Annotated in this window: 219 protein-coding genes, 1 tRNA gene, 3 pseudogenes and 1 riboswitch (2 of these 224 only partly in view); of the genes and pseudogenes, 114 read left to right on the top strand and 109 right to left on the bottom strand. The window is 65.0% G+C overall.

What is annotated here, in order from left to right; translation table 11 throughout:
* Window positions 1-692: the 5' portion of a LysR family transcriptional regulator gene (locus tag RPC_RS08350; RefSeq protein ID WP_011472132.1), read on the bottom strand. 274 nt of this gene lie to the left of the window's left edge; 692 of the gene's 966 nt are visible here — the first part of the coding sequence; it begins with the start codon at window positions 690-692; the stop codon falls past the left edge of the window.
* Between the two features lie 116 nt (window positions 693-808).
* Between RPC_RS08350 and RPC_RS08345 the strand changes: the two genes are divergently transcribed.
* From RPC_RS08345 to RPC_RS08320, 6 genes are all read left to right on the top strand, one after another.
* Window positions 809-1624, top strand: coding sequence for a putative hydro-lyase (locus RPC_RS08345; protein WP_011472131.1), 816 nt, complete (start codon window positions 809-811; stop codon window positions 1622-1624).
* Window positions 1625-1681: 57 nt separating this feature from the next.
* The gene (locus tag RPC_RS08340; protein WP_011472130.1) at window positions 1682-2926 is read left to right on the top strand and encodes an ABC transporter substrate-binding protein; all 1245 of its coding nucleotides are present in this window, start codon (window positions 1682-1684) and stop codon (window positions 2924-2926) included.
* 194 nt (window positions 2927-3120) lie between these two features.
* Window positions 3121-3999 (top strand): branched-chain amino acid ABC transporter permease, encoded by an 879-nt coding sequence (locus RPC_RS08335; protein ID WP_011472129.1) that lies wholly within the window; start codon window positions 3121-3123, stop codon window positions 3997-3999.
* Window positions 3999-4979 (top strand): branched-chain amino acid ABC transporter permease, encoded by a 981-nt coding sequence (locus RPC_RS08330; protein ID WP_011472128.1) that lies wholly within the window; start codon window positions 3999-4001, stop codon window positions 4977-4979. Before RPC_RS08335 ends, RPC_RS08330 begins: the two co-directional genes overlap by 1 nt.
* Window positions 4976-5707, top strand: a complete 732-nt coding sequence (locus RPC_RS08325) for an ABC transporter ATP-binding protein (protein WP_011472127.1) — start codon at window positions 4976-4978, stop codon at window positions 5705-5707. The genes RPC_RS08330 and RPC_RS08325 overlap by 4 nt, the downstream gene beginning before the upstream one ends.
* Window positions 5691-6395, top strand: a complete 705-nt coding sequence (locus RPC_RS08320) for an ABC transporter ATP-binding protein (RefSeq protein ID WP_011472126.1) — start codon at window positions 5691-5693, stop codon at window positions 6393-6395. The genes RPC_RS08325 and RPC_RS08320 overlap by 17 nt, the downstream gene beginning before the upstream one ends.
* 152 nt (window positions 6396-6547) lie before the next feature.
* On the opposite strand, the pseudogene RPC_RS08315 reads toward RPC_RS08320, so the two are convergent.
* The 3 genes and pseudogenes from RPC_RS08315 to RPC_RS08305 form a co-directional block, all read right to left on the bottom strand.
* Window positions 6548-6682, bottom strand: a pseudogene (locus RPC_RS08315) (aldolase); the annotation flags it as partial.
* Between the two features lie 361 nt (window positions 6683-7043).
* The gene (locus RPC_RS08310) at window positions 7044-7553 is read right to left on the bottom strand and encodes a phasin (protein ID WP_011472124.1); all 510 of its coding nucleotides are present in this window, start codon (window positions 7551-7553) and stop codon (window positions 7044-7046) included.
* A 202-nt stretch (window positions 7554-7755) separates the two neighbouring features.
* A complete protein-coding gene (locus tag RPC_RS08305) occupies window positions 7756-8133 on the bottom strand; it encodes a hypothetical protein (protein ID WP_011472123.1) in 378 nt (125 codons plus the stop codon).
* Window positions 8134-8293: 160 nt separating this feature from the next.
* Here RPC_RS08305 and RPC_RS08300 point away from each other — a divergent pair, with 160 nt between their 5' ends.
* Window positions 8294-9208: an alpha/beta fold hydrolase gene (locus RPC_RS08300; RefSeq protein WP_011472122.1), complete on the top strand. Its 915-nt coding sequence runs from the start codon at window positions 8294-8296 to the stop codon at window positions 9206-9208.
* A gap of 793 nt (window positions 9209-10001) precedes the next feature.
* Here the strand turns inward: RPC_RS08300 and RPC_RS08295 are convergent.
* The 7 genes from RPC_RS08295 to RPC_RS08265 all read right to left on the bottom strand — a co-directional run bounded on the left by RPC_RS08295 (window position 10002) and on the right by RPC_RS08265 (window position 18644).
* Window positions 10002-10997 carry an alpha/beta fold hydrolase gene (locus tag RPC_RS08295; RefSeq protein WP_011472121.1) on the bottom strand — a complete coding sequence of 332 codons (996 nt, stop codon included), beginning with the start codon at window positions 10995-10997 and terminating at the stop codon, window positions 10002-10004.
* A gap of 50 nt (window positions 10998-11047) precedes the next feature.
* Window positions 11048-11836, bottom strand: coding sequence for an esterase/lipase family protein (locus RPC_RS08290; protein WP_011472120.1), 789 nt, complete (start codon window positions 11834-11836; stop codon window positions 11048-11050).
* A gap of 21 nt (window positions 11837-11857) precedes the next feature.
* Window positions 11858-12112, bottom strand: coding sequence for a DUF6489 family protein (locus tag RPC_RS08285; protein WP_011472119.1), 255 nt, complete (start codon window positions 12110-12112; stop codon window positions 11858-11860).
* Window positions 12113-12221: 109 nt separating this feature from the next.
* The gene (locus RPC_RS08280; RefSeq protein WP_011472118.1) at window positions 12222-13478 is read right to left on the bottom strand and encodes an NAD(P)/FAD-dependent oxidoreductase; all 1257 of its coding nucleotides are present in this window, start codon (window positions 13476-13478) and stop codon (window positions 12222-12224) included.
* 31 nt (window positions 13479-13509) lie between these two features.
* Window positions 13510-16590 (bottom strand): MexW/MexI family multidrug efflux RND transporter permease subunit, encoded by a 3081-nt coding sequence (locus RPC_RS08275; RefSeq protein WP_011472117.1) that lies wholly within the window; start codon window positions 16588-16590, stop codon window positions 13510-13512.
* Window positions 16591-16747: 157 nt separating this feature from the next.
* Window positions 16748-17941 carry an efflux RND transporter periplasmic adaptor subunit gene (locus tag RPC_RS08270; RefSeq protein WP_011472116.1) on the bottom strand — a complete coding sequence of 398 codons (1194 nt, stop codon included), beginning with the start codon at window positions 17939-17941 and terminating at the stop codon, window positions 16748-16750.
* Between the two features lies 1 nt (window position 17942).
* Window positions 17943-18644 carry a TetR/AcrR family transcriptional regulator gene (locus RPC_RS08265; protein ID WP_011472115.1) on the bottom strand — a complete coding sequence of 234 codons (702 nt, stop codon included), beginning with the start codon at window positions 18642-18644 and terminating at the stop codon, window positions 17943-17945.
* A 436-nt stretch (window positions 18645-19080) separates the two neighbouring features.
* On the opposite strand from RPC_RS08265, the gene RPC_RS08260 reads away from it, so the two are divergent.
* Window positions 19081-19974, top strand: coding sequence for a sugar kinase (locus RPC_RS08260; protein ID WP_011472114.1), 894 nt, complete (start codon window positions 19081-19083; stop codon window positions 19972-19974).
* A gap of 46 nt (window positions 19975-20020) precedes the next feature.
* Here the strand turns inward: RPC_RS08260 and RPC_RS08255 are convergent, their stop codons facing one another.
* The 3 genes from RPC_RS08255 to RPC_RS08245 all read right to left on the bottom strand — a co-directional run bounded on the left by RPC_RS08255 (window position 20021) and on the right by RPC_RS08245 (window position 24052).
* A complete protein-coding gene (locus tag RPC_RS08255; RefSeq protein WP_041802587.1) occupies window positions 20021-21238 on the bottom strand; it encodes an NAD(P)/FAD-dependent oxidoreductase in 1218 nt (405 codons plus the stop codon).
* A 182-nt stretch (window positions 21239-21420) separates the two neighbouring features.
* On the bottom strand, window positions 21421-22911 hold the full coding sequence (locus RPC_RS08250) for a glycosyltransferase family 39 protein (RefSeq protein ID WP_011472112.1): 1491 nt from the start codon (window positions 22909-22911) through the stop codon (window positions 21421-21423).
* Window positions 22912-22918: 7 nt separating this feature from the next.
* On the bottom strand, window positions 22919-24052 hold the full coding sequence (locus RPC_RS08245) for a glycosyltransferase (RefSeq protein WP_011472111.1): 1134 nt from the start codon (window positions 24050-24052) through the stop codon (window positions 22919-22921).
* Window positions 24053-24331: 279 nt separating this feature from the next.
* Here RPC_RS08245 and RPC_RS08240 point away from each other — a divergent pair, with 279 nt between their 5' ends.
* The 4 genes from RPC_RS08240 to RPC_RS08225 all read left to right on the top strand — a co-directional run bounded on the left by RPC_RS08240 (window position 24332) and on the right by RPC_RS08225 (window position 26821).
* Window positions 24332-25126 carry a DUF72 domain-containing protein gene (locus RPC_RS08240; protein ID WP_011472110.1) on the top strand — a complete coding sequence of 265 codons (795 nt, stop codon included), beginning with the start codon at window positions 24332-24334 and terminating at the stop codon, window positions 25124-25126.
* Between the two features lie 30 nt (window positions 25127-25156).
* A complete protein-coding gene (locus tag RPC_RS08235; protein ID WP_011472109.1) occupies window positions 25157-25621 on the top strand; it encodes a DUF488 domain-containing protein in 465 nt (154 codons plus the stop codon).
* A 155-nt stretch (window positions 25622-25776) separates the two neighbouring features.
* Window positions 25777-26478, top strand: a complete 702-nt coding sequence (gene bcsS / locus RPC_RS08230; protein ID WP_415914811.1) for a cellulose biosynthesis protein BcsS — start codon at window positions 25777-25779, stop codon at window positions 26476-26478.
* Window positions 26479-26641: 163 nt separating this feature from the next.
* Window positions 26642-26821: a hypothetical protein gene (locus tag RPC_RS08225; RefSeq protein ID WP_011472107.1), complete on the top strand. Its 180-nt coding sequence runs from the start codon at window positions 26642-26644 to the stop codon at window positions 26819-26821.
* A 15-nt stretch (window positions 26822-26836) separates the two neighbouring features.
* On the opposite strand, the gene RPC_RS08220 is transcribed toward RPC_RS08225, so the two are convergent.
* A complete protein-coding gene (locus RPC_RS08220) occupies window positions 26837-27247 on the bottom strand; it encodes a DUF2000 family protein (protein WP_011472106.1) in 411 nt (136 codons plus the stop codon).
* Between the two features lie 32 nt (window positions 27248-27279).
* The gene (locus tag RPC_RS08215) at window positions 27280-27666 is read right to left on the bottom strand and encodes a DUF4189 domain-containing protein (protein ID WP_011472105.1); all 387 of its coding nucleotides are present in this window, start codon (window positions 27664-27666) and stop codon (window positions 27280-27282) included.
* A 346-nt stretch (window positions 27667-28012) separates the two neighbouring features.
* On the opposite strand from RPC_RS08215, the gene RPC_RS08210 reads away from it, so the two are divergent.
* Window positions 28013-28519: an avidin/streptavidin family protein gene (locus RPC_RS08210; RefSeq protein ID WP_011472104.1), complete on the top strand. Its 507-nt coding sequence runs from the start codon at window positions 28013-28015 to the stop codon at window positions 28517-28519.
* Between the two features lie 128 nt (window positions 28520-28647).
* Here the strand turns inward: RPC_RS08210 and RPC_RS08205 are convergent, their stop codons facing one another.
* From RPC_RS08205 to RPC_RS08170, 8 genes are all read right to left on the bottom strand, one after another.
* The gene (locus RPC_RS08205; RefSeq protein WP_011472103.1) at window positions 28648-30252 is read right to left on the bottom strand and encodes an NTP transferase domain-containing protein; all 1605 of its coding nucleotides are present in this window, start codon (window positions 30250-30252) and stop codon (window positions 28648-28650) included.
* A complete protein-coding gene (locus RPC_RS08200) occupies window positions 30249-30941 on the bottom strand; it encodes an XdhC family protein (protein WP_011472102.1) in 693 nt (230 codons plus the stop codon). The genes RPC_RS08205 and RPC_RS08200 overlap by 4 nt, the downstream gene beginning before the upstream one ends.
* Window positions 30942-30943: 2 nt before the next feature.
* Complete coding sequence (locus tag RPC_RS08195) at window positions 30944-31267, bottom strand: XdhC family protein (protein WP_011472101.1); 324 nt, start codon at window positions 31265-31267, stop codon at window positions 30944-30946.
* Window positions 31268-31281: 14 nt separating this feature from the next.
* The gene (locus tag RPC_RS08190; RefSeq protein ID WP_011472100.1) at window positions 31282-32484 is read right to left on the bottom strand and encodes a vWA domain-containing protein; all 1203 of its coding nucleotides are present in this window, start codon (window positions 32482-32484) and stop codon (window positions 31282-31284) included.
* 144 nt (window positions 32485-32628) lie between these two features.
* Window positions 32629-33537: an AAA family ATPase gene (locus RPC_RS08185; RefSeq protein WP_011472099.1), complete on the bottom strand. Its 909-nt coding sequence runs from the start codon at window positions 33535-33537 to the stop codon at window positions 32629-32631.
* Window positions 33538-33543: 6 nt separating this feature from the next.
* Entirely contained in the window at window positions 33544-34395 is an 852-nt protein-coding gene (locus tag RPC_RS08180) for an FAD binding domain-containing protein (protein ID WP_011472098.1), read from the bottom strand.
* A gap of 43 nt (window positions 34396-34438) precedes the next feature.
* Window positions 34439-34924: a (2Fe-2S)-binding protein gene (locus RPC_RS08175; RefSeq protein ID WP_011472097.1), complete on the bottom strand. Its 486-nt coding sequence runs from the start codon at window positions 34922-34924 to the stop codon at window positions 34439-34441.
* Window positions 34925-35159: 235 nt separating this feature from the next.
* Window positions 35160-35627, bottom strand: coding sequence for an SRPBCC family protein (locus RPC_RS08170; protein ID WP_011472096.1), 468 nt, complete (start codon window positions 35625-35627; stop codon window positions 35160-35162).
* A 279-nt stretch (window positions 35628-35906) separates the two neighbouring features.
* On the opposite strand from RPC_RS08170, the gene pcaD reads away from it, so the two are divergent.
* The 5 genes from pcaD (at window position 35907) to RPC_RS08145 (ending at window position 40970) form a co-directional block, all read left to right on the top strand.
* The gene (gene pcaD, locus RPC_RS08165) at window positions 35907-36689 is read left to right on the top strand and encodes a 3-oxoadipate enol-lactonase (RefSeq protein ID WP_011472095.1); all 783 of its coding nucleotides are present in this window, start codon (window positions 35907-35909) and stop codon (window positions 36687-36689) included.
* 743 nt (window positions 36690-37432) lie between these two features.
* Window positions 37433-38134, top strand: a complete 702-nt coding sequence (locus RPC_RS08160) for a 4Fe-4S double cluster binding domain-containing protein (protein WP_011472093.1) — start codon at window positions 37433-37435, stop codon at window positions 38132-38134.
* Window positions 38074-39393, top strand: coding sequence for a radical SAM family heme chaperone HemW (gene hemW / locus RPC_RS08155; RefSeq protein ID WP_167532061.1), 1320 nt, complete (start codon window positions 38074-38076; stop codon window positions 39391-39393). The genes RPC_RS08160 and hemW overlap by 61 nt, the downstream gene beginning before the upstream one ends.
* 19 nt (window positions 39394-39412) lie before the next feature.
* A complete protein-coding gene (locus RPC_RS08150; protein WP_011472091.1) occupies window positions 39413-39667 on the top strand; it encodes a hypothetical protein in 255 nt (84 codons plus the stop codon).
* Between the two features lie 136 nt (window positions 39668-39803).
* Complete coding sequence (locus RPC_RS08145; RefSeq protein ID WP_041801557.1) at window positions 39804-40970, top strand: hypothetical protein; 1167 nt, start codon at window positions 39804-39806, stop codon at window positions 40968-40970.
* Between the two features lie 148 nt (window positions 40971-41118).
* Here RPC_RS08145 and RPC_RS08140 read toward each other — a convergent pair whose 3' ends face one another.
* The gene (locus RPC_RS08140; RefSeq protein ID WP_011472089.1) at window positions 41119-41652 is read right to left on the bottom strand and encodes a hypothetical protein; all 534 of its coding nucleotides are present in this window, start codon (window positions 41650-41652) and stop codon (window positions 41119-41121) included.
* 570 nt (window positions 41653-42222) lie between these two features.
* On the opposite strand from RPC_RS08140, the gene RPC_RS08135 reads away from it, so the two are divergent.
* The 5 genes from RPC_RS08135 (at window position 42223) to RPC_RS08115 (ending at window position 47633) form a co-directional block, all read left to right on the top strand.
* Complete coding sequence (locus tag RPC_RS08135) at window positions 42223-43137, top strand: ABC transporter permease subunit (protein WP_011472088.1); 915 nt, start codon at window positions 42223-42225, stop codon at window positions 43135-43137.
* A gap of 11 nt (window positions 43138-43148) precedes the next feature.
* Window positions 43149-44486 carry a high-affinity branched-chain amino acid ABC transporter permease LivM gene (gene livM, locus RPC_RS08130; RefSeq protein ID WP_011472087.1) on the top strand — a complete coding sequence of 446 codons (1338 nt, stop codon included), beginning with the start codon at window positions 43149-43151 and terminating at the stop codon, window positions 44484-44486.
* Complete coding sequence (locus tag RPC_RS08125; RefSeq protein ID WP_011472086.1) at window positions 44483-45319, top strand: ABC transporter ATP-binding protein; 837 nt, start codon at window positions 44483-44485, stop codon at window positions 45317-45319. The genes livM and RPC_RS08125 overlap by 4 nt, the downstream gene beginning before the upstream one ends.
* Before the next feature lie 151 nt (window positions 45320-45470).
* Complete coding sequence (locus RPC_RS08120; protein WP_011472085.1) at window positions 45471-46205, top strand: ABC transporter ATP-binding protein; 735 nt, start codon at window positions 45471-45473, stop codon at window positions 46203-46205.
* A gap of 312 nt (window positions 46206-46517) precedes the next feature.
* Window positions 46518-47633, top strand: a complete 1116-nt coding sequence (locus tag RPC_RS08115; protein WP_011472084.1) for a branched-chain amino acid ABC transporter substrate-binding protein — start codon at window positions 46518-46520, stop codon at window positions 47631-47633.
* Between the two features lie 213 nt (window positions 47634-47846).
* On the opposite strand, the gene RPC_RS08110 is transcribed toward RPC_RS08115, so the two are convergent.
* A complete protein-coding gene (locus tag RPC_RS08110; RefSeq protein ID WP_011472083.1) occupies window positions 47847-48581 on the bottom strand; it encodes a cytochrome c biogenesis CcdA family protein in 735 nt (244 codons plus the stop codon).
* Between the two features lie 119 nt (window positions 48582-48700).
* On the opposite strand from RPC_RS08110, the gene RPC_RS08105 reads away from it, so the two are divergent.
* Window positions 48701-49699, top strand: coding sequence for a P1 family peptidase (locus tag RPC_RS08105; RefSeq protein WP_011472082.1), 999 nt, complete (start codon window positions 48701-48703; stop codon window positions 49697-49699).
* Between the two features lie 215 nt (window positions 49700-49914).
* Here the strand turns inward: RPC_RS08105 and RPC_RS08100 are convergent, their stop codons facing one another.
* Window positions 49915-50703, bottom strand: coding sequence for an EF-hand domain-containing protein (locus RPC_RS08100; protein WP_011472081.1), 789 nt, complete (start codon window positions 50701-50703; stop codon window positions 49915-49917).
* A 257-nt stretch (window positions 50704-50960) separates the two neighbouring features.
* Between RPC_RS08100 and rpe the strand changes: the two genes are divergently transcribed.
* Together rpe and RPC_RS26755 are read left to right on the top strand one after the other, a co-directional pair.
* Entirely contained in the window at window positions 50961-51656 is a 696-nt protein-coding gene (rpe, locus tag RPC_RS08095; protein ID WP_011472080.1) for a ribulose-phosphate 3-epimerase, read from the top strand.
* A 34-nt stretch (window positions 51657-51690) separates the two neighbouring features.
* Window positions 51691-51924, top strand: a complete 234-nt coding sequence (locus RPC_RS26755) for a hypothetical protein (protein WP_011472079.1) — start codon at window positions 51691-51693, stop codon at window positions 51922-51924.
* A gap of 1848 nt (window positions 51925-53772) precedes the next feature.
* On the opposite strand, the gene bglX is transcribed toward RPC_RS26755, so the two are convergent.
* Window positions 53773-56067 carry a beta-glucosidase BglX gene (bglX, locus tag RPC_RS08085; protein WP_011472077.1) on the bottom strand — a complete coding sequence of 765 codons (2295 nt, stop codon included), beginning with the start codon at window positions 56065-56067 and terminating at the stop codon, window positions 53773-53775.
* Between the two features lie 200 nt (window positions 56068-56267).
* On the opposite strand from bglX, the gene purB reads away from it, so the two are divergent.
* The 10 genes from purB to RPC_RS08040 all read left to right on the top strand — a co-directional run bounded on the left by purB (window position 56268) and on the right by RPC_RS08040 (window position 63818).
* Window positions 56268-57575, top strand: coding sequence for an adenylosuccinate lyase (gene purB / locus RPC_RS08080; RefSeq protein WP_011472076.1), 1308 nt, complete (start codon window positions 56268-56270; stop codon window positions 57573-57575).
* A 49-nt stretch (window positions 57576-57624) separates the two neighbouring features.
* Window positions 57625-57966, top strand: a complete 342-nt coding sequence (locus RPC_RS08075; protein ID WP_011472075.1) for a DUF1778 domain-containing protein — start codon at window positions 57625-57627, stop codon at window positions 57964-57966.
* Complete coding sequence (locus tag RPC_RS08070) at window positions 57951-58475, top strand: GNAT family N-acetyltransferase (RefSeq protein ID WP_011472074.1); 525 nt, start codon at window positions 57951-57953, stop codon at window positions 58473-58475. Before RPC_RS08075 ends, RPC_RS08070 begins: the two co-directional genes overlap by 16 nt.
* A 102-nt stretch (window positions 58476-58577) precedes the next feature.
* Window positions 58578-59117 carry an MOSC domain-containing protein gene (locus tag RPC_RS08065; RefSeq protein WP_041802583.1) on the top strand — a complete coding sequence of 180 codons (540 nt, stop codon included), beginning with the start codon at window positions 58578-58580 and terminating at the stop codon, window positions 59115-59117.
* 118 nt (window positions 59118-59235) lie between these two features.
* Complete coding sequence (murI, locus tag RPC_RS08060) at window positions 59236-60033, top strand: glutamate racemase (RefSeq protein ID WP_011472072.1); 798 nt, start codon at window positions 59236-59238, stop codon at window positions 60031-60033.
* Between the two features lie 56 nt (window positions 60034-60089).
* Window positions 60090-60473 carry a cupin domain-containing protein gene (locus tag RPC_RS08055; protein WP_011472071.1) on the top strand — a complete coding sequence of 128 codons (384 nt, stop codon included), beginning with the start codon at window positions 60090-60092 and terminating at the stop codon, window positions 60471-60473.
* Between the two features lie 15 nt (window positions 60474-60488).
* Window positions 60489-61265, top strand: a complete 777-nt coding sequence (locus RPC_RS08050; protein WP_011472070.1) for a hypothetical protein — start codon at window positions 60489-60491, stop codon at window positions 61263-61265.
* Window positions 61266-61330: 65 nt separating this feature from the next.
* On the top strand, window positions 61331-61483 hold the full coding sequence (locus tag RPC_RS26070; protein WP_157043158.1) for a hypothetical protein: 153 nt from the start codon (window positions 61331-61333) through the stop codon (window positions 61481-61483).
* A gap of 338 nt (window positions 61484-61821) precedes the next feature.
* On the top strand, window positions 61822-62439 hold the full coding sequence (rpsD, locus tag RPC_RS08045) for a 30S ribosomal protein S4 (protein ID WP_011472069.1): 618 nt from the start codon (window positions 61822-61824) through the stop codon (window positions 62437-62439).
* A 263-nt stretch (window positions 62440-62702) separates the two neighbouring features.
* On the top strand, window positions 62703-63818 hold the full coding sequence (locus RPC_RS08040) for a threonine aldolase family protein (RefSeq protein WP_011472068.1): 1116 nt from the start codon (window positions 62703-62705) through the stop codon (window positions 63816-63818).
* Here RPC_RS08040 and RPC_RS08035 read toward each other — a convergent pair.
* The 3 genes from RPC_RS08035 to grxD are packed head-to-tail and all read right to left on the bottom strand — an operon-like array spanning window position 63784 to window position 65967.
* Window positions 63784-65073: a serine hydrolase domain-containing protein gene (locus tag RPC_RS08035; protein ID WP_415914810.1), complete on the bottom strand. Its 1290-nt coding sequence runs from the start codon at window positions 65071-65073 to the stop codon at window positions 63784-63786. The genes RPC_RS08040 and RPC_RS08035 overlap by 35 nt on opposite strands.
* A 22-nt stretch (window positions 65074-65095) precedes the next feature.
* Window positions 65096-65638, bottom strand: coding sequence for an O-acetyl-ADP-ribose deacetylase (locus RPC_RS08030; protein ID WP_011472066.1), 543 nt, complete (start codon window positions 65636-65638; stop codon window positions 65096-65098).
* A complete protein-coding gene (gene grxD / locus RPC_RS08025; RefSeq protein WP_041801553.1) occupies window positions 65635-65967 on the bottom strand; it encodes a Grx4 family monothiol glutaredoxin in 333 nt (110 codons plus the stop codon). The genes RPC_RS08030 and grxD overlap by 4 nt, the downstream gene beginning before the upstream one ends.
* 257 nt (window positions 65968-66224) lie before the next feature.
* Between grxD and egtB the strand changes: the two genes are divergently transcribed.
* Window positions 66225-67484, top strand: coding sequence for an ergothioneine biosynthesis protein EgtB (egtB, locus tag RPC_RS08020; protein ID WP_011472064.1), 1260 nt, complete (start codon window positions 66225-66227; stop codon window positions 67482-67484).
* A 41-nt stretch (window positions 67485-67525) separates the two neighbouring features.
* The gene (gene egtD / locus RPC_RS08015; RefSeq protein WP_011472063.1) at window positions 67526-68497 is read left to right on the top strand and encodes an L-histidine N(alpha)-methyltransferase; all 972 of its coding nucleotides are present in this window, start codon (window positions 67526-67528) and stop codon (window positions 68495-68497) included.
* A gap of 325 nt (window positions 68498-68822) precedes the next feature.
* On the opposite strand, the gene RPC_RS08010 is transcribed toward egtD, so the two are convergent.
* The 3 genes from RPC_RS08010 to RPC_RS08000 all read right to left on the bottom strand — a co-directional run bounded on the left by RPC_RS08010 (window position 68823) and on the right by RPC_RS08000 (window position 71060).
* A complete protein-coding gene (locus RPC_RS08010; protein ID WP_011472062.1) occupies window positions 68823-69545 on the bottom strand; it encodes a hypothetical protein in 723 nt (240 codons plus the stop codon).
* Window positions 69546-69606: 61 nt separating this feature from the next.
* Window positions 69607-70719, bottom strand: a complete 1113-nt coding sequence (locus RPC_RS08005; protein ID WP_011472061.1) for a low temperature requirement protein A — start codon at window positions 70717-70719, stop codon at window positions 69607-69609.
* Window positions 70720-70823: 104 nt separating this feature from the next.
* A complete protein-coding gene (locus tag RPC_RS08000) occupies window positions 70824-71060 on the bottom strand; it encodes a BolA/IbaG family iron-sulfur metabolism protein (RefSeq protein ID WP_011472060.1) in 237 nt (78 codons plus the stop codon).
* Between the two features lie 184 nt (window positions 71061-71244).
* Here RPC_RS08000 and RPC_RS07995 point away from each other — a divergent pair, with 184 nt between their 5' ends.
* Window positions 71245-71610: a DUF427 domain-containing protein gene (locus RPC_RS07995; RefSeq protein ID WP_011472059.1), complete on the top strand. Its 366-nt coding sequence runs from the start codon at window positions 71245-71247 to the stop codon at window positions 71608-71610.
* A 71-nt stretch (window positions 71611-71681) separates the two neighbouring features.
* Complete coding sequence (locus RPC_RS07990) at window positions 71682-72863, top strand: acyltransferase family protein (protein WP_011472058.1); 1182 nt, start codon at window positions 71682-71684, stop codon at window positions 72861-72863.
* 207 nt (window positions 72864-73070) lie between these two features.
* Here RPC_RS07990 and purL read toward each other — a convergent pair whose 3' ends face one another.
* A complete protein-coding gene (purL, locus tag RPC_RS07985; RefSeq protein WP_011472057.1) occupies window positions 73071-75281 on the bottom strand; it encodes a phosphoribosylformylglycinamidine synthase subunit PurL in 2211 nt (736 codons plus the stop codon).
* Window positions 75282-75479: 198 nt separating this feature from the next.
* Here purL and RPC_RS07980 point away from each other — a divergent pair, with 198 nt between their 5' ends.
* On the top strand, window positions 75480-75968 hold the full coding sequence (locus tag RPC_RS07980; protein ID WP_011472056.1) for a PaaI family thioesterase: 489 nt from the start codon (window positions 75480-75482) through the stop codon (window positions 75966-75968).
* Between the two features lie 166 nt (window positions 75969-76134).
* Here the strand turns inward: RPC_RS07980 and RPC_RS26065 are convergent, their stop codons facing one another.
* From RPC_RS26065 to purC, 6 genes are all read right to left on the bottom strand, one after another.
* A complete protein-coding gene (locus RPC_RS26065) occupies window positions 76135-76605 on the bottom strand; it encodes a hypothetical protein (protein WP_157043157.1) in 471 nt (156 codons plus the stop codon).
* 61 nt (window positions 76606-76666) lie between these two features.
* Window positions 76667-76957 (bottom strand): hypothetical protein, encoded by a 291-nt coding sequence (locus RPC_RS26060; RefSeq protein WP_011472054.1) that lies wholly within the window; start codon window positions 76955-76957, stop codon window positions 76667-76669.
* A gap of 180 nt (window positions 76958-77137) precedes the next feature.
* The gene (gene purQ / locus RPC_RS07975; RefSeq protein ID WP_011472053.1) at window positions 77138-77839 is read right to left on the bottom strand and encodes a phosphoribosylformylglycinamidine synthase subunit PurQ; all 702 of its coding nucleotides are present in this window, start codon (window positions 77837-77839) and stop codon (window positions 77138-77140) included.
* On the bottom strand, window positions 77836-78090 hold the full coding sequence (locus tag RPC_RS07970; protein ID WP_011472052.1) for a hypothetical protein: 255 nt from the start codon (window positions 78088-78090) through the stop codon (window positions 77836-77838). The genes purQ and RPC_RS07970 overlap by 4 nt, the downstream gene beginning before the upstream one ends.
* Before the next feature lie 21 nt (window positions 78091-78111).
* Window positions 78112-78354: a phosphoribosylformylglycinamidine synthase subunit PurS gene (purS, locus tag RPC_RS07965; protein WP_041801549.1), complete on the bottom strand. Its 243-nt coding sequence runs from the start codon at window positions 78352-78354 to the stop codon at window positions 78112-78114.
* An 8-nt stretch (window positions 78355-78362) separates the two neighbouring features.
* Window positions 78363-79130, bottom strand: a complete 768-nt coding sequence (gene purC / locus RPC_RS07960; RefSeq protein ID WP_011472050.1) for a phosphoribosylaminoimidazolesuccinocarboxamide synthase — start codon at window positions 79128-79130, stop codon at window positions 78363-78365.
* 301 nt (window positions 79131-79431) lie between these two features.
* Here purC and RPC_RS07955 point away from each other — a divergent pair, with 301 nt between their 5' ends.
* From RPC_RS07955 to RPC_RS07945, 3 genes are all read left to right on the top strand, one after another.
* Window positions 79432-79755, top strand: a complete 324-nt coding sequence (locus RPC_RS07955) for a DUF1476 domain-containing protein (protein ID WP_011472049.1) — start codon at window positions 79432-79434, stop codon at window positions 79753-79755.
* A gap of 184 nt (window positions 79756-79939) precedes the next feature.
* Window positions 79940-80269, top strand: coding sequence for a type II toxin-antitoxin system RelE/ParE family toxin (locus RPC_RS07950; RefSeq protein ID WP_011472048.1), 330 nt, complete (start codon window positions 79940-79942; stop codon window positions 80267-80269).
* Entirely contained in the window at window positions 80266-80550 is a 285-nt protein-coding gene (locus RPC_RS07945) for a helix-turn-helix domain-containing protein (RefSeq protein ID WP_011472047.1), read from the top strand. The genes RPC_RS07950 and RPC_RS07945 overlap by 4 nt, the downstream gene beginning before the upstream one ends.
* A 62-nt stretch (window positions 80551-80612) precedes the next feature.
* On the opposite strand, the gene greA is transcribed toward RPC_RS07945, so the two are convergent.
* Complete coding sequence (greA, locus tag RPC_RS07940; RefSeq protein WP_011472046.1) at window positions 80613-81095, bottom strand: transcription elongation factor GreA; 483 nt, start codon at window positions 81093-81095, stop codon at window positions 80613-80615.
* Window positions 81096-81461: 366 nt separating this feature from the next.
* Here greA and RPC_RS07935 point away from each other — a divergent pair, with 366 nt between their 5' ends.
* Window positions 81462-82238, top strand: coding sequence for a hypothetical protein (locus RPC_RS07935; RefSeq protein ID WP_041801541.1), 777 nt, complete (start codon window positions 81462-81464; stop codon window positions 82236-82238).
* Between the two features lie 118 nt (window positions 82239-82356).
* On the opposite strand, the gene RPC_RS07930 is transcribed toward RPC_RS07935, so the two are convergent.
* Together RPC_RS07930 and RPC_RS07925 are read right to left on the bottom strand one after the other, a co-directional pair.
* Entirely contained in the window at window positions 82357-82593 is a 237-nt protein-coding gene (locus RPC_RS07930) for an antitoxin (RefSeq protein ID WP_011472044.1), read from the bottom strand.
* A 100-nt stretch (window positions 82594-82693) separates the two neighbouring features.
* Window positions 82694-83926 carry a TrmJ/YjtD family RNA methyltransferase gene (locus tag RPC_RS07925; RefSeq protein WP_011472043.1) on the bottom strand — a complete coding sequence of 411 codons (1233 nt, stop codon included), beginning with the start codon at window positions 83924-83926 and terminating at the stop codon, window positions 82694-82696.
* A 341-nt stretch (window positions 83927-84267) separates the two neighbouring features.
* Between RPC_RS07925 and RPC_RS07920 the strand changes: the two genes are divergently transcribed.
* Together RPC_RS07920 and RPC_RS07915 are read left to right on the top strand one after the other, a co-directional pair.
* Entirely contained in the window at window positions 84268-85491 is a 1224-nt protein-coding gene (locus tag RPC_RS07920) for an NADP-dependent isocitrate dehydrogenase (protein ID WP_011472042.1), read from the top strand.
* Window positions 85492-85792: 301 nt separating this feature from the next.
* Window positions 85793-87862: a prolyl oligopeptidase family serine peptidase gene (locus RPC_RS07915; protein WP_011472041.1), complete on the top strand. Its 2070-nt coding sequence runs from the start codon at window positions 85793-85795 to the stop codon at window positions 87860-87862.
* A gap of 367 nt (window positions 87863-88229) precedes the next feature.
* On the opposite strand, the gene RPC_RS07910 is transcribed toward RPC_RS07915, so the two are convergent.
* Complete coding sequence (locus RPC_RS07910) at window positions 88230-89270, bottom strand: IS110 family transposase (RefSeq protein ID WP_011471442.1); 1041 nt, start codon at window positions 89268-89270, stop codon at window positions 88230-88232.
* Between the two features lie 359 nt (window positions 89271-89629).
* Window positions 89630-91291 (bottom strand): YbaL family putative K(+) efflux transporter, encoded by a 1662-nt coding sequence (gene ybaL, locus RPC_RS07905; protein ID WP_041802579.1) that lies wholly within the window; start codon window positions 91289-91291, stop codon window positions 89630-89632.
* Between the two features lie 187 nt (window positions 91292-91478).
* Between ybaL and RPC_RS07900 the strand changes: the two genes are divergently transcribed.
* Window positions 91479-93254, top strand: a complete 1776-nt coding sequence (locus tag RPC_RS07900; protein WP_011472039.1) for a cation:proton antiporter — start codon at window positions 91479-91481, stop codon at window positions 93252-93254.
* A 205-nt stretch (window positions 93255-93459) separates the two neighbouring features.
* On the opposite strand, the gene alaS is transcribed toward RPC_RS07900, so the two are convergent.
* The gene (alaS, locus tag RPC_RS07895; protein WP_011472038.1) at window positions 93460-96132 is read right to left on the bottom strand and encodes an alanine--tRNA ligase; all 2673 of its coding nucleotides are present in this window, start codon (window positions 96130-96132) and stop codon (window positions 93460-93462) included.
* 205 nt (window positions 96133-96337) lie between these two features.
* Window positions 96338-96428: riboswitch (glycine riboswitch) on the top strand.
* A gap of 138 nt (window positions 96429-96566) precedes the next feature.
* Here alaS and gcvT point away from each other — a divergent pair.
* From gcvT to gcvP, 3 genes are read left to right on the top strand one after another with little or no spacing between them, the layout of a single operon-like run.
* On the top strand, window positions 96567-97718 hold the full coding sequence (gene gcvT, locus RPC_RS07890; RefSeq protein WP_041802577.1) for a glycine cleavage system aminomethyltransferase GcvT: 1152 nt from the start codon (window positions 96567-96569) through the stop codon (window positions 97716-97718).
* A 9-nt stretch (window positions 97719-97727) separates the two neighbouring features.
* Window positions 97728-98093 carry a glycine cleavage system protein GcvH gene (gene gcvH / locus RPC_RS07885; protein ID WP_011472036.1) on the top strand — a complete coding sequence of 122 codons (366 nt, stop codon included), beginning with the start codon at window positions 97728-97730 and terminating at the stop codon, window positions 98091-98093.
* Window positions 98094-98109: 16 nt separating this feature from the next.
* On the top strand, window positions 98110-100983 hold the full coding sequence (gene gcvP / locus RPC_RS07880; RefSeq protein ID WP_011472035.1) for an aminomethyl-transferring glycine dehydrogenase: 2874 nt from the start codon (window positions 98110-98112) through the stop codon (window positions 100981-100983).
* A gap of 389 nt (window positions 100984-101372) precedes the next feature.
* Here gcvP and recA read toward each other — a convergent pair whose 3' ends face one another.
* The 3 genes and pseudogenes from recA to RPC_RS26750 form a co-directional block, all read right to left on the bottom strand.
* Window positions 101373-102464: a recombinase RecA gene (recA, locus tag RPC_RS07875; protein WP_011472034.1), complete on the bottom strand. Its 1092-nt coding sequence runs from the start codon at window positions 102462-102464 to the stop codon at window positions 101373-101375.
* A gap of 382 nt (window positions 102465-102846) precedes the next feature.
* Window positions 102847-103197 carry a hypothetical protein gene (locus RPC_RS25425; RefSeq protein ID WP_041801539.1) on the bottom strand — a complete coding sequence of 117 codons (351 nt, stop codon included), beginning with the start codon at window positions 103195-103197 and terminating at the stop codon, window positions 102847-102849.
* A 36-nt stretch (window positions 103198-103233) separates the two neighbouring features.
* A pseudogene (locus RPC_RS26750) lies at window positions 103234-103362 on the bottom strand (helix-turn-helix domain-containing protein); the annotation flags it as partial.
* Window positions 103363-103638: 276 nt separating this feature from the next.
* Here RPC_RS26750 and RPC_RS07860 point away from each other — a divergent pair.
* The 10 genes from RPC_RS07860 (at window position 103639) to RPC_RS07815 (ending at window position 112506) form a co-directional block, all read left to right on the top strand.
* Window positions 103639-105648: a hypothetical protein gene (locus RPC_RS07860; RefSeq protein WP_011472032.1), complete on the top strand. Its 2010-nt coding sequence runs from the start codon at window positions 103639-103641 to the stop codon at window positions 105646-105648.
* The gene (locus RPC_RS07855; protein WP_011472031.1) at window positions 105645-106367 is read left to right on the top strand and encodes an AAA family ATPase; all 723 of its coding nucleotides are present in this window, start codon (window positions 105645-105647) and stop codon (window positions 106365-106367) included. Before RPC_RS07860 ends, RPC_RS07855 begins: the two co-directional genes overlap by 4 nt.
* Before the next feature lie 42 nt (window positions 106368-106409).
* Window positions 106410-106712, top strand: coding sequence for a hypothetical protein (locus RPC_RS07850; protein WP_157043156.1), 303 nt, complete (start codon window positions 106410-106412; stop codon window positions 106710-106712).
* 89 nt (window positions 106713-106801) lie between these two features.
* Window positions 106802-107128, top strand: coding sequence for a hypothetical protein (locus RPC_RS07845; RefSeq protein ID WP_157043155.1), 327 nt, complete (start codon window positions 106802-106804; stop codon window positions 107126-107128).
* A complete protein-coding gene (locus tag RPC_RS07840; protein WP_011472028.1) occupies window positions 107125-107553 on the top strand; it encodes a regulatory protein GemA in 429 nt (142 codons plus the stop codon). The genes RPC_RS07845 and RPC_RS07840 overlap by 4 nt, the downstream gene beginning before the upstream one ends.
* A 418-nt stretch (window positions 107554-107971) precedes the next feature.
* A complete protein-coding gene (locus tag RPC_RS07835; RefSeq protein ID WP_011472027.1) occupies window positions 107972-108943 on the top strand; it encodes a hypothetical protein in 972 nt (323 codons plus the stop codon).
* Between the two features lie 6 nt (window positions 108944-108949).
* On the top strand, window positions 108950-109390 hold the full coding sequence (locus RPC_RS24970; RefSeq protein ID WP_011472026.1) for a hypothetical protein: 441 nt from the start codon (window positions 108950-108952) through the stop codon (window positions 109388-109390).
* Between the two features lie 3 nt (window positions 109391-109393).
* Window positions 109394-109969: a phage protease gene (locus RPC_RS24965; RefSeq protein ID WP_011472025.1), complete on the top strand. Its 576-nt coding sequence runs from the start codon at window positions 109394-109396 to the stop codon at window positions 109967-109969.
* A gap of 23 nt (window positions 109970-109992) precedes the next feature.
* Window positions 109993-112161 (top strand): phage tail tape measure protein, encoded by a 2169-nt coding sequence (locus tag RPC_RS07820; RefSeq protein WP_011472024.1) that lies wholly within the window; start codon window positions 109993-109995, stop codon window positions 112159-112161.
* Between the two features lie 3 nt (window positions 112162-112164).
* The gene (locus tag RPC_RS07815; RefSeq protein ID WP_011472023.1) at window positions 112165-112506 is read left to right on the top strand and encodes a hypothetical protein; all 342 of its coding nucleotides are present in this window, start codon (window positions 112165-112167) and stop codon (window positions 112504-112506) included.
* Window positions 112507-112995: 489 nt separating this feature from the next.
* On the opposite strand, the gene RPC_RS07810 is transcribed toward RPC_RS07815, so the two are convergent.
* Together RPC_RS07810 and RPC_RS26055 are read right to left on the bottom strand one after the other, a co-directional pair.
* Window positions 112996-113493: a hypothetical protein gene (locus RPC_RS07810; protein ID WP_157043154.1), complete on the bottom strand. Its 498-nt coding sequence runs from the start codon at window positions 113491-113493 to the stop codon at window positions 112996-112998.
* A 103-nt stretch (window positions 113494-113596) separates the two neighbouring features.
* Window positions 113597-114436, bottom strand: a complete 840-nt coding sequence (locus RPC_RS26055) for a hypothetical protein (protein WP_011472021.1) — start codon at window positions 114434-114436, stop codon at window positions 113597-113599.
* Between the two features lie 302 nt (window positions 114437-114738).
* On the opposite strand from RPC_RS26055, the gene RPC_RS26050 reads away from it, so the two are divergent.
* The 3 genes from RPC_RS26050 (at window position 114739) to RPC_RS07800 (ending at window position 117082) form a co-directional block, all read left to right on the top strand.
* Window positions 114739-114814 (top strand) — tRNA-Cys (locus RPC_RS26050).
* A 243-nt stretch (window positions 114815-115057) separates the two neighbouring features.
* Window positions 115058-115279: a hypothetical protein gene (locus tag RPC_RS26745; protein WP_011472020.1), complete on the top strand. Its 222-nt coding sequence runs from the start codon at window positions 115058-115060 to the stop codon at window positions 115277-115279.
* Window positions 115280-116752: 1473 nt separating this feature from the next.
* Window positions 116753-117082, top strand: coding sequence for a hypothetical protein (locus RPC_RS07800; protein ID WP_041801535.1), 330 nt, complete (start codon window positions 116753-116755; stop codon window positions 117080-117082).
* Window positions 117083-117143: 61 nt separating this feature from the next.
* On the opposite strand, the gene RPC_RS07795 is transcribed toward RPC_RS07800, so the two are convergent.
* The gene (locus RPC_RS07795; protein ID WP_041801533.1) at window positions 117144-117335 is read right to left on the bottom strand and encodes a hypothetical protein; all 192 of its coding nucleotides are present in this window, start codon (window positions 117333-117335) and stop codon (window positions 117144-117146) included.
* A 238-nt stretch (window positions 117336-117573) separates the two neighbouring features.
* Between RPC_RS07795 and RPC_RS07790 the strand changes: the two genes are divergently transcribed.
* The 5 genes from RPC_RS07790 to RPC_RS26455 all read left to right on the top strand — a co-directional run bounded on the left by RPC_RS07790 (window position 117574) and on the right by RPC_RS26455 (window position 119329).
* Entirely contained in the window at window positions 117574-117846 is a 273-nt protein-coding gene (locus RPC_RS07790) for a hypothetical protein (RefSeq protein WP_011472017.1), read from the top strand.
* Window positions 117847-117973: 127 nt separating this feature from the next.
* Complete coding sequence (locus RPC_RS07785) at window positions 117974-118222, top strand: PilZ domain-containing protein (RefSeq protein ID WP_011472016.1); 249 nt, start codon at window positions 117974-117976, stop codon at window positions 118220-118222.
* 97 nt (window positions 118223-118319) lie between these two features.
* Complete coding sequence (locus RPC_RS07780) at window positions 118320-118670, top strand: hypothetical protein (protein WP_011472015.1); 351 nt, start codon at window positions 118320-118322, stop codon at window positions 118668-118670.
* Between the two features lie 140 nt (window positions 118671-118810).
* Window positions 118811-119017, top strand: coding sequence for a hypothetical protein (locus RPC_RS26040; protein ID WP_167532059.1), 207 nt, complete (start codon window positions 118811-118813; stop codon window positions 119015-119017).
* Between the two features lie 171 nt (window positions 119018-119188).
* Window positions 119189-119329: a hypothetical protein gene (locus RPC_RS26455; RefSeq protein ID WP_167532043.1), complete on the top strand. Its 141-nt coding sequence runs from the start codon at window positions 119189-119191 to the stop codon at window positions 119327-119329.
* Between the two features lie 325 nt (window positions 119330-119654).
* Here RPC_RS26455 and RPC_RS07770 read toward each other — a convergent pair whose 3' ends face one another.
* From RPC_RS07770 to RPC_RS07755, 3 genes are all read right to left on the bottom strand, one after another.
* Window positions 119655-119945, bottom strand: coding sequence for a hypothetical protein (locus RPC_RS07770; protein ID WP_011472011.1), 291 nt, complete (start codon window positions 119943-119945; stop codon window positions 119655-119657).
* A 111-nt stretch (window positions 119946-120056) separates the two neighbouring features.
* Window positions 120057-120335 carry a hypothetical protein gene (locus RPC_RS07765; RefSeq protein WP_041801529.1) on the bottom strand — a complete coding sequence of 93 codons (279 nt, stop codon included), beginning with the start codon at window positions 120333-120335 and terminating at the stop codon, window positions 120057-120059.
* A 391-nt stretch (window positions 120336-120726) separates the two neighbouring features.
* The gene (locus RPC_RS07755) at window positions 120727-121401 is read right to left on the bottom strand and encodes a DsbA family oxidoreductase (RefSeq protein ID WP_011472009.1); all 675 of its coding nucleotides are present in this window, start codon (window positions 121399-121401) and stop codon (window positions 120727-120729) included.
* 246 nt (window positions 121402-121647) lie between these two features.
* Between RPC_RS07755 and RPC_RS07750 the strand changes: the two genes are divergently transcribed.
* Window positions 121648-122577: a glutaminase gene (locus tag RPC_RS07750; RefSeq protein WP_011472008.1), complete on the top strand. Its 930-nt coding sequence runs from the start codon at window positions 121648-121650 to the stop codon at window positions 122575-122577.
* A 163-nt stretch (window positions 122578-122740) separates the two neighbouring features.
* On the opposite strand, the gene RPC_RS26450 is transcribed toward RPC_RS07750, so the two are convergent.
* On the bottom strand, window positions 122741-122923 hold the full coding sequence (locus RPC_RS26450) for a DUF2735 domain-containing protein (RefSeq protein ID WP_041801525.1): 183 nt from the start codon (window positions 122921-122923) through the stop codon (window positions 122741-122743).
* Between the two features lie 486 nt (window positions 122924-123409).
* Here RPC_RS26450 and RPC_RS07740 point away from each other — a divergent pair, with 486 nt between their 5' ends.
* Window positions 123410-124444 (top strand): glutamine synthetase beta-grasp domain-containing protein, encoded by a 1035-nt coding sequence (locus tag RPC_RS07740; protein ID WP_041801523.1) that lies wholly within the window; start codon window positions 123410-123412, stop codon window positions 124442-124444.
* Between the two features lie 226 nt (window positions 124445-124670).
* Here RPC_RS07740 and RPC_RS07735 read toward each other — a convergent pair whose 3' ends face one another.
* Window positions 124671-125426: an SET domain-containing protein gene (locus RPC_RS07735; protein ID WP_011472005.1), complete on the bottom strand. Its 756-nt coding sequence runs from the start codon at window positions 125424-125426 to the stop codon at window positions 124671-124673.
* Between the two features lie 124 nt (window positions 125427-125550).
* A complete protein-coding gene (locus RPC_RS07730) occupies window positions 125551-126294 on the bottom strand; it encodes a WHG domain-containing protein (RefSeq protein WP_011472004.1) in 744 nt (247 codons plus the stop codon).
* Window positions 126295-126402: 108 nt separating this feature from the next.
* On the opposite strand from RPC_RS07730, the gene RPC_RS07725 reads away from it, so the two are divergent.
* Window positions 126403-127806, top strand: coding sequence for a carotenoid oxygenase family protein (locus RPC_RS07725; protein ID WP_011472003.1), 1404 nt, complete (start codon window positions 126403-126405; stop codon window positions 127804-127806).
* Window positions 127807-128027: 221 nt separating this feature from the next.
* Here the strand turns inward: RPC_RS07725 and RPC_RS07720 are convergent, their stop codons facing one another.
* Window positions 128028-128756: an Ig-like domain-containing protein gene (locus tag RPC_RS07720; protein ID WP_011472002.1), complete on the bottom strand. Its 729-nt coding sequence runs from the start codon at window positions 128754-128756 to the stop codon at window positions 128028-128030.
* A 250-nt stretch (window positions 128757-129006) separates the two neighbouring features.
* Here RPC_RS07720 and RPC_RS07715 point away from each other — a divergent pair, with 250 nt between their 5' ends.
* Complete coding sequence (locus RPC_RS07715; protein ID WP_011472001.1) at window positions 129007-129303, top strand: hypothetical protein; 297 nt, start codon at window positions 129007-129009, stop codon at window positions 129301-129303.
* A 198-nt stretch (window positions 129304-129501) separates the two neighbouring features.
* Here the strand turns inward: RPC_RS07715 and RPC_RS26030 are convergent, their stop codons facing one another.
* Both RPC_RS26030 and RPC_RS07710 read right to left on the bottom strand, forming a co-directional pair.
* Window positions 129502-129582, bottom strand: coding sequence for a fumarate hydratase C-terminal domain-containing protein (locus RPC_RS26030; protein ID WP_157043305.1), 81 nt, complete (start codon window positions 129580-129582; stop codon window positions 129502-129504).
* A gap of 180 nt (window positions 129583-129762) precedes the next feature.
* A complete protein-coding gene (locus tag RPC_RS07710; RefSeq protein WP_011472000.1) occupies window positions 129763-131418 on the bottom strand; it encodes a fumarate hydratase in 1656 nt (551 codons plus the stop codon).
* A gap of 184 nt (window positions 131419-131602) precedes the next feature.
* Here RPC_RS07710 and RPC_RS07705 point away from each other — a divergent pair, with 184 nt between their 5' ends.
* On the top strand, window positions 131603-131962 hold the full coding sequence (locus RPC_RS07705) for a hypothetical protein (protein WP_011471999.1): 360 nt from the start codon (window positions 131603-131605) through the stop codon (window positions 131960-131962).
* Between the two features lie 94 nt (window positions 131963-132056).
* On the opposite strand, the gene RPC_RS07700 is transcribed toward RPC_RS07705, so the two are convergent.
* Together RPC_RS07700 and RPC_RS07695 are read right to left on the bottom strand one after the other, a co-directional pair.
* Entirely contained in the window at window positions 132057-132347 is a 291-nt protein-coding gene (locus RPC_RS07700) for a type II toxin-antitoxin system RelE/ParE family toxin (RefSeq protein WP_011471998.1), read from the bottom strand.
* Between the two features lie 8 nt (window positions 132348-132355).
* Window positions 132356-132577, bottom strand: a complete 222-nt coding sequence (locus RPC_RS07695; RefSeq protein ID WP_041801521.1) for a hypothetical protein — start codon at window positions 132575-132577, stop codon at window positions 132356-132358.
* Between the two features lie 109 nt (window positions 132578-132686).
* Here RPC_RS07695 and RPC_RS07690 point away from each other — a divergent pair, with 109 nt between their 5' ends.
* Together RPC_RS07690 and RPC_RS07685 are read left to right on the top strand one after the other, a co-directional pair.
* The gene (locus tag RPC_RS07690; protein WP_011471997.1) at window positions 132687-133175 is read left to right on the top strand and encodes a hypothetical protein; all 489 of its coding nucleotides are present in this window, start codon (window positions 132687-132689) and stop codon (window positions 133173-133175) included.
* A 159-nt stretch (window positions 133176-133334) separates the two neighbouring features.
* Window positions 133335-133535, top strand: coding sequence for a hypothetical protein (locus RPC_RS07685; protein WP_011471996.1), 201 nt, complete (start codon window positions 133335-133337; stop codon window positions 133533-133535).
* A 271-nt stretch (window positions 133536-133806) separates the two neighbouring features.
* On the opposite strand, the gene RPC_RS07680 is transcribed toward RPC_RS07685, so the two are convergent.
* From RPC_RS07680 to RPC_RS07670, 3 genes are all read right to left on the bottom strand, one after another.
* Entirely contained in the window at window positions 133807-134505 is a 699-nt protein-coding gene (locus tag RPC_RS07680) for a glutathione S-transferase family protein (RefSeq protein ID WP_011471995.1), read from the bottom strand.
* 68 nt (window positions 134506-134573) lie between these two features.
* Window positions 134574-135251, bottom strand: coding sequence for a hypothetical protein (locus RPC_RS07675; RefSeq protein WP_041802570.1), 678 nt, complete (start codon window positions 135249-135251; stop codon window positions 134574-134576).
* A 183-nt stretch (window positions 135252-135434) separates the two neighbouring features.
* Window positions 135435-136433, bottom strand: coding sequence for a Tim44 domain-containing protein (locus tag RPC_RS07670; RefSeq protein ID WP_011471993.1), 999 nt, complete (start codon window positions 136431-136433; stop codon window positions 135435-135437).
* A 252-nt stretch (window positions 136434-136685) separates the two neighbouring features.
* Between RPC_RS07670 and RPC_RS07665 the strand changes: the two genes are divergently transcribed.
* Entirely contained in the window at window positions 136686-136949 is a 264-nt protein-coding gene (locus RPC_RS07665) for a hypothetical protein (protein WP_041801518.1), read from the top strand.
* Window positions 136946-137503, top strand: coding sequence for a dCTP deaminase (gene dcd / locus RPC_RS07660; protein WP_011471992.1), 558 nt, complete (start codon window positions 136946-136948; stop codon window positions 137501-137503). Before RPC_RS07665 ends, dcd begins: the two co-directional genes overlap by 4 nt.
* A 1-nt stretch (window position 137504) precedes the next feature.
* On the opposite strand, the gene cckA is transcribed toward dcd, so the two are convergent.
* Window positions 137505-140066 carry a cell cycle histidine kinase CckA gene (cckA, locus tag RPC_RS07655; RefSeq protein ID WP_011471991.1) on the bottom strand — a complete coding sequence of 854 codons (2562 nt, stop codon included), beginning with the start codon at window positions 140064-140066 and terminating at the stop codon, window positions 137505-137507.
* 248 nt (window positions 140067-140314) lie between these two features.
* On the opposite strand from cckA, the gene RPC_RS07650 reads away from it, so the two are divergent.
* Window positions 140315-140950: a hypothetical protein gene (locus RPC_RS07650; RefSeq protein ID WP_041801516.1), complete on the top strand. Its 636-nt coding sequence runs from the start codon at window positions 140315-140317 to the stop codon at window positions 140948-140950.
* A complete protein-coding gene (locus tag RPC_RS07645) occupies window positions 140941-141693 on the top strand; it encodes a hypothetical protein (protein ID WP_041801514.1) in 753 nt (250 codons plus the stop codon). The genes RPC_RS07650 and RPC_RS07645 overlap by 10 nt, the downstream gene beginning before the upstream one ends.
* A gap of 82 nt (window positions 141694-141775) precedes the next feature.
* On the opposite strand, the gene flhB is transcribed toward RPC_RS07645, so the two are convergent.
* The 6 genes from flhB to flgB form a co-directional block, all read right to left on the bottom strand.
* Window positions 141776-142852 (bottom strand): flagellar biosynthesis protein FlhB, encoded by a 1077-nt coding sequence (flhB, locus tag RPC_RS07640; protein ID WP_011471989.1) that lies wholly within the window; start codon window positions 142850-142852, stop codon window positions 141776-141778.
* 10 nt (window positions 142853-142862) lie between these two features.
* The gene (fliR, locus tag RPC_RS07635; protein WP_011471988.1) at window positions 142863-143633 is read right to left on the bottom strand and encodes a flagellar biosynthetic protein FliR; all 771 of its coding nucleotides are present in this window, start codon (window positions 143631-143633) and stop codon (window positions 142863-142865) included.
* Window positions 143634-143724: 91 nt separating this feature from the next.
* Window positions 143725-143988, bottom strand: a complete 264-nt coding sequence (gene fliQ, locus RPC_RS07630; protein ID WP_011471987.1) for a flagellar biosynthesis protein FliQ — start codon at window positions 143986-143988, stop codon at window positions 143725-143727.
* A gap of 291 nt (window positions 143989-144279) precedes the next feature.
* Window positions 144280-144597, bottom strand: a complete 318-nt coding sequence (gene fliE / locus RPC_RS07625) for a flagellar hook-basal body complex protein FliE (RefSeq protein WP_011471986.1) — start codon at window positions 144595-144597, stop codon at window positions 144280-144282.
* A 14-nt stretch (window positions 144598-144611) separates the two neighbouring features.
* Entirely contained in the window at window positions 144612-145037 is a 426-nt protein-coding gene (gene flgC, locus RPC_RS07620; RefSeq protein ID WP_011471985.1) for a flagellar basal body rod protein FlgC, read from the bottom strand.
* A gap of 28 nt (window positions 145038-145065) precedes the next feature.
* The gene (gene flgB, locus RPC_RS07615; RefSeq protein ID WP_011471984.1) at window positions 145066-145476 is read right to left on the bottom strand and encodes a flagellar basal body rod protein FlgB; all 411 of its coding nucleotides are present in this window, start codon (window positions 145474-145476) and stop codon (window positions 145066-145068) included.
* Between the two features lie 393 nt (window positions 145477-145869).
* On the opposite strand from flgB, the gene RPC_RS07610 reads away from it, so the two are divergent.
* Window positions 145870-146973 carry a flagellar biosynthetic protein FliO gene (locus RPC_RS07610; protein WP_011471983.1) on the top strand — a complete coding sequence of 368 codons (1104 nt, stop codon included), beginning with the start codon at window positions 145870-145872 and terminating at the stop codon, window positions 146971-146973.
* Window positions 146970-147734: a flagellar type III secretion system pore protein FliP gene (gene fliP / locus RPC_RS07605; protein ID WP_011471982.1), complete on the top strand. Its 765-nt coding sequence runs from the start codon at window positions 146970-146972 to the stop codon at window positions 147732-147734. The genes RPC_RS07610 and fliP overlap by 4 nt, the downstream gene beginning before the upstream one ends.
* A gap of 185 nt (window positions 147735-147919) precedes the next feature.
* On the opposite strand, the gene RPC_RS07600 is transcribed toward fliP, so the two are convergent.
* The 7 genes from RPC_RS07600 to fliL all read right to left on the bottom strand — a co-directional run bounded on the left by RPC_RS07600 (window position 147920) and on the right by fliL (window position 155858).
* Window positions 147920-148375 (bottom strand): hypothetical protein, encoded by a 456-nt coding sequence (locus tag RPC_RS07600; protein ID WP_011471981.1) that lies wholly within the window; start codon window positions 148373-148375, stop codon window positions 147920-147922.
* A 1-nt stretch (window position 148376) separates the two neighbouring features.
* Complete coding sequence (locus RPC_RS07595) at window positions 148377-148820, bottom strand: hypothetical protein (RefSeq protein WP_157043152.1); 444 nt, start codon at window positions 148818-148820, stop codon at window positions 148377-148379.
* 225 nt (window positions 148821-149045) lie between these two features.
* Window positions 149046-152831, bottom strand: a complete 3786-nt coding sequence (locus RPC_RS07590; protein WP_011471979.1) for a hypothetical protein — start codon at window positions 152829-152831, stop codon at window positions 149046-149048.
* A gap of 98 nt (window positions 152832-152929) precedes the next feature.
* Window positions 152930-153697: a MotE family protein gene (locus RPC_RS07585; RefSeq protein WP_011471978.1), complete on the bottom strand. Its 768-nt coding sequence runs from the start codon at window positions 153695-153697 to the stop codon at window positions 152930-152932.
* On the bottom strand, window positions 153694-154152 hold the full coding sequence (locus RPC_RS07580; protein ID WP_011471977.1) for a DUF6468 domain-containing protein: 459 nt from the start codon (window positions 154150-154152) through the stop codon (window positions 153694-153696). The genes RPC_RS07585 and RPC_RS07580 overlap by 4 nt, the downstream gene beginning before the upstream one ends.
* The gene (gene fliM, locus RPC_RS07575) at window positions 154149-155363 is read right to left on the bottom strand and encodes a flagellar motor switch protein FliM (protein WP_011471976.1); all 1215 of its coding nucleotides are present in this window, start codon (window positions 155361-155363) and stop codon (window positions 154149-154151) included. Before fliM ends, RPC_RS07580 begins: the two co-directional genes overlap by 4 nt.
* Before the next feature lie 15 nt (window positions 155364-155378).
* The gene (gene fliL, locus RPC_RS07570) at window positions 155379-155858 is read right to left on the bottom strand and encodes a flagellar basal body-associated protein FliL (RefSeq protein WP_011471975.1); all 480 of its coding nucleotides are present in this window, start codon (window positions 155856-155858) and stop codon (window positions 155379-155381) included.
* Between the two features lie 350 nt (window positions 155859-156208).
* Between fliL and flgF the strand changes: the two genes are divergently transcribed.
* From flgF to flgH, 4 genes are read left to right on the top strand one after another with little or no spacing between them, the layout of a single operon-like run.
* Window positions 156209-156973, top strand: a complete 765-nt coding sequence (flgF, locus tag RPC_RS07565) for a flagellar basal-body rod protein FlgF (protein WP_011471974.1) — start codon at window positions 156209-156211, stop codon at window positions 156971-156973.
* A gap of 21 nt (window positions 156974-156994) precedes the next feature.
* Window positions 156995-157783 (top strand): flagellar basal-body rod protein FlgG, encoded by a 789-nt coding sequence (gene flgG / locus RPC_RS07560; protein ID WP_011471973.1) that lies wholly within the window; start codon window positions 156995-156997, stop codon window positions 157781-157783.
* 8 nt (window positions 157784-157791) lie between these two features.
* Window positions 157792-158904 carry a flagellar basal body P-ring formation chaperone FlgA gene (flgA, locus tag RPC_RS07555; RefSeq protein ID WP_011471972.1) on the top strand — a complete coding sequence of 371 codons (1113 nt, stop codon included), beginning with the start codon at window positions 157792-157794 and terminating at the stop codon, window positions 158902-158904.
* Window positions 158905-158909: 5 nt separating this feature from the next.
* Window positions 158910-159668 carry a flagellar basal body L-ring protein FlgH gene (gene flgH / locus RPC_RS07550; RefSeq protein WP_011471971.1) on the top strand — a complete coding sequence of 253 codons (759 nt, stop codon included), beginning with the start codon at window positions 158910-158912 and terminating at the stop codon, window positions 159666-159668.
* A 289-nt stretch (window positions 159669-159957) separates the two neighbouring features.
* On the opposite strand, the gene RPC_RS07545 is transcribed toward flgH, so the two are convergent.
* Window positions 159958-160896 carry an NmrA family NAD(P)-binding protein gene (locus RPC_RS07545; RefSeq protein ID WP_011471970.1) on the bottom strand — a complete coding sequence of 313 codons (939 nt, stop codon included), beginning with the start codon at window positions 160894-160896 and terminating at the stop codon, window positions 159958-159960.
* Between the two features lie 75 nt (window positions 160897-160971).
* Between RPC_RS07545 and RPC_RS07540 the strand changes: the two genes are divergently transcribed.
* From RPC_RS07540 to RPC_RS07530, 3 genes are all read left to right on the top strand, one after another.
* Window positions 160972-161775 carry an AraC family transcriptional regulator gene (locus RPC_RS07540; protein ID WP_011471969.1) on the top strand — a complete coding sequence of 268 codons (804 nt, stop codon included), beginning with the start codon at window positions 160972-160974 and terminating at the stop codon, window positions 161773-161775.
* 145 nt (window positions 161776-161920) lie between these two features.
* Window positions 161921-162274, top strand: a complete 354-nt coding sequence (locus RPC_RS07535) for a hypothetical protein (protein ID WP_011471968.1) — start codon at window positions 161921-161923, stop codon at window positions 162272-162274.
* Window positions 162275-162281: 7 nt separating this feature from the next.
* Entirely contained in the window at window positions 162282-162881 is a 600-nt protein-coding gene (locus RPC_RS07530; protein WP_011471967.1) for a PIN domain-containing protein, read from the top strand.
* A 121-nt stretch (window positions 162882-163002) separates the two neighbouring features.
* Here the strand turns inward: RPC_RS07530 and dksA are convergent, their stop codons facing one another.
* Window positions 163003-163413, bottom strand: coding sequence for an RNA polymerase-binding protein DksA (gene dksA / locus RPC_RS07525; protein ID WP_041802566.1), 411 nt, complete (start codon window positions 163411-163413; stop codon window positions 163003-163005).
* 171 nt (window positions 163414-163584) lie between these two features.
* Window positions 163585-163995: a flagellar assembly protein FliX gene (locus RPC_RS07520; protein ID WP_011471965.1), complete on the bottom strand. Its 411-nt coding sequence runs from the start codon at window positions 163993-163995 to the stop codon at window positions 163585-163587.
* A gap of 306 nt (window positions 163996-164301) precedes the next feature.
* Here RPC_RS07520 and RPC_RS07515 point away from each other — a divergent pair, with 306 nt between their 5' ends.
* The 4 genes from RPC_RS07515 to RPC_RS07500 all read left to right on the top strand — a co-directional run bounded on the left by RPC_RS07515 (window position 164302) and on the right by RPC_RS07500 (window position 167086).
* Window positions 164302-165438 carry a flagellar basal body P-ring protein FlgI gene (locus RPC_RS07515; RefSeq protein WP_011471964.1) on the top strand — a complete coding sequence of 379 codons (1137 nt, stop codon included), beginning with the start codon at window positions 164302-164304 and terminating at the stop codon, window positions 165436-165438.
* Window positions 165438-165785 carry a flagellar assembly peptidoglycan hydrolase FlgJ gene (gene flgJ, locus RPC_RS07510; RefSeq protein ID WP_011471963.1) on the top strand — a complete coding sequence of 116 codons (348 nt, stop codon included), beginning with the start codon at window positions 165438-165440 and terminating at the stop codon, window positions 165783-165785. Before RPC_RS07515 ends, flgJ begins: the two co-directional genes overlap by 1 nt.
* A 17-nt stretch (window positions 165786-165802) precedes the next feature.
* Entirely contained in the window at window positions 165803-166294 is a 492-nt protein-coding gene (locus RPC_RS07505) for a hypothetical protein (protein WP_011471962.1), read from the top strand.
* A gap of 417 nt (window positions 166295-166711) precedes the next feature.
* Window positions 166712-167086 (top strand): hypothetical protein, encoded by a 375-nt coding sequence (locus RPC_RS07500; RefSeq protein WP_011471960.1) that lies wholly within the window; start codon window positions 166712-166714, stop codon window positions 167084-167086.
* 130 nt (window positions 167087-167216) lie between these two features.
* Here RPC_RS07500 and flaF read toward each other — a convergent pair whose 3' ends face one another.
* The 9 genes from flaF to RPC_RS26025 all read right to left on the bottom strand — a co-directional run bounded on the left by flaF (window position 167217) and on the right by RPC_RS26025 (window position 182454).
* Window positions 167217-167582 (bottom strand): flagellar biosynthesis regulator FlaF, encoded by a 366-nt coding sequence (gene flaF, locus RPC_RS07495; protein ID WP_011471959.1) that lies wholly within the window; start codon window positions 167580-167582, stop codon window positions 167217-167219.
* 3 nt (window positions 167583-167585) lie between these two features.
* Window positions 167586-167963 (bottom strand): flagellar biosynthesis repressor FlbT, encoded by a 378-nt coding sequence (gene flbT, locus RPC_RS07490; protein WP_011471958.1) that lies wholly within the window; start codon window positions 167961-167963, stop codon window positions 167586-167588.
* A gap of 224 nt (window positions 167964-168187) precedes the next feature.
* Complete coding sequence (locus RPC_RS07485; RefSeq protein ID WP_011471957.1) at window positions 168188-170449, bottom strand: DUF1522 domain-containing protein; 2262 nt, start codon at window positions 170447-170449, stop codon at window positions 168188-168190.
* A gap of 358 nt (window positions 170450-170807) precedes the next feature.
* Window positions 170808-173048 carry a DUF1522 domain-containing protein gene (locus RPC_RS07480; protein WP_011471956.1) on the bottom strand — a complete coding sequence of 747 codons (2241 nt, stop codon included), beginning with the start codon at window positions 173046-173048 and terminating at the stop codon, window positions 170808-170810.
* A 310-nt stretch (window positions 173049-173358) separates the two neighbouring features.
* A complete protein-coding gene (locus RPC_RS07475; RefSeq protein ID WP_011471955.1) occupies window positions 173359-175566 on the bottom strand; it encodes a DUF1522 domain-containing protein in 2208 nt (735 codons plus the stop codon).
* A gap of 1238 nt (window positions 175567-176804) precedes the next feature.
* Entirely contained in the window at window positions 176805-178382 is a 1578-nt protein-coding gene (locus RPC_RS07470) for a hypothetical protein (RefSeq protein ID WP_011471954.1), read from the bottom strand.
* An 8-nt stretch (window positions 178383-178390) separates the two neighbouring features.
* Window positions 178391-180271, bottom strand: a complete 1881-nt coding sequence (gene flgK / locus RPC_RS07465) for a flagellar hook-associated protein FlgK (protein WP_011471953.1) — start codon at window positions 180269-180271, stop codon at window positions 178391-178393.
* A gap of 41 nt (window positions 180272-180312) precedes the next feature.
* On the bottom strand, window positions 180313-182112 hold the full coding sequence (locus RPC_RS07460; RefSeq protein ID WP_011471952.1) for a flagellar hook-basal body complex protein: 1800 nt from the start codon (window positions 182110-182112) through the stop codon (window positions 180313-180315).
* Window positions 182113-182244: 132 nt separating this feature from the next.
* Window positions 182245-182454 (bottom strand): hypothetical protein, encoded by a 210-nt coding sequence (locus RPC_RS26025; RefSeq protein WP_157043151.1) that lies wholly within the window; start codon window positions 182452-182454, stop codon window positions 182245-182247.
* Between RPC_RS26025 and RPC_RS07455 the strand changes: the two genes are divergently transcribed.
* A complete protein-coding gene (locus tag RPC_RS07455; protein ID WP_011471951.1) occupies window positions 182431-182745 on the top strand; it encodes a hypothetical protein in 315 nt (104 codons plus the stop codon). The genes RPC_RS26025 and RPC_RS07455 overlap by 24 nt on opposite strands.
* Here RPC_RS07455 and RPC_RS07450 read toward each other — a convergent pair.
* A pseudogene (locus RPC_RS07450) lies at window positions 182718-182918 on the bottom strand (peptide-methionine (R)-S-oxide reductase); the annotation flags it as partial. The gene RPC_RS07455 and the pseudogene RPC_RS07450 sit on opposite strands and share 28 nt — an antisense overlap.
* A 65-nt stretch (window positions 182919-182983) precedes the next feature.
* On the opposite strand from RPC_RS07450, the gene RPC_RS07445 reads away from it, so the two are divergent.
* On the top strand, window positions 182984-183928 hold the full coding sequence (locus RPC_RS07445) for a hypothetical protein (RefSeq protein WP_157043150.1): 945 nt from the start codon (window positions 182984-182986) through the stop codon (window positions 183926-183928).
* A complete protein-coding gene (locus RPC_RS07440; RefSeq protein WP_011471948.1) occupies window positions 183925-184362 on the top strand; it encodes a hypothetical protein in 438 nt (145 codons plus the stop codon). The genes RPC_RS07445 and RPC_RS07440 overlap by 4 nt, the downstream gene beginning before the upstream one ends.
* Window positions 184363-184385: 23 nt before the next feature.
* Here the strand turns inward: RPC_RS07440 and msrB are convergent, their stop codons facing one another.
* Together msrB and RPC_RS07430 are read right to left on the bottom strand one after the other, a co-directional pair.
* On the bottom strand, window positions 184386-184886 hold the full coding sequence (gene msrB, locus RPC_RS07435; protein ID WP_011471947.1) for a peptide-methionine (R)-S-oxide reductase MsrB: 501 nt from the start codon (window positions 184884-184886) through the stop codon (window positions 184386-184388).
* A 299-nt stretch (window positions 184887-185185) separates the two neighbouring features.
* Window positions 185186-186610: an NAD(P)/FAD-dependent oxidoreductase gene (locus tag RPC_RS07430; protein ID WP_011471946.1), complete on the bottom strand. Its 1425-nt coding sequence runs from the start codon at window positions 186608-186610 to the stop codon at window positions 185186-185188.
* Window positions 186611-186724: 114 nt separating this feature from the next.
* Between RPC_RS07430 and RPC_RS07425 the strand changes: the two genes are divergently transcribed.
* Together RPC_RS07425 and RPC_RS07420 are read left to right on the top strand one after the other, a co-directional pair.
* Entirely contained in the window at window positions 186725-187264 is a 540-nt protein-coding gene (locus tag RPC_RS07425; protein WP_011471945.1) for a SixA phosphatase family protein, read from the top strand.
* A gap of 284 nt (window positions 187265-187548) precedes the next feature.
* A complete protein-coding gene (locus tag RPC_RS07420; RefSeq protein WP_011471944.1) occupies window positions 187549-187974 on the top strand; it encodes a universal stress protein in 426 nt (141 codons plus the stop codon).
* A gap of 413 nt (window positions 187975-188387) precedes the next feature.
* On the opposite strand, the gene RPC_RS07415 is transcribed toward RPC_RS07420, so the two are convergent.
* Window positions 188388-189287: a LysR substrate-binding domain-containing protein gene (locus RPC_RS07415; protein WP_011471943.1), complete on the bottom strand. Its 900-nt coding sequence runs from the start codon at window positions 189285-189287 to the stop codon at window positions 188388-188390.
* 105 nt (window positions 189288-189392) lie between these two features.
* Here RPC_RS07415 and RPC_RS07410 point away from each other — a divergent pair, with 105 nt between their 5' ends.
* From RPC_RS07410 to RPC_RS07400, 3 genes are read left to right on the top strand one after another with little or no spacing between them, the layout of a single operon-like run.
* Window positions 189393-189974 (top strand): sugar ABC transporter, encoded by a 582-nt coding sequence (locus RPC_RS07410; protein WP_415914809.1) that lies wholly within the window; start codon window positions 189393-189395, stop codon window positions 189972-189974.
* A gap of 11 nt (window positions 189975-189985) precedes the next feature.
* The gene (locus RPC_RS07405) at window positions 189986-190312 is read left to right on the top strand and encodes a hypothetical protein (protein WP_011471941.1); all 327 of its coding nucleotides are present in this window, start codon (window positions 189986-189988) and stop codon (window positions 190310-190312) included.
* A 20-nt stretch (window positions 190313-190332) separates the two neighbouring features.
* Entirely contained in the window at window positions 190333-191172 is an 840-nt protein-coding gene (locus RPC_RS07400) for an MBL fold metallo-hydrolase (protein WP_041802559.1), read from the top strand.
* Between the two features lie 194 nt (window positions 191173-191366).
* Here RPC_RS07400 and RPC_RS07395 read toward each other — a convergent pair whose 3' ends face one another.
* The gene (locus RPC_RS07395; RefSeq protein WP_011471939.1) at window positions 191367-191996 is read right to left on the bottom strand and encodes a hypothetical protein; all 630 of its coding nucleotides are present in this window, start codon (window positions 191994-191996) and stop codon (window positions 191367-191369) included.
* Window positions 191997-192307: 311 nt separating this feature from the next.
* Between RPC_RS07395 and RPC_RS07390 the strand changes: the two genes are divergently transcribed.
* Window positions 192308-192745 (top strand): hypothetical protein, encoded by a 438-nt coding sequence (locus RPC_RS07390; RefSeq protein ID WP_011471938.1) that lies wholly within the window; start codon window positions 192308-192310, stop codon window positions 192743-192745.
* 89 nt (window positions 192746-192834) lie between these two features.
* Here RPC_RS07390 and RPC_RS07385 read toward each other — a convergent pair whose 3' ends face one another.
* Window positions 192835-193341, bottom strand: a complete 507-nt coding sequence (locus RPC_RS07385; RefSeq protein ID WP_011471937.1) for a ferritin-like domain-containing protein — start codon at window positions 193339-193341, stop codon at window positions 192835-192837.
* A 399-nt stretch (window positions 193342-193740) separates the two neighbouring features.
* On the opposite strand from RPC_RS07385, the gene RPC_RS07380 reads away from it, so the two are divergent.
* From RPC_RS07380 to RPC_RS07365, 4 genes are all read left to right on the top strand, one after another.
* Window positions 193741-194847, top strand: coding sequence for a lysylphosphatidylglycerol synthase transmembrane domain-containing protein (locus tag RPC_RS07380; RefSeq protein WP_011471936.1), 1107 nt, complete (start codon window positions 193741-193743; stop codon window positions 194845-194847).
* 66 nt (window positions 194848-194913) lie between these two features.
* Window positions 194914-196911 carry a hypothetical protein gene (locus RPC_RS07375; RefSeq protein WP_011471935.1) on the top strand — a complete coding sequence of 666 codons (1998 nt, stop codon included), beginning with the start codon at window positions 194914-194916 and terminating at the stop codon, window positions 196909-196911.
* A gap of 310 nt (window positions 196912-197221) precedes the next feature.
* Window positions 197222-198316, top strand: coding sequence for a cobalamin B12-binding domain-containing protein (locus RPC_RS07370; RefSeq protein ID WP_011471934.1), 1095 nt, complete (start codon window positions 197222-197224; stop codon window positions 198314-198316).
* Window positions 198292-199215: a GGDEF domain-containing protein gene (locus tag RPC_RS07365; RefSeq protein WP_011471933.1), complete on the top strand. Its 924-nt coding sequence runs from the start codon at window positions 198292-198294 to the stop codon at window positions 199213-199215. Before RPC_RS07370 ends, RPC_RS07365 begins: the two co-directional genes overlap by 25 nt.
* Before the next feature lie 273 nt (window positions 199216-199488).
* Here the strand turns inward: RPC_RS07365 and RPC_RS07360 are convergent, their stop codons facing one another.
* On the bottom strand, window positions 199489-200154 hold the full coding sequence (locus RPC_RS07360; RefSeq protein WP_415914808.1) for a DUF2147 domain-containing protein: 666 nt from the start codon (window positions 200152-200154) through the stop codon (window positions 199489-199491).
* Window positions 200155-200642: 488 nt separating this feature from the next.
* Between RPC_RS07360 and RPC_RS07355 the strand changes: the two genes are divergently transcribed.
* The 5 genes from RPC_RS07355 (at window position 200643) to RPC_RS25415 (ending at window position 204982) form a co-directional block, all read left to right on the top strand.
* Entirely contained in the window at window positions 200643-203114 is a 2472-nt protein-coding gene (locus RPC_RS07355; protein ID WP_041801505.1) for a bifunctional diguanylate cyclase/phosphodiesterase, read from the top strand.
* A gap of 91 nt (window positions 203115-203205) precedes the next feature.
* Complete coding sequence (locus tag RPC_RS07350) at window positions 203206-203418, top strand: hypothetical protein (RefSeq protein WP_041801504.1); 213 nt, start codon at window positions 203206-203208, stop codon at window positions 203416-203418.
* 178 nt (window positions 203419-203596) lie between these two features.
* Window positions 203597-203755 (top strand): hypothetical protein, encoded by a 159-nt coding sequence (locus RPC_RS26020; RefSeq protein ID WP_157043149.1) that lies wholly within the window; start codon window positions 203597-203599, stop codon window positions 203753-203755.
* A 584-nt stretch (window positions 203756-204339) separates the two neighbouring features.
* On the top strand, window positions 204340-204576 hold the full coding sequence (locus tag RPC_RS07345; protein ID WP_157043148.1) for a hypothetical protein: 237 nt from the start codon (window positions 204340-204342) through the stop codon (window positions 204574-204576).
* Entirely contained in the window at window positions 204557-204982 is a 426-nt protein-coding gene (locus tag RPC_RS25415) for a DUF2335 domain-containing protein (protein WP_011471928.1), read from the top strand. The genes RPC_RS07345 and RPC_RS25415 overlap by 20 nt, the downstream gene beginning before the upstream one ends.
* A gap of 265 nt (window positions 204983-205247) precedes the next feature.
* Here RPC_RS25415 and RPC_RS07335 read toward each other — a convergent pair whose 3' ends face one another.
* The 4 genes from RPC_RS07335 to RPC_RS07320 all read right to left on the bottom strand — a co-directional run bounded on the left by RPC_RS07335 (window position 205248) and on the right by RPC_RS07320 (window position 211617).
* Complete coding sequence (locus tag RPC_RS07335) at window positions 205248-208808, bottom strand: class I SAM-dependent DNA methyltransferase (protein WP_011471927.1); 3561 nt, start codon at window positions 208806-208808, stop codon at window positions 205248-205250.
* A 704-nt stretch (window positions 208809-209512) separates the two neighbouring features.
* Window positions 209513-210541: an NAD(P)/FAD-dependent oxidoreductase gene (locus RPC_RS07330; protein WP_011471925.1), complete on the bottom strand. Its 1029-nt coding sequence runs from the start codon at window positions 210539-210541 to the stop codon at window positions 209513-209515.
* A gap of 295 nt (window positions 210542-210836) precedes the next feature.
* A complete protein-coding gene (locus RPC_RS07325; protein WP_011471924.1) occupies window positions 210837-211157 on the bottom strand; it encodes a 2Fe-2S iron-sulfur cluster-binding protein in 321 nt (106 codons plus the stop codon).
* Window positions 211158-211269: 112 nt separating this feature from the next.
* Entirely contained in the window at window positions 211270-211617 is a 348-nt protein-coding gene (locus tag RPC_RS07320; protein WP_041802555.1) for an Hpt domain-containing protein, read from the bottom strand.
* Window positions 211618-212048: 431 nt separating this feature from the next.
* Here RPC_RS07320 and RPC_RS07315 point away from each other — a divergent pair, with 431 nt between their 5' ends.
* On the top strand, window positions 212049-218030 hold the full coding sequence (locus RPC_RS07315; RefSeq protein WP_011471922.1) for a hypothetical protein: 5982 nt from the start codon (window positions 212049-212051) through the stop codon (window positions 218028-218030).
* A 650-nt stretch (window positions 218031-218680) separates the two neighbouring features.
* Here RPC_RS07315 and RPC_RS07310 read toward each other — a convergent pair.
* Genes RPC_RS07310 through RPC_RS07300 form a run of 3 tightly spaced genes read right to left on the bottom strand, consistent with a single transcriptional unit; the run spans window position 218681 to window position 221476 of the window.
* A complete protein-coding gene (locus tag RPC_RS07310) occupies window positions 218681-219550 on the bottom strand; it encodes an MlaD family protein (protein WP_011471921.1) in 870 nt (289 codons plus the stop codon).
* A 16-nt stretch (window positions 219551-219566) separates the two neighbouring features.
* A complete protein-coding gene (locus RPC_RS07305) occupies window positions 219567-220340 on the bottom strand; it encodes an ABC transporter ATP-binding protein (RefSeq protein ID WP_011471920.1) in 774 nt (257 codons plus the stop codon).
* Window positions 220341-220342: 2 nt separating this feature from the next.
* A complete protein-coding gene (locus RPC_RS07300) occupies window positions 220343-221476 on the bottom strand; it encodes an MlaE family ABC transporter permease (RefSeq protein WP_011471919.1) in 1134 nt (377 codons plus the stop codon).
* 134 nt (window positions 221477-221610) lie between these two features.
* Here RPC_RS07300 and dgcA point away from each other — a divergent pair, with 134 nt between their 5' ends.
* Window positions 221611-222606: an N-acetyl-D-Glu racemase DgcA gene (gene dgcA / locus RPC_RS07295; RefSeq protein ID WP_011471918.1), complete on the top strand. Its 996-nt coding sequence runs from the start codon at window positions 221611-221613 to the stop codon at window positions 222604-222606.
* On the opposite strand, the gene RPC_RS07290 is transcribed toward dgcA, so the two are convergent.
* On the bottom strand, window positions 222576-223790 hold the full coding sequence (locus RPC_RS07290; protein ID WP_011471917.1) for an MFS transporter: 1215 nt from the start codon (window positions 223788-223790) through the stop codon (window positions 222576-222578). The two genes, dgcA and RPC_RS07290, sit on opposite strands and share 31 nt — an antisense overlap.
* Window positions 223791-223866: 76 nt before the next feature.
* Here RPC_RS07290 and RPC_RS07285 point away from each other — a divergent pair, with 76 nt between their 5' ends.
* Window positions 223867-225363, top strand: a complete 1497-nt coding sequence (locus RPC_RS07285) for a hypothetical protein (protein WP_011471916.1) — start codon at window positions 223867-223869, stop codon at window positions 225361-225363.
* 361 nt (window positions 225364-225724) lie between these two features.
* On the opposite strand, the gene RPC_RS07280 is transcribed toward RPC_RS07285, so the two are convergent.
* Window positions 225725-225752 carry the end of a threonine ammonia-lyase gene (locus tag RPC_RS07280; RefSeq protein WP_011471914.1) on the bottom strand. Its footprint extends 965 nt past the window's final position, so the window shows 28 of its 993 coding nt (coding positions 966-993); the start codon falls outside the window, past its right edge — the gene reads right to left on this strand; its stop codon occupies window positions 225725-225727.

Raw genomic sequence — 225752 nt, 5'->3', positions numbered from 1 at the left:
ACCGCCATGTGAATCACGGTGGCCAGCGACGCGCTGGCGTGCAGCCGGATCGGCGGCAGCTCCGGCCGGTTGAACAGCGAGCGGATGGTCTCGTAAGGCTGCGACTTGCGCGGGAAGGTGATGATCGGATGTTTGGCGAGATCGCGCAGCGTCAGCGTTGCGTCGCCGAGCCCGAGCGATGGGCTGGCCAGGAAGCCGACCGGATACTCGCACAACAGCCGGTTGCGCACCGTGGGGTCCGGCAGCGGCCCGAGCAGGAAGGCCAGGTCGATTTCCTGCGCCATCAACCGGGCGCGCAGATCCGGGGTGATCTCGACTTCGATTTCCAGCGACAGGTTGGGATAGGCGCGGTTGACGCTCTTGATCAGCTGCGGCAGCCAGGTGTGCACGATGGTCTCGGCGACGCCGAGCCGCAGCACGCCGCGCATCGCCGAGCGATCGCCGACCACCGCCAGCATTTCGGAGCGCAGCCCGATCAGCTTTTCGGCATAGACCATCATCTGCCGACCGCTCGGCGTCGGCGACGCGCTGCGATGGTCGCGCTGCAGCAGCTTGACGCCGAGTTCGCGTTCCAACTGGGCGATGCGTTGCGAAATCGCCGGCTGCGTGGTGTTGAGTTTTTGCGCGGCGCCGCGGAAGCTGCCGAGCGTCACCACCCATAAGAAGGTCTCGATCGCTTTGAAGTCAGCCATTTGCAGGCACCTTTTGCCAGATAAAAGAATTTTATCGACATTGATCAGAAGAGAAGATTAGACTTTATAGTAGGCCTAGGCTCCATTGCTGTCGAGATAATAGGCAGGATCTTTCCATGACCGTTTTGACGGCACCGGGGTTTTCCGGTGCAGCCCCAACGTTGCCATCGGTTGCCGCGCGGCTCGCCTGCCGGGCGGGAAATGCCGAGCAGACCGCGGGACTTGCCCCGGGTTACGTGCAGGGCAATCTGGCTATCTTACCGGAAAACTTGGCAGCGTCGTTCCACCGATTTTGTCAGCAGAACCCAAAACCGTGTCCGATTATCGGCATGTCCGAGGTCGGCGACCCGAAAATTCCCTCGCTCGGCCTCGACCTCGATATCCGCACCGACCTGCCGCGCTACCGGGTGTGGCGCGACGGCGAAATGGTCGATGAGCCGACCGATATCATGGCACACTGGCGTGAAGATCTGGTTGCCTTCGTGATTGGCTGCTCGTTTTCGTTCGAGGAAGCCTTGATGGCCGACGAGTTGCCGATCCGCCATATCGAACAGGGCGTTCGCGTGCCGATGTACCGCACCAACATCGCTTGCGCGCCGGCGGGCCCATTCGCCGGTCCGATGGTGGTGTCGATGCGGCCGCTGAAGCCCAAGGACGCGATCCGCGCGGTGCAGATCACCTCGCGGTTTCCCTCGGTGCATGGCGCCCCGGTGCATCTCGGCCTGCCGCAATCGATCGGCATCAAAGACATCGCCAAACCGGATTACGGTGACCCGGTGCAGATCAAAGACGACGAAATTCCGGTATTCTGGGCCTGCGGGGTCACCCCGCAAGCGGTGATCGCTGCGGCACGGGTGCCGTTCGCGATCACCCATTCGCCCGGATTGATGCTTGTCACCGACCTCAAGAACAAGCAGCTTGCCGTTCTTTGAGGCTTTCACTCTCATCCGAAGTATCTCATCGCTATCGCCGGCAAAAAGGATCACCGCATGATTATCGATCGCCGTAACGTATTGCTCGGAGGCGCCGCCTCGCTCGCTCTGCTGCCGCTGGCCGCACGTGCACAGACCTCGGAAGTGGTGATCGGCGTGATCTATCCGCTGTCCGGCGCCTCGGCGCAGATCGGCGTCGACGCGCAGAAGGCGTTCGAGACCGCCGCCGACCTGATCAACAAGAACTACGATTTCGATCTGCCGCTGGCCAAGGGCGAAGGCCTCTCCGGGCTCGGCGGCGCCAAGGTGCGGCTGGTGTTCGCCGACCATCAGGCCGATCCGCAGAAGGGCCGCGCCGAAGCCGAGCGCCTGATCACCCAGGACAAGGTCTGCGCCATCGTCGGCACCTATCAGAGTTCGGTCGCGGTCACCGTCAGCCAGATCTGCGAGCGCTATCAGATCCCGTTCATTTCCGCCGACAACTCCTCGCCGAGCCTGCATCGCCGCGGTCTCAAATTCTATTTCCGCCCGGCGCCGCACGACGAGATGTTCTCCACTGCGATGTTCGATTTCTTCGACGCGCAGAAGAAGAAGGGTCACAAGATCGAGACCCTGGCGCTGTTCCACGAGGACACCATCTTCGGCACCGACTCTTCGAACGCGCAGCTCAAGCTCGCCGCCGAGCGCGGCTACAAGGTGGTGGTCGACATCAAGTACCGCGCCAATTCGCCATCGCTGACCGCCGAAGTGCAGCAGCTCAAGGCGGCCGACGCCGACGTGCTGATGCCGTCGAGCTACACCACCGACGGCATTCTTCTGATCAAGACCATGGGCGAACTCGGCTACAAGGCCAAGAACATCGTGGCGCAGGACGCCGGCTTCTCCGAAAAGGCGTTGTACGACGCGGTCGGCGACAAGATCCCGGGCGTGATCTCGCGCGGCTCGTTCTCGCTCGATCTGGCGGCCAAGCGGCCGATGGTCGGCAAGATCAACGACCTGTACAAGGAACGCTCCGGCAAGGACTTCAACGACTATTCGTCGCGGCAGTTCATGGGGCTGATCGTGATGGCGGACGCCATCAACCGCGCCAAGTCGACCGACGGCGAGAAGATCCGCGACGCGCTGGTCGCCACCGACCTGCCGGGCGAGCAGACCATCATGCCGTGGAGCCGGGTCAAGTTCGACGACATGGGACAGAACAACTTCGCCGATCCGGTGCTGCTGCAGTATAACGGCGGCAAGTTCGTCACCGTGGCGCCGCCGCAGGCCGCGGTGGCGGAAGCCATCTGGCCGATGAAGTAACCGGCTGAGCGGGCTGCTGCCATGACAAATCTGCTCGGCATCGGGGCCTGTCCAGTGCCGCGTCATCACGAGGCGCTCGCCGCACTTGCGGCGAGCCTCGAAGGATGCGCGGAGACCAGTTGCGGTCATCCTTCGAGGCGCGCAAGAAAGCGCGCGCACCTCAGGATGACGGCGTTTTTCTCGGAGCAAAGCCTTTGACCACTGCCACCATCATCCAATCGCTCGCCAGCGGCCTGCTGATGGGCCTGTTGTACGGCCTGATCGCCGCGGGTCTCGCGCTGATCTTCGGGCTGATGGACGTGGTGAACTTCGCCCATGGCGAATTCCTCATGATCGCGATGTACGTCACCTTCTTCCTGTTCGCGTTCTTCGCGATCGACCCCCTGCTTGCCGCGCCGTTGGTCGCGGCGGCGTTGTTCGTGTTCGGCGCGGTGGTCTATCTCTTGGTGGTGAGGTTCGCGATGCGGGCCAAGGCCAACGTCGGCATGGTGCAGATCTTCGCCACCTTCGGGCTCGCGATCGTGATGCGCGGCCTCGCCCAGTTCTTCTTCACGCCGGACTATCGCAGCATTCCGCATTCCTGGCTCGGCGGCCAGACCATCTCGCTCGGCGGCGTGTTCCTGCCGGTGCCGCAGCTGGTCGGCGCCGGGGTCTCGATCCTGGCGTTTACCGCGCTGTTCTTCTTCATCAAGAAGACCGACTTCGGCCGTGCGCTGGAGGCCACCCGCGAGGACGCCGGCGCGGTGGCGCTGGTCGGCATCGACAAGAACCGGGTGTTCGCGCTGGGCTGGGGTCTCGGCGCGGCTCTGGTCGGCCTTGCCGGTGCGATCATGGCGATGTTCTTCTACATCTATCCCGACGTCGGCGCCTCGTTCGCGCTGATCGCCTATGTCACGGTGGCGCTCGGCGGCTTCGGCAGCGTGTTCGGCGCCTTCGCCGGCGGCATCATCGTCGGCCTCGTCGAGGCTTCCACCGCGCTGTTGTTGCCGCCGTCGTTGAAATCGGTCGGCATCTACGCGGTGTACCTCCTGGTGGTGTTCATTCGGCCGCGCGGCCTGTTCGGATCGATCTGATGGACAACAGCTTCGCCCAACGCCGACGTCGCGACCTGCTGCTCGCCGCCGGCTTCACCGCGGTGGCCGCCCTGGTTCCGTTATTCGTCAAGGACGTCTACGTCCAGAACATCATGGTGCTGACGCTGATGTATGCGGCGCTGTCGCAGAGCTGGAACATTCTCGGCGGCTATTGCGGCCAGATCTCGCTCGGCCACGCGCTGTATTTCGGCCTCGGCGCCTACACCACCGCGCTGTTGTTCACCAAATTCGGCGTGCTGCCGTGGTTCGGCATGATCAGCGGCGGACTGATCTCTGCAGTGATCGCGATGGCGCTGGGCTATCCCTGCTTCCGGCTGCGCGGGCATTACTTCGTCATCGCCACCATCGTGATCGCCGAGATCGCCTATCTGTTGTTCCTGAACTGGGACTGGGCCGGCGCAGCCCTGGGCATCGACATCCCGGTACGCAAGGACTCCTGGACGACGTTCCAGTTCACCCGCAGCAAACTGCCCTACTTCTACTTCGCGCTGGGGTTCTGCGTGGTCGCCTGGCTGGTCACCTTCTGGCTGCAGGATTCCAAGTGGGGCTATTGGTGGCGCGCGGTGAAAGACAATCCCGACGCCGCCGAAAGCCTCGGCGTGGTGGTGTTCAATTCCAAGATGGGCGCCGCCGCGGTGTCGGCGTTCCTCACCGCGGTCGGCGGCAGCTTCTATGCGCAGTTCGTCTCCTACATCGATCCGGAAAGCGTGATGAGCTTCCACTTCTCGCTGCTGATGGCGCTGCCGGCGGTGCTGGGCGGCATCGGCACGCTGTGGGGACCAGTGCTCGGCGCGGTGATACTGATCCCGCTCACCGAACTGACCCGCTCCTTCATCGGCGGCTCCGGCCGCGGCGTCGACCTGATCGTCTATGGCACCTTGATCGTGCTGATCGCGCTGGCGCGGCCGGAAGGGCTGATCGGATTGTTCTCGCGCAAACGCAAGGGAGCCAGCCGATGACCGCATTGTTGGAAACCAAAGGCGTCTGGCAGCGCTTCGGCGGCCTGGTTGCGAATAGCGACATCTCGATCGCGGTCGAGCCCGGCGAGATCGTCGGACTGATCGGGCCGAACGGCGCCGGCAAATCGACGCTGTTCAACCTGATCGCCGGCGTGCTGCCGCCGACCCAAGGGTCGATCCTGTTCAACGGCGAAGACGTCACCCGGCTGCCGGCGGCGCAACGCTGCCAGCGCGGCATCGCCCGCACCTTCCAGGTGGTGAAGAGCTTCGAGACCATGACGGTGATCGATAATGTCGTGGTTGGCGCCTTGATCCGCACCACGGTGATGCGCGAGGCCCGCCGCAAGGCCTATGAGGTCTTGGAATTCACCGGGCTCGCGGCGCGCGCCAACGTGCTGGCCAGCGAACTCATTCCCTCGGAGAAGCGCCGGCTCGAGGTCGCCCGCGCGCTCGCCACCGAGCCGAAGCTGCTCTTGCTCGACGAGGTGTTGACTGGCTTGACGCCGCTCGAGGCGCAGACCGGCGTCGAACTGGTGCGCCGGGTGCGCGCCACCGGCGTCACCGTGTTGATGGTGGAACATGTCATGGAAATCGTAATGCCGCTGGTCGATCGCGCCATCGTGCTCGATCTCGGCAAGGTGCTGGTCGAAGGCAAGCCGGCCGATATCGTTCGCGATCCGAAAGTTATCAGCGCCTATTTGGGAGATCGTCATGCTGTCGGTGCATGAGGTCACCACCTCGTATCAGGGGCTGGTCGCGATTTCCGAAGTCAGCATCGAGATCGCCAAGGGCGAGGTCGTGCTGGTGGCGGGCGCCAACGGCGCCGGCAAATCGACGCTGGTGAAATCGATCGCCGGCGCCGAACGGCCGCGCACCGGCATGGTGACGTTCGACGGCCAGCGCATCGACGGGCTGCAGCAGCACGTCATCACCGCGCGCGGCATCGCCTATGTGCCGGAGAACCGCCGGCTGTTTCCGCGGCTGTCGGTGGCCGACAATCTGCGGCTCGGCAGCTACATGTTCCGCCACGAGGCGGACCGCGACGGCCCGCTCGATCTGGTGTTCGAATTGTTTCCCCGGCTGCAGGAGCGGCTCGAGCAGCGCGCCGAAACGTTGTCCGGCGGCGAACAACAGATGCTGGCGATCGGCCGCGCGCTGATGACCCGGCCGCGGCTGTTGATGCTCGACGAGCCGTCGCAGGGCATCATGCCGAAACTGGTCAGCGAAATCTTCCAGGCGGTGAAGAAGATCCGCGACGCCGGCATGACGGTGTTGATCGTCGAGCAGCGCATGGCGGAATGTCTGGAGATCGCCGACCGCGCCTACATCCTGCGCACCGGCAAGGTCTTGATGCAGGGCACCGCCGCCGAAATCGGCGACAACCCCGACGTCCGCAAGGCGTATCTCGGGCTGTAGTTCACCTCGCTCCGCACCCGCCGTCATCCTGAGGAGCCCGGCGAAGCGCGCAGCGCAAAGCCGGGCGTCTCGAAGGATGGGCCGCAAGCACCTGTTGCCGCATCCGTCGAGGCTCGCCGCAAGAGCGGCTTCGCGCCTCAGGATCACGACGCTCAGGTTGATGTCGCGTCATGCTCATCCAGATGCCCCGGCACCGTCAGCCCGAAGGTCGCGATCAGATCGCCGACCTGCGCCGGCGTCAGATAGCGCGGGTTGAGGCCGCGTAGCAGCCGATAGAGTTTCGCGCTCGTCAGCCCGCGCTCGAACAGCGAGCTGCCGAGTCGGCAGATCTGGTCGCGCAACCTGGCTTCGGTCATGGCGTGTCGCTTCGCGACGCATGCTTGGTCGCAAATCGCGTTTTGGCAAGCCCGCGCCGCCGGCGCGCGGCTGCCCGGCGACACCTAAGTCATCAGCGCGCTTCAGGATCCCCCGGTCGCGCGATGACGCCACCATGCCTGATGCAGGGGAGATTCAGCGGCAGCCTTGCTGGCAGATTTCAGCACCGGAATCCAATTCCGCCGCATCCCGACCGGAGCGCTTCGCGGTCGACGCCGGCGCAAAAAAAGGCCCGCAACCGCGGGCCTCGAGCATCCGATATCGAAGAAGCGCTCAGGCGGTCTTGCTGTAGACCTTGTCAAGGTTGTCCTGTGCGGTTCTGGCGCTGTCGGTGACCAGTCTGCCGAGATATTCGGTGGCCGACTTGGCGCGCGAGATCAGAACTTCACCCTGCGAGCGAACCAGATCGGATTGGATCTGCACCACTTCGTTGACCGACTTGGCGGAGGCAAGCTTGTCGATGCCCGCGAAGAACGCTTCCGCGTCCTGATAAATCGCGTGCTGGATGTTGCGGCTGATCTTGGCGGCTTCGGCGACCGAGTTCGACACCGCGCTCTCGATCACGGCGGTGACTTTCTCGGAGCCGGCGTGGATGTCGGCGGCCTTTTCCTTGGCGGTGCCGGCGGCCCGCTTGACGAAGTCGCGGGTGGCTTCCGGAACGTCCAGATTCTGGATGTTCTTCAGCGCGTCGGTGACCGGGGTGAAGGCCTGATTGACGCTGTCCAGCACCGCAGTGTCGGACTGGGTCTCGCGCTGGTAAGACGTATGGGTTTCATCGTTCATGGGCTTCCATCCTCGGTGTAGAGCTATGGTTTTTTTCCCGTCCTGAGTGGCCCGGGCCACCGTGTTATCTCATGGTTAATGGTGCGCTGCAACATTGGATGGTGCGCCGCGGCAGTCACATTTACGTGAACTCTGATGGAAATGCACGCCTGGGTGGTTCGGCCGATCCCTCAGCCAAGCGTCCTGGTCATGGGCGAAGGCTTTATGGCCCTTTCGCCGCAGGCGGTCGTTTGCCGCGCGGCGGTTTGGACGACGCGGGCATCTCAGGTCCGGGAGACGTCACGGCACCTTGCATCTGCTGCAGCAGCTGCGTGATCTCGTGCAATTGGGTTTCGATCGCCTCGAGCCGCGCGCCAAAATCGCTGAGCTGGGCGCGGCTCGGCAGGTTCATACCGGTCAGATAACGCTCCATCAGCTCGCCGAGTTGCTTCTGCGCGTCGGCGGAGACGCCACCGACTTCGGTGATCACCTTGTTGAATTCCGGCGACGCCATCGCCTGGTGAGCGAAGGCCTGGACGCCCTTCGACATCTCGCCCAGCATGTTGCGCCACAGCTCGGTTGGGTCGCTGGCTTTGGCCATTGGCGGCTCCCTCGGTGGACGGCGGCTGCCGTGTAAGCCCCTTCTGGATATTCGATACGGTTGCAATGGTGCGGTCAATATCGCGGTTGTGCTGCGGCAGCATGCAGCTTCTGCGGCGGGCTTTCCTGCGATAGGTTTTCGCAACAATTTGGAGGTCTCGGTGAACGACGTTCCGCATCAGCCGCCGCAACTGGCCAAGGCCAACGGTATCGAGGTCTGCTACGAGATCTTCGGCGCCACCGATGCCGAGCCGCTGCTCCTGATCATGGGGCTCGGCGCCCAGATGATCCTGTGGGACGATGAGTTCTGCCGGCAGCTCGCCCACCGCGGCTTCCGGGTGATCCGCTTCGACAACCGTGACATCGGCCATTCCAGCAAGTTCTCCGGTGAGAAGCGGCTGACCGCGACGGAGTTGTTCAAGCAGCGCTTCCTGCACATTCCGATCGCCGCGCCCTATCGGCTGCAGGACATGGCCAACGATGTGGCCGGCCTGCTCGACGCACTCGGCATCGCTTCGGCGCATATCGTCGGCGCCTCAATGGGCGGCATGATCGCGCAGGAAACCGCGATCCTGCATCCAGAGCGGGTGCGCACGCTGACCTCGATCATGTCGACCACCGGCAATCCGCGGCTGCCCTATCCGACCCGCGAGGCCGCCGCGATGCTGATGGCGCCGCCGCCGACCACCCGCGAGGCCTACATCGCCCGTTTCGCGCAGACCTGGAAGGTGCTGCGGGTCGGTCACTTTCCGCAGGACGAAGCCAAGGACCGCGAACGCGCCGAGCGCAGTTTCGCGCGCGGGCTCAATCCGGCGGGCGTGGCACGGCAGTTGCGCGCGGTGCTGGCGTCGGGCAATCGCAGGGCGCGGCTGCGTCAGATCAAGGCGCCAACCCTGGTCATCCACGGCAGCGTCGATCCGTTGGTGCGCCCGGCGGCCGGCAAGGACACCGTGGCGGCGATCCCCGGCGCCAAGTGGCTGTTGATCGACGGCATGGGCCACGCGCTGCCGATGCCGATGTGGCGCACCATCATCGAGGCGATCGCCAAACACGCGCATGGGGCAAAAGCGGCGTGATGCTGAGGCGCTCTCTGACCACGTCCTCGCAATGACGGGGTTAACGCCGAATTTCATTGATGGCTTTTTCGGTCCGGCATTCAGGATGACGGCGCGCGGCTTGCGTCAAGCGCTTCAGGCGACGCGTCGCGCCTCGCCATCCATCGCCATGCAAATTGTCAAACAGCCACGTCCGATAACGATCAGCCCACGCGCGATCGTTCTCGCGCAACGCCTTGCGCGAGGGGAGCTGTTAGTTTCCCCCTCGCCAGGTGAGGGGGACGGAGCGCCGCAAGGCGCAACCGTGATTGAGTGGCGCTGCCCGGCGCTGCTCGCAAGCAGCGAAAGGCCGCGCACGCCTTGCGGCGCTCCATCGCGGGATTTGTCGACCCCAGGACCGTGCTTCCGGGGACAGGCGCGATGCACTCCGCACCGCCGATCCGGCGGGCTTTCCCCCGCCTTCACCTGTCCCGCGTCCAGCCAACCAGCAAGTGGCAGAGCCCCGTAGTAGGCCCGGACGGCGACCCGGGGCGTCCCGGGCTTGCGGGTGCGAACCGCGCGCGCAGGACACCGCATCCTCGCTCCGCCTCATGAGCGCCCTCGAGAAGCGCCCCTCGTGAGCGAGGACGGGGTGATCATAAGCGACGTCGAAAACGCGGGGATTGCTATCCGCACTTTTTTTGCGGGGTGCGTCGCCCTGGATGGCTTCGTCGCAAAAGCTGCTCGCCATGACGCGTTGACGCCTGATTTTATTGATCGCTTTTTGGTCAGACACTCAGGATGACGTGGAACTTGGAGCTGCTCTCGCTCTGCCCTACCCGAACCGCCGGCGCCGCCATTCGATCAGCTTGGCGCTGACTTCGTCGGGCTTTTCCTGCTGGGTCCAGTGGCCGCAGTCGCGCACCAGATATTTCTCCAGATCCGGCACCAGCTTTTCCATGCCGTCGGCCGCGGACGGCGGCAGCACCGCGTCGTTCTCGGCCATGATCATCAGCGACGGCACCCGCACGATGAGATCGAGATCGGCCGAGCGCTGCCAGTTGCGCGTCATGTTGCGATACCAGTTGATGCCGCCGGTGAAGCCGGTGGCGCTGTAGGTATCGACGAACACCTGCTTTTCCTGCGGCGACAGGATCGGCTCGCGCGTGTCGCGGCTGGCGTCATAGGCCAGCACCATCTGCGGAAACGCCAGATTGGGTTTCGCCGCGTCGCCGTCGGCTGCCGCGAGGCCCTCGGCCACAACGCCCTGTTTGCGCGGCAGCGGCTTCTTCATGAAAACGTCGAAGGTCTGCTCTACCCGGCTGGCGAAGATCCGGTCCGGCTCGCGCGCCGGATCCTGAAACTGCACGATGTACATGCTGTCGCCGAACCGCTTGCGGAAAATTGCGACAGGATCGTTCGGCGGCCGCGCGGTGTGCGGGGTGTTGATGCCGACCACGCCGGCGACGCGGGTCGGATGCCGTAGCGGCATCTGCCAGACCACGAAGCCGCCCCAGTCGTGGCCGACGAAAATCGCCTTGTCGATGGCGAGATGATCGAGCAGCCCGACCAGATCGCCGGTGAGTTGCTCGATGTCGTAGGCCTCGACCGGTTGCGGCCGATCGCTTGCGCCAAAGCCGCGCTGGTCCGGCGCGATCACCCGGATGCCGGCTTCGCTCAGCGCCTTGATCTGGTGCCGCCAGGAAAACGCCAGCTCCGGCCAGCCATGGCACAGCACCAGCGGCGGGGTGTCGGTGGCCGGCCCGGCGTCGTAGTAGCCGATCCGGATTCCGTTGCTCGACGCAAATTGCAGCGGCGGCATCTCGATCATCGCAACTCCTCCCAACACATTCTTCGCCGCGCCTTCAGGCGCGTGCGCGATTACTTGGCCGGCTGTGGCCGCGCATAGGCGATGGCGAACGGACCGCCGCGCTCGAACGGCCGGAACGTGCCCTCCGGCTGCGCCAGCCGGTCGGCGACCGCCCACAGCACCGCCGCATTCACCGTGAGCCCGATGTGGCTGGCGAGACAGACCTCGATGTTTTCCGCGGTGGCCGACGGCTGCAGCACGCTGGTGCGCCAGTTCACGATGCCGTCGCCGCGCGAATAGATCGAGGTGGTCGGCACCGGCAGCGCGCCGGCCAGCGCCTGCAGATCCGCCGCCGCGACATTGTCGAGGCTCTCGCCGGACAGTCTTTCGTAGACCCACCGGCCATTGGTGGCGGTGAGATCACGCGCGAACGGGCTGCCGAGCGTGATGACGTTGCGTACCAGTTCCGGCCGGTGCAGCGCGAGATCGCGCGCATAGACGCCGCCGAGGCTCCAGCCGACCAGGCTGACCTTGCGGCCGGTGAGATCGTGGATCCGGCGCAGCCGTTCGTCGAGCTTGGCGCGCATCCCATAGACGCCGCCGATGTTGCGGCCGAGCCCCCAGGCGAAGCTGTGATAGCCGAGATGTTTCAAGAAGCGGCGCAGCAGCGCTGTGGACAGATCGCTCGCCAACAGTCCGGGCAGCACCAGCACCGGATGGCCATCACCCTTCGGCGCCTGCATCAACAGCGGCGCCAGCAGCAGGCTGGCGTTCAGCTCGAGCAGGCTGCGGGCCTCGGCCAGCAACAGCCCGAGGCTGGGCGGACGAAGCGGCGGCGTCGACGGCGCGGGATCGGGCATCGAGCCAGGTGAACCTCGCTGCTACTTCTTGTCCTTGGTCATGCTGCCGCCAAGGCCGGTCATCGTTACGAACATGTCTTGAAACCGCTCGGCGAGCTTGGGATCGAAGGTGAACCAGCTCTGCATCAGCGCCTCGGGCGAGACCTTGTCGATGTTGGCCGTCATCTGTTGCTGCAGCTTATCCATCACGGCAACCTGCATCGGCTGCACGTCGGGGAGACCGAAGAACTGCCGGGCTTCCAATGGCGTGCAATCGATCTCGACATTGACTTTCATATTCGCTCCTGACTGCTTTGATCGCCGCCCCGCCGAACCGGGCTGAACGGCGCGCGCAGTATCGCCGCGACAACCGGTGGGATGCAAGCGGTCTGAGATGCACGGCAGATCAGCCGAACCGCTCGACCGAAAACGGCTTCGGGTCGGCAAACGGCTGCTCGCCGGTGATCATTTCCGCCAGCAAGCGGCCGGTGGCGGGGCCGAGCGTCAGGCCGTGATGCTGATGGCCGAAGTCGAACCACAATCCGGGATGCCGCGGCGCAGGGCCCAACACCGGCAGCATGTCGGGCAGGCACGGCCGCGCGCCCATCCACGGTGTGGCCTCGATCGCTTCGCCAAGCGGAAACAGTTCACGCGCGAGCGGCGTCGCGCGTTCGATCTGCACCGGCGACGGCGGCGCGTCGCGGCGCGCGAACTCCGCGCCGGTAGTGAGGCGAATGCCCTTGTTCATCGGCGCCAGCAGATAGCCGCGGTCGGAGTCCAGCACCGGATGCCCGAGCACGGCGTTGCCGCGCGGCACGAAATGCTGGTGATAGCCGCGCTTGACGCCGAGCGGGATGCGATAACCGAGCTTGCGGAACACCAGGTCCGACCACGGCCCGAGCGCCACCACCACCTCGCGCGCGGCGACGCTGGAGCCGTCGGCCAACGCCAGCCGCCACAGCGCGCCGTCTTGCTCGAGCAGGCGCGCGTCGCCGTGACTGAACCGCCCGCCGTTGCGTTGGAACAGCGCGGCGTAGGCTTTCACCAGCGCACCGGGGTCGGGAATGAAGCCCGGCTCCGGCCAATGAATAGCGCCTGCAAACGGGCCGGATAGATTGGGCTCGCGCTGGGCGATGGCCTTGGCGTCGAGCACCTCGCCGTCGACGCCGAACGCACGCGCGCGCTCCAGCTCGGTGAGGCTGCGCGCCATCGAGGCCTCGGAGCGGAACAGTTTGGTCCAGCCGGTGCGGCGCAACAGCTGCGGCACGCCGGCCTGCTCGATCAAGGCTTCATGCTCGGTGAGGCTGCGCCGGATCAACGGCAACGCCGCCATCGCGCTGTGCAGCGACCGTTGCGGCGACGACGCCAGGAAATAGCGGATCAGCCACAGCAGATAGTCCGGCAGACCGGATAATTGGTAGTGCACGTCGGTGGAGCGGTTCAGCGAATAGCGCAGGAAGTGGCGCAGATCGCGCGGGAAGATGTAGGGGAACACCGAGGCGCATTCGATCAGCCCGGCATTGCCGTAACTGGTCTCCTCGCCGGCCTGGTCGTGCTTGTCGACCAGCACCACGTCGCGGCCGCGCTGCTGCAGATGCAGCGCCGCGCTGACGCCGACAACGCCGGCGCCGAGCACCAAAACATCAACTTTACGCTCAGTCATCACATTCCCCGCCGACGGCGGACGGCGCCCATCAGGTCGGGCTCAGTCCGAGCTCGGCGATTTCCTTGTTGCGGTCGGATTCAGCCTGCGCGCGGTGATCGGTACCGATCGCGACATACACCGCCGGCAGCACGAACAGCGTGAACAGCGTGCCGATCGACATCCCCGACACCACCACGAGGCCGATCGAGAACCGGCTGGCGGCGCCGGCGCCCGACGCGGTCAGCAGCGGCAGCAAGCCGGTGACCATCGCCGCCGTCGTCATCAGGATCGGTCGCAGCCTGACGCGGGCCGCCATCTCGATCGCCGAGCGCTTGTCGAGCCCTTCGTTGAGCTGCAATTCGCGGGCAAACTCCACCATCAGGATGCCGTGCTTGCTGATCAGGCCGATCAGCGTCAGCAGTCCGACCTGGGTGTAGATATTGATGGTGGCGACGCCGAAGAACAACGGGATCAGCGCGCCCGAAATCGCCATCGGCACGCTGATCAGGATCACCAGAGGATCGCGCAGGCTTTCGAACTGCGCCGCCAGCACCAGGAAAATGATGATCAGCGCGAAGCCCATGGTGATGGCCAGCTGGTTGCCTTCCTGGACGTATTGCCGGGCGTCCGCCAGATAGTCGTGGCCGAAGCCGGACGGCAGGTTCTTGGCCTGCGCTTCCAGGAAGTCGACCGCCTGGCCGACGGTGACGCCGGGCATCGGCACCGCCTGGAAGGTCGCCGAATTCAGCTGGTTGTAATGCGTCAGCGCGTTCGGGTCGGTCGCGGTCTCGATCGACACCAGCGTCGACAGCGGCACCTGCTGGCCGGTGGCGGTGGGCACGTAGTAATTCGCCAGCGAATCCGGCGACAGCCGCAGCGCGCGCGGCACCTGCGGAATCACCTGATAGGACCGGCCTTCGAGGTTGAAGCGGTTGGTGTAGTTGCCGCCGAGCAGCGTCGCCAGCGTATTGCCGATCTGCGACATGGTGATGCCGAGATCGTTGGCCTTGGTGCGGTTGATCTTGACCCGGACCACCGGTTGGTTGAAATCGAGATCGCTGTCGGCGACGATGAACAACCCGCTCTTGCGCGCGGCGTTCTTCAGCTTGACCATTTCCTCATAGACCGACTGGAATCCGTTGGTGGAATTGATCACCATCTGGATCGGCAGACCGCCCGGCCCGCCCGGCAGCGCCGGCAGGTTGAAGGCGAAGGCGCTGACGCCCTCGATCTTGCTGAGGTCGGCCTGCACCAACGGCTTCAGCTTGGTCGACGAGCGGGTGCGCTCGTCCCACGGCTTCAGCAGCATGCCGGCGATGCCGTTGCTGGGACCCGCGGTGCCGTTGATCACGAAGCGCAGATCGGTCTCCGGATATTTCGCGAACACCTTGTCGAGCTTGTCGCCGTAGAAATCGGTGTAGTCGATGTTGGCGTATTTCGGCGCCTTGACGACCGCGAACAGGATGCCCTGATCCTCTTCGGGGGCGAGTTCCTTGGACGTGTTCTGGTACAGAAAGCCGACCAAGAACAGGATCGCCACCGCGAACAGCGCGGTGACCGGACGATAGTCCAGCGAGCGGTCGAGCTGGCGGCCGTACCAGCGCGTGCAGGCGCTGAACACCGCGTCGACCTTCTTGCCGAACCAGCTCTGATCGTGCGGCCGCAGCAGCACCGAGCACATCATCGGCGACAGCGTCAGCGCGATCACGCCGGATACGATCACCGAGCCGGCCAACGTGAAGGCGAATTCGCGGAACAGCGAGCCGGTCAGCCCGCCGAGGAAACCGATCGGCGCGTACACCGCCGCCAACGTGATCGTCATCGAAATCACCGGGCCGACGATCTCACGGGCGCCCTGCAACGAGGCCTGGACTGGACTCTTGCCCTCCTCCAGATGGCGATGGATGTTCTCCACCACCACGATGGCGTCGTCGACCACCAGGCCGATCGCCAGCACCATCGCCAACAGCGTCAGCAGATTGATGCTGAATCCCATCACCATCATCAGGCTGCAGACGCCGATCAGCGACAGCGGAATGGTGACGACCGGGATGATCACCGAGCGGAACGAGGCCAGGAACAGGAAGATCACCACCACGACGATGCCGATCGCCTCGATCAGCGTCTTCTCCACCTCGTCGATCGAGGAACGAATGAACTTGGTGGAATCGTAGGCCACCTTCATCTTCAGTGACGGCGGCAGGTTGCGTTCGATCTCCGGGAACAGCTTGCGCACCCCGGTGACGATGTTGAGCGGGTTGCCCTGCGGCGTGGCCTGCACGCCGATGAAGATCGCGTGCTCGCCCGAGAAGGCGACGCTGGCGTCGGTGCTCTGCGCGCTGAGCTCGACGGTGGCGACGTCCTCCATTCGCACGAAGCCGCCGTCCTTGGCCTTCACCGTCATCCGCTTGAACTGCTCGACGTTCTGCAGGTCGGTGTTGGCGGTGACGTTGGAGACGATGAAATAGCCCTTGGTCTGGCCCGCAGCAGACTGGAAGTTGTTGGCGCGGATCGCCGCGGAGATATCGTCGGGCGACACCCCGCGTCCCGCCATCCGCACCGGATCGAGCCAGATCCGCATCGCGAAGGTCTGGCCGCCGAGAATATCTGCCGAGGCGACGCCGTCGACCGTCGACATGATCGGCTGCACCACGCGGGTGAGGTAGTCGGAGATCGCCGAGCCAGACAGTTCCTCGCTGGCGAAGCCGATATACATCACCGCGGTGGTCTGGCCGGTGGATTTCAGGATCACCGGGTCGTTGGCTTCCTTCGGGATCAGGTACTTGACCGAATTGACCTTGGACAGCACCTCGGTCAGCGCCTGGTTCGGGTCGACGTTGAGCTTGATGTAGACCGAGATCAGGCTCTGGCCCTGGGTCGAGGACGAGGTCATGTAGTCGACGCCTTCGGCGGCGGCCACCGCCTGCTCGATCGGCGTGGTGATGAAGCCCTGCATCAGTTCGGGCGAGGCGCCCGGATAGGTGGTGGTGATGGTCACCACGGTGTTCGACAGCTTCGGATATTGCCGGATCGGCAGGCTGGTCGCCGCCTTGAAGCCGATCAGCAGGATCAGCAGGCTGACCACGAGCGACAGCACCGGCCGCTTGATGAAGATATCGGTGATGGCCATCGCTGGTGCTCCTTGAGCGTCATCGGTTGAACCGGGATCGGTCGGCCCGGCGACGCAGCATCGTCTTGGGACTCCGGTTCCCGCTGACCGGGACCAGAATTGATCTCATGTGGCGTGATCGAGACCGGACCAGGCGATCGGCCTGGTCCGGCCGGAGTTAGTTCCGCGGCGTCGTCGCCGGAATCGGCGGCGCCGGATCCGTCGAAATCGCTACTGCGGCGCCGGATTGCAGCTTCAATTGGCCGACCGCGACCACGCGGTCGCCGGGCTTCAGCCCGCTCTGGATCACCGCCTGGCCGTTCGACCGATCGCCGGTGCGGACGAAGGTGCGCACCGCGGTCAGGCTCTCGGTGTCGTCCTCGGCCTTCTTCGGCGTGATCAGATACACCGCGTCGCCATACAGCGTGTAGTCGACCGCGGTCTCCGGAACGGTGATCACCGCCGGCTTGTCCGGCAGCACCACCGTGGTGGTGGCGAACATGCCGGGCTTCAGGATGTGGTCGGGGTTCTGGATCGTGGCCTGCACCCGGATGTTGCGGGTGTCGGTGTTGATCTGCGGTTCGATGGTGGTGATCTTGCCCTCGAACACCTTGCCCGGATAGGCATCGACCGCGACGCGCACCACCTGCCCGACCTTGAGCGTGCCGGAATCCTTCTCGGTGACGGTGAAGTTGGCATAGACCGCCGACAGATCGGTCAGCGTCACGATCTGGGTGCCGGCGGTGAGAAATTGGCCGACTTCGGCATGGCGGACGCCGAGCACGCCGTCGAACGGCGCGCGCACCAGCTTCTGCGAAATGATCGCCTCGGTCTTGGCAATGCCGGCATTGGCTTGGTCGAACGCGGCCTGCGCCGAATCCACCGTGGCCTGCGGCCCGAACTGGCGCGCCGCCAATTGCTTGGCGCGGTCGAGCGACAGTTGCGCGACGGTGGCCTGCGCCTTGAAGCTGGCGAGGTCGGCGCGGTCGGGTTCGTCGAACAATTGCACCAGCGGGCTGCCCGCCTTCACGACGGCGCCGGCGGTGAACATGATGTCGGTGATCCGGCCGTTGACGTCGGAGGTGACGTTGACCTGATGCACGGCGGCGAGGTCGCCGACCGCGATCAGCAGATTCGGGATCACCTGGGACTTGGCTTCGGCCACGGTGACGCTGGTCGGCGGCGGCTTATTGTTGGCGAAGAACTGCGCAATCATGTGATTGCGAAACGCGTTGAAGCCGACGATGCCGCCGACCAAAAGCGCCAGCAAGACGCCTACGATGATGAACCAACGGGTCATCCGTACCGGACGCGGGCGCGGTTTTTCCTCGAGGGCTCGCGCCGAATTTGGCGAGTCTGCTGCAATCGTCATGTCATGCACTTTCTGCCGGTGCCGGTCGCGTTTCGCTCACCGGCATGTCACGATCCATATGCGCGGCGATCGCCGCTTCGTTCAGTCCAATGCCGCGCAGGATGAATTCACATATCTGCCGCTCGAGATCGATGGCGTCGTCGTAGGAGAGACACGGCGTCGTCGGCAACCTCGAAAGCCCCGCCATCAAAACGGTGTGGTGGGCGAACCAGAACAGGTTCAACGGCTCGCGCCCTACCCGCGATGCCTCGCCCGACAGCACCGCGCGATCGAGAGAAGCCGTGAACACTGGTCCTATCAAAGCTCCTACTTTCTGGTAAAGAAGCCGCGCGAATTCGCCGTCATCCAGCTGACTGCTCATCATCAGTCTTAACCGTTGGGCATCTTCCTGGTCGGGCACTTCGCTGACATGCAGAAAATGCGCCACCATGCCGCGAACCAGAACGACCAGGGTTTGCGTCGACGGCTCCAGGCCGAGCAGGCCATGCATCGCCGGCGCCGCCTCGCATTCCTCCGCCAGGATTTCGGCATAAAGCGCCGATTTGCTCGGGAAATGCTTGAACAGCAATCCTTCGGAAATCGACGCCGCCGCCGCGACGCTCTTGGTGGTGGTTCCGGCGAAGCCGTGGCGGGCGAAACAGCGCTTCGCCGCGCTCAGGATCAACTCCCGGCGCAAATCACTCGTCATTCGCAACGTGCTCATCGTCGTGAGTAAGCACTCACCTTAGATGGTGTCAAGCCGAATGCTGCGGCGCACTAAGATGTGATCGATCATGGAGGGCGTTTGCGACCGGCGGTTTACGGTTTGGTGACGACGCCCGCGCGCCAGGAAAGCCGCGTGGGCGCGGTTGCATTCCGTAGCTGACACTGCGCAGCATGAGCCCCGGCGACAAAGCTGCCGCCGGCCGGGTCTCCGAGAGGTCGAGACGCCGTGGCGCGGCCTCGGTGAGCGCCGACCCAACCCGACATGGCTCGCCTATTTACTAGTATACGGCTTCCCATGTGACCCGCTGCAGCAGCCTCAATCGCGCGCTGCGGAAAATTTCAGCGATATACGAACGTAACCAGTGGTAGTGTAAAAGACGCAATCGCCGTCAGTCCTCAGGGGCCGAAGTCACCCACACCAATCCGGAACAGTTATGCAGGCTCTTTTTATCGGACAAACCTATATCGACGTCACCTTCATCACCGATCACATGCCGACAGGAGACGAAAAGCACGTAGCCTCCGACTATGCGGTGTCGTTCGGCGGCAATGCGGTGACCGCGGCGTTCTGCTGCGCCAAACTCGGCATCGAGCCGGACGTGATCGCCACCGTCGCGAATGACTGGCTCGGCCGGATGTTTCAGGACATGACGGCGAAGTACGGTATCTCGGTGCACCCGCGCAAGGTGAAGACCTCGTCGCTGTCGTTCATCATGCCGAAGGACGGCAAGCGCGCCATCGTGCGCTGCCGCGACGACGAGCATATTCATCCTTATCCGGTGCTCAACCTCGGCGGCTGCCGCGCACTACATGTCGATGGCCATCAGCCCGATGCCGCGATCCATTACGCCCAGCTGTGCCGCGAGGCCGGCATCCTGACCTCGCTCGACGGCGGCGGGTTGCGCTCCAACACCCATGAGCTGTTGGAATTCATCGACGTCGCGATCGTCGCCGAGCGGCTCTGCGAGCAGATGAATCTCAGCCCGGAGGCGATGCTGGACTATCTGAAGGACCGCGGCTGCAAGATCGGCGGCGTCACCCGAGGCGAGCGCGGCCTATTGTGGTTCGACGAAACCCGCCAGACCCGCACGCTGCCGGCTTTCAAGGTGCCGCACGCCCGGGTGCTCGACACCAACGGCGCCGGCGACGTGTTTCACGGCGCCTATATCTACTCGTATCTCAGCCACCCGTCATGGAGCTGGAACGAGCATTTCCACTTCGCGCAGGCGGCGGCAACCTTCAAGATCCAGCATCTCGGCAACGAGGCCGGGCTGCCGACGTTGGCCGACATCGACGTGGTCCAGCAGGAGTTCGCCGCCACGGCGTAACCGCGGCGGAGCCTCTGCCCTGCGGCAGAGGCTCGCCTGCCGGCGCTCAGGCCAGCGCTTTTTTCAGGTCGAAGCTGAGATCGACCGCCTGCTCCGGCGTGATCGAGCGGCCGGTCGGCAGCATCTTGCGGCCGAACACGTGGTCGGCGGCGCGGTTGACCGATTCGATGCCGATCAGCTTGCCGTCCTTGTAGCAGAACGCCGAGAACGACCGCTCGGCGACGCTGCCGCGCACCACCACCTGGTCGAACCCGGCGGTGAGCCCGGCGATCTGCAGCTTGTCGTCGCCCTGGTCGCTCCAGAACCACGGATAGCCATCATAGGTCTTGGCGTCGCCGGTCAATCGCGCGGCGACGCAGCGCGCCTGGTCGGTGGCGTTCTGCACCGACTCCAGCCGCATCAACTCGCCGAACCGTTCGCTGGCGAACAGCGCGCAATCGCCAATCGCCGAGACGTTCGGGTCGGCGGTCAACAGCTGCTCGTTGACGATCACGCCGGACGCGGTAGGCAGTTCGGCCGCGGCGGCGAGTTCGACATTGGGAATGACGCCGACACCGACCACCACGAGGTCGGCCTCGATCCGGCGGCCGTCTGAGAGGCTGACGCCGCTGACTTTGCCGTCGGTAGCCTCGATTTCAGTGGCGCGGACGCCGTAATGGATGCGGATGCCGGCCGCGGTGTGGCGATCGTGGAAGTAGGCGGAAATCTCCGGGGTCACCGCGCGCGACATCACCCGCGGCGCCAGTTCGAGCACGTCGACTTCGAGTCCCTTCGAGCGCGCGGTGGCGGCGAATTCCAGCCCGATGAAGCCGGCGCCGATCACTACCGCGTGCTTGCGCAGCGGCATCCGCTGCCGCACCAATTCGCTTTCGTCCATCGTGCGCAGATACAGCACGTCCTCGAGCGTCGCATTGGGCACGTCGAGCAGCCGGTTGCGCGCGCCGGTGGCCAGCACCAGGTGGCCATAGTCCAGCGAATTGCCGGAGCCGAGCAGCAGTTTGCGCGCCGCACGATCGATCGAGACGACGCGATCGGAGACCAGCTCGATATTTTGCTCGGTGAAGAATTTTTCCGGCCGGAACATCAGCGAGTCCGGCGCGCCCTCGCCCTTCAGATAGGCTTTCGACAACGGCGGGCGTTGATAAGGCAGATGTTTCTCGTCGTTGATCAGCACGATGCGGCCGGCGAATTTGGCCTGGCGCAGCGATACGGCGACTTGAAAGCCGGCGTGTCCGGCTCCCACGATCAAGACCGGTCCGGTCATCGTCATACTCATGTTGTTAGGGTGCGAATTTCTGGCTGTGTGAACAGCGTGTGACGGGCGAACAGAAGCGGCCTGCCTCTAGCACAAACCCGGCCCGATTGTGAGCTTTTCGCCGCCGGCGGCGATCTGCGAGATTAGACTAAAGTACCGACGGCGGCCCGCCGGCGCCGCTCACGCGGCATTCAATAAGGTGGCGGCTGGCGATCCAACACCTCGCCCCGGGCGCCCTCCAGCAGGTCCAACTCCACCACCTCGATCACCAGCGGTCCGCGGCGGCGCACGACCTCGCCGACCTTTTCGATTCGGGCAAACGCCGCCTTCAAATCCGGCAACTCGGCGGCGTTGGTCTCCCCCACCAGCAACAGCTTGCCGGAGAGCAAGCCGGGATCCGGCTCCGGGGCGTTGACCCAGCGCATCCGCTGGGTGCGTTGCGCCACGCATGTCGCCTTCGGCAGATAGAAGGCGAGCCACGCCGTGTTGCCATAGTCGTCGGCCAGCACGCAGCCGGCGCCGACGCGCGCCCGCACCGCTTCGATCTCGGCGGCCATTTGCACCACGCCGACGCCGACCGTGCGCACCGTGGCGTCGCGGCGAAAACCGGTCAGCAGGCCGGTATTGGCCTGCACCGCGGCGATCGCGAACAGAGCCACCCCGGTCGGCGCCGCCCAGCGCGCGCAGAACGCGACCACACGCCGCGTCAGCGGCCGCCAATCGACGCGATGCACCGCAACCGCGGCGGCGATCGCGAAGGCCGGATAGATCGGGCTCAGCCAATTGGCCTCGACCCTTGCGTGGAAGGCGTGCCAGGCGAAATAGCCGGTGATGATCCAGACCGTGGCATTGAGCAGCGCGCGCGACGCCGGCGCCCCGCTGCCGCGGCGCCACAGCGCATAGAGCCCGTAGCCGCCGAGCACGAACACCAGCGGCGTCGCCAGCGCGAACTGCGTCGGCAGCAATTCGGCGAGGTAGCCCGGCCTGAAGCTTTCGATCCGGGCGCGCCCGAGTTGCTTGATGAACGACACCCACTGGTGATCGGCGTTCCAGACGATCACCGGCGCGAACATCAAGAGCGCGATCAGACCGCCGAGGTAAGGCCAAGGCGATCGCAGCCAGTGCCGCAGCTGAGGCACCGCGACCAGCCAGATCAAGATCACCGGGCCAAAAAACATCGCGGTGTATTTTGATAACAGCGCCGCGCCGACCGCTGCGCCGACGCCGAGCCACCACGCGCCGCGCCCGGTCGAAAGCACCTTGGCGAGGCCGTACAGCACGAAGCTCGAGGCGACCAAGAGCGGCGCATCCGGGGTGACGATGGTGGTGCCGGCGGCCGCCATCAGCGTGGCGTTGAACATCACGGTCGCGGTCGCGGCGACGCGGCGGTCGTCAAACAGCATTTCGGCGGAACGAAACACCGCCCAGCTCATCGGCAGTCCGAGCAGGATCGAAACCAGCCGGACGCCGAACTCGGTGTCGCCGGCGATCAGGGTGCCGAGCCGGATCACCACCGCCACCATCGGCGGATGGTCGTAATAGCCCCCCGCCAGATGCTTCGACCACATCCAGTAATAGGCTTCGTCGAAGGTCAGCGGCGTGACCGCGCCGACGAATAGCCGCAGCGCCACCAAGCCGACCACAGTCAGCGCGGTGAGCCGCGCCAGTCGCTGCTCGGTCATCGCCGGGTCATCGCTTTCGCCAGACGAACAGCCCGGACATCGCGTAGTTCCACACCACGCCCATCAGCGCGCCGGCCGCCCCCGCCAGCCACCAGATCGGCTGCTGGTTGTAGACCGAGAAGGCGACGCCGACATTGGCGAGCAGGCCGACGCTGCACACCAGATAGAACAGCAACAGCCCGCGCAGGATGCGCGCGCCCTTCAGCCGCTGGTCGCGATAGGTCAGGAAATTGTTGAGCAGGAAGTTGCTGGTCATGGCGAGCAGCGCGGCGATGCCCTGTGCCTCGGCGAACGGCACGTCCAGCAGTTCGAGCACGACGTACAGCCCGGCGAAATGCACCAACAGGCCGATCGAGCCGACCATCGCGAACAACAGGAAGCGCAGCGAGACGATGTCGTTGGTGAATTTCGCCAACACCAGGCCGAGGAAATCCAGCATCACCATGGAGTCGAGCTTGCTCTCGCCATGCAGGCGGGTGGCAAAGGTATAGGGAATTTCCACAATGCGCAGCGCGCCGTGCGCGGTGGCGATGACGTCGAGCAGGATCTTGAAGCCCTGGGTCGACAATTGCGGCGCCAATTGCTCGAAGCGCTCGCGCCGGATCATGAAGAAACCGCTCATCGGATCGGCGACGTCGATCCGCAGCACGCGCTTGGCCACCTCGGTCGCCAACGCGCTGGCGCCGGCGCGATGTTTGTTGAAACTGTCGGCGCTGCCGCCTTCGATATAGCGGCTGCCGATCACCAGATCGGCTTGGCCCGCCTGCAGCAGCCCGAGCATCTTCGCCAGTTGGGTCTCGTCGTGCTGCAGGTCGGCGTCGATCACCGCCACATAGGGCGCGCTGGACGCCAGGATGCCCTCGATACAGGCGCCGGACAGCCCGCGTCGGCCGATCCGGCGGATGCAACGCGCCCGGGAATCGCCGCTGGCCAACCCGCGCACCACGTCGCTGGTGCCGTCGGGCGAGTTGTCGTCGACGAACACCGCCTCCCAGGCGATCCCGGACAAGGCAATCTGCAGCCGCTGAAACAGCGGGGTCACATTGTCGCGCTCGTTGAAAGTGGGCACGATGACGGACAACTGCAGCGGACCTTGGGTGTGCGGCGGGGTCATGCTGCTCGGTCTGACGGTTTCATTCATGGCGCCAGCATATATCTGTGGCGCCGGACGATGCCAAGGCGGCCACAGAGTTGCCGGATTAGATCTTGCGCAGGGGATGTTGGGGGAATCGGGTGGTCGGACCCGCAGGCGCCGATAAAATCGGCCTTAAAATGCTAACGACCACGAACAACAGGTGCGCGTACATCCGGCGCTCCCTGATTATTCTGTGGTCGTTCCAGCGCCGGATGCTGGGAAGCATCGACGTCGCCGTTAAATGCTAGATGGGGGCGGTCAGGCGATTGCGCAAGGGGCAACACGATGGCAGGCAAAATCCACATCGGCATCGGGGGTTGGACCTTCGCGCCGTGGCGCGGGGTATTTTATCCCGAGAAGCTGCCACAGGCGAAGGAACTCGGCTACGCCGCCTCGCAGCTGACCTCGATCGAAATCAACGGAACCTTCTACGGCTCGCAGAAGCCAGAAAGCTTCCGCAAATGGGCCAGCGCGGTGCCCGACGGTTTCGTATTTTCGCTGAAGGGGCCGCGCTTCGTCACCAACCGCAAGGTGCTGGCCGAGGCCAGCGACAGCATCGACCGATTCTACCGCTCCGGGGTGCTCGAACTCGGCGACCGGCTCGGCCCGGTGCTGTGGCAATTCGCGCCGACCAAGAAATTCGACGCCGGGGATTTCGCCCGATTCCTCGATCTGTTGCCGCGGCACCTGGAAGGCCGCGCGCTGCGCCATGTGGTGGAGGTCCGGCACGACAGCTTCTGCGTGCCGGAGTTCATCGCGCTGCTGCGGCAACACGGCGTTCCGGTGGTGTTCTCGGAACATGCGACTTATCCGGCGATAGCCGACTTGACCGGCGACTTCGTCTATGCCCGGCTGCAGAAAGGCCAGGAGACGGTGAAGACCGGCTATCCGCCGAAGGCGCTCGACGCCTGGGGCGAGCGGCTGCAAATGTGGGCCAAGGGCGGCGAACCCGCCGATCTGCCGCGCGTCGACAAGACCAAGCCGAAAAAGCAGCCGCGCGACGTGTTCGCCTATGTGATCCACGAGGCCAAGCTGCGCGCGCCGGCGGCGGCGATGGCCTTGATCAAGCGCGTGACCTGACCTGCCGGCCAACGAAGCTCGGGGCATCGCATGGCCAAAGCCGGCAAACCGTTGTTCACCATCGGCTACGAGCAGACCCCGGCGCAGGCGGTGCTCGACGAATTGCAGCAGGCCGGCGTCAAGCTGTTGGTGGACGTCCGCGCCGTCGCAGCGTCGCGCCGCCCGGGGTTTTCGAAGCGGCAACTTGCCGCCGGGCTCAATGAGCGCGGCATCGGTTATCTGCACCTGCGCGACCTCGGCACGCCGAAGGACGGCCGGCAGGCTGCACGCAGCGGCCGGTTCGAAGCGCTGCATGCGATCTACTCCGCGCATCTGGCCACGCCGCAGGCCAAGGAGCAACTCGACGAACTGGCCTCGCTGGTGGGGAAATCCGGTCCGGTCTGCATCCTGTGCTACGAGCGCGACCACCGCCAGTGCCACCGGCAATGGATCGCGGAGCGGATCGTGCAGCGCGATGGTGTCACGGTGCAGAACCTGCTGCCGTCGCAGCTCTGAATCTTTCGCAACGTTCGCCGATCGTTCACGTCCCGTGGCTGGACGCCCGCCGCACTACACGCTCTAATTGCAATTGGAAGTGGGGTCGACTGATTTGAGTGGGGCGTGCGTTGCGTGGCGTCGGCGTAGGGCTGCTGGGCGTCGTGGCTGCGGTCGTGATTGGCAGCAGCGCCGGCGGCGTGGCCGCGCAGGAAGCCGCGATCGATGCGCCGATCGCCGACCCGCTGAGCGGCGGCAGCCGGCCCGAGCAATTCCTGCTGTTCGCCGGCGTCGACCTGTGGCACGCCAGCGTCGCGAATTATGCCGGCCTGCATTGGGCGCCGGCGGGCCTCCACAATGACGGCGTGTTTGCCCGGTTGTTGCTGTCGCGTAATTTCGAACGCTATGGCGCCACCAGCACCATCATCTTCCGCGGCGCGCTGCTCGGCGGCGTCCGCTTCAAGCGCGGCGGGTTCGAAGTGAAGCTGATGGCCGGCCCGGAGCTGGAGAATGCCGATCCGACCTCGCCGTTCGATCAGTTGCGCGGCACCAGGCTCGGGCTGCAGGCTGCCGCCGAGACCTGGTGGCAGCCGACGCCGGAACTGCTGCTGGCCACCTCGCTCACCTTGACGGCGCACGGCAACGGCAACGGCTATGGCGGACGCGTCGCGGCAGGCTGGCGGCTGCTCGACCAGGCCTGGATCGGCCCGGAAGCCTCCGCGTTCAGCGACCATTACAGCACGCAATATCGCGTTGGCCTGCATGTCACCGGGTTGCGCGTCGAAGGCTTGGAATGGTCCGCCGCCGCGGGTTATCTGGAAGACGGCTTTGCACGCCGCGGCGGCTATGGCCGGATCGGCATGTTGCTCCGGCAATAATCCCGACCAAGCCGACCGCGAGATTGCTATCGAACATGACTTCCGTCGGACGATCGACCGCGCAGAGATTGTCGATCGAGGCGGTGGTTCCACCCGCCGAACGGGAACGCCCGACGCCGCCCTGCATTAGGCCAACGAGCCATCATGGCCGAGGGAGAGCGCGATGCCATCACCGGAATGGATTTGGGGAATTGCGATCGTCATTTTGGGCGGCGCGCTGGCCTACGGGCTGATGCGGGCGCGCGGCCGCACCCCGACCGAGAAACGCCAGACCGACATCGCCACCAAGGAAGGCTATCGCGCCGAGGATCTGCAGCAGAAGTCCAAACCGCTGCCGGAGTAGAACATCGGCCGCTGGCTATTTGTGAAACTTCAGCCCGTCGACGATCTTGTCGATCACCTTGCGGTCGGCGCGCATGGCGAGGCCGACCAGGTTGAGATCGCCGCGCGCCACCGCGCGCACAGCCGCCCGATTGGCTTCATCGTGCGTGGTGTTGAACATGTCTTCGGTGTAGATCGCAGGCGTGACGCCGCGCGCCAACGCGCGCTCCAGGGCCCGAGTTAACGCAGGTCGCTCGCCGCCATAAATCAGGATCGGCTGTCCGATCAGCGCCAGATACGGCGTGTCGGACCCGTCCTGGTATGGCTCGCCGACACATTCCGGAAACGCCGCGGCAATGCCGCTGGTCAGGAAGGCGGCGACATTGAGCTTTTGCCAAGCTTCGAGGTCGGTGCGGATCACCACCGCAATCTTGGTATCGAACTGCATGATCCAAGATTAGCCGCGACCGCCCGCCGCTGTCACCCCTTGGCGTCGCAGGCCCAAGCGCGGATCACGCATTCCTTGCCGCCGAATTCGTAGCATTTGCGGGTGGCCTCGTTGAGCGAGGATGAAATCTTCGGCTTCACGGCGTAGCCATGGGCGCCGCAGGGATTCTTCAAATCGATCGACAGCGCGGCGCAGGCACGTCTCATGGTCAACGTGGTGCAATCTCCCTTGCATTGCTTGCGCGCGGCGGCGATCGCTGCGGCCTCCACGGGATAGTCGAAGGCCTGGCCATAGGCGCCGCATTTGCCGACGGCAAATGCGCCCGCGGCCGGCGCCGGCGTGACCAGCATCAGCTGCGCGATCAGCAGCGCCACAACACCCAAAAGCGCGCCCCCGCGCGCGGCGTCAAAAAACGTCATCGTCCCCTCCCCCGAAGGCTAGCCTCCGGGGAATCTAGGGAATGGTCGTTTCAACTTGGTGAACAACGGCCGACGGCCGCGGATGCCGTTGTTGTCAAATAGCTGTCACTTCACCACCCGGAATGGCTCCAAGGCGTCTGCCAGATGGTCCCGCATCTGCCATCGCAGCCGGCCCGGCTGCGCGAAGCCAAGGTCGACACCCATGATGACCAGGCGCAGCGCATTCCAGCGTCGAAACGGAAAGAAAGCGCACGAGATAGTTGCAACGATGGTGGATATATATTATGGGTAGCTTATTATCAGTAGTCATTATAGGTCGCCAGACCAGCAACGATGGAGTTTTGCCATGCTCCGTATCGTCAAGACGTTTCTCGGACTGATCGCATTCGCAAGCTGTTGGTTGACGTTGTCCGCTGCAGCGCAGGCGCAAGTCAGTTGGACCTGGACCAATCAGTACGGCTCGGTTCTCGCGATCACCACTTACAATCAAAGCAACGGCGCAATTACCGGCACCTATACCAACAAAGCCGCCGGCAGTTGCGACGACGGCAAGCCGCAGGCGGCGGCCGGCTGGCTCGCGGCCGGCAACACCGGCTCCGCGATCAGCTTTTCGGTCAATTTCGCCGGCTGCAGTTCAACCACGGTCTGGACCGGGCAGTTGAACAGTAACGCGGGATTCCAGGGGCTTTGGCTGCTGTCGCTGGCCGAGCCGGTGGCTTGGAACGGCATCAGCGCCGGCGCCGACACCTTCACCTTTTCGAGCGGCGACAAGGCGAAGCTGTTTTCCGGGAGCGCTGACGCCGCGAAAATTTCAGCGACCGGCAGCGAGAAGCTTTCCAATACCAAGAAATAACATCGTCGCGGTTGCGTCGCGCGCCGTACTGCGCTGAGCCGCACGGCGCGTTGATGCCTCACTGAGTTCGATTCACTGAGTTCGACTCACTCAGTTCGACTCGCTCAGTTCGACTCGCTCAGTTCGACTCACTGCCGCCTGGCGTCTTCCAAGGCCTGCGGCGTGTCGATGTCGAGGAACGCGCCGGCGCCGTCGACTGTCACTTCGGCCACGGCTTCGCTGTGCTTGGCGATCAGGTGACGGGCGCCGATGTCGCCGTCCAGCGTCATCAGTTCGGCGAAGAACCGCCGCGACCACAGCACCGGATTGCCGCGGCGGCCGTCGCTGACCGGCACCGCGATCAGCGCGCCGCGATCCGGCGCGAAGGCGTCGATCAGCCGATCCAGCAGCCGGGAATCGACCAGCGGCATATCGCCGAGGCAAATCACCGCGCCGTCGGCCGCGGTCGGCACGGCGGCGATGCCGGCCTTCACCGAGGAGGCAAGACCTTGCGCGAAATCCGCATTGTGCACCAGACGCACCTTGAGCCCGCGAAGCGCGGCTTCGACCTTGTCGGCCTGATGGCCGGTGACCACGATCACCTCGCCGGCTTTGGAGGCCAACGCCTGGTCCACCACGATCCGCACCAGCGGCGTGCCGTTGAGTTCGGCCAATAATTTGTTCGGCCCGCCCATCCTTGTCGAGCGGCCAGCGGCCAGCACGATCGCCGCGACCTGATGGCTGCCGTCGGCGTCGAGCGGCACCCGCGGCTGCGGCCGCGTCACGATCTCCATCAGCAATCCCCCGACGCCGAGCCCGGTGATGTCGTCGCGCGTCACAGCAAGACCGGCCAACAGCCGCATCAGCACCCAGTCGAAACCATTCTCCACCGGCGAGCGCGCGCAGCCCGGCGCACCCAGCACCGGCACGCCTTGCGCTTGTCCGATCAGCAACAGATTGCCGGGATCGACCGGCATGCCGAAATGCGCGATGCTCCCGCCGATACGGTCGATCGCCGCCGGGATGACGTCGCGGCGGTCGGCGATCGCCGAGGCGCCGAACACGATCACCAGCTCGGCTTTGAGCGTGAGCATTTCGCGGATCGCCGCCGCCAGCGCGGCCTGATCGTGCGGCACGCGGCGCTCGGCGATGATGGTCGCACCCGCCGGCGCCAAGCGCTCGGCGGTGACCCGCAGCGTCTTGTCGATCACTTTCGACGCCAATCCAGGCAGCTGCGTCGCCACCACGCCGACCCGCTTGATGCGATACGACGCGATCTTCAGCGCGCCACCGCCGGCCGCCGTCACCGCGGCATCGCGCAGGCTGCCGGCGACGCCAAACGGAATGATCTTCACGGTGGCGATCATCTCGCCCTCGACCACCGGCTTGAACGCCGGCAAGGTGGCGAAAGTGATCGCCTCGTCGACCCGGTTGATGCGATCGACACAATCGCGATCGACCACCAGCACGCCGGCCTGCCCCGCGAACAGATTGGCGCGGCCGGTGACGGCACGCTCGACATGGACGCCTGCGCCCGCCACCGCCTGCGCGACGCTGGCCGCGGCGACGTCCTCGGAGACGTCGCCTTGCTCCAATTGCACCACGACGATGTCTTTGACGCCGGCCGCCGTGAGCGCAGCCACTTCGGCATCGCCGATCAGCGTGCCTTTCTTCAACACCAGCGTGCCTTGGCGCAGCGTGTGCACGGTGACGCCGCCGATCGCGTCAACGGGTGCGACGGGGCCGAACTTCACGACGCGCTCGCTTTCGGCAGCCGCAACGTCGCGGTGATCTCCGCCATGATCGCCACTGCGATTTCCGACGGCGACACCGCGCCGATGCTAAGCCCGATCGGCGCGTGAATTTTCGCGATGTCGGCCTCGGAGGCGCCCTGCGCCTTCAAGCGCTCGGCGCGTTTGCCGTGGGTCTTTCGCGACCCCAATGCGCCGATGTAGAAGCAGCCGCGGGCGAAGGCATGCAGCAGCGCCGGATCGTCGATCTTCGGATCGTGCGTCACCGCGACGAAGGCGGTGTAAGCATCGACGTTGAGCGGCGGCAGCGCCACCTCCGGCCACTCCGCCACCAACGGCACGTCGGGAAAGCGTTCGGCGCTGGCAAAGGCGGTGCGCGGATCGATCACGGTGACGTCGTAGCCGAGCGAGCGCGCCAACGGCGCCAAAGCCTGGCTGATATGCACCGCGCCGACGATGACCAGCTTGGCGGTCGGCGCATGGACGTTGAGGAACAGTTTTTTGCCGTCGACCTCGATGGCGCCGCTCTTGCCCATCCGCAATTGTTTGCTGAGCGCATCAGCCAGCGGATCGGCGGCGATCTCGGCCGCCTTCACCAACCGCTGCTCACCGCTCCTGATGTCGGTGACCACGATGACCGGCCGCCGCGCGGCGCGCTCGGCGTTCAGTTCGGTCAGCGTCGCAAGCTCCACGGCTACGACACCTTCTCGACGAACACCCGGATGGTGCCGCCGCAGGACAGGCCGACCTGCCAGGCGGTCTCGTCGGCGACGCCGAATTCCAACAGCTTCGGCGCTCCGCTCAGGATCACGTCGAGCGCTTCGGTGACCACCGCGCCCTCGACGCAGCCGCCCGACACCGAGCCGAGAAACGTGCCGTCGTCGTTGATCACCAGGCTGGAGCCGGCCGGTCGCGGCGCCGAGCCCCAGGTCTCGACCACGGTGGCGAGCGCGACACCATGGCCGGCATTGCGCCAGTCCTCGGCGGCTTGCAGAATGTCGTCGTCGCGATTGAGCATGGCGCACTCTTTCTTCAGGCCGCGGACCGGATCAGCGCGCGGTGATGCACCGGCGGCGGCGCCGACAGCGCGGCGATCAGCGCCTGCATCGAGGTCAGATTATGCACCGGGCGGAATTCGTCAACGTGCGGCAGCATCATTTTGATGCCCTGCGCCTTGGCCTCGAAGCCGCCGAACCGCAGCAGCGGGTTGAGCCAGATCAGCCGCCGGCAGGAGCGATGCAGCCGATCCATCTCGAACGACAGCTTGGCATCGGCCTCACGCTCCAGCCCATCGGAAATCAGCAACACGATGGCGCCCTGCCCCAGCACGCGGCGGGCCCATTGCTTGTTGAAGACGTGCAGCGACGCCGAAATCCGCGTGCCGCCGGCCCAATCTTCCACCGCCGACGAACAATTCGCCAGCGCCTCGTCGGGATCGCGCTCGCGCAGCGCGCGGGTAACGTTGGTGAGCCTGGTGCCGAACAGGAACACCGAGACGCGCTTGCGGGCGTCGGTGATGGCGTGCAGGAAATGCAGGAATAGACGCGTATATTCGCTCATCGAGCCGGAGATATCGAGCAGCGCCACGATCGGCGACGGCTTGTCGATGCGGCCGAGCTTGCGGATGTCGACGATATCGCCGCCGGTGCGCAAGCTGCCGCGCAGCGTTCGGCGCAAATCGAGCCGCAAGCCATGCGGATCCGGCGCGTGACGCCGCGTGCGCAATTCGGCCTGCGGCAATTTCATCTGCGCGATCGCCCGGGTCACCTGCGCGATCTCCGCGGCGCTCATCTGCGCGAAGTCTTTCTTCTGCAGGATTTCCTTGTCGGACACCGATAACCGCAATTCCTGCTCCTGCGCTTGCGGCACCTCGTGGCTGGTCGGCTGCGCCAGCGCGTCTTGCACCCGGCGCGCCGCCGGCTTCGGCTTTTTCTTGGCGTGGTCCGGCAGCGGGATGGAATCCAGCATGTGCTTCCAATCCTCGGCGGCACGGAAGAACAGCGCGAAGGCCTGCGCGAACACTAATGAATGCTCATGGCGCTTGACGAAGATCGCCTGCAGCGTGGCGTAGAAATCACCGCGATGGCCGACCTCGATCAGCTGCAGCGCGTTCAAGGCGTCGATCACCGCGCCCGGCCCGACCGGCAGCCCGGCGGCGCGTAGCGCGCGGGCGAAGCCGACGATGTTGTCGGCCATCTTGCCGGTGGGCGGATTGAGGTGATCGATGTCGGTCATGCAACTCGCCTTTGACTCCCGGTTCTCGATTGCAGCGGTGCGCCCGCAACGCTGGCAGCCTGCTCCCTCCCCCGCTTGCGGGGGAGGGAGCCCGTTTCCGCTGTGGTCAGCCCAGCGGCCAGACTTCGACGATCACAGCAATCCTCACTCCGCCGTCGCTTCCTTCAGCACCTTCTGCAGCGTGTCGCCCTGCATCCTTGCGATGTCGTCCTGATACTTCAACAGCGCGCCGAGCGTATCGCCGACCACCTGCGCGGTCAGCGCGCGGGCGTCGAGTTCGGTCAGCGCGGTGGCCCAGTCGAGAGTCTCGGCAACGCCGGGCGATTTGTAGAAATCTTGCTCGCGCAAGGCCTGCACGAACCGCACCACCTGCTGCGACAAGTTCGCGGAAATATTCGGCACCCGGGATTTGACGATCGCCAACTCGCGCTCGGCTGAGGGATAATCGACCCAGTGATACAGGCAGCGCCGCTTCAGCGCATCGTGGATTTCGCGGGTGCGGTTTGAGGTGACTATGACGATCGGAGGGGTCGGCGCCTTGATGGTGCCGAACTCAGGAATCGTCACCTGGAAATCCGAGAGGATTTCCAAAAGATAAGCCTCAAACGCTTCGTCGGCGCGGTCGAGTTCGTCGATCAACAGCACCGGAGCGCCGTTGACGTCCGGCTCCAGCGCCTGCAGCAGCGGCCGCTTGATCAGATAGCGCTCGGCGAAGATGTCGCTGGAAAGCTGCTCGCGGTCGGTGTCGCCGGCGGCTTCCGCGAGCCGGATCGCGATCATCTGCGCGGCGCTGTTCCACTCGTACACCGCGGAAGCGATATCGAGGCCTTCGTAGCATTGCAGCCGGATCAGCTTGCGGCCGAGTGCTGCCGCCAGCACCTTGGCGACCTCGGTCTTGCCGACCCCGGCCTCGCCTTCGAGAAACAACGGCCGGCCCATCCGCAGCGCTAGAAACGTCACCGTGGCAAGCTGGCGCTCGGCGAGATAGCCTTGGCTGGTCAGAAGCTCCAGCGTGGCGTCGACGGATCCGGGCAAGGCGGTGGCTGTGGTCATCGCGTGCTACCCCGCCGACGGCTGGGTCGGGTCGGGCTCCGGCAGTTCCTTCTCCGGCTTGGCGTTGGCGGCTTCGACCGCGCGCTTGGCCAGCACGCCAATCAGATGCGCGCGATATTCCGCGCTGCCGTGCAGATCGCTGTTGAGGCCGTCGGCGTCGACGTGAAGCCCCTCCAACGCCTTCGGCGAAAACCGCTTCTTCAAGGCCTCCTCGAAACTGGCGACGCGGAACACGCCCTCGGAGCCGGCGCCGGTCACGGTGACGCGAACGTCGGACGGCCGCTTGGCGACGAACACGCCGACCAGCGCGTAGCGCGAGGCCTGGTTGCGGAATTTGATGTAGGCGGCCTTCTTCGGGATCGGGAACTGCACCTTGGTGATGATCTCGTCGGGCTCCAGTGCGGTCGAGAACAGGCCCTGGAAGAACTCTTCCGGCTTCAGCCGGCGCTTGTTGGTGACGATGGTAGCGCCGAGCGCCAGCACCGCCGCCGGATAGTCCGCGGTCGGATCGTTGTTGGCGAGCGAGCCGCCGAGCGTGCCCTTGTGGCGCACCGCCGGATCGCCGATCAGCGAGGCGAGTTCGGCGAGCGCGGGGATCGCTTCGCCGACGATCGCCGAACTGGCGACATCGGCGTGCTTGGCGGTGGCGCCGATCACCAAAGAGCGGCCCTTGATCTCGATGCCGTCCAGGCCCTCGACATGCGACAGGTCGACAAGATGCGGCGGGGCGGCGAGCCGCTGCTTCATCACCGGCAACAACGTGTGGCCGCCGGCGATCAGCTTGGCGTCCTCGTTCTTGAGCAGGATATTTGCCGCCTGCCGCACGGTCGCCGGGCGATGATATTTGAATTCGTACATGGAGGTCCTTCAGGATCGGCTTTACGAACGTCAGGGGACTTGATCAGGCCAGATCGGAATTGCCCATCGCCTTGGCTCCGGCGGCGATCGACTCGACGATGTTCTGATAGCCGGTGCAGCGGCACAGATTGCCTTCGAGCTCTTCGCGGATGGTGTGGTCCGAGAGCTCATGGCCCTTGCGATGCACCAGATCGACCGCGGTCATGATCATGCCCGGGGTGCAGAACCCGCATTGCAGACCGTGGTGCTCGCGAAACGCCTCCTGCATCGGATGCAGCGGCGCGCCGTCGGCGGCCAGTCCCTCGATCGTGGTGACGCTGTGACCGTCCGCCATCACCGCCAGCGTGGTACAGGACTTCACCGCTTTGCCGTCGAGGTGCACCACGCAGGCGCCGCATTGCGAGGTGTCGCAGCCGACATGGGTGCCGGTGAGTTTCAGGTTCTCGCGCAAAAACTGCACCAGCAAGGTGCGCGGATCGACATTCGCGGTGACGGGGTTGCCATTCACGATCAGGGAGATTTTCGCCATCAGCACTCTCTTGATCCGCGCCGCCGCGTTGCACGGCAGAGCGACATTAAACGGGCTCGGTTGGATCGTTATGGTCGATAGAGTCGTCGCTCGACTAGTTGCGAGGTGTTTGTTCGATTCCAGTTGCTGCGCCGGCTCCGGCCATCTTATGGACCATCGCGGCGGTCGGCAACATGGCGGGCGCGACCGCGGCCAAGCCAAACCCGGCGCTCCGCAGTCAAAACAACTTGATCGCTCAGGCGTCGGGTTGCACCGCGGGCTGCACCGCCTTGCCGAAATTCGAGAAGAACTCGTCGGCGAGTTTCTTGGCCGAGCCGTTGATCAGCCGCTGCCCGAGCTGCGCCAACTTGCCGCCGATATGGGCCTCGACATTGTAGGACAACAGCGTGCCGCCCTCGTTGTCGGTCAGCCCGACGGTGGCGCCGCCCTTGGCGAAGCCGGCAACGCCGCCCTCGCCTTCTCCGGTGATGGTGTAGCCGTTCGGCGGATCGAGATCGGTCAGGGTGACGCGGCCTTTGAAGCGCGCCGACACCGGCCCGACCTTCAATTTGGCGACGGCGCGAAAACCCTCGGCGTCCTCGGTTTTTTCCAGCTCCTCGCAGCCCGGGATGCAGGCCTTCAGCACTTCGGGATCGTTGAGCTTTTCCCACACCAGCGCACGCGGCGCGACGAGATGCACCTCGCCGCTCATCGTCATGGCCATCGGATATCCTCCCTCAAGGCCGCCTTGCCCGGCGGCGCTGTTTGCCGAGTAAAGCACGCCTGCCACAAAAGAAAAAGCTTGGCAGAATCACGGCGATCAAGCATCGCCGCGACATCAAGGATGCCGATCGCCCGGAGCCGCCGCAATGACCAGCGTCGCACGTCTCATCACAAGGTCGCGTCAGCTTGGGCGGTGCCGGCCGGGACCGCGCTGGCCGTGCGCCCCAGACTGCCGGCCATCGCGCCGTGCCGCAGCAGCGCTTTCACATGGAGACCACCGATGCCGCTGATCGATGCCGACGGTTGCCTGTTGAACGTGTCGGTCGAAGGCCGCGACGGCGCGCCGACGCTGATGCTGTCGAATTCGCTCGGCTGCAGCCTGGAGATGTGGAAGCCGCAGATGCTGGCGCTGACCAGCCTGTTTCGCGTGGTGCGCTACGACCGCCGCGGCCACGGCAAATCCGCCGTGGCGCCCGGGCCCTATACGATGGAGCGGCTCGGCCGCGACGTGCTGGCCATCCTCGACGGGCTGAACATCGCCAAGACGCATTGGTGCGGGCTGTCGATGGGCGGCATGGAGGGGCAATGGCTCGCCGCCAATGCGCCGGAGCGGCTCGACCGGATCATCCTCGCCAACACCACCTGCCACTATCCGGACCCGACCAACTTCCAGAACCGCATCAAAGCGGTGTGCGATGGCGGCCTCGCTGCGATCGCCGACACCGTAATCGCCGCCTGGCTGACAGCGGAGTTCCGCGAGCGCGACCCGCAGGCCGCCGAGCGATTGCGGGCGATGCTGCTGGCGACGCCGGTCGATGGCTATCTGGCGTGCTGCGAGACGCTGAGCACGCTCGACCAGCGCGAACTGTTGCCGCAGATCGACAAGCGCACGCTGGTGATCGTCGGCCGCCACGACCAATCCACCCCGGTCGCCGCCGGCGAATTCATCCGCAGCCGGATCCGCGGCGCCAGCATGACGCTGCTCGATGCCGCGCATATTTCCAACATCGAACAGCCTCATGCCTTCACCGACGCAATGATCGGATTTCTGACGCAGCGGTGAAACCGCCTGAGCCACATTCTCCGCGCAGCGTTCCCTCTTTGGCGTCGAGGCGGTCGCATTTACAATGCCCCACCGTCGCAACGCCAAGATGACCGCCATTCAATTGCCGCGATGGCTGAACCGACTGGTACATTTTTCCGGAGATCTGCAATCTGGCTTCGCTCGCCAGATTGCGCTTCAAAAATACCTATCTTTATTCCGTAACTCTACCGCGGCACGCCGCACCGCGTTGTTGACGGTCCTGACCCGCACTCCCTTCTTTGGCCGACCTCGCTAGCTGATTCCGACCGCCACGGCTTCGCTCGCTGTGACCATGATCCCGAAAAATGCAGCCGGCTTTCGGAAAAGATCATGCCCTATCAAAACGCTAGCGCAGGATGACGATCCGAAGAACGGTCATGCTGCTGCAGACGAGCAACTCGAAGTGATGAGTCTGCCGAACGCCCTGAAACCCCTTGTCGGACGCAACAGGCTTGGGTACGATCATAAGTAGCAACGGCAATACTCTGCCCTGCAAGGTCGCCCCGGAAGTGTCGAGTCGAGATCCGATTTTTTGTGCGTGCGGAAATAGCGTGGTGGACTGATTTGCCTGGAGCTGAACGCTCCGAGATCGAGGGCCAAGCCGGATCATCTCCGTCTTCGCGAAAGTGTATTTGTTCGGAGCCGCCTAGCGCCGCCCTGAGGAGAGCGAACCGACTTCGGCGCCATGCGATCAACTAACTTCACGCGCCAGGAGCGTTGCGGTGCGTCATACGATAGTCAAGAGCCACATTCTCGACGTTCTCGCCAAGGCCGCCCCGACTTCGGTGGCCAGTTCATTCTGCCTGACAAGTTCGATTCTCGCCGAAGCGCCACAGGACATCCAGAACTTACTATCGATATATTGCGACTGGTCGGTACTGAGCTATGCGGTCCCCATCGTCGATCAGTCGCTTTGGATCTGGCATCGTTTGGACGACCAACGCTACCTATTCGCAAATCATATCCTTGAGCGCGCCGCCGCTGCGATCCAGGATCAATTGTCCGAGGATGGGATCGGCGTCATTGACGTGGCACGGCGCTTCGCCGGAGCCGTCTCACTTGTCGAATTAGCCGTCCGCGCTGGCCTGGGTAGCCGCGGCGTCAACAACCTGCTGCTTCACCAACAGTTCGGCTCGTGGCTACAACTTCACGCACTGCTTATCAATTGCACCATGGCCGACCATCAGCCCTTGACCACCGATGTGTGCACCAAGTGCGGCCTTTGCATCAAAGCTTGCCCAGCGGGCGCGATCTCGGGGAAACACTTCTATCCCGGCCGATGCAGTTCGCTAGTCGCTTCTCCCTGGATGCCAAAATCCAAAGCCGTCGCTCTGACTGCTCATTCGTACATCGAATGCGCGGAGTGCATAAATTCGTGCCCGATTGGGAAACCGCCAGAGGAGTTATTTTCGTGGAAACGCTAACAACTCCCGTGACCCCCGCCGCGGTCCGACAAAACGCCCGACGGGACGACGGCGCCTACGTCTTCCATCATCCGCCGAAATTCACTTGGAGCAATGTGGCACTTCCACCGCTGGCCTGGAACCACTATTCATTGTATCTCCACGTGCCTTTCTGCCGTGCCATCTGCACCTTCTGCACTTTTGAACGCACGCAATACAGCAAGTCGTCGATGGACGCATTCTTTGATGCGCTCCTCGACGAGGTGGATCTGAGAGAGCAATCGGACGATTTCACACAAGCGACGTTGGACTCCATTTATCTGGGCGGCGGCACCGCCTCGCTGCTTTCCAACGAACAGATTTCGCAATTCCTTGGTCGCTTGCGGTCGGGCTTCGGGCTTCACGACGATATTGAATGCACGCTGGAGTGCGAGCCGGGAACAAAGCGCGAAGACGACTTTCGAGAAGTCCGCGATGCCGGCGTCAATCGCGTCTCGATAGGCGTGCAGTCGTTTTCCGACCAACTATTACCTGCATTGAACCGCCGGCATACCGTCGCGACGAGCTACCGGACGATCGAGGCGGCGCACAACGCCGGATTTTCCAACATCCATATCGACTTGATGTATGGGCTTCCCAACCAAACATTGGCCGACTGGAAATTTTCGGTAAACGAAGCCATACGTCTCGGAATTCAACATGTCTCGGTCTATCGTCTCATCATCTTCCAAGACGAACTCTTGGCGCGCAAGCTGGGCCAAGGCGAACTACAGCCGCCGGCAGACGCCGGCACCATCGAAGAGATGAGGCGATATGCCCTCGAAACGCTGCCGGCCAACGGACTGAGACAGTACTCGCTGACCGAGTTCGCCAAGCCGGGAAACGAGTGCATCTATGTGCAGCGCAATTGGGACGGATCCGATTATCTCGGATTCGGGCCCGCTGCCTACAGCCGCCACGCGCATCATCTGTGGGAAAACACCGTCTTTCATCATAGATACCACGAACTAACTGATGACCATCGATTGCCGGTCGGCAAGGGGATAACCATGACACCGCACGAATGTCTTGCGCGGGATGTTGCCATGGGCCTCTGCCTGCTGAGTGTCGACATCGCGCACGTCGAACGACAATCGGGCGCGAGCCTGGACGAAATATTCGGTCGCAAGATAGCGCAGCTCGTCGACGACGGCCTGCTGCGTCGAACCCGAGATCGTATTTATCTTACTGACGAAGGACTCCTGTATGCCACGTATATTATGAAGCGTTTCACAGCCTGACGCCAAGAGGAGGACACCAATGGCACCGGTCAAAGCTGCGATGATGAAGGTTGGATTTGTACTGGACATCGCCCGCAAGGACGAACGGTTTATGAACGACTTGTCACGCGACGCGTTCAAGACGCTGCTGCAGAGCGGCATCGACCTGTCACACGGCGAAGTAATGGCAGTTGTCGATATTATTCACAATACTAGCATCTCTACTCTTGCCCCGCATATTGGCGATCTGCGCGATAACTGGAACGCGATCGTCAAGGAAAGACGATTTGAATAGAAGCTTGATGTAGCCGGCCCCACCCGTCGACGCGGGGCCGGTGCTGCATCAACCGGAGACACCGTCAGTGAAGGACGATGACAGGGCTCTTAGCCGGGCGCGACGCGATCCCGGCGGTCGGCCTGGAAGCCCGACATTGGCCTACGCAGGGGTCGATCTGCTGCTGACCGGCGACAGACAATGGAAGGTCATCGAGATCAACGACCACCCGGTGGCTCTGGCGCAGAGCCGCCGGCTCTGTTCATCGGATGCGGCGTTGGAATGCTTCCGACAAGATCCTTTTCAATTGCTGGCTGAACAGTTGGAGCGTCACGACGGCGGCGGAGCCGTCGCGCTGCTGTTACCCGAGTGCTTCGAACTCGCTCGCGGCCACCGATCGCCGTCGCAGATTCGGCTTCGGGAAGCGCTGAAATTCGATGACAATCGGGTTGATCTCACGATCTCGGATTTCAACGAGCTTTCCCGCGCGATCATCGCAAGGGGCCGTGAAGCCCGCATCTGTGACGCCGCGCATCTTCGGATACAGCATCGTGAGCTTTATCTGGACGGGGAAATTGTTCGATCGTTATTTCGCAGACATTCCGGTTTCCCGAGACAAAGGGTCGATTGCTTTTGCTTGAATGACCTGCGGCAGCGCGCGCTATGTGGAGACAAGCTGGCAACCCACAGAGAGATTGTCGCTCGGCTGGGCGACGTTGCGTCAATCCCGACGTTTCCATTCGAACCGAGTGAGCGCACACTGGGCTTCCTCGATGACTGTGCTTGCCGGGGGATACTGGTCATCGTGAAGCCGAAATGGGGCTCTGCCAGTGTCGGAGTCACGCGCATGGACGCAGGTCTGGCGTTGCAGCACCTCGCGACGCATCAACATGAACGCAAAGACCTCATCTGCCAGCCATGGATTGCCCCTGCCGTGGCCAGGGTTCATGAGCGGAATTTCCACTTCGATGTTCGGTTGTATGTTGTTGCCGGGCGTGTGGTGTCCGGATTTGCCAGGCGCGCTGCAGCGCCCAGTACAGGAGCGGCGTCCGAGTCGCCGTTGGCCTGGCTCACCACCACTGGACCGAGGATGACGCTATGCTCCTCGGTCGACGCTTTGACGGATAGCTCGTCCTCTCCACACGCCATATTGTCGACGGACGAGATAGCGGCGATGACTCACCTCGCCGCAGATGCGACCCTCGCGCTGAGCGACGCTGGCGTTGAGATGAACTATGAGAGCGCGGTCGAGACGATACCCGCGTTTCATTCCTTGGCTGACATGCAGCCGGAATATCAGATGCTTCAAATTGTCGAAGCGTGATGAACAACAACGTTATCGGGCCGCCCGCCGCGGCTGTGCTGGAGTCGGCGCTGCAATCGGAAGGCTTCACGAGCGACTGCGGTGATGGTCGGCGGGGTACCGAGATCGGCGGCACCGTCGCGAACGAATGCATGCAGTCCGACGCGCCTTACGCGGCTTTCGACTGCGGCGCGATGAACGCCGGCTCGGCCGGCGCGGCGGACGGCATGTCCTTGGCTTTGCGCAGCAGCGGCGGCTCCACCGCCATCAGAATCGCGGTGCCGAGCAACAGCAACAGCTCGGTGGCGTGCAGTCGCAGCGCCGCCGCCTCGCCGACTTTGGCGGCCATCAGCATGCTGGCGAAGCTGATCAGGCTGCCGATCCCCAGCGCGAACGCCAGCGCCTCGTCGCAGCCGCCGCTCTTGCGGATGGTGGCGCGGGTGGTCAGCACCACGAACACGGCGAAGAACGCCACCACCGTCAGCTTGCCGAGCGCCAGCAGCCAAGCGGCGCGCACCGTCGACGTCGCGGCGAGTTGCAGATAGTCGCTGATGAACAGCGCGATCGAGACGTTGGGCCGATCGTAGAAACCATAGACCGGGGAAATCATGATCCTGAACGCGGCCACGGTCCAAGCCGGCACGAAATACGCCGCCAGCAACGCGCCGTTGAAGGTACTGATCCGCCAGTTCGTCGCCATCATGTCCGCCACGTCCAGTTCCAGCCAATGTCCATGACAGCCCGAGGGCGTCACGGTCGCTGAAAGTAACCATCCGTTAACCGTGATTGGCAATCGAAAGGCTTTGTTAACCTTAACGGCAGGGCTCGGGGCACCCCGACACCTCTCGCCTCACACAGAAATCCAGCCGTGCGACGGGACTTCCCGGTTCGACGGTCCGTGCCGGTCGGGCTTCTGACTGGGGGATGATTCTGCCGACCTGACGCGGTCGGTTCTGGCTCGACATTCCAACGCCGCCCAATTGGTAGCAAACAAAGCCGACCGGCATACCGCAAAATTGTTGCGCGGAAGATCGCGAGGACAACATCACGGCTGCGTGCGAAACAGGCTGCGGAACCCTTCCGCGCCGTCCACCTTAATTCGCCGCCGGATCTGTTGCCGCAACCGATTCCCACTGTTAGAAAATTACCGTCCTGCGACGTCCGGCTGCCGGGGCCACCGTCGCGTCGGCCCCCAGCCGCAAAATGGGCACTGGTCTTGCATGGCCGGTTGGCATCGGAATATGAGTTTGTTCAGTCTCGAACACGGCAGCACATGGATTATTTCGCCCAACAACTGATCAACGGTATCGTGCTCGGCTCGATCTATGGCCTGATCGCCATCGGTTACACGATGGTTTACGGCATCGTCGGCATGATCAACTTTGCCCATGGCGACATCTTCATGATCGGCGGCTTCATCGCGCTGATCTCGTTTTTGATCCTGGTCTCGCTCGGCCTCACCTTCGTGCCGGTGATCCTGCTGATCGTGCTGCTGGTGTCGATGGCGATCACGGCCCTGTATGGTTGGACCGTGGAGCGGATCGCCTACCGGCCGCTGCGGCATTCGTTCCGCCTTGCCCCGATGCTGTCGGCGATCGGCATGTCGTTCGTGTTGATGAATTATTCCCAGGTGGCGCAGGGCGCCCGGGTCAAGCCGGTGCCGCCGATCATCACCGGCGGCTACACGCTGTATGAAGCCGACGGCTTCGTGGTGCGGCTGTCGAACATCCAGATCATCGTGGTGATCACCACGGTGGTGCTGCTGGCGATCTTCACCTGGCTGGTGGCCAAAACCCGGCTCGGCCGCGACATGCGCGCCTGCGAGCAGGATCAGACTATGGCGGCGTTGCTCGGCGTCGACGTCGACCGCACCATCTCGATGACTTTCGTGATCGGCGCGGCGCTGGCCGCGGTCGCCGGCATGATGTACCTGTTGTATTATGGTCTGGTCGACTTCTTCATGGGCTTCGTCGCCGGCATCAAGGCGTTCACCGCGGCGGTGTTGGGCGGCATCGGCTCGTTGCCCGGCGCCATGCTCGGCGGCCTCTTGATCGGGCTGATCGAGACGCTGTGGTCGGCCTATTTCTCGGTCGAATACAAGGACGTCGCGGCGTTCTCGATTCTGATCATCGTCTTGATCTTCCTTCCGACCGGCCTATTGGGCCGTCCGGAAGTTGAAAAAGTTTGACGGGCACACGCGTGGTAACCCTTGCTCCGGCCCCCGCCGCCGCCCCGACCGCCGCCAGGAAGCGCGGCCTCGACGTCGCGTTCATTTTCAAGAAGTCCCTGATCAGCGCCCTGGTGGCGCTGTTTTTGTTTTCGTTGATGATCGGCGTGCGCACCGAGGCCGGCCCGAGCGGCCAGTTGATCTACTGGACGCGGTTCGGCGACCTCGCCGCGATGGTCGGCGCGGTGTTCGCGGGCAGTATCGTCGTCGAATTGCTGCGCTGGTGGTGGGGCCCGGTCGGCACCGTGCACAGCGTCGGCCCGACGGTGCAGAGCGCGCTGTCGCTGGCCGGCCGGGTGCTGCCGCCGCTGTTGCTCGGCTTCACTTTCCTGATGCCGGTGATCTTCTACGACCAGCGCTACATCCTCGATCTCGGCATTCTGGTCTTGACCTATGTGATGCTGGGTTGGGGGCTCAACGTGGTGGTCGGCCTCGCCGGGCTGTTGGACCTCGGCTACGTGGCGTTCTACGCCGTCGGCGCCTATTCCTACGCGCTGCTGGCGACCAATTTTGACTTGTCGTTCTGGGTCTGCCTGCCGCTCGCCGGCATCCTCGCGGCGTTCTGGGGCATGATGCTGGGCTTCCCGGTGCTGCGGCTGCGCGGCGACTACCTCGCCATCGTCACCCTGGCGTTCGGCGAAATCATCCGCCTCGTCATCATCAACTGGCAGAGCCTGACCGGCGGCCCCAACGGCATTTCGGGCATTCCGCGCCCGACGCTGTTCGGCATTCCGCTGACGCCGGCTGAGGACGGCCTCGCCGCCCGGCTCGGCATCGAATTCTCGCCGACCCACCGCATCGTGTTTCTGTTCTACCTGATCCTGGCGCTGGCGCTGTTGACCAACTGGGTGACGATCCGGCTGCGCCGGCTGCCGATCGGCCGCGCCTGGGAAGCCTTGCGCGAGGACGAGGTCGCCTGCCGCGCGCTCGGCATCAACACCACCACCACCAAGCTCACCGCGTTCGCCACCGGCGCGATGTTCGGTGGTTTCGCGGGGGCCTTCTTCGCCACAAGGCAGGGCTTCATCTCGCCGGAATCCTTCACCTTCCAGGAATCCGCGCTGGTGCTGGCGATCGTGGTGTTGGGCGGCATGGGTTCGCAGCTCGGCGTCGCCTTGGCTGCGGTGGCGATGATCGGCGGCTTCGAGCTGTTCCGCGGGCTCGATCAGTACCGCATGCTGGTGTTCGGCCTGGCGATGGTGCTGTTGATGATCTGGCGGCCGCGCGGCCTGATCGGCCATCGCGCCCCCACGGTGTTTCTGGAACACAACCGGGCGATCTCCTCCGATCTCGTCAAGGAAGGCCGATGAGCGGCGATCCCATCCTCGCGGTCGACAGTCTGGCGATGCGGTTCGGCGGCATCGTCGCGGTCAACGGCCTGTCGTTCGTAGCTCGGCACGGCGAAATCACCGCGCTGATCGGCCCCAACGGCGCCGGCAAGACCACGGTGTTCAACTGCATCACCGGCTTCTACAAGCCGACCGGTGGCACCATCCGGCTGACCCACGCCGACGGCAACAGCTTCCAGCTGCAGCGCCTGAACGATTTTCGCATTTCCAAGATCGCCAAGGTGGCGCGCACCTTCCAGAACATCCGGCTGTTTCCCGGCATGACCGCGCTGGAAAACCTGATGGTGGCGCAACACAACGTCTTGATGCGCGCCTCCGGGGTGACCTTTCTCGGGCTGATCGGCGCGCCGTCTTGGCGCAGCGCCGAAGCCGATGCGATCGAGTTCGCGCGGTTCTGGCTGAAGCGCATCGGACTGCTCGAGCGCGCCGACGAGGCCGCCGGCAACCTGCCCTATGGCGACCAACGCCGGCTGGAGATCGCGCGGGCGATGTGCACCGTGCCGGCGCTGCTCTGCCTCGACGAGCCCGCCGCCGGCCTCAACGCCCGCGAGAGCGCGAGCTTGAGCGAATTGTTGATGTCAATCCGGGCCGAGGGCAAAACCTCGATCCTGCTGATCGAGCACGACATGAGCGTGGTGATGGAAATTTCCGATCACGTCGTGGTGCTGGACTATGGCGTCAAGATCGCCGACGGCACGCCGCAGCACGTCCGCGACGACGCCCGCGTGATTGCCGCCTATCTCGGCGTCGAGGACGACGAAGTCGCCGCGGTCGAGCAGGAGTTGGGGCTGTGAGGGTTGAACGATCCGTGTCCCGGACGCGGCGCAGCGCGCAAGCGCTGCCCCGCAGAGCCGGGACCGTTACGAGTGCCGTGCGCTGGAACGGCCCCGGCTCTGCAATGCGATACTGCGTATCGCATTGCGTCCGGGGCACGAGGGCAGACGTATGACCACCCCCCTGCTGTCGATCCGCGGCCTGCGCGCCGCCTATGGCAAGATCGAAGCGCTGAAGGGCGTCGACCTCGACATCGCGCAAGGTGAGATCGTGGCGCTGATCGGCGCCAACGGCGCCGGCAAGTCGACGCTGATGATGACGATCTTCGGCAAGCCGCGCGCCAAGGCCGGCCGCATCGAGTTCGACGGCCAGGACCTCACCGAAGTGCCGACCCATCACATCGCCCGGCTGCGCATCGCGCAATCCCCGGAGGGGCGCCGGATCTTTCCGCGGATGAGCGTCGCCGAAAATCTGCAGATGGGCGCCGACGCCACCGAAACCAGCGAGGCCGACCGCGCCGTCGGGCTGGACCGCGTGCTGACGCTGTTCCCGCGGCTCAAGGAACGCCTGACCCAGCGCGGCGGCACGCTCTCCGGCGGCGAGCAGCAGATGCTGGCGATCGGCCGCGCGTTGATGAGCCGGCCGCGGCTGTTGCTGCTCGACGAACCGTCGCTGGGGCTGGCGCCGTTGATCGCGCGGCAGATCTTCCAGGCGATCCGCACCCTGAACAAGCAGGACGGCCTCACCGTGCTGATCGTCGAGCAGAACGCCAACCACGCGCTGCGGCTGGCGCATCGCGGCTACGTCATGGTCAACGGACTGATCACGATGTCCGGCAGCGGCGCCGAATTGCTGCAGCGCCCGGAAGTCCGCGCCGCCTATCTCGAAGGCGGCCGCGGCACGTAGTCTGCAACTTATTTCGTCTCCCGTGTCCCGGGCGCGCGGCAGACCACCTTGCGCAGCTCCGCGGACCCGGGACCGTTCCAGATGCTGCCGTCGTAACGGTCCCGGCTCGCGGCGCAGCGCTGTGCGCTGCACCGCGTCCGGGACACGCGAACATCTATCGCTGCGGCAAGATGCATCATTCGGATGACAAACTGCCTGAAAAATGCCGATGACTTGGCTGGAATTTCAGCGGACAATGGCTGTGAACTGCGCCCGGCGAGCGCCGGGGCGCGGTTCCGACAATCCCGCAAAGATTACCGCAAGGATCATTCTATGAAACCACTCAAACTCATCGGTCTGGCATTCGGCGCCTCGTTGGCGCTGTCGACGACGGCGCTGGCCCAGGACATCACGGTGGCGGTGGCGGGCCCGATGACCGGCTCGGAATCCGCGTTCGGCCGGCAGTTGCAGAACGGCGCCGAGCAGGCGGTGGTCGATCTCAACGCCGCCGGCGGCGTGCTCGGCAAGAAGCTGGCGCTGCAGGTCGGCGACGACGGCTGCGATCCGAAGCAGGCGCGCTCGGTGGCGGAGAAGATCGCCGGCAGCAAGATCCCGTTCGTCGCCGGGCATTTCTGCTCGTCGTCGTCGATCCCGGCCTCGGAAGCCTATGCCGAAGGCAATGTGCTGCAGATCACCCCGGGCTCGACCAACCCGTTGTTCACCGAACGCAAGCTGTGGAACGTGCTGCGGGTGTGCGGCCGCGACGATCAGCAGGGCCTGGTCGCCGCCGACTACATCGTCAAGAACTACAAGGGCAAGAACGTCGCCATCCTCAACGACAAGACCACTTACGGCAAGGGTCTGGCCGACGAGACCAAGAAGGCGCTGAACAAAGCCGGCTTCACCGAGGCGATGTTCGAGTCTTACAACAAGGGCGACAAGGACTTCAACTCGATCGTGTCGCGGCTGAAGCGCGAGAACATCGACCTGGTGTTCGTCGGCGGCTATCACCAGGAAGCCGGGCTGATCCTGCGCCAGATGCGCGACCAGGGCCTGAAGACCGTGCTGATGGCCGGCGACGCGATGAACGACCGCGAATTCGCCTCGATCACCGGGCCGCTCGCCGAGGGCACGCTGTTCACCTTCGGCCCCGACCCGCGCAACAAACCGACCGCCAAGGCGATCGTCGAGAAGTTCAAGGCCAAGAACATCGATCCGGAAGGCTACACGCTGTACACCTACGCGGCGTTCCAGATCTGGTCGGAAGCCGCCAAGAAGGCCGGCACCACCGACCCGAAGAAGGTGATGGCCGCCATCAAGGCCGGCGAGTGGGACACCGTGCTCGGCAAGCTGTCGTTCGACGCCAAGGGCGACATCAAGCTGATCGACTACGTGGTCTACAAGTGGGACGCCAAGGGCAACTACGCCGAGATCAACCCCGCGAAGTAATTATCGCAGTCTCGCACTGAGTTCAGACGCCCCGGTTCGCCGGGGCGTTTTGTTTTTCAACCCACTCACGTCATCCTGAGGAGCACGGCTGCGCCCGAAGGGCGAAGCCGGGCGTCTCGAAGGATGGGCCCCGTGTGCTTGCGTCCGCATCCTTCGCGGCTCGCGCAACTGCGCGAGCGCCCAGGATGACGGCGGTGAACGCGCGGCCGCGCCCTAGCCGAAATTCGCCAGCCCCGGAAACGTCTCCATCAGCCAGATCGACGCACTGCTCACCGCGCCGGTGAGAAAGCCGATCCCGGTCAGCACCATCAGCACGCCCATCGCGCGCTCGACATTGGCGAGGTGGCGCTTCATCCGCGCGAACACCGCGGAGAACTGTTCCACCATCAAAGCCGCCAGCAGGAACGGAATGCCGAGGCCGGCGGAATACACCGCGAGCAGTCCGGCGCCCTTGGCGACGGTGGCTTCGGCGGCGGCGACCGAGAGGATCGCGGCGAGGATCGGCCCGATGCACGGCGTCCAGCCGAACGCGAAGGCCAGCCCCATCACATAGGCGCCCCACAGCCCGACCGGTTTGGGGATCGGCATCCGGCCTTCGCGCATCAACAGGCCGATCCGGGTCAGCCCTAGGAAATGCAGCCCCATCAGGATGATGATGATGCCGGCGATGATCGACAGCTGCGCCGACCAGGCCCGGATCAGGCTGCCGACCAGGCTGGCGCTGGCGCCGAGCGCCACGAACACCGTGGAAAACCCCAGCACGAACATCAGAGCCGAGATCATCACCGCGCGCTTCGAGGCGGCATCGCGCTCGCCGGTGGCGACGTGTTCGATGGTCGCGCCGGTCAGATAGATCAGGTATGGCGGCACCAGCGGCAATACGCAGGGCGACAAAAAGCTGACGAGGCCGGCGATCAGCGCGGCCGGGATCGAGACATCATGAATCATGGCGCTAGATGCACCGCAGCCGCGGCCGGATGCAAGGCTCCAGCGCCCGTTCGCGGCGTTGTGATCGCGGTGCGAAAGCGGTAACCACTTGCATCGTTTCGCGATCCGGAGCGTTCCCGATGCAAAACCTGCTCACCGACATCGACGGCGTCAAGGTCGGCCATGCCGACGACGCCCGGCTTGCCTCCGGCGTCACCGCGGTCTTGTTCGACAGCCCGGTGGTCGCCGCCTTGGACGTGCGCGGCGGCGGCCCCGGCACCCGCGAGGACGCGCTCTTGGACCTCGCCTCCACCGTGGAGTCGATCGATGGCTTCGCGCTGGCCGGCGGCTCGGCGTTCGGGCTCGACGCCGGCGCCGGGATCCAAGCCTGGCTCGCCGAACAGGGCCGCGGCTTGAAAGTCGGCGGCGCGGTGATCCCGATCGTGCCCGGCGCCATCGTGTTCGACCTGATCAATGGCGGCGACAAAGCCTGGGGCCGGTTCCCGCCGTATCGCGATCTCGGCTACGCGGCGGCAGCGGCGGCAAGCGACACCTTTGCGCTCGGCAGCGTCGGCGCCGGCTTTGGCGCCACCACGGCGACTTTCAAGGCCGGGCTCGGCTCGGCCTCCGCGGTGACGCCGGGCGGCATCAAGGTCGGCGCGCTCGCCGTGGTCAATGCCGCGGGCGCGGTCACCGTCGGCGACGGGCCGTGGTTCTGGGCGGCGCCGTTCGAACGGGACGGCGAGTTCGGCGGCCGCGGCTGGCCCGAAGCGTTCACGCCGGAGATGCTGACGATGCGGCTGAAGGGCGCCGCCGGAGCCACCGCTGTCGAGAACACCACGCTGGTGGTGGTGGTGACCGACGCGGTGCTGAACAAGCCGCAGGCCAAGCGGCTGGCGATGATGGCGCAGACCGGGATGGCGCGGGCGATCTATCCGGTGCACGCGCCGCTCGACGGCGACCTGGTGTTTGCCGCGGCGACCGGCAAGACCCCGATCGATCCGCTGGCGGGGCTGACCGAACTCGGCATGATCGCCGCCAACACGGTGTCGCGGGCGATCGCCCGCGGCGTCTATGAGGCCACCGCGCTGCCGTTCCCCGGCGCGCTGCCGGCCTGGAAGGATCGCTTCGCGCGGTGAAGGAGTTACATCGTCATTCCGGGGCGCGAGAGCGTTTAGCTCGAGCGAACCCGGAATCTCGCTGCACGCGGCGGGCTCTCTAACAGGCGGCAAGATTCCGGGTTCGCTCGCCGCCGAGGCGGCTCGCGCCCCGGAATGACGGCGCGGTGGGTGGAGCAAACTCCAGCCGCCATGGCCCGCTGATCAACCCGATATTGCCCTGTCCGTCAGCCCGATCAGGCGCTGACCGACACCGCGGAGGCGGTGGAGGCCGAGGCCGCCTTGGCCTGGCGCTGGATCATCTGCTCGATGAAATTATACGACGAGGTGGCGCTGGCCGACGAGGTGGAGCTTGCCGCCGAGGTCATCGTCACTTTGGAGCCGTCGGCGTAAGTCAAAGAGGTGGTGATCGAGCCGTCGGCGTTGGCCGTGGTGGTGGTCTTGGTGCCGGAGGAGTCCTCGCCGGATCCGCCGCCGCCGCCCGCACCGCCGGCATCGCCCGCGCCGCCCGCGGCGTGATGACTCTTGCCGGAGCCCTTCAGCGCCGATCCCAATTCGTCGATGCCGACCGCGCCGTCGCTGTCCTTGTCGAGCTTGGCGAACACCGAATCCGCGTTGGCGGTGTTGGTGCCGCCGGCGCCGAGCTTGTCCTCGAATTCCGCCTTGGTGACGCTGCCGTCGCCGTCGCTGTCGAGCTTGGCGAACAGATCCTTCAGCACGGCGTCGCGCGGGTCCGACGCGGTCGCATCCGTCGAACTGGTCGAAGTCGAGCTGGCCGTGCTCTGGCTCTGCGCGGCGAGCAGCGCGCTGAGCAGGCTCGACGACAACGCGCCGCTTTGCGACGAGGCGCTGGAGCTCGACGTCGCGCTGGAGTTTTTGTCCTTCTTGGAGTCGCTGTCGACCTCGAACAGGCTGGTCGCCGCGCTCTTGCTCGACGAGGTCGATGAACTCGACGAGGTTTTCGACGAGCTCAGCGATTTCAAGAGATCGAGCGCGGACGACGCGGCAGTGAGCGCTGACAACATGACAAACTCCTGGATCGGCCGCGCAGCGGCATCGCATTCCCTAGGGTCTGATTAGCAATCCGCGTGCCAGCGAAAATCCTTCGATAAAACAACACGATCCGCCGCGTCTGCGGCGCCGCATCCGGGCACAAGCTGCCGGCCGCGGCAGAACTTGCCGACGCTGTTGCGACGCAACGCGGGCGCGCCGCTCGATTGCCCCGTCGCTATCAGCATGTTACGCGGGATCATCAATCAGCCGTCTCGTGCAGGGAGCGCCCATGTCTTTCACGCCTCGTCCTCTGGTCATCGCGCCCTCGATCCTGGCGTCGGATTTCTCCAAGCTCGGCGAAGAGGTCCGCGCGGTCGACCAGGCCGGCTGCGACTGGATCCATCTCGACGTGATGGACGGCCATTTCGTGCCGAACATTTCCTACGGCCCCGACGTCATCAAGGCGATGCGGCCGCATACCAAGAAGATTTTTGACGCCCACCTGATGATCGCGCCGTGCGATCCGTATCTGGAAGCCTTCGCCAAGGCCGGCTGCGACCACATCACCGTGCACGCCGAGGCCGGGCCGCATCTGCATCGCTCATTGCAGGCGATCCGCGCGCTCGGCAAGAAGGCCGGCGTCTCGATCAATCCCGGTACCTCGCTCGGCGCCATCGAATACGTGCTCGACCTGGTCGACCTGGTGCTGGTGATGTCGGTCAATCCCGGCTTCGGCGGCCAGGCCTTCATCCCCTCGGCGCTGAACAAGATCCGCGACCTGCGGGCGATGACCGCGGGCCGGCCGATCGACATCGAGGTCGACGGCGGCGTCACCTCCGCGGTGTCCGGCGAACTCGCCGCCGCCGGCGCCAACGCCTTCGTCGCGGGCTCGGCGGTGTTCAAGGGCGGCACGCTGGAGAGCTACAAGGCGAACATCGAGGGGATCAGGAACGCGGCGGCGTTGGCAAGAGGGGAAGCGGTGTAGGCGTTGAGTTGACGCAAGTTCGAGGTGCGGAGCCATGTCCAAGCTGGTCAGAAACGAACGGCTGAAGTTGACGGCTAATTGGCTCAACACCCTCGCCACCGCGATATTTGCCGTCGGCGGCTTCGGACCGCTAGTTTCCTATGGCTTCGGTTTGGTGCCGTCTTCGATCGACCGGCTCACCGTGATCGCCGCTGCCGGCACTTGTCTGGTGGTTGCCACCACCATACATTTGGCGGCGAGAGGCGTTTTGGGAAGTCTCAGCGAATGACCGAACAATTGCTCGTCGCCGTCGGAATGCCGCTGCTGATGCTGGCCATCGCGCTCGGCGTCGCCGCCTGGGCGCGAAGCTCGGCGCGACGGTCGTAGTAGCAGCAGCAACTCGTAGGGTGGGCAAAGGCGCGCTTGCGCCGTGCCCACCACAACGCCGAACACAGCGACAATCGTATCGCGGTGGTGGGCACGCTTCGCTTTGCCCACCCTACGAGCTACGAGCCCCGCGCGACGCACTCGTCAGATCCGTGCCCCGGACGCGGCGCAACGCGTCAGCGGTGCGCTGCGAGCCGGGGCCGTTCCAAGCGGAGCATTTCAACGGCCGCATCCAAGTGCAGCATCCGTAACGGTCCCGGCTCGCGGCGCGGCGCAGGCGCCGCGCTGCGTCCGGGACACGGAGCAAGCAAGTAGCCCGCATGAGCGGAGCGATATGCGGGTGAGCCGATCCCGGATGTCGCTACGCTCATCCGGGCTACCCGCTACGCGTGCCCCGGACGCTGCGCAACGCGTCAGCGGTGCGCTGCGAGCCGGGGCCGTTCCAAGCGGAGCATTTCAACGGCCGCATCCAAGTGCAGCATCCGTAACGGTCCCGGCTCGCGGCGCGGCGCAGGCGCCGCTCCGCGTCCGGGACACGGAGCAAGCAAGTAGCCCGCATGAGCGGAGCGATATGCGGGTGAGCCGATCCCGGATGTCGCTACGCTCATCCGGGCTACCCGCCTCGCCTCTTGCGCGCGCCATCATCACCACCACAATGTCAAACAGCCACGTCGCTCCGTTCTCGCGGCTCGTCGAGCCCGAGGTTTGCTTCGAACGTCCCTGCCCTCGGCAACGAGGGCGTGCGGAACGCCGGGTGCCCGATGCACCCGCGGCCTCGTGTGCGGTGAAAACAAAGCACACGAGCGTAGTCACCACGGCTCCACCGGAAACCCCCGGCGTTCCGCACGCAATGGTTTTAACGGCTTGGTTCGACGAAGACCCCCGGTGGGCGAGCCTGGGTAATCCACCGTTGTGGGAGACTGCCGCACCGTCCTTGCCGCCTTGCGGGTTGCGAACGCCGCCTTGTCGGGTCGGCGCATCGCCACCTTCCGGCCGGCGAGGCTTGGCGCTGCTCCCGCGCAAGGCGATGCGCTGGGATATCGCGACTTCAGCCGTCCGGGTGCGGCGTGGTCGTCAGCCCGTCGCAACGCCAGAATTACTCCTGGCGCGATCGGGGCTCGAACGCCGCTCCCGTCCACCGCATCCCGCCCCGCGGTCGTGACGATCGCGAACGCCCCTCGCTATCGGGGCGGGATGGATGGGAATGTAATCCTGGTGATTGCCGGTGTCAAGTGATTTAGGAACAAAATCCAGGCGTCGCGCAACGCGGTGATAGCTCCGTGCCCCGGACGCGGCGCAACGCGTCAGCGTTGCGGTGCGAGCCGCCGTTCCAGGCGGAGCATTTCATGGGCCGCATCCAAGTGCAGCATCCGTAACGGTCCCGGCTCGCGGCGCGGCGCAGGCGCCGCTCCGCGTCCGGGACGCGGAGCAAGCAAGTAGCAAGTAGCCCGCATGAGCGGAGCGATATGCGGGTGAGTGCGGCGATCCCGGGTGTCGCTGCGCTCACCCGGGCTACCCGCTACGCGTGCCCCGGACGCAGCGCAACGCGGCAGCGTTGCGCTGCGAGCCGGGGCCGTTCCAAGCGGAGCATGTCCACGGCCGCATCCAAGCGCAGCATCCGTAACGGTCCCGGCTCGCGGCGCGGCGCAAGCGCCGCGCCGCGTCCGGGACACGGCGCCAAAAGCGCGGCGCGGGGTCGTCCCTTCTCCCCGTGTGGGAAGAAGCTCGTAGGGCCACTTACCGCGCGCGCTTACGCCTTGCAGACCTCGAAGCTCGCCGAAAGTGACGCGGACGAATCGCCGCCGACGAACACATCGAACACCGAGTCGTCGTGCACAAAGGCGCGCGCGGAGGCGGTCCAGTAGCGGAGGTGCTCGGGGCCGAGCGTGAAGCGCAGCGTTCGGGTTTCGCCGGGCGCCAGCGTGACGCGTTGAAATCCTTTCAGCTCGCGCACCGGGCGGGCCGAGGCGCCGTAGCGCTGGTGGATGTAGAGCTGCGCGACCTCGTCGGCGACGCGGCGGCCGGTGTTGGTCAATTCGACGCTGACGCTCATGCGCTCGGCGGGGGTGATTTTTTGTCGGTCGATGTGCAGCTTCGCATAGCTGAACGACGAATAGCTGAGGCCGTAGCCGAACGCATACAGCGGCGTGTTCGGCTCGTTCCAGTAGCGCTGCTCGGCGCTGCTCGGCTGATGCGAGTTGAGCCGCGCATAGGGCAGCGGCAATTGCCCGATGTTGCGCGGCCAGTTGAACGGCAATTTGCCGCCCGGCGCGACGTCGCCGAACAACAGGCCGGCGACCGCGGCGCCGCCTTGCGAGCCGGGATACCAGATCGTCATCAAGGCCTGCGGCGCGCTGCCGCGCAGATCGAGCGGCCGCGCGCTCATCAGCAGCACCACGGTCGGCGTTGCGGTGGCGAGCACGGCGTCGAGCAGTTGCTGCTGCCGGCCGGGCAGATCCAGCGACGAGCGCGAGGCGTTCTCGCCGATCATGATCTGGGCTTCGCCGAGCACCACAATGGCCACATCGGCGCCGCGCGCGTAGTTGACCGCGCGCTCGATTTCGGCGTCGTCGTCGACCGCGATGCGCGGCGCCCGCGCGTGCTCCGGGCCCTCGAAGATCGAGGAGAACTGCCGCGCCGGAATGCTGACCCCCGGCGTGGTGTCGATGCGTACGGCGTCGCCGAGCCGGGCCCTGATGCCGGCCAGCACGGTCACCGTCTCGCTGTCGTCCTGCTGGAACACCCAGGGTCCGACGGTCTCCCGCGCGGCGTCGGCCAGCGGCCCGAGCACCGCAATGCGCCGCAAGGCGTGCGGATCGAGCGGCAACAACGCGCCTTCATTGCGCAACAGCACCGCGGAGCGCTCCGCCGCCTGCCGCGCCACGGCGCGATGCGCGGGATCGGCGAGCACCTCGCTGGCGCGCGCGACGTCGACATAGGGCTGTTCGAACAGCCCCAGCCGGATCTTGGCTTCGAGCACACGCCGCACCGCATCGTCCAACTGTGGCGTCGTGATGCGGCCCGCGGCGAGCGCGCCCGGCAGCGTCTTGAAGGCGGCCTCGCCAAACGGCGGCGCCATTTCCATGTCGACGCCCGCGCTGAGCGCCTTGACGCCGGCATCGGCCAGATCGCGGGCGACGCCGTGGGTCTGCAGGCTGGCCGCGGCGCCTGCGTCGGTGACGACGAAGCCGGCAAAGCCCCAGGCCTTTCGCAACACGTCGGTCAGCAGCCAATGGTTGCCGGTGGCAGGCACGCCGTTCAGCCCCATATAGGCGGTCATGATATTGCCGGCGCCGGCGTCGACCGCGGCCTTGAACGGCGGCAGATACACGTTCCACAATTCGTTGTCGGACAGGTTCACTTCGTCGTAGTCGCGGCCGCCGAGCGCCGCGCCATAGCCGGCGAAATGCTTAGGCCCGGCGATCACCCGATCGGGGCTGCCGAGATACGGGCCCTGAAAGCCGCGCACCTGCGCCGCCGCCATCGCCGCGCCGAGATACGGATCCTCGCCGGCGCCTTCGATCATCCGTCCCCAGCGCGGGTCGCGCGCGATATCGACCATCGGGGCGAACGCCCAATGCAGCCCGACCGCCCGCGCCTCCGCCGCGGCCACCGCCTGCGCCCGCTCGACCAGGTCCGGATCCCAGCTCGCCGCCATGGCGAGCGGCACCGGCAGGATGGTGCGAAAGCCGTGAATCAGGTCGTAGCCGAACAACAGCGGAATCCCCAGCCGGGTCTGTTCCACGGCGATGCGCTGCAGCCGATTGATTTCGACGGGGTCGGCGACGAACAGCAACGATCCGGCGCGGCCGGCGGCCACCTCCGTGGACACCCGCTTGGCTTCGTCCTGCGCGGTGAGGAAGTCGAAATACTGGGTGATCTGGCCGGCCTTCTCTTCCGGCGTCATCCGGGCGATCAGCGCCTCGGCGCGGGCGCGCACCACCGCGTCGCTGGGCGGCGCGGCCGACGGCGGGCTCGGTTGTGCGCTGGCTTGCGTTGCAGCGGTGGATCTTGCGGCTCTCGGTCCCGGTTGACTGGTCTTCATCAAACTGCCCCTGGCTGATTGCCGGGCGGGCCGGCAATCCGACTTCGACCTGCCGATGGCAGGCGGCGATGGCTGCCTGTTTAGGCCAGGCTCCGAACCAACAGAAGCCGCCTTTCGGCGGCACCGCCGCGAAACGGTGGCCTCCCCCGGCCCTTTCTGTTAAAGCGCGGCGCAATCCCCAAAACCTGTGCGAGTGCTCGATGATCCCCCGCTATACCCGTCCGGAAATGGCCTCCATTTGGGAGCCTTTGACCCGCTTCAAGATCTGGTTCGAGATCGAGGCCCACGCCGCCGACGCCCAGGCCGAAATCGGGGTGATCCCGAAATCGGCTGCTGAGGCGATCTGGGCCGGTGGCAAGGAGGCCGAGTTCGACGTGGCGCGGATCGACGAGATCGAGCGCGAGGTCAAGCACGACGTCATCGCGTTTCTGACCCATCTGGCCGAATTCGTCGGCCCTGAGTCGCGCTTCGTGCATCAGGGCATGACCTCGTCCGACGTGCTCGACACCTGCTTCAACGTGCAGCTGGTGCGCGCCGCGGATCTGTTGATCGCCGACCTCGACAAGGTGCTGGCGGCCTTGAAGAAGCGCGCCTTCGAACACAAGCTGACGCCGACCATCGGCCGCTCGCACGGCATCCACGCCGAGCCGGTGACCTTCGGGCTGAAGATGGCCTACGCCTATGCCGAATTCAGCCGCGCCCGCGCCCGCATGGTGACGGCGCGCGAAGAAGTCGCGACCTGCGCGATCTCCGGCTCGGTCGGCACCTTCGCGCATATCGATCCGCGGGTCGAAGAACACGTCGCCAAATCGATGGGGCTGAAGCTCGAGCCGATCTCGACGCAAGTGATCCCGCGTGACCGCGCCGCGATGTATTTCGCCACCCTCGCGGTGGTCGCCTCGTCGGTGGAGCGGCTGGCGATCGAGTTCCGCCATCTGCAGCGCACCGAAGTGCTGGAAGCCGAGGAGTATTTCTCCGAAGGGCAAAAAGGCTCGTCCTCGATGCCGCACAAGCGCAATCCGGTGCTGACCGAGAACCTCACCGGGCTTGCCCGCATGGTGCGCGCCTATGTGACGCCGGCGCTGGAAAACGTCGTGCTGTGGCACGAGCGCGATATCTCGCACTCCTCCGCCGAGCGGATGCTGGCGCCCGACGCCACCGTGACGCTGGATTTCATGCTCAACCGCTTGGCCGGGGTGATCGACAAGCTCTTGGTGTATCCGGAAAACATGCAGGGCAATCTCGATAAGCTCGGCGGGCTGATCCACTCGCAGCGGCTGTTGACCGCGCTCACGCAGAAGGGCTGCTCGCGCGAGGAGTCCTACAAGCTCGTGCAGCGCAACGCGATGCCGGTGTGGCGCGGCGAAGGCGATTTCCAGACGCTGTTGAAGAACGACGTCGACGTGAAGAAGTACATGTCGGACGCCGAGATCGCCGAACAGTTCGACCTCGGCTATCACTTCAAGCACGTCGACACCATCTTCCAGCGGGTGTTCGGGGAGAGCTGAGGCCCGACGCCGTATTGACATTGTGGATACGGGCGACCATCTTGCCGCCATGGCCAAAGACCGCCCGTCATCCTCGGAAAGTCCGGTCGCCGCGATCGTCACGGTCGCGGCGCGTTCCCCGGTCGATCCCAAGGGCACGATCAACCTGCGAATCGAGGCGCGGACCCGGCAATTGATCGACGATGCCGCCGCCGTCCTCGGCAAGACCCGCACCGAATTCATGATCGACAGCGCGCGGCGGCAGGCGATCGACGTGCTGCTCGACCAACGGCTGTTCGTGCTCGATGCCGCGCGTTACGACGCCTTCATCGACGCGCTCGACAATCCGCCTGCGCCGGGGCCGAAATTGCGGTCGCTGCTGCGCCGAGTGCCGGCATGGCAAAGCAAATAGAGCTTCAGCCGGACCACTCGCCGCCTGTCCCGCTCACCGCGCAGCATGACCGCTCGGCCTTCGATTGTGGCGTCGCAGCGCTGAACGAGTGGCTGTGGCACCGCGCCCTCAACAACCAAAGCCGGTTCTCGCGCACTTACGTCGTCTGCGGGGGCAAGCGCGTGGTCGGCTATTTCTGCATCTCGGCCGGGGCGATCGAACGCGCCAAAGCGCCCGGCAAGCTCCGCCGCAACGCCCCCGACAGCATCCCGGTCTCGGTGATCGGCCGTCTTGCGGTCAGCCGCGATCATGCGGGCCAAGGCCTCGGTGCCGATATGCTCGCGGACGCACTGCGCCGCATCGCTGTGGCTTCGCAGAGCATCGGCATCGCCGCGGTGCTTATTCACGCCAAAGACGAAGCTGCGAAACGCTTCTATCTGAAATGCGCCGAATTCATCGAATATCCAACAGACAGCCGAACCCTGTTTCTGCCGATCGAAACCGTGGTTGCGGCGTTGAAAGATGAGTAAGGGCGCCAACAAAACAAAGGGGGCGAGGTGGACGAGGACAGCAGCGTGACCCAGATGGCCGAGCCATTCGACCGCGGCGACGACACGCGGCCCGATCGCCCGATGAGCCATGTCGTCGCCGTCAGCTTTCGCCGCGGGCACCACTTCAGCAAAACGCCGGGGATGTCGATCCGGCTGCTCGCGGGGCTCGGCGTCGACGGCGACGGGCATTGCGGCGTTACCGTCAAGCACCGCTCGCGCGCGCGGAAAGACCCGACGCTGCCCAATCTGCGCCAGGTGCATCTGATCCACGCCGAACTGTTCGACGAGTTGGCGGCGAAAGGATTCCGCGTGCAGCCCGGCGATCTCGGCGAGAACGTCACCACGCAGGGCGTCGACCTGCTGGCGCTGCCGACCGGCACGCTGTTGCAGCTCGGCGACAGCGCCACCGTCGAACTGACCGGTCTGCGCAACCCCTGCGTGCAGATCGACGACTTCCAGAACGGCCTGGTGGCGGCGACGCTGGACCGCGACGCCGAGGGCCGGCTGATCCGCAAGGCCGGGGTGATGGCGATCGTGCGCATGGGCGGCGACGTCCGGCCGGGCGACAATATCCGGATCGAATGGCCGGCTGCCCCACATCGGCCATTGCTGCCGGTTTAAAGCTGTTTCGCGCGACTCGTTGGCCGCGTTCCGCGATGACAACCCGGCGGTAACCAAGTCTGGACTAGCCTCGCAGACCGACCAGACATCGCAGAATTCTCGGCAGAATCATCGAACAATGCCCGCTTCTCCCACCATTCTGGTGTTCGATTCCGGCCTCGGCGGCCTCACCGTGCTGCGCGAGATCGTCAAAGCCCGCCCCGACGCGGGCTATGTCTACGTCGCCGACGACGCGTTCTTTCCCTACGGCCAGCACGGCGAGGACGCGCTGATCGCCCGGGTGGTGCCGCTGATCGGCGAATTGATCGCCGCCCATCGCCCCGATCTGGTGGTGATCGCCTGCAACACCGCCTCGACGCTGGTGCTGTCGCACCTGCGCGCCGCCTACAAGGTGCCGTTCGTCGGCACCGTGCCGGCGATCAAGCCGGCCTGCGCCGCGTCCCGGACCAAACGGGTCTCGGTGCTCGGCACCAGCGGCACCGTGAAGCGCGAATACACCCGCGCGTTGATTCGCGACTTCGCGCAGGCCTGCAAGGTGACGCTGGTCGGCTCGGCGCATCTGGCCGCGCTGGCCGAGGCCGCCTTGGCCGGCGCCAGCGTCGGCGACGCGCAGATTCTGGCCGAGATCGCGCCCTGCTTCGTCGACGATGGCGGCGCGCGCACCGACGCCGTGGTGCTGGCCTGCACGCATTTTCCGCTGTTGCTCGATCGGCTGGTAGCGCTGGCGCCATGGCCGGTGGACTGGATCGATCCGGCGCCGGCGATCGCCCGGCGGGTCGCCAATCTGCTCGGCGGCGGCGTCGGCGGGGCTGCCGGCGCGCCGCGCGAGGCACGATTGATCTTCACCTCCGGCCGCCGGCATCCGGCGAGCGGTGCTCTACTGCCGTTCTTCGGCAGCCAGGTCGCTGCGGCGTAGCGTAGCTTCCGCTCCTGCGCCGGCGCTGTTAATCTCCCAGTCAGGGAGGAAACAATATGAAGCGAATTGTGTTGGGATTGCTCACGGTTGCGTTGGCCGGCGGGCTGGCCTTGGCTCAGCAAGCCGGGATCAAGCGCACGCCGCTGCAAAAAGTCGAGTTCCCCGAGGGCTATGTGACCATTACCGGCATCGCCGAAATCCCCCCTGGCGGCAGCGCCGGGCGACACACCCATCCCGGCGTCGAGACCGGCTACCTGCTCGAAGGCGAGACCGACATGCTGATCGACGGCCAACCGACCCAACACCTCAAAGCGGGGGATTCCTATGCGATCCCCGCCGGCGTGGTGCACGACGCCAAGGTGCATGGCGACAAATCCGCCAAGGTGATCGCCATCTACGTGGTCGACAAGACCAAGCCGCTCGCCTCGCCGGCGCCGTGATGCGGCCGTCGTAAAATGCGGGGAAAGTTCTGCAAAGTCTCGCTGCCGCGCCGGTTCGTGATCGATCTGATGCGGGCATCGCATCGGGTGCCGTTCATCACCATGAAGCGCAAGCTCGACGTCGGCCCGCTCGCCGCGGTGCGGGCGGCGGCGCTGGCGCGCCCGGGCTGGACCGCGATCTTCGCCAAGGCGTTCTGCCTGGTGGCGCGCGACGAGCCGATCCTGCGCACGCTCTTTATCAAATGGCCGTGGGCGCATTTCTACGAATTGCCGCAGAGCGTCGGCATGATCGCGGTGGCGCGCTGCCTCGACGGCGAACCATGCGTGCTGATGCAGAAGATCTCGGCCGCCGACGAGATCCCGCTGGCCGAGGTCGACGCGCAGATCCGTCACGCCCGCACCGCGCCGATCGCCGAGGTGCCGGCGTTCCGGCGGATGATGCGGCTGACCAGGCTGCCGTGGCCGCTGCGCCAACTGGCCTGGGCGTTCGGGCTCAACATGGGCCGGCAGCACGCCAATTACGCCGGCAGCTACGGCATCACCTCGGTCGCGGCGTTCGGCCCGGGCGAGCTCTATGCGCTCAGCCCCGGACCGTTCCTGCTCAGCTACGGCCAACTCGAGCCCGACCACAGCATCGAGGTGATCATCCGCTGGGATCACCGCGTCACTGACGCCGCGATGATCGTCAAGCTGTTCGACGGGCTGGAAGCCGCGCTGAACGGCGCCATCACCGCCGAACTGCGGGCCGGCCGAGCGTTGGCCCCGACTGCGGTTCGCGCCGTCGCGAAATGAGGGCGCGCGGGGGTCGCCAATACATCTAGGTGGGGTTCGGATTCTGGAAGCACTGGATCACTCCAATGACCAATAGCGACCTTTACCTGCTTTCGCTGCCGGTGATCGCAACCGTCTGCGTGTTGATCTTGGCTGTACTGATCCGTTACCGCCCTGGCATCGCAAGCCGGCCAAACCGGCGCCCGCGCGGGGGATTTCCGCCGAACAGCAAGCGCTGATCCGGCGCCTCAACGAGGTGTTCGATCGCGTCGAGGATGAGTCAAAATCTCGCGCCTCCCGGCCGGTCGAGCCGCAACGCGACGACGGCGTCAAAATCGATCGCTGACGGCTGCCGCGGCGGCCATCCGGACCGAACCGCAAAGCCGCTCCGCGAATTGACACCCGCCCCCAGAATGCCTAGAACACCGCTGCAACGCGGGCCGGTTTCGGCCCGCGTTGCGTTTCGCGACCCGTGGTCCTCCCCTTAGGCTTTAAGGACGGACCTGTCGGCTCCGGGCCCGTCCCGGCGCATAGGAGGGCGCGTTTCCTCATCCACATCAGACGTTCAGAGGACGCGATGACAAAGCGCAGTGAAGCGAAGTATAAAATCGACCGCCGGATGGGCCAGAATATCTGGGGCCGTCCGAAGAGCCCGGTCAACCGCCGCGAATACGGCCCCGGCCAGCACGGCCAGCGCCGCAAGGGCAAGCTCTCCGACTTCGGCGTGCAGCTGCGCGCCAAGCAGAAGCTGAAGGGCTATTACGCCAACATTTCCGAGCGCCAGTTCCACTCGATCTACGTCGAGGCGACGAGGCTCAAGGGCGACTCCGGCGAGAACCTGATCGGCCTGTTGGAGCGCCGGCTCGACACCGTGGTGTATCGCGCCAAGTTCGTCTCCACGATGTTCGCCGCCCGCCAGTTCATCAACCACGGCCACGTCAAGGTGAACGGCAAGCGCGTCAACATCGCGAGCTACAAGGTCAAGGTCGGCGACCTCGTCGAGGTCAAGGAATCCTCCAAGCAGCTCACCTTCGTGCTGGAAGCCAACCAACTCGCCGAGCGCGACGTGCCGGACTTCATCGAAGTCGATCACGGCAAGATGACCGCGAAGTTCATCCGCATCCCGCATCTGTCGGACGTGCCGTTCGCGGTGCAGATGGAGCCGCATCTGATCGTCGAATTCTATTCGCGCTAAGCGCGTCAGCATCGCTTGACGTCAAGGCCCCGGTTTCGCCGGGGCCTTTTTCTTTGCGATGTTTTTTCTTTGCGATATTTTACCAATGAACGATCGGCTTCACGAAAGCTTGTTCCAAATCGGTTGTTACTTGGTCATTTCGCTTGTGCCGAGCGACCGCGGTCTTATCTTTTGGACATGCGGCTGGCTCGGGCGCAACGGATGGCTGTCACTGCTAGGGGGATGATCAATCTGCCCTGCCGTGCGTGGGACAGGAACTGATCATGGCTTACGCCCCGGTGTTGAACGAGCCCGGCTTGCCGCCGATCCGCATCAACTTGTTGTCCGATACCCAGACAAGGCCCAGTGCGGCGATGCGCCAGGCGATGGCCGCAGCCGAGGTCGGCGACGAACAGATCGGCGACGATCCGACCGTCAACGCGTTGTGCGAGCGCGTCGCCGCGCTGCTCGGCAAGCAGGCGGCGGTGTTCATGCCGTCCGGCACGATGTGCAATGTCGCCGCGACCTTGGTGCATTGCCGCCCCGGCGACGAGATCCTGGCCCACGAGACCGCGCACATCGTGGCGCTGGAGGGCGGCGCTCATGCCGCGCTGGGCGGCGTGCAGGTCAAGACGCTGCACGGCGACCACGGCCAATTCGCCCCCGACCGGCTGCGCGAGGCGCTGCGGCCGGCGACCCGCAATCAACCGCGGCAGACCATGGTCAGCGTCGAGCAAACCTCCAATCTGGGCGGCGGCGCGATCTGGAAGCAATCCGCGCTCGAGAGCATCGTCGAGATCGCGCAGGCCAACGGCCTGGTCACCCACATGGACGGCGCCCGGCTGTTGAATGCCTGCGTCGCCACCGGGCTCAGCGCCCGCGCGATGGCCGAAGGCTGGGATTCGGTCTGGCTGGATTTCACCAAGGGGCTCGGCGCGCCGCTCGGCGCGGTGATGGCCGGCTCGCGCGACTTCATCGACGAGGTGTGGCGCTGGAAGCAGCGGCTCGGCGGCGCGTTGCGCCAGGCCGGGATCTGCGCCGCCGCCTGCCACTACGCGCTCGACCACAACGTCGCAAGGCTCGCCGAGGACCACGCCCATGCCCGCGCGCTGGCGAACGGGCTTTCGAGGATTCCCGGCATCGCCGTGCAGCTTCCGGACACCAACCTGGTGTTCTTCGAGAGCAGCGGCACCGGATTGGCAAGCGAAGCGCTGGTGGCGGCATTGCGGCGGCGCGGCGTGCTGATGTGCGTGATGGCCGGACGGATCCGCGCCTGCACCCATCTCGACGTCTCAGCGGCGATGATCGAGGAGACGCTGGCGGCGATCGGCGACATTCTGCAGGTGGCCGCGGCGGCGCCCCGGCTCAGTTCTCCAGCGCCTCGTAGATCAGTTTCTTGACCTCGGTCTGGATCCGCTGCCGCTCGGAAAAGGTCTGCTGCAGCAGCACGAAGAACATGTCCTGCTTTAAGTCGATGACGAAGTAGCAGCCCGACGCGCCGTCCCATTTCAGTTCGCCGAGCGAGCCCGGCGGCGGCGGCTTGGCTTGGCCTGGGTCGGTGCGCACGCCGAGGCCGAGACCGTAGCCGTAGCCGTCGCCGGGGAAGTAGTAGTAATCGCGCGCCACCCCGGAGCCCGGGCCGATGTGGTCGGTGGTCATCAGCCGAAAATTTTCCGGACTGAGATAGCGGCGGCCGTCGAGCACGCCGCCGTTCAACAGCATCTGCGCGAACCGCGCGAAATCTTTGAGCGTCGTCACCATGCCGCCGCCGCCAGATTCCCATTTCATGTAGATGTCGGCGGTGTTCTCGAACGTGTCGCTCGGCACCGGGCGGGCCTGCAACTTCAATCGTTCCGGCTCGGTGACGAAGAAGCTGGTGCCGGTCATCCGCAGCGGATCCAGCAGCGCCTGCTTCTCGAACTGGTACAGCGACTGCCCGGACACCACCTCGATGACGCGGCCGAGGATGTCGGTGGAATGGCCGTAGTCCCACAGCGTGCCGGGCTGCTCCGCCAGCGGCAACCTGGCGACGCGCGCGGCAAACGTCGCATTGTCGATGTCGCCGTCATAGATGTCGGAGTTGCCCCAGGTCTTGCGGATCAAACTGTCGCCGTAGAAGCCGTAAGTCAGCCCCGAAGTATGCACCAGCAGATCCTTGATGGTGATCGGACGGGCCAGCGGCACCAGCTCCAGCGACTTGCCGGCCTCGCTGGTCTTCTCGACGCCGACCTGCATCGTCGCGAACGCCGGAATGTATTTGGCGACCGGGTCGTCGAGCCGGAGCTTGCCCTGATCGATCAGCAGCATCGCGGCGAAGCTGGTGATCGGCTTGGTCATCGAATGCAGATGAAAGATGGTGTCGTCGGTCATCGGCTGCTTGGTCGCGAGATCGCGGACGCCGAAGAACTGCGAATACACCGGCTTGCCGTGCTGCTGGATCAACAGGATCGCGCCGGGAACTTTGCCGCCAGCGATTTCCTTGGCGAAGAAATCGCCGATCCGCTGCAACTTCGCGGCCGAAAAATGCGCGCCCGCCGGCTTGTCGAAGCCGCCGTCGGCCGCGCCCGCGACCGTCGTCAGCAGGGTGAGCCCGACACCGCCGGCCCACGACAGCAACGCCTGCCGAACTTTCCTAGCACCTGATTTTCGATTCACGCAGCTGCTCGTAGCGGGCGACTCATTCGACAGACATCCGGGCACCCGCCAGCTCCGCCTCGTGCAGCCGTGCGCTGATCTCCGAAAAGCAGCAATAGACCACCCGGCGCAGCACCGGCGCCGTTGCCAGCGCGTCGATCGTGGCGGCGATGGCGATGACGGCGGCGCGGTCCGGCGGAAAGCCGTAGATGCCGGTGGAGATCGCCGGAAACGCGATCGACGTCAACCCATGGCTCTGACACAGCGCCACCGCGCGGCGGTAGCACGAGGCCAGCGCCTGATCTTCGCCCTGCGCGCCGCCGCGCCACACCGGCCCCACCGCGTGGATAACGTGCCGCGCCGGCAGACGGTAACCCTGGGTGATCTTGGCGTCGCCGGTGTCGCAGCCGTTGAGGGCGCGACATTCGGCGAGCAATTGCGGGCCGGCGGCGCGATGGATCGCGCCATCGACCCCGCCGCCGCCCTGCAGCGAGGCGTTCGCCGCATTGACGATGGCGTCGAGGCGGAGCGTGGTGATGTCCGCGACGACGACCTCAACGAGGACCGGGCCGAGCTGCCGGATCAGGCGGAGGCCGCCACGGTGATGCCCTTGTCGGCCAAGAGCTGCTGCAATTCGCCGGCCTGGAACATTTCGCGCACGATATCGCAGCCGCCGACGAATTCGCCCTTCACGTAGAGCTGAGGAATGGTCGGCCAGTTCGAATAGGTCTTGATGCCGTCGCGCAGATCGGCGGATTCCAGCACGTTCAAGCCCTTGTAGCCGACGCCGACGTGATCGAGGATCTGCACCACCTGGCCGGAGAACCCGCATTGCGGGAACTGCGGCGTGCCCTTCATGAACAGCACGACGTCGTTGGACTTCACTTCGCTCTCGATGAATTGCTCAATGCTCATAATCGGGTCCTTTTGCGGCACCGGCCGACGGCGCGTCAAACCTTAAATAGGTTATCCGAAACCATTGGCCACCCCAAGTAAAATGCCGGGGAGGCGAATTCGCGCACCGCTGCGGCCGCAGAGCGGTCCGGCCGGGCGGACGGTTTTCGCCGGACGCCACCCTGTCCTCGGCCGCTTTTGCTTCCTATCTCCGGAGTCGGATCACGCCGCGGAACCCATCCCGCGGAGCAGCGTTTTCCCCGAAACCGGAGATTTGCGTGACGAAACCAGCATCCGCCGCGGCAGCCTTGGCCGCCCCTTGCCCGTCATCACGTTCCCCATCCGAGTCCGGCGAACTGTCGCAGCAGCTGTTGCAAGCCTACCGCACGGTCCGCGAGGAAACCGAGCGCCGCGCCGCGCCGCTGTCGCCCGAGGACCAGGTGGTGCAGTCGATGCCGGACGCCAGCCCGGCCAAATGGCACCGCGCCCATACCACCTGGTTCTTCGAGCAGTTCCTGCTCGGCCAGCATTGCCCGGGCTATGCGCCGTTTCATCCCGACTACGCCTATCTGTTCAATTCCTATTACGTCAGCGCCGGCCCGCGCCACGCCCGCAACCAGCGCGGCTTGCTGACCCGTCCGGGTGCGGCCGAGGTCGCCGCCTATCGTGCCCATGTCGACGCCGCGATCGCAGAGTTTTTCGGCAGCGCCGACCAGGCGACGCTGAGCGAGCTCGCGCCATTGCTCGAGGTCGGGCTGAACCACGAACAGCAGCACCAGGAATTGCTGCTGACCGACATCCTGCACGCCTTCGCGCAGAACCCGATCCCGCCGGCCTATCAGCCCGGCTGGCGCTTCCCCGACGCGCAGCGCGGCGACGACTGGGTGAGCCTCAACGAGGGCATTCATCCGATCGGCCACGCCGGCGAGGCGTTTCATTTCGACAACGAGACCCCGCAGCACCGCGCCCTGGTCGGGCCGGTGAAGATTTCGCGCAACCTCGTGACCAACGCCGAGTGGCTGGAGTTCATCGCCGCCGGCGGCTACCGGACGCCGACGTTGTGGCTGATGGACGGCTTCGCCGCGGTCGAGCGCGACGGCTGGGAGGCCCCCGGGCATTGGCGCAAGGTCGACGGCTCCTGGCACATCATGACGCTCGGCGGCTTGCAGCCGGTCGATCCCGACGCGCCGGTGTGCCACGTCAGCTACTACGAGGCCGATGCGTTTGCGCGCTGGCGCGGCCAACATCTGCCGACCGAGATGGAGTGGGAGGTCGCGGCGCGCGCCGGCGCGTTGAACGACGCGTTCGGTCTGGTTTGGCAATGGACCCGCAGCGCCTACGCGCCCTACCCGGGCTATCGCGCGGTCGAAGGCGCGCTCGGCGAATACAACGGCAAGTTCATGGTCAATCAGCTGGTGCTGCGCGGCTCGTCGCTGGCCACGCCTGAGGGCCACAGCCGCATCAGCTATCGCAACTTCTTCTATCCGCATCATCGCTGGCAATTCACCGGCCTGCGTCTGGCCAACTACGGCGGCTGATCACTATTCAACCGCGCAGCAAGCGCGACCGGGAGTTCGCTATGAATGTACATGCCGCCGCGCTGAATCCAGCGCAACGGTTCGACGAGCCGGCCTCGGCCTTCGCGCAGGATGCGATCGAGGGGCTGTCGAGCCATCCGAAACGGCTGTCGCCGAAATATTTCTACGACGCCGAAGGCTCGGCGCTGTTCGAACAGATCACCGGCCTGCCGGAGTATTACCCGACCCGCACCGAACTCGGCATTCTGCGGGATCGCGCGACCGAGATCGGCGCGATGATTCCGCAAGGGGCCGCGCTGGTCGAATTCGGCGCCGGCTCGACCGCCAAGGTGCGCACGCTGCTGCCCGACTGTGCGCTCGGCGCCTATGTGCCGGTGGATATTTCCGGCGACTTCCTCAACGCGCAGGCCGCCGCGCTACGGCAGGATTTTCCCGAACTCGCGGTCTATCCGGTGACCGCGGATTTCACCGCGCCGTTCGCGCTGCCGCATACGGTGCGCGAATTGCCCAAGGTCGGGTTCTTCCCCGGCTCGACGATCGGCAATTTCGAGCCGTTTGAGGCCTGCGGGTTCCTGCGCAGCGCCCGCGCCATCCTCGGCGCCGAGGCAACGCTGCTGATCGGCGTCGACCTGGAGAAGGACGACCGGGTGCTGAGCGCGGCCTATAACGACGCCGCCGGCGTCACCGCCAAGTTCAATCTCAACGTGCTGGCGCGGATCAACCGCGAACTCGACGGCGACTTCGAGCTGTCGGCGTTCGTGCACCGCGCGATCTACAACCGCGAGCGCCACCGCATCGAGATGCATCTGATCAGCCGCACGGCGCAGACCGCGCATCTGCTCGGCCACAGCATCACGTTCCGCGCCGGCGAAACCATCCACACCGAGAGCAGCTACAAATACAGCGTCGAGCGCTTCAACGCGCTGGCGCGCGGCGCGGGCTGGACGCCGCGGGCGTTGTGGACCGACGCCGACGGCATGTTCTCGGTGCATGCGCTGGCGGCGGCGGAGTAGAGCTCCTTCGGCGCCGCGCATCGGACCTTCCAGTTGGACGCGCCTGATCAAAAAAGACCGTCATTCCGGGGCGCGAGGGCGCAAGCCCGAGCGAACCCGGAATCTCGCAACGCGCGAGCCCACGCCCACCTCGCAGCAAGATTCCGGGTTCGCTCGCAGCTGACGCTGCTCGCGCCCCGGAATGACGACTTGGTTGTGGTGATGCGCATCGACCAATCGGGCGATAACGCGGCACGCCGTCTATCTGTTCGGCCGACGCACCGCGCCGCCCCCGGCTCGCAATGACGATTGTTGTTACTTCAATGCTCTCATTCGGCGGCGCTGCTCAGGCGAGTCCCGCGGCGGCGCTGGTTCTGCTTCTGCCGCGCGCCTCGGTGGCGCATTTTTCGACGTGGACCTCGCGGTTGATCACCTGCAGGTTGGGCAGCCCCCAATAGCCGAGCAGCTCGGGCCACGGCGTGTCGCGGTGCCGGCGCCAGACCTCGAACAGCGGCACAAGGTGATCGACCTCGGCGGCGCGCAGCAGCCGGCGGTTGCTCTGCCGGCAGCGCCGGCCCTGCAGGCGGCGCAGCAGCAGGGTCTGGCCGCTCGGAGCATTCCAGAACTGCCAGGCCACCACGCAGGCAGAGTGCCAATTGGCGTTGCGGTTGACGCCGCGATCCCACAGATCGACGTGCCAGCCGAAGCGATACACCGGCTGGCCGCAGACGCAGCAGAACCCGGCGCCCTTGCCGTGCGCCGCTTCGCGATACGGCGCCGGCGGCGCCCGGAAGCTGGCCGGTCGCCCTTCGGCCCGATCGTCGCCGAGCTGCCAGCGCCAGCCGTCGGGGGCGCCGCTGCGCGCCGCCAACGCCCGGGCCAGCCGATCGGCACGCAGCGGATGGTCGCGCCAATAGCCGTCGATCGCCAGCCGCGGCGTCGGCGGCACGAAGCGGCAGGCCAAGGCGCGCGCCAGCACCGCGGCGGGAAACACCGCCGGCAGCGACTTGCTCAGCCGCGCCAGCGCCCGCCGATTGGCTTCCGCCTTGTCTTGCTGCCATGTCGACAAAATCGGCCCCTCGAACCCGCGCGGCACGGTGCATCGGCGCCGTTAAGCCTTGGTTAAGCCACTACTCGATCGGCGAGCGGTCGCCGACGCCGAGCGAGATCGCCTCCCAGGCGCCGACCACCAGGAGGATCGCCGTGGCGGCGGCGGCCAGCAGCAGCGGCGACAGCAATCCGCCGAACGGCGTCAGCAACACCAGCGCGGCGATGCCGGCGAGATGCGACAACTGCCAGCGGCCGTGCACGCTCTGCTTGAACAGCAGCACGCCGAACAGGAACAACAGCGGCCCGCCGATCATCCCGAACGTCGCCTTGACGTCGCCATGGCCGTCGGGATGCGCCAGCAGCAATTCGTCGCCGACCGCGGTCACCACGATGCCCGCCACGATCGGCAGATGCAGATAGGTGTAGGCCAGCCGCGCCAGCCGCCCCGGATCGCTGGAATGCGAGATCCGCTCGGCGCCGACATGGACGCCGATGTGGAAATAGATCCACCACATTGCGATCGAGCCGAGCAGCGCCACCGCGAACGAACTCATCGTGGTCACGGTCCAGTCGATCTCGGCGAAAGTGGTGCCGGTGACGACGATCGATTCGCCGAGCGCGATGATGATGAACAGCGCGCAGCGCTCCGCCATGTGGCCGCCCTCGACGCTCCAGTCGGTGGTCGAGGAGGCGCCGAGCCGCGGCACCCAGAACCGCGCCACCGGCCCGACATATTCGATCAGCAACGCGGTCAGCCACAGCCCGAGTTGCGCTGCGCCGTGCAAGAGGCCGCCTGCGATCCACAGCGCGCCGCTGGCGCTCAGCCACAGCAGGATGCGCAGGAAGCTGGTCTTCAGCTTGGCTTGCGAGGCCGGCACCGAATAGGTGAAAAACGCGGTGCGGCCGACCTGCATCGCCGCGAACGCCAGCCCGAAGGCGAGCCCGCGGCTCTCGAACGCTTTGGGAATCGAGGTCGACAGCAACAGCCCGAGCGCCATCAGCGCGAACAGCATCAGCCGCACCGCGGTCTGTTCCGGATCCAGCCAGTTGGTGATCCAGGAGGTGTAGACCCACACCCACCACACCGCGAGCATCAGGATCGCGCTCTGCAGCAGGCCCTGCACGGTGAAATGCGCCAGCAGAAAATGCGAGATCTGGGTGATGGCGAACACGAACACCAGGTCGAAGAACAATTCGACATAGGTGACGCGATTGTGTGCGTCGGGTTTGCGGTTGCGCAGCAGCGTCGGCCCGCGGCCCGCCGCGTGCGACTCCGGGATGATCGGATCGTCCAGCGTCAGCTGTCCGGCACGCCGGTCTGCAACGCCAAGGCGTGCAGCACGCCGCCCATCTGGCCTTGCAACGATTGATAGACGATCTGGTGCTGCTGCACCCGGGACTTGCCGCGGAAGGATTCGGAGATCACCGTCGCCGCATAATGATCGCGGTCGCCAGCGAGATCGCGGATCGTCACCTCCGCATCGGGAATGGCGGCCTTGATCATCGATTCAATGTCCCGTGCGTCCATCGGCATCCGACGTTCTCCCAAGCCTTCGAAAGCACCTTCGAATCGCGGCTCGCCGCGACCGCCCGAGCCTAGCCGGCACCGCGCGCGGCGTCATCCCGAACCTATAACGATCCTATATTGCCAGCGTAGCCCTTTCAAAGCCCGCCCGCATCGCCCATCTGATCGGAACCGCTGAATTTGAGGGATGCCCATGAAGATTCCCGGTCCAGACCACCCGATCACCGTCCTGCCGACCCCGAAACGGGTCCGCGTCTCCGCGGCCGGCGTGGTGATCGCCGAAACCTCCCGCGCGTTGACGCTGAAGGAGGCGAGCTATCCCGCCGTGCATTACATCCCGCGGCAGGACGCCAAGCAGGAATTCTTGGAACGCAGCAATCGCTCCACCCACTGTCCCTACAAGGGCGACGCCAGCTATTTCAGCATCAAGGCCGGCGATACCACGCTCGAGAACGCGGTGTGGAGCTATGAGGAGCCGTTTCCGGCGATGCGCGAGATCAAGGACTATCTGGCGTTCTATCCCGACAAGGTCACGATCGAGCAACTCGACGCGGGGTAGTCTGCGCACCGGATGCCCGCGGCCGGCCGGCGCTGGGGAACCATCACTTTGAACGGCAGGAGAACCCCGGCGTGACGCTGGTTTCGGATCGGATCGAACACGCCGTCGCCCCGGCCGCGATGGCGTCGTCGCGCAATCTGTCGCTGGACCGCACCCGCAGCTTTCTCACCATCCTGGTGCTGATCCACCATGCGGTGATCCCCTACACCTATTACGGCCACACCGACCCAAAATCCTTTGCCGGGTTCGACGCCATCGTGCTGGCCACCGACAGCTTCTTCATGGCGCTGTTCTTTCTGCTGTCGGGGCTGTTTCTGTGGCCGAGCGTCGCGCACCGTGCGCCGGGGGTGTTCGCCCGCGACCGGCTGATCCGGCTCGGCCTGCCCTTCGTGTTTGCCGCCTTGACCATCATCCCGATCGCCTACTACGCGATCGCGCTGCGCCAGTCGCCGGGGCTCGGCTTTGCCGAATTCTGGCTCAAGACCGTCACGGTCGGGCCGTGGCCGAGCGGCCCGTTGTGGTTTCTCTGGGTGCTGCTGATCTACAGCATCGTCGGCGGCTTGCTGTATCGGCTGGCGCCGCAGGCGCTCGATCCGATCAACCGGCTGTCGGTACGCGCGTTCCGCCAGCCGGTGGTGCTGTTCGCGGTGTTCGTGGCGGTCGCCGCGGTGGTCTATGTGCCGGTGCGGGTTCTGCTCGGCCCGAACCATTGGCTGGAATTCGGACCGTTCTCGGTGCAGACCTCGCGCATCCTGCTGTACGCGGCGTATTTCTTTCTCGGCGCCGGGATCGGCGCGGCCAATATCAAGACCGGCCTGCTCAGCCCGGAGGGCGAATTGCCCAACGGCTGGGCGCGCTGGGCGATCACCGCGCTGGTGCCGTATTGCGCGTTGTGGGGGCTGATCTATATCAAGCGCGAGATCCTCGGCAATCCGGACATGCTGCCGGACTGGTACGAGGCGAGCTACGCGATCGCCTTCGTGGTGTTCAGCGCGGCGATCAGCTTCGCCATCCTGGCGTTCTTCCTGCGCTTCAAGACCGCCGGCCGTAGCCTGCTCGATGCCTTGCAGCACGACGCCTACGGCATCTTCCTGGTGCACTACGCCTACATGCTGTGGCTGCAATATTGGCTGTACGGCTACGACCTGCCGGCGATCGCCAAGGCGGGGATCGTGTTCGTGCTGGGGCTAGCTTTGAGCTGGATCACCACCGCTTTGCTGCGGCGGATTCCCGGCGTCGCGCTGGTGTTGTGAGCGGGCGCCCCAACACGCGCTGAGTCATGCTGAGCGCACCACCACGCACGGCGTCATCCTGAGGCGCCCGAGCGCAGCGAGGGCCTCGAAGGATGGGCCGCGGGCACGTCGTTCGATCCGCTGTGCTTGCGGCGTCATCCTTCGAGGCCCGGCTTCGCGCCTTGCGCTACGCCGGGCACCTCAGGATGACGGCTCAATGCTTCGTCGTTACGCCTTGCCGCCCATGTAGTTCGGCAGCCAGGCCTCGTGCGCGTGCTCCAGCGCCTTGATGTCGATGGCGCGTTCGCCGGCGATCGACAGCGTATGGCCGGCGGTCTTGCCGATCTGCAGGCAGGGTACGCCGACCGCCTTCAGCTTGGTCAGCACGCCGAGCAGTTCGTCGGCCGGCACGGTGACGAGGTAGCGCGCCTGGTCCTCGCCGAACCACCAGGCATGCGGCACGATGGCTTCCGGACCGGCGTCGAGCGCGGCGCCAATGTGACCGGCGATCGCCATCTCGGCCAGCGCGATCAGCAACCCGCCGTCGGACAGGTCATGCACCGCGGTGGCGGTGCCGGAATGGATCATGCCGCGCACCACGGTGCCGTTGCGCTTCTCGGCGTCGAGATTGACCGGCGGCGGCGCGCCTTCTTCGCGGCCGCAGATGTCGCGCAAATACACCGATTGGCCGAGCCAGCCGCGGGTCTCGCCGATCAACAGGATCGCCTCGCCCGCGGCCTTGAACGCCAGCGTCGCCGACTTGGTGAAATCGTCCAGCAGGCCGACGCCACCGATCGACGGGGTCGGCAGGATGCCACGGCCGTTGGTCTCGTTGTAGAGCGAGACGTTGCCGGACACGATCGGCGCCTCCAGCGCGACGCAGGCTTCCGCAATGCCCTTCAGGCAGCCGACCAGTTGGCCCATGATCTCGGGGCGCTCAGGATTGCCGAAATTCAGGTTGTCGGTGATGGCGAGCGGCTTGCCGCCGACCGCGGTGATGTTGCGATAGGCTTCGGCGACCGCCTGCTTGCCGCCCTCATAAGGATCGGCCTCGCAATAGCGCGGCGTGACGTCGACGGTCAGCGCCAGGCCCTTGGGGCCGTCCTTGATGCGGACCACCGCGGCGTCGCCGCCGGGGCGCTGCACGGTGTTGCCGCCGATGACGTGGTCGTATTGCTCCCAGACCCAGCGCCGCGAGCACAATTCCGGGGAGCCGATCAGCTTCTCCAGCGCCTCGACCACGCCGATCGGCGGCTTGATGTCGCGGGCATGGATGATCGGCAGCTTCGGGGTCTCGACATGCGGGCGATCGTACAGCGGCGCCTCGTCGCCCAATTCCTTGATCGGCAGGTCGGCCTTGACCTCGCCGCCGTGCTTGACCACGAAACGCAGCGTCGGCGTGGTGTGGCCGACGATGGCGAAATCGAGCCCCCACTTCTTGAAGATCGCCTCGGCCTCGCGTTCCTTCTCCGGCTTCAAGACCATGAGCATGCGCTCCTGGCTCTCCGACAGCATCATCTCATAGGCGGTCATGCCGGGCTCGCGGGTCGGCACCTTATCGAGATCGAGATCGACGCCGAGATTGCCCTTGGCGCCCATCTCGACCGCCGAACTGGTGAGCCCGGCCGCGCCCATATCCTGGATCGCGATCACGCAATCCGCCGCCATGATTTCCAGGCAGGCTTCCAGCAACAGCTTCTCGGCGAACGGGTCGCCGACCTGCACGGTCGGGCGCTTCTCGGCGGAATCGTCGTCGAACACCGCCGACGCCATCGAGGCGCCGTGGATGCCGTCGCGGCCGGTCTTGGAGCCGAGATAGACGATCGGCATGCCGACGCCCGACGCCGCAGCCAGGAAGATCTTGTCGGCGTCGGCGAGCCCGACCGCCATGGCGTTGACCAGAATGTTGCCGTCATAGCGGGTGTCGAAGCGGACCTGGCCGCCGACGGTGGGAACGCCGAAGGAATTGCCGTAGCCGCCGACCCCGGCGACCACGCCCGACACCAGATGCCGGGTCTTCGGATGCTCCGGCGCGCCGAAGGACAGCGCGTTGAGGCAGGCGATCGGCCGCGCCCCCATGGTGAACACGTCGCGCAAAATGCCGCCGACCCCGGTGGCCGCGCCCTGATACGGCTCGATGAAGCTCGGGTGGTTGTGGCTTTCCATCTTGAACACGATGGCCTCATTGTCGCCGATGTCGATCACGCCGGCGTTCTCGCCCGGGCCCTGCAGCACCCACGGCGCCTTGGTCGGCAGCCCCTTGAGATGCAGCCGCGAGGATTTGTACGAGCAGTGCTCGTTCCACATCGCCGAGAAGATGCCGAGTTCGGTGAGGCTCGGCTCGCGGCCGATCAATTTGAGGATGCGCTGATATTCGTCCGGCTTCAGCCCATGGCTGGCGACGAGTTCGGGGGTGATCGGCGTGGGCTTGGACGACATCGCGGCGGATTTCCTGAAACGGTCAATCGGCCTCCCCCGCGGGGAAGGAGAAGGCCCGTTCTTAGAAAGATTGCGACAGCGGGGAAAGCGGTTTTATGGCGCATTTCCGGGTTTCCCGCGGGCGCCGCCGGCCGGCAATTGCATTCAAGCCGGCGATCGGTTTTATGGATCGAACGTTCCCAGCAGAAGGACCGGACCGTGACCGACACCGCCACCCTCCCGCCGCTGGGTCGCCCCGACCTCACCATCGCCACCGACGGCGAATTCGCCGGCTGGCGGACCTGGACCCGCGACACCTTCGAATCCAACAACGGCCCGTTCTGGCACCGTTTCGAGGACGACGGCAAAGTCCGTTGCGCGTTCCGGGTCGAACCGAAGCACCTCAACGGGCTGCGCGGCGTGCACGGCGGCTGCTTCATGACCTTTGCCGATTATGCGCTGTTCGCGATCGCCGCGCATGAATTGCAGGGCCCCGCGGTGACGGTGGCGTTCGGCTGCGAATTCCTCGACGCCGCCTATGAGGGCGAATTGGTCGAAGCCACCGGCGAAGTCACCCGCGCCGGCAAATCGCTGATTTTCGTCCGCGGCATCATCAGAAGCGCCGGGCGGCCGCTGTTCACGTTTTCCGGGACGATCAAGCGGGTGAAGCGCAAGGTGCCGCCGAGCGAGGTCGGCGACGGGCATTGAGCCGATCGATCCGTGCAGCACGAGCGAACCCGCAACCGTCAGTTATAAAAATCTGGACGCTCAGCGCGGCGTACAGGTTCTGGATTCACTCCGAGCTCGCTGCTCGTAACCCGCAATGACGGCTTCGCTCCCGGTCGGTAAGGGCAATGCAGTGCAGCCGTCGTGGCTAGGTGTGCTGAGCGCCGGTCCTATAAGCGTTGAGCTTGTCGTGAAGGACCTCTGCTTTCGCTTTGACCAGGGCGAGGTCACAGGCAAGCAATTTCGCTAAAGGCGTTTCGTTGCTTGGTAACGGAGAGCCGAGATTACAAATGACGAACTCCATCGCGGTCACACTGTCTTGAAATCTCTTGTGCAGCACCGGCTCGTGGTGCGCGAGGCGATTGCGTGCTTGGTAGATGTGCTCCAACTGCGCAGCAACATGCGCGCGTTTTGTCAGTTTGTTCGGAAAAGTCCGTTTGAGGGATGTTCGCCAAAGTGATTGCTCGTAGTCGCCGCTATAGAGGCGTTTCCAGAAGTAGAATGTGGTTTCAGCGATAATTTTTCCCTCAGAGACGACAATCTGTTTCCGGCGTTCCTTGGCACGTTTGATGTGAGATGTGTTCGGTGGGCGACCACCAGGGAAGGCCAATGCTTCCAAGGCAGTTCGCTCTGCTGCCGATGCCTTAGCGTATTCTGCACGTTGAGCGCTGTCCAACGCATTACGAGCGATCTGGTTTCTCGGTCGGCTTCCATTGAAATGGGGCGGGAGGATGAGTGAGCCAACGCGGGGTGCCGAAGTGCGCCGAGAGATTTTCCGACACGGAGTTTCTGATGGCTAGCTCAATTAAGGCAATAACGTTCAATAGGCTGGATCCAAGGCGAAGTGTCTCCTGGTGCAGCTCAATTGCAGCGCGAGTTGAGCCGGTTAGAGCCTGCAGCGCAGCAAGTCGTTCGGCCGAAAGCAGCATCGCAATGACTGCAATTTCGTCGTCATTCAAATTGCTTGACATGCCTTACCATTCCCCCTATCATTACAAATGAAAAGTCGGGGCCAAATCGGCAGTTATTCTTCGGAATGACGGATTCCCGACTTACCAAATTAAGGCACTGCTTAGGCGGTGCCTTTTTTGTTGGTACCTCTCGGTCGTATCCGAAGACAAGGCTTGGGGGTCGACCGCTGCGAGCTGCGCTTACGCCGCCTTGGCGAGGTGCTCGACCAGGCCGGCGAACAGGCCGCGGCCATCGGTGCAGCCCATGATGGCTTCGACGTGGTTCTCCGGATGCGGCATCATGCCGAGCACGTTGCCGCGCTCGGAGACGATGCCGGCGATCGAGGCCGCGGCGCCGTTGATGTTGTGCGCCTCGCCGACTTCGCCGCTCGCCGAGCAATAGCGATACAGCACCCGGCCATCGCCCTCGAGCCGCTGCAGCGTCTCTTCGTCGGCTTCGTAATTGCCCTCGCCATGCGCCACCGGGACGCGGATCACCTGGCCGGCATTGTAGCCGCGGGTGAACGGCGTATCGGAGCGCTCGACCCGCAGATGCACGTCGTGGCAGATGAATTTTAAGCGCGCGTTGCGCATCAAGACGCCCGGCAACAGCCCCGACTCGCACAGGATTTGGAAGCCGTTGCAGACCCCGAGCACCAGCCCGCCGTCACTGGCGAATTTGCGCACCGCGTCCATCACCGGCGCGCGCGCCGCGATCGCGCCGCAGCGCAAGTAATCGCCATAGGAAAAGCCGCCCGGCACCACCACGAGGTCGGTGCCCTTCGGCAGTTCGGTGTCTGCGTGCCATACCATCGCGGGCTCGGAGCCGGAGGCGAGCTGCAGCGCCCGCGCCATGTCGCGCTCGCGATTGATACCGGGGAAAACGAGGATGGCGGATTTCATAAAGCCGGTGCTTCGTTGATTTCAAGCCGCCGCTCGATGCGATCAAGCTGCTGATCGTGGCGGATGAGGGTGGTGTGGATGCCGGCCAGTTCGGTGTGGACGGCGATGATTTCCTGGCGAATGCCATTGTGGGAGAGACGCAATCCCTGCATATCAAGCTTTACCTCGCTGATCTCTCCTTTGATCTGCGCAATGTCGCGTTGCACCGCTTTCAACACTTCGTAAACCAAATCAGCGCTGATCTCGGCCATAATGGCGCTCCCGGAACGAAACTACCGCCTCACCTCGATATTGTAATTCTCGATCACGGTGTTGGCCAACAGTCTGTCGGCGGCGTCCTTCAAGGCGGCCTCAGCCTGTGCGGGATCGGCGCCGGCGAGTTCGATGTCGAACACCTTGCCCTGGCGGACGCTGGCGATGCCGGCGACGCCGAGCGATTTCAAAGCACCCTCGATCGCCTTGCCTTGCGGATCGAGGATGCCGGTCTTCAATGTAACGGTGACACGCGCTTTCACGACCAACCTCAGCCCTTGACCAGCACCGGACCGGAGCCCGCCGGCCGTTCGTTTTCCATCAGAATGCCGAGCCGCTTGGCGACTTCGGTGTAGGCCTCCAGCACGCCGCCGAGATCGCGGCGGAAGCGGTCCTTGTCGAGCTTCTCGTTCGACTTGATGTCCCACAGCCGGCAGGAGTCCGGCGAGATCTCGTCGGCGACGATGATTCGCATCATGTCGTTTTCGAACAGCCGGCCGCATTCCATCTTGAAATCGACCAGCCGGATGCCGATGCCGAGAAACAGCCCGGTGAGGAAATCGTTAACCCTGATGGCCAGCGCCATGATGTCGTCGATTTCCTGCGGCGTCGCCCAGCCGAACGCGGTGATGTGCTCTTCGGAGACCATCGGGTCGTTCAACTGGTCGTTTTTGTAATAGAATTCGATGATCGAGCGCGGCAGCTGGGTGCCTTCCTCGATGCCGAGCCGCTGCGACAAAGAGCCCGCGGCGACGTTGCGCACCACCACCTCGAGCGGCACGATCTCGACTTCGCGAATCAGCTGTTCGCGCATGTTGAGCCGGCGGATGAAGTGGGTCGGTACCCCGATATCGTTCAGATGCTGAAACAGAAACTCGGAAATCCGGTTGTTGAGGACGCCCTTGCCCTCGATCACCTGGTGTTTCTTGGCATTGAACGCGGTCGCGTCATCCTTGAAGTGTTGAATCAGGGTGCCGGGCTCCGGTCCTTCGTAAAGAACCTTCCCCTTGCCTTCATAAATGCGACGTCGACGGCTCATGGGGATGTACCGTGTGTTGTTGAAATCCATGGAGTTGGTGAGCTCCGTATGACAGATGCGACCCGCGGCGGAGCTGCCGGGAAGGCCAGGGAAACAGAACGAGAACCTTGCCTGAGGGCAACCTAGCCGATTGAGCCATGCAGCACAATCGATCAGGACAACGGGCCTTAAGTTTTACGTCCGGCGTTGCGACTTTCCGGCAGTTGTCTTAACCGCTCGCCCTGGTTATCTAGGCAGCCAACTCCTCAACCGCAAATGTACGGCCTTTTGCGCCGCCGGCTTAAAGATCGGAACCAGGATTATGACGACATTTGACAAGCGCGAAGAAGGTTTCGAACGAAAGTATGCGCTGGACGAGGAGCAGAAGTTCAAGGCGGAGGCGCGCCGCGACAAGCTCCTGGGGTTGTGGGTGGCGGAAAAGCTCGGTCTGAAGGGCGACGACGCCGCGGCCTATGCCAAGGAAGTGGTGATCGCGGACCTCGAAGAAGCCGGCGACGCCGACGTGATTCGCAAGGTGACCGCCGACCTCGAAGGCCGCGGCATCTTCCTCACCGAGCCGGAACTGCGGCTGAAGCTCGACGAATTCTTCGCCCAGGCGGTGGCGCAGGTGAAAGCCGGGACTTAAAGCGCACGCCGTCTCGGGATTTTTCCTCGACCTCTCCACGTCTTGGCCGGGCTCGTCCCGGCCATACACGAAAGCATCGACAGCCGCGCTGAATTTCGGGCGCACTCGCTGTCCGTTGTCGCCACTTTGCACCGGCTGATTACCGCGCTGGACGACCTATATCGAAATCGATATAATCGGTCCCATGAAGCCGGTCGTCTTCATCGGAGATTCCCTCGACGCGGTGCGATTATTTCCTGACGACGCGCGCCGCGCGGTGGGTTTCCAGATCGACCGCCTGCAGCGTGGTCTTGATCCGGACGACTGGAGGCCGATGAAAACCATCGGCGCAGCCGTGCGGGAAATCCGGGTGCGAGATGCATCCGGCGCCTTTCGCGTGATCTATATCGCCACGCTCGCAGACGCCGTTTACGTGCTGCATGCTTTTCAAAAGAAGACCGAGGCGACATCGAAACGCGACATCGATCTCGCCACCGCGCGTTTCAAAGAGCTGACGCGAAGAGAACGACAATGACCGAACAAATTTTCGACAGCGTCTGGGATGCCCTGGAGAATTCGCCGGCCGAGGCCGCCAATATGAAAGCCCGGTCCGGGCTGTTGATCGCTATTCGCGACGTTGTCGACAGCTGGCAACTGACCCAGGCCGAAGCGGCCAAGCGCCTCGGCGTCACCCAGCCGCGGATGAACGACTTGCTACGCGGTCGTATCGACAAGTTCAGCTTGGACGCGTTGATGATGCTTGCGACGGGCGCCGGCCTCACCGTGGAATGGCGCGTGGTCAAACCGGCGGCGTGATCAATGCGCGCTGCGGCCTGGCGCAGCGATATCCGGGGCCATAGCGCGGCCCGCCTGCCCCGCTACGCGATGGCGATGATCTCCAGTTCCTGAGCGCCCGAGCCGACCACGTCGCCGACGCTCTTGCGCAGCAACAGCCGCGCCACCGGCGAGACGAAGGAAATCGAGCCAGCCTTGGGGTCGGCCTCGTCCTCACCGACGATGCGGAAGCTCTGCACCCGGCCGTCGCCGCGCCGGAACGTCACCGTCGAACCGAACGCCACGATATCGCTCGACGAGGGCACGGGCATCAACTCCGCGGTCCGCACCCGGGCCGCCAGATAGCGCGCATCGCGCAACGGCCCGGCCTCCTGCCGGCGCCGCTCATTCACATCTGCAATCGCCTGCGCCGCCTCGACGCCAGTGCGCGCCGCGTCGAGCTGATCCTGCAGCGCCTTTAACCCCGCCGCGGTGACCCAATTGGGATGCGGTGAAATCGGCCGATCCGGCAGCATCGTCTCCGACGCCGTCTCGGCACTGTCTTCCTTGGTAAAGGCGACGGACAATGGGGGCTCCGGGGGTGAGGAAAGAGGTGTTGGTAAATATAGGGGGTGGGGTGGATGGGGCAATGTTGCCGGGCAACTATAACGGCCCGTAGCCCGTAGCCCGGATGAGCGAAGCGATATCCGGGAGTCTTATTGCGTCGTGAATCTCGATCTCGCTAGGCTACAGTTGCTGCCTTGGGACATTTGTTGCTTGAGCGACCAAACTCCGTTGTGCAGATCCGAGCTGCCTACTGCCAGACCAATTCAAAGATTATGTGAAACTCTTCGTATTCATCGAAGCGATCTCCACCGGGAAACCAAGAGGCCGTGTGGAGACTGCGAAGGCCTAGGGTCTACAGGCGCGGTCAAACTAGTGTGGGGTAAATGATGTCGGCTTGGATTGAGCGGCTAGTTATACCGCTTCTCTTGATGATTATCGGCGGTATAGGGACCGTCGCTTGGCAATACATCTCCGCACAAGAAATAAGCTACGTCACAGCCGATATGAAATTCGTCGAGACGCCGAATCCCTTTTATGGTGCAGATTCAAGACAGCTAGCAGATTTGGAGAAGGCGGTGAGCGTCGTCACTGGCTTCGCGGCCTCTGCTCTGCCTTTCCGCGCTGAAAAATTTTCGCGTGTTGCTGTCATTACGTTTCGAAATTTCAGCAATGTAAGATCGAAGGAAGTCGAGCTCATCGCCAGGGATGATTCAATCCTTTACTCGACGGCCTCCCTAGACCCCAAACGAGCGGTGATGGGAAGGCGCATCAAGCTCCAGCCCATTGACCCGATGGAAACGTCGGTGGTGTATGCAGTCGTTTCGGGTTGGCCCTATTCGGTGCCAGCTAACATTTCTGCCGTGCACGACAACAAGAAGCTCAACATATTTAGTAATGAAAGCGAGGATGTCGCGAACACATTTGCAGCAGCCGTTGCACAGTTTCCGATGATCGTTACAGCTCTGTTATTCGCAGGCGCCCTCACGATCATTATACTTTGTATATCCATCCCCCTGCAGATTGCTCAGGCGGTAAGTCCGAAGTTCCGATATTGGCTCATAACTGACGCTCTTCTAAAGCAACATTTGGAGGTCATACGTCGCGTCGAGGAAGATCACCCAGAACGAATCGCGAAACTGAGAGCTCCCACCGTTCAAGCTTAGCCCCTAACTGCACAGCAAGTAGCGGGAAACGCATCAATGAGCTAGTAAATAGCCCGCATGAGCGCAGCAATATGCGGGACGATCTGCGAACACCCGGATGTCGCTTCGCTCATCCGGGCTACATGCTCATCCGGCGAATTCCGACCGGATCGTCGATCTGCGGGAATTCCTCCTCGAGCGGCGTCATCGATTGCAGCAGGGCGACCAAGCCGCGCTTGCGCAACGGCTCAATCACCAGCCGGTCGCCGTCGCGGTGCATGAGGGCTTCATCCCCCGGCAACTCGAAATCCACCGGGATGCGGACCGCCTGGTTGCGGCCGTTGCGAAACAATTTGACGTGCCTCGGGTCGGACATAAGCACCTCCTGACCTATGCAAGGAACATAGGCCGGGGGCCGTGGGCCGACAAGGGATGGACGAGGCGAATGGCGAATAGAACTTCTTATTCGCCATTCGCTACTCGCGACTTACCCCCTCGCCACTCGCCCCCTGCGCGCCCGCCATCGCCTGCTCCAGCGCCACGAGCGGCACACCCACGTCGCCCGTCACCTCATCGGCGACGATCGCCACCACGCGGTAGCCGCGTTCCTCGAGCCAGGTTTGGCGCGAGGCGCGGTCGGTGCGGATCACGTCGGTCTCGTCGGGATTGATCAGCTCGATGGCGATGCGTTGGGCGAAGGAGACGAAATCCGGGATGTGGCGGCCGACCGGGGTCTGCCGCTTGAACTGCCCGGCGAAGCGGCGGTCGGTGCGCAGCGCCTGCCACATGATCCGTTCGGCGTCGGTGGGGTTGCGGCGTAATAGCCGCGCCAGCCCGCGCACGGTGCCGCTTTCATGCGGCAGCGCGCCCTGGCCGTGTTCGGCCAGCAGCGCGCGCAGCCTTGTGGCCTGTTCGCCGTCGAGCACGCCGCCCTTGGCCGGGCCCTTGCGGCCCTCGGCGATCGCCATCACCACGCCGTGCAGCGTGTGCATGTCCTGCTTGGTCGGCTCCATCCGGGTGAAGATGTTGCGCAGGTTGACCAGCATGGTGTCGCGCTTCTCGGCCGGGCGCAAAAACTCCACCTTGTCGAGCTCGCCGACCAGATTGTCGAAGAACGCCTGCATCTGGTGCTGCGATGCGCGCTCGCTTCGCTCCGGCATCGCGAACGGCAGCGCGTTTGCGGTGGCGAGCTTGAACCATTCGTAGCCCATCAGCAGCACGGCCTGCGCCAGATTGAGCGAGGCGAAGCCCGGATTGACCGGAAAGGTGACGATGCGGTTGGCCAGCGCCACCTCGTCGTTCTCCAGCCCATAACGTTCGCGGCCGAACATGATGCCGACCTCGCCGCCCTGCCCGACCTCAGCAAAAATCTCCCGCGCCGCTTCCTCCGGCGCGCGCACCGGCTTGGCCTGATCGTGGGCGCGCGCGGTGGTGGCGAACAACAGCGAGCAGCCGGCGACCGCCTGCTCCACGGTTTCGAACAATTCCACTGCGTCGAGGATGTAATCGGCGCCCGACGCCGCGCGCCTGGCATGGACGTTGGGCCAGCCGTCGCGCGGCTTGACGATGCGCAGCCTGGTCAGCCCGAAATTGCCCATCGCCCGGGCGCACATGCCGATGTTCTCGCCGAGCTGCGGCTCGACCAGAATCACCACCGGCCCGGTCAGATCGGCTTTGGCTTTGCTCTTGTCGGTTCCGGAGCCGGACATCTGCGTGACTTTCTGAAATGGCTGAGTGGGCCGGCGCCGCTGCCGCGGTGCGGTTGGGCGGGCGGGCAGCGGACCGCGGCCGGCCGCCGCGCTGCACGGGTTGCCAATTCGCCGGCGATTTCTCAAGCAAATAATGCGGTTGCGGCGAACTTGGCGCTTCCCCGCCGCGGCGGCGCGCCGCCGGGCGACCGGGCCTGGGGCAATCCCCGGCTGCCGCGGAATTCCGCAGCGCTGCCCGCTGCATCGCCTTCCAGCGCGGGCAGCCCGGTGCTATAGCGGCAGCGGCAATCTGCCCCATCCCGCCCCCCGACACGCGCTGTCTCAAAGAGGCCCGATCCCGCATGGCGAAAATCAAGGTGACCAACCCCGTCGTCGAACTCGACGGCGACGAGATGACCAGGATCATCTGGCAATACATCAAGGACAAGCTGATCACCCCGTTCCTTGACATTGACCTGATGTATTTCGACCTCGGGATGGAGCACCGCGACAAGACCGACGATCAGGTCACCATCGAGGCGGCGAACGCCATCAAGCAGGTCGGCGTCGGCGTCAAATGCGCCACCATCACCCCGGACGAAGCCCGGGTGAAGGAATTCGGCCTCAAGCAGATGTGGAAATCGCCGAACGGCACCATCCGCAACATTTTGGGCGGCGTGATCTTCCGCGAGCCGATCATCTGCAAGAACGTGCCCCGCCTGGTGCCGGGCTGGACCAAGCCGATCATCATCGGCCGCCATGCCTACGGCGATCAGTACCGCGCCACCGACATCAAGTTTCCCGGCAAGGGCACGCTGACGATGAAGTTCGTCGGCGAGGACGGCACCGTGATCGAGCGCGAGGTGTTCCAGGCGCCCGGCGCCGGCGTCGCGATGGCGATGTACAACCTCGACGATTCGATCCGCGATTTCGCGAGAGCCTCGCTGACCTACGGCCTGAACCGCGGCTATCCGGTGTATCTGTCGACCAAGAACACCATCATGAAGGTCTATGACGGCCGCTTCAAAGACATCTTCGAAGAAATCTACAATTCGGATTTCAAGAAGGACTTTGAGGCCAAGGGGCTGACCTACGAGCACCGCTTGATCGACGACATGGTGGCCTCGGCGCTGAAATGGTCCGGCGGCTACGTCTGGGCCTGCAAGAACTACGACGGCGACGTGCAGTCCGACACCGTGGCGCAGGGCTACGGCTCGCTTGGACTGATGACCTCGGTGCTGCTGACGCCCGACGGCCAGGTGGTGGAAGCCGAGGCCGCGCACGGCACGGTGACAAGGCACTACCGCGAGCACCAGAAGGGCAAGGCGACCTCGACCAACTCCATCGCGTCGATCTTCGCCTGGACGCAAGGCCTCGCCCACCGCGCCAAGCTCGACAACAATGACGAACTGGCGAAGTTCTCCAAGACGCTGGAGCGGGTCTGCGTCGAGACGGTGGAAGCCGGCTACATGACCAAGGATCTGGCGCTGTTGGTCGGCGCCGACCAGCGCTGGCTGTCGACCGAGGGCTTCCTCGACAAGGTCGCGGAAAACCTCACCGCCGCGATGGCGCCCGCCGCGGCGTGATCGCACGGCGGGACGTCCAGCCAGCCTTTCCACGCTGGCAACGTCTCGCCGACGCACCACCCTCTCCGCGTCATGGCCGCGCTCGTCGCGGCCATCCACGCCTACAGGCAAGGCCGTCGATGTTGCCGTGGATGGCCGGGACAAGCCCGGCCATGACGGGTTGGGCGAATTGCCTGATCGCGATCGCGGCTTGTCGAGCCCGACTGCAAACGCACGCCGGCGCGGTTTGCGTCGGCTGGCAAACGCATTATCTGAAAGCCCGGGCCATGCGCCCGGGCTTTTGCTTTAAGGACAACCCTTGATGAATGCGCGCAGCAATCCGGCCGATGGCGCCGGCGACGAATTTCTGTGGCTCGAAGAGATCGAGGGCGAGCGCGCGGTTCAATGGGTCGCGGCGCAGAATGCGCGCACCGATGCGCAATTGCGCGATGCCGCCTACGCGGCGGATTTCGACGCCGCGCTAAAAATCCTCAATGCCGACGACCGCATCCCGTTCGTCAGCAAATCCGGGGATCATTTGTACAATTTCTGGAAGGACGAAGCCCATCCGCGCGGGCTGTGGCGGCGCACCACGCTTGCATCCTATCGCAGCGCCGCGCCGGAGTGGGAGATCCTGCTCGACATCGACGCGCTGAACGAGCGAGAGGGAATCTCCTGGGCGTTTGCCGGCGCGGCCCGTTCGCCGGATAAGTCCCGCGCGCTGGTCAGCCTGTCGTTCAACGGCACCGACGCCGTCGAGCTGCGCGAGTTCGATCTTGCGACCAAGCGCTTCGTCGACGGCGGCTTCCAAATTCCGCAGGCCAAAACCCGCGCCGACTGGCTCGACGGCGACACCATCCTGTTCGGCAGCGCGCTGAACGCCGACGACAGCACCGCGGCCGGCTACGCCCGGCTGGTGCGCAAATGGCGCCGCGGCACGCCGCTCAGCGACGCCGAAGTCGTGTTCGAGGTTGAGAAGCAGGACGTCGCCGCCTGGTTCGGCGTCAACCGAAGGCCGACGCACGAAGCCGTCGCCTATTGGCGGGCGCTGGATTTCACCCGGTCGCAGATTTTCGTCGAGCCGCAGCACGGCGCGTTCGCCGGGCAGCGGCTACGGCTGGAGCTGCCAGAGCAGGTGTCGATCTCGCTGGAGGCCAGCGATCTATTCGTCAGCCCGAAGCAGGACTGGCGCGTCGGCGACAACACCATCGTCGCCGGCGCGCTGGCGGTGATCGCGCTGGATCGCTTTCTTGAAGGTAGCCGCGATTTCGCAATCGTGTTTCAGCCGACGCCGACCCGCTCGCTGCAATCCTGGCTGGAAACCCGCCACGGCGTGGTGCTGCAGATCCTCGACGACGTCCGCGGCCGGCTCGAACTCGCCAGCCGCGGCAACAAGGGTTGGGCCATGCGCGCGCTGCCCGATCTGCCAGACAATGCCTCGATCTATGCGGAAAATTTCGGCGGCGAAGACGAGCCGGCGCTCGGCAGCGAAATCGTGCTGACGGTCACCGGCTTCGACCGGCCGACCACCACGGCGCTATGGAACGGCGAAGGCGCGCCGCAGCTGTTGAAGCGCGCGCCGGCGTCGTTCGACTCCACCGGCATCGAGGTCGCGCAGCGTCACGCGATCGCCGCCGACGGCACCAAGATTCCGTACTTCCTGATCGGCAAGAATCTTTCGGCCGGCGGGCCGCCGCGGCCGACGATTCTGTATGGTTATGGCGGCTTCGAAGTGTCGCTGACGCCGGCCTACATGGGCATCGTCGGCAAGCTGTGGCTGGAGCAAGGAAACCTCTACGCAGTGGCGAATATCCGCGGCGGCGGCGAATTCGGCCCAAGCTGGCATCTCGCCTCGCGCAAGGCCACCAAGCACGTCGCGCATGACGATTTCGCCGCGGTGGCGCGCGACCTCGCTGCCTCAGGCGTCACCACCGCGCAAAAGCTCGCGTGTCACGGCGGCAGCAACGGCGGCTTGTTGGTCGGCACCATGCTGACGCGCTATCCGGAATTGTTCGGCGCGGTGTGGTGCAGCGTGCCGCTGCTCGACATGGCGCGCTACACCAAGCTGCTCGCGGGACAGAGCTGGATCGCCGAATATGGCGATCCGGAAAATCCCGAGGAGTGGGCGTTCATCCAAAAGTACTCGCCGTATCATCTGGCCAGCGCCGCGAAGACCTATCCGCCGATCTTCATCACCACCAACCGCACCGACGATCGCGTGCATCCCGGCCACGCCCGCAAGATGGCGGCGCGGCTTTCGGCACTGGGTCAGCCGGTGTGGTTCAACGAGACCGTCGCCGGCGGCCATTCCGGCGCGGTCGACAACACCAAGCAGGCGCAAAGCCAGGCGCTCGGCTTTGCGTTTCTGCGCAGCACGATCTGCAAGGGGTGAGCGCGTAGCGTTTTTCGTTGGCCGACGCGCGCAACTAAGAAGGAAGAACTAAGAAGGAAGCCGTCATTCCGGATTGCGAGTTCGAAGAACGAGCAAGTCCGGAATCCATATGTGGACGGCCCCCGAGCCACAAGAGTTTTTGATGTCGGATCGGATCGCTTGCATCCATATGTCCGGCCTGTTGATGCGGTCGCTTTGGACCGCTGGCCAAGATGGTTTCCGCGACGCGAGCTCCACACATAGTCACGACCTTTACGTGCCAATGGATTCCACGGACTGTCTCGCCTCTCGGATCGATCGATCGCGCCATCTGTCTCCTCTTGCAGCTCCGGCCCGGCCGGCGGGCGAATGCCTGCCGGCCGATCTCTCAGGCGGCGTGCGGCGATGCGTTCAGCATCCGCGCGCCGTCGTAATTTTCTCCGGTCAGCATCAGCTTCCAGGCGATCCGGGCGATCTTGTTGGCGAGCGCTACCGCCGCGAGCTTGGGCGGCTTGCGCGCCAGCAGCGCCAGCAACCACGGCGACGCCCGGCCGCGGCCACGGCGCACCTGCTGGATCACCGCGGTCGCTCCCGCCACCAACAGGCTGCGTAGCAGTTCATCGCCGGCGCGGGTGATGGTGCCGAGCCGAAGCTTGCCGGCGGTGGAATGATCCTTCGGCGTCAAGCCGAGCCAGGCCGCAAAGGCCCTGGCCGAGGCGAAGGTCTGCGGCACCGGCGTTTTCATCACCAGCGCACTGGCGCCGATCGGTCCTACTCCGGGAATCTGCGCCAGCCGCCGGCTGCAGGCGTCGGCGCGATGCCAGGCCAACAGCTTGGCGTCGATCACCTTCAGCTCATTCTGCAGTCGCGCGTAGTCCTGGCCCTGCAGCGCGAACAGCTCGCGCGCCAGCGTCGGCACGGTGTCGTCCTGCGCGATCCGCAACAGCAGCGGCTCGATCTTGTCGAGACCTCTCGGCGAGATCAGGCCGAATTCCGCGGCATAACCGCGAATCGCATTGCTCAGCTGGGTACGCCTTGCGATCAGCTGCTGCCGCAGTCCCATCAGCATCAGCGCCGCCTGCTGCTCCGCGGTCTTCACCGGCACGAACTCCATCGTCGGCCGGCTCATCGCCTCGCACAACGCCTCGGCGTCGCGCCCGTCGTTCTTGTTGCGCTTGACGTAAGGCTTGACGTGCTGCGGCGCCAACAGCTTCACCACGTGGCCGAGTTTGCCCAGCTCCCGCGCCAGGTAGTGCGCCGCACCGCAGGCCTCGATCCCGATCGGCGTCGGCGGCAGCTTGGCGAAGAACGCCAGCATCTCCTTGCGCCGCAGCTTCTTGCGCAGCACCGGCTTCTCGGCGGCATCGACCCCGTGCAGCTGGAAAAAATGCTTCGACGTATCCATCCCAATGCGGATAATCTGCTCCATGGACGGCTCCCATGTTTGAGTTTGCGACAACCTCATTCTGGCACAAAGCGATGCCGTAGGGGGCCGTCCACACCATCATAACCCCTGCAGGGGTTATGGATTCCGGGCTCACTCGCAGCTGACGCTGCTCGCGCCCCGGAATGACAGCCTCGTTATAATGCAGCGCGTGTCCCGGACGCCGAGCAGCGCACTTGCGCTGCGCGGCGAGCCGGGAGCGTCTCAAAGCCAGCATCCGCAACGGCCCCAGCTCTGCAGCGCACCACGCCGCAAGCACGGCGTAGTGCGCTGCGTCCGGGGCACGGCTAAAGCTAATCGCGCCGAAGAATGACGATTCTCCATGGCGGTCACAGGAACCAGGCTCACCCCGTCGCCGCAGCGCCGATCCGCGCCACCATGGCGCGGGCGATTTCGTCCTCGCCCATGATCACCACGTCGGCGCCGTTGTGCTTGAGATGCGCGACCTCTTCCTCGGAATGGGCGCGGGCGACGATCGTCAGCGTGGCGTTCAGCGCCCGCGCCTGGGCGACGATCTGGCCGCCTTCGTAGCCGTCCGGGATTGCGATCAGCAGCCCGCGGGCGTGGGCGACGTCGGCGGCTTGCAGCAGGTCCGACGCCGCCGCATTGCCGCTGAACGCGGTGAGCCCCTGCTGCTGCAGCCGGGCCACCTCGTCCGGATCGTCTTCGATGACCACGACGCCGAGCCCCTCGGCCCGCAACGCCGCGCTGACCACGCCGCCGACCCGGCCGTGGCCGACCAGCACCACATGGCCGCCCGGCGGCCCGGGCTGCGCGTCAGACGGCGGCTCGGTCGTGGCCGGTGACTTGCCGTCGGTGACGGCGACGAAGCGATCGAGCAGCGCGAAGAACAAGGGATTCAGCATGATCGAGATGATCGCCCCCGCCAGCACCAGATCGCGGCCGCGATCCGGCAGCAGCCCGAGTGCGACGCCGAGGCTGACCAGGATGAAGGAGAATTCGCCGATCTGCGCCAGCGACGCCGAGATCGTCAGCGCGGTCCGCGTCGGATGCCCGAAGGCGCGGACGATCGCGAACGCCGCCAGCGATTTGCCGAAGATGATGATCAGCACGGTGGCGAACAGCGGCAGCGGATCGCGGATGATGATGGAGGGATCGACCAGCATGCCGACCGAGACGAAGAACAGCACCGCGAAAGCATCGCGCAGCGGCAGCGTCTCGTTGGCGGCGCGCTGGCTGAGCTCGGACTCCGACAGGATCATGCCGGCGAAGAACGCGCCGAGCGCGAACGACACGTCGAACAACATCGCCGCGCCGAACGCGACGCCGAGCGAGATCGCGAACACCGCGAGGCGAAACAGCTCGCGCGAGCCGGTATGCGCGACGTAATGCAACAGCCACGGGATCACCCGGCGGCCGACGATCAGCATGAACGCCACGAAGGCCGCGACCTTGCCGAGCGTGATCGCCACCGGCAGCGCCACCGCGGTCCAGCTCGCGCCGTCGCCGGTGTCGCCCTTCAGAAGCCCGGCCAGCGCCGGCAGCAGCACCAGCGTCAGCACCATCGCCAGATCTTCCACGATCAGCCAGCCGATCGCGATCCGGCCGCGCTCGCTGTCCACCAGCCTGCGGTCCTGCAAGGCGCGCAGCAGCACCACGGTGCTGGCCACCGACAGCGCCAGTCCGAACACCAGACCGCCGCCGATCGGCCAACCCAACAGCCAACCGAGGCCTGTGCCGAGCAGCGTCGCCACCGCGATCTGCACCACCGCGCCGGGAATCGCGATCGCCTTCACCGCCAAAAGATCCTTCAGCGAGAAATGCAGGCCGACACCGAACATCAACAAGATAATGCCGATCTCGGCGAGTTCGCTGGCGATATTCTGGTTGGCGACATATCCCGGCGTGAACGGCCCCATCAGCACGCCGGCAACGAGATAGCCGACCAGCGGCGAAATCCGGATGCGATGCGCCGCAAGACCGAGAATGAACGCCAGCACGAGGCCGACCACGACGGTGGATATCAGGGGGGTGTTGTGCTCCATCGCGCCGTTGTGCTTGATGTCGCGGCGACGGGCCAGCCTGTCGGCGGCTACCGATAGCCGCATGGCCGCCGTGCAATGTCATGGAACCATCGCGGCCCGCCGATCCGCAACGCGATTTATCGCCGCAGCGGTCGCGGTTTTGATCCAGTCGCTCGCGGGAATCGCGATATCGTGATTGATAGGTTGCATGGCGGCCGCAACCGATCTCGGGGTTTATCGCGAAGCATTGGTGTTTCTGGGCACGGCGGGGGTTGTGATCCCGCTGATGGCACGGTTGCGCATCAGCCCGGTGCTCGGCTTCCTGGTCGCGGGGCTGGTGCTCGGGCCGCATAGCCTCGGCGGGCTCGACGAGACCTGGTCATGGCTCGGCCTGATCGCCATCACCTCGCAGAGCGCGGTCGACCGCTTGGCCGAACTCGGGGTGGCGTTTCTGTTGTTCAGCATCGGATTGCAGCTGTCGTTCGACCGGCTGTGGACGATGCGCCGGCTGGTGTTCGGCTTCGGCATGCTGCAGGTGGTGCTGACCACCGCGGCGATTGGCGCGGTGACTTTGGCGTTCGGCAACACGCTCGATGCCAGCCTGGTGATCGGCGCCTGCCTGGCGCTGTCCTCCACCGCGATCGTGCTGCAATTGCTGGCCGAGCAGCGCCGGCTGTCGTCGGTCGCCGGGCGCTCGATCTTCGCCGTGCTGCTGGCGCAGGATCTGGCGGTGGTGCCGATCCTGTTCCTGATCGTGGTGTTCGGCGGCGCCGTCGCCGAAGGCGGCGGGGGAAGCGTCACCGCCTCATCGGTCTCCGCCGGGCTCGCCCTGGCGCTGCTGCAGGCCGTCGGCGCGATCGTGCTGATCGTCGGCGTCGGCCGCTTGCTGTTGCGGCCGCTGTTCCGGCTGGTGGCGCGCACCCACAGCCGCGAATTGTTCATGGCGACGATCCTGTTCATCGTGGTCGGCACCTCGCTGCTGACGCATTTCGCCGGGCTGTCGATGGCGCTCGGCGCCTTCCTCGCCGGCCTCTTGCTGTCGGAAACCGAATTCCGCCGTCAGGTCGAGGTCGACATCGAGCCGTTCAAGGGCATGCTGCTCGGGCTGTTCTTCATCTCGGTCGGGATGCGGATCGACCTTTCCGAAGTGTCGCGCACGCCGCTGCTGCTGGCTACCTCGGTGGTTGGCATGGCGGTGCTGAAGGCCTTGGTGATCGCGCTGCTGGCGCGCGCCTTCAAACTGTCCTGGTCGGTCGCGCTCGAGGCCGGGCTGCTGCTCGCCGGCGGCGGCGAATTCGCCTTCCTGGTGCTCGGCATGGCGGGCTCCAGCGGGCTCTTGAGGCCCGACGTCGAACAATTCATGCTGCTGGTGGCGTCCGGCACCATGATGCTGACGCCGTTTCTGGCCCGGCTCGGCCGCCACGTCGGGGTGCAGGCGCGCCGCGCGGCGGCCATCACCGACGGCTTCGACGATCCCGGTCCGATCGAGCCCGGCCGCACCATCGTGATCGGCCATGGCCGGGTCGGCCGCATCATCTGCGACATCCTAGCCAAGCAAGGCAAGCCGTTCATCGCCATCGAGCGCGACCCCGACGTGGTGGCCAGAGGCCGCGAGATCGGCCGCAACCTGGTCTATGGCGACGCCACCTCGCGCGCGTTCCTGCGCCAATGCGGTCTCGCCGAGGCGCCCGCGGTGGTGGTGACGATGCACGATCCGGCGGCCGCGGAAAACGCCGTGGCGGCGATCCGCGCCGACCGCGCCGACATTCCGGTGATCGTGCGGGCCCGCGACGCCGCCCACGCGGTGCGGCTGTTCCAGCTCGGCGCCAGCGAGGTGGTGCGCGAGGTGCTGGAGGCCAGCTTCGAAATCGCCTCGACGGTGCTGCAGACGTTGGGCCTGCCGATGGGCAAGGTGATCGCGATCATCCACGACGAGCGCGACCTGCGCAAAAAGCCGCTGCGCGAAGGCCGCGTGACGGATTGAGACGGCCGCGACACGGATTAGTCCGCTGCGGCGCTGAAGCATCGTGTCCCGGACGTCGAGCAGCGCGTAGCGCTGCGAGGCGAGCCGGGACCGTTGCAAGCGCTGCGGTCCGTAACGGCCCCGGATCTGCAGCGCACCACGCCGCAAGTGCGGCGCGCTGCGCAGCGTCCGGGGCACAGGACGCCGTCCACGCCTCGCGTTGAGGTTATCCGCCGATCGCTTCGGCAATGGCGTCGAGCGCGGCCTGCGCCTTGGAGCCGTCCGGGCCGCCGGCCTGCGCCATATCGGGCTTGCCGCCGCCGCCCTTGCCGCCCAGCACTTCCGAGGCCTTGCGTACCAGATCGACCGCAGAGAACCGGGCGACCAGATCCGGCGTGACGCCGACCACGATCGAGCCCTTGCCGTCGGCGCTGGTGGCGACCAGCGCGATCACGCCGGAGCCGAGCTGCTTCTTGCCCTGATCGACCAGGCTCTTCAGGTCCTTGATCTCGATGCCCTCGACCGCGCGCGCCAACAGCTTGACGCCGCCGACCTCGCGGACGCCGGCCTCGCCATTGGCGGCCGCAGCACCACCGCCGCCCATCGCCAGCTTCTTCCGGGCCTCGGCCAATTCGCGCTCGAGCTTCTTGCGCTCGTCCATCAGGGCCGCGACCCGCGCCGGCATGTCGTCGACCGAGGTGCGCAGTTCGGCGGCGGTGGCTTTCGCGGTGTCGATCGCCGCGTTGGCGCTCTGCCGCGCGAAGCGGCCGGTCAACGCCTCGATCCGGCGCACCCCGGAGGCCACCGCGCTTTCGCCGGTGATCGAGATCAGCCCGATATCGCCGGTGCGCCGCACATGGGTGCCGCCGCACAATTCCACCGACCAGCCGAGCGCGTTGCTGCCGTGCTGGCGCGCCGACTTGCCCATGGTCACGACACGGACTTCGTCGCCGTATTTCTCGCCGAACAGCGCACGCGCGCCGGCCTCGCGGGCGTCGTCAACCGCCATCAGCCGTGTGGTGACTTCGTCGTTCTCCAGCACCACCTCGTTGGCGATGTCCTCGACCCGGCGCAATTCGTCGGCGCTGATCGGCTTCTGATGCACGAAATCGAACCGCAGTCGATCCTCGGCCACCAGCGAGCCCTTCTGCGCGATGTGATCGCCGAGCACCTGGCGCAGCGCCTCGTGCAACAAATGGGTGGCGGAGTGATTGGCGCGGATCGAGGAGCGGCGGGTGTGATCGACCTCGAGCAACAGCGCGGTGTCAGGCGTCAGCGTGCCCTGCTCCACGGTGCCGAGATGCACGAACAGATCGTGCGCCTTCTTCTGGGTCTCGGTGACGCGGAACCGCACGCCCTCGCCGGTCATCACCCCGGTGTCGCCGACCTGGCCGCCGGATTCGGCGTAGAACGGGGTTTGGTTGAGCACGATCGCGCCGGCCTCGCCGACCTTGAGCTGATCGACCTTTTGGCCGTCCTTCACCAAGGCCGCGACCACGCCTTCGGCGGTCTCGGTCTCGTAGCCGAGGAATTCAGTGGCGCCGAGCTGTTCGCGCAGGCCGAACCACACGGTTTCGGTAGCGGTGTCGCCCGACCCCGCCCACGACGCCCGCGCCTTGGCGCGCTGGCGGTCCATCGCATCGGTGAACGAGGCGATGTCGACGCTGATGCCGCGGTTGCGCAGCGCGTCCTGGGTGAGATCCAGCGGAAAGCCATAGGTGTCGTACAGCGTGAACGCGGTCTCGCCGTCGAACATGTCGCCTTTCTTCAGCGTGCTGCTCTTCTCGTCGAGAATGATCAGGCCGCGATCCAGCGTCTTGCGAAACCGGGTTTCTTCCAGCCGCAGCGTCTCCTCGATCATCGGCTCGGCGCGCACCAGCTCCGGATAGGCCTGCCCCATCTCGCGCACCAAGGCCCACACCAGGCGCCACATCAGCGGCTCGGTGGCACCGAGCAATTGGCCGTGGCGCATCGCGCGCCGCATGATCCGGCGCAGCACGTAGCCGCGGCCTTCGTTCGACGGCAGCACGCCGTCGGCGATCAGGAACGACGAGGCGCGCAAGTGATCGGCGATCACCCGCAGCGAGGCCTTGTGCTCGCCCTTCGGATCGGCGCCGGTCAGTTCGGCGATGGCGCGGATCAGCGCCTGGAACAGATCGATGTCGTAATTGTCGTGCTTGCCCTGCAGCACCGCGGCGATGCGCTCCAAGCCCATCCCGGTGTCGATCGACGGCTTCGGCAGCGGGTTGCGTTGCCCCGGCGCGATCTGGTCGAACTGCATGAACACCAGATTCCAGATCTCGATGAAGCGGTCGCCGTCTTCTTCGGGCGAGCCGGGCGGGCCGCCAGGAATGTGATCGCCGTGGTCAAAGAAGATTTCCGAACACGGCCCGCAGGGGCCGGTGTCGCCCATCTGCCAGAAATTGTCCGAGGTCGGGATCCGGATGATCTTGGAGTCCGGCAAGCCGGCGATCTTCTTCCACAGCGCGAACGCCTCGTCGTCCTCGGAGAACACCGTGACCAGCAGCCGCTCCTTGGGCAGGCCGAATTCCTTGGTGATCAGGTTCCAGGCGAGTTCGATGGCGTGGTCTTTGAAGTAATCGCCGAACGAAAAATTACCCAACATCTCGAAGAAGGTGTGATGCCGCGCGGTGTAGCCGACATTGTCGAGGTCGTTGTGCTTGCCGCCGGCGCGGACGCATTTCTGCGAGGTGGTGGCGCGGTGGTTGGCGCGCTTCTCCACCCCGGTGAAGACGTTCTTGAACTGCACCATGCCGGCATTGGTGAACATCAAGGTCGGATCGTTGCGCGGCACCAACGGGGACGACGGCACGATCTCGTGCCCATCCTTGCCGAAATAATTCAGAAATGCCGATCTGATTTCGTTTACGCCGCTCATGTCCGTCCAATCGCATCCGGGATCCGGCCGCGCCGCCGCAGCCCGATCCTTCCCCGGGGCCCTGCTTTTAGACGCGAGGCTGCGCGCTGTCCAGAAACTGGACCACAGATCAGAGGCTTGCCGCAGAACGCAGAGACCCGTTGATAGGTGCCGCTGGTGCGTTGACAGCCTTGCGCAAGCTGTATTTGCTCCCTAGCTGTTAAGAGTAAGTCGCGTCGGGAGAGATCGGCCGCAAGGCCGGCGCCGAAGGAGCAACCGCCCCGGAAACTCTCAGGCAAACGGACCACGCGGTTGATGACATCTGGAAAGAGATTGCGCCGAATCATCGCGATTCCGGCGAAATCCGCCGACGGGATAATGCTCTCAGGCACAGCGACAGATGGGGCTCGGCGGGTTGACGAGAAATTGGTCTCGGGAACCGCGAGGGCCCCATGATGCTGGCACAGAACGATCAAACGGCCCCCCTGCAGCGGACCCCGCTGCACGCGCTGCACCTGTCGCTTGGCGGCAAGATGGTACCGTTTGCGGGCTACGAGATGCCGGTGCAATACCCCACCGGCGTGCTCAAGGAGCATCTCCATACCCGCGCCAAGGCCGGGCTGTTCGACGTCTCGCACATGGGACAGCTCGAACTGCGGGCCAAATCCGGCCATGTCGCCGATGCCGCGCGGGCGCTGGAACGGCTGGTGCCGCAGGATATTCTGGCGATCGCACCGGGGCGGCAGCGCTACGCCCAGTTCACCAATGAGCAAGGCGGCATTCTCGACGACCTGATGGTGGCGAATTCCGGCCGCCATCTGTTTCTGGTGGTGAACGCCGCCTGCAAGGCCGCCGACGAGGCGCATCTGCGCGATGGGCTGTCCGACGTCTGCGACATCGTCTCCCGGCCCGACCGGGCGCTGCTGGCGCTGCAAGGCCCTCACGCCGAAGCCGCGCTCAGCAGGCTCTGTAGCCAGGTCGACACGTTGCGCTTCATGGACACCGCCCCGCTCACCGTGATGGGGTTGGACTGCTTGGTGTCGCGCTCCGGCTACACCGGCGAGGACGGCTATGAGATCTCGGTGCCGGCCGACGGCGCCGTGGCGCTGGCCGAAGCGCTGCTCGACGATCCCGAGGTGCTGCCGATCGGACTTGGCGCCCGCGACAGCCTGCGGCTCGAGGCCGGGCTCTGCCTTTACGGTCACGACATCGACGCCAGCACCACGCCGGTCGAAGCGGCGCTGGAGTGGTCAATCCAAAAAAGCCGCCGCAACGGCGGCCCGCGGCCGGGCGGTTTTGCCGGCGCCGCGGTGATTTTGGACCAATTGGAAACCGGCGCGCCGCGCCGCCGCGTCGGACTGCGGCCGGACGGCCGCGCCCCGGTGCGCGAGGGCGCGCCGCTGTTCGGCGACGACAGCGCCACCGATTCGATCGGCACGATCAGCTCGGGCGGGTTCGGGCCGAGCCTCGGCGGCCCGTTGGCGATGGGTTATCTGCCGACGCCACAGGCTCGTCACGATGCCGTGATCTTTGCCGAACTGCGTGGCCAGCGGCTGCCGCTGCGGGTCTGCGCCACCCCTTTCATTCCGACCAGCTACAAGCGTTAAGGACCGATGATGACCACCCTGTTTACCCCCGATCACGAATGGCTGCGCATCGAGGGCGACGTCGCCACCATCGGCGTCACCGATTATGCGCAGTCCCAGCTCGGCGACGTGGTGTTCGTCGAACTGCCGAAGATCGGCCGGCAATTGAAGAAGGCCGAAGCCGCCGCGGTGGTGGAATCGGTCAAGGCCGCTTCCGACGTCTACGCGCCGATCAGCGGCGAAGTGCTCGAAATCAACGACACGCTGCAGACCGACCCGGCACTGGTCAATTCCGACGCCGGCGGCGCCGCCTGGTTTTTCAAGCTGAAGATCGCCGACAAAACCGAACTCGACGGATTGCTGGACGAAGCCGCCTACTCCGCCCACACCGCTTGACGAGGAGGAGATCTCGATGACCGCCCACCGCCAGTCCGAGGACATCGCCACCGGTTTCGCCCGCCGCCACATCGGGCCGTCGCCGCAGGACATCCGCGGCATGCTGCGCGTGGTGGGGGCCGAGAGTCTGGAGGCTTTGGTCGACCAGACGCTGCCGGCGGCGATCCGGCAGCGCGCGCCGCTCGACCTCGGCCAGCCTCTGACCGAGACCGAGGCGCTGGCGCATATGGCCGAGTTGGCCTGCCGCAACGAGGTGTTCACCTCGCTGATCGGCCAAGGCTATTCCGGCACCATCCTGCCGGCGGTGATCCAGCGCAACATTCTGGAGAATCCGGCCTGGTACACCGCCTATACGCCGTATCAGCCGGAGATCAGCCAGGGCCGGCTGGAAGCCTTGTTCAACTACCAGACCATGATCTGCGATCTCACCGGGCTCGACGTCGCCAACGCCTCGCTGCTCGACGAGGCCACTGCCGCTGCGGAAGCGATGGCCTTGGCGGAGCGCAGCGCGCACAAGAAAACCAAGGCGTTCTTCGTCGACCGCGAAGTGCATCCGCAGACGCTTGAAGTGCTACGCACCCGCGCCGAGCCGCTCGGCTGGACGCTGATCGTCGGCGACCCGGTGCACGATCTGCAGAAGGCCGACGTGTTCGGCGCGCTGATCCAATATCCCGGCACGTCCGGCGCGGTGCGCGATCCGCGGCCGATGATCGCCGCATTGCGCGCCAAGGGCGGGCTCGCCATCATCGCCGCCGACCTGTTGGCGCTGACGCTGTTGGCCTCGCCGGGCGATCTCGGCGCCGACATCGCGATCGGTTCGGCGCAGCGCTTCGGCGTGCCGATGGGCTACGGCGGGCCGCACGCCGCCTTCATGGCGGTGCGCGACAGCTTGAAACGCGCGCTGCCCGGCCGCCTGGTCGGGCAGTCGATCGACGTGCACGGCCAGCCGGCCTATCGGCTGGCGCTGCAGACCCGCGAGCAGCACATCCGCCGCGAGAAGGCCACCTCCAACATCTGCACCGCGCAGGTGCTGCTGGCGGTGATCGCCGCGATGTATGCGGTGTATCACGGCCCCGACGGGCTCTCCGAAATCGCCCGCCGCGTGCACCGGCGCGCCGCGGTGTTGGCCGCAGGCTTACGCAAGCTCGGCTTGCCGCCGCACAATGAATCGTTCTTCGACACGCTGACCGTGGAGGTCGGCGCCCGGCAGAGCGAGATCGTGGCGCGCGCGCTGAATGAACGGATCAATCTGCGGATCGGCGACGGCACGCTCGGCATCGCGCTCGACGAGACCACCACGCCGGCCGTTGTGGAAGCGGTGTGGCGGGCGTTCGGCGGCACGCTGAACTATCGCGAGGTCGAGCCGGAAATGCGCGACACGCTGCATCCGGCGTTGAAGCGCACTTCGAGTTTCATGACCCAGGACGTATTCCAGGCCTATCGCTCGGAGACCGAGCTGCTGCGCTACATGCGCAAATTGAGCGACCGCGACCTCGCGCTCGACCGCGCCATGATCCCGCTCGGCTCCTGCACCATGAAGCTGAACGCCACCACCGAGATGATGCCGCTGACCTGGCCGGCGTTCGCCAGCCTGCACCCGTTCGCGCCGCGCCAGCAGGCCGCGGGCTATCACGCGCTGTTCGCCAAGCTGGAAGCCTGGCTCGCCGACATCACCGGCTACGACGCGGTGTCGCTGCAGCCGAATTCCGGCGCGCAGGGCGAATATGCCGGGATGCTGGCGATCCGGCACTATCACGCCGCGCGCGGCGAATCGCATCGCAAGGTCTGCCTGATCCCGTCCTCGGCGCACGGCACCAACCCGGCCTCCGCCAGCATGGCGGGCATGGACGTGGTGGTGGTCGCCTGCAACAATCGCGGCGACGTCGACGTCGAGGATCTGCGCGCCAAGGCCGCCGAGCACAGCGCCGACCTCGCCGCGGTGATGATCACCTATCCGTCGACCCACGGCGTGTTCGAAGAGCACATCCGCGAGATCTGCGACATCGTCCACGGCCATGGCGGCCAGGTCTATCTCGACGGCGCCAATCTCAACGCCCAGGTCGGGCTGGCGCAGCCCGGCAAATACGGCGCCGACGTCAGCCATCTCAACCTGCACAAGACGTTCTGCATTCCGCATGGCGGCGGCGGCCCCGGCATGGGACCGATCGGGGTGCGGGCGCATCTGGCGCCGTACCTGCCCGGGCATCTGGTGCTCGACGGCACCGACGAGGCGCGCTCCGGCGGCGCGGTGGCGGCGGCGCCGTTCGGCTCGGCGTCGATCCTGACCATCTCCTACATCTACATCCTGATGATGGGCGGCGAAGGACTGCGCCGCGCCACCGAAGTCGCGATCCTCAACGCCAACTACATCGCGGCAAAGCTCGATCCGCATTTTCCGGTGCTGTATCGCAACGAGCGCGGCCGCGTCGCGCATGAATGCATCGTCGATCCGCGCGCGCTGAAGAACTCCAGCGGCGTCACCGTCGACGACATCGCCAAGCGGCTGATCGACTACGGCTTCCACGCGCCGACCATGAGCTTCCCGGTGCCGGGCACGCTGATGATCGAGCCGACCGAATCGGAATCCAAGGCCGAGATCGACCGTTTCTGCGACGCCATGATCGCGATCCGGCGCGAGATCGCCGAGATCGAGGCCGGGCGCTGGAGCGTGGAAACCTCGCCGCTGCGCCACGCCCCGCACACCGTGCACGACATCGCCGAAGAGGTCTGGAAGCGGCCCTATACCAGGCACGAGGGCTGCTTCCCCGCCGGCACCACCCGCACCGACAAATACTGGTGCCCGGTCGGCCGCATCGACAACGTCTATGGCGACCGCAATCTGGTGTGCTCCTGCCCGCCGATCGAGGACTACGCGCTGGCGGCGGAGTGAGCGGAGGCAGCAGTGAACGGCGGCGCGCAGTCCGCGCGCGAGGCGGCGAGCGATGAGCTTCGCTGCGCGGAGGCCAGTCGGAAACGACCCACCTCTCCACGTCATGGCCGGGCTTGTCCCGGCCATCTACGGACACGTCAAGCGCGCCGCTTGCGGGCGTGGATGGCCGGGACAAGCCCGGCCATGACGCGTTGAACTCCTGGCCCTGGCTACCCGCCACCGCATGTCCAGCGGGCTCTCATGACGAGGGCAAATCCAACCAAATCATCTTGCCGGCGTGGGCTGCCGATCAGCCGCCTTGCGATCGGCTTTGCACCGCAGCCCGAAGGCGCGGCAGGCAGTTCGAGGCATCGGCAACAGACCCCCGAACCGCCCGCCGCGGGAAACTCTTACTCGTCGATCGGCTCCTCGCCGTCGGCGTCGCGTTCCGGCGAGCCGGCCAGAATCTGCTCGGCGATCAGTCCGGAATTCTGCCGGATCGCCGCCTCGATCTTGGCGGTCATGTCCGGATTGGCCTTGAGGAACGCTTTGGAATTCTCGCGGCCCTGGCCGAGCCGCTGGCTGTCATAGGAGAACCAGGCGCCGGACTTGTCGACGATGCCGGCTTTGACGCCGAGGTCGAGGATCTCGCCCATCTTGGAGACGCCCTCGCCATACATGATGTCGAATTCGACCTGCTTGAACGGCGGCGCCAGCTTGTTCTTCACCACCTTGACGCGGGTCTGGTTGCCGACCACCTCGTCGCGCTCCTTGATCTGGCCGATGCGGCGGATGTCGAGCCGCACCGAGGCGTAGAATTTCAGCGCGTTGCCGCCGGTGGTGGTCTCCGGCGAGCCGTACATCACCCCGATCTTCATCCGGATCTGGTTGATGAAGATCACCATGGTGTTGGACTTGTTGATCGAGGCGGTGAGCTTGCGCAGCGCCTGGCTCATCAAGCGCGCCTGCAGCCCGGGCAATGCGTCGCCCATCTCGCCTTCCAGTTCGGCGCGCGGCACCAAAGCCGCAACCGAATCCACGATCAGCACGTCGACCGCGCCGGAGCGCACCAGCGTGTCGGCGATTTCCAAAGCCTGCTCGCCGTGGTCGGGCTGCGAGATCAGCAACTCGTCGACATTGACGCCGAGCTTGCGGGCATAGACCGGATCGAGCGCGTGTTCGGCGTCGATGAAGGCGCAAATGCCGCCCTTCTTCTGCGCCTCGGCGGCGCAATGCAGCGCCAGCGTGGTCTTGCCGGAGGATTCCGGACCGTAAATCTCGACCACCCGGCCCTTCGGCAGACCGCCGACGCCGAGCGCGATGTCGAGCCCGAGCGAGCCGGAAGAGATCGTCTCGATGTCCATCGAGCGATCGTTCTTGCCGAGCTTCATCACCGAGCCCTTGCCGAACTGGCGCTCGATCTGCGAGAGCGCGGCGGCCAGCGCCTTGGTCTTGTCCATGGACGATCCTTCGACGATACGCAGGGCAGTGGGGGCAGCCATATCGAGCTCCTTATGAACGGGATTCGCCGTCGGGACAAACAATGCAGTTGGGTTTAACGCTGGATTGCACTGTACCCTATTTGTTCTCGGTTCGCAATATGTTCTTTTATTTCTCTGGTAGTGGCCTGTTGGAGGCGCTTTTGCTTTTTGTCGGTTGCTGTCAGAATTATTTGTCGGTTTAGAGCCCAAAATCAGACCTAAGCTATTGAAAACGTTGAACCGACAGGGTCCGCAATGTAGACCAATCGGATTGTGGCGGGATTGCGACCGACACGGAATGTTGGAAATCGTGTCAAGTCACTGATATTCTTTGAAAAAGTTCGGACCCGCCTGACGGCAATACTCGGAACGCGTGCCAGAGTTCGGACCCTAGTTCGGACCCTCAAGCTTCGCCTGGGATATTCTCTGGCCGCGCCTCAAGGTCTGCCCGCAGGTTGATCAGATAGTCGGCATTGAAGCGAGCCTTGTCAGTCACGGTCAGAAGGATGTCCGAGAGTTTATCGACCAAACTCTCCTTCCCCCAATCCCAGCCGCCAGAGGCACGCGCGATCTCGGCAAGAATTTCTAAGCGCCAGTTAGAAATCCACTGCGACCATTCGACAAAGGCCCCTTCGTCGAGGCGGTCGCTGAGGCGCATCGCGAGTAGAAGTAAAATGGTATCGCCTGGGTGAGAATCGTTCAGCCACTCTGCGACGATCCGATTGAGAAAATCGGCGTAATCAATATCGAACATTCGGCATAGATCATCCCGAACCTGCTTCGGAATACTGTTGCGACGTCGCCACGACGCGATTGTGCTTTTGCCTATACCAATTCTGTCCGCGAGATCGTCATCTGACGTCACGGCGCATTTAGCCTTCACGGCATCAATGAATGCATCAACTGGGAACGGTCTCATGATCTCTTGACGTGCTCGCGGAATGCAATCATGATTGCATTGTGATTGCATAGGTGATTCCGTGGACGCACTTCCTCCCTCTCCCGAGCTTTTGCAGCAAGTTCGTGGCGCTCTTGTAGCCCAAGGAACGTCCCTCGCGAAGTGGTGCAAGGAAAACCGCGTCGGCCGGCAATGGGCAACTGCTGTGCTCCTTGGTGACCGCGACGGCCCCGCCGCCCGCGAACTCCGCAGCCGCATCATCGCAGCGGCTGCAGGCATTGGGCGGAAAGCCGCCTGATGTCCACATGGCTACCAGCAACCGACTTTGCATCGCTGGCGCAGATTTCTGATCGGAAGGCGCGCGCCGCCCTCACGCGCTCCTTGCGGAAGAACAAGCCTTGGCGCGGAACGCGCTTAACAGTGAGGCTTGCTCCCGGTGCGGGCGGCCCCGGCGGGGTGCGATACGAGGTTGAACTCTCTTCCCTCCCGCTCGCTCTGCAAGAGGCTTGGAAGGCCCTTCAAAGCCCCGTCGAAACCGCCGCCAGCCTTCGCGACGATCGTAACAACGTTGGGCATTGGCGACACCACATCATCGCGCCGGCCCTGGTGCACGAGAAGTGGTCCGCCGCGCGTGGCGAAGCGGTTCGGAAGATCGTGGCAGAGCGCCACACCGGCCCGGACGGCAAGCCGATCACCATCACCGACCGCACCATTCAACGCTGGCTTGATGCCTACGAGGCGAAAGGCATCGCCGGCCTGATGCTTCGCGCACGGCGCGACAAGGGCACGCAGCGCGTGGTGATCTCCGCACGCTGGGACGGCGCCGTGCCGTTCGATGAGGAGATCAAGGAAACGATCGCCGAAGCCCTCAAGACTTACATTCGCGGCTTGCATAAGGAAGCCACTTCGGCAGCTCTGATCGACACGCTTGCGGCCGACAAGCTGCGCCAGTTGACCGCCGCGCGTTGCGATTACGCGCCCGCGATGTCCGTCCTGACCTTCAAGGTGCCGCGTCCTCTGATCGATGCAGAGCGCCAATTCCGCAACGTCGCGATCTTCAAGAAGGACCGCAAAGCCTACGAGGACAGCAGGCCGCGCATCTTCCGCACCCGCGAAGGGCTGGCGCCGATGCAGATCATCGTCGGCGACGTTCACCATCTCGACATCTGCATGATGCGCCCGGACGGCGCCGTAGCTTGGCCGAAGGCGATCGCGTGGCTCGATCTCGCCACCAACCGGATATGGCTGGACGTGGTGCTACTCGAAAAAGGCGAAGGCATCCGCAACGCCCACGTGATCGCCAGTTTCGTGCACATGGTCCAGAGCTGGGGCATGCCGAGCGTGCTCTATCTCGACAATGGCTCGGAATACAGTTGGGCCGATTTCATGGACGACGCTCTGAAACTGATGCGCGACGTCTATCTGACCGAAGATCGCGACTCGCAGATCGTCCGCGCAAAGCCCTACAACGCGTCGGCAAAGGCGATTGAAGGCATCTTCCGCGTTCTCGAGTACACTTACTTCCGCAGCCTCCAGGGCTGGGCCGGCGGCGATCGGACAAACAAGAAAACCGCCAAGGTTGGACACCCGACAGAGCCCTTTACCGGGGGGCTCGATGAGCTGCGCGCGCAGATCGGTGCTTGCCTCACCCTGTATCACAGCAAGGGCCAAGGCGGCGCCAGCGGCCTGGGCAACCGATCGCCGCGCCAGGTGTACGAAGCCGCGGTGGCGGCCGGCTGGCAAAAGGTAACGATCGATCCGCGCGAACTGCGCACCGTGTTTGCCACCTCCGAAGTCCGGCAAGTGCGGCAAGGCGCGATCCAATTCGGCGGTCAGCATTGGACGTGCCCCGAGCTGTCAACGTTCATGGCGAGCAAGATCACCGTCCGCGTTCCGAAGTTCGAAGATGATCCGACCATCCTTCCGTTGCTGGACGATGCTGGCAAGCTGATTGGCTTCGCGGCACCCGTGACACGCTACGGCATCCTCGACAAAGCCGGCGCGGCCGAAGCTGACCGCATCGCATCAGAGCATCGCCGCGCGGTTCGCGACCTCGACAAGTCGGTTCCCGATATCGACGTGGCCGCAGAGATCGCGCGGGTTGCGGCAGCCCTTCCCACGCCCGCTGAGGCCGCTGTTCTCGGGACGATCAGCATCTCTGACCAGGCGCGCGAGATCGCCGTGGCGCTTGCCGAAACGTCCGAAGATCGCGCCGACCGCCAGCGTGCAGAGGCTCAGAAAAAGCGGCGCATCCAAAGCGCCCGAATGGAAAAACTCGCTCTCGCCCTTCAAGGTAACAAACAATGACCGAAGCGCCGTTCGTCGAAACGTCGGTTTCCAGAGACATCTTCAACACCATCAACAACGCGCGCGCCTTCAAGAAATGCGCCGCCATTATCGGGCGGCCCGGCGTCGGCAAGACGCGATCACTGCAGGCCTACAGCAGAGAGGACTGCAGCGCGCGGCTGATGACCGTCACCGCGGTGACCGGCAACGCGCTCCGCGATCTACTGCTAGAACTCTGCGACGTCCTTGGAATCTACGGCTCCGGAAGCATCGCCAGCATCCAGCGGCGGATGTTCGACTACGATCTTTCCCAGCGCGTTCTGATCATCGACGAAGCGCAGAACCTGAAACTGCAGGCCTATCGAGAAGTCCTTCATCTGTTCGACTTCACCGGCATGATCATTGTGTTTTGCGGCAACGATCAGGTGCTTCGCCGCGTCAACACCGACAAGGGCGCTTTCGCTCAGATCAGCCGCCGCGTTCCGATCCATATCGAACTCGACGCGATGCTGGACGAAGACGCCGACAAGATTTCCAGCGCGTTCGGCGTCGAAGGCATGGATGCCTTTAAGCTGATGCGATCCATCGGCGCTGCCTACGAAACCGATGGTGTGGTGAGCGTGCTTCAGTTCGCTCGCCGCTTGGTCGGCACCCGGACAATTCGAGCGGCCGACATCCGCGCCGCCTGCGAGCCAATCCCCCGCTTTAGGCTGGCGCTTGGTCGCCACGCCGCAGCTTGAGTACCTCACCGCGTATCCACACCACCTGCAATGGACGTCGAAATGACCATCGAAGACGACAATCCCTATGAACCGGGCTCTCCTATGGACCTTGAACAGGCGCGGGAACTGGCCAAGCTGCTGAGCACGGTCAGCGTCTATCGGACCAAGCGCGACAACGAGTTTGCGCAGGATCTGACTGAACTGGCGAACAAGATGCATCCGGAGCCCGGCGAGGCCCTGCTGAAGCAAACTCAAATCTGGATTACGGAGATCAGCAAGCTCCTCAGCGGCCAATCTGCCGAGGTGAGCCGCATTCTCGGGTTGCCGGATCAGGCCGACGAACCGAAGGGAATGCTGCAATGAGCGCTGCCGGCCAAATGCACTCCCTCGACAACGAACAGCCCTCCGCTTCGCCAGAGGACGAGGAACTAATCACGGATTCGCGTGCTCACATGGATATCGATCTGTACGGCAACAGATTGCGGGTCTTGTCTTGGATGATGCGATGCGTCGCCCAAGACCCGACCTTCCCGCCGCCGGACGGAATCGACGTGCTCGACGCAATCGATGTGACGTTGGCAGCTATCGATACGCGCGCCGACGAACTCGACGAGCTGGCGGTGCGGTTGCGGCGGCACATGCACCGAATTGACCCGCCCCTGGTCCCGCCCGAGGCATACGTCCGTCGGGAGGACCGCGAAGAAGCCAAACGCTTGCGCAGGCAGAAGGGGGAAATGCTCATGAAGAAAGCTGAAGAGCTTTTGGCGACTTCACGATGATCACCCCCGCGCAGATCGCCCTCGTCCACCTCGCCAAGAAGCATCTCGGCTGGAACGAGGAAATGTACCGCGCCGTCCTGTACAAGCTGGGCGGCGTGGAAAGCGCCAAGGATCTGGACCAGGGCGGTTTCGCCCTGGTCATGGAGTATGCCACCTCTTTCGGTTTCCGCTCCGATTGGACGAAGCGGACCTACGGGAAGCGGCCGGGAATGGCGACGCCTAAGCAGGTTGATTTGATCCGCGACCTGTGGCGGGAATGGTCCGGGGCGGATGACGACGCCGCCTTGAACAAGTGGCTGGACCGGCATTACAAGGTGGCGGCGCTGCGCTTCGCAACGTCGGAGGTCGCCTCAAAGGCGATCACCGGCCTGCGCAGCATGATCCAGCGCAGGAAGAGAGGAAAGACGGCAGCCGGGGGGCCGTGACATCCCCGCGCTCACCTGGAGCGGTCACACGTGGCTCGGCTGCCGACCCCAATTTAAAGGCCGGCGGCGGAAAACGCCAGAGAAGCCCGCTGGCGCGTTTTAGTCCCGCCCCGGCACCGACCTGCACCCCACCGGGAAAAACGCACCAGAACGTTTAACTACCGCTTTAACTCCGCCGTTTTCGGGTGGAGTTCCCCCGCCGCCCGCCATGGGCGCGCCCAAACCCCAAAAACGCCATTCCGATCTGCCGCTGACAGCTGTCAGCGGCCTGACATTCGTCAGCCTTGCATAGGCTGCGAATCGTGGGCGGTCGGTTGCTACCCGACCGCGCGCAGTGTGGGCGAGAGGGGGGCGGGCTCCTTTTTGGCGAGGATGTCCCGCCTCCAGCCCGGATTTCCTCCAGCGCGAGACATAATCAATGGCCCCCAATCGCCCGTTTGAAGTCAATCCGATGCTGACCGCCGTTGCGATCGGCTATCGCAACCCCGATTATTCCCTGATCGCAGAACAGGTGTTGCCCTACACGCCGGTCGGGGAAGAGCGGTTCAAGTACACCGTCTATCCGCTGTCCGAGAGCTTCAACGTCCCCGCCGATCTGCGCGTTGGTCGAATGAGCCAGCCGACCCGTGTCGAATTCTCCGGAAAGCAGGAAATGGCGGAGGTGGATGATTGGGGTGTCGATACGATCATTCCGCAATCCGACATTGACGCCGCCGCGCGGCAACGCACCTCGATGGGAGGCAATTTCGATCCGCGGGCGCGCGCGGTCGAAGGCCTGACCGATATCATCAATCTCGGCCACGAGGTGCGGACCGCTCGCATGGTGTTCAACGCCGCCAACTATGCGACCGGGCGCAAGCTTCTGCTGTCCGGCACCTCGCAGCTCTCCGACCAGGAGAATTCCGATCCGTTAGCAGTGTTCGACACTGCCATGAACGGCACGCTGGTTTTCAAGCCGAACACAGCCGTGTTCGGTGACGCCGCGTGGCGCAAGGTTCGCGCGCATCCTCATCTCGTCAACGCGGTTCGCGGCAACCTGACCAGCAAGGGCCGCATCACGCCAGAAGAGTTCGCCGCCCTGTTCGGCCTTCGCAAAGTGCTGATCGGTGAAGGCTGGTTGAACACCGCTAAGAAGGGGCAGGAACCGACGTTGGACCGGGTGTGGGGTCCGCATTGCGCATTCCTGCATATCGCGACCAATCCGACCACGGAAAAGACGGTGACGTTCGGCTACACCGCGCGGCTCGACGGGCGCAAATCCGGAAGCTATCAGGATCCGAGCATCGGCCTTGATGGTGCCACCATCGTCCGCGTCGGCGAGCGCGCCAAGGAGCTGATTATCGCGCCAGATGTCGGTTACTTCATCGAAAACATCGTCGCCGAGGACTGAGCTGCGATGACGATGGAACGCTTCCCTGGTATCCTCGGCGAAATCGCCGAGGTGGCCGGCGAAGAGGCGGCGCTCAAGATCGGCGCCGCCTATGGCGGCACGCGCTGTTCTATCCCGGCGCAAATTCCGGACGGTCCGCATTGGCTGTTGGATTGCGTCGGTCGGGATGCTGCCGAAGCGATCTCCGCGCACTTCCGGATGATGTCGGCCGGCGGCCGTTATATGGGCGCTTACTTGGAGATTCCGCTTGGTAGTAGCGCCAAGATGGAATTCCATCAAATGGTCATCGCTCTCTCTAGCGGCGGTTGTTTAGTGCGTGAAATTGCACTGGAGCTGAAGACAACTGAAAGGAATGTGTATCGCCATCTAGCGAGACACCGCGGGCGCCGCCCACGCCCCAAGCCCCACCGACTTTGGTTGTCGCAGCGCGGCGAGCGAAAGGAATAGCCGATGAACCATCTTGCGATGTTGGACGCGACCGCGGTGGACGCAACGGAAGCCTGGATCAAGGTTGCACCGCGCGGCAGCGTCGTGACACGCGACGGCCGATCCTATCGCTTCGATCCCGAAACGCTAGTCGCACGCTTCGCCACCGACCGCGTCGATCTTCCTGTTGATCTTGACCACGCGATTTCAATCAAGGCGAAGCTCGGCGAGCGCGCCGACGCGGTCGGTTGGGTGAAACAGTTGGAGTCCCGTCTTGACGGGCTTTATGCCCGCGTCGAATGGTTGCAGACGGGCTTGTCCGCGCTGGCATCTCGCACGCATCGTTTCATCAGTCCGACTTTTCATCACGACGCCAGCGGCGCCGCGACATGGCTGCATTCGATCGCACTGGTGGCCGCGCCCGCCTTGTCGATGCCAGCGATTGCATCGGCGAGTGTGGCGAATAGCGCCGTTGCCCCCCTCGATCCGGCGACCTTGGCCGCTGCCGCGCATGATTATTTGGATGCGCGGGCGGCATTGGGCGTCAGGATGACATTTGCCGATGCGGTGCTTGCCGTGTCTGGCGGCACAATCGATTAACGTCGCGCCGGGGAGACCACGACATGTCCAATCTCGACGTCGCGCTTCGCCTTCGACTAATCAATCAGCTTGGTGGCCCCGCGAAGGACGCCAAGCGGGAGCTTGAAAGCGTCGGTGCCGCGGCCAAGAAACTCGACGGCGCCAAGGCCGATAAAATCGCCCGCGATCTCGCCAGAACGAAGGCCGAGGCGAAAGGCGCGGACGCGGCGCTACAGAAAGCGGCAGCCGGCGCGAAGCGACTTGATGGCACGAGTGCGGATCGATTGTCCGCCAAATTGCGCAAAGCAACCGCCCATTCGGACCAGCTGGCGCAAAGCCTGCGACGCGTACGCAGTGAGGCCAACTCCGCCGATCACGCCGGCAAAGTCGATCCCGTTTTCCTGCAGCGGCAAGGGCGCGGTGGCAGTGCGGTCATTGCCGGCGGCACCGCGCGGATGATGGGCGCGGTCGGCGGCGCTTATGCTGGCGTCCGCGCCGTGGGAGCCATCAAGCAGAGCTTTGAAGACTTCGCCGCGCTGGACCGTCGATTGACGCGACTTGGTATCACGGCGGAAGCGACCAAGGCGCAGGTCGATGGCGCGACCGTCAAGGTTCGCGAAATCGCACAGCAATATGCGGTGCCAGTCGAGGAGGTGCTGAAGGGCCTGGAAGCCCTGGTCACGCAGGGCAAGGAGTTGCCCGAGGCGCTGGCGATGATGGATGCGGTGGTCAAGTCGGCGCAGGCGTCTGGCGCAGCCGCGGAGGACATGTCCAACTCCGCCGGCGCGATGATGACCAACCTGAAGCTCAAGGTCGAGGAGTTGCCGGAGGCGTTCGACAGACTGGCCTATGCGGGTAAGAAGGGCCAGTTCGAATTGAAGGACATGGCGCGATATTTTCCGGAGCTGGCCGCGGCATGGGCCAACGTCGGGCAGAAGGGAGCCGACAAGCTGGCCGATCTGGCGGCCGCGACCCAAATCATCCGCAAGGAGGCCGGCACCTCCGAGAAGACGTTCAACGGCATCCGTGATCTGCTCGCCAAGATCAACAGCACCGATGTGCAGAACAACTTCAAGAAGATGGGGGTCGATCTCGAAGCCGGGCTGAAGAAGGGCGCCAAGGAAGGCAAGCCTCTGCTCGATGTGATCACCGAATTGACCGAAAAAGCGCTCAAGGGCGACATGGCGAAGCTGCCGCAACTTTTCGGCGAGATCGACTCCCGAACGGCGATCAGTGCGCTGATCAACTTGAAGGCGGAGTTTCGATCGCTGCGCGCGGAGATCCAGACCAAGGCCCTGGGGACGATTAATGCAGACGTCGTCCGCCTCACCGGCGACGCTCGGGCATCGATCGACAAGCTTGCTAACGCTTGGTCCGCTGCGGGAACTGCGGTCGGAAAATTCGTGGCCGAGGCGACGCCGGCTGTCGGCATTCTCGAAAAACTCTCGCGCGGCATCGATAGCGCACGAGAGTATATGTCCGGTGACAAAAAGGATGATCCCAAGAAGGACGCTCCCCGAGTCGACGAGCCCGCTGGGCCAAAATCGCAGTTTTCCGGCCGCATGCAGAGCTACGAGCACGCACGCGCCACCCGCGCGGCCCTCAATGCCAGGCGGCCCAAGCTGTCGGACTTCTCGGGCCGTTTCCAGTCGCAGAACTACGCGAAGGCGCTCGCTCAATGGGAGCGAGAGCAGCGTGCCTACAGGACGGAACGCGGCGCCGCGAGCCCGAAGGAGGAGCGCAACTTCTCACCGGTGACGAGCTTCACGCCGCCGCCGATCGGCCGGCGCCAGGCCGCGCCAACCGATCCGCGCAACTACTCGCCAGTGCCGCCGGTTGCCGCCAGCGAGGCGGAAACCACGATGCAGCGGATTCGCCGGGCTGTCGCCAGCGAGAGCGCCAAGGCCGTCGCGGATTCTCAATCCGCAACCGAGCGAATCCGCGCTATGTGGAATTTCCAGGTCTCGCCGCAGATTTCGCCTCGCTTTGGCGCAGCTCCAGGCGGAAGCGGCCAGTCGCCGCGCGACCCCGCCCCTGCAACTGCCGCCCCTGCCGCCCCGAGCAAGCGAGCCGATGCCGGCGCGCGCGTCCAGATTGTCAACCACTTCACCATCAACAACACCGGCGCGAATGGAGAGCGTATCGGCCGAGATATCGCCCGCCAGCTTGCCCAGCTCGGCGACAGCTCCTCCGCACTGTTCGACACGGTGTAGCCGGTGGAAGAGCCAACCAAGCGAACCCTGGCAGGCGTGGAATTGGTGACAATCCCGGTCACCGAATACGCCGAACTGCTGGACTGCCGGCGGCGGCTCGCGGAGTTGAGGGCCGTTCAAACCCGCTTTGAACGGCGTTGTAGGTCGCCGATCGAACACGATTCGGAGGTCGCGTCATTCATCGCCGACCGGTTGGACCGGATGACGTTTGCGGATATTCGCGCCGAATGTGTCGCCCGCTTCGGCGCCGCACGCACGCCAAGCCGGACCGCCATCCACCTGTATTCGGTTCGGGTCAGGGGCCGCCTTGGCAGGCTCGCCACGGTCCCACGGGATGCCGGATAATCCCGCATGATCCCGGCTAAACCGACAGCAAATTCCCGAAAACGACAGGGATTAGAAACGGTTCCACTGTTTCCGGCCTCAGTCGCCTAATTTGAAAATGGCAGTGGCCTATTTTTGGATTTAGGCGAGGGAATACACCCTAGAAGCGGCGTAGACGGCAGGTCAGCGGCGTTGGTACCGTTTAGCCGCTGCCTGCCGGAACCTCATCACCCTGCGAATGGAGAAAATTTACCCACGTTTGACATACATCCAATTTAATCAAGCTATTGAAATAATTATATTTTCTACAATTGATTAACCAATGGTTAATCTGGGTTCCTATTGAAATTTTCACCTGTTGATGCTAGCTATGGCGCAGTCGTTGATCGCGATGAAAGACAACGGCCCCGCCCCAAAAGGGTACTGCGGATCGCAGTCGTAAGGAGGGTATCTCGCACAGAGGGTGCTTTTGGAACGAATTTCGGCCCTCGGAAATAGCCCCTGCGGGGGCTATTTTCTTTTCTGAGCGATAACTCTTCGAGGTTCCGGTCGCCTCAGTTGCTTCCCCTGAATCTTGTAGTCCACGAGAGTGGCAAACGTCACAGGCGGCAGCATGTCCGGGAGGTCCGGCCTCAGATGGGCGCTTGTTACAAACATCGCCGCATCAAAACCATCCGACTTCTTTGCCTTCTCAATATTGAAAAATATGACGTATGGCGCATTCTGCTGCGATAAACTCTCAACAATTAAGAAATTCGCGCGCTGCGTGAAGTAGGCGCGTCCGTTCGCGGCATACATTATTGCGGCGGCTAATTCTTTAGAGAGTTCGTACCGCTCAAAGCAGAAACAACGCCTCTCACCATCGTGAATCATATGCAGGTCTGGCGTGTCAGTATCGACAACGTCTCGGGTAAAACAGTGAAATCCAAAAGAGACGCCCACACTGTAGGTGGGTGCGTCCGCAGTTTTCGGGCTCACTTCCAACTTGATATCATCAACATGGCTCAAGTCGTAGATCTTACCGCCGATGCTCTTTGGCTTCCATCGCACTAATATTCACCAATTTAATCGTGATCCAGCCAAGGAAGGCCGCCTAATTTGGCGGCCTCTTTCATTTCACTTCCTGCTGTTGCTGAGTTTTGCGGTATTCAGCGTCACCCGGAGGCGGCGGCACTTGCGCACTCCCATCTTTATAAATCAGCTGGAAGCTACCTTCTAGCAGTTGCAGCCACAGCTTGCGCTCAGCAATAGGCCAAACATCCCCGGACTTCGGTAATCGCGCCAATAGACCGGCGATGATTGGGTCAATCGCAGGCGGCTCATCTCCACCACCGCCGCCACCGAATTTGGTATCCTGCTTTTCGATTACTGGGTCTGGCTTTTGTTGGTCGGTCGGCTTCGTGCCGGGTCCCGCCGGTCGAACTAGCCGATCCTCACCATGCACAAAGAAACCGGCTTGCCGAGCAGATCGCATAAAGGCTTGCCGAGCACGGCCCGTTTGATTCGGTGCAACGCCAGCCTCGCGCATGAATTTTTCAAGGGCCGCGGCCGGTGGCAGTGTATACCCCTTATAATTCTCAAAAACGCGAGCGTAGAGTGGAACGTGAAGAAATGCCTCCACGCGGGCATTCGCTTCCTGTGCGGGGTCAACGATTTGACGCCCAATTTCGGTCAGGCGGACCGAGCCGCGCTCGTTTTCGGTCACACCGAACGTCGAAGCCGTAGACAGCCGAACACGGAACGACCCACTAGTGATCGATTGTTTAGCGTAGGCTGCAATTTGATCGATGGTGCACTGGACCCCGGCATTAGCGTGAATAAGCCGCGCGACCGATATGGCGTCGTCTAGGTCGTTATACGGAAACTGAATTGTCGATCGCGCGCGCCCGGATTCGACATCCGTTTCGTCTGCGCGAAACGCATCGTTCTCAGCATGTTCTTTCGTCACCACGGCGCGACCTTTCCATCAAAAGAAATGTACGGCTTCGTATGTGCGTCATTACGCATAAAAAATCAACATGCGTATACGCGATTCTCTCGCCGGAACTTTTTTCTGCGTAAATCAGCAGAGTGATATTGACGCATTCCTACACCTAACTTAAGCTGGTTGCACCTTAACGGAGACGCTTATGTTCAGGAGGGTTTGAGCCCCACGGCGGCTAGCCGACGACGGCGGGGCGAGGAAAAAAGGAAGGGCCGCTGCGTCAAACCTCGGGGGAGGAACGCAACGGCCCTGCAATCGGCTTCAAGTTCTCAGGGATCGTCTAAAGGTAGGACACCCGCCCCTACAAGGGTGGAGATGTCGGCCCGAGTCCGGCTCCCTGAACCATCATCGAATAGTGGGACCGACCGCGTTGGCGCGCTGCGATCCCGAGCCACCACAACCGGGATTGCGCCCCGAAGCGATGACCAAACCAGAATATACGCCTTGGCGGGCGTAATTTCTAGAGTCGCTGACGGGTCAATTCCTCAACCAAAGGATTGCGCCCTCATGAACGTACTTCCCCGCGAAAAGCAGATTTAAGTCATTGCCGCCCTTTGCGAAGGCGTAGGCGTCCGTACCGCGTCCCGCTTGACCGGCGTCAACCGTGGCAACGTTGGGAGCCTCGCCTACCGCGTGGGCATGGGTTGCATGGAATTGCACGACTGCATGATGGTCGGGGTCCGCACCGAACGCCTGGAACTGGACGAGGCATGGTCGTTCGTCGGTAAGAAGCAGAAGAACGTCAAGCGCCACGAGATCAACGCCAAGGGCGACCAGTACGTTTTCATCGGCATGGCCGGGACGCAATAGGCCATCATTAGTTGGGGCGTCGGCAAGCGGAACAGCGAAAGCACCATGGATTTTCTGCACGACCTCCGCCAGCGTGTGATCGGACAGCCTGAGATTTCAACGGACGGGTTTCACCCTACCGCGTGGCGATCCGGGATGCCTTTGGCGACGGCGCCTCGCACGGCGTGATCGTAAAGACCTATTCGGTAACGCACCTCGTAAAGGAAGCGCAGGGCCGCTATTCGCCAGCCGCCGTAGTAGCCGTAAGCAAGGAAGTCGTGACCGGCGACCCCGACCAATACATTTCCACCAGCTATGTGGAGCGCCAGAATCTCTCCCTGCGCATGGGATCGCGCCGGTTCACCCGCCTGACTAACGGCTTTTCAAAGAAGCTGGACAACCACGTCGCAGCGGTCGCGCTGTATGTCGCGCACTACAACCTTTGCCGGGTTCACGAAGCCCTCCGCACCACCCCTGCGAAGGCCATTGGCGTCGCGGATCGGACTTGGAGCATTGCCCAGCTTGTGGACGCTGCGCTTGCGGTTGCCCCGGCAATGCCGACTGAGACCCCGCCGGATCGGCGCCGAAAATTTACGCGTGAGGTAGCTACTTGCAGCCGCCAACGGTCATATTGGAGCGGTATCCTGTCACGGAGCCACTCCCTCCGCTTTCCACCGTTACGCTCATGCTGCTGCCGGGGCCAACATAAGTTCCGATAGCCCCCTGCCCAGGCGCGAGACCGTCAGGACATAACGTCATGTTCGATTCTCCGCCAACCACAGACCCAGTTTGTCCGGGGGTGGTCGTCACGGTGATCTCCCTGTGCCCATGGACGGCATCCCCAATAATTGTATTGGGCGGCACGCCGTAAATAGTTCCGAGTGTTTGCTGGGCAATCGCCCCGCCATTAAGCCAACGGGCGCCTTCCGGTACGGCAACAAATAACGTTAGGCCGGCGGCGAATCCGGCGGCGTATCTGACTTTGGCGCTGATGTTTCCTGCTCGCATAGAGAAACAAGTATCTGAGGAATTACAAACGATACCACAAACGCAGCAAAAACGCCATTTAATAGGCGAACCCAAAGCGGGCTGTCAGTTGTCAACTGCCAAGCGACCCCCATTACACAAAAAATTACCGCGCCAAACCTTATGGCGATCCGGCTCCACCTGAAACCCCATAGCGTTCTCATCGCCACGGCCAACGCGACGATTCCCGCTGCGGGAGCATAGGCGGGCCAAATGGTGAGCAATTTTTCCATCGCTCAAGATATGTACGCGAGTCGGCGTTCGACGCGAGTGGCCTATTTTGCATCTGCAAGTGGCTATTTCGGCCAGTACCATTTCTCTTAAACGGCGCGTGCCCGTCGCGATTGGCCGCGCTTGGCGGCAATCCTCTCTCGAAGCTTGTGGTTGCCTGGCTGTTCCCGCCCGCCGCGCTTGACGCGCCCGACGCGCAGATCGATGGTTCGCGCCGCTCGCAACTCGAGGACGCCGATGCTCAGCGCGGATCAACGCAACGGCCATGCCGCAGGATGCCGGGCGCTGGGGGAGAGCAGGATCCCGCGGGCGCAGCCGTGCTCGATCGCGGCGATCGGCTGGGCGGTGCTGGCCGAGCGGATCGAACGCGACTGCGGCGCGGCCACCGCCGCGGCCTTCGCATCCGGGTTGCGCCGGCCGCCGCCGCCCGAGCGATGGACAGCAGCGCCGTCGGCTCCCGAAGGTCCGCGCAAACGTTATCTCGCCGCGCGGCCGGTCGCCGAACGATCGACCGCCGACGTCGGCAGCGCCTGGCTGCCCCGCGGGTTGTTCGTTCCGCTGCCCTAACCGGCTCGGCGCAGCCGGGTGCGGCGAGCGCGGCGGCCGCGGCGACGGGCTTGCGCGGAGCTTACGCCCCGAGTTCGGCGCTGAAGCGCTCCAGCCCGTCGGTCGGGATCACCTGGCCGTCGGGGGTGACGATCTCGACGTCCCAGCAGCCGTCGGCCAACAACTCCGTGGCCTTCTTGGCGGCGGCATCGGCGGTTTCGCGATGCAGCGAGACGATGCCGGAGGTATCGACGGCTTTGATGTGAAAGGTCATGACGGCTCCAAGCAGGGCGAACGGGCGATATTCCTGCGGCAGTCGCCGGCCGCCGTCAATTGGGATTGTCTGCGAATCGCGCCCGCACGCCGCTGCGCCCGTCATGGCAGGCTCTCCTCTCGCTCGTCCCGGCGCGGCCCGTGTCACGCCTCGGGATCGACCGAGGCGTCGCGGCGATTGCTTTGTTAACCGAACCGGATTCTGCTGGGGCTCGAAGAGTCAGCGCGAGGATCGCCACATGGCACAGAACAAACCGGCGGCGACCTGTGACAGCGGGAGCCGTCATTATCCGCTTGCCCGGTTGAAGGCGATCGTCAGCGAGCAGCGGGCCAGCGTCGCCACCGACCCGGCGGTCCGGCAGGACTGGGAGGAACTGGCGATCGAATGGCACCTGCTGGCGAACCTCGCCGGCCCCGCCAACGCGCCGACGCCGGCGAAAGACACCAGCAAGGTGATGCAGCATATCGAGAGCCTGGCCGGGGCGATGCACGACGTCGCCCGCAATCGTTAGCGCCCGCGCCGCGGTTCGCGCGTCGCGCGGTCGCAAAATCATCACCCGTCATTTATAACCTGGCGGTGCGGCGGGCCGCGCCGGCGGCCGTTGATCGCGCGGGCGGCGTTCGTCGGCAGGAGATCCCATGGACGACAAGCGCAGCAGCCTTCGCCGTCGCGTGCTGAAGGCCGGCACCATCGTGTTCGGCGGCGGCGGCATCAGCTGCACGGTGCGCAATCTGTCGGCCAGCGGCGCCGCGCTCGACGTCGCCAGTCCGATGGGCATCCCCGAGCAGTTCGAACTGATGATCGAGACCGACGCGCTGGCGCGTCCCTGCCATGTCATCTGGCGCAAGGAAAAGCGGATCGGCATTGCCTTCCGCCAAGGCGCTTAGTCGCCCGGCTGCCGACCGGCAGCACCGCGCCAGCAGGCGCTTGCGTTCTTGGTTCCACTCGGCGAAACTTATTCCTCTTCGCAAACAGGGGAATGGAATGCGTTTTCCAACATTGATCGTCTTCGTTGCCGCAGCTGCCGTTTTGGCCGGCTGTAATCAGGGCTCCGGCGAAGTCGGGCCCAAGGGCGATCCCGGGGTCGCCGGACCGCCCGGCCCCGCCGGACCTCCCGGCGTGTCCGGCAGCAGCATCCGCACGGTGACCTCCGCCACCTGCTCCGCCGATGGTTGCCCGGTCAGCTGCGGCGCCGACGAAACCCTGATCTCGGCGATCTGCATCGGCGCCACCAGCGCCAAGTTCAGCGACAACCTGCAGTTCAGCAACGGCATCATGACGGCGCGCTGCGGCTCCAGTTCGACCAGCACGATCGCGACCTGCGCCCGCAAGTGAGGCGCGATCGTCTCGCCGCGTAACATTCCGGAGGCCGCCGCGGGCGGCCTCTCGCTTTTTGGGCGTCCTCGCCAACACTGCAGCGCGCCGGCCGTCACCGCCGGCGCGCGCGGCCTGGTACGAATCCCAATGTGGCCATTTTGATCGCCGTCACCGGGACCCGCGTGCTTCTATCGCGGGCGAGGAGTTTTGCGGTGCTCGAACCAAAGTTAGATCCGTTTCAGCTGTGCGCCAAATGTGCCATGCCGATGGCATTCATCGGCCGGCTGCCGCGCATCCAACACCATCCCGAAATCACCGTGTTCCGCTGCCTCGCCTGCCTGCTGATCGTCACCGAAGAGAGCTGACGACAGACCTGAGCAGGCCAACGGCAGCGCCGCCGCCGCCGCTGGCGTCATAAAACAGCTGTTTTGAAGAACAAATCGGCCCGCCTTGATCTAGATCAAAGCGGCTTTGCGATCGCCGGGCAGGCTCGCGCTTGCATGAGTCACCTGCTGTACCGATGTCCCCGGACCAACATGAACGTTCAGACCTGGTTGCATGACGACCCGGCGCCGGACAAAGCGCGGGAATTCGAGGCGATCCGTTGTCCGGCGTGCACGCAGACGCATTTCATCGATCGCGCCACCGGCAAGCTGCTCGGCGACACCGCCTCGTAGCCGCCCTCGCAGACCTGCCGCGGCCGCCGATGGATCGGTGCGCGGGCTATTCCGGGGCCGAGCATCGGGATGACCTAGATCAATTCGCTCAACAAACCGCTGAAGTATCCTTTTTCATATGTGGCACATGATCGATACAGCCCCGTACGATCAAGATCTGGAACTGGCGGTCATCGATGATGACGGGCCACATGCCTTGGTATTTCCGTGTCGGCGATCGAAAGACGGCTGGGCCGAGGCCAAGAGCGGCAAACCCGTCGAGGTTCACCCGACGCATTGGCGGGAGTGGCGGCATTTGGCGTACGACTGATCGGCAGCCGCTCGGTTACGAAGCATCCTTGCCGGCGTCGATCTTGCTCGCATCGGTCTCGGCGGTGTCGGTTTCGATGGCGTCGGTCTTGGTCGCGGTGGGCTTGGTCGCGGTGGGCTTGGTCGCGGTGGGCTTGGTCGGCGGGGTCTTGGTCAGCTCGGTTTTGGCCGCGCTGTTCAGCCGCGCCAGCGTCGCTTCCTCTTCGGACAGCAAGCGCAGGATGGTTCGCCGCTTGGTTTCGTCCAGGTCGGTCTTCAAGAGCTTCTGATAATGCTCGATGTTCAACCTGGCGACGCTCTTATCCATTTCGGAGCCCTTGGTCGTTCAGGCCGCAGCTTGCCGCCGTGCGGAACTCCAACGTTGCTGGACCCCGCTTCTGTCGACGATCGCGCGGCTGCCGTCAGGACACGCCGATCGCTAATTCGCGCTATGGCTCGGCCGGCTCTTTGATTTCGCCGGAGCGGTTCGAGGGGTGTCGGCGCTGCGCACGTCGCCCCAAGGATCGGAGGACGCCTTGACGTCCGGGATCTTCCTCAAGGAATCCTTGTAGGCCTTTTCGGTAATCCTGTCCTGCTCGATCTCCTCGGGCGTCTTGCTCTTCAGTTCCGGGATCAGGTTGACGTTCGGGGTTTGCGCCTCGGCCGTCCCCGCCAGCAACAGCAGCATCGCCGCCGCGCGCCAGGCCGGCGCGCCCATGATCGAATCGACGCGTGCTCGCCAGCCCCGGGGCCGCCCAACTTTCCGATCTCGCATGATGTCCCCTAAAGATGATCCGACTTGCAGGATTTCGGCGATTGCAGCCAATCATCCCAGATCGGGCCGCATTTGGTGCAGCCGTCGAGAACGAGCGTCATCGCCAGCAAGCCTAGAGCAATCACCGAACGTCTGAACATGCCGCCCCCACTTTGCCGGCGATCTTAGGCCGGCGAGCATGATCTTTTCAAGCCGTGCCGGCGCACCCCTCCGGCCCGGCCAGCCGACCGCCCCCGCTTCAGGTTCCACGACCGTCCGTCGACGCCTGCCTGAAAGATCATCCGCAATCAAGACGCGAGAGCAGGACGACGCCGCGCGGCAACCTCGTGCTGCTCTAGGCCGGGGCGATGTCGGCCTTCAGCTCGGCCGCGACCTGACGGATCGCGCCGGCCAGTTGCTCGGCCGGCTGCGCGCCGGACACCGCATACTTGCCGGCGAACACGAAGGTCGGCACCCCGGAAATGCCCTTGTCGGCGGCGTCCTTGGCCTGCGTCGCAATCAGCGCGACGTCCTCGTCGCTGGCCAGCCGCCGCCGCACCGCGTCGCCGTCGAGGCCGCAATCGGCCGCGGCCTTCACCAGCACTTCGATGTCGGTGAGATCGCCGCCGTCGCGAAAATACAATTCCATCAACCGCTGCTTCATCGCCGCCGATTTGTCGCCGGACGGGTCAAGCTCAGCCCAATGAATCAAGCGGTGGCAATCGATGGTGTTGGGCTGGCGCCGCACCAGCTCCGGCCGATACGCCAGCCCCTCCGCCGCCGCGGCCTCGGCCACGCGGCCGGCGATCGCCTTGTAGGCCTCCACCGAGCCGAATTTGGCGGTGAGATAGCTGTCGCGATCGACGCCTTCGCGCGGCACCCCTGGATTGAGGAAGAACGGCCGCCAACGCGTTTCCACCGCGACCTCCGGCACCAGGGCCAGCGCGGCCTCCAGCCGGTGCTTGCCGATGTAGCACCACGGGCACACCACGTCGGAGACGATGTCGATCTGCAGCGGCTTGGCACTCATCCGATTGTCCTTGGTGACCGTTGGCAACAGATAGGCGCTCGCTCAGATCGGGCAAGGTCCGCGGATCGCCGCACGGAACGAACCTTTCATGCACCGCGACGCCGCAACCGCCCGCCGCGATGGCGGGTGCGAGAGCATCCCGGGCGCAGCCGATCGCAGCGCCGGTGGACCAACAGCATCGCATCGCTACAATAAGGCCGCGCCATCGCCAACGGCGCCTTGCAGCCAGCCAGACAGGATCCAAGCGTGACCGAGCTCGACGTCGTGGTCCAGGAGATCGCCGAGGAGATCGCGGCGCGCAGCGACCGCGGCAGCGTCGCCCACTACATTCCCGAGCTCGCCAAAGTGGACCCCGCCGGGTTCGGGCTGGTGGTGATCGATGCCGACGGCCATGTCGCGGCCGGCGGCGACGCCGACACCGCGTTCTCGATCCAGAGCATCTCGAAAGTGTTCACGCTGACGCTGGCGCTCGGCAAGATCGGCGACCGGCTGTGGCAGCGGGTCGGCCGCGAACCGTCCGGCAGCCCGTTCAATTCGATCGTGCAGCTGGAATTCGAGCGCGGCATTCCGCGCAATCCGTTCATCAACGCCGGCGCGATCGCGGTGACCGACGTGATCCTGTCCGGCCATCAGCCGCGCGAGGCGCTCGGCGAAATCCTGCGTTTCATGCGGTTCCTCACCGGCGATCCGACGATCGCGATCGACCAGGCGGTGGCGGCCTCCGAGCAGCGCACCGGGTTTCGCAACGCCGCGCTCGCCAACTACATGAAATCGTTCGGCGTGCTCGACAACCCGGTCGACTACACGCTCGGCGTGTACTTCCATCATTGCGCGATCGCGATGTCGTGCCGGCAATTGGCGCTGGCCGGGCGATATCTGGCGCATTCCGGACGCAATCCTTCGACCGGACACTCTGTGGTGTCGCCCGGCCGGGCGCGGCGCATCAACGCGGTGATGCTGACCTGCGGGCACTACGACGGCTCCGGCGAATTCGCCTATCGGGTCGGATTGCCCGGCAAGAGCGGGGTCGGCGGCGGCGTGCTGGCGATCGCGCCGGGCAAGGCCTCGATCGCGGCGTGGTCGCCGGGGCTCGACGCCTCGGGCAATTCGCATCTCGGCCGCGTCGCGCTGGAAGCGCTGAGCAAGCGGATGGGCTGGTCGATCTTCGGGGTGTAGCATGGCGGTCGATAGCTCGCCGCGCCGCGCGGATCGCACCGCGGCGATCACCGCGCAAATAGCAACCGCCAAATAGCAAAAGGGCCGCGACGCGAATGGTCCCGGCCCTCATGGTGACGATGTGCGCGTTCGGTTGCGCTTGGTGACAGGGCCGCCGCACGCATCAGATATCGGTGCCAGGGTTGGACTCCTGGATCGCCGCGTCGTGATACCAGGCCCCGCCGGTGGCGCGCGGCGGCCGCGTGGCGACCATCGGCGCGGTCTCTCCGCGTGCATTCGCCACGATCCGCTCCCGGAGCGGGAACTGATAGATCTTGGCTGAGGTGCGCTCGATCAACTTGTCCATTCTGTCTCCTTTGCTCTCGTCATGACGCGTCGGACATAGTAACAGCAGTTGCACGTCGATTGCGCCGTTGCTTCGTATAAAGCAGGCCTTTGCGAACAATATGAGCATCGGCCCTGCCTGCACGTCGCATCGGCAGCGGTTCCTTGACCAACGCCGCGGCATCGCTCCGGTTCATTGTAAAATCCTCCGCCGATCAGATTAACGATCCGTGTTCGCTACAACTTTGATCAGTTGCGCGGCGATTGCTGCAAAACAGGCCAACCGCAGAGGTTTCGTGTCGTCGGCACGGCGCGCGCGAGCAGACGCTTGCCGCGGCAGCCGCCGCCGACCACCGGACGAGTGCCGCGGAACTCGCCGCGCCGAGCCTCCTCGCCGCGCCTGGCACGGTCCGTGCTTAGGGTCTTGCGCGTGCTGGGTGGTCTTTGTGACGGCCGGCACCACAAGGGATCGACGTCCCGCTCGCATCGTCAACGCAACGAGAGACCCATGACAAAGTACAAGCTCGAGTACATCTGGCTCGACGGCTACACGCCCGTACCCAATCTGCGCGGCAAGACGCAGATCAAGGAGTTCGACAGTTTTCCTTCGCTCGATGAACTCCCGCTGTGGGGCTTCGACGGCTCCTCCACCATGCAGGCGGAGGGCAGGAGTTCGGATTGCGTGCTGAAGCCGGTGCGGGTGTTTCCCGACGGCGCGCGCAAGAACGGCGTGCTGGTGATGTGCGAAGTGATGATGCCGGACGGCGTCACCCCGCACGCCTCCAACAAGCGCGCCACCATCCTCGACGACGAAGGCGCCTGGTTCGGCTTCGAGCAGGAGTATTTCTTCTACAAGGACGGCCGGCCGCTCGGCTTCCCGGAGGCCGGCTATCCGGCGCCGCAGGGCCCGTACTACACCGGGGTCGGCTACAAGAACGTCGGCGCCGTGGCGCGCCAGATCGTCGAGGAGCATCTCGACCTCTGCCTGATCGCCGGCATCAACCATGAAGGCATCAACGCCGAAGTGGCGAAGGGCCAATGGGAGTTCCAGATCTTCGGCAAGGGTTCCAAGCGCGCCGCCGACGAGATGTGGATGGCCCGCTATCTGATGCAGCGATTGACCGAGACATACGGCATAGACATCGAATATCATTGCAAGCCGCTCGGCGACACCGACTGGAACGGCTCCGGTATGCACGCCAACTTCTCCACCGCGTTCATGCGCGAGACCGGCGGCAAGGCGTATTTCGAACAGCTGATGGACGCGTTCAAGCACGCCTGCGAGGATCACATCGCGGTGTACGGCCCGGACAACCACATGCGGCTGACCGGCAAGCACGAAACCGCGGCGATCCACGAATTCAGCTACGGCGTCGCCGACCGCGGCGCCTCGATCCGGGTGCCGCACTCCTTCGTCAACAACGGCTACAAGGGCTACCTGGAAGACCGCCGTCCGAACTCGCAAGGCGACCCCTACCAGATCGCCTCGCAGATCCTGAAGACCATCGCCTCGGTGCCCGCCGTGGCGGCGGCAGCGGCGTGATATTGCGTTGCGGCCCGGGCGCGCTCGGGCCGCAACGCCTCGCCGCCATCAGGCTGTCATCCCGGGGCACGAGCAGCGAAGCTGCGAGTGAACCCGGGATCCATAACCCCTGCAGGGGATATATGGATCCCGGGCTTGCTCGTTCTGACGAACTCGCATCCGGAATGACGCTACGTTGCGGAGAGAAGTATCCGAGCCACGAAACGGGCTCTCAATCGAACAAACTCTAGGCGTCGGCGCGCTTGGCCTTCGACGCCGCTTTCGCCTTCGACTTGCCCGTCGCGGGCTTCTCGGCGGTCTTGGCTTTCGCGACCTTGGCACCCTTGGTCTTGACGGCCTTGCCTCCGGCCTTCGCCTTGGCTTTTTCAGACTTGGCTTTTTCAGACTTGGCTTTTTCAGACTTGGCTTTCGCCGGCTTGGCCTTCGCGGGCGTCTTCGCAGCCTTGCCGTTCAAGACCTTGCCGTTCAAGACCTTGCCGTTTGAAGCCTTCGCCTTGAGCTTATCCGCCTTGGCCTGCTGCTTCAGCTTCTCGGCCTTCTTCTCGGCCCTGGCCTCGGCGGCCTTCTTCTTGCGCTTCTTTTCGCAGGCGTCGCATTTGCAGCCGATCGGCTTCAGATATTCTTTGAAGTAATCGGTGCCGTAATCGTAGTTGATCTCCTCGCCGGGCTCGATGTTCTTGATGGCGCGGATCACGATCTTCTTCTTGCGCGGATTGACGTCGGATTCCGCGTTCGGCTTGCAGGCGTGGTTGATGTAGCGGGCGATGTTCTTGCGCACCGAGCCGTCGATGGTCCAGCGCTTGTTGAGCTGGAACAGATATTTGTTTTCGATGGCGTCGTGTTTTTTCTTGTTGCAGTCCAAGAGCGGGCCGAAATAGCGGATGATCTTGCTGCCCTTCTTGATCGGCCTGGTGGCGAACAGGCCGAGGCCGGTCTTGGAGCGGCCGATGCGGTAGGGCTTGGAAGCGGGAATGGCGGGCATGATCGGAAGGCACTGACGCTGGTGAGAAGGGGCCGACGAAGCCGCTGTTTTAGTGCGATTCCGCGCGCCATGGCAGTCTTTTCATGCCGTTGGGGCGATCCGTCCCCAGCTTGCCGGCGGCGGCTCACAGCGGCGGCCGCACCGTGGATTTCAGCATCGCCACGAACAGCGTCTCCGGATCGCTGCCTTCGGGCAGCAGGCTCATCAGCTCGGCGAGCCGGCCGTCGAGCAGCAGCGTGGTGTAGCCGTGCACCAACGACCAGGCCCGCACGACCTCCGCCGCCTGCTCCAGCGACAGCGCCTGCGGCGCCGCCGGATCGCCGCTGCGGTGCTGAGGCGCAATGCCGATCGCCCCGGTCAATCCGGCGAACGCCGCCTCCGCGGCCTCGCGCAGCGCCGGCCTGCGCATATCGAGCCGCTCGGTGCGGAACATCAGCAGATACATCGCCGGATGGGCGCGGGCATAGGCCAGATAGGCCAGCGCGCGGCGCAGCGCCTTCTCCAGCGGCGCGCCGTCGCCCGCGCCGGCCGCCGCCATCGCGGCGTTGAAGCGCTGAAACCCGATCGCCGCGAGGTCGCTGACGAGACCCGCGAGGTCGCCGAAATGATGCGTCGGGGCGGCGTGCGACACGCCCGCCTCACGCGCCACCGCGCGCAGCGTCAGCCCGGCCAAGCCGTCGCGCTGCAGCAGGGTTTCGGCCGCCGCGAGCAACGCGTCGCGCAGCGCGCCGTGATGATAGGGCGTCGCCGCTTGGGTCGGCTTGGCGGCCCGCTTCGCGCCGGGTTTCGCCCCCGGCTTGCGCGGCCGCGGCGCGGCGCGGAGGGTTGCGGGTTTGCTCGCTTTGGCTGTCTTGGCCGGTTTGCCCATGACGCTTTCTAGATCACGATTTTGACAGCGTAAAGATTGCGCCTTGACCGGAACCGGCGCGCTGCTAGCCTATTTAGACGATGTAAAGATAAACTGAGGGAGTCCGCGATGCCGCTCGCCGAAGCGATCGTCCCTGTGCGCGACAATCTCGCGCCGATCTTTGTCGAATACGATCAGACCGATCTGCTGGTCGAAGGCGAATTGCCGCGCGAATTGAACGGCACGCTGTATCGCAACGGCGCCAATCCGCAGTTTCCCACGGCCGGCTCGCACTGGTTCTTCGGCGACGGCATGCTGCACGCGTTTCATCTCGAGAACGGCCGCGCCAGCTATCGCAACCGCTGGGTCCGCACGCCGAAATGGCTGGCCGAGCACGACGCCGGCAAAGCGCTATTCGGCGGCTTCAACCGCAAGCTTGCCGGCGTGGCGAAGTCGGTAACCAGCGACGGCGGCGTCGCCAACACCAACGTTTTGTACCACGCCGGCAAATTGCTGGCGCTGGAGGAAGGCCATCCGCCGACCGAAATCGAGCGCGATACGCTGGCGACCCGTGGCTATTGCGATTACGGCGGCGCGATCGGCGGGCCGTTCACCGCGCATCCGAAGATCGATCCGGTGACCGGCGAAATGCTGTTCTTCGGCTACAACGCCACCGGGCTCCTCACCGCCGGGATGTCGGTCGGTTCGATCGACCGCGCCGGCAAAGTCACGCGGTTCGATCGCTTCAAATCGCCCTATGCGGCGATGGTGCACGATTTCATCGTCACCGAGCGGCACATCCTGTTTCCGATCCTGCCGCTGACCGGCAGCCTGTGGCGGGCGATGCGCGGCAAGCCGCCTTATGCCTGGGAGCCCGGCAAGGGCTCCTACGTCGGCGTGATGAAGCGCGACGGCAAGACCCGCGACATCGTCTGGTTTCGCAGCGAGGCCTGCTTCGTGTTCCACGTCATGAACGCCTGGGAAGACGGCGACCGCATCGAAGCCAACGTCATGCAATCCGAACAGGTGCCGCTGTTCACCGATGTCGACGGCAAGCCGACCGACCCGGAAAAATCCCGCGCCAGGCTGTGCCGCTGGAGCTTCGACCTCAGCGGCAACACCGACCGCTTCACCCGCCGCTATCTCGACGACGTCACCGGCGAATTCCCGCGCATCGACGAGCGCCGCTTGGGCTTGCGCAGCCGCCACGGCTGGTACGCCTGCGCCGATCCGGCGCTGCCGATCGGGCTGTCGCTGGCCGGCCTGGTCCATGTCGACGGCGACGGCGCCCGCCGCGGCCACTACATGCTGCCGGTCGCCGACAGCGTGTCGGAGCCGGTGTTCGTACCGCGCAGCAAGGACGCCGCCGAGGGTGACGGCTGGTTGCTGGTGGTGATCTGGCGCGGCCGCGAGAACCGCAGCGACCTCGCGGTGTTCAACGCCACCGACATCGACCAAGGACCGATCGCGCTGGTCAAGCTCGACCACCGCGTGCCGGACGGTTTTCACGGCAATTGGGTGGCGGCGGAGTAGTGCGCTGTCGCAATTCATCGCAGCGTGCCCCGGACGCAGCGCAGCGCGTCGCATTTGCGGCGTGGTGCGCTGCGAGCCGGGGCCGTTACGGAACGCGGCGCTTGCAACGGTCCCGGCTCGCCTCGCAGCGCAACAGCGCTGCTCGGCGTCCGGGACACGGTGTCCTCTAAGGCCGGGATCGTTCGCAGCTATCGCCGCTCGCGCCCCGGGAGGGCGTCTAACTACATGCCTCGCGGCAGGGCTTGCGCGTCGCGAAGCAGCGCCACGCCGACGCTCTGATCGAGCGGCATCGAAAGCGTCGGCGCGTGCTCGGCGTCGCCCTCGTAGCTGGCGGTGAGCGCGCGCCAACCCGGCGCCAAGGCCGAGGTGGTGAACCGCGCGGTGCCGGAACTATCGAGCGCGAGATGCGCGGCGAGCACTGCGTCGCCGTCGCGCAACGTCACGAATCCTTTCGCCGCCGCGGTCTTGCCGGTGACGGTGACGCAGAGCGTCACCACCTCGCCCGGCGAGATCGGATTTTGCGACGACGACAGCAGCACCCGCGGCTTTGCCAGCACGCTGAGCTGCAACGGCGCGGATTGCCCCGGCTGCACGATCAGCGGCAGATAGTCCTGGCTGCCGCTGTAATCGGCACGGATCGCGTGCCGCCCCGGCGGCAGATCGCGCACGATGATCCGCGGCGAAGCGACGTCGGCCCAGCCCAGCACCGCCAGCGTGGTTTCGTCGATGAACTGGATGCTGCCGCCGGGCACGCCGCCGCCCTGCGGCGTGGTCACCGCGGCGGTAAGCGTGAACGGCTCATCGGCGGTGGCGGGGTTGGCCGACGACGTCAGCGTAACAAGCGTGGTTTCGGCGATGATGATCGACTGCGCATTGACCGCAGCGCCCGAGATCAGCAACAGGGGAACAACGAGAAGCGCCAGGCAATGACGACGCGACGCGGCACGCATGACCGGCCTCCTGTGAAAAGGGGCGATCCTTGACAGCGCATCCTCCGGCCGTGCGCGACAGTAGCAGAACTATCGCCGCAAACCATCTCCGCACGATGACGGAGGCGGATGCGGAGCATCGCCGACAGCGCGCCGATACCACTCCGCGAGCGCGGCAAAATCGCGCTTGTTGGCCTGCCCCGCGCCGTATTAAGAGGGGGCCCGCGCCCGGCCGTACCGGCTGCGTGAGGAGATAACAGGGAGAGAATTGATGGCCGTGGACGGCAACTGGAATATCGTCATGAACACGCCGATGGGCGACCGCCAGGCGACGCTGGTGCTGCAGAGCGCAGGCTCGACGCTGACCGGCACGCAATCCGCCGACGGTGATTCCGGCGCGATCTTCGACGGCACCGTGAACGGCGACGAGGTCGCCTGGAAGCTGTCGATCACCAACCCGATGCCGCTGACGCTGGCGTTCACCGGCAAGGTCTCCGGCGACGCCATCGAAGGCGAAATGGGCATCGGCCCGATGGGCTCGTTCCCGTTCAAGGGGACGCGGGCGTAGCTCCAGGCGCGCGCGAACCTCCGGCGTGCCCCAGACGAAAGTGCAGCGCGAAGCGCTGCGCTTTCAGAGCCGGGGCCGTTACGCACCTCGGCACTCGCTGCGGTGGGCGAAGGCAGCATCCGTAACGGTCCCGGTTCTGCGGAGCAGCGTGAAGAACGCTGCACCGCGACCGGGACACGAACGACGAGCGCGCCGCCCTCACCCCAGATTCAACTCCTTGAAAAAATCGTTGCCCTTGTCGTCGATGATGATGAAGGCCGGGAAGTCCCTAACTTCGATCCACCTCCGCCGTCATCCTGAGGCGCCGCCGAATGCCCGCGTAGCGGGCTTCGGCGGCCTCGAAGGATGGGCTGCGGGTTCGGAGCCAGCCGCGTCGCTCGCGGCCGCATCCTCATAGCCCTCGCTTCGCTCGGGCACCTCAGGATGACGGCGATAGAGTTGCGCGGTAGCGCGCCGCCCTCAGCCCAGATTTAACTCCTTGAAGAAGTCGTTGCCCTTGTCGTCGATGATGATGAAGGCGGGGAAGTCCTGCACCTCGATCCGCCAGATCGCCTCCATGCCAAGCTCGGGATATTCCACCAGCTCGACCTTCTTGATGCAGTGCTCGGCCAAGTTCGCCGCGGCGCCGCCGATCGAGCCGAGATAGAACCCGCCGTGCTTCTTGCAGGCCTCGCGCACCGCCACCGCGCGATTGCCCTTCGCCACCATCACCATCGAGCCGCCGGCCGCCTGGAACTGATCGACGAAGGAGTCCATCCGTCCCGCGGTGGTCGGGCCGAACGCGCCGGAGGCGTAGCCCTCGGGCGTTTTCGCCGGGCCGGCGTAATACACCGGATGGTTCTTGAAGTAGTCCGGCAGCGGCTCGCCGTTGTCCAGCCGCTCGCGCAGCTTGGCGTGCGCGGAATCCCGCGCGACGATCATGGTGCCGGAGAGCGACAGCCGGGTCTTGGTCGGATATTTGCTCAAGGTCGCGAGAATCTCTTGCATCGGCTGGTTGAGGTCGATCTGCACCACCTCGCCGCCGAGCGCCTGCTCGACTTCGGGCAGGAAGCGCGCCGGGTTGTGCTCGAGTTCTTCAAGATACACACCGTCCTTGGTGATCTTGCCGAGCACCTGGCGATCCGCCGAGCACGACACGCCAAGCCCGATCGGCAGCGAGGCGCCGTGGCGCGGCAGCCGGATCACCCGGACGTCGTGGCAGAAATACTTGCCGCCGAACTGCGCGCCGACCCCGAGCGACTGCGTCATCTTCAGGATCTCTTGCTCCATCTCCAGGTCGCGAAACCCGTTGCCGTTCTCGGAGCCATGGGTCGGCAGCGCATCGAGATATTTCGCCGACGCCAGCTTCACCGTCTTCATGCACAGTTCGGCCGAAGTGCCGCCGATCACGATCGCCAGATGATAGGGCGGGCACGCCGCGGTGCCGAGCGTCAGCACCTTCTCTTTCAGGAACGCCAGCAGCCGATCCTTGGTCAGCACCGACGGCGTCGCCTGGAACAGGAAGCTCTTATTGGCCGAGCCACCGCCCTTGGCCATGAACATGAATTTGTAGGCGTCATCGCCCTCGGCATAGATCTCGCACTGCGCCGGCATGTTGTTGGCGGTGTTCTTCTCTTCATACATCGACAAAGGCGCCACCTGCGAATAGCGCAGATTGCGGCGCAGATAGGCGTCGCGCGCGCCTTCGCTCAAAGCCGCCTCGTCGCTGCCGTCGGTGATGACGTTGAAGCCCTTCTTGCCCATGATGATCGCGGTGCCGGTGTCCTGGCACATCGGCAGCACGCCGCCGGCGGCGATATTGGCGTTCTTCAAGAAGTCCAATGCCACGAACTTGTCGTTCGGGCTGGCGTCGTTGTCGTCGAGGATGTTGCGCAGCTGCTGCAGATGCTGCGGCCGCAGATAATGGTTGATGTCGCCGAACGCGGCCTCCGACAGCGCCCGCAGCGCCTCGCGCTCCACCACCAGCATGGCACGCCCGAGCACGGTCTCGACCCGGACGCCCTCAGAGGTGATCTTGCGGTACGGCGTCTCGTCTTTGCCGAGCGGGAACAACGGGGTGTGCTTGTACGGCGGAACCGGGGTGGCGGCGGACGGGATCGGCGTGGGGGCGTTCATGGACTGGGCCTCGCGGGGAAATTTGGCACCCTGTCTAGGCGCATTTGGCACGGTTTTGAAGGGTTCAAAATCGCCGGCGGCGCCGGCTGCCCGCTCGGCGTGAACCGCCACGGTCTCCGTGCAGACCTATGCTCAACCGCCCGCGCCCGCCCAGGGCCGCGCGGCATTGCAGGAGGAGCCAGCCATGCCCAGCTTCAAACTTCCGCTGTCCGGCGACGTGGTGCAGAACATCAGCCCATGGACCGCCCTCATGAGCCCGATCGGCAACCAATTCGGCCTGATCAACATCACCCTCGGGCAATCCAGCGCGCCGCAGGTCGAACAAGAGGTACTCAGCGACATCGGCAGCTACGGCAAGCAGCTCGGCAAAATCGGTGACGCGTTGATCGTGCTATTGGCGCATCTGCCGGCCGACACCAGGCTGTCGCACGACGAGCGCAAGGTGATCGACGCGCTCGACGACATGCTGCAGAAGATCGCCGACGTCAAAGCCAAGCACAACCGCGCCGCTCACCGCCCGCGCCGGATTGCGTCGGCGGCTTGAGGCGGAAGCTACGCGCGCAGGATCGGGATTGAAGTTGTAGCCCGGATGAGCGCAGCGACATCCGGGGATAAGCCCCGCGCTTATTTGGCCCGCATCATTCGTCGCGCTTGCGATCTTGGGCGGCGTGAAGCACGGCCGTGACAATAATCGCGTCCTGAGCTCGATCGATTTCGTAAACGACTATGTAGGGCAGCCGTGGGACCACCCACTCGAGCGTTCCGGGAGCGCCGCCGGCATGCCCCATCGATGGAAATGAAATCAGCAGTTCGGTGCTACTGAAGAGGCGGTCAACCACGCTCTTTGCAATAATCGGGCTGTCTCGAGCGATCCACGCGAAGATGTCTTCGATATCGGCAAGCGCCTCATCGTCGAAGACCAGCTTCATTGGGTCGGCTAGCCGCCGAGCCGGGCAATTCGTTCGCGCGCGTCCTCGAGCGACACCAGCTTTCGCTCGGGATTGGCCCGCCGGCGGCGCACTTCTGCCACTTGGGCTTCCGTCAGACGCATCTCCCTCATGTGCTTCACATAATCGATCAATGCGCCGGCGGCGGCGTCTTGATCCGCGTCCGGGAGTTGTTCGATCTGGCGCAATGCCTGTTGAAGAAGCTCGGTCATAGATTCATCCTAACACATCCCGCTTCCGGCGCGAAGCCGCTCGCCCTCCCCCGCTTGCCTAACGCGCTGCGTCGCGCTTCACTCTGCGCGGGACTGAGGAGACCGCGTGATGCTATCGAGACGCTCGCCCGGCCGGATGCCGGCTGCCGCGCTGTTGCCCGCCGCGGCGCTGCTGGCGCTCGTGCTATACCCCGCCGCCGCCCGCGCCGACCGTTGCGACGACATCGCCCTGCAATTGAACAACCAGATCGACGGCGTGGTGATCGGCAAGACCCGCGCCAATTCGATCTATCTCAGCCATCCGGCCGCCGCCCAAGTCCGGCTCGGCTGCGCCAGCCGCAATGTCAGCAACGAATTGTCGGCGACCGCCGCTAGCCGCAAACCGTCGCCGGCGTTTCTGCAGTTCGTCGCCGGCGCCAGTGCGATCGTCTTCACCATCCCGAAGGCCGACACGCTGCGCGGCGCCAGCCGCTGCCTTGGCCGGCTCGGGCTGTTGCGCGGCGACGACGTCAAGACCCGCTATCGCCGGCTCGACATGCATTGCAGCCGGGGCACCAGTTCGGCGAGCATCACCATCGCGCGGGGCCGCGACGAATAGGCCTGCGCTGGGCGCATTGGTATTTGAGCGAAACCGCTGGCATATTGTTAACCACCGTGTCGCAACGCGTCGGATTGCGTCCAATTGTAAAAATGGATTCACCACTCGTTGGCGCCGGCGGCGCAGGCTGCGGCAACGAGACAATCGAAAGGACAGCCGATGAGTATTTCCAGCGTCACGGCGTCGCCGCCGCCGCCCCCACCGCCGCCGGTCGAAGCCAAGCCGGTCGCCAAGCCGGTCGAAGCGAAGGCCCCCGAGCCGGAGAACGACAACGCCAAGGACGATTCCCGTTCCGCGCCGCCGCCGCCGCCCGCGGCGCTGCCGCCGGGCCAAGGCACCCGCGTCGACATCATCGCCTGAACGGCGCGCACCGATGGTCAAGCCCCGCTCGCGCGGGGCTTTGGCGTTTCTGGGGGACGCTGTTCGCAACCAACACAGCCAGCAGGCAGGTGTCCCGGACGTCGAGCAGCGCACTTGCGCTGCGCGGCGAGCCGGGACCGTCTCAAGCGCTGCCGTCGGTACGGCCCCGGCTCTGCAGCGCGCCACGCCGCAAGAGCGACGCGCTGCGCTTTCGTCCGGGGCACGCATCCCGACGATCTCATCCACGGCGGCGGGCAAATGCTGCAATCGCCTACCGATTCAGCGCCTTGTAGTGGCGAAAGATGCCGTCCTCGTTGAAGGCGATGCGGCGGTCGCTTTCAAGATAGGCCGCGATGTTCGGCCGCGCCGCGACGCGGTCGTGCAGCGCGACCAGGCGCGGCACCTTGCGCTCGAAGCGCTGCATCCGGTTCGGAAACGCGTAGCGCAGGCCGTCGACGATCTGGAACAGCGACAGGTCGACATAGCTCACCCGCCGCCCGGTGAGATAGTTGCCGTCGCCGAGCAGCTTCTCGAAATAGCCGAGGAATTTCGGCACCCGCTCTTTCCAGAATTCCTCGCTGCGCTTCTTCGCCGCCGCGCGCTGATCCTCGTAGTACAACGTCACGCCGAGCGGATGATGGGTGTCGTGGATCTCCACCACGAGGTCGGCGACGGTGAGCTGCAATTGATGCAGCCACAGCCGTCCGGCTTCGGATTTCGGCGAAAGCCCATGGCGCGGCCCGAGATACTGCAGGATGTTGGCGACCTGGCCGATCAGCAGCGCCCCGGCTTTGAGAAACGGCGGCGCGAACGGCGGGGCGTCGCCGCTCTCCAGCAACTTGTTCATCGCCGCCATGCCGCCGCCTTCGCGCGCGACGTCGCGATAGTCGGCCCCGGCCTCCTCCAGCGCCAGGCGAACATATTCGCCGCGGCCCTGGATGCTCGGCCAGTAGTACAATTCATAACGCATCGCGCACCCTCCCTGCGAACGCGTCACGGCCGCGTCCGCTCGGCAGACGCCAACGCGCGCTGCGAAAATCAGTTCACCGCGAAGCAATACAGCAGCCCCTCGCCGCCGGTGCTTTTGAGGTCGGCCTGCGAGCAGCCGCCGTCGGCGCCGCGCGACGGATGCGCCGCGTTCCAGGATTTCGCGGTCGGCACCGAGGCCGGGCCGTTGACGTCGGAATGCCCGAGCATCGCCGCGCCTTGCACGCTGCTGGTCCAGTTCTGGCAGGTGCGGTCGGTGCCCGGCGGGAACGCGGTGCCGTCGGGCTGGCTGCCGGTGAGAATGTCGTGGCGGTTCGGCTGATCGCCGAAGCCGTTGATCACCCCGGCCTTCTCGTCGAGCGCGGTCTGCTTGGTGATGGCGTTGGCGCCGTGCAGCTCGGCGACGTCCTTGGCGATCACCACGCCCTTGGCGTTCTGCCACGGCCCGGTGCCGATGCGGTCCCGGGCGTTGATCGCCGGCTTGCCGTCGGCCTCCTGGGTCGACAGATACGCGTGCCAGGTGCGCACGCCGGCGGCGGTGACGCCGATGCCGGCCGCCTGCGCCAATTCCTGGCAATGATTGTCGGCGCCGGCGAGGCCGCCGAGATTGCCGCCATTGCCGATTCCAGCGCTGCTGACGAAGAAGCGGGTCTGCGGCGCCGGTTGCGCCTGCGCCGGCGCACCCGCAAGCAGCAGCGCCGCCGTCAGCGCGAGGCCGCTGCAGGCCATCGTCGTGTCGATCATCCTGGATTTCGCCGTCATCGCCCTCTCCGAATGGTTTGTCGCTCGCGCTGCGCGGCCAATCATCGACGCGCCGAGCCGCAGGTTATGCGACGCTGCGCCGGCCTGCGGACAAAAAAATGGCGCCACGGGTTTGCCGCGGCGCCATGATTTGGTTTCAGGCAGGCCTGGTTAGGCGGTCTGCTGGATCGCCGACAATTCCCATTCCGAGCCGCGGCGGCGGGCGAAGGTCCACACCTCGGTGGCCTCGGTCGGCTGCTCGCTGCCCTCGACGAGCTTGCCGGTGGCGGTGTCGATGGTCTTGTCGACCAGCGAGAACCGCATCGCCACGCTGGCGTAATCGGTTTCGCCTTCGCGCCAGGCTTCGGCGAGGTCGCCCTGCAAGAGCTTGACGTCGGACACCTTGTTCTCGACGCCGCGGGCCTTGTTGGCCGCGAGGTCGCCGCTGAAATACGACACCATCTCGGGGGTCGCCAGGGTGTGCAGGTGGCCGACATCGCCGTTCGACCAGGTGGTCTGGATCTCGCTGAGCAGCTTCTCGAACGCCTCGTAGTCGGCCGGGCCGATTTCCAAAGGCGCCGCGGTGGCGCCGATCCCGAAACCGGAACCGGTGCGATAGTTCTGCTGCGCGCCGGGGCCGACGTCAGGACCCGCGGCCGGGCCGGCATAAGCCGACGCCGATGCGGCGGCCGGAGCGGCGGCGTTGCGGCGCTGCCACCACGACATCGCCAGCTTGACCACGATGATGATCAGACCGATCTGCAGGATCAGGCCGATGATCGAGGAGATGCCGCCGAGGCCCGAGAACAGCCCGCCGCCGAACAGCATGCCGAGCAGGCCGGCGCCGAGGAAGCCGGCGGCGAGGCCGCCGAGCATGCCCATGCCGGGGCGGTTGAAGAAGCCGCCCTTGGCGGCGGCGCCTGCGGCCGGGGCCGCCATGCCGGGGCTGCCCGGCTGGGTCATGGTGCGGTTCATCGGCTGCGCCGCGCTGGGCGCGGTCGAGGTCGACGGCGGCGCCGAGAAGGTCCGCGAGCCGCGCGATCCCGAGCTGGAGCCGCCACCGATGCGGGCGTCGGCCGTTGAAGCGACGACGAGCATGGCCGGCAACGCCAGCGACATCACAACGGCGATGGCACCGACGAAGCCGCGGGTGCGTTGCACAAATTTCATGGTCTTTCCCTCAATTCCCCGATAGGGGGACGACGCCACTTAGATGGGCAAGTGCTGCCCGATTGGGAAGCCGTCATAATGCCTCAGGCCTGCGGCCCTCGGTCGCGGGGGGCGAATGGACTCCAATGAAAGCGAGAATTTCGTCTGCAAAACCTTTTTGTTCACTTTTTGTTCAGTAACAGGAGCGACCATTGACCGACACAATGAGTTGCTGAATCACCTTGATTACACGACTGACACGGGAGAACATTAATGATGCGCCTCAAAGTAGAACAAATCAGCGAAGGTTTGCATCCGAGCGAGACCATCGTGTCGATCAGAACTTCGAACGGCTCCGAACGTGTCGTCGTATCTACGCGATCGATCGTCGGAAACTCGATCCCTGTCGGCTGGCCCTTGGGGCAGACAGACGAAACGACTTTGATTGAACTGCCCCGGGAAACGGAGACGGGATCGTGGCGTGTCTGGGTGCCGTCTGACGAGCTTGTTCAGACAGAGGAGCGACTGCGGGCGTGATTCTAACCGATCGAGAAATCCAGATAGGGCTCACTCGAAAGCAGATCGTCATCGATCCAGCGCCTCAGTCCGACGCATATAGCTCGACGAGCGTGGACCTGACTCTGGATCCGGTCCTCACGCTCTTCGATGTCGGAGAAGAGTTTGTCAGGAAGGTCATCGACCCTACGCACGCAAAGTACAATATGGATCGTGCGCTGAAAGAACTAACCAAATCTCATACTATTGATTCAGCGACCGGCTTTGATCTCGTTCCCCGCCATCTCATCCTTGGCTGGACGCGGGAGTATGTTCGTCTACCAATCGACGCCCGTTTGGCCGCAAGGGTAGAGGGAAAAAGCTCTCTGGCAAGGATGGGTATCGGCGTTCATATTACTGCCCCAACGATTCATGCCGGATTCGAAGGGCAAATAAGGCTGGAGATTCTGAACCACGGGCATCTTCCCATTACCCTTCGGCCAGACATGAAGATTTGCCAACTGATTTTTGAACAAACCCTGGGCACGCCGCAGAAGGGCTATCAAGGTCAGTTCTCCGGACAAGCCGCTAGGTAGCTCACGCCATCGTCTCCTTCACCGCCGCCACCAGCTGGCTCAGCGTGAACGGCTTCGGCAGGAAGGCGAATTGCTGGTTTTCCGGCAGGCTCTTTTCGAACGCATCCTCCGCATAGCCGGAGACGAAGATGATCTTGAGGTCCGGATTGCGGGTGCGCATTTCCTTGAGCAGCGTCGGGCCGTCCATTTCCGGCATCACCACGTCGGACACCACGAGGTCGATGGCGCCGTGCTGCGCCTCGATGGCGTCGATCGCCTCGAGCCCGTTGCCGGCCTCGATCACGCTGTAGCCGCGCGAGCGCAGGCCGCGGGCGTTCAGCGAGCGCAGCCCCTCCTCGTCCTCGACCAGCAGGATGGTGCCCTGCCCGGTGAGATCGGCGGCGCGCGGCTTGGCTTCCGGCTTGGGCTCCACCACGGCGGCGGCGGCGACGGCGGCCGGCTCCGGCTGCACGTCGCGGTCGGCATTGTAGCGCGGCAGGAAGATGTGGAAGGTGGTGCCCTTGTCGGCTTCGGAGGCGACATAGATGAAGCCGCCGGTCTGTTTGACGATGCCGTACACCGTCGACAGCCCAAGCCCGGTGCCCTTGCCGACTTCCTTGGTGGAGAAGAACGGCTCGAAGATCTTGTCGACGATCTCGGCGGGAATGCCGGTGCCGGTGTCGCTGACGTCGATCCGCACGTAATCGGCGGGCGGCATCCCCTTGTAGGACAGCCGCTCGGCCTCCTGCGCCGAGACGTTGGCGGTGCGCACCGTGAGCTTGCCGCCGGCCGGCATGGCGTCGCGGGCGTTGACCGCCAGATTGACGATCACCTGTTCGAATTGCGAGACGTCGACCTTGACCGGCCACAGGTCGCGGCCGTGCACCAGGTCGAGCTTGACCTTCTCGCCGATCAGCCGGCGCAGCAGCATGGTCAAATCGCTGAGCGCGTCGCCGAGATGCAGCACCTGCGGCCGCAGCGTCTGACGGCGCGAGAACGCCAAGAGCTGCCGCACCAGGGTCGCAGCCCGCGTGGCGTTCTGCTTGATCTGCATGATGTCCTGGAACGACGGATCGGTCGGCTTGTGGGCGTTCAGCAGGAAGTCGTTGGCCATCATGATGGCGGACAGCACATTGTTGAAATCGTGCGCGATGCCGCCGGCGAGCTGGCCGACCATGTCCATCTTCTGCGACTGGTTGATCTGGTTTTCCAGCGTGCGGCGCTCGGTGGTCTCCAGCATGTAGACGATCGCGGCTTCGGTATCGCGCTCGTCCTCCTCGATCGCGGTGACGAAGAACTGCGCCCAGCGCTCGCGGGTGCTGTCGAGCATCGCCTCGACCGGCGGGATGTCGCCCTGGCCTTGCGCGGCGAGGTCGATCGCATCCGAAAGTTGGCCGCGCTCGCGGTCGCTGACCGCGGCCAGCACCGACTTGTTGACGGCGCCGCCGGGATTGAGGCTCTGCGCCAGCTTGGCGAAGCGGGCATTGCCGCGCACCACCGCGCCGGTCTTGTCGACGGTGGCGATCGCCATCGGAGTATGGTCGAAGAACCGCATGAAACGCACTTCGGCGGTGCGCTGCGGATCGGCGCGCTCGTCGCGCGCCCGGCTGATCACCAGGGTGCGCGAGGCGCCGGGCTTGCCGTCGGCGCCGAACGCCAACTTGTGGAACAGCCGCGCCGGCATGGTCTTGCCGTTGCGCATCCGCAGGTCGACGTCGAACACTTCGGTTTTGACTTCGCCCGGCAGCGCCGAAATCGAGGTCAGCAGCGAGGCGCCGTCGCCCGACATGATGTCGTTGAGCTTCAGCCCTCCGGAGCCGATTTCCGCCAGATCATGGCCGAGCCAATCCGCCAGCGTGGCGTTGACATAGACGAGGTCGCCCGCGGCATCGACCGAGAAGAACCCGGCCGGGGCGTGGTCGAGATATTCGATGGCGTGCTGCAATTCCTGAAACACGTCTTCCTGGCGCTCGCGGTCGCGGGTGATGTCGGCCAGCGACCACACCGTGAATTTCGCCTCGCGCTTGGAGAGCCCGAGCGGGCGCACCCGCATCCGCAGCCAGCGCCCCGGCGCGCCCTCGCTTCCCGCGACCCGCACCTCCTCGGTGTGGCGCTTGGCCTCGCGGGCCGCCTTCAACAGCCGGAACACCGCCTCGGAGACGTCGGGATTGCCGATGAACACCCGCTCCACAGGGCGGACGTCCTGCAGCGTCGCCGCCCCGGTCTGGGTGAGGTAATTGTGGTTGGCATAGACCACGTGGCCGCGCGGATCGGTCACCGCCAGCCCGTCGAAGGCGTGGTCCGCCATCGGCCGCATCACCGGATCGTCCGCCATCCGATCGGCGAAACGGACGATGCCGGCGGCAAACGCAAACAGCGTGAACAGCCCGACCATCGCCAGCAGCGCCAGCGAGCCCATGATATAGGGCTGCGCGGCGGCGCGGCCGAGCGTCATGAACGCCACCGCGGCGGCGACGATGGCGGCGGCGATCAGCAACACCAACACGATGCTACCGCTGCGCCGCGGCGGCTCGGGGTTGGTCAAGGAATCGCCGGGCGGATCGTCGTTGGCGTCGCTGGTCATGAGACTGTGCAGATCCCGTCGATGGCGGCGCGACGTCCGCGCGCGCCTGCCCCTGAGTGCCTGAATCGGAGCCGCCTGCGCAAGCGGATCATGCCCATAATGCAGGTATTTTGCGGGTCGTGCGGCATCTCAGGGACAGTGAACGAAAAATCTCGTCTTGAAGCGAGGTGCTTCGACACGTCGGCACTGGTGTTGTGAAGGTCCCGCGCTGCAGTCAAGCTGCGCATGCGTTGGGAGTCTAAACTTTTATGAGCAAGGGCGGTGACAGCTCGGCTGTACCCGACGCTTGGCGACAAATCGCCGAGCGCAAAAAGACGCTCATGGGGTGGCCGGAATGGTCGGAAGTGGCGACACTGACAGCCGGCACGGCCGTCCATTCCCGCCGGGACGATTTGCGCACCGTCGCCGCAGAGATAATCGAGGCATTGTTTCAGCTAGCTGATGAAGACGGAACTGGCCTGGTAGGTGTCCGCCTGCGCCTCAAGGCCTGGGCTCATCGGCGCCAGCGAGACGTTACAGCGACCCTCGAGGTCGTTGGCGGACGCTCTTTTGTCACTATATCCAGACTGGACGCCTGGCCGTCGGACCCACACCAGAACAGCCTAAAGGCGTTGAAACGACTTGGGGTCAAAGAGCTTCTTGGGGTCAAAGAGCTTCGAAGTACGATTGACGGAAGTCATGTCCATCGTTTTGCCGATAATGCAAGGTACGGCGTTGAGGCATTCGGTCCGGGACCTGAAGGGAATTTGCCGGTCGCAGTGGCTCTCCCTGGGAATCTACAGAGCTTCCGCGATTTTCTGCGCTCTGTCATGCTAGAATTTAACGTCGAGGGCTTAGGGGATTTTCCAAGTCCTCCCAGTTGGCAGGTGATCCTGTGGTTGTGAAGCAATCCGCCCTTACGATTGAGAAGATCGCCATCGAGGTCGCTCAGGCTTTGGTGAGGGTTTCCGCGTACGAGGATACGGTGCGGTTATCGCTGCCGCTGCTGTATCCCGGCGGAGCTATGGTCGGGGTTGAAGTCTCGCGCCTGCGGGATGGGTTTCTAGTGTCCGACGCCGGCGGAGCTCGTCGCGAAGCGGGACTCATGGGAGCGGAACGGTCGTTCCAGCGCATTGCACAGGACGTCGCACAGCGGTTTGGCATTCGATTTGATCATCATATGATGTTCGATCTCGATGTTGCCGAAGTTCATCTGGTCCCGGCGGTGATCGCGGTCGCAAACGCGGCCAAAACCGCGGTCGAAAATGCCGCGCTGCATCATGCAGCCACGGAGCACGCGGATCATCGAGCCGACCTCTGGGATAAGCTGCAAACGGCCTACGGCGCCGCTGCGATTGCCCGCGAACCGGTACGCTTCCAGGGCTCTTCCGAAAGCTGGGACTTTGATGCTGGACTTCAAATAGAGGGCAAGCTGGCTCTCTTCGAAATTGTCACGCCCTACGCCAATTCGGTGAATAGCGCCGTTACTAAGTTTCTAGATGTAATGGATCTTGGGGAAGAAATCGCTCCGAAGAGGATTGCGGTTGTAACCAACCCTGAAAAGACGCCCCGTCTTCTGGTTCTCGGCCGGACATCCAGGATTCTGCCCGCCGAGTCTTCAGCAGAACAGTATCGACGCGCGGCTTGAGCTGACGAAATAGTTCAACTGCCAATGGATCGTGCGTGATCCTGCCTGCTGGCACCACACCTTAACAAGGCGATGCTCGGCTTCACCGCCGCCGGCCCGACAAGCCGCGCTTCAGGCCCATCACATAGCCGATGATCTCCGCCACCGCATGATAGTGCTCGACCGGGATCTCTTCGTCGATCTTCACCGTGGCGTACAGCGCGCGCGCCAGCGGCACGTTTTCGATGATCGGCACGTCGTGCGCCTTGGCGACTTCGCGGATCTTGAACGCGATCGAGTCGACGCCCTTGGCGACGCAGATCGGCGCCGACATGCCGTTTTCGTAGGACAACGCCACCGAATAGTGGGTCGGGTTGGTGATCACCACCGAGGCCTGCGGCACCGCCGCCATCATCCGCTTGCGCATCCGCTGATGGCGGATCTGCCGGATCCGGCCCTTGATATGGGGGTCGCCTTCCGACTGCTTGTGCTCTTCCTTGACCTCCTGCAGCGACATCTTCTGCTTTTCGTACCAGGTGCGGTACTGAAAGAAGAAATCGGCGATCGCCACCGCCGCCAGCATCGCCACCACCGCGGCCATCAGCTTCAGCGTCAACGCGATGGTGAGGCCCATGATGGCGCCGATGTCGAGCCGGATCATGGCGTCGAGCCGGTAGCGCTCCGGCCACAGGATCGCCACCATCACCGCGCCGAGCGCGATCACCTTGAACAGCCCCTTGAGGAAATTCGCCGCCGCCTGCTTGCCGAACAGCCGCTTGGCGCCGGCCAACGGCGAGATCTTGCTGAATTTCGGCTTCAGCCCCTCCGCCGAAAACACCAGCCGGTGCTGCAACATATTGCCGGCCAGCGCCGCGATGATCAGCATCAGGAACGGCACCCCCATCGCGGCGATCGCGGCGTACAGCAGGCTCTGCGTCAGCGCCATCAGCCCGGCGCCGTCGGTGCGGATCATCCAGGAGTTCTCGATCAGGTTGCGCAGCGGGTTCTGCAGCCCGCTGCCGACCGATCCGGAGAACGACGACAGCACCAGCGTGGCGCCGGCGATCATGAACCAGGTGTTGACCTCCTGGCTCTTGGCGACGTCGCCGCGTTCGAGAGCGTCGTCGAGACGCTTTTGCGTAGGGTCTTGGGTTTTTTCCGAGGAATCGTCGTCGGACATGCTCAGCCCCTCACAGTCCGGGGATCAGCTGATGCATGACCGCGATGAAGTAGTCCAGGAAGGTGTGCATCATCGTCGCCAGCACGGCGCCGAAGATCAAGAAGCCGGCGAAGATCGACAGCGGCACGCCGACGAAATACACCTGCATCTGCGGCATCAGCCGCGCCAACACGCCGAGCCCGATGTTGAACACCAGGCCGAACACCAGGAACGGCGCCGACAGCTGCATGCCGATCTTGAAGGCGGCGGCGAACGCCCGGGTGGCCAATGACGCGACGTCGCCGCTCGACATGAACTCGCCGGGCGAAAAGATCCGGTAGCTCTCGTTGAGCGCGGCGATCACCAGATGATGGGTGTCGGTGGCGAACAAGAGCGTCAGCCCGAGCAGCGTCAGGAAATTGCCGATCACCGCGCCCTGCTGGCCCTGGGTCGGATCGACCGAGGTGACGAAGCCGAGCCCGAGTTGCTGGGCGATCACCGAGCCCGCGACCTGCAGCGCCGACAGCGTCACCCGCGCAGTGGCCCCCAGCACGATGCCGATGACGATCTCGTGCAGCATCAAGACGATCAGCGGCGTCAGCGACGTCATGTCGACCTGGTAGTCGGAGCGGTGCAGCGGCAGGATCACCAGCGTCAACACCAGCGCGATGGCGAGCTTGATGCGCACCGGGATGTTGGTTTCGCCGAACCCCGGCATCAGCATCACCATCGCGGCGATCCTGGCAAACACCAGCATGAAGGCGGCGGCGAGCGCGGGCAGGAATGAAATATCGATGCGCATGGCCGCCTGGTGCGAGGCTGTCGCGTCGCAATGAGGTGTGACGGTGTCGGGCCGGCTCCGCGGATCCGGCGCTCCCCGACCCGAGCATGCCCTAGCCTCCCATGATTCGCGACGAAATCCGCATCATGTGGCTGTGCATCGCGTCGGCCATGAACGGCAGCGCCAAGATCAAGGTGACGAAGATGGCGATGATTTTCGGCACGAAAACCAGGGTCTGTTCCTGGATCTGGGTCAGCGCCTGCACCAGCGACACCGCCACGCCGACCACCAGGCCGACCACCATCAGCGGCGACGACACGATGACGATGGTCCAGATCGCGTCGCGCGCGACGTCGAGGGTTTCCATGCCGGTCATTTCAAGTCCTTTGGTGGCCGAGGCCGTTCAAGTTCGTCATTGCGAGATCAGCACCAATGTTACGGCCGACCCCAATTAGAGGCGTTAGGGTGGAAGCGTGCCCCGGACGCGGCGCAACGCGCCGCACTTGCGGCGTGGTGCGCCGCAGAGCCGGGGCCGTTACGGATGCCGCCTTTGCGAAGGTCCCGGCTCGCGTCGCAGCGCAACAGCGCTGCTCGGCGTCCGGGACACGAGGCTCTGGTGATTCCACTCAGCATCTTCGATCAGCAGCAGGGTAAGAGTCAGCAACACTCAGATCGACATCTTCATGATGTCTTCGTAGGACTGGATCATGCGGTCGCGCACCGACACCAGCGTCGAGACCGCGACGTCGGTTTCCGCTACCGCGGTCACCACATCCATCACGTTGGATTTGCCCGACGCCATCGCCACGGTCTGGGCGTCGGACTTGCGGCCGGAATCCAGCACGCTGCCGACCGCGTTTTTCAGCACGTCGCCGAACGACTGGCCGCCGCCGAGATCGGTCGGCTTGGCGCCGGCGCCGCCGGCCGATTCCATGATCCGGGCGAGGCTCGCATAGGCATTGGCGGCGACAGTGGGGGTTGCCATGGGTCAGCTCCTGATCACGCCTTGAGGATGTCGAGGGTGCGTTGAATCATGCGCCGCGTGGCGCTGATGATGTTGAGGTTGGCCTCGTAGGATCGCTGCGCGTCGCGCATGTCGGTCATTTCCACCAGCGGATTGACGTTGGGGTATTTGACGTTGCCGGCGGCGTCGGCCGCCGGGTTGCCGGGCTCGTATTTGACCCGAAAGTTGGAATTGTCCGGCTTGACCCGGCCGAGCGTGACCACCCTGGCGTCGAGCGCGCGATCCAGCGCCGAGGTGAAGGTCGGCACCTTGCGGCGATACGGATCGCCGCCCGGGGTCTGCGCGGTGGATTCGGCGTTGGCGATGTTCTCCGAGATCACCCGCATCCGCGCGGCCTGGGCGCGCAGGCCCGAGGTCGCGATCCCCATCGAGCGGGAGAAATCCATCGAATCTTCGGCCATGGCGTGGTCTCCCTAACGGCCCTGCGGCTCAGCGCTTGCCGATCGCGGTTTTCAGCAAGCTCAGGCTGCGGCTGTAGAGCGAGGTGGCGGCGGCGTAATCCATCTGGTTGGAGGAGGTTTTCAGCATCTCGTCCTCGAGGTTGACGGCATTGCCGGCCGGCCGGGTCTGGAAGCCGCTGTTGCGGTCCTGCGCAAAGCTCTCGATCCCGCCGGCGGCGCTGATATGGCTGGCGCTGGTGCGCAGCATCGGCAGCGACCCCATCGGGCCGCCGGCGGCGAGCTGGCCGCTGGGGGTGAATTTCGGTTCGATCAGTTCGCGCGGTTTGAAGCCGGGCGTATCGGAATTGGCGATATTGTCGGCCAGCACCCGCTGGCGCTCCTGATGCCATTGCATCTTGGTGCGTAGCGCCGACAAAACCGGTAGATCGTTGATAGGCATCGGCCTGCTCCGCCTGCTGGTTCCGCTGTGGCGGATCGCTTCAGGTGGGCAGAATTTGCCGCCCTTATGGTTAACGGGCAGTTAATTTTTGCCGGCGGCGATACCTGAGGCGTTCGGCGCGTTAACTGTGCAGAATGTGGCGGAGTCGCTGCATCGGCGCATTTTCGCCGCAGATGGTGCGCTAACCGATCCATCTGATGGCGGTTTGGCGTCAGAAGTCGTTTTGGCCCGATCGATTCCTAGGCTATGTAAGACGTTGCGCGGCAACTCTTGCCGGCCAGATTTAAGAGATGGGCAAGACCAGGATTTGTTCGTCGTTCGTCGCATCGCAGGGACCGTGGGCCCGACGATGTCGGCGCCGCGGATAAGAACGTGAGTTGCCGGGGATAAAGCATGCAGTCGCCAGTTGTCTTCTTTTTCGCATTCGTGGCCGTCCTGGCCCTGATCGGCGTCGCGGCCTGGTTGGTCCGCCGATTCGCCGGCAGCCGGCTGGGGGCCAGCGCGAACCGGGGTCGGATGCCGCGGCTGGCGGTGATCGATGCCGCGGCGGTCGACGGCCGGCGGCGGCTGGTGCTGGTGCGCCGGGACAATGTCGAACATCTGTTGATGATCGGCGGCCCGACCGATCTGGTCGTCGAACCCAACATCGTGCGCGGCAATCTGACCCGCGAGCAGATGCCGCAGCGTCCCGCGGTCGGCACCGAGCCGCCGCCGCGGATTTCGCCGCTGGAAGCCGCCAATTGGGAGCCCGACCCCCAGGACCAGACCGAACCGCAACTGCCGGAGCCGCCGCAGCGCCCGGTGCGTCCGTCCTACGCCGAAGAAGCGCGGCGGGTGCCGCCGCCGCTGGCCGAGCGTCGCGGCGGCAACGATCTGCTGGGCGGCCTGGAGCCGCTGAGCCGACCTGAAGCGCTCCGCCCCGAGCCGCAACTTCGCCCCGAGCCGCAACTCCGCCCCGAGCCGCAGCTGCGCACCGAGCCGCAGCTCCGCCCGGAGCCGGTGCTCCGTAGCGAACCGATCAGCCGTGCCGAACCGCGGCCCGAACCGCGGCTGGAGCCGACGCCGCAGCGTCCGCAGCGCGCCGAGCCGGCCATGCCGCGGCCGATGCGCGAACCGGCGATGAAACTGCCGCGGGCGCCGGCACCGGAACGTGCCGCGCCGCCGCCGCCGCCGCCACTCGCTCCTGCAACGCCGCCGGCGCCGACGCTGTCGGCCGCCGACCAGAACCTCGCCGACATGGCGCAGCGGCTGGAAGCCGCGTTGCGCCGGCCGATCGGCGAGCATCGCGAAGCCTCGCCGCCGGTGGCGCCGGAGCCGCCGCCGAGCCGGTCGCGCAGCGCGAGCGAAAGCTCGAATTCGGGCCATGGTCATAGCCAGGGCGAACATGGCGAACAGCCGCCGATCACCCCGGCCGGGCCGCCGTCGATGAAGACCGGCTTCGAAAATCTGGAAGACGAGATGGCGTCGCTGCTCGGTCGTCCAAAGAACCCTTCGTGAGATCGCCGAACACCCCGCGTAGAGTTGTTGCATTCCTCCTCACCCTGATCGCCGCCGGATCGCTCGCCGATCCGGCGTTGGCGCAGGATATCAGCATCAATCTCGGCGGCGGCCCGGGCGGCGGCGGCGTCACCGAGCGCGCGATCCAGCTGATCGCGCTGTTGACGGTACTGTCGATCGCGCCGTCGATCCTGATCATGATGACGTCGTTCACCCGGATCGTGGTGGTGCTGTCGCTGCTGCGCACCGCGCTCGGCACCGCGACCGCGCCGCCGAATTCGGTGATCCTGGCTTTGGCGCTGTTTCTCACCGCCTTCGTGATGGGGCCGGTGCTGCAGAAATCCTATGACGACGGCATCAAGCCCTTGATCGCCAACCAGATCACCGTCGAGGAGGCGCTGCAGCGCGCGGTGGTGCCGCTGCGCGGCTTCATGCAGAAGAACGTCCGCGAAAAGGACCTGAAGCTGTTCATGGACCTGTCCAACGAGCCGATCCCGGCCACCCCCGACGACCTGTCGCTGCGCATCCTGGTGCCGGCCTTCATGATCTCGGAACTGAAGCGCGCCTTCGAGATCGGCTTTCTGTTGTTCCTGCCGTTCCTGATCATCGACCTGGTGGTGGCCTCGGTGCTGATGTCGATGGGCATGATGATGCTGCCGCCGGTGGTGGTGTCGCTGCCGTTCAAGCTGATCTTCTTCGTGTTGGTCGACGGCTGGTCGCTGGTGGCAGGCTCACTGGTGCAGAGCTACGGGCCCAGTTAGCGGCGCCGCATTCAGCTTATCACCGCAGTTGATGTGCGAGATTTCGCCTAACAAGAAAAAGCCAAATATGACTTTGCTCGTGCGGGTCGCGCTTGCCTCGCCTCGCGAAATCGGGGCGGCAACCCGCCGGTTCACCAGACCAAGGCCGCGTCATGGAGTCATACCAGTATTGCTGGTATCAACTCTCAGTTCCGCAGCTCTCCATGCCAGCGGTAGAGGTCGGCTACCAGAGCGTCGATCGAGCCCACCGCGCTCGTAGTCCCGCCGTGAGCGCAATGGTTGCGTATCGCATAGGTTTGCAAGATACGCCCGAATGATGGCTTCCGGCTGTCCAGAACCATCGCCAACCTGGTATCGAATGGCACTTTCTTCGCCTTGACGGAAGGTGTGTCCCAGCCTCGCCGATGTGTCCAATCAGGGTTCGCGGCGCGCGCGTTGACCGCATCTTCGAATTTCGAATTCACCGCCTTCTCAAACTGGCCAAACATCAGAACGAAAATGCCGCGCTCAAGGATATCGCGCCGCAACTCCATTCGATCGATTCCAGCAATATCGTTGCCTTTGGCTCGGTCCGAAATTTCGGCCTGGTAATGTGCGAAGAACCAATCGTAACTCGCTTTGATCTCTGGAAGCTTCTCCATGTCAGACCAAATCTGCGATCATTTCCGGTGAGAAAGCATCGCCTTCGCGCTTTTGGCTGGCTCTAAAAATCGTCCATTGAGGAGCATCGCCGCGTTCCGCCAGATCCACGATGATAAACGTGCCCTTTGACGTATACAGATCGATACGCCCGTTTGCACCGATCACCCATAATGCCTTCGGTTTGAAGAGCGCATAGCCGCGACCATCGTCCAAACGAAGTGTCGGCTGGTCCGTCGCAGGCACGTCGTATTTCTGCATGAGCTCTTCGTGCATCGAGACCTTACCGTGATCGTCGACTCGCCATCCGTTCTTCTCCGCCCAGGTGCTGACATCTCGGAACAGATCATGAAGACGATCCTTCCAATCCCGGACTCGCTTTTCGACGAGTTCTTTGGTGACGGTGGTCTCCCGGCCATCTTCCATGGCGTCAAGATCGTCGCTCATGGCACTTTCGCTCCAGCCCGCATTCATTGCATCTGGTAGAGATGCGCACTCCACATTGCTATATTTTGGGAGACTGATCTAGTCACAAGCGCCGTTTGCCGAACCAGCCATTGTCGAAGGATTCGCGCTCCTTCCGGTTCCGCGGGCAAAACGGGCTTCATGTTATCTATCAATCTGGATCACCAGAACGCTCGGTTAGACCGACCGCGCAGCAATGATACGCGCCTACCGTCCCAGCGGAATCTGCCGCACCGCGATCGACGGCAGCGACCCGGTGGTGTCGCTGTCGGCCGGCGGTTGCTGCGGCAGGATCACCTTGGCGCTGGCGTCCGGGAAGCGCGCCTTCATCTCGCGCAGGAAGCCGTCCAGCGTGTCGACGCTGGCCGCCATCTTGGCGATCGCGCTGAATTCGGCGTTGCTGCCGTCGGACGGGGCCGAGGCGACGTCGAACGCCACCTTGTCGGCGCCGCCGGTCATCAACGGCGCGAATTTCTCGCGGAACCGGCCGAGCCCGAGCGCGTCCTCGGCCAAGGCGTAGCCGACCACGGCGCGGATCACGTCGCTCTTCTCGGCGGCGTCGAGCGGCTTGAAGTCGCGCCAGCGGTCGCCGAGATAAAGTTCGATCTGTTCGGAGGCCTCGCGCCAGCGCCGGCTCGCCCAATAGATGTCGGCGCGCAGCCGGATCGCCTCGCGGCCGGAGATGTTGGAGATGATATCGAGCGCCAGATCGTGGCGGCCGATGTCGCTCTGCGCGCGGCCCTCCAGTAACAGCCGCTGGGTACGCAATTCGCCGGACAGGTCGGCGATCCTCGTCGAGCGCAACGCGGTGATGGCGCGGTCCGGCTTGCGGTTCATCAGATAGACCATGGCGAGCCGGGCCGCGACTTGGGCGCGCGCCGCGCCTTCCATGCGGCGATCGACTTGGTACTGCAACAGTTCGGCGGCCTGATCGAGCAGGTCGACCGCGACCAGCCGGTCCGCCAGCTTTCGGATCATTTCGTCGCCGCGGCGGCCGATCGGGGTCAGGCCGCGGTAGTCGTAGAACATCGCCAAGGCGTCGATCGGCGCCATGTCGTCGCCCTTCTGACTGAGATAGACTTGCGCGAACAGCGCCGAGGCGTCGTCCTGGGCTTGCCGCGCGCTCTGCGAATTCGGCAGCAGTTCGGTGGCGAGCTGCGCGGCCGCCAGCGCTTCCCGATAGCGGCCGAGATCGGCATACATCTTCGCCATCATCTGCTGGGCGCGCACCTCGATCTCGTCGCCGCGCCAGGTCAACGCCAGCTGCTCCAGTTCGGGCAGCATGTCGGCCGGCGAGATCTCGCCGCGCTTCTGCCGCAGCATCAGGTCGAGCAGCTTGGCTTCGGTCGCCGCGGCGCGGTTGGCGGACACGATGGCCTCGCGATATTTCACCAGCGCGTCGCCCTCGCGCCCCAGCGCCTGGTCGAGCCGGCCGCGCAACACCGCCACCGCCGGCTGCAACTCGCTCGGCACGCCGACATGATCGAGTTCGCTCGACAGATTGGTGGCGCCGGCATAGTCGTTGACTTCCAGCGACGCGCGCATCGCCTCGCTGATCACCACGCGCTGCATATCCAGCGGCAAGCCGTTGGTGATGAATTCGACGTTCTTCAGCTTTTCGCGGGCTTCCGGCCATTTGCCCTGCTTGGCCGCCGCCAGCGCCCGCCACAGCTGGGCGTCGAAGTTGGCGCCGATCGCCGGATTGCCGAGGTCTTTCAGCGCCTCGTCGGGATGGCCGATCATCACGCTGCAGGCGGCGCGGATGATCAGCGCGATCGGATCGTCCTGGCCCGACTTCAAGTCGCCGAGCACCAGGTCGATGACGCCCTTGGCCTCGGCATACATGCCGCGCGCCATGTAGAACCGCGCCAGCTCGTAGCGCGCCATGGTGCGCGCCTCGCCGCTGGCTTTCGCGGAAGCGTTGATCAGTTCGTCCTGTCGCTCGGCGAAGCTGCCCTGCTGGTTCTTCTGCCACTCGTTGACGTCGAAGATCGGGCGGGTGCGCGCGGTGCCGCGCTCGTTGCCGCCGAACGACGCCGACGACAGCGTCAGCCCGCCGGGCCGGCTCACCACCACCTTGTCGTCGGCGACCACCGCGGTGACGTCGTCGGAATACGGCTGCACCACCACGCCGTGCAGCGATTCCAACAGCGCGAATTCGACGAAGTCCTGGCGCTTCAGCAAGCCGCGCGCCGGCGGCGCCGCGGTGACCACCATCAGCGTATCGCCGGCATCGGGATCGACGACCCGGTGCAATGTGCCGGCGCCCGGCAGCGGAATGGTGACGTTGGCGCGCGCCGGATCGGAGATGTTGCGCACCGCCTGCAGCGGCAGCGACGGCGATTGCACGGCGTCGGCGAAGGTCAGCGTCCAGCCCTGCGCGTCGCCGGTCAGCGCCGCCAATTGCGGCCGGCTGAGCCGGATACGCACCGCCTGCCCGGTCGGCAGCGCGAGGCCGGAGATCTCGGCGATGTTCGAGCCGCCCTGGCGGCGCACCGGCTCGAGATCGACCAGCTTCTTGGAATCGAACACCAGCCACAGCGTATCGGCGCGCCGGAACAGCGCGCCGGCCACCGGAGCCGCGAATGGAAACTGCAACCGCAGCCCGGCATTGGTGCGCTGAATATCGACCGCCGGGCCGGCTTCCGCCGCTGCGGGCGGCGGCGGGACCACGGCGGGCGGCGCCGGCTTGTCGGCGACCGCCGCCGGCTTGGACGCGACCGCCGCGGCGGCGGTCTCCGGCGGGGTCGCCGCCGCCTCCGCCTTCACCCCGGCCTTCGGTTCAACCTTGGGTTCAACCTTGGGTTCAACCTTGGGTTCAACCTTGGGTTCAACCTTGGGTTCAACCTTGGGTTCAACCTTGGGCTCAACCTTGGCTTCGACCTTGGCTTGGGCCTTAGGTTCGGCCTTGGGTTCGGCCTTCGGCTCGGCCTTGGCTTCGACCTTGGGCTCGACCTTGGCTTCGACCTTGGGCTCGACTTTGGCTTCGACCTTTGCGGCCGGCTTCGGGTCGGATTTCATCTGCTGCGCGATCAACTCCGAGGTCGGCGGCGCAATTTCGCCGGGCGGCGACGCGCGAACGCCGCGCAGCTCGGATTGCAGCCGGCTGATCGCCGCCGGCAGCGACTGCGCCGGCTCGGATTGTTGGAAGCCGATGTCGACGATGTAGTTCTTCTCCTCGCGGAACGAATGCACGTCGACATCGCCGATCAGTCCGATCTCGACCGCCGAGCGGTCGACATCGGTCGCCTGGATGATCGAGGCAATGTTCGGCGGCGCCGCGATCTTGGCATCGGCCAGATCGAAGGTCAGCGGCGCGGTGAACAGCAAGGACAACTTCTGGTCGCTCAGCGTCGAATTGACGGTGACGCCGTCGGGCATTTCGAACACGTAGCGCACGAAGGTCGGCTGCACCGCGGCGCGCACCCGGATCGGCGGCCGCACCTTGGCGGCGAAAGCCGCGCGCTGCTGCCGCAACGCCTTTTCCGCGGCGCGGGCGCGGTCCGACAATTCCTTCAGCACGTCCTGCGGCAATCCCGGCGGCGCGCCTTTCCAGTCGTCGGGCAACAGGTCGACGTAAAGCCGTTCGCCGGCGGCCATCGAATTGACGGTGACCTTGCGTTGCAGCGCCAGCCGGATCGCGCCGCCATCCGGATCGCGGCGCGCCGAGCCGACATAGTCGGGCACCGCGTCGGCCAATTTGTCGATCGGAACCCAGACCGGCCGCTTGAAGCGAATCACCAGCACGCTGCCGGCCACCACCACGTCGGACTCGACGTCCTCGTTGAGCTTGAGCACCAGCCGCGCGTAGCCGCCGCCCGCCGACAGCGTCGCCTCGCCTCGCACCAGCGGCGCCTGCGCCAGCGCCGGGGCGGTCGCTGCCATCAGCATCAGCCCGGCGAGGCCGCCGCGCGGCGCGCCGAACCAACGCCGCGCCGCCCGCGAGATTTCGCAGGCGCGCGACCAACAGAGCTTCGCAGCCGTTCGTGCCATGACGTCGTTTCTCGAACGCGCGTGATCCCGCTGATGCAGCGACCAGGCGAGCTTCGAAATCTAGATTTTGCGATTTAAGGAGTTGTTAAATATCCCCGTTAGTTGCGATTTTGTGGCGCCGGTTTGCCTTCGATCTTGGGCAATTCCACCGCGATCGCCGATCGGTCGCCGCCGCCGCCGGCGCGGCGCGCCAGTTCGACGGTCAAGCGCTCGGCGGCCTCCGGCGCCATCAGCCCGAGAATGTCGGACATCTTGCGCGGCGCGATCTGCGAGGCGATTTCGAACAAGACCGGCATTTCCAGCCGGTCGAACACCTTGGCGGCGTCCTTCGGCTTCATCCCCTCATACATGGTGATGATGCTCTTGAAGCGGGCGGCTTCGGTCTCGGTCTTCTGGCCGCTGGTGGCGGCGATCCGCGACTCCACGCCCTTCAATTCTTCGACCTTGGAGTCGATGCGCTTCTCCGCCGCCTTCAGCAGGCTCTCGCGGATTTCCACTTCGCGGGCGCGGGCGTCGAGCTCCTGGCGGCGCGCCTGCAGCCGCTCCAACAGCGCGCGCTCCGCCGGCGACACCTGCGGCGGCGGTTCGTTGATCACCGGCGGCTCGGTCGAGGTGGAGATTTCCGGCGCGGCGACCGCGGGCTTGTCGTCTTTCTTGGCCGCGGTCGAGCCGGTGATATCCTCATCGTAGCTGCGCCCGGTCGGGAAGTTGAGATTCTCCTCCGCCCAGGACGGCTTGGTCGCGTGCGGCTGGTAGTCGAACACATAGCCGCCGTCGAGCAGCAGGCCTGCGACCTTCAGCACCGCGAGGCCGAAGACCGCGACCAGCACCACGGGGATGACGCGGATATCCCGGAACAGCTTCATGCGGCGATGCCATCGGCCCTTCTACGTTCGGCGAAAGCCTGCGCCGCGGCGGCGACCGCCTTGGCCGGCGACAATGCCTGCGCCTGCGCCTGCGCGTGCGCGTGCGCCAGCGGCTCGGCGGCGGGCTGCCGCGCGGCGCTGGCGATCCGCGACAGCCGGCGCAACACGTTGTCACCCTCGGCGAGTTGCTTGTCGAGCTGTTCCGAGAGGCTGCCGGCGGCGGCGATCTGGTTGCGCAGGTTCTCGTTGACGTCGCGCACCGTGAGCTTCAGCCCACCGATCGCGCGCTCGGCGATTTCGGTGGCGGTGATCAGTTCGCCGATCGTCGCCTTCAAGGAGTGCTCGTCCGCCTTCAGGCACTTCAGCCGCTTGTTCAGCAGCATGCAGTAGGCGATGGTCAGCATCAGCAGGGCGGCAACCAGACTTTCGATGGCAATTCCTAATGAATGGCTCATTGTGTCTCCATTAGTTTGGTCTGCTCGTCGGCTTTCTCGAACATCGCGTAGGTGGTGTTCGGCTTGCGCAACTGCTTGGTGACGCGGATCGCGACGCGGTCGGCGACGCGGCCCATCCGGCCTTCGGTCAAGGTGACGTTGCCGCAGCGCACCGCGACCAGCGCGTCGGCGCGCAATTCCAGCGGCAAGGTGTCGCCGACCTTGAGCCGCATCAATTGCTTCAGCGGGATCTCGGCTTCGTACAGCACGGCGTCGACCGAAATCTCCGCCTGGGCGATCTCGGTGGACAGATGGCCTTCCCAGATCGGATCGCGGCCGAATTTTTCGCCCATGAACATCTGCATGAGCACGGCGCGGATCGGCTCGATCGTCGCGTAGGGCAGCAGCAACTCGATGTTGCCGCCGCGGTCTTCCATGTCGATGTGCAGCCGCACCAGGATCGCGGCGTTGGCCGGCCGGGTGATCGCGGCGAACCGCGGATTGGTTTCCAGCCGGTCGATCTTGAAGGTCACCGGCGACAGCGGCCGGAACGCCTGTTCGGCGTCGGCCAGCACCACTTCGACCAGCCGCTTCACCAGATTGGTTTCGATCGTGGTGTAGGGCCGGCCCTCGACCCGCATCGAGGCCTGGCCGCGGCGACCGCCGAGCAGCACGTCGATCATCGAATAGATCAGCGCCGAATCCACCGTGGCGAGACCGAAATTCTCCCATTCCTCGGCCTTGAACACGCTCAGCACCGCGGGCAGCGGAATCGAACTCATGTAGTCGGAGAACCGCACCGAGGTGATGCGGTCGAGCGAGACTTCGACGTTGTCCGAAGTGAAATTGCGCAGCGACGTCGTCATCAACCGCACCAATCGGTCGAACACGATTTCCAGCATCGGCAGGCGTTCGTAGGACACCATCGCCGAATCGATGATGGCGCGAATGCCGGAATGATCGTCGAGATTGATCTCGCCGATCGAGAAGCCGAGCAGGTTGTCGATTTCCTCCTGGGTCAGGACCCGTTCGCCGCCGCTCTTGCCGGTGCCGGTGGTGTTGCCGAGGTCGCGGCTGCCGTCCTCGACCATCGCCGCCCACTGGTCGGCCATCGCCCCGGTGAGTTCGTTGGCGGCGGCGTTCTTGGCGGCCTCTTCGGGATCCTCTGAGGCCATCTGCGCTTCCCATTGCGCAGCGATGGCGTCCTGATCGACCTGGTCGTTACCCGCCATGAGGTGCCCGCCCGCTCATTGGATCACGACTTCCTTGAACAGCACCACGTTGACCACGCCCGGCGCCACCGCGAGGTTGACCCGGCGCAGCATCTCTTCCTTGAGACGGAACAGCCCGGCGGAGCCGGAAATATCGCTGGAGCGCAGTTCGCGCAGATAGGTCTGGAAGATGTCGGTGACGCGCGGCATCGTCGGCTTGATCTGCTCGACCGCCTTCTCGTCCTTGACCTCGAGCACCACCTTGACCCGCAGGTACTGGATCCGCTCGCCCGGCATGCCGGCGAGGTTGATGGTCATTTCCGGCACGTCGATGAACACCGGCTTCACGACTTCGACCTTGTGGGTCTCTTCGGCGCCGTGGCCGCGGAAGAACATGAACCAGGTGCCGCCGCCGATCAGCAACACCCCGACCACCGCGCCGACGATGATGAACAGCTTGCGCTTGCTCTTCGGAGCGGCTTCGCCGTCTTTGTCTTCGACCTCGGTGTCTGCCATCGCGTGCCGTCCGAATTCGCTGCGCAGGCCAGTTGCGATGCGAAATCGCTGCCCCGAACGCCCAAGCGCCCGGTTAAAAACTTATGTCGCAATGGTTAATGGAACCTTTCTTTCGCCCGCCAGCTAGGAAGATTTTGCCGGCAAATATGGTCAATATTACCTTTTTGCCGCCTTCGGCGGCCCCGGTAAAACTACCTAATCGCCTGTATCTCCACACAAATTTGCTCTGGCACGGGTTTCGCTTGGTATTGGACTGAAGCGCGGCTTGGGAGAGCTTTAGCGCTTCGCGGCAACCACGGACGGCCTTTGGGAGAGGGGCGTGCGCGGTTCAGACAAGGGGAGATCGGCCGATGGAGAATGCACTCCTCATCGGACTGTCGCGGCAGATGACGTTGGAGCGACAGATGGACGTCGTTGCCAACAACGTTGCGAACGTCAACACCACCGGCTTCAAAGCCGACAAATCGCTGTTTCAGGAATACCTGTCGCCGGGCGCCCATGAGGACAACTTCATCGGCCGCGATCGCCGCGTCAGCTACGTCCAGGACCGCGCCACCTTTCACGATTTCTCCTCCGGCCCGCTGGAGCAGACCAAGAACCCGCTCGACGTCGCGATCGACGGCAACGCCTTCCTGGCGGTTCAGACCCCGGCCGGCGAGCGCTTCACCCGCGACGGCGGGCTGCAGATCAACGCCCAAGGCCAGTTGGTCACCGCGTCGGGCTATCAGGTGCTCGGCACCAACGGCCCGATCGTGTTTCAGCCGACCGACAAGGAGATCACCATCGCCGACGACGGCAACGTCACCGTGCTCGAGGGCTCCTCGGCGGTGGATTCGCTGCGCGGCAAGCTTCGCCTGGTCAATTTCGCCGAAGCCCAGCGGCTGCTGAAAGAAGGCTCCAATCTGTACTCCGCCGGCCCCGGTGCCGCGGCGCAGCCGGCGCTCACCGCCCGAGTGCACCAGGGCTACATCGAAAAATCCAACGTCAACGCGGTGGCCGAGATGAGCAAGATGATCGAGGTCACCCGCGCCTACACCCAAATCTCGTCGATGCTGCAGCAGCAGGGCGATCTGCGCAAAACCGCGCTCGAGAAACTTGCCGACGTTCCGGCGTAACGGCTTTTTGGAGACGAACCCATGCGCGCACTCTACACCGCAGCGACCGGGATGGCGGCCCAGGAACTCAACGTCCAGGTCATCTCCAACAACATCGCCAACATGCGCACCACCGGCTTCAAGAAGCAGCGCGCCGCGTTCCAGGATCTGATCTACGACCACGTCCGCCGGGTCGGCGCGCAGGCCTCCGATCAGGGCACCATCCTGCCGGTCGGCGTCGACATCGGTGGCGGCGTCAAGACCGTCGGCACGCCGCGGTTGATGACCCAGGGCACGCTGTCGACCACCGGCAACGACCTCGACCTGGCGGTGCGCGGCGAAGGCTTCTTCAAGATCCAGATGCCGGACGGCACCTACTCCTATACGCGCGACGGCTCGTTCACCACCGACAACACCGGCCGCGTGGTGACCTCGAACGGCAATCCGCTGCAGCCGACCATCACCATTCCAACCGGCGCCAGCGGCATCACCATCGCCAGCAACGGTCAGGTCTCGGTCACCGTCACCGGCTCGACCACGCCGACCGTGCTCGGCCAGATCAGCCTGACCCGCTTCATCAACAAGACCGGGCTGCAGCCGCAGGGCGACAACCTGTTCATCGAGACCGGGGCGTCGGGTCCGCCGCAGGACGGCATCGCCAATGCCGACGGCTACGGCGACATCCAGCAGCAGACGCTGGAACAGGCCAACGTCGAAGTGGTCACCGAAATCTCCGACCTGATCGCCGCGCAGCGCGCCTACGAGATGAACGCCAAGGTGGTGAGCGCCGCCGACCAGATGCTGCAATCGACCTCCAACATGTTCCGCTGAGGACCGAGATGATGCGCACCTCCTCGCTGCTCATTGGCCTCGCCATCGCCCTCGCCGGCGCCGGCCCAGGCATCGCCCAAAGCCCAGCTCAAGGCCCAGCTCAGAGCCCTGGCCAGAGCCCAGCCCAGTCCCCCGCCCAGAGCCGCGACGACGTCATCGCGTCGCCGGTGCTGCGCGCCAGCGTCACCGTGACCAGCGACCTGGTGCTGATCGGCGACGTCATCGACAACGCCGGCAGCGCCGCCAAGATCGCGATCTATCGCGCCCCCGATCTCGGCACCACCGGGTCGCTGCCGACCGCCAAGCTGTTGGCGGCGCTGCGCGCGCATCAGGTGATCGGCGTCGAGACCCGCGATATCCGCGAAGTGAGCGTGACGCGGCTCGCCCGCACGGTGGCCAGCGAAGAGATCGAAACCCAGGTGGCGCGCGCGCTGGCGCAGAACAACGGCCGCGCCGAGCCCGGCAGCTTCCAGATCAAGTTCGACCGCGATCCGCAGACCCTGCAACTCGATCCTTCGAACAGCGGCGCGATGGAGCCGGTCGCGGTGCGCCACGACGCGCGCAGCGGTCGGTTCGACGTCACCTTCGAGATCGCCGGCGACGGCAGTGCCGCGCCGACCAAGCTGCGCTTCACCGGCACCGCGATCGAGACCGTGGACGCCGCGGTGCTGGCGCGCGGCGTCGAGCGCAACGAGGTGCTGAAATCGTCCGACGTGGTGGTCGAGCGGCGGCCGAAGGCCGAGATCGGCGGCGACGCCGCCAGCCGCGACGACGCGGTCGGTATGCAGGCGCGGCGGCAATTGCGCGCCGGCCAGGCGTTGCGGCTCGTCGACCTCAGCAAACCCGATCTGGTGTCGCGCGACCAGGCCGTCACCCTGATCTACCAATCGACCGGGCTGTATCTCACCGTGCGCGGCAAGGCGCTCGAAAGCGGCACCGAGGGCGACGTCGTCAACGTGATCAACCTGCAATCCAAGCGCACCGTCGCCGGCACGGTGATCGGCCGCGGCCAGGTTGCCGTATCGGTCGCCACGCCCCGCATCCTCGCCGCCGCCGCGCCGGCCGACGCCGCGACGCCGCGTTCCGGCGCCGCCACCCCCGCCTCCCGCCAACCCGAGTAATCGTCATGTCCAAGTCACCGACGTTCAACCGCATCGTCCTCGCCGGACTTCTGCTGGCTTTCGGCGGCCTCGCGGGCGGCTGTTCATCGATCGACCGGCTGTCGCAGATCGGCGAGAAGCCGAAGCTGGCGGCGATCGAGAATCCGACCGCGCAGCCCGGCTACAAGCCGGTGCAGATGCCGATGCCGAAGCCGGAGGCGGCGTCCTACAACGCCAATTCGCTGTGGCGCAACGGCTCGCGGGCGTTCTTCCGCGATCAGCGCGCGCATCAGGTCGGCGACATCCTCACCGTCACGGTGAACTTCACCGACAAGGCCAATATCGCCAACGAAACCCAGCGCAGCCGGACCAACAAGGAAGATTCCGGGATCACCGATTTCGCCGGCAGCAAGTTGATCGGCGGCGCCGCCTCGCAGGTGATGCCGGGCCGGATCCTGACCGCGGACGCCACCTCCTCCAGCGACGGCAAGGGCTCGGTGCAGCGCCAGGAAGCGTTGCAGACCAGCGTCGCGGCGGTGGTCACGCAACTGTTGCCGAACGGCAATCTGGTGGTCGAAGGCAAGCAGGAAATCCGGGTCAACTTCGAAATTCGCGAACTGATCGTCGCCGGCATCGTGCGGCCGGAGGACATCCAGAGCGACAACACCATCGACAGCGCCAAGATCGCCCAGGCCCGCATCGCCTATGGCGGCCGCGGCCAGATCTCCGACGTGCAACAGCCGCGCTACGGCCAACAGGTGATGGACGTGCTGCTGCCGTTCTAACGCCGATCCGCACTTGGGCATGATCGCGAAAATGCATCGCGGTTTTCCGATCATGCTGCCCCACCACGCCCGCGCAGGAGGACACCTCATCCGACACCGCGGCGCGCCGGTTCTCCCACCGCGCACCGCGCTCTCCCAGCGAGCGTCTGCCTCTCCCCCCGTTTCGGCAGACGTCGCTTCTCTCCCGAGCTCCCACACCGCATCGCGAACCTAGGCGCGACGCGGTGTCCTACGCGGCCTCCGTCAGCTCCCCTGGCGGAGGCCGTGCTCGTTTTGCGGCGGCGAGGTCTCAGCGTTCGGCCCTGGAGCTCCAGGTCGGAAACGTCTCGGTTTCGTGGTCGTCGGCAACCGCCTGCAGATAACGCGGCTTCCAAACGTCTCTGATGAACATTTCCATCGTGGTGGGCAGCGGGCTGCGGCGACCGTGGAATCGGACACGACCATCGTTGAGCGCGGCGGCCGTCAAGCTGTCGTCGAGCCATCTTTCCGGCGTGCCAAAGCGCTTGAGATACTCGGCTTCAATATCCTTCCGCGTTCTGTCGACGAAACGATACGCCACTGGCCGGCCGATCTCTCGGCCGATCATCGCGGCCAGCTCAGGCATCGTGAGATCTTCCGAACCGACCTCGCGGATGACGCGGTGTTCGCCCGTCGGATGGGTCAATTCCTTGGCCGCCAGATCGGCGATGTCATCCGTGGCGACCCAAGGAGTCTTCAGATCGGGGTCGAGCGACCAACCGATTCCGCAGTGCTTTGCAACCGCCGCCGTCCAGGCCAGCGTGTTCTCCATGAACCAGGACGCACGCAGATGCACCAGATCGAGATTGCTGAGTTGGTTCAGCGTTTGGTCCAGGTGGTGGAAGCCTTCAAAATGCCCGGTGTCGCCCTTCACGTCCGACCCGATCGCCGACAAGTTGACCGCGAGCCTGACTGGAGAGCTACCAAGCGCGTCGACAAAGCGTTGGGCAACGACCGGATAGTGCCCGTGAATGTTGTTCCAATCGGTCTTCACCATCAGGAACGCGGCATCGGCATCCTGAAAAAACGTAGCGAGGTCTCCGGCGCCGGTGTCGAAGCTTCCCAGAAACGGCTCCGCGCCGATCTTGACCAGCGCGTCGAGCGCTGCGCCGCCCCGCGACAGCGCCTTCACCTGATGACCAGCGCTCAGCAATCTCCGTGTGAGCTGGGCACCGATCCGTCCGGTTGCGCCGACAACAGCAATTCGCATGACAGTCTCCATGGGGTGTGGGTTGGCCCCGCTGGTAGCCTATTGCCGCGCGCGCGAATTTAGAGATAATGCCATATGATCGCCAAATCAGGCCAAACCGCAAAGAAGCCGCGCCCGTGCAGCGCCGACTTCGATCCAGAGAGGTCGGACCGCCCGGCGGTCGCCTTGCATGTCGACTTCAGCGATTACGAAGCCGAGGTGCCGCGGCACCAGCACCGCCAAGGCCAGCTCATCCTGGCCTTGCACGGGGCCGTCACCTGTACGGCCGCAAACGGCCTCTGGATCGTGCCACCGGACTGCGGGGTCTGGATCCCCGGCGGCGTGCCGCACAGCAACCAGGTCACCCCGAACGCCCGCCTGTCCTACCTGTTCGTCGAACCCGGCGCGGCGGCGCTGCCGCAGCAATGCTGCACGCTGTCGGTGTCGCCGATGCTCCGCGAAATGATCCTTCGCTTGGCGGACGTCCCGGGCAGCTACGCCGCGGACGACCACACCGGCCGCCTGGTGCGGGTGTTGCTCGACGAGCTGGCGTTGATGCCGAAACAGGGGCTGGAGCTACCCGTGTCGGGCCACCCCAAGATCGCCGTGATCGCCGCGGCCCTGACGGCCGACCCGAGCGACCGCCGCACCCTCGCCGAATGGGCCGCCCAGGTCGCGATGAGCGAGCGATCCTTGAAGCGGCTGATGGTTCAGGAAACCGGGCTGAGCTTCGGCCGGTGGCGGCGGCAACTGCATCTCGTCATCGCGCTGCGCGAACTTGCCGGCGGCGCGACGGTGCAGAGGGTGTCGAGCGATCTCGGCTACGAGTCCGCCACCGCCTTCATCGTGATGTTCAAGAAGGCGCTCGGCACCACGCCCACGCGTTACTTCGCAACCTGACCCGGCCGCGTACCACAACTTCGGGGCACGAGCAGCGCAGGACGCGGTCCCGCCGGGCCATTTGGCCATCGCGTTTTAGCGATCGCGTTGCCTTGATTTCCTTGAAACAAGCAATTTATGTAGATTCGCATTTCAGGAGGCCATGATGGCCAAGGCAAAATCCCGCTCGACTTCGTTGCCGGAATCCCTCGACCTGAAGGTCCGCAGCATCGCTCTGCGCGAAAATCGCACGCCGGCCAATGTGCTGGAAAACGCAGTTCGGGTCTTCACGTCGATGCCGCCCGAGCTTCGCGCGTTGTTGATCGAAACCTCCGCCGACGAGGCGAACGGGGCGCGCCGGCTGGAAGATCTCAGCCGCCGCATCATGTTCGCCTTGGCGCGCGACCGTTTCGAAGCCGCCGCGGTGAAGCTGGCACGCTCATCGGCCGAGATCGACGAGGAGCTGCTGACAGCGGACGAGTTGACTCTCGACCCTTCGCCTGCCCCGGTCACCGGCTAGATGGCAGATGCTGATCGTTGTTCCGGATGTCAACGTTCTGGTCTCGCGGGCCAATGCTGATCGCGCCGGACGGTCATCGACCATCAGTCAGAAGGTGGTTCAGCAACTCGTCTCCGGCGTGCTCAACGGCGAGCCGGTGCAGCTCGCAATGTCGTTCAAGATGCTCGATACCTATCGCGACGTGTTGCTGCGGAAAGGATATGACCGCGAAGCCGTCGAGCAATCCGCCGACGGACTGATCGCGCTGATGCGCTACGGCCCGATCGGATTCGATCCCTATCTGGTACTCGGCGGCACGCCCGAGCTGTCGGTGATGGATGTCGAAGACGGCGGGGTGCTGGCGACCGCCTATGCCGCGCACGCCAACCTCCTGGTCACCGACAATTTGAAGGATTTCGCCGGTCACGATGCCGAGGCCTACGTCACGTCGGTCGCGCGGTCGGCAGACGGAACGCGTCGCGATCTGTATTGCGTGATCCGAAAGCGACCTGACGGCCATTCGCTGATCGTGGTCCATCCTGCGGACTTCGTGCGTTGGATGGAAAGCGGATTCAAGATGTCCGCCGACGCCATCAAGGCGAGTTGCGGCGCCAAGCCGCAAGCCTGAACTCTAACGCCGAAATGAAATGATCGTCCGCCGCTCCGGCCCCGGCGATGCTAAAGCGCCGGCCGCGCGCCATCGCCGCCCGTAATTCCGGCCGGCGAACTAATCATGGGCGGCGCGGCGACTACTCGTCGCGATACACCTTCTCGCGCTTTTCGTGGCGTTCCTGCGCTTCCACCGAGAGCGTGGCGATCGGGCGCGCCTCGAGCCGCTTCAGCGAGATCGGCTCGCCGGTTTCTTCGCAGTAGCCGTAGGTGTTGTCTTCGATGCGCTGCAGCGCGGCGTCGATCTTGGAGATCAGTTTGCGCTGGCGGTCGCGGGCGCGCAGTTCGATGGCGCGGTCGGTTTCCGAGGCGGCACGGTCCGCCAGATCGGGGTGATTGACGTTTTCTTCTTGGAGTGTTTGCAGGGTGATCCTGGATTCCCGCAGGATCTCGTCCTTCCAGGCTAGCAGCTTTGCGCGAAAGTAATCGCGCTGCCGATCGTTCATGAAAGGCTCTTTTTCGGAGGGGCGGTAGCTTTTCAACTTTTCCAAGGCCAATCCATCTGTCCGAGGGAGCCGGTTATAATCCGGTCGCGCCGCAGCTTATATAGCGACGGCTTGTGACAGACAATATCGTCCGCGAGACGAACAGCGCGGGTTTTTCTGCGGAACTGACGATGAAGTTAGTGGCAGCGCTGCCTCTCGAAGCGGCCGGCCGGCCGGTTAAAACTGTCCGGCCTTGGCGAGCTCGACCTCCACCCGCAGCTCGATCTCCGACAGCACGGCGTCGAGCCCGGCGTCGCCGGACGAACTCTTGAGGTCGGCCGCCGCGGCGCGCAGCCGCGCCACCGTGGCATTGTCAAACGACCCTGACAGCAGCCCCATCTTCAGTTCGTCGAGCACGTCCAGCGCGCCCTTGCCGCGCGCCACCGAGCGTCTGCGGCGCTCGACCGGATCCTCGATGCCCTGCATCGCCAACAGTGCGTCGATATTGGCCGAGGCTTTCGGCGCCGACAGCGGCCGGGCATCCGGGGTCGACGGCGTCTCCGGCAGCGCAAAGCCGCTGCCGCCGCCGCGCTTGGGCGCGCTCGAGGGGCTGCCGAGAGTGGTGCCGTTCGGTCCGTAAATGCGCATGGTGGGATCCCGCTTGGTCCGATCTACGGAGGGAACGCCGGCGCTGTTTGCCCATCCGTGAACGACAAGGCCTTCGCCGGCAAACCTCGCCGGTTATGGTTAACGCCAGGTAAACGGCCCGGCAGAATTTGCCGGGCACGGCAGTTTCGCCGCGCTGGAACCTTCGCCCCGGCCCGGTCCGTCGCGTTTTATCACATCAAAACAGTGCGATACCGCCAGCGCCCGGGTGGCACGGCGCTGGCATAGAGATAGCCGGATCGCCATCGGGAGCTGGCGGGTCCGGATCGACCTCAGCGGGGAGCCGAGATGCCAAGCGTGGGTTTGCCGAAACTGGTTCAGCTGATCTGCCAGGGCGCCGTTGCGGCCGCCGTGGTGCTGACGCTGTCCTGCGGCGGCGCGGGCGCCACGTCGCGGATCAAGGACCTCGCCAATATCGAAGGCGTGCGGCAGAACCAATTGATCGGCTACGGCCTGGTGGTCGGCCTCAACGGCACCGGCGACACCCTCAACAACATTCCTTTCACCAAGCAGTCGCTGCAGGCGATGCTGGAGCGGATGGGCGTCAACATCCGCGGCGCCACCATCCGCACCGGCAACGTCGCCGCCGTGATGGTCACCGGCAACCTACCGCCGTTCGGCACCCAAGGCACCCGCATGGACGTCACGGTGTCGGCGCTCGGCGATTCCAAGAATTTGCAAGGCGGCACCCTGTTGGTCACCCCGCTGCTCGGCGCCGACGGCAACGTCTATGCGGTGGCGCAGGGCTCGCTGGCGATCGGCGGGTTCCAGGCGGAAGGCGACGCCGCCAAGATCACCCGCGGCGTGCCCACCGTCGGCCGCATCGCCAACGGCGCGATCATCGAGCGCGAGATCGAATTCGCGCTGAACCGGCTGCCCAATGCGCGGCTGGCGCTGCGCAACGGCGATTTCACCACCGCCAAGCGGATCGCCGCGGCGATCAACGATTTTGTCGGCGCCAAGTGCGCGGAGCCGATCGATCCGTCGACCGTGCAGCTCACCATTCCGGCGGAATTCAAGGGCAACGTGGTCGCGTTCCTGACCGAGATCGAGCAATTGCAGGTCGAGCCGGATCTCGCCGCCAAGATCATCATCGACGAACGCTCCGGCATCATCGTGATGGGCCGCGACGTCCGCGTCGCCACCGTCGCGGTGGCGCAGGGCAACCTCACCGTGACGATTTCCGAAAGCCCGCAGGTCAGCCAGCCCAACCCGCTGTCGCGCGGCCGCACCACGGTGACCCCGAACTCCAAGATCGGCGTCACCGAGGACGGCAAGAAGCTGGCGGTGGTCAGGGACGGCGTCTCGCTGCAGCAGCTGGTCGACGGCCTCAACGGGCTCGGCATCGGACCGCGCGACCTGATCGGGATCCTGCAGGCGATCAAGGCCGCCGGCGCGATCCAGGCCGACATCGAGGTGATGTGATGATCGGCAGCGCCACCCACGGCTACTCCGCCGCCGCGATCCCCACCATCAACGGCCGCCCCGACATCGAGCTTGCCGAGGCGCTGAAAAAGGTGTCGCCGCAGACCCAGGCCAAGATGAAGACCCAGGCCACCGACTTCGAGGCCATGTTCCTGAATTCGATGTTCTCGCAGATGACCAGCAGCATCAAAGGCGAAGGCCCGTTCGGCGACACCGTCGGCACCGGGGTGTGGCGCTCGATGTTGACCGACCAATATTCCAAATCATTCGCCAAGGCCGGCGGCATCGGCGTTTCCGCCGATGTGTTTCGACAGTTGATTCTCCAGCAGGCCGGCCGAACCAGCTAACCGCAAAAGGACGCACCATGCAGCATCGAGCCCAAGCCGTGCCCGCCCCGGCGGCGTTGCCGCCGATCGCCACCGCGGCCGACGCCCGCCAACTGGCCGAAGGGCTGATGGACGTGATGTCCAGGTTGCTCGGGGTGATCGAACAGGAAACCGAGCTGGTTCGCGCCGGCAACGTGCGCGAGGCGATCCAGCTCGAGCCGAACAAGACCGAGCTGTCGCGCCGCTACGTCAGCACCATTCTGCGGCTGAAGGCCAGCCAGCAATATTTCTCGCTGACCACCCCGGACCTGCTCGCCGCGCTGCATCGGCATCACGAGGTGTTTCGCGCCATGCTGCAGGTCAACCTCACCGTGCTGGCCACCGCACATGCGGTGTCGGAAGGCATCGTGCGCGGCGTCAACGCGCAGATGCAGCGCCGCAACATTCCCAACACCTACACCGCCAACGGCCAGCGCGCCGTCCCCGGCCCGCGCAACATGACGCCGATCGCGGTCAGCCGCTCGATGTAACACCCGCTGGAGCGGCGCCGGCGGACCCACCAAGCGGGCGCAAGACGCGCCGCGCCGCTGCGTGCCGTGGCGCCGACGTGCCGCCACGCCGAGTTCTGCCGCGGTCGAATCAATCCGTCATCAATCCGGAAGATTTCCGAAAACCATGCCGCGCGCCGGCGCCGGCGCGGCTGGAAACTCCGCTTGCATCTCAGTAGATTCCACAGCATTGATGCCGGCGATTGAGCTTACGATCGCGCCCGGCACGCGCCGCTTGCGAACCAGATCGAGGTCGGCGGAGCGGTCCGCGGCGGCCGCACAGCCATCGGCATTTGAATCAAATCATCGCGCTTGCTGAAGCTACGAATTTAGACATTCGGCGCACAGTCTGTCATGGGAAGGGTTGGGATTAGACTTTGTGGAGGCCAGGAGGCTGCCATGGGAGCCGATTTCAACATCAAGCCGGTGGGGTCACCGGTGGCGGCACAGTTCATTCGACCGGCACCTGAAGCCGTGCGGACCGCTGTGCCGACCGAACTGCCGTCGCAGAAGAGCGTCGGCGCATCGGACAAGTCGTCGGCCAGTACGCCGTCGGCAAGTTACGACGTGATGACCGCAACCGACCAGGTCGCGCATCAGGTGATCGTCGATCGCGCCGCGGCGCAGGTGGTTTACGTCACCGTCGACACCACCACCAATCTGGTCGTCAATCAGTATCCGGAAGCGTCGCGACTGCGGGCACGGGCCTACATGCGCGCGCAGGACAACGCCAAGCTCGAGCAGAAGTCCTCGGCGACCGACCGCACGGCCTAGCGCAACGGCCTGCATCGGATTGATTGCGACGCCCGCCGGCCGATGCCGCGCGGCGCTTAAGCGTGTCCGAACCGAACCGCGGACGGCGGGCAAATCCACGCAACCTCGACGGGGTGGACAGCCGTCTGGCTCAGGCCCGGCCGCTGAGCCCGGTGGCGATGTTGCGGTTGATCTCGATCAGCGCATGCAGCCGATCGCGCTCCGGCTTCACCTGCAGCGCGGCGCATTGGGTGAGCACGAAGATGCCGATATTGGCGATGTTCTGGCGGATCGCGATCGCTTCGGGATTGGCGTCGCTGATCGCGTCGCTGACGAAGATCGACCACAGCTTGCGATTGAAGATCAGCGCGGCGTTGAGCCCGGAATCCGATTCGTTCCAGTTGGTGACGGCGTCCTGCAGCTGTCGGGCGGCCTTCAGAAGGGCCTGCGCTTCGATGTCCCGGGGAGATGCGATTTGTTGCGCTGTGCGAGCATAAGCCTGGGCACCGACAGACATAAACTACCTCAATAGTTCTTCTTCACGCCTGATCAGCGTTCGCAATTCCTTGAGGGCTTTATAGAGATTGCCGCTTAAAATTAGATTACTCGCGACCTCGATCTGATCTCTAAAACTAGGCACAGCTTCGATCAATTCCTTGATGAAGCCGAGATAGAGATCCTGATAGGCGGGAATGTCGTTTTCCAGATACATCATCTGCACGCACAGATAGATGCGTTTGGCCGGGGTGTTGGCGGTTTCCGACGTCAGGATGTCTTTCTCGCGCAGGATCGGCGCGTCGCCGTCGATCAGAAACGCGGTCCGGGAGTCGGAATTGGTGATGACGCTTTGACCGATGATGATCCGCTCGAACGGCTTCAACTCAACCCTCAAAGGCATACCGGTCTCCTCCGCTGCGTGCTGCGCGCCAATCGAACTCCGGCGGTCCGGCGAGTCCGGACCGCATCCTGCGCGGCGTCATGCCGTCCATCCAGATCATAGACTCACGGCGTCAACAATAATCGCAGCGACGCAAGGATATCTAGCTATTCTTGGCCGCCGGCAACGGCCAAAGCGGCGTGGTTGCCCGCGCCGCCTGCGTCGTCGGTGCTGCAGATCCGAGGTTACTGCAATAGCTTCAGCACGCTCTGCTGCGACTGGTTGGCCAAAGCCAGCGCCGAGACCGCGATCGACTGCCTGGTCGACAGCGCCTGGCTGTTGGCGGCTTCTTCGTTGGTGTCGGCCAGCGTCAGGTTGGACGAGCCGGTCTGCAGCACGTTGATCAGGTTCTTGGCGAAGTCCTGGCGGATCTGCACGATCGACAGGTTGGAACCGAGCGAAGAGGCCTGCGAGCGCAGCGCGGTCGAAGCGACGTTGAGCGCGGCCAGCGTCTTGTTGGCGGAGTTGTTGTCGACCAGATCGGTGCCGGCGATCAGCGTCGGCAGCCCGAGCCCGGCCGGGGTCAGCGCCGCGCCAGTGATGTTGAGCGTCGACTTGCCGGTCTCGTTGAACACCAGCTTCAGGGTATCGCCGGCCAACAGGTTGACGCCGTTGAACGAGGCGTCCTGCGAGGTGGTGGTGATCTGGGCGATGATGTCGTTGTACTGCCTGACCAGGTTGGCGCGGGTGGCCTGCGAATTGAGGTCGGCGGAGGGCGGCGCCGGGTTGGTGAAGCTCAGCGTGGTGGTGACGGTGCCGCCGAGCGTGCCGCCGTCCAGCGCCGAGCCGAGCGTCGAGGAGGCATAGTCGTTGCCGGCGGTGATCACCAGCTTGCCGGTGGCGTCGACGGTGGCGGACATGTTGTTGGCGAACAGCGCGGCGTTGAGCTGCGCCAGCGACTTGACGGTGCCGTTGGTGCCGTTGCCGAAGGTGACATTGACCGGCGTGCCGCCCTTGAACGAGGTGAAGGTCAGGGTCTTGCCGCTGATGCCGCCGATGCCGGCGTTGCGGGCGGCGGAAAACACCGTCGCGGTGCCGGTGTTGCCGGCCAGGCCGAGCGCGGCCAGGGCGTTGCCGGAACCCGCAATGGTCAGGTCGGAGACCAAGCCGGTGCTGAGCTTCAGGGCGCCGGAGGCTGCGACCGAGGACGCGGTGGCGCCGGCGGAGGAGGTCACCACGGCGGTGCCGCTGGTGTTGACGGCGGTCTCCACGCCGGTGGCAAGATCGATCGCCTTCAGCACGTCGGCGATGGTGCCGCCCTGCAGATAGACCGTGGAGTTGCCGACGCCGTCGGTGACCAGGTTTCCAGTGGTGCCCGAGCCGGTCGGAACGTTGGCGGCGATCGGCACCGAGGCATTCTTGAAGGTGATGGTCTTGCCGTCGACGTACAGCGTCGAGCCGTCCTGAATCAGCGATCCGACGGTGCTGGTGTCGGTGGTGCGTTGCTGGGTCACCGTCGTGGTGCCGGGGCCGGTGGAGGTGCTGAGGCCGATCGCCTTCAACAGGTCGGCCTTGCCGGTGATGCTGAGGTCGGCGCCGGTGCCGGTGGTCAGCGTCAATATCCCGCCCGCGGTGGCGCCGTCGGTTCCGGAGGAATGCGTGATGGTCGCCGTGCCGTTGGCATTGACGGCTTGTTGCACACCGCTGGCGAGATCAATCGCCTTTGACAGATCATCAACGCTGGCCAGCGGCGCCGCGGGCGTGCCGAGATAGACGGTCGTGTTGCCGCTGCCGTCGGTCACCAGATTGCCGGCGACGCCGGATCCGACCGTGACGCCGGAGGGGCCTGGTGCCGAGCCGGCGCGGAAGGTGATGGTCTTGCCGTTGACGATGAGGGTGTCGCCGTCGGCGGGCTGGGCGCTGCCGATCAGCGCGGTCGCCGCGGTGGGGCTGGTATCGATCAGTTTGGTCGTGCCGGCGAGCGCGGCGCCGCTGCCCGTGGTGCTGACGGCGCCGACCAACGCCGCCGATGTGCCGCCGAGCTTGGTGGCCGCGGTGACCGCGGTCGCCCCGCCGGCAGTGCCGGTGTACAGCACGTTGCTCGAGGCGACGGTGTTGACGAAGCTGGTGGTGCCGCGCAGGTCGTCGGCGGTGGCGCCGGAAATCGAGGTCGAGACGTTGGACTTCGGGGCGTAGCCGACCGGGGTCTGCAGCGCCTGGTTGGCGATCGACTTGGCGGTGTCGATCAGCTTGTTCAGCGAGGTGATGCCGGTCGAGGCCGCCTGCAGGATCTGTACCCCGTTGCCGATGCCGTCCAAGAGATTGTTGATATCGGAGGCGCGGCTGTCGAGCCCCGCCGCGGTGAAGAAGTTGGTCGGATTGTCGAGCGCCGAGTTGACCTTCTTTCCGCTGGAAAGCCGGTTCTGCGTGGTTGACAGGAGGTCTGCCGTCGACTGAAGCGAAAGCAGGTTCTGACGAACCGATGCCGAGAGAACGACGTTTGACATAGTGTAACCTTCCTGTTCCGTGCTGGAGGCCGACCTTCAGGTCGAGCGACGCATGGGACGTCCCGGGCGAACGAGATTCGCCGTGACGCTTTACGGTAGTGCCTGACGCCTTCTGGTGAGGGACCTCGACCCGCAATTACGTGCGGGACCCGGGTCAACGCGGCCGATTCTCGGCCTACCTCATTCCTACTTATCCCAACCATTAACCATGACGTTTTAAGATATGGTTAACAGCCCCTTAAAGATTCCGGCGGCCTCCCCGGCCGGCGCGAAAAATTTGCAAGGCAGCCGCCGAACGCAAAAAAAGACGGCGGGGTTTCCCCCGCCGCCGTCGTCCGATAGGTCCGTTAAGTGGCGTTTAGCGCAGCAGCTGCAACACGCTCTGCTGCGAGGTGTTGGCCAGCGACAAGGCTGACACCGCGATCGACTGGCGGGTCGACAGCGCCTGGCTGTTGGCCGCTTCCTCGTTGGTGTCGGCCAGCGTCAGGTTCGACGCGCCGGTCTGCAGCACGTTGATCAGGCTCTTGGAGAAGTCCTGACGCAACTGCACGATCGACAGGTTCGAACCCAAGGCCGAGGCCTGCGAACGCAGCGCGGTGCTGGCGGTCGTCAGAGTTGCCAAAGTCTTGTTGGTGTTCGAGTTGTCGATGAAGTCGGTGCCGCCAGTCAGGTTCGACAGGCCGAGGCCTGCTGCGTTGAAGGTCACGCCCTGCACGTTCAGCGTGGACTTGCCGGTTTCGTTGAAGGTCAGCTTGAGGTTGTCGCCGTTCAACAGGTTGACGCCGTTGAACGAGGCATCCTGCGCCGTGGTGTTGATCTGGTTCAGGATGTTGTTGTACTGCGTCACGAGATTGGCGCGAGTGGTCTGCGCCACCGTGTCGGCAACCGGCGCCGCCGCGATGGTGAAGGTGGTCGAGGTGGTCAAGGTGCCGCCGATCGAGCCGCCGGACAGGGTCGAACCCAGCGTCGACGACGCATAGTCGTTGCCCGCCGAGATCGTCAGCTTGCCGGAGGCATCCACGGTCGCGTCGAGGTTGTTGGCTTGCAGCGCAGTCTTGAGCTGGGCCAGCGTCTTGACGGTTCCGTTGGTGCCATCGCCGAGCGTGACATTGACCGCGCTTCCGCCGTTGAAGGAAGAGAAGGTCAGGGTCTTGCCGTCGATGCCGCCGGCGCCGGCCGCACGCGTCGCAGTGAACGTGCTGCTGGTGTGGGTCGGGCCGTCGAGACCAAGTGCCGACAATGCATTGCCGACGCCGCCGGCAATGCTGAGATCCGACAACGTGCCGGTGCTGAGCTTCAGCGTGCCGTTCGCCGCCACGGTGGACGCCGAGGCGCCGCTGGCGGTCGCCAGGGTCGAGATGCCGGCGGCATTCGTCGCCGTCTGCACGCCGGTCGCAATGTCGATCGCTTTCAACGTGTCAGCGATGGTCGCACCCTGCAGATAGACGATCGAGTTGCCCTTGCCATCGGTCTGCAGATGACTGCCGGCCTCGATGCCGGAACCGGACGGAACGTTGGCCGGAAGCGGCTGGTAAGCGTTCGAGAAGGTGATCGTCTTGCCGTTCACATTCAGGGTCGAACCGTCCTGGATCAGGTTCGAGGTGGTGGTCGCAGCGGTGGTGCGAGCGGCGCCGACCGAGACGTTGCCGGACCCGATCGAGGTGGTCAGGCCGAGGGCATTGAGCAGATCGGCCTTGCCGGTGACGCTGAGATCGGCACCGGTCGAGGAGTTGACCGTCAGCACGCCGGCGGCAAACGCCGCGGTCGAGCCGGTGATGGTCGCCGCGCCCGCGCTATTCACGGTCTTGGCAACGCCGCTGGCCAGATCGACGGCCTTGAGAACGTCGGCAACGGTGCCGCCGGTCAGATAGATCTGCGAGTTGCCGGATCCATCGGTGACGATGTTGCCGCTGACGCCCGAGCCAGTCGCAACGCCGGCCGCCGCAGGAGCCGCACCGCCCTTGAAGGTGATGGACTTGCCGTTGACGACCAGAACGTCGCCGTCTTTCGGAGCCGCGGCGGCCAACAAAGTGGTCGCAGTGGCGCCGGCAGCCAGTGTGACGGTGCCGGACAGAGCGGTGGAGCCGTCGCCCGCGGTGGCCGCAACTCCAACCAGAGCTCCAGCAACGCCGCCGAGGGTGGTGGCCGTCGTGATCGGCGAAGCGCCGCCGGAGGTGCCGTCGGTGACGACGCCGCTGACTGCGAACGCGTTGGCGTAAGTGGTGGTGCCGCGGATGTCGTCGGCGGTGGCGCCGGCGATCGTGGTCGAGACGTTCGACTTGGTGGTGTAGCCCGACACGGTCTGCAGCGCCTGGTTGGCGATCGACTTCGCGGAGTCAACGAGTTTGTTGAGCGAGGTGATGCCGGTGTTGGCGGCCTGCAGGATCTGCACGCCGTTGCCGATGCCATCGAGCAAATTGTTGATGTCGCTGGCGCGGCTGTCGAGAGAGGAGGCGGTGAAGAAGTTGGTCGGGTTGTCGAGCGCGGTGTTGACCTTCTTGCCGGTCGACAGGCGGCTCTGGGTGGTAGCAAGCAGGTCGGCAGTGGACTGCAGCGAGAGCAGGTTCTGACGCACGGCTGAGGAGAGGATAACGGACATGGTGAATACCTTCCTGGTATAAGCAACAACTGATCTTCTTGATCAGCCGGGGCACACTCTGTCCGGGCGTCGTAACGAGGTATTAATTTAGGGGCTAGGACTAGTACCTGTCTGCGGCCATTGTCAGTAGAAATACCACCCCTAGTATAAATACCCCCAAACCACCCAAGTAAGCGCTGCGCTGCAGGCGGATTTCGCATCGGCGCCGGGCCGCATTTTTCGCCGTTAACCGGCGGTTCACCATGTTTCTAAACACAAAAAAACGGCGGGGTTGCCCCCGCCGTCTTCCGATCGATGCTTTGCGACGCGGTTAGCGCAGCAGCTGCAACACGCCCTGCTGCGAGCTGTTGGCCAACGACAGCGCGGACACCGCGATCGACTGGCGGGTCGACAGCGCCTGGCTGTTGGCCGCTTCCTCGTTGGTGTCGGCCAGCGTCAGGTTCGACGAACCGGTCTGCAGCACGTTGATCAGGGACTTCGAGAAGTCCTGACGGGTCTGCACGATCGAGAGGTTGGAACCCAAAGCCGAAGCCTGCGACCGCAGCGTGGTTGCAGCGGTGGTCAGCGTCGCCAAGGTCTTGTTGGTGGCGGCGTTGTCGATGAAGTCGGTGCCGGACGTCAACTTCGACAGGCCGAGGCCGGTCGGGTCGAAGGTCACGCCCTGAATGCTCAGGGTGGACTTGCCGGTTTCGTTGAACACCAGCTTCAGGGTGTCGCCGCCGAGCAGGTTGACGCCGTTGAACGAAGCGTCCTGGGCCGTGGTTTTGATCTGGTCCATGACGTCGTTGTACTGCTTGACCAGGTTGCCGCGGGTGGTCTGGGCGACCAGGTCGGCAACAGGGTCGGTCGGCGTCGAGAAGAGCGACGCCGCGGTGCCGCTGATCTTGCCGCCGGACAGCGTGGAGCCGAGCGTCGAGGAGGCGTAGTCGTTCGCCGCCGAGATCGTCAGCTTGCCGGTGGTGTCGATCGAGGCCTGCATATTGTTGGCCTTCAGCGCCGTATTCAGGTCGGTGAGCGACTTGACGGTGCCGTTGGTGCCGTCGCCGATCGTGATGTTGACGGCGGTACCGCCATTGAACGATTCGAACGACAGCGTCTTGCCGCTGATGCCGCCGGCGGATGCCGTGCGGGCCACGTTGAAGCTGGTCCCGGTTCCCTGGGCGCCGGCCAGACCCAATGCCGACAGCGCGTTGCCGGTGCCGGAGAGCTTGAGATCGCCTGCCAGGCCCGAGCTGATCTGCAATTGACCACCGGAGAGCACCTTGGACGCCTCGCTGCCCGCGGCCACCGCCAACGTGGCGGCACCGTTGCTGACCGGGGCAACCTGCGCGCCGCTCGCGATGTCGATGGCGGTGAGCACATCGTTCATCGTGCCGCCCTGCAGGTAGACGGTCGAATTGCCGCTGCCGTCGGTGATCACGTTCTTGCCGGTCACTTTACCGGAACCGTAATCAGCAGCGGCCGGGATAGCCGCGTCCTGGAACGTGATGGTCTTGCCGTTCACGGTCAGGGTCGAGCCAGCCTGCACCATTCCGGCGCGGCTGACGCCGACCCCAGCGGCCGCGGTAGCGGTTCGATCAGCCGTGAAGCTGCCGACGCCGGTGGCTCCCGAATTCAGACCGAACGCCGACAGCAGAGTGTTGTTGCCGGAGATCGACAGATCCGAACCAGTCGAGGTGCTGAACACCAGCGCGTTGGCCGCGATCGACGCATTGGCACCCGAGCTGTTTGCCACCGTCGCAGCACCGCCGGTGATCGTCGCGTTTTGCACGCCGCTCGCAAGATCGATGGCGTTCATCACGTCTTGCACGGTGCCGCTGTTCAGATAGACGGTCGAGTTGCCCTTTCCGTCGGTGACCAGCTGATTGTTGACACCAGAACCGGCCGGCAGAGTGGTCGAGGCCGGCGCGTCGCCATTGGCGAAGGTGACCGTGTGGCCATTCACCGTCAGGCTGTTGCCGGCTACCGGCTTGTTGGTGCCGAGCGCGCTCAGCAAGGTGGTGGTCGCGAGACCCGTGACCGTTGCGCCGGTCTTGGTCGCAGCGGTACCGCCGAGCAGAGTCGCGCCGGAAATCACGCCGGCAGCGGCCTGACCGTCCTGCAAGGCAAGGCTCTGCGCCGAGCCGTTGGAATAGGTCGCAGTGCCGCGCAGATCGTCGGCGGTGGCGCCGCCGATCGTGGTCGAGACGCTGGACTTGCTGGTGTAGCCGGCGACGGTCTGCAGCGCCTGGTTGGCGATCGACTTGGCCGAGTCCACCAGCTTCTGCAGCGAGGTGATGCCGGTGTTGGCGGCCTGCAGGATCTGCACGCCGTTGCCGATGCCGTCCAACAGATTGTTGATGTCGGAAGCACGGGCGTCGAGGCCGGAGGCGGTGAAGAAGTTGGTGGGGTTGTCGAGCGCCGAGTTCACCTTCTTACCGGTGGAGAGGCGGCTCTGGGTCGAGGAGAGTAGTTCCGCGGTCGACTGCAGAGAGAGCAGGTTCTGGCGGACGGAAGACGAGAGTGTAATGCCTGACATTGCTTGAGACCTTCCTGGTTCAGCTAAAATGACGATCATTCAGATCGCGCTGGAACCCTGAGGCTCAACACCTAAGAAACCGTAAAACTACTCAGGTAGATTTACGATGAAGTTTTGCCAAATAGCGTGCATTGGAACTCGGCCGGAACCCGCCGGTGGCGCCGCGATTCCAGACGATTGCTGATGTGAAACACGGGCTTGCTGACGAGGGCGGGAGCCTGCCGGGGCGGCGGCAAGACGGCTCCCTGCCGCGGCCGGGCCACGCAGGCGCAGCCGACCGCTCGGGTCGTTACGAGGTTAGGTTAACGATCTCAGCGTGGGCCCGCCCCCTCCTGGGCGCCGTCATCCTGAGGTGCCCGAGCATCGCGAGGGCCTCGAAGGATGCGGCCGCGAGTCGGTGCGGCTGCGCAGCGCTTGCGGCCATCCTTCGAGACACCCGGCCTCGCTGCGCGACGCCGGGTTCCTCAGGATGACGCGGTGGGTGCGGGCAACGACCCGGCGTCGCTACGCCGCCGCTCCCCCGGCACCGTCATCCTGAGGTGCCCGAGCGCAGCGAGGGCCTCGAAGGATGCGGCCGCGAGTCTGTGCGGCTCCGCAACGCCTGCGGCCATCCTTCGAGACACCGGGCTTCGCTGCGCGACGCCGGGTTCCTCAGGATGACGCGGTGGGCGTGGGCAACGACCCGGCGTCGCTACGCCGCCGCTCCCCCCGGCGCCGTCATCCTGAGGTGCCCGAGCATCGCGAGGGCCTCGAAGGATGCGGCCGCGAGTCGGTGCGGCTGCGCAGCGCTTGCGGCCATCCTTCGAGACACCCGGCCTCGCTGCGCGACGCCGGGTTCCTCAGGATGACGCGGTGGGGTGGGCAACGTCTGGGAGCGTGCATCGGCGGAGCAAAACCGCAAAGCCTCACGCCGGCGCGCCCGCCTGCATCGTCATCCTGCACCCCCCGGCGCCGTCGCCCTGCGCCCGCGCCCCTCCCCCGGCGCCGTCATCCCGAGCGCAGCGAGGGCCTCGAAGGATGCGGCCGCGAGTCCGTGCGGCTGCGCAGCGCTTGCGGCCATCCTTCGAGACACCCGGCCTCGCTGCGCGACGCCGGGTTCCTCAGGATGACGCGGTGGGTGTGGGCAACGACGGTGGGGGGCAGCGTCCGGGCGTCACCGCCCCGGGCTCAGCAAAGATGATGCGGTGGGTCGGCAGCGACCGGCAGCGTGACGTCGCGAGGGCGAGTGGCGGTTCGGCTTACAGGAACTTGACCAGGCTCATTTTGTAGAGGTCGGACGTGGTCTGATACGAGGCCTGCAGCGCGGTCTGCAGCGCCAGGATCTTGGTGGCGACCTCGTCGTTGTTGATGCCCTCGATCGAATCCAGCAGCGTCTGCGAGATCACCTTGCTTTGGGTCTGACGGTCGGTGGTGGCCTTGATCGAGGACTGCGCGCCGGCGAAGTCCGCCTGGATGTCCTGGATGGTCTGGGTTCCCGGGATCACCGCGAGGTTCTGCGCGATGCGCTGGTTGAGCGCGGCGATCTTGCCGTTGGCGTTGACGTCGGTGATGTTGGTGGTCACCGCGGCGAACACCGCGACGTTCTGCAATTGGGTGCGCAGCGCCTGCTCGTTGGCGCGGGCGCCGTAACGCACGGTGATGGCGTCGTCGATCCGCGCCACCGCGGTGCCGCGCGCGGTGTCGGTCTGGCTGGCCGAGACATCGCTCTCGCCGACATACCAGATCACCGTATCGGCCGCGGTGCCGGCGACCTGGGTGGTGGAGGCGGCGAAATTCGGGCCGCCGGCGACCCGCTGCGGCGGATTGTCGAAGAAATCGGTGCCGGCCTGCACCGCCGAGGCCGCCGCCATCGCGCCGTTGGCAAGCTGGGTCATCGACTTGCCGAGTTCGGTGTTGAGGTTGGCCGCCGTGGTGGTGGTGTCGGTGCCGATCAGGAAGGTGTTGGCGTCCATCGGGGTCTTCGCCGTCGCGGTCGCCTTCATCACGATGTCTTCGGAGGTGCCGTCCGGCATCTTGAAGGTGAACTTGATGGTGTCGCCCTCTTTCGGCAGCGTCGCGCCGAGATCGATCGACATCGCCTTCTGCGCCGCGGGCGCCGGCGCTACCGGCACCGCAGGCTGCGTCACCGTGGCGCCGACGATGTTGGTCGAGACGCCGGAGACCTTCATGCCGAACGGCTGCGCCACCGCCGGCGCCGGCGAGGTCAGTTCTTCCTCGGTGACCAGCACGGTGGTGGGCGTCGACGCCGGCGCCGCGCCGATCGCGGTGCCGACCCGGCCGTTGGCGTTGACGCCGAGATCGGCCTGCTTGCGCTCGTCGATCACCTGCTTCAACCCGGCGATGGTGGCGCCGTTGCCGTTGAGGATCTGGTCGGCCGCCGCCACCGGCGGCGCGTCGGTGATGCGGCCGCCGAACAGATAGCGGTCGCCGGACTGCGCGTTGAGCATGTCGACGGAGTCGTAGAAGTCCAGATTGGCGGTCTTCTGCCCGGCGGTCTGCCCGGTGTTGTCGATGGTGCTGCCGGCGCTGACCGCGGCGCCCTTGACGGTGGAGTTGATCGCCACCAGCCGCTGCAGCGACAGATTGGCGACGTTGATGCGGGTGTTCACATTGGTCGCGGTGTCGGCAAAGCTGCTGTAGGCGTTGAGCTGGGCGCGGATGCCGAGCGCCATGCTGCGTCCGGAGCCCTGCCCCGCATAGGTGGTGGAGATCTTGCCGCTGGCCAATTGCTCGGTCAGCGAATCGAGCTGGCTGCGCAGGTTCAGAATGCCCGAGCCGATGTAGGACGTCCGTCCGCTTACGCCATCGATTGCCATGACCTACCTCAAAATGCCTGCATCAGAGTCTGATACATCTGGTTCACCGTCGACATCACCCGCGCATTGGCGGAATAAGCGTTCTGCAGCGACAGCAGATGCGCCATCTCTTCGTCCATGTTGACGCCCGAGACGTCGGAGAATTTCTTCTGCAGGGTGTTGAGCACCACGGTCTGGCCGTCGGAGACCTGCGCCGCGGTCTGCGCGGCGGCGCCCTGCTGCGCGGTGAATTGCTGCATGTAGCTGAGCAGCGTGCCCTTGTACGGCGCGCTGCTCGAGCCGACCCCGGTCTGCGGCGAATAGCTGTAGGTCGACTTGGTGAGCTGCTTGGTGATGAAATCGGCGCGGGTGCTGTCGCCCGACGCGGTCAGCGGCGTGGTGTTGTACACCACGAGGCGCGACGGATCGGCGACCAGGCCGTTGTTGACGCTGAGCCGCTGCGCCAGGCCGGTGATCTGGTTTCCCGAGACGCTGATCGAACCGCTATAGGCGGCGCCGTTGTCGGTGAACAGCGCCACCTCCGGGCTGCCGCTGGTCAGATTGGTCGGCGCCTGCGTGGTGGTCACCGAAGCCGCGGTGACGGTGGAGAAGCCGGCATTGTTCAGCACGTTGATCGAGGTGGCGGAGCCGGTGAAATACAGGTTGGACGGGTTCAGCGCGGCATTGAGCTGCGCGATCACGGTGGCGGGATGCGAGAAATCGATCCCGACCACCAGGTCGTTGGGGTCGTTGGTCGCCGCGTTCGACAGCGGCAGCACCGACGGATCGTCGACCCGCATGATCGAGACGTTGCGCTGGGTGCCGGTGATGGCGTCGGTCACGGTGACGTGCATGACGTTGCCCGACATCATGCCGGAGGTGTCGATGTTGATTCCGGCCTGCGGCGCCGGCGCCGGCGTGATCACGGTGCCGGGGGTGGTCTTGTCCGACAGCGAACTCGACAGCGTGGCGGCGAACTGGTCGAGCTGGTTCTGCGCCTCGACCATGATCTTGTCGCGCACCTCGATATAGGCCGCGATCTCGCCCGACTTGATCGACGAGGTGAGGTTGATCGAGCCGCCGTTGGAATAGCTGACGGTGACCGAACCGAGCGAGCTCTTCGAGGCATCGGCGTTCCAGGTGGTCGCCGGCGTCACCGTGCCCTGGGCGTTGAACGACAGCGTGGCGGCTTCGTTGCCGACCAGCTGCACGCCGGCGCCGGTGAACACCGTGACCTGGTTGGCGCCGTTGGTGGTGACGCGGATGTCCATCAGCTGCGACAGCTGGGTGATGTAGCGGTCGCGCTGGTCGAGCAGCGCCGCGGTCGAGGAATCCGTCGAAGTGCCGCCGAGCGGATTGGTCTGCAGCTTGTTGTTGATGTCGGCGATCTGCTTCATCAACGTATTGGCGTTGGAGACCGCGTCCTTGATGCCGGTTTCGGCGGCGCCGCGCAGCGTCTGGATGCCGTTCGACATCGCGTTGAGCTGGCCGGCGATGGTCTGCGCGGCGTTGATCACGCCGATCCGCGCCGACTGGCTGTCCGGACTGGTGCCGAGCGCCTGCACCGCCGTGGTCAGCGCGTTGAACGCGTCTTCCAGCGTGCCGGAGGAATCCGGATTGCCGTACAGGCCCTGCAATTGCTGCAAGAAGTCCGACTTCAGCGAGGCGTAGCCGGCGCCCGAGGTCTCGGTGCGCAGCTGGGTCTGCACGAATGAGTCGAGCTCGCGGTTGACGCCGTTGATGTTGACGCCGGACCCCATCGAGCCGGTGTTGGTGGTGACCTGATCGACCGATTTGCGGATGTAGCCCGGCGTCTCGGCGTTGGCGACGTTGGACGAGACCAGCGTCATCGCCGCCTGATTAGCGCGAAGCCCGGCCATTGCGATGGAGAGTGCGTCACCGAGACTCATGACTGACTACCGTTCCAAAAATCGACCGCCGTCCCCGCGCCTTAGCGGATCACGTTCAACAGATCCGAGACCATGGTATTGGCCGTGGTGATCACCTTGGTATTGGCCGAATAGGCCTGCTGGGTGACGATCAGCTTGGTGAATTCGTCGGCGATATCCGTGTTGGAGGCTTCCAGCGATGAGCCGGAGATGCTGCCGCCCTTGCCGAACAGCGCCGCGCCGGATTCGTTGGTGACCTCGAACGCGCCGCCGTCGAGACGCTTGAGGAAGTTGGCGCCGTTGAAGGTGGCGACGCTGACTTCGGCGAGATCGATGTTGCGGCCGTTGGAATAGGCGCCGACCACGCGGCCTTCGTTGCTGACCGAGACGCTGGTCAGCTGACCTGCGGCGTAGCCGTCCTGTTGCATCTGGTTGACCTGGACGTTGCCGTTGGTGTCGGCGAACTGGGTCAGGCCGCCGGTGCCGAACGACATCGTGACGTTGCCGAGCGAGACGCCGCTCACGGTCAGATTGGTCAGCGTCAGCGCCCCGATCACCGGGTTCATTTCGCCGTTGCTGCCGAACGAGAAGTTGGTGCCGACATTGACCCAGCTGGTGTTGGCGCCGGTGGCGGCGGGGTTGGTCTGGTAGAACAGGTTCCAGGTATCGTTATGGCCCACACCCAGCGTCGCGGAGTCGGTTTTCGCCCAGCGGAATTGCACCGGCACCGGGGCGCCGTTGCCGTCATAGGCGGTGGTGGCGCCGCCGGAAATCGATTCGTCGAGAAAGGTCTGGTTGTCGCTGCCGACCACTTTGCCGGTACCGACCGAGCCGCCGCCGGTGCGCACCACGGTGACCGGACTGGTGAGGCCCAGCGAAGCGAACCCGGCGCTGGTCGAGACGATCGACAGGTCGGCGGCGGTGCCGGTGTGCAGCACCACGCCGCCGCCGGTGACGGTGGACGGCGTGACGTTGTTGCCGGACAGAGCGTCGATCTTGCCGAGCAGGTTGGTGATCGTGCTGTCCACCGGGATGTGGGTGCCGTCGTCGAGGCCGCCGGAGGCGGTGACGATGATGTCGGTGCCGTTCACCTTGACGGTATCGCCGACCGCGAAGTTGACGTTGGTGGAGTCCGAGGGCGACGCGCCGCTGAGCTTGGTGGCGCCGGTGATCGCGGTGGCGTTCTTGCTGTTGACCTGCAGCCCGGACTTGGTGTTGTCGCCGAACGGCGGCGGCTGGGTGCCGTTGACTTGCGGGTTGACCGAGAAGTCAGCCGGCCGCAGCAATTCCGAGCCCGGCACTGAGGTGTCGTGCTTGCTGGTCAAGGGATAACTCGCGAGGTTGGCCCGGTAGCTGATCTTGGTGGTCTGCTGCGACGGCAGAAAGTCGTTCTGAAATTTCAGGATCGCCGGCGCGCCGCCGGACGGGTTGCCGGTGGTTCTGTCGATCGTCACGCCTTGCAGATAGTAGCCGGCGCCGTTGACCAGATAGCCGTTCTTGTCGAGCGAGAAGTCGCCGCGCCTTGTGTAGTTGTTGACGCCGGTGAACACCGGGTTGTTGTCGCTGAACGAGCCCGGCTTCTGCACCGCGAAGAAGCCGTCGCCGTTGATCGCCATGTAGGTGGAGACCGAGGCCGACTGCACCGAGCCCTGGATGGTGTTGGTGCTGCGGGATTTCGCCGTCACCGAGCCGGCCAGCTGCTGGTCGTTGCCGGTCTGCGGAATGAGGTCGAGGAACGAGGTGTCGATCCGCTTGAACGCGGTGGTCTGCGAGTTGGCGATGTTGCCGGAGATATTCTCTAGCGCGTAAGACTGGGTCCTGAGCCCCGCGACGGAGGTGGTGAGAGCGCCGAAGATACCCATTACATCGTCTCCAACTCGATCCGGGCGGCTGCCGGTTATGCCCACGAAGGAGCCGCATCGAAGCTGCTCCTCGCAAGGCTCGTGCCAACGCATCTTTCCGAGTTGTTTCAGAGTGTTACAAATCTCCCCGGGTCAAAGACCGGGGCGGGAATTGCCGAGCGGGGTAATATTTGCCGGGGAAAGCTGGCGCTCCACGCCCGGCTCGCTGAAACGCGGCCCCGGATTGGCCGCGGCGATCGCGCCGGCTTTGAGCGAAATCACGGCGGCGAAACCCAAACCGTGACATTTGGCAGCGACCGAACGGAGCGAGATGCCGGGATGAGTGAGTTCGAGATCGCCCAACACGTCTGGCAGTGCCTGCATCAGGCGGCTTCTGAAGCGCCGCAGACCGCGCTGCCGATGCTGAAGCGACTGACCCGGCTGGTCGGCGGCGACGGCCGCGCGCACCCGCTGGAACTCGACGAGGCGCGTTCGACGGCTTTCCTGGCGGTGTGCGATTACGCCAAAGCGCTGCATCGCGGCCAGCCCGCCGAGCGGCTCTGGACCGTGGCGGTCGCCGCCACCGAACATTGGCGGGCGCTGTCGAAGCGGACCGGCGCTCCCGCTCAGCTCGCCCCCGCCGTGGCCGGGTGAAACACCAGCGCGAAGCCGTCCATGCAGTAGCGTAAGCCGGTCGGCTTCGGGCCGTCGTCGAACACATGGCCGAGATGGCCGCCGCAGCGCCGGCAATGGATCTCGGTTCGGGTCATGCCCAGCGTCGAATCCTTGCGCTCGCCGACCGCGTTCGGCAGCGGCTGATAGAAGCTGTCGGATTTTTTCGCGATCTGCGATTCGCTTTGCGGCTTCCCGCGGGCGCGATTAGAATAGCCCGATGGAAACCATCGCAAAAACAGCCATTGCAGCGAAGGACCCCGCCAGGCGGCAAGTGCTGGCGAATATTGGCAACCGCTACGTCGTTTTTGGCAACCGTCGCGCGTTGCCCGGCGGTCGCTTACTTGGGCCGGAGGATGTTCACCTACCCTTCTCAGAACGCGTAAGCGACGAGTACGAATTTCCGGCGGCACGTCTCGAAAGAAGCGTCGTTGTCGACGGCGCGGAAGTAAAGCCTGCAGGCGGCCCGGACCACGGATGGGATATCGAAATCGTCTACCCCGACGGATCGATGTCCCTGGTGGAAATCAAGATCCGGACCCGCGATTTCACTTCTCGCGAGTTGGACCAGAATATTGCCCGGTTGGGTGAAATTCAAGCATCCGGCTTGGGAGTTCCGGAAATCTGGAACTTCAATATCGAGCGGCTCAATCTCCACATTGTGACGATTGGCGAAGACGGCCACTTCCAATCCATTGTGCTGCAGCCCCTCAATGTCTGGCAGTTCAACCAGGATGGCAGCACGTTCGATCGATCAGTTGTGGAGAGTCGGGTTGCCGATTGGGGGAAACGCATCGACGATCTTTATGCAAATATCGCAGGATGGTCGGCCGGACTCGACGTCGTCATCGACCAGTCCCGGACGGTCAGGATGTCCGAAGAACTCATGCAAGCCTACGCCGTTCCGGACCGCGAGTTGAGAATTCTCGATCTGAGCAAACATGGAAGGTCGCTCTTGAGTTTCGTCCCGGTGGGCCTTTGGGTATTTGGCTCGAATGGCCGAATTGACATTATTTCAACCCGAGAAACAACGCTCCTGCTGGATCTGGCTCGTCCTCTCGACCCGCCAAACTGGTCAGTTCTGACGAACAAAGCGGAGCGCAGTTTCGAACCATGGAGCCAAGCGGCCTTTCTGAGAATTCTTGATGCGGCCGAGGCTCTGTGAGCAAGCTGAACGAAACCAAGCTGGCGTTTGATCGGGTGAAGGCCCTCCTCGATCAGCAGCTCCTTGAGAAGAAGGGAAATGCCCAGCAGATCAGGGACTGTCAGTCTGCAGTCAATGTTGCCTTTTATCTTCTGGGATGGGCCCAGTTTGAATTTCTCGCCCGCAAGGAAGCCGAAGAACGGATTGAAGCGGATGCCCGCGCCAAGACGGTTGACGGCATAGGTTGGAGGTACGTCCTCGACAATATCAAAGCATTCTCGCTTCGAAGGAAGCTCGAGGTGATCTTTTTCGGCGATCAGGCAACGCTCGGCCAATTGAAGAGGGATTACGACATAAGGAACGAGGCCGCCCACAACTATAAGAAGTTACCCGGCGAGGTCAGTGATGTGTCGGCCTGGCTCGATCATCTCGAAACCTTGGTGGAGAAATTTTGATCCTCGACGTAGCGGATTCCCGCTCAGCTCGCCCCCGCCGTGGCCGGGTGAAACACCAGCGCGAAGCCGTCCATGCAGTAGCGTAAGCCGGTCGGCTTCGGGCCGTCGTCGAACACATGGCCGAGATGGCCGCCGCAGCGCCGGCAATGGATCTCGGTGCGGCTCATGCCCAGCGTGGAATCCTTGCGCTCGCCGACCGCGTTCGGCAGCGGCTGATAGAAGCTCGGCCAGCCGGTGCCGCTTTCGAACTTGGTTTCGGAGGCAAATAGCGGCAGGTCGCAGCCGGCGCAGGCGAAGGTACCCTTGCGGTGTTCCTTCAACAGCGGGCTGGAGCCGGGCCGTTCGGTGCCCTCCTCGCGCAGGATATGGTACTGCATCGGGGTCAGCTGCTGCTTCCACTGCTCCGGGGTTTTCTCGATCTCGAATTTCTCAGCGGCCCGCGCCTCCGACGGCCGCAGCCAGCGGAACCCGAGCAGCGCGGCCAGGCTCGCCACCGAAGCGAGCAGTAAACGCCGGTCCATCATGATGTCTCCGTTGCAATGCGGGCGCCGCGCGGGCGCGGAACTGGGTTGGTCTTGCAGATACGCATCCGGACCGCCGAAGTTACACCCGCCCCGCCGCCGCACACTCACATTGTCGCGAGCCTCTCAATCTATTGCAGCCTGGTGTCCCGGACGCCGAGCAGCGCTCTTGCGCTGCGACGCGAGCCGGGACCGTGACGAGCGACACGGTCCGTAACGGCCCCGGCTCTTCAGAGCACCGCGTCGCAAACGCGGCGGGTGCGCTTTCGGCCGGGGCACGCTCTCATTGCCAAGGCGTATTCTCAGCCCTCGCCCGGGCCGCCGCCGTCCGGCAGCCGCGGTTCCTGGCGCACCTTCAGCGCGGCGCTGCGGGCCATCTGGCGGCGGACCTCGTTGATCAAGTCGCGCGCCCGTGCCCGCTCGCGCCGGCGCGCCAACAGCCCCTGCACCGCGGCGTTGCCGCGCATCGCGCTGCTGATCAATTGCCCGGCGACGCGGCCGATCCGCCCCCCCGCCCACACCAATTCGTAGGGCGAGAACGCCTTCCAGCGCTCGTCGCCGGCGAGCAGGCCCTGCGCGATCAATTGTCCGGCCATCGCCGTGGTGTTGAGGCCCTGGCGGCCGAAGCCGCTCGCCACCCACAGCCCCGGGCGCAATTGCCCGATCTGCGGCATGCCGTGCACGGTCTGGCCGATCGTGCCGCTCCACACCTTCTCGATCGGCACTTGGCCGAGTTGCGGGTAGATGGTGCGGATCCGCCGGGCGATCACGGCTTCGAAACGCTCCGGCTTCACCGCAAAGGTGGTCTCCGGGCTCGACCACAACAGCCGGTCGCCGTCGACGATGCGGTAGTGATCGATGCCGTCGGTGTCGGTCACCGACCCGGCAAAGCTGATCGCCTGCGCCAGTTTCTCGCCGAGCGGCGCGGTCAGGGCGGCATAGCGCCACACCGGCAACAGCGTATCCGACAGAAGCTGCAGCGGCGCGCCGAGATGGACGTTGCCGGCCAGCACGATATGCGCGGCGCGCAGCCGGGCCTGCGGGGTGAAGATGCGCTTGCGGATGCCGGCCGGATCGATGCTGATCGCCGGGGTGTCTTCGTAGATCCGGGCGCCGGCCGCGACCGCGAGGTCGGCGAGGCCATGCAGATAGCGGCGGCCGTCGAGCTGGAACGCGGTCGGATAATGCACCGCATGGAAATAGCGCTCGGTCCGCAGCACCTGGCGCACCCGGTCGACCTGCCAGCCTTCGACCTCGGTGCCGAAATCCTCGCCGAGCATCTGCAGCCGGCTGATCAGCTTGTCGCCGATCTCGACATTGGACACCTCGAGCGCGCCCGCGGTCGGCGTCAGGCCGGGGATCAATTCCGCGGTGGCGCGGACATAGTCGGCGCCGTCCTTCGCCAGCGTCCACAGCTCGCGGGTCGGCTCGAAGCCGATCCGCTCGATCAGCTGGCCGATCGGCTGGCCGAACCCCGGCATCACCGTGCCGAGTTGATGGCCGGAGGCGTTCCAGCCGGTGTACCGGCCCTCCAGCACCGCGACGCTGAGCCCGCCCCGCGCCGCCTCGCGCGCCACCGTCAGCCCGGCGAGGCCGGCGCCGATCACGCAGACGTCGACGTCGAGATCGAAGCCGAGCCGCGGCCGCGGTTGCACGGCCAAGGCCGGCGGGGCCAAGGCGGCCGGCGCATCGATCGTGCCGGGAACGGTCGCGGTCTCGCTGGTCATCCGATTTACTTACCGGACCGGTCGGCGGCTTGTCACCTTGTCCTGTGCCCGCTTCTCGATTAATCCGCAGGTCCGAACTGATCCTTCCCGTCTTTGCCGATCCGAGAACGCGCCATGCGCCGATTGATCCTGCTGCGTCACGCCAAGACCGAGTCCGACGCGCCAAGCGGCAAGGACCACGACCGCCGGCTCGACGACCGCGGCCGCGAGGACGCCGCCGCGATCGGCGGCTGGCTGATCGGCCAGCAGCTGCGGCCCGAACTGGTGCTGGTGTCGAGCGCGGTGCGGGCGCAGCAGACCTGGGCGATCGTCGGCGACCAGATCCCGGCCGACGCGCCGCAGCCCAACGTGGCGCATCTCGCCGAGCTCTATTCCGCGACCCCGGCGACGATGCTCGGCATCCTCCGCGAGGTGCCCGGCCATCCGCAGCTGATCCTGCTGATCGGGCATAATCCAGGGCTGCACGAACTGGCGCTGGGCTTGAGCTGCAGCAAAGGCGGCACCGAGCACAAGCCGCTGCCCGGCAACATGCCGACCGCGGCGGTCGCGGTGATCGATTTTGCCATCAAGCACTGGGGCGACGCCAGCTTCGGCGGCGGCCGGCTGACGCAGTACATGACCCCGAAGCTGTTGAAGGCCCCGCACGGCCATTGAGGTGCCGACGCTTGCGGCATCGTGTCCCGGGCGAGGAGGCAGCGCCCTTGGCGCTGCTCCGCAGACCCGGGACCGCTGCAAAGACGGCCTCCGTAACGGCCCGGATCTGCAGCGCACCACGCCGCTCAAGCGGCGCGCTGCACTGCGTCCGGGGCACGCCGTTGAGCGCCTGATTTCAAGCGCGCGGTTGTCTCGCACGATCAAGGAATTCCGGAACCAGTTGTGATAGACCCAGCTTGCTGGATCGCGCCCGGTTGCGGCGATCCACGGCCATGGAGGCGGAGATGTTCAAATCCATTCTGGTGCCGATCGACCTGTCCGACACCGACCTGACCAAACCTGCGCTGGACACCGCGGCGACGCTGGCCAAGACCTACGACGCCAGCGTGCGGCTGTTGAACGTGCTGCAGATGACCCCGGTGATGCTGGCCGAATACGTCCCGGCGGATTTCGACGGCCAGCAGCGGCAAACCTCCGAACAGGCGCTCGCCATCATCGCCCAGGAATCCGGCATCGCGCCGGGCAAGATTTCCACCGCGGTGCGGCAGGGCGGCGTCTATCACGAGGTGCTGGAAGAGGCCACCGCGGTCGGCGCCGACCTGATCGTGATGACCTCGCACCGCCCGGCGATGCGCACCTACTTCTTGGGCTCCAACGCCGGCCACGTGGTGCGCTACGCCACCTGCTCGGTGCTGGTGGTGCGGCACTGAGAGCTAAGCACTGAGAGATCGTGGCCTGGTGGCGCGCGGCCTTCGCCCTGAAAGGCACCGCGTTTCAACGAGTCGTCCCTGCGCACGCAGGGACCCATACGGCGCGGAGTCTCGGTTGAGCGTTAGCGACGAGGAGTTCTTCATCTCGAACGCCAGGGGTGATGGGTCCCTGCGTGCGCAGGGACGACCCGCTGAGGGGCGCTGCTCGATCACCACCACCCTCTCCGCGTCATGGCGGGCTTGTCCCGGCCATCCACACCCACGAGCAACGCCGTAGCTGTTTCCGTGGACGGCCGCGACGAGCGCGGCCACGATGTGTTGGGCTCAACACGTCATCGCATTGAACTCACCCGGAGCAACGGCAATTACGAGCTCCTTCGGCAACTGATCGAACGTGGCGTTGCGCGGCTTCTTCAGGCTAACCGTTCTGCGGTCTTGGCTTCATCCAGGATCCAGTTCGCGAACGCCTGTAACGGCGTTTCACTCAGCCTGATCGGCTCGGGCAGAACCAGGCAGAATGTCTTGGCGATGCTGCGGCCTTCCGGCCAGGGCGCGACCAGCCGTCCCTGTTCAAGTTCGGCCTCGACGTAGAGCCGCGGCACCAGCGCGACGCCCAGCGCGGCCAGCGCCGCCTCGATCAGCATGGAATGCAGATCGTAACGCGCGCCGACCGCCGGATGCCTGAGCCTGATGCCGGTCTCCTGCGCATAGAGCTGCCAGGCGTCCGGATTCTGCCGCCGGTGCAGGCGCGGCAAACGATCCAGCGCGCCCTCCGCCTCGCCATCCGCCAGCAATGCCGGGTGGCAGACCGGGATCAAGACCTCCTGCAATAACCGATGGGTGTGCAAGCCCGCCCATGCCGGATGTTCGAAATGGATCGCGGCGTCGAAACCGCTGCCGGCGAGAATGAACGGCTCCATGCGTTGGGCGAGATGCACCGTGATCCTCGGGTGCTTGTCCTGAAATCGCTTCAGCCGCGGAATCAGCCAGCGCGTCGCGAAGGTCGGGATCGCGGCGATGTCGATGCTGCCGCCATCGATCGGCTGCGCCATCAGATCCTGACTGTCGCGCTCAAGGCGATCGAGGACTTCGCGGACCTGAGCGGCATATCGCGTGGCATTCGGCGCCAGCCGAACCCGGTTGCCGACGCGATTAAACAGAGCGACCCCGACGAACGATTCCAGCCTCGCAATCTGCCGGCTGACGGCGCCTTCGGTCAGCGCCAATTCGTCGGCGGCGCGGGCAAAACTGCCGTGCCGGGCCGCCGCCTCAAACGCCATCAGCGCGGAATTGCTGGGAATTTTGCGTCGCAAAGGGCTCTCGCTGAACCGGCCTCAGCTTGATAAGAAGTCACTGAAGCATGACTCGATCTCGTTATATTTCCGATATTTATCGAATTACCATTACCCAATGTCAATATGAGAGCGGCGAGGCGCCGCCCCATCGCAAAGGGTCATGCCATGATCTACTCCGTTGAATGCAGCTACGCCGATGCCGGCAGCGAAACCGAATGGAGTAATTTCTACAGCCTTGAAAAGCTGCCCGCGTTGATCTCGGTAAGCGGCTTTCACACCTCGCAGCGTTTCATGGCGTTGCGCCGCGGTTATCCGGTCTATCTGGCGCTCCACAGCATCGACGGGCTCGATGTGCTGACCGGAGAAGAGTATCGCCAAAAAGGCGGCGGCAATTTCGCGCGATGGCAGCAGCACATCACCGACTGGCACCGGAACCTCTATGACGGTCTCGACCGGGCTCCGGCCGTGGGCCCCGACGAACTGCTGTTGCTTTGCCCGAACGGTCCGGAGTCTCTGATCAAGCTGGAGCTCTCGCCGGCCGCCATGCACGCCGTGGCTCTGGAGAAGACGCCGGACCGCCGCTGGCTCGCCAAGCTGGATCGGCGAGGCGCCGGGCTTGCCGAGCAGCTGTCCGACGATATCCAGCTCTACGCGCCGATGACCGAGCAGCTGACCAGCGCCCGCTCCGCCGCGGTCGCGCAGTAACGGACTCTGCGATGCCCAATGTCACGATTTTTGTCGCCGACGACAAGATGCCGTCGGACGAGGCGCTGGCTGCGCTCACCGCGCAATGCACCGAACTCTGTACGGAGCTGCTGCAGGCTGCGATCGGCAACGTCCATGTCATCTATGTCGGCACGCGGCACGGTCGGGGGCATCCGGTGTTTGCGGAGGTCCAGTATCGCCTCGCACCGTTCCGCACGCCGCCGGTGATGCAGCAGTTCATGGCAGCACTGGACAACGCGATCCGGCACGCAACCGGCCTCACGGCGCGGATCCGCTGTTTCGGCTATGCCGCCGCAAGCCTTCACGCCCGCAATTGAACTTTGATCCGGAGAAGAATGTGCGCACCCTCAGCTTTCCCAGTCGCCGGGTCGGCGAATACACCATCACCGCCATCAGCGACGGCAGCCTGGCCGCCAGCCTCGACTTACTCTCGGATATCGATCCGGCCGAGGCCGGCCGGATCCAACGCGACGCCGGGGTGGCACAGCCGTCCGCCATCGATATCAACTGTTACCTGGTGCGCGGAGCCGGCCGCACCGTGCTGATCGACGCCGGTGCCGGCGCGCTCAGACCTGGCGGCGGTCGGCTCGCGGCCAACTTGCGGCTGGCCGGAATCGCGCCCTCCGACATCGACACCATCCTGCTGACCCACGCCCATCCCGATCATGTCGGAGGCCTGCTCGACGGATCGGGAGAGATTGCCTTTCCGAACGCGGAACTGGTCGCCAACCGCCGCGAAGTCGACTTTTGGCAGGACGACGGAAATCTCAGCCGCGCCAGCGAGCGAGGGCGCGGCAATTTCCAGATCGCCCGTCAGGTCTTCGACGGCTATGGCGCAAGGCTGCGCAGGTTCGCTCACGGCGAACCGGTGCCCGGTATCAGTGCGATGCCGCTCCCTGGACACACCGATGGACATACCGGGTACCGCGTCCACTCCGGTGATCAGAGCCTGCTGGTCTGGGGCGATATCGTTCATTTCCCCCACATCCAGATCGCACGCCCGGAGGTCTCGATCGCATTCGACCAAGACCGCTCGGTCGCGGCGGCGACACGATCGCAGATTCTGGACCTGGTCGTTTCGGAGAAGCTTCTGGTCGCCGGGATGCATCTGGGCGAATTCGGCTTTGCGCACGTCATTCAGAACAACGGCAGCTACGCTCTTCTTCAAGACGCATAGCACGAGGCGTTTGCCGGGCGTGCCACCTCAGCAAGCCTCGAAACCACCGCCCTCCCGTCATGGCCGGGCTCGTCCCGGCCACCCCACGGCAACCGGCAGCGCCTCGCGTGTGGGCGTGGACGGCCGCGACGAGCGCGGCCATGACGGGGCTGGCTTAACGGTCCTGTCGTCGGACTCACCTGGAGCAACGGCAATTACGGCACCAGCTCCTTCGGCAACTGATCGAACGTGTAGTTGCGCGGTGTGTTGCGGCGGATGAAGCCGCCGATCTGCCAGCCGAACAGCGCGGCGAAGCCGGCGATGAAGATGATGCCGGCGATTTCCCCGGTCGCCACCGCGCGGGCCAGCAGCCCGGCCATCGCCACGCCGAGCACCGCCAGCACCACCAGGCCGATATTATAGACCAGCGGCTTCAGCCCGCCGATCAGCGCGGCGCGGCTGCCCGCCTCTTGCATCCGCCGATGCAACGCCGTGATGAAGGCGCGGTAATCGGCATCCTGCGGCGCCATCAAGGCGACCGTCTGCCAGGAGGTCGACAGGATGCTGATCCGCTCGCCGCTGTCGTAGCTGATGTCGGCGCGAAACCGTCGCGACTGCATCGACACCGGCCGGTAGCTCAGCCGCACGCTGGCGATCTTGTCGTAGCGCCACAGCCCGGACTTGGCGCCGACCTTCCAGGCCAAGCCGTCGTCAGTGAGTTCGAAACTCCGCCCGCCGCCGATCAGCGAGGCGCGATAGGCGTAGCGGCGGCCGGGTTCGATCACTTCGGGCGTGGCGTTGGCCGGTTCGGTCACGGGGTTTCCTTCGATCAAATAGCAGACCATCACTGTGCCCCGGACGAGAGCGCACTACGTCGCTTGCGACGTGGCGCGCCGAGAGCCGGGGCCGTTACGGACCACGGCCTTCGTCGTAACGGTCCCGGGTTCGTAGCGGTCCCCGGTCTGCGCAGCCGCGCAAAGCGCGGCGCCTTGCCCGGGACACAGGCCGGCGCCGGTTTGCCTGCACTGCGGCTTTGTCCTACAAGCTCAACCATCCGACAAGCCCGCATCTTGCCGCGAGGCACCGGCTGCGCGAGACCCAAGTCCTAGAGTTCAAGTCCGAGAGTTCAGGTCCGAGAGTTCAAGTTCGAGACGCCATGGCTGAGAAGACCGCTTACTTTCCGCGCCGGCTGATCTTCGCCGCGGCGCTGATTTCCGGCGTGCTGCTGGCGCTGGCGCTGCACATGATCGGGCAACGCTTCGGGCTCGACCTCGCCGGGCTGTGGCGCTCCGATCAGGGCGACGTGATGCCGGCCGGCGCCGCGCTGGCGTGGTGGCTGATCGCCACCGCCGGGTTTGCCGGCGGGTACTACACCGCGGTGCTGATGCACAGCGCGGTGGCCGGCGTCATTCCACCGCGGATGCGCCAGTTCCTGATCGCGGTCGGCGTGCTGGTGCTGGCGGCCGCCGGACAGGCCGCCTCGGCGCCCAATGCGATCCCAACCATCAACGGCGTGCTCGCCGGCCTCGGCGCCTTGGGGCTCGGCGTCGTGATGGCGTTCTGCGGCGTGCACTTCGCGTTGAACAAGGCGTGACGCGGATGACCGCCGGGGCCCGCAGCAAAACGCCGCGCCGGGATGGCCCCGACGCGGCGTGAACTCTGCTGCGAAGCTGCGGCTCTCGATCAGCCGGCGGCGCGCAGGTTGATCCGGCTCTCGGCCAAGCTGGTCAGCTTCTTGTCGGTGGCCTTTTCCTCGTCCAGGGTCTTCTGCAGCACCGCGGCGCAATCGTTGCGGCCGAGCTGCTTGGCCCACGCCACCAGGCTGCCATAGCGGGTCATTTCGTAGTGTTCGACGGCCTGCGCGGCGTTGATCAGGGCGGCGTCGAGCACCGCCTTGTCGTCGACCTCGCCGGCCACTTCATCGGCCTCTTCGATGATGCCGTCGATCGCCGGACAATCCACCGCCTTGGCGGCGACGCCGTGCATCTGGAACACCTGTTCCAGCCGCTGCACGTGCACCTTGGTCTCGTCGAGATGGGTCAGGAAACCCTGCTTCAACTGCGCGTCGGTGGCCTTGTCGGCCATTTTCGGGATCGCCTTCACGAGCTGCTTCTCGGCGTAATAGATGTCCTGCAACTGGTGGATGAACAGATCGTCCATGGTCTTGATGTCTTTGGTAAAAAGTCCCATCTGACGGTTCCTCATGGTTGCAACATCGCAGCTGTTGTGCGTTCGTGCTGGATGTTCGTTGTGGAGACCGGTGTTAACCTTTCAGCTAGGGCTCCGTTCCGTTGCGGCCGGAAAACCCGGTGGGTCAAAACAGCGCGAACTGGCACTGCGGCGCGAAAGCCCTATATGGCTGGAGGCGACGAAACGACGCGTTGCGTTGTCGCATTGGCGATATGGTTTGCGCTATATCAAGGGCATTTGGTGGCTCGGCCGCGATGATACGGGGCGACGCGTTTGCGGTCGCCGATTGCGCAGCGAGCCGTTTTTGCCTTAAGGAATTGCGCGTATGTGTTGTTTGGCACCCGCTCGCCTGTTTTCGCCTCGATCGGCGTTCAACGCGTTGCCGCGCCCGGAGGACGAATGCATCGAGTGTTGACCGCGCTGCGGCGTGGTTTCAAGGAGCGAGTGGGCTGGAAGCGGCTCGGGATCGTTGCAAGCATCCTCATCATCGGTTTCGCGATCCACTCGCTCGTCAAGACGCTGAAGGGCGTCGATAGCGGCGTCATTCTTGTTGCGCTGACCGAGAAATCCTCCGGTCAGATCGCACTCGCGGCGTTGTGCGTGATCGGCGCGTTCTGCACGCTGACGTTTTATGATTTCTTCGCGCTGCGCACCATCGGCAAGCGCCACATCCCGTACCGTATCGCCGCGCTGACCGGCTTCACCTCCTATACGATCGGCCACAACATCGGCGCCACGGTGTTCACCGGCGGCGCGATCCGGTTCCGGATCTATTCCGACTACGGCCTCACCGCGATCGACGTCGCCAAGATCTGCTTCATCTCCGGGCTGACGTTCTGGCTCGGCAACCTGTTCGTGCTCGGCATCGGCATGGCCTGGCATCCGGCGGCGGCGAGTTCGATGGATCTGTTGCCGGAATCGGTCAACCGGCTGATCGGCATCGGCTGCCTCGCCGGCATCGCCGGCTATCTGACCTGGATCGCGATGGGCAAACGCCGCCGCGAGCTCGGCCAGAACGGCTGGAAGGTGGTGCTGCCCTCGGCGCGGCTGACGCTGCTGCAAGTCTTGATCGGCGTGGTCGATCTCGGCTTCTGCGCGCTGGCGATGTACCTTTTGATGCCGGCGCAGCCGGGGATCGATTTCGTCTCGCTGGCGGTGGTGTTCATCCTCGCCACCCTGCTCGGCTTCGCCAGCCATGCGCCGGGCAGCCTCGGGGTGTTCGACGCCGCGATGCTGCTGGCGCTGCCGCAATTCGCCCGCGAGGAGCTGGTCGCCACGCTGGTGATCTTCCGGCTATTGTATTTCGTGATCCCGTTCGGGATCTCGATCACCATCATGGGCACCCGCGAATTGTGGCTCAACGTCGTCGAGCCGTGGCGGGCGCGCCGCGTCAACGGCCACGGCCATCCGCCGCTGGCGGCGATCGCGCAGCGCCCCGGCATTCCGAAGCGGCTGCCGCCGCCGGCCAAGCCGGCGCAGCCGGCCAAGCGGCACTCCAAGGGCTGAGCGACGATCCGCCGCGGCGCGACGCAATTCCCATACTTTTGCCCCATCCGAGGCGTTGAACGCGCCATGACCGAAATTCTTGCGCTGCGTCACCCCCTCAAGCTCGGCCTGATCCTGATCGGGCTGGCGCTGTCCGCCGCCGAACCGCTGGCCGCCCAGCCCGCGCCGCTGGCCGCCCAGCCCGCGCCGCTGGCCACCGATGGCGGGATGCAGATCAGCTGGGAGGTGCGCAACCGGTTCCGGCTGTTCCGCGAGGAGCGCGATTTCACAAGCCACGTCGAAACCCTGCGCGCCGGCAGCGTGCTCGCCTCCGAGCAGGCGCTCGGCTTGCAAAGCGACGGCCGCGGCTGGGCCCGCAACACCGTCAACCGGCTGTGCATCGACCTCGCCGGCCGGGTCAGCGAGCCGTGCAGCCGCGACAACGTCAAGGAAAGCTATCTGACGCCGACCGAACATCCGGTCACGGTGCGGCTCACCGGCGCGATCCCGGTCGGCGCCACCTGCGCCTGGTCGTTCGACGAAGGCGAAGGCCCGCCGCGCACCTCGACGCTGGATTGCGTCGAGCCGATCAATTTCCGCGCCCGCTACGGCCGCCCCACGCTGGTCAACGTCGAGGTCTCCAGCGGCGCCGAGGCCGCGCAGCGCGTCACCGGCGAGATCATGGTGCGCGACATCCTGATCGCCGGGCTCGGCGACTCCATCGCCTCCGGCGAAGGCAATCCGGACCGCCCGATCGCGCTGTCCGACGAAGGCTTCTGCTTCCGCTCCTATATCGGCGGCCCGGGGCAGTTCTACCGGCCGAGCCGCGCCGGCTACAAGGGCGGGCGGGCCTGCGAGGCGCCGGAAACCCTGCAGGTGTGGCAGCGCCAGAGCGCGCTGTGGCTCAATGCCGCCTGCCACCGCTCGCTGTATTCCTACCAGACCCGCACCGCGCTCGGGCTCGCCGCGCGCTACCCACACGTCGCGGTGACCTATCTGCCGTTGGCCTGCACCGGCGCCACCATCGCCGACGGGCTGTTCGGCTCGCAGCGCGCCCGCGAATGCCTGCCGGGCAAATCCGGCGCCAGCTGCCAGACCAACGTCAACGCCCAGCTCGCCGAATTGCGCGAGGCGCTGGCCGCTGCGAAGAAGCGGCAGCCCGGCCGCCATCTCGATCTGCTGCTGCTGTCGATCGGCGCCAACGACATCAACTTCTCCGGCCTGGTCGCCGACGTGATCGTCGACAATTCCACCGAGCGCACGCTGTTTCGCCGCTCCGGGGTGATCGGCTCGGTGGACGAATCCCGCGCCGCGTTGGCGCGCGAGCTGCCGCAATCCTTCGCCAAGCTGCGCGAGGCGTTGAAGCCGCTGCTCGGCGGCGATCTATCGCGCGTGCTCTACACCTCCTACGCCAATCCGGCGCTGAACAACGACGCGCCCTGCCCGGGCGGCCGCGCCGGCTTCGACATCCATCCGTCGTTCAACGCCGATCCGGCGCGGCTCGCCGGCGTCGCCGGCTTCGTGCAGCAGGAATTCCTGCCGCAGCTGAAGAATCTGGCGCTGTGCCGCGGCGGCGTGTTGTGCCGCGACCCCGCCGCCGACCGCATGACCTTCGTCGACGCGCATCAGGCGGCGTTCGGCAATCACGGCTTTTGCGCCCGCGCTTCGAGCGATCCGGAGTTCGACCGCGCCTGTTTCTCGCCGACCGGCGACAGCTTCGATCCGGACATCGTGTCGGCGGCCAGCCAGCCGATGCTGTGCGGCGCCGGCGCCAGCAATTATCGCCCCTATCTGCCGCGCGCGCGCTGGATCCGCGACGCCAACGACAGCTATTTTTCGGCGATGACCTATCCGCAAGGGCTGCCGGCGGCGATCCAGCCGGCCGACGTTCACGACGCCACCTGGGGCATCGTCTCGGCGGTCTATGGCGGCGCGGTGCATCCCAGCGCCGAAGGCCACGCCGCGATGGCCGACGCCGCGCTGCCGGCCGCGGCCTCGGTGCTGCATCTCGACGCCGCCGATCCCGCCGAGGTGATCCAGGAGCCGCTGCCGCCGCCCGACCCCGCGCAGCGTTCCGACCGCTGAGGCGAGTTGCAGCCGCGGCGCAGTTCGCGGCCCGCGCCGCGGCTATAATCTTAAGCGCCTCGCCCAAACTATGTTAACCGGCCAGGGTTATTACTACGCGCGCGCTGATCTCCGTCGGCCGGCCGCGCGCGTTGCTCACGCTACGCGGAATGGCGCTGCGGCGGAGTTCGCGCTTGACGCGCAGGACGGATAAGCAGAGCCGACCGCGCCAGGACAGCAGGAACGCACGAGACAATTCGAGGGCGCCAGCCGGAGCCGCAAGGCGACACCGGCCATTCGTTGTTGGGACGACCGGACTCGAGGAGCGAACATGAGCGCTTTACTGAAGACGCTGAGTCCGGCCGCGCTGCGCCAGTTCGAAACCCTGCAATTCGACGCCGCCAGTTCCGTCACCGAACGGTTCTTCCCGAGCTGGCGCCGTCTGCCCGAGCAATTCCAGCGCCAGGACGAGTGCCGCGAATATCTGATCCATCACCTGGAGTTCCTGAAGTCGGCGCTGCAGTTCGGCGCGTTGGCGCCGATGACGGAATATCTGCGCTGGCTCGACAGCGTCCTCGCCGCGCGCAACGTGCCGCCGCACAGCCTCGAGCAATCGCTGCGCTGGCTGGCGGAGTATTTTGCCGCGCGCATGGCGGGCGCCGACGGCGACGTCGTCCATGCCGCGCTGCTGGCCGCCCGCGACGAATTCGTCGCCGAGGCCGGCCGCGCCGATCCTCCGACGCCGCCGCAGCGGACCGCGGAGGCCGCGGAATTCCAGGCCGCGCTGCTCGGCGGCGATCAGCGCGCCGCGCTCGCCGTCGTCACCCGCTGCCTCGACCAAGGCCGCAGCTTGACCGAAGTCGAACTCGAGGTGATCCAGCCGGCGCTGTACGGCATCGGCGAGGGCTGGCAGGCCAACGAGGTCAGCGTCGCGCAGGAACACCTCGCCACCGCGATCGTGCATGCGATCATGACCATGGCGCTGCTGCGCGCCAAGCCGCCGGCGTCGAACGGCAAGCGCGTGCTGCTGGCCGGCGTCGCCGGCAATCAGCACAGCGTCGGGCTGCGCATGGTTGCGGACTCGTTCCAGCTCGCCGGCTGGGAGGTGCAGTATCTCGGCGCCGACGTGCCGACGCCGTCTTTGGTGCAGCAGATCGAGGCGTGGTGTCCGCATATCGTCGGGCTCGCGGTGTCGTTTGCCCAGCAGCTGGCCGCGGTCAAGGATGCTATCGTACGAATGAATCAGCGTTTCGGAGCCGCCCGGCCGCCGGTGCTGATCGGCGGGCTGGCGATCAATCATTTCGGCTGGCTGGCGCGCATGGTCGGGGCCGATGGTTGCGCCGCCGACGCCCAGGCGGCGGTCGCGGAGGCGGAGCGCCTGCTGAATGAAAAGGACAACCGGTGTCGTGGATCGCGCCCGAACTGAGACCGCTGTCCGCGGTGGTGGCGGCGACGCTGGCCTGCGACGGCACGCTGATCGAAGCCAATGCCGGCTTCCTGCGCATCGCCCGGCTGCCCGCGCAACAGCTGATCGGCGCGCCGGCGGCGCGGGCTTTCGTGCAGCCGAGCTTCGCCGCGCTGCTGCGGCTGGCGCCCGCCGCCGATGACGAGATCCACCGCGGGCTTTTGACCATGGGCGATCCGATGGCCGCCACCCGCACGCTGCACGGCCGGGTCTGGCGCCGCGGCGGGCAGCTGCAGGTGCTCGCCGAATACGACATCGACGAGCTGGAGCGGCTCAATGCCAAGATGATCGAGCTCAACCGCGACTACGCCGACGCGCAGTTCGAACTGGCGCAGAGCAACATCAAGCTGCAGCAGCGCGAGGCCGAGATCGTCGCCTTGACGCTGACCGATTCGCTCACCGGCCTCGGCAATCACCGCCGCTTCGAGCAGGAACTCAGCACCGAGATCAAACGCTTCGCGCGCACCGCCGAGCCGCTCAGCGCGCTGATGGTGGATCTCGATCACTTCAAGGCCATCAACGACAGCTATGGCCACGACGCCGGCGACAAGGTGCTGGCGGCGTTCGCCGCGCTGCTGCGCGCGCAGATCCGCGCCACCGAGATCGCCGCGCGGATCGGCGGCGAGGAGTTCGTGGTGCTGATGCCGCACACCGGGCTGCAGCAGGCGATGCTGACGGCCGAACGGATCCGCACCGCGCTGGCGGCGGTGCCGATCCCGCCGGCGTCGCAGCCGGTGACCGCGAGCTTCGGCGTGGCGACGCTGGCAACCGCGGAGTCGCGCGACGCCTTCATGCGGCGGGTCGATTGCGCGCTGTACGCGGCGAAACACTCCGGCCGCAACTGCGTGGTCGCGGGGTAGAGCATTTCGACGTCGATCAATGCGCTGCAAGCTTCCCACGCCGTCATTCCGGGGCGCGAGCAGCGTCAGCTGCGAGCGAGCCCGGAATCCATAATCACCGCCGGGAGTATGGATTCCGGACTTGCTCGTTCTCCGAACTCGCAATCCGGAATGACGACATTTTGGTTGGATGATTCAATCTTGTTCGGACGATTCAATCCCACCGAAAATGCTCAAGCGCCTGATCCCGAAACTTCGGTCGCGGTGTTCCGATCGCGCGGTGCCGGCCGCCTGCTACTTCGCCGCGGGCGCCGGAGTCGTCTTGGCCTTCGGCGCCACCGATGGCTTGGCCGCGCCGGCCGCACCAGCCGCGCCGGCCGCCGCGGTGGTCGCCGCCGGCGTGGCCTGCGCCGCCTGGGCCGGCAGGAATTTGGCGACGATCGCCGGATCGAGCTGCGCCAAGGCGGTGTCCGGCAGCCGCTGCCAGGTTTCGTCCTTGCCGAGCATCGGCGTCATCAGATAGCCGCGCAGCGTCAGCGCCTGGCCGTCCGGGCTGACCTTGAGCTGCGCCTTCCAGATGTCGCCGTTGCGCGGGTCGAGGATGTTGCCGCCGAGATATTCCAGCCCCTTGCGCTTCATGTCGCGGATCAGCGAGATGCCGAGCACCGGCGCGTTCTTGCGGTCGTCCTCGCATTCGTCGCAGACCGCGTTGGGGTCGACGCCGGGCTTCGGGAAGGTCTTGGCCACCACGCCCTCATACATCCCGTTGCCGCGGTCCAGCATCAACAGCCAAACCACCGGCTTGCCGTCCTCGCTGCGTTGCCACAGCCCCGCCGCGGTGGGCTCCGCCGCGCCGGCCGCCATGGCGGAGCCGACCAGCACCGCCACCGCGGCGACGACCGCAGCCAGCCGCCGAGCCCCAAAACCAAACGTCCACATCGCGCCACCGGGTCTATTCATGTTGATATGCCGCCGCACTGGTTGAAACCGACTCTCATCACAGCCCCTGCAGATGGCATTTTGATGGTTTGCCGGGCGCCGCGAAGCGTTCCCCGGCGGCTGACGCAACTATAAGTTGCACACGCGTCGCTGCCGCAGAGGGCTGTAGCTCATTGTGCTCTGATTCGTGTTGCGGCCGCATGATTTACGACAACCCGCTCCGGTTCGCGGCAAGGCGCAAGCCTCGCTGCCTCGAGGCGCAAGCCTCGCCGCCTTGAGGCCAGTCCATCCGGCCGACGCGGTGCCGCGCGGCAGCTGGTTGATGCAGATCAAACCGGGCGCGTTGCTGCGGTTTCTTAATCGATCGTTTTACCTGATGGCGAATCTCCCGGCGAAATCCCGCCCGGGGCAGCTTTTCATTGGTAATAATGCGCCAGGCTGTTCACCCGCGATCGCGCCCCGCGATCCTCACCGACGCAGCAGCCGCATCCCGAGACGACGCCGTGGACATGTCTTCGCAAAGCTTCTCAGCCGACGCACGTCCCCGGCGCTATCTGGTTACCGTGGCGGCGGCGGTGATCGGAACGCTGATTTCGCTGGCGGCGTTCGTCGCGATCTCGAAATGGGAGCAGCGGATCGCCGATCTGAAGCTGCACGAGATCGCCGGCAACTACCTGCAGGTGCTGAATTCGGATCTGGAACGCGCCACCGAGGTGCTGTATCCGCTGCGCGCCTATTTCGACAACAGCGACGACGTCAGCCGCCGCGAATTCCAGGCGTTTTCCAAGGATCTGCGCAAGCGGCTGAACGGCCTGCGCAACACCGGCTGGGCGCCGCGCGTCGGCCGGGCGCAACGCCAGCGGTTCGAGCAATGGGTTCGCGACCACGGCTTTCCCGGTTTCGAGATCTGGCAGCGCGACGCCGACGGCCACCGGGTGCGGGCGCCGCAACGCGACGAGTATTTCCCGGTGCTGTATGCCGAGAACCAAAGCCAACAGGTGCTCGGCTTCGACATGGCCTCGCCGCCGGCGCGGGCCGCCGCGATCGCCCGGGCGGGCGCCACCGGGGAGATGGCGGCGACGCCGCCGATCGCCACGCTGACCAAGTCGGAGCCCGGCGACTTCATCGTGTTCATGCCGGTCTATCGCCGAGAGGCGCCGCGATCGGAGACGCCGCGGATCCCGCAGGGCTATCTGTGCGGAATATTCGAGACCGGGCCGACCATCGCCGGCATCCTCGGCGCCCGGCCGCTGCCGTCCGGCGTCGACGTCTATTTCTTCGATCCCACCGAGACCGGCGCCAAACGCAGCATCCTGTGGCATCCGTCGCGGACCCGCACCGCGCCGGCGCAGCAGCCCGACGAAGCCGCGATGCGCGCCGGGCTGCATGCCTCCGGCATCATCAGGGTCGCCGACCAGCAATGGGGCGTGCTGTTCGCCCCCGCCGGCGAAGGCGCCATCGCGCCGTCCAACGCCATCGCGATCGCGATCGCGGTGCTGATCGCCGGATTGCTGATGACCGCGGCGATCGTCGGCTATCTGCTGCGCTCGCTGCAGCGCACGCTGCGGCTGGAATTTCTCACCGAGAGCCTGCGCGGCGCCACCGCGGAGTTGCAGCGCGAGAGCGCCAAGGTGGCCCGGCTCGCCAGCCTCGATGCCATGACCGGGCTCGCCAACCGCGTGAGCTTCCTGGCGCAGCTGTCGACCGCCTTCGCGGCGGCGCGGCAGCACGACGGCCGCTTCGCGGTGGTCTGTCTCGACCTCGATCATTTCAAGGACGTCAACGACACGCTCGGCCATCCGATCGGCGACCGATTGTTGCAGATCGCGGCGCGCCGGCTGATCGGGATGCTGAAGGCCGGCGACCTGATCGCCCGGCTCGGCGGCGACGAATTCGCCATCCTGCTCGCCGAGGTCTGCGACCGCGACGCCATCGCCGCGATTGCGGCGCGGCTGATCGAGGGCCTCGCCGAGCGCTACGATCTCGACGGCAACGCCGCGCACGTCTCCGCCAGCCTCGGCATTTCGATCTACGGCCCGGCCACCGCCTCGGCCGAGGCGATGATGATCGAGGCCGATCTGGCGCTGTACAGCGCCAAGAGCGAGGGCCGCAACGGCTACGTGTTCCATTGCGCCGCGCTCGACAGCGCGGTGCGCGAGCGGGTTCGCGTCAACGACGAATTGCAGGCGGCGCTGCGCAACGGCGAACTGACGTTGCACTACCAGCCGCAGGTCGAGGTGCCGAGCGGCCGCATCAACGGCCTGGAGGCGCTGGTGCGCTGGAATCACCCGAGCCGCGGCCTGTTGTATCCCGGCGCCTTCATTCCGGTCGCCGAGACCACCGGCGCCATCGTCGGGGTCGGCCGCTGGGTGCTCGAGGAGGCGTGCCGGCAGATCAAGCGCTGGCAGGCCGAGGGCCTGACGCCGCCGCGGGTCGCGGTCAACATTTCGGCGGCGCAGTTCAAGGGCGCGGTGCCGCTCGATCGGCAATTGCGCGACACCCTGGCGCAATACGACGTCGCTCCCGAACTGATCGAGATCGAGCTCACCGAATTCGCGCTGCTGGAATCCACCAAGGCCAACAGCGACACCATCCGAAGGGTGCGCGAACTCGGCATCAGCGTGGCGATCGACGATTTCGGCACCGGCTACTCGTCGTTGGAGTACCTGCGCACCTACCGGGTCAACCGGCTGAAGATCCCGCAGCAATTCATGACCGAGGTGGCGATCGAATCCGGCGACGCCGCGATCGTGCGCGCCGCCTTGGTGCTGGCGCGCGAGCTCGGCATGGACGCCATCGCCGAGGGCGTCGAGACTCCGGAGCAGCTCGCCTTCCTGCTCAGCGCCGGCTGCCGCAACGTGCAGGGTTATTATTTCAGCCGCCCGATACCGGCCGAAGCGTTGCGGCCGCTGCTCGCCTGCGGCGTGATCCAACGCGCGCCGGCGCCGCCGGTATCTAAGTCTGCGCGACTGGTCGGCTGACCCGCCGCCGGCGTAGCACCTGCGTAATCTACCGGAATTGGCGCGCCGTCGCCGCCGCCTTAAGGCTGGTAGTTCAACGAGGAGATTTTGCATGCAGCCTTACGTCCGAGACGAGAATCTGCGGCGTTACCGCAAGGCCTTGAGCGAGGCCCAGACGATCGAACATCGGGTGATCTTTTCGGCGTTGATCGCCAACCTGGAGTGTTTTGCGCCGGTGGTACGGGTCGCCGAGCCGACGCCGCGGCCGGCACCGCCGGCGGTCCGGCAGCAGCCGGCGCGGCAAATGGAGCATTCTGCGGGATAAGCTTCCCATCAGCGGCGGCCAACGCCCCGGCCCAAATACCACCCGGCCGGCGCGGAACACGCCGGGCAATTTTCCCGCGGGCGTGGGCAGAACTGCCGGGATAATTTTGCAATGGTAACAGGGTCCCGCCGGTTTCGCGGCGGGTTCCCCTAGGCTGCGCGTCCAACGGGAATGCCGCATGCCCTCACGACCGATGATGTGTTTCAAATGCGCGGTGCCCCGCGAACTGGTCCGGGTCTCGCCGCTGGCGCCCGGCTACGAGCTGCGCGAATTCGAATGCCCGCGCTGCGGCAAGGTGCTGCGCCTCACCACCAAGATCGGCAACGGCAAGGCGTGAGGGGGCGGCGGCGCGGCGGGGCGGCGGCCGAGCTCGAGAGCATTTTCGGTTAGGATTGATGCGCTTCAAGAGTCCCGGACCGTCATTCCGGGGCACGAGCAGCGTCAGCTGCGAGTGAGCCCGGAATCCATCATCACCGCAGGGATTAGAGCATTTTCGGTTAGGATTGATGCGGTTCAAGAGTCCCGGGCCGTCATTCCGGGGCACGAGCAGCTTCGCTGCGAGTGAACCCGGAATCCATAACCACCGCAGGGAGTATGGAGTCCGGACTTGCTCGTTCTTCGAACTCGCAATCCGGAATGACGCCGACATTTTGGTTGGACGATTCAAGCCTAACCGAAAAGTCTATGGCCGCCCTTGCGCCGCAACCCACCACATCCATCCCGGGCGCGCGATCGAAGGCTGACGCTCCGGCCGATCGCCACGACCAGCCCGGCCGACCGGGTAACATCGTAACTGGAATCGAATTTACAGACAATTGTCTCCGGGTCACGATCCGAAGTGATTGACCACCAACTTGATTTTTGAACCAATCGCCCCAACTATCGGAACTGTACAAAAGCCAGATACGAGCATCGGGTATCATGACCAAGACTTCCAGACTCCGACGAACTGCACGCCCCTCGATGTCGTCCGGCTCGATCATTTCCGGATTCATTCATGGCCTCACCCAGATCGGATCGTTTGGTCATCCCCGTCCGCTGGCCAATTACCCGAACGCAAAGTCCGATGACGCGATCCGTCGCGACTGGAAGCGGCTTGGCGACGATATGAGGCGTGGCATCGACAAGGTCCGCGACCGTGAAAAAGCCAAGGCGTAGTCGACAGTCCCCCGCGCCTGGTCCCCAACCGCCTGAAAATCAGAGTCACACCGTCCAACAAGCCAGCATCGTCTCCGCGCAATGGACCGGACCGCTTCCTCCGCCCGCTGCGCTCGAAGCATTTGAACGGATCGTCCCCGGAGGCGCCGAGCGCATCTTCGCTCAGTTCGAAGCGGAGGCGAAGCATCGCCGCGAACTCGAACAACGGCAATCGAAGTTTCTGATCCGCGACGTCCATATCGGACAAATCATGGCGGGCTTGTACGCGATGGGCGGTCTCGGCGTCACGGCCTTCGCGATCTATCTCGACAAGCCTTGGGCCGCGGCGATCATTGGCGGACTGACGATCGGTCCGATCGTTTTTGCCTTCCTGCGGCAGACATGGGCGGAGGACAAGAAGGCGTGAGGACCGGCCAGGGCTTCCGCTCCGGCCGGTGCGTAGTCTGTAGGGCGGGTGACGCGCCCTTGCGCCGTAACCCACCGAAGCCGCACCACGGTGACGGCGCTGGCGCGGCGCGCGCCGATCTTCAGCAAGTAGCCCGCATGAGCGGAGCGATAAGCAGTGAATGCAGAGCCCCCGGGCGTCGCTGCGCTCACCCGGGCTACCCGGGCTGCGCGCCCAGGGCAAACCCGCCAAGGTCGCTGTCGAGCTTGAACGACGCGCCACGCCGCTACGCGACGCGGCGCAGGGCGAATGTCATGCCGTCATCGGAGGTGACGTAGCCGAGCCGCGCCAGCGAGGCCAACACCTCGCCGACTTTCTTCTCGGTGGTCTTGGTACGCTTGAACTGCGCCGCCAGCGTCTTGGCATCGAGCGGCGCGGATGCCGCGGCCAGCGCCGCGAACACCGCCGCTGTCTGTTCCACGGCGACGGTCGGAAACGCGCGCTTCTGCACGGTTTCGACGCCGATAAGATCGGCCGTGACCTGCGCGCCTTCTTCGCGCGCTGCCTGCTTGTCGAGGCCCTTGCCGAACCGCGGAATCTGGTAGTCCGGCCGCAACCAGCGCACCAGCCCGCGTTTCTCCTCCTCGGCGCGCTCCTTGTTCAGCGCCACCAGCTTCGCCAAAATCTCATCGTCCGACAGATCCGCCGGCCAGCCATAGGCTTCTGCGACCGCGACATCGAGCTTGTCGTGCAGCTCTTTCAGGATCAGCACCAGCCCGTCGTCGAAGATGCGCTGTTCGTCCGGGGTCAAAGCAGGCACGGCGGAAGCCGCAGCCGCTGCCTGATCCCCTCCCCCCGCGGAGCGGTGGGGAGGGTTAGGGTGGGGGGTCTTGCCGCGCGCGACGGCGCCGGCGTCGCCTCCCGCCCCCCCCGCACCACGCGCTGCGCTCGCGGATGAAGGGGCGATCGCAGCCCCCGCCCGCAACCGCTCCAGCACATTATAAAGCCCGGTCAGCGTCAGATGCGGATGCTCCTTGAGCACCCGCTTGCGATGCGCGTCGAGTTCTTCAGCGATGACCCGAATAGTCTGCTTCTGGATGTTGTTGGCGGCGGGGAAGGGAAAGGGATCGAAGCAGCGGTTGCTGGCATATACAGGATCATTTCCAACTCCAAGACGAACCCCTGACTTATTGCTCCAAGTGCAATGAATGCGAGATGACAAAACTCCCAGGTCGAAAGCATCTGTGGAAGCAACAATGACAACTTTGTCGTCACAGAGCATCTTCTCATCAAGGAAACTAAATATCCGATGCCGCGAAGTATCAACCGTTCCAATATAGCGCCCTAGCGATGCGATGGCGTTTCGCATCTTTGGCTGATTTTCGCCAAACAGCCACCAATTGTCTCGCCTCGAAGGACGAGGGTTGGCATCGCGATCGGGCTTAACTTTCAAAAGCAATTTCTGATAAATCTCTGGGAAATTCAGACGAACCTCGTCCTCGGCCAAACCGAATAAATCGATAACGAAAAGGCCTCTGGTCCGTTGATTGATATCCCTTCCATTTAGGTAGGGACGAATGACCTTTTCGATACCTTTTCGTCGATCTAAGCCTAAGTGCTCCAATTCTGCGGATTGGACAATGAACCCTTTTCCGTGAAGCTTCACGCCATCATGACAGATGCCATCTGTGGCCCGCAATCTCCCAGCGGAGGCAAGGTCAATACCGATAGTAAGGTTGGGGTTAATTTTTCCGCATCGATCTTCGAGGAGAATAGTGGGTTCATCGGCGTCCAAGTCGCTTTCACTTATCACATTTTGAAGTAGGCCATTGCGGTGGCCTGCTTCAACTACCGTCATTGCAATCCGAACTGCTGCCGCATCTCGACCCCTCGTCCATGGGTGGTTTGGGACAGCCAACACAATTGAGATGGGATCATTTGCATTCAGGTGGCGCGCTACTACTCGACCAGAAAATTCATGTGTTATCGTTCGCGTCGTGACAAATCCAAACCGACGAAGAGCTGTGCCCTTGCGGTTTAATAATTCTGCGGCGCGGTCCCACCAATACATCACTAGGTCCGCTGCACCGCTAATGTGTTTGTAATTTAGCCAAAGTGCTTGAGCGTAAGATTCGCCGAATTCGCGACGAAAGTCCTGTCCAGCGGTAAACGGCGGATTCCCCACGATAAACTCCGCCGCCGGCCATTCCGGCCGCTTCGCATTCGGATAGGTCTCCTTGCCGTCGACGATTTTCGGCAGCGGCGCGCCGTCCCAGGTCAGCACCGCGTTCTTGACCTGGATGTTCTTGAACGCCTTGAGGATCGGCTCGTCGGGCGGGCCGCCCTTGGTGCGGAAATGCCATTGCAGATAGCCGATCCACAGCACCAGTTCGGCGATCGCCGCGGCGCGCGGATTGATTTCAAGACCCAAGAACTGACGCGGGTCGACCGAATGCGAGCCGAGGCCGCGCAACGCTTCCTGGCCGCCGAGGTCGAGCAGCGCTTCCAGCACTTCGCCTTCGAGGCGCTTCATCAGTTCGAGCGAGACATACAAGAAATTTCCGGTCCCGCAGGCCGGATCGAGCACCCGGGTCGCACATAGCTTGTCGTGGAACGCCTGCACCGCCGCCGCCGCGCCCTTGAGGTCGCCGGCGCCGCGCCGCGTCTCCGCGGTGGCCTGCACGTTGCGCCAGTCTTCGCGCAAAGGCTCGATGATGGTGGCGACCACCAGGCGTTCGACATAAGCGCGCGGCGTGTAGTGTGCGCCGAGCTTCTTGCGATCCTGCGGATCCAGCGCCTGTTCCAGTAGCGTGCCGAAGATCGAGGGATCGACCTCGTTCCAATCGTAGCTCGCGGCCTGGCGCAGCTCGCCGATCTCTTCGCGCCCGAGCGGCAGCGCCGCGCGGTTCTTGAAAAACTCGCCGTTGAATTTCTTCACCTTGGTTTTCAGCGCGTGCGCCCAGGCACCTAAGTCCATCGCCTCCCAAAGCTGGCCGACGTCGTGGACGAAGGCTTCGGGATTCTTCTCACACTCTTCCAACACGGTCTTGAAGGATTTGTCCGGCAACAGGCCGACGTCCTCGGCGAACATCGTGAACAGGCAGCGCATCAGGAACATCGCGACGTCGTCGGCGACAAAGCCCTTCTTCTCCAGCGCCAGCGAGACCTGCGCCAGCCGCTTGGCGATGTCGCGGGTGACTTTCGCCGAGGCTTGCGCCGGATCGAGCGCCTGCGGCTCGGTCCAGATCTTCTGCAGCCGCTCGCGCACCGTCTCGTCGCGCAGGTCTTCCAGATAGATGCGGAAGCTCTGACGGTCGGGAAACTGGGTGTAGTTCTTGCCCTGCCCGGAGAAGTCCGCATAGACCTCGATGCAGTGGCCGACGTCGCAGACCAGGATGAAGGGCGGCCAGCCGTGCGAGGCTGGCAGCGCGCGGGCGTATTCCTCCGCCTGCCGCTTGGCGTTCAGCATCAAGACGTCCCAGGCGCGGTCGGCGCCGCGGCGGCCGCGGGAGGCTTCCGGCACATCGGCATTGAACAGGTCGTTCTGGCCGGCGACCTTCTTGACGCCCTTCAGCCGGCTCTGCTTGGCTTCGAGTACGAAGCTGTTCTTCTTGTAGAGGTCGATGCGGCCGTGCGAGGCGCCGTCGTCCTTATGCTTCTTGACCGCGCGCTCGAACACGTAGTCGTTGTGCTCGTGGGTGGCGTCGGCCGGGTCCGGCTTCGGCAAACCCAACAGCGCGATCAGCTCGTTGAGAAACGAAACGTAGTTGGCACGCTCCTGGCCGCCTTCGCGGCCCTGCCAACGGCTGATGAATTGCTCGACGTCCGGAATGCTTGCAGTCCCCATCGGCGCAACCTAGCGGGGCGCCTCGGCGGCGTCCACGGCGCAGATCAATCGTCCGAGGGGAATCGCCGCGGCGCCGCTCGCCGTCAGGCAGCGCCCCCGTGCACAGCCATCCCCCGTGGCACGGCGTCGCGGCGGCGCCGATTCGCGGCCGCCGCCGGCCCCGGGGATAGCGTTATTTTCGCGGCGGATTTGCCTTATTCCGGGCACGGCGCGCGACAGCCCGGCTTCACCAAATCGCCGCGCTTTGGCCGCAAGGAATGTGGCGCTGAAAATTGCTGCCTTGGCTTTGCCGCAACATCAGCGGCCCCAAGCGGCGTCGCCGCTCGGCGCCATTTTTGAAGTCAAATCAACGAGCTGACGCCGATTTTGCGGTCCCGCAGAAATCCGCGAAAGGTCGCTTTTCGGCGGTACACAGAAAACGCAAAAATCTTGCGGCAACCTCACCCCGTCATGCCCGGGCTTGTCCCGGGCATCCACGCCGGCAAGCGAGACGATCGCGTTCGTGGATGGCCGGGACAAGCCCGGCCATGACGCGGAGAGCGCAGCGATTTGTCGGAGGCGCCGTCAGCGTGGCCGGCAGTGCGGGTCGTGATCACCCCAGCAAAAAGCCGGACCGCTTTCGCGATCCGGCTTTCCGATAACCAAGTAGCAGGCGCTTGCGCGACGTCGCGCCGCTTGGCCGACGTCGCGCAAAAAACCAGCGCTTAGTTGACGCCGAGCTTCTTCTGCAGGCTGGACGACGACGTGGTGTACTGAAACACCACGCGCTTGTCCGGATAGACGTATTTGACCGCCTTCTGCGCCATCAGCGCGCCCTCGTGGAAGCCGCTCAAGATCAGCTTCAACTTGCCCGGATAGGTGTTGATGTCGCCGATCGCGAAGATGCCGGGCACGTTGGTTTCGAAGGTGCCGGTGTCGACCGGCACCAGGTTGTTCTCCAGATGCAGGCCCCAATTCGCCACCGGGCCGAGCTTCATGGTGAGCCCGAAGAACGGCAGCATCGCATTGCAGGCGACCTTGGTGGTGGTGCCGTCATTGCCCTTCACGGTGGCGGCGGACAGCTCCTTGCCCTCGCCGTCCAGCGCGGTGACCTGGCCGATCAGCAGATCCATCTGCCCGGAGGCGACCAGCGCGCGCATCTGCTCGACGCTATGCGGCGCGGCACGGAAATCGTCGCGGCGATGCACCAGCGTGATGCGCTTGGCGAGCGGGTGCAGGTTGAGCACCCAGTCGAGCGCGCTATCGCCGCCGCCGACGATCATCAGATCCTTGTCGCGGAATTCTTCCATCTTGCGCACCGCGTAGTGCACCGAGCCGCCTTCGTAAGCCTCGATGCCCGGCACCGGCGGGCGCTTCGGCTGGAACGAGCCGCCGCCGGCGGCCACTACCAGCACCTTGCATTCGAACACCTTGCCGGCGTCGGTGGTGACGCGGAAGCCGGGGTCGCCGATCTTCTCCACGGTCTCGATCATCTCGTTGAGATGGAAGGTCGGGTTGAACGGCTTGATCTGCTCGAGCAGGGATTCGGTGAGGCCGTGGCCGGTGATCATCGGGATGCCGGGAATGTCGTAGATCGGCTTTTCCGGATACAGCTCGGCGCATTGCCCGCCGATCTTGTCGAGAATATCGACCAGATGCACCTTGACGTCGAGCAGGCCCAGCTCGAACACGGCGAACAGTCCGCAGGGGCCCGCGCCAACTATCAGGACATCGGTTTTGATCGCTTCGCTCATCGTTCCATCTTTTCGGTTGGGTTGCGGCAGGCTGGCTTTGGCGGCGTGTCTAGCCAAAGCGGCCAGGCGAGGAAAGTCATAATTAGGTCGGGCGACGCGGGGCCACCTTGTCCTATCGCAAGAACTGCTCCAAGGCCGGCTATGCCCATGCGCCAGCCGCTGCCGCCGGCCCACAGCCCCAGCAAAACCCGCTGCATTTCGACTTTCGGATGGTGTGCGGTCGGCCGACCGCGATCGCAACCCGCACGCCGACGACGCGCGGTCGAGGTGCCGGCGGCAGGCCGCGCGAGGCTGTTTAAGCCTGGCGTTCCGGCACGGTGACGACCAGGCCGTCGAGTTCCTCGGTGACCTTGATCTGGCACGACAGCCGCGAATTCGGCCGCACGTCGAAGCCGAAATCCAGCATGTCTTCTTCCATCGGGGTCGGCGCGCCGGTCTTGTCGCGCCAGGCCTCGTCGACATAGACGTGGCAGGTGGCGCAGGCGCAGGCGCCGCCGCATTCGGCCTCGATGCCCGGCACGGCGTTGCGGATGGCGGCCTCCATCACGGTGGCGCCCTCCTCGACCTCGACGCTGCGGGTTTCGCCGGAGTGATCGACAAAGTTAATCTTGGCCATGATTGCTCGTGCTGCTGCGAAGAAAAGTTCGGGGCCGTCCTATAGCGGGTCGATCCCGTTTCCGCCAGCGCTTGCGCGCAAAAACCAGGCAGCCGCGCTCAATACCCCAGCATCAGCAGCGCTTCAGCCGCTCGCCGATCGCCTCGCTCGCGGCTTTGACCGCGAGATCGAGCGCCCACAGCGCCAGCGAAGCGTCGCCGCCATGGGTCAACACGGTCTCCAACTCGCCGGCCGCATCCGCCACCGCGAACGCGCCGATGCCGCGCGCCGAACCCTTTAACTTATGCGCCAGCGCCGCGGCGTCGTCCGGCCACGCCGCGAGCCGGGTGATCAAGCCTTTGGCCTGCGCGGTGAACAGCGCCAAAACCTCGCGCTCCAGCGCCTCGTCGCCCAGCGTCATCCGCTGCAGATGCTGATGGTCGATCGGGGCTGCGTCAGGAACGATCGAAGGCGACGGCATCCAGGCGATCCATCCGGGTTGAAACATCAAGCTACTCACAGTTGGCCGGGCCGGATGATTCCGACCAAATTCAAGGTCCAGCCAACCACGGAAGTGGTTAACGGTTTATTTGCATGTTTGCCGCAAGTTTGCCGTCTTTTTGCCGATAGTTTGCCGTGTATTTGCCGATAGTTTGCCTTTAATTGAGGTTTTTCCCGGGGTTTTTCCCCGGTAGGTTTACGCGGACGCCGCCGCGTTAACGATGATTAAGATGTTCTTAACGGCAACCATTTCATTCGCATCGCCAAGACAATAGGATGTTTGCGGAGTGGTGGGACAAGCTGGCGGTTCGATCGGTTTAAATACCAGGGAGCCGCCGGTGCCGGCGATCAGGCCGCGGTCGGTGACCGCGCAAAGTCCCCGGATGCGTAGAACAAGGGCGTAGACTGCACATGGCGAACAATCCCAAGAAGGTCAAAGATCCCACCGAAGTTGCGCTGTCTGCGATTCAGGAAGCCCTGAACATCAGCGACGCGCCCGCGGCCGGCGGCGAAGCGACCTCGGTCAGGAATGACAGTTCGCCCCATGCCGCCGACGTCGAGGCCGGCGGCGGCTATGAGCCGCGCATCCCTGATCCGCGGCCCCCGACTTTCGACGAAGGCGAGGAGCAGCGGTTCACCCGCCGCGCCGCCAACGACGACCGCGAAACCATCGGCCAATTGCTGCAAGCCATTCAGAAGGGCCGCCCTGCCCGCAACGTCTACACCCTGGCCTCGGTGTTCGCCGGCATCTGGCTGGTCGGCGCCGGCCTGTTGACCGTCGCCTTCCTGCCGGCGCTGCAGGCCTTCATCGGCCAGGGCAGCGGCGGCGTGCTGGTGTTGGCCGGATTGGCCGCCTTGTTCTTCGCCCCGGTGATGCTGTTCTATTTCCTCGCCAGCCTGGCCTGGCGCGGCCAGGAATTGCGGATGATCGCGCAGTCGATGGCGCAGGTCGCGATCCGGTTTTCCGAGCCCGAGGGCGCCACCAGCGATTCCATGGTGACGGTCGGCCAAGCGATCCGCCGCGAGGTCGCGGCGATGGGCGACGGCGTCGAGCGCGCCATCGCGCGCGCCGGCGAACTGGAAACCCTGGTCGCCAACGAGGTCTCGGCGCTGGAGCGCGCCTATTCCGACAACGAAGTGCGGATCCGCGCATTGTTGCAGGACATCGCGCATCAGCGCGACAACCTGGTCGGCCAGGCCGAGCAGGTGCGCAGCGCGATCTCCGGCGTGCAGATCGATCTGCGCCACGACATCGCGCTGATCTCGGATGCGATCGCCTCGCGGGTCGACGAAGTCGCCAAGAGCATCACCGGCGCGCTGGAAGAGCGCGGCGCCCACATCACCAACGCGCTGTCGACCGCCGGCGACCACATGATCCTCACGCTCGGCGAGCGCGGCGGCGATCTGTTGGACCGTTTCGAGGAAGCCAGTTCGGAGACCACGCGCGCGGTGCTCGAGGCCAGCGAACGGCTCACCAACAGCCTGAATTTCAAGACCGGCCACGTCCACAACGAATTCGTCGAACTGGCCGACCGCGTGCACGACATGCTGAACGAGCGCATCGATCGCATCACCGGCGAATTCGAACAGAAGTCGTCCTCGATCGTCGACGGCATCTCCGAGCGCACCGAGCAGGTCCACGATTCGCTGAAGAACTCCAGCGACTCGCTGTTGCTCGAGCTCGAATTGCGCAGCGGCGATCTGGTCAGCAAGATCGACGAGGCCGGCAACCGGCTGGCCACCCAGGTTCTGACCAGCGGCGACAAGGCCAGCGAAGCGCTCGACGTCACCGTCAACACGCTGGTGGCCAAGGTCGTCAGCCAGACCGAGAACGCGCACGATACGCTCAGCATGCAGATGAGCGCGTTCGACGAACTGGTGAAGGACCAGGGCAGCGAACTCGCCGAGCGGTTCGCGCGCGACAGCGGCACGCTGGGTGCCTTGATCACCCGCCACATCTCCGAATTCGACCGCACCGTCAAAACCTTCGGCGGCGACATCGTCGAGCGCATGGGACAGCGCACCCAGGAGATCTCGGAGACGCTGAAGACCTATGTCGACACCTTCGACACAAGGCTGACCTCCAACGGCGGCGCCATCAGCGCGGCGCTCGACAACCGTCTGTCGCAGTTCGAGACCACCTTCGAAACCCGGGTGTCCGGCCTCGACGGCTCGCTCGACAGCAAGATCAAGAGCTTCGACGCCGCCGTCGATGGCCACCTGAAGTCGCTGGAATTGACCTTCGATACCCGCGCCAATTCGGTCATCGAAACCATCGACAGCCGCATCGAAACCCTGAGTTCGTCGCTGACCGACGGCGCCGCGCAGGCCGTTGAATCGATCGACACCCGGCTCAGCCAGCTGACGCAGTCGCTCACCGAGGGCGCCGCCAACGCCGCCGAATCCATCGACACGCGACTGAGCCATCTGACGCAGTCGCTGACCGAAGGCGCCGCCAACGCCACCGACGCCGTCGACAGCCGGCTCAGCGAGCTCACCAAGACGCTGACCGAGCGCGCCGCCCACGCCACCGACGCGATCGACAGCCGGCTCAGCCGGCTCACCACGTCGTTCACCGAGAGCGCCGCCGACGCCACCGACGCGATCGAAGGCCGCATCCACCGGCTCACCGCCACATTCACCGAGGGCTCCGCCACCGCCACCGAGGCGATCGACGCCCGGCTCGGCCGCCTCACCAGCGCGTTGACCGACGGCGCCGCCAATGCGACGCAGGCGATCGACATCCGGCTCAGCCATCTGACGATGTCGCTGACCGACGGCGCCACCCAGGCGGTGCATTCGATCGACTCGCGGCTTGCCCACCTCACCCAGTCGCTGACCGACGGCACCGCGCAGGCGGTCAGCGCCATCGACCAGCGCATCGCCGACGTGACCGAGGCGATCGATGGCCGCAGCAGTCACCTCGCCGACATCGTCACCGCCCGCTTCCAGGAAATCCACCAGGGGCTGGAGACCAGCGCCGGCGCCGTGGCCACCGACATCGACATCCGCGTCACCCAGTTCGAGGATCTGCTGGGCTCGCGCGTCGAAGCCGTGGTCGGCCGGATCGAAAGCAGCGGCCGCAACGCCAGCGATAGTCTGATGGCCCGGGCCGAGGAATTGTCGCTCGGCATCAAAGCCCATGTCGAGGACGCCGAGCGCTCGCTCACGCATCTCGTGGTCAACACCAGCGAGACCATCCAGACCGGGGCACGCGCCGCGCAGGAATCGCTGCTCGCCGCATCCGCCGAGGTCGGCGCCCAGCTCAAGCTGACCTCGAGCGAGGTCGAGAACGCGCTGACCGCCGTCGGCACCAACGCCGCGGGCTCGATCGTCAGCAGCGCCCGCGACGCCCAGGCGACGCTGTTGGCGGCGTCTGCAGACGCCGCCGGCCAGGTCAGATCGCTGGCCGCGGACGTCGAGCGCTCGCTCTCGACGGCGGGCAGTTCGACCGCGACCGCGCTGCTCTCCGGCGCGCGCGAAGCCCAGACCACGCTGGTGACCACCTCCGCCGAGGTCGCCAACCAGATCCGTTCGCTGTCCGCCGATATCGAACGCACGTTGTTTGCCGCCGGATCGGCCACCGCCGATTCCGTGCTGACCGGCGCCCGCGCCGCGCAGACCGCGCTGGTCACGGCGTCGTCGGATGCCTCCGAGCACGTCAAGTCGCTTACCGCCGACGTCGAACGCACCTTGTCGAGCGCGGGATCGGCCACCGCCGAGACCATTCTCAACAGTGCGCGCGACGCGCAGAACGCCCTCGTCACCGCCTCCAGCGACGCCGCGAACCACGTCAAGTCGTTGGCGATCGATGTCGAACGCACGCTGTCGGCGGCCGGATCGGCCACCGCCGACTCGATCCTCGGCAGCGCGCGTGAAGCCCAAGAGCGGCTGTTGAGCGCCTCGAGCGATGTCTCGGGCCAAGTCAAATCGCTGGCCGGCGACGTCGAGCGCACCTTGACCGCGGTCGGCACCTCCACCGCCGCAGCCATTCTGTCCGGCGCCCGGGAGGCGCAGAACACCCTGGTCAGCGCCTCCACCGAGACGGCCGGCCAGGTCAGCGCTTTGGCCGAAGACGTCGAACGCAGGCTCTCGGCGGTCGGCATCGCCACCGCCGAGGCGATCGTGGCCGGCGCTCGCGAGGCGCAGACCAGCCTGGTGACCGCGTCGGAAGATGCGACCAACCACGTCAAGTCGCTGGCGATCGATGTCGAACGCACGCTGACCAAGGTCGGCGCCGACACCGCGGCGTCGCTGCTGGGCAATGCCCGCGAGGTGCAGTCGACACTGGTCACGGTGACGGCGGAGTCCGCCAGCCAGATGAAGGCGATCTCCGCCGACATCGAGCGCAACCTGGCGACGGTGACGGCGAACACCACCGACACCATCCAGGCCAGTGCGGCCAACGCGCAGAACGCGCTGGTCGCCGCGTCGAACGAAGCCTCGACCAAGATCAAGACCACCTCGGCCGAGATCGAACGCTCGGTGTTTGCCGCCAGCGGCAGCTTCGGCTCCACGATGACCGGCAAGACCGACGAACTCGTCAGCTACGTGCAGCAGCAGACCGATCGGCTGGCGCAGATGATCGACGGCAAGCGCGGCACGCTGGTCGACGCCATCGGCGGCCGGACCAATCAGCTGACGATCGACATCGATCGGGTGACCAGCGAAGCGCTGAAGGCGATCGAAAGCCGCGGCAAGGCGTTCTCGACCACCATCGTGACCAACAGCACCGAGGTCGCACGCACCATCAACGGCGCCAGCGAACTCGCCACCGGCGCGATCAGCAAGTCGCTGAAGGACCTCGAACAGGCGTCGCGCACCGCGATCGAACAGTCGCGTCAGGTCTCGATCTCGGCGGTTACCGAAATGCAGGAAACCAGCAAGATCCTGCGCACCGACACGGTGGCGCTGTTCGAGCGCCTGCGCGAGGGCAACATCCTGCTACAGGAAGTGCTGACCGGCGCCCACGAGAACCTCAACTCGCTGGAGCGCGCGCTGGTCACCCGGGTGGCGGACTTCGTCTCCACCATGAACGACGTGAACTCGCAAAACGGCGTCGCCACCCAGGCGTTGGAAGACCAGCTTACGGTGTTCAACACCAAGACCAGCCGGGCGCTGGTCGATCTCGGCTCGCTGTCGGAACAGTTCGCGGCCCACGGCAATGCCCTGGTGGAAGCCGCGGCGCTGGTCGAGCAGAGCAACCGCGGCACCACCGCTTCGGTCGCCGAGCGCAAGGGCGAATTGGAATCGCTGATCACCACCATCGACCTGCGCACCGCCGATCTCGATCAGCGGCTGAGCCGGTTCACCGGGCTGTTGGATGAATCGCTGGCGGCGGCCGAAGAGCGCGCCCGCGACATCGCCCGCGTGGTGGCGGAAACCGCCGGCGCCGGTTCAGCGACGATCGCGCGGCAGTTCGAGGCGGTGCGCTCCTCCGCCGAACAGGAACGCCGCCTGACCTCCGAGGCGATGAGCGAATTGTACCAACAGGGCACTCGCGAAGCCGACGCGATGTTCAAGCAGTCGGCCGACAAATTCTCCTCCATGGTTCAGAGCATGAAGCAGATGGCGTCGGAAATGCACAACGAGCTGGAATCGACCCGCGAGGAACTGCGGCGCGGCGTGCTGGAAATTCCCCAGGAAGCCGCCGAGAGCACCGCGCAGATGCGCAAGGTGATCGTCGATCAGATCGAGGCGTTGGCCGAGTTGAACCGCATCGTCGCCCGCCATGGCCGCGGCCTCGACGTGGTCAGCAGCGGCCGCAACGCCCAGCGCGAAGAAGAGCCGATGCTGGCCGCCGCCGGCGGCCGCAACGAAGCGCCGCTGCGTCAGGCCCCGCGCGGTCGCGACTCCAGCGCCGCCACCCTACCGCCGCCGGACCTCGGCCTGCCGTCCGCGCCGCGGCGCACCGAAGCGCCGCCGGTGAGCCCCGCCGACGCCGATCAGGGCCGCGACGGCTGGCTGTCCGACCTGCTGAACCGCGCCGACAACGGCAACGAGCGCGAAGCGCCGCGCAGCCGCACGCCGCAACCGGCGCCGCAAGCTGCCAGCGGCAACCCGCTCGACTCGCTGTCGCTCGACATCGGCCGGCTGCTCGATCGCAACCTCGCCGCCGAGATGTGGGATCGCTATCAGCGCGGCGAGGCCAAGGCCTTCACCAAGCGGCTGTACACCCCGGCCGGCCAGAAGGCGTTCGACGAAGTCGGCCGCAAATATCGCAGCGACCGCAACTTCAAGCAGACCGTCGACCGCTACATCACCGAGTTCGAGCGGCTGCTCGACGAGGTGGCGCGCGACGAGCGCGGACCGGCGGTGCTGCGCGGACATCTGGTCTCGGAAACCGGGCTGGTCTACACGCTGCTCGCCCACGCTTCGGGGCGATTGGGATAAGCCGCAACGCAGCGCCGACACGGCACTGAACACTCAAAAGGCGGAAGCATTGCTTCCGCCTTTTTCGTTGCGCAGGTTGGCGATCTCAGCTGGATGATCGCTTCCGAGATCCACAGGCTCACGCGGCTTTTCGAGTTGGCGCGATGCGCCGCAAGTCATTGCGAGGAGCTCTTGCGACGAAGCGATCCAGGGCCGCGCATGAGGGCTCTGGATTGCTTCGCTTCTCAGTCGGCGCTGCGCGCCGCCCTCAGCTCGCAATGACGCCCGCTGATTTTGCCGGCTGCTTTTTTGCAGTCAGACTCTGAGAGACCTTCGCCGGAATCCAATCCGGCTCTCTGCACCGGCAGCCTCTCGAAAGCCCCTCACCTCTCCGCGTCTTGGCCGGGCTTGTCCCGGCCATCCACGGAAACATCGGCCGCCTTGCTCACGGGCGTGAGTGGGCGCGACGCGCGCGGCCATGACGTGTTGGCGAAATGATTGCTAATCAACCCAGCGATTGCGCGCGGGCTCGGAGGACGCCGGCAAGACCTGGCGTTCGAAGCCCGAGCAACGCGCGGCCTCATGGTTCGAGACGCGCGCCGAAACCGGCGCGCTCCTCACCATGACGGAAGCTGTGCTTGCAAAAACTCCGAGTCGGCCGAGGGCGCCTGCTACTGCCGCCGACGCGGTCCCGGCCGTTGCGCCGCAGGCTGCGGCGGCGGCTCGGAGGCCGAGGTGCTCGGCCCGAACAGGATGCGGGTCGGATTCTTGTCGAGATTGTTCACCGCCCGGCTGATATCGGCCAGCGTGCGGCGGCCGTCCAGCATCAGCGCGCCGGCGCGCTTGTCGAGATTGTCGGTCAATTCGCGGAACGACTTCACCGCCTGCAGCAATTCGCCGCCGTCCTTGCCGCCGGCCAGCGCATCGAGACCCAGCATCAGATTGTCGGTCTTGGTGATGACGCCGTCGGCCTTCTTCATGATGCTGTCGATGTGTTCGGAGCTGCTCGCCAACGACGAGGTGAAGGTCTGCACGTTCTGCAGCGAGGTCCGCACCGCCTCCTCATTGTCGGCGAAGATGCGGTTGACGTTCTTCAGCGTCGCGCGGATCGCTTCGGTGACGTCCTGCAGCGCCGCGGGATCGGCGGTCAGCATCGGCGTGCCATCTTCGTCGAGCGGCACCGGCGGCGCGGTTTCCTGACCGCCCTTCAGCGAGATCGCCGCGACGCCAGTCAGCCCCTGGAATTCCAGCCCGACCAGGGTGTCCTTGCGGATCGGCGCCGAGTTCTCGACCATCGCCAGCGCCACCACGCGGCGCGGATTGTCGAGCTTGACCGAGATCACCTCGCCTATCCGCACGCCGTTGAAGTTGACGTTGCCACCATTGCGCAGGCCCGACGCCGAGCCTTCGAAGATGATCCGCAACGGGCTGCGCGTCTTGGTGGTGTGCAGACTCTGGAACCAGAGCACGAAGCCGAGCGCGGCGACGATCACCGCCAGCACGAAGCTTCCGATCAGAAAATAATTCGCCCGCGTTTCCATTCAAACTACTCCGGTACTATGAGCCGACGACCGCACGGGCGCGCTTGCCGTGGAAATACGAGCGTAGCCAGGGGTGCTGTGAGGCTTGCATCTCGGCCATCGTGCCGGCGGCGATGATCTTGCCGTCGCCGAGGACGGCGATCCGATCGCAGGCGGTATGAAGGCTGTCGAGATCGTGAGTTACCATGAAAACGGTCAGGCCCAAAGTGCGCTGCAGCGTGCGCACCAACTCGTCGAAATCGCCGGCGCCGATCGGATCGAGGCCGGAGGTCGGCTCGTCGAGGAACACCAGTTCGGGATCCAGCGCCAGCGCGCGCGCCAGCGCCACCCGCTTGATCATGCCGCCGGACAGTTCCGAGGGAAAGCGCTCCGCCACTTCGGGCGCGAGCCCTACCATGCCGAGCTTGGCCACGGTGATTTCGTCGAGCAGGCGCTGCGACAGTTTGAGATATTCGCGCACCGGGAACTGGATGTTCTGCGCCACCGTCAGCGAGGAAAACAGCGCGCCTTGCTGGAACAGGATGCCCCATCGCCGTTCCACCGCGCGGCGCTCCTTGGCGTTGGCGGCGTCGAGATCGACGCCGAACACCTCGATCTGCCCGCTGACCTTGGGAACCAACCCGATGATGGTGCGGGTCAGCACCGATTTGCCGGCGCCGGAGGGGCCGACAAAGCCGAGAATCTCGCCGCGCTTGACGTCGAGGCTGAGCTTGTCGAGCACTTCGGTGGCGCCGAACCGCACCGAAACGTCGCGCACCCGGATGATCGCATCCGCCACTTCAATCGCCATCGTCACATTCCGATCGAAGCGAAGAAGATCGCGAACACGCCGTCCATCACGATCACGAAGAAGATGCCCTTCACCACTGACGCCGTGGTGTGGCGGCCGAGCGACTCGGCGCTGCCAGCGACCGCGAGGCCTTCGACGCAGGCGACGATGCCGATCACGATCGCCATCACCGGCGCCTTGATCATGCCGACGGTGAAATGGTCGATCGAGATCGCGTCGCGCAGTCGCAGCAGGAAGGCGTCGGGATCGACCCCGCCATACAGCCAGGCCACCAGGCCGCCGCCATACAACGCGGCGACCACGCCGAGAAAGGTCAGGATCGGCATCGCCAGCACCAAGGCCATCATCCGCGGCATGATCAGCACGTCGATCGGATCGAACCCCATGGTGCGCAGCGCGTCGATCTCCTCGCGCATTTTCATCGAGCCGAGTTCGGCGGTGTAGGCACTGCCGGAGCGGCCGGCGACCATGATGGCGACCAGCAGCACGCCGAGTTCGCGCAGCACCAGCACGCCGAGCATGTCGACCACGAACACGTCGGCGCCGAACTTGCGGAAATGGAAGATGCCCTGCTGGGCGACGATGCAGCCGATCAGGAAGGTGATCAGCATCACGATCGGCACCGCGCGCCAGCACACCTGCTCGAGATGATGCACCGTCGAGGTCAGCCGGAACGACCCCGGATGCATTACCACCCGCAGCATCCCCGCCATCACCGCGCCGGTCATCGCCACCAGGCCGACGATGGTGTCGAGGAAGCCCGCCACGCTGCGGCCAAGCCGCTCCACCGGGGCTCTCAGGCTGATCCCGCCGCGCTTCGACGGCTCGGGATCTTTCACCCGCCGCACTTCGTCGACCAGGCTGGAATAATTCGCCGACAGTCCGGCGATGGTGGCTTCCGCATCGCCCTGGGTCAGGCTGCGGCGCAGCCGCTCGATCAGCCAGGCGCCGAAAGTATCGAGCTTGGCCACCGCCGAGACATCGATGGATATATTGGGACGGGTGCCGCTCAACGCTTCGGCCTCGGCGACGATCCGCTCCAGCACCGGCGCAAACGGCGCGGTCCAGGACCCGGCGGCGCACAGCGCCAGTCCGTTGCCTCTCGCGATCTGCTCAAGCGTCGGGTTGCCGTCCAATTTCAACTCCTATGGCTTTTCCGACCCGCGGAAAAGAAATCTAACTTCCAGCCGTGCCTTGTGGGGGACCGCCGATACCAGCCATACTTGACCGCGACGAGCAACCTTTGATTCCAAAATTGTCAGATTCTGAAATGACTTCCAGCAAATTATCGCGACTGATCGCACGGATCGAAAGATGGCCGATTGCGGGCGCTTTCACGATTAGTCGCGGTTCGAAGACCGAGGCGGTGGTGGTGGTGGCGGAGATCAGCCGTGGCGGCTACGTCGGGCGGGGTGAATGCGTACCTTACGCGCGCTATGGCGAGACTCCAGATGCGACATTGGCGATGATTGAGGCGTTAGCAGGGCCGCTTGGCCGCGGAATGGATCGCCAGGCGCTGCAGGCTGCGCTGCCCGCCGGCGCCGCCCGCAACGCGCTGGACTGCGCGCTGCTCGATCTCGAGGCCAAGAGCAGCGGCGGCCGGGTCTGGGATCTGCTCGGCCGTGCCGCGCCGCGCCCCTGCACCACCGCCTATACGATTTCGCTGGGAACGCCCGAGGCGATGGCCGCCGCGGCCGCCAAGGCTGCCGGGCGGCCGCTGTTGAAGGTCAAGCTCGGCGGCACCGAGGACGGAGCCAGGATCGCGGCGGTGCGCCGGGCGGCGCCGGAATCCGAATTGATCGTCGATGCCAACGAGGCCTGGACCGCGGACAACCTCGAACAGAATCTGGCCGAATGCGCCGAGGTCGGCGTCACCCTGGTGGAGCAGCCGCTGCCCGCCGACAACGACGCGGCGCTGGCCCGGATCCGCCGGCCGATGGCGGTCTGCGCCGACGAGAGCGTGCATGATCTGGCGTCGCTCGAGGGTTTGCGCGAGCGCTATGACGCCATCAACATCAAGCTCGACAAGGCCGGCGGATTGACCGAGGCGATAGCGATGGCCGACGCGGCGCGGGCGCAGGGCTTGGAGATCATGGTCGGCTGCATGGTGGCGACCTCGCTTGCGATGGCGCCGGCGATGCTGCTGGCGCAGCAGGCCCGCTTCGTCGACCTCGACGGCCCACTGCTGCTGGCCGGCGACCGTGACGACGGGCTGCGCTACGACGGCAGCACGGTCTATCCGCCGGACCCGGAGCTTTGGGGCTGACCGCCCGCGGCGTCGGTGTCCAAACCGCGGCGCGCCAGCCAGATCACCACGGCCCCAAGCGTCGCCATCACCGCCATGCCCAGATAGACGCCCGATCCGAACCGCGCAAAGATCACGCCCGAGCCGATCGACGCGCCACACATCACAATCCCGGCAGCGGCTGTCAGATAACCCTGCGCGCTGGCCGTGACATGCGACGGCACGTGGCGGACCATCAACGTCATGGTGCCGACCTGGGTCAGCCCGAAGCTCAACCCGTGCATCAGCTGCACGCCCGCCAATAGCGCCAGTGGCGGGTCCTGCGCGGTGATCGACCAGCGCAGCGCCGCGGCGAGTCCGCCGACCACCATCATCAGCACCGGCGACAAGGTAAAGCGCGGCGACAGCGCGAACACCACGATCTCGGCGATCACCCCAAGCGCCCACAATCCGGCGATGGTGGCGCCGTCGAGCCCCGCGCTCTGCCAGGCGATTGAGCCGAACGTATAGTAGGCGGCATGGCTGCCCTGGATCAGCGCCGCGGCGCCGATCATCGCCAGAAAGCCGCGATCGCGCAGCAAAGCGCCGGCGCGGAACGGCAACGTCTCTGACTGACGCGGCGCATCGAGCGGCTGCAGCCCGAAGCCGGCCACCGCGCCGAGCGCCGCCATCGCCGCGATCACCCAGATCAGATGTGGGGCGGCGATCACGTCGGCCAACAGCCCGCAGCCGAGCGCGCCGACCACGAACGCCGCCGAGCCCCACAGCCGCAGCGGCCCGTAGTTCAGCCCATAGCGCACCACGCCCTTCAGCGCATAGCCGTCGGTGAGCGGCACCAAAGGCGTCCAGGCGCAGGCGGTGAGCGCGAACACGATCAACACCGCGACCGGTTGCTGCAGCGTGCCGAGCACCGCAAAGCCGGCGAAGGTCGCAAGCGCCGCCACGATCATCGCGCCGCGCAGCGATTGGCTGCGCTCGGCAAGCCCGGTGATCAACGGCAACAGCGTGAACCGGGTCAGCGCCGGCACCGCGATGATCAATCCGATCCACGTCGGCTCGATGCCGACCGCCTTCAGCCAGACCGGAAAGAACGGCAGATAGCTGCCGGTCAGACCGAAGATCATGCCGTAAAACAGCGCCAGCCTGCCGGCGAATCGCCGGGAGACCTCGTAGGAACTGATGGGGATTTGTGCGGTCGGCGGCATCAATTCAATTGCGATTCGCTGCGGTTCATGGTGATCGTTAGCGTAACGCGCCCGAATTTGCGTCAACGAGTTGGCAATGCCCGAAGAAGCTTTCGCCCTGTCGCCGATCTCCGCCCGTGCGTCGCTGCCCAGCGAGGCCGATTACGAGGCGATTCGCGAAGCCTTCATGGAGACCGCGCGGGGCCGCTGGTTCCTCGGGGAGTATGCCAAGCGCAACCGCAACGCCGACACCCGCATGGTGCTCGACGCGGTGTCGCGGATCGAACAGACCATCGCGGCGCAAAAGCAATCCCCGGCCAGCGGCTTGGTGGAGTCGCTGAGCCGCATCAGCGCGCTGATCGCTGACGCCAAGGCCGGCGCCGCGCAGGCGCTGCCGGATCCCGGCGAAATCCTCGCCGGGGCGCGCGAAGGCGCGCGCGTCACCCGCGAAGTCGCCTCGGCGCTGCGCGACTGCGGCGCCGATCGCCGAATCTGCGATCTGCTCGACGCCCAGGTCGCCGCGATCGAGACCGGCCATCGCCAGATTGCCGCGGTCGGGGCGCGCGACGCCGTGCTGGCGGCGTTCGATCGGCTGATGCAGCAGATCGTCGATCTGGCCAGCATCGCCCCGAGCAAGCCGCCATCCGCGCGACCGGCGCCGTCACCCGCGACGCCAGCGCCGCCGTCTGCGACCGTGCACGCCATGAGCGAGGCCCGCGCCCCGGTCGCCGAGCCAGCGCCGGCCGAACAACCGCCCGCCGCCACCGCCGCCCCGCCGGTGGCGCGCGCGCCAGCCGCGCCCGCAACGCCGACGCCGCCCGCGACGCCCGCCCCCGCCACGCCGGCCCCCGCACTGAGCGCCCCCGCCACGTCGGAGCGTGCCGAACCGGCGGCCTTGACGGCCGCCGCCGCGCCAGCGCGCGAGCCAGAGCTTGCGGTGCCGCGCGAGGCGCCGCAGCCCGCCAAGCCGCAAGCGGCGCCCGCGCCGCGCGACGCCGTCGCCGGCGATGACATGGCCGTCGATGACATGGCGGCTGCGGCGATCGCCACGGGCGCAGCCGCGATGGCCGCCCAGACGCCCGTCACCCACGAGGTCCCGACGCTGGACCAGATCGTCGCCGACGAATCCGCCGATGAGGCCGCGACCGCCTATGATATCGCCGTGCTCGACATGGTGGCGCAGGAGATGGCGGTCCCCGAGCCGGAGCTGCCGGCGGCACGGGTCGCCGCAGCCTCGGAGCAACCGGCGGAGATCGAGGCCGCGCTGGCCGAGATCGCCATGGCCGAGGCGGCGATGAGCGACATGCCGTCGACCGAGACGGCGATCATGGAGAGCGCTCCGCCCGCGCCACTCGCGCCGCAGCCGGCCGCGCCGCCTGCCCCGCCGATCGCCACGGCAATGCCGGCGGTGAGCCAGGACGAAGCGGCTCCGGTCGGCCCTGGCGCGGCGACGATGTCCGCCGCCGAGCCGGCCTCGCTCGGCGCCGCGCTGATCGCGCGCGGCATGGTGCGCAAACCGCTGGGCTCCGGCATCGATCCGTTGGCGGCGATCCGGCGCATGACCCAGGCCGAAAAGCTGGCGTTCTTTTCCTGAGATTCTTGCCCGAGATTCTCGCCTGAGATTCTTGACCGAGATTATTGCCCGAGATTATTGCCCGAGATTATTGCCTGAGCTTTGCCGTCCTGAGGGATCGTGTCCCGGACGCCGAGCAGCGCGCTCGCGCTGCGAGGCGAGCCGGGACCGTTCCAAGCGCTGCCTTCGTAACGGCCCCGGCTCTGCAGCGCACCACGCCGCAAGCGCGGCGTAGTGCACTGCGTCCGGGGCACGAGTCTCAGAGAGATTTTGGCGCGCAACTACAGCAGGATGACGTTTCTTCGAATCGTCATCCTGCTGTAGTTTTTTGATTGAGCATGGTGTTTTCCGAAAACCGAGATCCACTTTTCGGGGTCATGCTCTAACCTTGAATCAGCCGGGCGAACACG

The sequence above is a fragment of the Rhodopseudomonas palustris BisB18 genome, from assembly GCF_000013745.1.
GTDB classification, from domain to species: domain Bacteria; phylum Pseudomonadota; class Alphaproteobacteria; order Rhizobiales; family Xanthobacteraceae; genus Rhodopseudomonas_A; species Rhodopseudomonas_A palustris_F.
The sequence above is the reverse complement of the archived record's forward strand: the minus strand, read 5'-3'. Positions and strand labels throughout refer to the sequence as shown.

What these genes read in the sequence shown, in the direction of transcription:
- RPC_RS07860 (WP_011472032.1), top strand. Translation starts at nt 103,639, where the DNA reads ATGTCCACATGGCTACCAGCAACCGACTTTGCATCGCTGGCGCAGATT.
- RPC_RS08180 (WP_011472098.1), bottom strand. Translation starts at nt 34,395, where the DNA reads ATGTACGAATTCAAATATCATCGCCCGGCGACCGTGCGGCAGGCGGCA.
- RPC_RS07820 (WP_011472024.1), top strand. Translation starts at nt 109,993, where the DNA reads ATGTCCAATCTCGACGTCGCGCTTCGCCTTCGACTAATCAATCAGCTT.
- RPC_RS07370 (WP_011471934.1), top strand. Translation starts at nt 197,222, where the DNA reads ATGAGCGCTTTACTGAAGACGCTGAGTCCGGCCGCGCTGCGCCAGTTC.
- RPC_RS07835 (WP_011472027.1), top strand. Translation starts at nt 107,972, where the DNA reads ATGGCCCCCAATCGCCCGTTTGAAGTCAATCCGATGCTGACCGCCGTT.
- flgA (WP_011471972.1), top strand. Translation starts at nt 157,792, where the DNA reads ATGATGCGCACCTCCTCGCTGCTCATTGGCCTCGCCATCGCCCTCGCC.
- RPC_RS07520 (WP_011471965.1), bottom strand. Translation starts at nt 163,995, where the DNA reads ATGCGCATTTACGGACCGAACGGCACCACTCTCGGCAGCCCCTCGAGC.
- RPC_RS07930 (WP_011472044.1), bottom strand. Translation starts at nt 82,593, where the DNA reads ATGTCCGACCCGAGGCACGTCAAATTGTTTCGCAACGGCCGCAACCAG.
- RPC_RS07925 (WP_011472043.1), bottom strand. Translation starts at nt 83,926, where the DNA reads ATGTCCGGCTCCGGAACCGACAAGAGCAAAGCCAAAGCCGATCTGACC.
- RPC_RS07725 (WP_011472003.1), top strand. Translation starts at nt 126,403, where the DNA reads ATGCCGCTCGCCGAAGCGATCGTCCCTGTGCGCGACAATCTCGCGCCG.
- RPC_RS08275 (WP_011472117.1), bottom strand. Translation starts at nt 16,590, where the DNA reads ATGGCCATCACCGATATCTTCATCAAGCGGCCGGTGCTGTCGCTCGTG.
- RPC_RS26060 (WP_011472054.1), bottom strand. Translation starts at nt 76,957, where the DNA reads ATGTCAAGCAATTTGAATGACGACGAAATTGCAGTCATTGCGATGCTG.
- RPC_RS07995 (WP_011472059.1), top strand. Translation starts at nt 71,245, where the DNA reads ATGAAGATTCCCGGTCCAGACCACCCGATCACCGTCCTGCCGACCCCG.
- RPC_RS08320 (WP_011472126.1), top strand. Translation starts at nt 5,691, where the DNA reads ATGCTGTCGGTGCATGAGGTCACCACCTCGTATCAGGGGCTGGTCGCG.
- RPC_RS08225 (WP_011472107.1), top strand. Translation starts at nt 26,642, where the DNA reads ATGCCATCACCGGAATGGATTTGGGGAATTGCGATCGTCATTTTGGGC.
- purC (WP_011472050.1), bottom strand. Translation starts at nt 79,130, where the DNA reads ATGAGCCGTCGACGTCGCATTTATGAAGGCAAGGGGAAGGTTCTTTAC.
- dgcA (WP_011471918.1), top strand. Translation starts at nt 221,611, where the DNA reads ATGACTTCCAGCAAATTATCGCGACTGATCGCACGGATCGAAAGATGG.
- flgF (WP_011471974.1), top strand. Translation starts at nt 156,209, where the DNA reads ATGGAGAATGCACTCCTCATCGGACTGTCGCGGCAGATGACGTTGGAG.
- RPC_RS07900 (WP_011472039.1), top strand. Translation starts at nt 91,479, where the DNA reads ATGGCGGCCGCAACCGATCTCGGGGTTTATCGCGAAGCATTGGTGTTT.
- RPC_RS07290 (WP_011471917.1), bottom strand. Translation starts at nt 223,790, where the DNA reads ATGCCGCCGACCGCACAAATCCCCATCAGTTCCTACGAGGTCTCCCGG.
- gcvT (WP_041802577.1), top strand. Translation starts at nt 96,567, where the DNA reads ATGCTGGCACAGAACGATCAAACGGCCCCCCTGCAGCGGACCCCGCTG.
- RPC_RS07595 (WP_157043152.1), bottom strand. Translation starts at nt 148,820, where the DNA reads ATGAGCGACGATCTTGACGCCATGGAAGATGGCCGGGAGACCACCGTC.
- flgK (WP_011471953.1), bottom strand. Translation starts at nt 180,271, where the DNA reads ATGAGTCTCGGTGACGCACTCTCCATCGCAATGGCCGGGCTTCGCGCT.
- RPC_RS07785 (WP_011472016.1), top strand. Translation starts at nt 117,974, where the DNA reads ATGGACGACAAGCGCAGCAGCCTTCGCCGTCGCGTGCTGAAGGCCGGC.
- RPC_RS07955 (WP_011472049.1), top strand. Translation starts at nt 79,432, where the DNA reads ATGACGACATTTGACAAGCGCGAAGAAGGTTTCGAACGAAAGTATGCG.
- RPC_RS08265 (WP_011472115.1), bottom strand. Translation starts at nt 18,644, where the DNA reads ATGAGCACGTTGCGAATGACGAGTGATTTGCGCCGGGAGTTGATCCTG.
- RPC_RS07780 (WP_011472015.1), top strand. Translation starts at nt 118,320, where the DNA reads ATGCGTTTTCCAACATTGATCGTCTTCGTTGCCGCAGCTGCCGTTTTG.
- RPC_RS08150 (WP_011472091.1), top strand. Translation starts at nt 39,413, where the DNA reads ATGGCACCGGTCAAAGCTGCGATGATGAAGGTTGGATTTGTACTGGAC.
- purB (WP_011472076.1), top strand. Translation starts at nt 56,268, where the DNA reads ATGATCCCCCGCTATACCCGTCCGGAAATGGCCTCCATTTGGGAGCCT.
- RPC_RS08255 (WP_041802587.1), bottom strand. Translation starts at nt 21,238, where the DNA reads ATGACCGGACCGGTCTTGATCGTGGGAGCCGGACACGCCGGCTTTCAA.
- RPC_RS07515 (WP_011471964.1), top strand. Translation starts at nt 164,302, where the DNA reads ATGCCAAGCGTGGGTTTGCCGAAACTGGTTCAGCTGATCTGCCAGGGC.
- RPC_RS07530 (WP_011471967.1), top strand. Translation starts at nt 162,282, where the DNA reads ATGCTGATCGTTGTTCCGGATGTCAACGTTCTGGTCTCGCGGGCCAAT.
- flbT (WP_011471958.1), bottom strand. Translation starts at nt 167,963, where the DNA reads ATGCCTTTGAGGGTTGAGTTGAAGCCGTTCGAGCGGATCATCATCGGT.
- RPC_RS24965 (WP_011472025.1), top strand. Translation starts at nt 109,394, where the DNA reads ATGAACCATCTTGCGATGTTGGACGCGACCGCGGTGGACGCAACGGAA.
- RPC_RS07680 (WP_011471995.1), bottom strand. Translation starts at nt 134,505, where the DNA reads ATGCGTTATGAATTGTACTACTGGCCGAGCATCCAGGGCCGCGGCGAA.
- RPC_RS07345 (WP_157043148.1), top strand. Translation starts at nt 204,340, where the DNA reads ATGACCAAGACTTCCAGACTCCGACGAACTGCACGCCCCTCGATGTCG.
- bglX (WP_011472077.1), bottom strand. Translation starts at nt 56,067, where the DNA reads ATGAAGACCAGTCAACCGGGACCGAGAGCCGCAAGATCCACCGCTGCA.
- purQ (WP_011472053.1), bottom strand. Translation starts at nt 77,839, where the DNA reads ATGAAATCCGCCATCCTCGTTTTCCCCGGTATCAATCGCGAGCGCGAC.
- RPC_RS07650 (WP_041801516.1), top strand. Translation starts at nt 140,315, where the DNA reads ATGAGCAAGGGCGGTGACAGCTCGGCTGTACCCGACGCTTGGCGACAA.
- RPC_RS07840 (WP_011472028.1), top strand. Translation starts at nt 107,125, where the DNA reads ATGATCACCCCCGCGCAGATCGCCCTCGTCCACCTCGCCAAGAAGCAT.
- flgH (WP_011471971.1), top strand. Translation starts at nt 158,910, where the DNA reads ATGTCCAAGTCACCGACGTTCAACCGCATCGTCCTCGCCGGACTTCTG.
- RPC_RS26020 (WP_157043149.1), top strand. Translation starts at nt 203,597, where the DNA reads ATGCCCTCACGACCGATGATGTGTTTCAAATGCGCGGTGCCCCGCGAA.
- RPC_RS08310 (WP_011472124.1), bottom strand. Translation starts at nt 7,553, where the DNA reads ATGAACGATGAAACCCATACGTCTTACCAGCGCGAGACCCAGTCCGAC.
- RPC_RS08135 (WP_011472088.1), top strand. Translation starts at nt 42,223, where the DNA reads ATGGATTATTTCGCCCAACAACTGATCAACGGTATCGTGCTCGGCTCG.
- RPC_RS08070 (WP_011472074.1), top strand. Translation starts at nt 57,951, where the DNA reads ATGGCAAAGCAAATAGAGCTTCAGCCGGACCACTCGCCGCCTGTCCCG.
- RPC_RS07375 (WP_011471935.1), top strand. Translation starts at nt 194,914, where the DNA reads ATGACCGAAATTCTTGCGCTGCGTCACCCCCTCAAGCTCGGCCTGATC.
- RPC_RS07335 (WP_011471927.1), bottom strand. Translation starts at nt 208,808, where the DNA reads ATGGGGACTGCAAGCATTCCGGACGTCGAGCAATTCATCAGCCGTTGG.
- RPC_RS07665 (WP_041801518.1), top strand. Translation starts at nt 136,686, where the DNA reads ATGATGCGCCTCAAAGTAGAACAAATCAGCGAAGGTTTGCATCCGAGC.
- RPC_RS07385 (WP_011471937.1), bottom strand. Translation starts at nt 193,341, where the DNA reads ATGGGACTTTTTACCAAAGACATCAAGACCATGGACGATCTGTTCATC.
- RPC_RS08280 (WP_011472118.1), bottom strand. Translation starts at nt 13,478, where the DNA reads ATGACTGAGCGTAAAGTTGATGTTTTGGTGCTCGGCGCCGGCGTTGTC.
- grxD (WP_041801553.1), bottom strand. Translation starts at nt 65,967, where the DNA reads ATGAGCATTGAGCAATTCATCGAGAGCGAAGTGAAGTCCAACGACGTC.
- RPC_RS08250 (WP_011472112.1), bottom strand. Translation starts at nt 22,911, where the DNA reads ATGACCGAGCAGCGACTGGCGCGGCTCACCGCGCTGACTGTGGTCGGC.
- flhB (WP_011471989.1), bottom strand. Translation starts at nt 142,852, where the DNA reads ATGTCCGACGACGATTCCTCGGAAAAAACCCAAGACCCTACGCAAAAG.
- RPC_RS07325 (WP_011471924.1), bottom strand. Translation starts at nt 211,157, where the DNA reads ATGGCCAAGATTAACTTTGTCGATCACTCCGGCGAAACCCGCAGCGTC.
- RPC_RS07585 (WP_011471978.1), bottom strand. Translation starts at nt 153,697, where the DNA reads ATGAAGCTGTTCCGGGATATCCGCGTCATCCCCGTGGTGCTGGTCGCG.
- RPC_RS08305 (WP_011472123.1), bottom strand. Translation starts at nt 8,133, where the DNA reads ATGGCCAAAGCCAGCGACCCAACCGAGCTGTGGCGCAACATGCTGGGC.
- RPC_RS07395 (WP_011471939.1), bottom strand. Translation starts at nt 191,996, where the DNA reads ATGGTCTGCTATTTGATCGAAGGAAACCCCGTGACCGAACCGGCCAAC.
- RPC_RS07475 (WP_011471955.1), bottom strand. Translation starts at nt 175,566, where the DNA reads ATGTCAGGCATTACACTCTCGTCTTCCGTCCGCCAGAACCTGCTCTCT.
- ybaL (WP_041802579.1), bottom strand. Translation starts at nt 91,291, where the DNA reads ATGGAGCACAACACCCCCCTGATATCCACCGTCGTGGTCGGCCTCGTG.
- RPC_RS07500 (WP_011471960.1), top strand. Translation starts at nt 166,712, where the DNA reads ATGGGAGCCGATTTCAACATCAAGCCGGTGGGGTCACCGGTGGCGGCA.
- gcvP (WP_011472035.1), top strand. Translation starts at nt 98,110, where the DNA reads ATGACCGCCCACCGCCAGTCCGAGGACATCGCCACCGGTTTCGCCCGC.
- rpsD (WP_011472069.1), top strand. Translation starts at nt 61,822, where the DNA reads ATGACAAAGCGCAGTGAAGCGAAGTATAAAATCGACCGCCGGATGGGC.
- RPC_RS07800 (WP_041801535.1), top strand. Translation starts at nt 116,753, where the DNA reads ATGCTCAGCGCGGATCAACGCAACGGCCATGCCGCAGGATGCCGGGCG.
- RPC_RS07935 (WP_041801541.1), top strand. Translation starts at nt 81,462, where the DNA reads ATGTCGGCTTGGATTGAGCGGCTAGTTATACCGCTTCTCTTGATGATT.
- RPC_RS07420 (WP_011471944.1), top strand. Translation starts at nt 187,549, where the DNA reads ATGTTCAAATCCATTCTGGTGCCGATCGACCTGTCCGACACCGACCTG.
- RPC_RS07695 (WP_041801521.1), bottom strand. Translation starts at nt 132,577, where the DNA reads ATGACCGAGCTTCTTCAACAGGCATTGCGCCAGATCGAACAACTCCCG.
- fliM (WP_011471976.1), bottom strand. Translation starts at nt 155,363, where the DNA reads ATGGCGGGTAACGACCAGGTCGATCAGGACGCCATCGCTGCGCAATGG.
- RPC_RS08290 (WP_011472120.1), bottom strand. Translation starts at nt 11,836, where the DNA reads ATGCCCGATCCCGCGCCGTCGACGCCGCCGCTTCGTCCGCCCAGCCTC.
- RPC_RS08105 (WP_011472082.1), top strand. Translation starts at nt 48,701, where the DNA reads ATGCAAAACCTGCTCACCGACATCGACGGCGTCAAGGTCGGCCATGCC.
- RPC_RS08215 (WP_011472105.1), bottom strand. Translation starts at nt 27,666, where the DNA reads ATGACGTTTTTTGACGCCGCGCGCGGGGGCGCGCTTTTGGGTGTTGTG.
- RPC_RS07850 (WP_157043156.1), top strand. Translation starts at nt 106,410, where the DNA reads ATGACCATCGAAGACGACAATCCCTATGAACCGGGCTCTCCTATGGAC.
- RPC_RS07350 (WP_041801504.1), top strand. Translation starts at nt 203,206, where the DNA reads ATGCAGCCTTACGTCCGAGACGAGAATCTGCGGCGTTACCGCAAGGCC.
- flgC (WP_011471985.1), bottom strand. Translation starts at nt 145,037, where the DNA reads ATGGCCGAAGATTCGATGGATTTCTCCCGCTCGATGGGGATCGCGACC.
- RPC_RS08260 (WP_011472114.1), top strand. Translation starts at nt 19,081, where the DNA reads ATGCAGGCTCTTTTTATCGGACAAACCTATATCGACGTCACCTTCATC.
- RPC_RS07790 (WP_011472017.1), top strand. Translation starts at nt 117,574, where the DNA reads ATGGCACAGAACAAACCGGCGGCGACCTGTGACAGCGGGAGCCGTCAT.
- pcaD (WP_011472095.1), top strand. Translation starts at nt 35,907, where the DNA reads ATGCCGCTGATCGATGCCGACGGTTGCCTGTTGAACGTGTCGGTCGAA.
- RPC_RS07285 (WP_011471916.1), top strand. Translation starts at nt 223,867, where the DNA reads ATGCCCGAAGAAGCTTTCGCCCTGTCGCCGATCTCCGCCCGTGCGTCG.
- alaS (WP_011472038.1), bottom strand. Translation starts at nt 96,132, where the DNA reads ATGAGCGGCGTAAACGAAATCAGATCGGCATTTCTGAATTATTTCGGC.
- msrB (WP_011471947.1), bottom strand. Translation starts at nt 184,886, where the DNA reads ATGATGGACCGGCGTTTACTGCTCGCTTCGGTGGCGAGCCTGGCCGCG.
- RPC_RS08125 (WP_011472086.1), top strand. Translation starts at nt 44,483, where the DNA reads ATGAGCGGCGATCCCATCCTCGCGGTCGACAGTCTGGCGATGCGGTTC.
- RPC_RS07540 (WP_011471969.1), top strand. Translation starts at nt 160,972, where the DNA reads ATGATCGCCAAATCAGGCCAAACCGCAAAGAAGCCGCGCCCGTGCAGC.
- RPC_RS08195 (WP_011472101.1), bottom strand. Translation starts at nt 31,267, where the DNA reads ATGCTCAATCGCGACGACGACATTCTGCAAGCCGCCGAGGACTGGCGC.
- RPC_RS07505 (WP_011471962.1), top strand. Translation starts at nt 165,803, where the DNA reads ATGCAGCATCGAGCCCAAGCCGTGCCCGCCCCGGCGGCGTTGCCGCCG.
- recA (WP_011472034.1), bottom strand. Translation starts at nt 102,464, where the DNA reads ATGGCTGCCCCCACTGCCCTGCGTATCGTCGAAGGATCGTCCATGGAC.
- RPC_RS08270 (WP_011472116.1), bottom strand. Translation starts at nt 17,941, where the DNA reads ATGACGATTGCAGCAGACTCGCCAAATTCGGCGCGAGCCCTCGAGGAA.
- RPC_RS07720 (WP_011472002.1), bottom strand. Translation starts at nt 128,756, where the DNA reads ATGCGTGCCGCGTCGCGTCGTCATTGCCTGGCGCTTCTCGTTGTTCCC.
- flgJ (WP_011471963.1), top strand. Translation starts at nt 165,438, where the DNA reads ATGATCGGCAGCGCCACCCACGGCTACTCCGCCGCCGCGATCCCCACC.
- RPC_RS07390 (WP_011471938.1), top strand. Translation starts at nt 192,308, where the DNA reads ATGGCTGAGAAGACCGCTTACTTTCCGCGCCGGCTGATCTTCGCCGCG.
- RPC_RS08000 (WP_011472060.1), bottom strand. Translation starts at nt 71,060, where the DNA reads ATGCCGATGGACGCACGGGACATTGAATCGATGATCAAGGCCGCCATT.
- RPC_RS07710 (WP_011472000.1), bottom strand. Translation starts at nt 131,418, where the DNA reads ATGAACGCCCCCACGCCGATCCCGTCCGCCGCCACCCCGGTTCCGCCG.
- RPC_RS07455 (WP_011471951.1), top strand. Translation starts at nt 182,431, where the DNA reads ATGAGTGAGTTCGAGATCGCCCAACACGTCTGGCAGTGCCTGCATCAG.
- RPC_RS08050 (WP_011472070.1), top strand. Translation starts at nt 60,489, where the DNA reads ATGCGGGGAAAGTTCTGCAAAGTCTCGCTGCCGCGCCGGTTCGTGATC.
- RPC_RS08055 (WP_011472071.1), top strand. Translation starts at nt 60,090, where the DNA reads ATGAAGCGAATTGTGTTGGGATTGCTCACGGTTGCGTTGGCCGGCGGG.
- RPC_RS07920 (WP_011472042.1), top strand. Translation starts at nt 84,268, where the DNA reads ATGGCGAAAATCAAGGTGACCAACCCCGTCGTCGAACTCGACGGCGAC.
- RPC_RS08245 (WP_011472111.1), bottom strand. Translation starts at nt 24,052, where the DNA reads ATGAATGAAACCGTCAGACCGAGCAGCATGACCCCGCCGCACACCCAA.
- RPC_RS07330 (WP_011471925.1), bottom strand. Translation starts at nt 210,541, where the DNA reads ATGAGCGAAGCGATCAAAACCGATGTCCTGATAGTTGGCGCGGGCCCC.
- RPC_RS08345 (WP_011472131.1), top strand. Translation starts at nt 809, where the DNA reads ATGACCGTTTTGACGGCACCGGGGTTTTCCGGTGCAGCCCCAACGTTG.
- RPC_RS08075 (WP_011472075.1), top strand. Translation starts at nt 57,625, where the DNA reads ATGGCCAAAGACCGCCCGTCATCCTCGGAAAGTCCGGTCGCCGCGATC.
- RPC_RS07430 (WP_011471946.1), bottom strand. Translation starts at nt 186,610, where the DNA reads ATGACCAGCGAGACCGCGACCGTTCCCGGCACGATCGATGCGCCGGCC.
- RPC_RS08170 (WP_011472096.1), bottom strand. Translation starts at nt 35,627, where the DNA reads ATGGCCATGACGATGAGCGGCGAGGTGCATCTCGTCGCGCCGCGTGCG.
- purL (WP_011472057.1), bottom strand. Translation starts at nt 75,281, where the DNA reads ATGTCGTCCAAGCCCACGCCGATCACCCCCGAACTCGTCGCCAGCCAT.
- RPC_RS08325 (WP_011472127.1), top strand. Translation starts at nt 4,976, where the DNA reads ATGACCGCATTGTTGGAAACCAAAGGCGTCTGGCAGCGCTTCGGCGGC.
- RPC_RS07685 (WP_011471996.1), top strand. Translation starts at nt 133,335, where the DNA reads ATGAGTATTTCCAGCGTCACGGCGTCGCCGCCGCCGCCCCCACCGCCG.
- RPC_RS24970 (WP_011472026.1), top strand. Translation starts at nt 108,950, where the DNA reads ATGACGATGGAACGCTTCCCTGGTATCCTCGGCGAAATCGCCGAGGTG.
- RPC_RS26755 (WP_011472079.1), top strand. Translation starts at nt 51,691, where the DNA reads ATGTCCAAGCTGGTCAGAAACGAACGGCTGAAGTTGACGGCTAATTGG.
- RPC_RS08240 (WP_011472110.1), top strand. Translation starts at nt 24,332, where the DNA reads ATGGCAGGCAAAATCCACATCGGCATCGGGGGTTGGACCTTCGCGCCG.
- RPC_RS07795 (WP_041801533.1), bottom strand. Translation starts at nt 117,335, where the DNA reads ATGACCTTTCACATCAAAGCCGTCGATACCTCCGGCATCGTCTCGCTG.
- egtD (WP_011472063.1), top strand. Translation starts at nt 67,526, where the DNA reads ATGAATGTACATGCCGCCGCGCTGAATCCAGCGCAACGGTTCGACGAG.
- RPC_RS26070 (WP_157043158.1), top strand. Translation starts at nt 61,331, where the DNA reads ATGACCAATAGCGACCTTTACCTGCTTTCGCTGCCGGTGATCGCAACC.
- RPC_RS07305 (WP_011471920.1), bottom strand. Translation starts at nt 220,340, where the DNA reads ATGGCGATTGAAGTGGCGGATGCGATCATCCGGGTGCGCGACGTTTCG.
- RPC_RS07770 (WP_011472011.1), bottom strand. Translation starts at nt 119,945, where the DNA reads ATGGATAAGAGCGTCGCCAGGTTGAACATCGAGCATTATCAGAAGCTC.
- RPC_RS07610 (WP_011471983.1), top strand. Translation starts at nt 145,870, where the DNA reads ATGCAGTCGCCAGTTGTCTTCTTTTTCGCATTCGTGGCCGTCCTGGCC.
- RPC_RS08065 (WP_041802583.1), top strand. Translation starts at nt 58,578, where the DNA reads ATGAGCCATGTCGTCGCCGTCAGCTTTCGCCGCGGGCACCACTTCAGC.
- RPC_RS07405 (WP_011471941.1), top strand. Translation starts at nt 189,986, where the DNA reads ATGCCCAATGTCACGATTTTTGTCGCCGACGACAAGATGCCGTCGGAC.
- RPC_RS08220 (WP_011472106.1), bottom strand. Translation starts at nt 27,247, where the DNA reads ATGCAGTTCGATACCAAGATTGCGGTGGTGATCCGCACCGACCTCGAA.
- RPC_RS08110 (WP_011472083.1), bottom strand. Translation starts at nt 48,581, where the DNA reads ATGATTCATGATGTCTCGATCCCGGCCGCGCTGATCGCCGGCCTCGTC.
- RPC_RS08295 (WP_011472121.1), bottom strand. Translation starts at nt 10,997, where the DNA reads ATGATCGAGATGCCGCCGCTGCAATTTGCGTCGAGCAACGGAATCCGG.
- RPC_RS08330 (WP_011472128.1), top strand. Translation starts at nt 3,999, where the DNA reads ATGGACAACAGCTTCGCCCAACGCCGACGTCGCGACCTGCTGCTCGCC.
- cckA (WP_011471991.1), bottom strand. Translation starts at nt 140,066, where the DNA reads ATGACCAGCGACGCCAACGACGATCCGCCCGGCGATTCCTTGACCAAC.
- RPC_RS07730 (WP_011472004.1), bottom strand. Translation starts at nt 126,294, where the DNA reads ATGGGCAAACCGGCCAAGACAGCCAAAGCGAGCAAACCCGCAACCCTC.
- RPC_RS08210 (WP_011472104.1), top strand. Translation starts at nt 28,013, where the DNA reads ATGCTCCGTATCGTCAAGACGTTTCTCGGACTGATCGCATTCGCAAGC.
- RPC_RS08100 (WP_011472081.1), bottom strand. Translation starts at nt 50,703, where the DNA reads ATGTTGTCAGCGCTCACTGCCGCGTCGTCCGCGCTCGATCTCTTGAAA.
- RPC_RS07590 (WP_011471979.1), bottom strand. Translation starts at nt 152,831, where the DNA reads ATGGCACGAACGGCTGCGAAGCTCTGTTGGTCGCGCGCCTGCGAAATC.
- RPC_RS07675 (WP_041802570.1), bottom strand. Translation starts at nt 135,251, where the DNA reads ATGGCCTGCAGCGGCCTCGCGCTGACGGCGGCGCTGCTGCTTGCGGGT.
- RPC_RS26455 (WP_167532043.1), top strand. Translation starts at nt 119,189, where the DNA reads ATGAACGTTCAGACCTGGTTGCATGACGACCCGGCGCCGGACAAAGCG.
- gcvH (WP_011472036.1), top strand. Translation starts at nt 97,728, where the DNA reads ATGACCACCCTGTTTACCCCCGATCACGAATGGCTGCGCATCGAGGGC.
- RPC_RS07845 (WP_157043155.1), top strand. Translation starts at nt 106,802, where the DNA reads ATGGATATCGATCTGTACGGCAACAGATTGCGGGTCTTGTCTTGGATG.
- RPC_RS07320 (WP_041802555.1), bottom strand. Translation starts at nt 211,617, where the DNA reads ATGCCGTCGCCTTCGATCGTTCCTGACGCAGCCCCGATCGACCATCAG.
- RPC_RS07755 (WP_011472009.1), bottom strand. Translation starts at nt 121,401, where the DNA reads ATGAGTGCCAAGCCGCTGCAGATCGACATCGTCTCCGACGTGGTGTGC.
- RPC_RS07705 (WP_011471999.1), top strand. Translation starts at nt 131,603, where the DNA reads ATGCCCAGCTTCAAACTTCCGCTGTCCGGCGACGTGGTGCAGAACATC.
- fliR (WP_011471988.1), bottom strand. Translation starts at nt 143,633, where the DNA reads ATGCGCATCGATATTTCATTCCTGCCCGCGCTCGCCGCCGCCTTCATG.
- RPC_RS08175 (WP_011472097.1), bottom strand. Translation starts at nt 34,924, where the DNA reads ATGGCGAAAATCTCCCTGATCGTGAATGGCAACCCCGTCACCGCGAAT.
- RPC_RS07470 (WP_011471954.1), bottom strand. Translation starts at nt 178,382, where the DNA reads ATGGCAATCGATGGCGTAAGCGGACGGACGTCCTACATCGGCTCGGGC.
- RPC_RS07410 (WP_415914809.1), top strand. Translation starts at nt 189,393, where the DNA reads ATGAGAGCGGCGAGGCGCCGCCCCATCGCAAAGGGTCATGCCATGATC.
- RPC_RS07715 (WP_011472001.1), top strand. Translation starts at nt 129,007, where the DNA reads ATGGCCGTGGACGGCAACTGGAATATCGTCATGAACACGCCGATGGGC.
- RPC_RS07480 (WP_011471956.1), bottom strand. Translation starts at nt 173,048, where the DNA reads ATGTCCGTTATCCTCTCCTCAGCCGTGCGTCAGAACCTGCTCTCGCTG.
- RPC_RS07460 (WP_011471952.1), bottom strand. Translation starts at nt 182,112, where the DNA reads ATGGGTATCTTCGGCGCTCTCACCACCTCCGTCGCGGGGCTCAGGACC.
- rpe (WP_011472080.1), top strand. Translation starts at nt 50,961, where the DNA reads ATGTCTTTCACGCCTCGTCCTCTGGTCATCGCGCCCTCGATCCTGGCG.
- RPC_RS07485 (WP_011471957.1), bottom strand. Translation starts at nt 170,449, where the DNA reads ATGTCAAACGTCGTTCTCTCGGCATCGGTTCGTCAGAACCTGCTTTCG.
- RPC_RS07910 (WP_011471442.1), bottom strand. Translation starts at nt 89,270, where the DNA reads ATGGAGCAGATTATCCGCATTGGGATGGATACGTCGAAGCATTTTTTC.
- fliE (WP_011471986.1), bottom strand. Translation starts at nt 144,597, where the DNA reads ATGGCAACCCCCACTGTCGCCGCCAATGCCTATGCGAGCCTCGCCCGG.
- RPC_RS07735 (WP_011472005.1), bottom strand. Translation starts at nt 125,426, where the DNA reads ATGCCCGCCATTCCCGCTTCCAAGCCCTACCGCATCGGCCGCTCCAAG.
- flaF (WP_011471959.1), bottom strand. Translation starts at nt 167,582, where the DNA reads ATGTCTGTCGGTGCCCAGGCTTATGCTCGCACAGCGCAACAAATCGCA.
- RPC_RS07545 (WP_011471970.1), bottom strand. Translation starts at nt 160,896, where the DNA reads ATGCGAATTGCTGTTGTCGGCGCAACCGGACGGATCGGTGCCCAGCTC.
- RPC_RS07425 (WP_011471945.1), top strand. Translation starts at nt 186,725, where the DNA reads ATGCGCCGATTGATCCTGCTGCGTCACGCCAAGACCGAGTCCGACGCG.
- RPC_RS07950 (WP_011472048.1), top strand. Translation starts at nt 79,940, where the DNA reads ATGAAGCCGGTCGTCTTCATCGGAGATTCCCTCGACGCGGTGCGATTA.
- RPC_RS07315 (WP_011471922.1), top strand. Translation starts at nt 212,049, where the DNA reads ATGGCGAACAATCCCAAGAAGGTCAAAGATCCCACCGAAGTTGCGCTG.
- RPC_RS08340 (WP_011472130.1), top strand. Translation starts at nt 1,682, where the DNA reads ATGATTATCGATCGCCGTAACGTATTGCTCGGAGGCGCCGCCTCGCTC.
- RPC_RS07670 (WP_011471993.1), bottom strand. Translation starts at nt 136,433, where the DNA reads ATGAAATTTGTGCAACGCACCCGCGGCTTCGTCGGTGCCATCGCCGTT.
- RPC_RS07765 (WP_041801529.1), bottom strand. Translation starts at nt 120,335, where the DNA reads ATGGGCGCGCCGGCCTGGCGCGCGGCGGCGATGCTGCTGTTGCTGGCG.
- RPC_RS07855 (WP_011472031.1), top strand. Translation starts at nt 105,645, where the DNA reads ATGACCGAAGCGCCGTTCGTCGAAACGTCGGTTTCCAGAGACATCTTC.
- RPC_RS08235 (WP_011472109.1), top strand. Translation starts at nt 25,157, where the DNA reads ATGGCCAAAGCCGGCAAACCGTTGTTCACCATCGGCTACGAGCAGACC.
- RPC_RS07380 (WP_011471936.1), top strand. Translation starts at nt 193,741, where the DNA reads ATGCATCGAGTGTTGACCGCGCTGCGGCGTGGTTTCAAGGAGCGAGTG.
- flgB (WP_011471984.1), bottom strand. Translation starts at nt 145,476, where the DNA reads ATGCCTATCAACGATCTACCGGTTTTGTCGGCGCTACGCACCAAGATG.
- RPC_RS08185 (WP_011472099.1), bottom strand. Translation starts at nt 33,537, where the DNA reads ATGACCACAGCCACCGCCTTGCCCGGATCCGTCGACGCCACGCTGGAG.
- murI (WP_011472072.1), top strand. Translation starts at nt 59,236, where the DNA reads ATGCCCGCTTCTCCCACCATTCTGGTGTTCGATTCCGGCCTCGGCGGC.
- fliQ (WP_011471987.1), bottom strand. Translation starts at nt 143,988, where the DNA reads ATGACCGGCATGGAAACCCTCGACGTCGCGCGCGACGCGATCTGGACC.
- RPC_RS08120 (WP_011472085.1), top strand. Translation starts at nt 45,471, where the DNA reads ATGACCACCCCCCTGCTGTCGATCCGCGGCCTGCGCGCCGCCTATGGC.
- RPC_RS07580 (WP_011471977.1), bottom strand. Translation starts at nt 154,152, where the DNA reads ATGAGCCATTCATTAGGAATTGCCATCGAAAGTCTGGTTGCCGCCCTG.
- RPC_RS07600 (WP_011471981.1), bottom strand. Translation starts at nt 148,375, where the DNA reads ATGGAGAAGCTTCCAGAGATCAAAGCGAGTTACGATTGGTTCTTCGCA.
- RPC_RS07740 (WP_041801523.1), top strand. Translation starts at nt 123,410, where the DNA reads ATGACAAAGTACAAGCTCGAGTACATCTGGCTCGACGGCTACACGCCC.
- RPC_RS08040 (WP_011472068.1), top strand. Translation starts at nt 62,703, where the DNA reads ATGGCTTACGCCCCGGTGTTGAACGAGCCCGGCTTGCCGCCGATCCGC.
- RPC_RS07355 (WP_041801505.1), top strand. Translation starts at nt 200,643, where the DNA reads ATGTCTTCGCAAAGCTTCTCAGCCGACGCACGTCCCCGGCGCTATCTG.
- RPC_RS08190 (WP_011472100.1), bottom strand. Translation starts at nt 32,484, where the DNA reads ATGACCGACATCGATCACCTCAATCCGCCCACCGGCAAGATGGCCGAC.
- RPC_RS07690 (WP_011471997.1), top strand. Translation starts at nt 132,687, where the DNA reads ATGCTATCGAGACGCTCGCCCGGCCGGATGCCGGCTGCCGCGCTGTTG.
- flgG (WP_011471973.1), top strand. Translation starts at nt 156,995, where the DNA reads ATGCGCGCACTCTACACCGCAGCGACCGGGATGGCGGCCCAGGAACTC.
- RPC_RS25425 (WP_041801539.1), bottom strand. Translation starts at nt 103,197, where the DNA reads ATGTTCGATATTGATTACGCCGATTTTCTCAATCGGATCGTCGCAGAG.
- RPC_RS07360 (WP_415914808.1), bottom strand. Translation starts at nt 200,154, where the DNA reads ATGAATAGACCCGGTGGCGCGATGTGGACGTTTGGTTTTGGGGCTCGG.
- RPC_RS07915 (WP_011472041.1), top strand. Translation starts at nt 85,793, where the DNA reads ATGAATGCGCGCAGCAATCCGGCCGATGGCGCCGGCGACGAATTTCTG.
- RPC_RS07535 (WP_011471968.1), top strand. Translation starts at nt 161,921, where the DNA reads ATGGCCAAGGCAAAATCCCGCTCGACTTCGTTGCCGGAATCCCTCGAC.
- RPC_RS07310 (WP_011471921.1), bottom strand. Translation starts at nt 219,550, where the DNA reads ATGGAAACGCGGGCGAATTATTTTCTGATCGGAAGCTTCGTGCTGGCG.
- RPC_RS07700 (WP_011471998.1), bottom strand. Translation starts at nt 132,347, where the DNA reads ATGAAGCTGGTCTTCGACGATGAGGCGCTTGCCGATATCGAAGACATC.
- RPC_RS08285 (WP_011472119.1), bottom strand. Translation starts at nt 12,112, where the DNA reads ATGAAAGTCAATGTCGAGATCGATTGCACGCCATTGGAAGCCCGGCAG.
- RPC_RS07970 (WP_011472052.1), bottom strand. Translation starts at nt 78,090, where the DNA reads ATGGCCGAGATCAGCGCTGATTTGGTTTACGAAGTGTTGAAAGCGGTG.
- RPC_RS08140 (WP_011472089.1), bottom strand. Translation starts at nt 41,652, where the DNA reads ATGATGGCGACGAACTGGCGGATCAGTACCTTCAACGGCGCGTTGCTG.
- RPC_RS07945 (WP_011472047.1), top strand. Translation starts at nt 80,266, where the DNA reads ATGACCGAACAAATTTTCGACAGCGTCTGGGATGCCCTGGAGAATTCG.
- fliL (WP_011471975.1), bottom strand. Translation starts at nt 155,858, where the DNA reads ATGGCAGACACCGAGGTCGAAGACAAAGACGGCGAAGCCGCTCCGAAG.
- RPC_RS26450 (WP_041801525.1), bottom strand. Translation starts at nt 122,923, where the DNA reads ATGGACAAGTTGATCGAGCGCACCTCAGCCAAGATCTATCAGTTCCCG.
- RPC_RS08115 (WP_011472084.1), top strand. Translation starts at nt 46,518, where the DNA reads ATGAAACCACTCAAACTCATCGGTCTGGCATTCGGCGCCTCGTTGGCG.
- RPC_RS07445 (WP_157043150.1), top strand. Translation starts at nt 182,984, where the DNA reads ATGGAAACCATCGCAAAAACAGCCATTGCAGCGAAGGACCCCGCCAGG.